This is a genomic window from Geobacillus sp. C56-T2 (genome assembly GCF_007829715.1).
GTDB classification, from domain to species: Bacteria; Bacillota; Bacilli; order Bacillales; family Anoxybacillaceae; genus Geobacillus; species Geobacillus icigianus.
In genome coordinates this window covers 3,221,342-3,449,452 of sequence record NZ_VJWB01000001.1, presented here as the reverse complement: position 1 = coordinate 3,449,452, position 228,111 = coordinate 3,221,342, and the positions used below count along the sequence as shown (strand labels likewise).

The window sequence follows — 228,111 nt, the reverse complement described above, 5'->3', positions numbered from 1 at the left end:
AATGAGGCAAATGGAGTGTTTGCGGAGAATGAAAAAAAAGCATCGAATCAAAAAAAACGATGAATTCCAAGAAGTGTTTCAGCGAGGGGTTTCGACAGCCAACCGCCAGTTTGTTGTCTACACGCTTGACCGCCCGGGGCAGCCTTATTTCCGCATTGGGCTTTCCGTAAGCAAAAAGCTGGGCAAGGCCGTCACCCGAAACCGGATCAAGCGCTACATCCGCCAATGTTTCCTCGAGTTGAAAGAGGAAATCGTCCCCGGCAAGGACTATGTCGTCATCGCTAGACAGCCCGTTTCAGAGATGAGTTACATGGAAGTGAAAAAAAGCTTCATCCATGTGCTCAGGAAAGCTGGCGCGCTGAAAAATGGGGCGAAGTCGCGGCCCTCGGTTTGAAACGATGCCCCATCTAGCCAAAAAAGATGGTAAAATACAGACGTGAACTCGTACATATGGGAGGAAAAAGAAGGTGAAAAGGCGAATTGTATGGATAGTCTTAAGTTGTGCATTGATGGCTGTCTTGGCGGGGTGCACGGAAATCAACAAACCGATCACTCCGGAGAGCAAAGGGTTTTGGAATGAGTATATCGTTTATCCGCTTTCTTGGCTGATCAAACATGTCGCCGAGTTGCTTGGCGGAAGCTTTGGGTTGTCGATCATCGTCGTCACGGTGTTGATTCGCTTGTTAATTTTGCCGCTGATGATCCAGCAGACGCGCAATGCCAAGGCCATGCAAGCGCTTCAGCCTGAGATGGAGGCGCTGCGCAAAAAATACAGCTCGAAAGACGCCCAAACCCAGCAAAAACTCCAGCAAGAGATGATGCTTTTGTTCCAAAAGCACGGCGTCAACCCGATGGCTGGCTGCCTTCCTATTTTGATTCAAATGCCGATTTTAATCGGTTTCTATCACGCCATCATGCGAACGAGAGAGATTGCGCAGCACAATTTTCTCTGGTTTGACCTTGGCGAAAAAGACCCGTACTATATTTTGCCGATCATTGCCGGGGTGACGACGTTCATTCAACAAAAAATCATGATGGCCGGCTCCGCTCAGCAAAATCCGCAAATGGCGATGTTGCTTTGGATGATGCCGATCATGATCGTCATTTTTGCCATCAATTTCCCAGCTGCTTTGTCGCTTTACTGGGTCGTCGGAAATCTTTTCTCTATTGTGCAAACGTATTTCATTAAAGGGCCGGACGTTTCTGCCCATTCAGGAGGAGCGAAAAAGTGAAAGAAGTCACCGCGACTGCGGCAACGGCCGAAGAGGCGGTGCGGTTGGCGCTTGCCCAGCTCGGTGCACCTCGGGAGCGCGTCGACATCGTCGTGCTTGATGAAGGAAAAAGAGGCTGGTTCGGCTTGTTTGGCGGCCGTCCAGCAGTGGTGAAGGCGGTGTTGAAGGTCGATCCCATCGAGGAAGCGGTGCGCTTTCTCGAACGGGTGATGGCGCAGATGGGAGTGGAAGGGGCAAGCATTGAAGTGGTGCGGCGCGGGAAACAAGCGACGCTTCACGTTCACGGGGGACCGGTCGGACTGCTGATCGGCAAACATGGACAAACGTTGAATGCGCTCCAGTTTTTGGCGCAGCTCGTCGCCAACCGCTATGCCGATGAATATGTGTCCATTGTTGTCGATGTTGAAAATTACCGAGAGCGGAGAGAAAAAGCGCTCATTGAGCTAGCGAACAAGCTGGCGGCTCAGGTGGTGAAAACGGGGAAGGAAATCCGGCTCGAACCGCTGCCGGCGCATGAGCGAAAAATTATTCACGCCGCGCTGGCCCGCCATAAGCGGGTCTCCACTTATTCGGTCGGGGTCGATCCGCATCGATCAATCGTCGTGGCCCCGGCGATGGAAACGAAAGCGCCGATGAAAGAGGCCCCTCTCTGAATAAGGAGAGGAAGGCCTTTTTTTGTTGTCGTTGTGGCGCTGGTAGCGGAAAGGATGGTTTGAAACAAAACCGCGGCCGCACATATGGTCTTTTTTCAACATGAGCATGCCATATTGTTATTCACATGTGGATAAGTTAAAATTGAACTGAGCAACGATGCACACGGAAAGCGACAGCGGAAACGGGCTGTGGATATAGAAAAGACAGCGAAAAAGCGAGGTGAACGAGCCATGACAGAATTTGATACGATTGCCGCCATTTCGACGCCGATGGGAGAAGGAGCGATCGCGATCGTCCGATTGAGCGGCGATGAGGCGGTGGAGATCGCCGACCGGCTCTTTCGCAGTCCGAGCGGGAAACGGCTCAAAGAGGTCCCGACGCATACGATCCATTATGGGCATATCGTCGATCCGAAGAGCGGCCAAATCGTTGAAGAGGTGATGGTGTCGGTGATGCGGGCCCCCAAGACGTTCACCCGTGAAGATGTCGTGGAGATTAACTGCCATGGCGGGTTTGTTTCCGTCAACCGGGTGCTGCGGTTGGCGCTGGCTAATGGGGCGCGCCTTGCTGAACCGGGGGAGTTTACGAAGCGGGCGTTTTTAAACGGGCGCATCGACTTATCCCAAGCGGAGGCAGTCATCGACTTGATCCGCGCTAAAACGGATCGCGCCATGAACATTGCTTTGCAGCAAATGGAGGGGCGGTTGTCGAAATTAATCGGCGAATTGCGGCAGACCATTTTAGAAACGTTGGCGCACGTTGAAGTCAACATCGACTATCCGGAATACGATGATGTCGAAGAGATGACGCCGCGCCTGCTCAAAGAAAAGGCGCAATATGTGCGCGGACAGATTGAAAAGCTGCTGTCGACCGCCAATCAAGGGAAAATTTTGCGCGAAGGCTTGGCAACGGTCATTATCGGGCGGCCGAACGTCGGAAAATCATCGCTGTTAAATGCGCTCGCCCATGAAAACCGGGCGATCGTCACCGACATTCCAGGGACGACGCGCGATGTGATTGAAGAATATGTCAACGTCCGCGGCGTACCGCTCCGCTTGATTGATACGGCTGGCATTCGCGAAACGGAAGATGTCGTGGAGCGAATCGGTGTAGAGCGTTCGCGGCAAATGCTGAAGCGGGCTGATTTCGTTTTGCTCGTTCTGAACAACCATGAGCCGCTGACGGAAGAGGATGAGCGGCTGTTTGCGATGATTGAAGGGATGGACGCGATCATCATCGTCAACAAAACCGATTTGCCGAGACGAATGGATATGGAACGGGTCGAGAAATTGGCGGCCGGCCGACCGATCGTGACGGCTTCATTGCTTCATGAACAGGGAATCGATGAATTGGAAAAAGCCATCGCCGATCTGTTTTTCGGCGGCGAACTTGAGGCGGGCGACTTGACCTATGTATCGAACTCCCGCCATATCGCGTTGCTTGAACAAGCGAAGCAGGCGGTCGATGATGCGCTTTCCGGCATTGACGCCGGCATGCCGGTCGATCTTGTTCAAATCGATTTGCGCCGGGCGTGGGAGCTGCTTGGCGAAATCGTTGGCGATACAGTAAACGAAAGTTTGATTGATCAGCTGTTTGCCCAATTTTGTTTAGGAAAATAAGCAAGGAGGAAACGAAATGGAGTATCACGGAGGAACGTATGACGTCATCGTCATCGGCGCCGGCCATGCCGGTTGCGAAGCGGCGCTTGCTTCGGCGCGTATCGGGGCGAAAACGCTCGTCATTACGCTCAACCTCGATATGATTGCGTTTATGCCGTGCAACCCGTCGATCGGCGGCCCGGCGAAAGGGATCGTCGTGCGCGAAATCGACGCTCTCGGCGGGGAAATGGCGAAAAACATTGACAAAACGTATATCCAGATGAGGATGTTAAACACAGGCAAAGGTCCGGCCGTCCGCGCGCTGCGGGCCCAGGCTGACAAAGTGCTGTACCAGCGGGAAATGAAGAAAACGCTCGAAAATCAGGAAAATTTGACGTTGCTGCAAGGGAAAGTCGAGCGGCTCATCGTTGAAGATGGCGTCTGCAAAGGCGTCATCACCCAAACGGGTGCTCATTATTATGCGAAGGCCGTCGTCATCACAACCGGGACGTTTTTGCGCGGAGAAATTATTATTGGTGACATTAAATACTCAAGCGGACCGAACAACCAGCAGCCGTCGATCAAGCTGTCCGAGCATTTAGAAGAGCTTGGGTTCGAGCTCGTCCGCTTCAAAACGGGCACGCCGCCGCGCGTCAACAGCCGGACGATCGACTACAGCAAAACGGAAATTCAGCCGGGAGACGAAGAGCCGCGGGCGTTTTCGTACGAGACGACAACCTACATCACCGACCAGCTGCCGTGCTGGCTGACGTATACGACAGAGGAAACGCACCGCATCATTGATGAAAATTTGCATTTGTCGCCGATGTACTCCGGCATGATTAAAGGAACCGGACCGCGCTATTGCCCGTCGATCGAAGATAAAGTCGTCCGGTTCCACGACAAGCCTCGTCACCAGATTTTCCTCGAACCGGAAGGGCGGGAAACGGAAGAAGTCTACGTGCAAGGGTTGTCGACAAGCTTGCCGGAACATATCCAACGCAAGCTGCTTGAGACGATCCCAGGGCTCGAGAAAGCGCAGCTCATGCGGGCCGGCTATGCGATCGAGTACGATGCCATCGTGCCGACACAGCTTTGGCCGACGTTGGAAACAAAGCTGGTGAAAAATTTGTACACCGCCGGGCAAATTAACGGCACATCCGGCTACGAAGAAGCGGCGGGTCAAGGCATCATGGCCGGCATTAACGCCGCCCACCGCGCGCTCGGCCGCGAGGAAATCATTTTAAGCCGTTCGGACGCTTATATTGGCGTCTTGATCGACGACTTGGTGACAAAAGGGACAAACGAGCCGTACCGCCTGCTGACATCGCGCGCCGAATATCGGCTGTTGCTCCGCCACGACAACGCCGATTTGCGCCTCACTGAGCTTGGCTATCGGATCGGTCTCATTTCCGAAGAACGGTATGAAAAATTTTTGGCGAAAAAAGAGGCGATCGAACGGGAGAAAAAACGGCTGCAAACGGTCATCATTAAACCGACGCCAGAGGTGCAGGAAGTCATCCGCCAGGCGGGCGGAAGCGAGCTGAAAGACGGGATTCGCGCCGCTGATTTGCTAAGGCGTCCGGAGATGACGTACGAGCACATCCAAAAACTGGCGCCGGCCGATGAAGAGATCGCTAAAGAAGTGGCGGAACAAGTCGAAATTCAAATCAAATATGAAGGTTACATTCAAAAATCGCTGCAAGAAGTCGAGCGGCTCAAAAAAATGGAAAACAAAAAAATCCCGGAAGATATCGACTACGACGCCATCCAAGGTCTGGCGACCGAAGCGCGGCAAAAACTGAAACAAGTGCGCCCGCTCTCAATCGCCCAAGCATCGCGCATTTCCGGCGTCAATCCGGCCGATATTTCGATCTTATTAGTGTATTTGGAACAAGGAAGAATCGCGCGCGTGTCGAATGAATAAACATGAGGGAAAGGATTGGCTTATGGAGGCGACACAATTTCAAGCCATGCTTGAAGAGAGGGGGATTTCCCTCTCTTCCCAAGCGCTTGCGCAGTTTGAGCGCTATTACGAACTGCTCGTTGAATGGAACGAGAAAATGAATTTGACCGCTATTACAGACAAGCCCGGCGTCTATGTGAAACATTTTTTTGACTCGGTTTCCCCCGCCTTTTACTACGATTTTTCCGCGCCGCTTTCGCTGTGCGATGTCGGCGCTGGAGCGGGGTTTCCAAGCATTCCGCTCAAAATTTGCTTTCCGCATCTGCGCGTTTCGATCGTCGATTCGTTGCAAAAGCGCATTCGTTTTTTGGACCATCTCGTCGCCGCGCTGCAACTCGAGGGAGTGGCGCTCTATCATGATCGGGCCGAGACGTTCGCTCGTCAAAAGGGAATGCGCGAATCGTTTGACGTTGTCACGGCTAGGGCGGTAGCGCGCATGCCGGTGCTTGCCGAACTTTGTCTTCCGCTTGTCAAAGTTGGAGGCACATTGATCGCCATGAAGGCTGCCTCGGCGCCTGAAGAATTGAAAGAGGGAAAAAAGGCGATCGCGGTGCTCGGCGGGGAAGTCGCGGCGGCGGAAACGTTCGCGTTGCCGTTTGCGGAGGGGGAGCGGACCATTATTTTCATTCATAAAACGAAAAAGACGCCGGCCCAATATCCGCGCAAGCCAGGAACGCCGAGCAAGCAGCCCATTCAGTAGCCGGCCGCGGACACGGCGAAAAGGCGGTTCCATCGTCCCGTGTCTCATGACGGGGAAACAGCTAGGGAGAAGGTCGCGCGTGCCGGGTGACAAAGAGAGCGATTTGCTAAGTACGTCCAAAGGTGGTGTAGGGGGATGAAGCATCCATTTTCGCGCTTGTTCAGTTTTGGAGAGAGAGAGCTTGAAGAAGCGGGGGAAAAACAAGAGAGAGAAGAAGTTCGCCACATTCCGGTCGAAAGCATTATCCCGAACCGCTTTCAGCCGCGCACGATGTTTGATGAAGAAAAAATCAATGAATTGGCGTTGACGATTCGCACGCACGGCATCATCCAGCCGATCATCGTCCGCGAATGCGGAAACGGACAGTTTGAAATCATCGCCGGCGAACGGAGATGGAGGGCGGTGCAAAAGCTCGGCTGGACGGAAATCCCAGCGATCATCAAAAACTTAAATGACAAAGAAACCGCCTCCGTCGCCCTCATTGAAAACTTGCAGCGTGAAGAGTTGACACCGATTGAAGAGGCGATGGCGTACGCTAGGCTCATCGAACTGCACGATTTGACGCAAGAAGCGCTCGCCCAGAGGCTTGGCAAAGGGCAGTCGACGATTGCCAACAAGCTGCGTCTGCTCAAACTTCCGCAGGAAGTCCAAGAAGCGCTGTTGCAGCGGGCGATTACGGAGCGTCATGCGCGCGCCCTGATTGCGTTGAAAGATAAAGAGAAACAGCTGAAGTTGCTGCAGGAAATCATCGACAAGCAACTGAACGTCAAGCAGACGGAAGACCGGGTCGTCAAGCTGCTTGAAGCGCGGGAACAAAAGCCGAAGCCAAAGCGCAAGGCGTTCAGCCGCGATATGCGCATCGCCATTAATACAATTCGCCAGTCGCTTTCGATGGTGGAAAATAGCGGGGTGTCCGTTCAATCGGAAGAGGAAGAATTGGACGATTACTATCAAATTACGATTCGCATCGCCAAAAAATAATCAACTGGTCATCGTTTGCCTCATCACGCGCGGCTGATGGGGTTTTTTCTTTCAGAAAACAAAGTCATTTTCCTTTTTTCATGATAAAATAAAGTTTATGAGGAAGAGATAGAGGTAGGTGGCATCGTGGGCAAAGTCATTGCTATTGCAAACCAGAAAGGTGGCGTCGGAAAAACAACGACAGCGGTCAACTTGTCAGCTTGTCTCGCCCATCTCGGAAAAAAAGTGCTGTTGGTTGACGCCGATCCGCAAGGAAATGCGACAAGCGGCATCGGCATTGAACGGGGAGATGTCGACGAATGCATTTATAACGTCATCATCGGTGACATGAAGGCGAAAGACGTCATTCGGCCGACAGACATCGAAAATTTATACGTCATTCCAGCAACGATCCAGCTGGCTGGTGCGGAAATTGAGCTCGTTTCCGTTATCTCTCGCGAAATTCGGTTGCGAAACGCGCTCGCACCGCTAAAAGACAAGTATGACTTTATCATTATTGACTGTCCTCCTTCGCTCGGGTTGCTGACGCTGAATGCGTTGACGGCGGCCGATTCTGTCCTTATCCCGGTCCAATGCGAATATTACGCGCTGGAAGGGCTCAGCCAGCTGCTCAATACGATCCGGCTTGTGCAGCGGCATTTAAACTACGATTTGCGCCTTGAAGGCGTTCTGTTGACGATGCTTGATGCAAGGACAAATCTAGGTTTGCAGGTCATTCAAGAAGTCAAAAAGTATTTCCGCGAAAAAGTGTACGAGACGATCATCCCGCGAAACGTGCGGCTGAGTGAGGCGCCAAGCCATGGCAAACCGATTATTTTGTACGATGTCAAGTCGAGGGGGGCCGAAGTGTATTTGGATTTAGCGAAGGAGGTGCTTGAACGTGGCTAGAGGGCTTGGCAAAGGCATCGGCGCGCTGTTTGACAACTTTCCGCTCAACGGAATGGACGGAAACGAAGAAACTGTGCGGGAAGTCAGCATTCACGATCTTCGGCCGAATCCGTACCAGCCGCGGAAAACGTTTCAACCCGAGGCGATCGAGGAGCTGAAGCAATCGATTTTGCAGCATGGTATTTTGCAGCCGCTCATCGTCCGCCGCGCACCGAAAGGGTTTGAAATCGTTGTCGGCGAACGGCGCTACCGGGCGGCAAAAGAGGCGAATTTGTCGTCAGTGCCAGTGGTGGTTCGCGAATTGACCGACGAGCAAATGATGGAGTTTGCGCTTCTCGAAAACTTGCAGCGTGAAGACTTGAACCCGATCGAAGAAGCGATGGCGTATAAAATGTTGATGGACAAGCTGCACTTGACCCAAGAGGAAGTCGCCAGCCGCGTCGGGAAAAGCCGCCCGCACATCGCCAATCATTTGCGTTTGTTGTCCCTCCCTTCCGATGTGCAAAAACTGCTCATCGATGGCACTCTTTCGATGGGGCATGGCCGCGCGCTTTTGGGGCTGAAGCAAAAAAGCAAAATGAAACCGATTGTGGAACGGGTGATTCGCGAAGGACTGAACGTCCGCCAGCTGGAAAAGCTGATTCAGCAGGCCAATGCCGATGTTCCACGTGAAACATTGAAGCGAAAAAAGCAAGAAAAAAGCGTGTTTCTTCGAGAAAGCGAATCATTGCTGCGCGAAAAATTCGGAACGAACGTCACCATTAAACAAACGAAAAAACGCGGAAAAATCGAAATTGAATTTTTTTCTCCGGAAGATTTAGAGAGAATATTAGAACTGCTCGATGTGCGGTTTGATGAGTAGGCCGATGATCGAGGATGTTCAATTCGTTGGAAAGAGTGGTTCATCATGGTATTGCTAGGAACGATCGTCAATGGACTGAGCATTGTAGCTGGAGCATTGATCGGCAAGGCGTTTCGCCGCATCCCCGACCGCGTCAAAGAAACGGTGATGGGAGGAATCGGACTTGCTGTGGCGCTTCTTGGCGTGCAGATGGGGATGAAAAGCGAGCAGTTTCTTGTTGTTATCATTAGCCTTGTGTTTGGCGGCATTCTCGGAGAGTGGTGGGACTGGGAGGAAAAGCTGAACCGTCTCGGCCGATGGCTCGAGAAAAAAGTGGGCGGGAACGGGGGTAGCATCGCCCAAGGATTTGTGAGCGCGACGTTATTGTTTGTCATTGGCGCGATGGCCATTGTCGGGGCGCTGGACAGCGGGCTGCGCGGCGACCATAGCGTCCTCTACACAAAATCGATTTTGGATGGGTTCGCCAGCGTCATTTTGACGACGACGCTTGGCATCGGTGTCATATTTTCCGCGCTGCCGGTGATGGTTTACGAGGGCAGCATCGCGTTATTGGCGACGCAAATCGAGCGGTTTGTGCCAAAGAGCGTGCTCGATTCCTTTATCGCCGAGTCGACAGCGACCGGAGGGATTTTGATTATGGCGATCGGTCTCAATATGCTCGGGGTAACGAACATTCGTGTGGCGAATTTGCTGCCGAGCATTCTTGTTACGGCGGGCGCTGTTTTTCTTCTTTCGTTCTGGTAGTGGGACGGTAAGCCGCGTGCAACCCCCTCTTTCAACAGCTGAGACTGAGAAAGAGGGGGATTGGCCGTCCGCCATCGCCAATCCTGAGGAGTCCGGTGATTGATTCGTGGATACGGCTTTGCCATCTCATTTCTCAACGAGAAAAACCTTGTTGTATCGGTCCTGCTTTTCACGCGCTTTCCCATTGATGAAGGGAATCAGCGTTTTTTCACCGGACTTTTAGGAGGCTGGTGATTGACTCGCGCAACCGCTTCTCCGAATCGTTTCTCAAGTGGAAACGACTTGTTGCCTCAGCCTCTATGTTCGCGCGTTCCATCATTGATCAAGGCAAACAGCGATTTTTCACCAACCTTTTAGGCGAAGCGGTGCACGGGCTCCAATAGCCGAACCGTTTTTTTACCACAACGACCGTCGATCTTTCGAAAGCGGAGGGGCACCAAGCCGCTCCTTGCGAACGACGAACCGTTCTGCTTCGTAAATGCCGTTGGCAATGGTTTTGGCCATGTTCATGACCAAGTGAAGGCGCGTATTTTGCAGGACAAAAAATTCCATAAATCCGCTGACATTGACCACCCCGGCAATATGGGCGTCCCCGACGGGAAGCAGCTGTTTATTGACTCCAGCCCCGGGGCGAACCGGCCCTTTGGCAACGGTGATGGCGCCGACGCTTTTCAACCGACCAAGGCAGGCGTCAACCGCGATCATGAACGGTTCATCGTGAGTCAGTCGAATCGCCTCCACTTTTTCCTCAAGATTGACGGCGTGAATCGGCTCCTCGAGTGTTCCGTATACATGAAAGCGGGATAACGGCTTTTCTTTCAACATCGTGCCCACTAACGGTCCGAGCGAATCGCCCGTCGATCGATCGGTGCCGATGCAAACGATGGCGACCGGCTGGACGAGCGGATCCGGAAGCAGCGTGGCGATCCGCCAAGCGATCAATGATACCGCCCCTGGCTCATCGTAAAAAATGCGGTCTCTTTCCTCCTTGGACGAGAAAAAAATCGATGGTATGCTCATTCTTTTCACTCCTACTTTCCATCCAAAAGTATTAACAGTATACGGAAAATAAAAGAATGATATACGTTTCTTCCCCTATTTTCCCGCTCTTGTTCTCGAGTGATGCGGATGGCGAAAACATCGGGCTACCAATCGATGGCCTGTCTTGTTAAAATAAAAAGCGCAGAACGAAGAAGATCGAGGTGTTGTCAACGTTGAAAGCGATCGAGAAAATGGTCGATGAACTGTTGGCGTTTTTGACCGATGAAACGCTGTGGCTGGAGATAGGAAAAGGGGCGCTGAAGATCGTTTTGATTTTCCTCGTATGCGCCGTGGCCGTAAAAGTGTTAAAAGTGGCTGTCCATAATATGTTTCGCGTGCGGGAAAAGGCGCCGATCCGCATTTCCGAACGGAGGGAGGCGACGCTTGTTCGCCTGCTCGACAATGTCATTACGTACGTACTATATTTTATTGCGCTCTTAATGATTTTAGATACATTTGGTGTTCCGGTGAAAGGATTGCTTGCCGGGGCCGGGGTCGTTGGATTAGCGGTCGGCTTCGGGGCGCAAAGCTTAGTCAAAGATGTCATTACCGGATTTTTCATTATTTTTGAGGATCAGTTTGCTGTCGGTGACTATGTGCGCATCGGCAACTTTGAAGGATACGTGGAAGAAATCGGGTTGCGGGTGACAAAAATTAAAAGCTGGACGGGAGAAGTGCACATTTTGCCCAACGGCAGCATTATCGAAGTGACGAACTTTTCGTTGCATAACAGCTTGGCTGTTGTCGACGTCAGCATTGCCTATGAAGAAGATATTGAAGAGGCGGAACAAGCGATCCGTGAGCTTCTTCCGCAGCTGCCGGCGAAGTATGAAGACATGGTTGCTCCGCCAGAATTGCTTGGCGTGCAAAATTTAGCCAGCTCGGAAGTCATATTGCGCATCACGTGCGAAACGAAACCGATGCGCCATCTGGCGGTCGCTCGGGCGATCCGCAAGGAAGTCAAAATGCTGTTGGACGAACGGGGAATCGAAATCCCATACCCGCGGCTTGTGCTGCATCGCCGCGGCGGAGAGGAACAGCTGGACGCCAAGCCGCAAAAACAACAGCTATGATCGCGAGGGGGTGGACAGATGGAAGAAAAAGAATTTGGTCTTTATGATATCGTGGAAATGAAAAAACCGCATCCGTGCGGGACGAACCGATGGAAAGTGATTCGTCTAGGCGCTGACATTCGCATTAAATGTGAGGGCTGCGCTCACAGTGTGTTGCTGCCGCGGAAGGAATTTGTCCGCAAAATGAAAAAAGTGCTTGTCAAGCATGAAGAATAACCGAACGGGACTGGGAAAATTTCCGTTCTAGCGGTGGGCGAGGGGGGAGAAAGGCGATGGGGACGACGCATGTGACTTCATGTCCGCTCAATTGTTGGGACGTATGTGGGTTGAAGGTGACGGTCGACGGGGGAAAAGTCGTCCGTGTAGACGGCGATGAACAGCATCCGATCACCAAAGGAACGATTTGCGGACGCGGGCGGATGTTGAAAGAACGGGTGAACGCCGACGGGCGCCTCCGCTATCCGCTAAAAAAAGCAAACGGCCGGTTTGTTCGCATTTCTTGGGAAGAGGCGCTCGATGACATTGCCGAAAACATGCAGCGATTAAAAGACCGGTTTGGTCCGACGGCGGTACTTCACAGCCATGATTATGCCAACAATGGACTGCTCAAACATTTGGACCAGCGCTTTTTCAACTGCTACGGCGGCGTGACCGAGCTTGTCGGCAGCCTTTGCTGGGGAGCGGGCATTGAGGCGCAAAAATGGGATTTTGGCAACGCCTACAGCCATGCGCCGGAAGATATCGACAACAGCCGTCATATCGTCATTTGGGGGCGGAATGTCGCCCGCACCAACATCCATTTGTTTGAACGGCTCTTGGCGGCAAAAAAGCGCGGCGCGACAATCGTTGTGATCGATCCGCTGTTTGGTCCGACCGCGCGCATCGCCGACCATTACATCTGCATTAAGCCGGGAACGGACGCTTTTTTGGCGATGGGGGTCATGAAAGAGCTGCTCCGTCTCGGGCTCGAAGACCGTGCCTTTATTGAGCACCATACGGTTGGGTTTGCCGACGTCGAGCAAGTATTGCAGACGATTTCGCTTGCGGAAATCGAGCAATATACCGGTGTGAGCCGCCATACTGCGACGGAATTGGCCCGGATTTACAGCGACCGTCCGACCGCCACGTACCTTGGGCTTGGCATGCAGCGTTATGCCAATGGCGGGAACACGATTCGCTGGATTGACGCCCTTGTCGCCGCCAGCGGCAATGTCGGCATTCCAGGCGGAGGGGCGAATTTTGGCAACTTACAAGTGAGCGAATGGTTTGATCGGGCTGCGCTCACCCTTCCCGAGCGGAAAACGGCATCGCGCGCATGGACGATGATGAAGCAGGCGGAGGAAATGTTGCGGGCGAACGATCCGCCGATTGGGATGGTGATCGTCACTTGTGGCAACCCGCTTGCCCAAGTGCCGAACACGAATTTGGTGAAAAAGGCGTTCGCCTCGGCGGAAACGGTGGTTGTGTTCGAGCAGTTCATGACCGATACGGCAGCTGTGGCGGATTACGTGCTTCCGGTGGCCGCTTCGTTTGAAGAGGAAGATGTCTACTGTTCATCTATGTATCACGCGTATGTCAACTATGGTCCGAAGCTTGTGGAGCCGCCCGGTGAAGCGAAGCCTGATTTGTGGATTTGGACGGAGCTCGCCAAACGTCTCGGCTTTGGCGAGGCGTTTGCCTATACGCGCGAGCAGTTTCTAAACATGGCGCTCCGTCCGCTGGAGCGGCACGGCATTACGCTGGAGCGGCTGCGCGCCGAACACCGCGTTCTTTTGCCGGTTGAGCCGGTGCCATGGCGCCATCGCCGCTTTCAAACACCGAGCGGCAAATATGAGTTTACATCCAGCATCGCCCGTCAAAAAGGAATGGACGGCCGGCTAACGATCATGCATCCAGCCGAATCAGCGGAAACGAATCCGCTGCTGGCGGCCAAGTATCCATACCGGTTGCTGACGATTCATCCGCTTCGCTCCAATCATTCGCAACATTACCCGTTGCTTCCGGCGCTCCAAACCGTGCGCATCGAAGTGTCGGCCGATATTGCGGCGGAAAAAGGGCTTGCCGATGGTGACCGCGCCCGTGTTTACAATGGTCGCGGGTCGCTTGTCGGGACGGTCCGTGTGCTCGAACGGGCCCATCCGGGAACGATCAACATTGACGAAGGGCAGTGGGGGGCATTCGGAGGGCCGGTCAACGTGCTCACCCCCGATTTGGAGTCGGACAACGGTTGCGGCAGCACGCTGTATGACTGCTTGGTCAACATTGAAAAATGGGCGCCGCGGGAAGAAGGCGGGGCCGTGGCGGATTGGCAAACAACGCTAACCTGACTGGAAGGAGGCCGCGAACGCCGCCGGCCGGGTTGCGACTGTTTTTCATACGGAACCCCCACGTTCGCCAAGGGCGAATCCGGCTCTCTACATGTCCCACGATGCTCAATGGGATGATCTGGGGGGAGTTTTCATAGAACTTTCGACGCTACCTAGCCAAGGGTTTGTTTGGATCAGTGATGGGTCTCCCGCTGCGACAAGAACTTGACCCACTTCTGACGTGTCGTTTGTTTGGATCAATGATGGGTTTCCCGGCCATCCGTTTTCCTTTTCGAGTTTCGGCCGTGACGGCCGATGAAGGCCCGTGTCGGCGGCCTTTGAAAAGCGCTTGTACGCCGGATGTCTCTTGTAGCCGCGCTTGTCATTTTTCACGCCAGCCCATATAATGAGGGAAGATGCGAACGGGAAAAGAGGAGTGGAATCCATGGGATTGACAGCAGGAATCGTCGGTTTGCCCAACGTCGGCAAATCGACGTTGTTTAACGCCATTACGAAAGCCGGAGCCGAGTCGGCGAACTATCCGTTTTGTACGATTGAGCCAAACGTTGGGGTGGTTGAAGTGCCCGATGAGCGGCTTCGAGTATTAACTGACATGTTTCAGCCGAAGCGGACGGTGCCGACCGTGTTTGAATTCACGGATATTGCGGGCATTGTCAAAGGGGCAAGCAAAGGAGAAGGGCTTGGCAATAAGTTTTTGTCCCATATCCGCCAAGTCGATGCCATTTGCCAAGTCGTGCGCTGTTTCAGCGATGAAAACATTACGCACGTGGCCGGCCAAGTCGATCCGCTCGCCGATATCGAAACGATCAATTTGGAGCTTGTGTTGGCCGATTTAGAGACGGTTGACAAACGAATCGAGCGGGTCGGCAAAATCGCCAAGCAAAAAGATAAAGAGGCGGCGTTTGAGCACGGGATTTTGCTGCGATTGAAAGAAACGCTCGAAGCCGGCAAACCGGCGCGCACACTCGAATTCTCTGAGGAAGAGATGAAAGTCGTCAAGCAGCTGCACTTGTTGACGATCAAACCGATGCTGTATGTCGCCAATGTTGGCGAGGAAGACGTCGCCGATCCTGACGGCAATCCGTTTGTCAAGGACGTGCGCGAGTTTGCGAAGCGCGACAACGCGGAAGTGATCGTCGTCTGCGCCAAAATTGAAGAGGAAATTGCCGAGTTCGGCGAGGAAGAAAAGCAGCAGTTTTTGCGGGAGCTCGGCATTGAGCAGTCCGGCCTTGACCAGCTGATTCGCGCTTCTTACAGTTTGCTTGGGCTGGCGACATTTTTCACTGCCGGTGAACAGGAAGTGCGGGCGTGGACGTTTCGAAAAGGAATGAAAGCGCCGCAATGCGCGGGTATCATCCACTCCGATTTTGAGCGCGGCTTCATCCGCGCCGAGACGGTTTCATACGATGACTTAGTCGCTGCCGGTTCCATGGCGGCGGCGCGCGAGGCGGGCAAGGTGCGGCTCGAAGGAAAAGACTATGAAGTGCAAGACGGCGACATTATTCATTTCCGATTCAACGTCTAGCGTTTCGCATTCCCCCGAAAGAAGCAAGGCCGCTATGTTCAACCGAAATAAGGATGGCAAATGTTTGTGCTGCGCAAATGCGGCAAACTGCCTTGCTTATCGTTGTCCATCATGGTATAATCAACAAATGTGAGTAATGTTCATTGCTCCTTGCCCTTCAGCGGAAGGGCCGTTCAGACCAAAAGGAGGTGACGAGCGTGAGAAAATACGAAATTATGTACATCATCCGCCCGAACATGGACGATGAGGCGAGACAAGCTCTCGTGGAACGGTTCAACAACGTGTTGAAAGAAAACGGCGCGGAGATTACAAAGGTGACGGATTGGGGTAAGCGTCGCTTAGCCTATGAAATTCAAAAATACCGCGATGGCTATTACATGATCATCAACGTCACAGCGGAGCCGAAAGCGGTGCAGGAATTTGACCGTTTAGCGCGCATCAGCGAAGACATTATCCGTCATATCGTCGTCAAGGAAGACGAATAATTTTTTCTTTATGGCAAGAGGTGGTTCTGATGATTAACCGCGTCATTTTAGTCGGCAGGTTAACGAAAGATCCGGAGTTGCGCTACACTCCAAGCGGAGTGGCTGTTGCCACGTTCACGCTTGCCGTCAACCGGCCGTTTACAAACCAGCAAGGCGAACGGGAAACGGATTTTATTCAATGCGTCGTTTGGCGCCGCCAAGCGGAAAATGTGGCGAATTTCCTCAAAAAGGGGAGTTTGGCTGGAGTCGATGGCCGGCTGCAGACCCGCAGCTATGAAAATCAAGAAGGCCGGCGCGTCTATGTCACGGAAGTGGTGGCTGACAGCGTCCAATTTTTAGAGCCCAAAGGCGCGAGCGAGCAGCGAGGGGCAGCAGCAGGCGGCTACTATGGGGATCCATTCCCATTCGGACAAGATCAGAACCACCGATATCCGAACGACAAACAGGCGGGCCGCATCGATGAAGATCCTTTCGCCGATGACGGTCAGCCGATCGATATTTCCGATGATGATTTGCCGTTTTAACGTTATTTCTGACAGAAGTCTTCCACCTCAAGGAATGTGCACAGGGCAAAGCCTAATGAGTAAGTGGAAGAGGAATGCCGGTGATCGCCGACGGATGTGGTCATCGATTGTTCGAACGGACGCCTTCGGAGCGAAGGAAGGCGTAAAGGGGACTTGTGTGTGGCTTAGTTTGGCGAACACGCCCAAGTCGCTGAAAGCCTCCACCTCTAAGCGAAGGGTAGGTGGCGGGCAGTTCATCGTCTGAAAACACTGTCCTCCGCCCGAAAAATGGGAAGAGCGCTGATCCCATGGGCGGGCGGCGGTCCGGAAAGCGAAGAAAGAAAGGAGGAAACGGAAATGGCAGGACGGAAAGGCGGACGCGGCAAACGCCGCAAAGTATGCTACTTCACGGCGAATAACATTACGCATATCGACTACAAAGATGTCGATTTGCTGAAAAAATTCATCTCTGAACGCGGGAAAATTTTACCGCGCCGCGTAACGGGAACGAGCGCAAAGTATCAACGCAAACTGACGGTAGCGATCAAGCGCGCGCGTCAAATGGCGCTCTTGCCGTACGTTGCGGATGAATGAGCCGGAAAAGGGCAGTAAGGGGGAACCTTACTGCTTTTTTTATATCTGATCAAGAAAGGGGAACATTCCTTGCGAAACACGCATGTTCTCACCGAAGCGGCGATTGAGCTTGCGCTGTTTGCCGTTTTGTTTTTGCTTGCGCTGTACGTGCCGGTCATCGGGATCGTTGCTACTCTGTTTTTGGCGCTTCCGTTTATGGTGTTCACGATGCGCCACGGATGGATTCCTGCTATGTTGCTGCTGGCGGCGGCCCTTGTCGTCTCCGGTTTGATCGGTTCGCTTTTAGCGCTGCCGATGGCGTTGATGTTCGGCACGTTTGGCATCGCGGTTGGCGCGCTGCTTTCCAAACAGAGAAACCGGTACGTTGTTCTTCTTGTCGGTACGTTTGTATTTTTGGCCAATATCGTGCTTGATTACATTATCTCGATTCAGTTTTTGCACGTCGATCTGATCCAAGATACGCTTGCGCTCGTGCGTGAATCGTTTGACACCGCGATGCGTCTCATGGAAGGGATGGGGCAAGCGCCATCTTTGGAGATGCAAAGGCAGATCGAACAAGGACTGAAGCTGATCGGCTATATGATTCCGACACTGTTTGTCATCGCGGCGTTGGCGCTTTCGTACGTGACGATCATCGTCTCGCTGCCAGTGATGAAAAGGCTAAAGCTGCCGGTCGGTTCATGGCCGCCGTTTCGTGAGTTGACGTGGCCCAAAAGCGTGCTATGGATTTATGTTGTCGTCCTCCTTCTCTCCTTGTTTCCGCTGGAAGAAGGATCGTTTGCCTATATGGCGGTGCTAAATGTATCGTATGTGTTACACCTAGCCATGATCGTGCAAGGTTTTTCATTTTTGTACGCTGTTGCCTACAAAAAAGGAATCGCCAAAGGCGTGGTGGTAGCGGGGACGGTCCTTTGCTTATTCCTGCCTTTTCTACTTTATCTTGTGGCGATATTCGGTATAATTGATTTAGGATTTGATTTGCGCCGCCGCATATGATAATTGGATAAGGTGAGTCATTTCTTCCGAAGTAGGAGCTGACTTGAATGTCCCATTTTTATGAAAGGAAAGCGTATCGCTATCCGCTTTATGCGTTGGCCGCCATGGCGGTGCTAATGGCGATTGGCCTGTTTTATTTCCAATGGCTGATCGGGCTGGTCGCCCTTCTCGGCATTGGATTCGTCCTTTACAGTGTCATCTGGTCGCAGCGCTCTTTGTATCAAGAGCTGGAACATTATATTTCCAATTTATCGCACCGCGTTAAAAAAGTCGGGGAAGAAGCGCTCATGCAAATGCCGGTCGGCATTATGCTTGTGAATGAAGACGGCGAGATCGAATGGTCCAATCGCTTTCTGGCCGCCTGCTTCAAAGAGCAGACGTTAGTGGGCCGCTCTCTCGCTGAACTGTCCGAGCCGTTGGCCGCTTTCGTCAAAAGAGGAAAAATGGACGAAGAGATCTTTGAGTTTCATGGAAAGCGGCTCAAGGTGCTCATTCGCCGCTCTGAACGGCTTCTTTACTTTTTTGATGTCACCGAGCATATGGAATTGAAGCAAAAATACGAGGCGGAACGCTTGGTGCTCGCCATTATTTTTCTCGACAATTATGATGAAATTACGCAAGGGATGGACGATCAGGCGAAAAGCCAACTGAACAGCCTCGTCACTTCTGTGCTGAATCGGTGGGCCAATGATTATGGCATCTTTTTAAAGCGGACATCGTCCGACCGGTTTATTGCGGTGTTGAATGAGCAGATCTTGAGCCGATTGGAAAAAAGCAAATTTTCCATCCTTGATGAAGTGAGAGAACAGACGGCGAAGCATCATGTTCAGCTGACGCTGAGCATCGGCATCGGCGCCGGTGTGTCTCCGCTTCCTGAACTTGGCGCGCTCGCGCAATCAAGCCTCGATTTGGCGCTTGGGCGCGGCGGCGACCAAGTGGCGATTAAGCAAGGAACCGGGAAAGTGAAATTTTACGGCGGCAAAACGAATCCGATGGAAAAACGGACGCGTGTCCGCGCTCGCGTCATCTCCCATGCGCTTCGCGAATTGATCGCCGAAAGCGACAAAGTGCTCATCATGGGCCACAAGTATCCGGATATGGACGCGCTTGGGGCGGCCATCGGCATTTTAAAAGTTGTTCAATCGAACCAAAAGGAAGGATTTATCGTCATTGACCCGGCGAAAACGGATGCCGGGGTGCAGCGGCTGCTCGAGGAAATGAAAAAGCAGGCCGATTTATGGTCAAGGTGCTTGAAGCCGGAGCAGGCGCTCGAGTTGGTGACAGAAGATACGCTGCTCATTGTCGTGGATACCCATCGGCCGTCGCTTGTCATTGAGGAGCGGTTGCTATACCGCACCGACCACATTGTCATCATTGACCACCATCGCCGCGGGGAAGAGTTTATCGAGGCGCCGCTGCTCGTCTATATGGAGCCATACGCTTCCTCAACGTCCGAGCTCGTTACCGAACTCTTGGAGTATCAACCGCGGCGCATGAAGTTGTCGATGTTGGAAGCTACCGCTTTGCTTGCCGGTATCGTTGTCGATACAAAAAGCTTTACGCTCCGCACCGGCTCGCGGACGTTTGACGCCGCCTCATACTTGCGCTCTCAGGGAGCGGACACGGTGCTCGTGCAAAAGCTGCTGCGGGAAAGCGTCGCCAATTACGTCAAACGCGCCAAACTGATTGAACGGGCCACCATCGATGAGCGCGGCATTGCCATTGCCAGAGGGGACGAACATGAGGTGCACGATCAAGTGTTGATCGCGCAAACGGCTGACACGCTCCTGACATTGAGCGGTGTCGTCGCTTCGTTCGTCATTTCTAGGCGGGCGGATGGAACGGTCGGCATCAGCGCCCGCTCGCTTGGCGATGTCAATGTGCAATTGATCATGGAGCGGCTCGGCGGAGGCGGGCATTTAACAAACGCTGCCGCCCAGCTGTCTGACGTGACGGTCGAAGAGGCGGAGCGGCAGCTGCGTGAGGCGATTCATGACTATTTTGAGGGGGGGAAGCCATCATGAAAGTCATTTTTCTAAAAGATGTGAAAGGAAAAGGGAAAAAAGGCGAAATCAAAGACGTGGCTGACGGTTATGCGAACAACTTTTTGTTCAAGCAAGGGCTCGCTATTGAAGCGACCCCGGCCAATATTAAAGCGCTCGAAGCACAAAAGCAAAAAGAGCGTCGCCAAGCTGCGGAAGAGCTGGCCAATGCCAAAAAACTGAAAGAAGCGCTCGAAAAACTGACGGTGGAAATCGCGGCGAAAGCGGGCGAGGGCGGCCGCTTGTTTGGCTCGATCACAAGCAAACAGATCGTCGAGGCGCTTTACGATCAACATGGCGTAAAGCTTGATAAGCGAAAAATGGAACTTGCTGACGCCATTCGTTCCCTCGGTTATACGAATGTGCCAGTAAGGCTTCATCCGGAAGTGACAGCCACGTTGAAAGTGCACGTCACCGAGCAAAAATAACAGCTGTTGTCGGATGCCCCCGCCCGCTGCGGCGGGGTTCCTTGCTTCTCAGCTTTGAAGGTTTGGCGTAGAATGAAAAACACGGGGGAAAAGGTGGTGAAACCGATGAGCGAACTGTTTTCCGAACGAATTCCTCCGCAAAGCATCGAAGCCGAGCAGGCTGTGCTTGGCGCCGTATTTTTGGATCCTACCGCACTGACGCTCGCCTCCGAACGACTGATTCCCGAAGATTTTTACCGTGTGGCACACCAAAAAATTTTTCATGCCATGCTCCGGGTGGCTGATAAAGGCGAGCCGGTTGATTTAGTGACGGTGACGGCGGAACTCGCCGCCTCCGAGCAGCTTGAGGAAGTGGGCGGCGTTTCGTATTTAAGCGAGCTGGCGGATTCGGTGCCGACGGCGGCCAACGTCGAATATTACGCCCGCATTGTTGAAGAGAAATCGGTGCTTCGCCGCCTCATCCGCACGGCGACATCGATCGCCCAAGACGGATACACCCGCGAAGATGAGATTGACATCCTGCTCGACGAGGCGGAACGAAAAATTATGGAAGTTTCCCAACGGAAACATTCCGGTGGTTTTAAAACGATTCGCGATATTCTCGTTCAGACCTATGACAATATTGAAATGCTCCACAATCGGAACGGGGATATCACCGGCATCCCGACGGGGTTTACCGAACTGGACCGGATGACGTCCGGTTTTCAGCGCAGCGATTTGATTATCGTCGCTGCCCGGCCGTCAGTTGGAAAAACCGCGTTTGCCTTGAATATCGCGCAAAATGTCGCAACGAAAACAAACGAAAACGTGGCGATTTTCAGCTTGGAAATGAGCGCTCAGCAGCTTGTGATGCGGATGCTTTGCGCCGAAGGCAACATCAACGCACAAAGCTTGCGCACGGGCAAGCTGACGCCGGAAGATTGGGGCAAGTTGACGATGGCGATGGGCAGCTTATCCAATGCCGGCATTTACATCGACGATACGCCGAGCATCCGCGTCAGCGACATTCGCGCCAAATGCCGTCGACTGAAACAAGAAAGCGGCCTTGGCATGATTGTCATTGACTATTTGCAGCTCATTCAAGGAAGCGGACGCAATCGGGAAAACCGCCAACAGGAAGTATCGGAAATTTCCCGTTCGTTAAAGGCGCTCGCCCGTGAACTTGAGGTGCCGATCATCGCCTTGTCGCAGCTGTCGCGGAGCGTAGAGCAGCGCCAAGATAAGCGGCCGATGATGTCCGATATTCGCGAATCGGGAAGCATTGAGCAGGATGCGGATATTGTCGCCTTTTTGTACCGCGACGACTACTATAACAAAGATTCGGAGCATAAAAACATCATTGAAATCATCATCGCCAAACAGCGGAACGGTCCAGTCGGAACGGTGCAGCTCGCCTTTATTAAAGAGTACAACAAATTTGTCAACTTAGAACGCCGCTTCGATGAGGCGCACATTCCGCCCGGAGCGTAACGGTGTGCAGCCGGCGGTTGCCTCTGATTCTGCCGTGCCTGCGCAACGTCGCCTTGTCGATGCCTCCAGTGAATCATTGACGAATAAAACAAGATAAGGATGTTTTGAATGTTCGTGTTTCATTGACTTTGCGGCTGAAAACTGATACACTGACAATGTTCAGACCGAGGAAAACTGGAGGTGCTCGCCATGTCGTCAGTCGTTGTTGTCGGCACGCAATGGGGCGATGAAGGGAAAGGAAAAATTACGGATTTTTTATCGGAAAACGCAGAGGTCATTGCCCGATATCAAGGGGGAAACAACGCCGGGCACACGATCGTGTTCAATGGAGAGAAGTATAAGCTGCATTTGATCCCATCGGGCATTTTCTATAAAGATAAAATTTGCGTCATCGGCAACGGGATGGTCGTCGACCCGAAGGCGCTCGTCGCCGAGCTTTCGTACTTGCACGAGCGCGGCGTTGCGACCGACAACTTGCGCATCAGCAACCGCGCCCACGTCATTTTGCCGTACCACTTGAAGCTGGACGAGCTGGAAGAAGAGCGGAAAGGCGCGAACAAAATCGGCACGACGAAAAAAGGAATCGGGCCGGCATACATGGACAAAGCGGCCCGGGTTGGCATCCGCATCGTTGACTTGCTTGACCGCGAGGTGTTTGCCGAAAAGTTGGCTCGCAATTTGGAAGAGAAAAACGTGCTGTTTGAAAAGGTATACGGAGTGGAAGGCTTCCGGCTGGAAGACATTTTCGAACAATACTACGAGTACGGCCAACAAATCGCTACGTACGTCTGCGACACCTCGGTCGTATTGAACAACGCCTTGGATGAAGGGCGCCGCGTCTTGTTTGAAGGGGCGCAAGGCGTCATGCTCGATATCGACCAAGGGACTTATCCGTTTGTCACATCGTCGAACCCGGTCGCGGGCGGGGTGACGATCGGCGCCGGCGTCGGCCCGACGAAGATCAAACATGTCGTCGGAGTGGCAAAAGCGTATACGACGCGCGTCGGCGACGGGCCGTTTCCGACGGAATTGCATGATGAAATCGGCGATCGCATTCGCGAAGTCGGCCGCGAGTACGGGACGACGACCGGTCGGCCGCGCCGCGTCGGCTGGTTTGACAGCGTCGTCGTCCGCCATGCCCGCCGGGTGAGCGGCATTACCGACTTGTCGCTCAACTCGATCGACGTGTTGACCGGCATCGAAACGTTGAAAATTTGCGTTGCCTATCGTTACCGCGGCCAAGTGCTTGAAGAGTTTCCTGCAAGCTTAAAAGTGTTGGCCGAATGCGAACCAATTTATGAGGAGCTGTCTGGTTGGACAGAGGATATTACCGGCGTGAAAAGTCTTGATGAACTGCCGGCGAACGCCCGCCATTACGTCGAGCGCATTTCCCAGCTCACCGGCATTCCGCTTTCGATTTTCTCCGTCGGTCCCGATCGCTCGCAAACGAATGTCGTTCGCAGCGTCTACGCGTAAACAGCGGCAGCAGACCATAGGAAAAACAGGCATAGATGCATGGCGTCTATGCCTGTTTCGTCATTGGGCGGCAAAACGAAAGCGCCAATTTCGCTCGACTCCTCAAAATGGTAGCCGGCAACGGATGATTTCGTGTTCATAACATGGTAAATTAGTAATGATAGCATTCCATCGCAAAAGGAAGGATGTGAGCGAGATGGAAAAACGCATTTTAGTCGTCGACGATGAAAAACCGATTGCCGATATTTTGCAATTTAACTTGCAAAAAGAAGGATATGAAGTCATTTGCGCCTACGACGGCGAAGAGGCGCTGCAAAAAGTCGAAGAAACGATGCCGGACTTGATTTTATTGGATATTATGCTGCCGTTAAAAGACGGCATGGAAGTTTGTCGCGAAGTGCGGAAAAAATATGACATGCCGATTATTATGCTGACGGCGAAAGATTCCGAGATTGATAAAGTGCTCGGGTTGGAGCTCGGCGCGGACGATTATGTGACCAAGCCGTTCAGCACGCGCGAGCTCCTCGCGCGGGTGAAGGCGAACTTGCGCCGCCATGCGCAAACAGCCGCGCAAGAAGGAGAGGGAAGCGAAACGAATGAAATTGCCATCGGCCCGCTCGTTATTCGTCCGGACGCCTATGTCGTACAGAAGCGGGGCGAAACGATCGAACTGACCCATCGCGAATTTGAGCTTCTCCACTATTTAGCCAGACACATTGGACAAGTCATGACGCGCGAACATCTGCTGCAAACGGTCTGGGGTTACGACTATTATGGCGATGTGCGCACGGTCGATGTGACGGTAAGGCGGTTGCGGGAAAAAATTGAAGACAATCCATCCCACCCGAATTGGATCGTCACCCGCCGCGGGGTCGGTTACTATTTGCGCAACCCGGAACAGGAGTCATGAACGAACATGAAAAAAGTAGGGCCGTTTCGTTCCATTCATTTTAAGTTTGTCATCATTTATGTGCTGTTGATTCTCGTCGCCATGCAAATTATCGGCGTCTACTTCGTCCGCAAATTGGAAACCGAACTCGTGCAAAACTTTAAAAACTCGTTGAATGAGCGGGTGACGCTGCTCGCTTATAATGTTGAACAGGCGATGAATCGAGAGCGGGATGAGAAGAGCCCGACATTAGAAGAAGACATCCGCTCGCTTCTTCATGACTTCGTTTCTCAAGACATTTCCGAAGTGCAAGTGATTGATGACAAAGGAAAAGTGCTGGCGACGTCCAACCCATATACGCAAAACATCGTCGGAAAGCGGACAACGCAAATTTACATCAAACGCTCGCTTGTCACGGGAGAAATGGTTGATCAAATGATGCTCGATCAAAAGACGGGCCATCGCATGTATATTTCCTCGACACCGATCAAAACGAGCGGGGAAATTAAGGGCGTTATTTACATCATCGCCTCGATGGAAAACGTCTTTTCGCAAATGCGGCAAATCAATATGATTTTGGCGACCGGGACGGGGATCGCTCTCGCCATTACCGCCGTGCTCGGCATTTTTTTGTCGCGCACGATCACTCGTCCGATTTCCGATATGCGCCGGCAAGCACTGGCGATGACAAGGGGAGACTTCTCCCGCAAAGTCAAAGTGTACGGCTACGATGAGATCGGCCAATTGGCGATGACATTCAACAATTTGACGAAAAAATTGCAAGAGGCGCAGGCGACCACCGAAGGGGAGCGGCGCAAGCTCGAGTCAGTGTTGACGCATATGACCGATGGCGTGATCGCGACCGACCGCCGGGGGCGCGTCATTCTCATTAACGATGCCGCGCTAAACATTTTGAATGTTTCACGTGAAACAGTGCTGTCGAGTTCGATCGTTGACGTGCTCGGCCTTGCCGACCAGTATACGTTTGAAACGCTGCTAGAGGAGCGCGATTCGCTCATTTTAGATTTCAGCACGGATGAGGAACTGTACATTTTGCGCGCGTCGTTGTCGGTGATTCAAAAAGAGGGCGGATTTGTCAACGGATTGATCGTCGTTTTGCACGACATTACCGAACAGGAAAAAATCGACCGCGAGCGGCGGCAGTTTGTCGCCAATGTGTCGCATGAATTGCGCACACCGCTCACGACGATGAAAAGCTATTTAGAAGCGCTCGCCGACGGCGCTTGGCAAGATAAAGACATCGCTCCAAGGTTCATTCAAGTCGTGCAAAATGAAACCGAGCGGATGATCCGGCTCGTCAACGATTTGCTTCATCTGTCCAAGCTCGACAGCAAAGACTATAAGCTCAAGAAAACGTGGATCAATTTTTCAGCCTATTTTCATAAAGTCATTGACCGGTTTGAGCTGACGAAAAGCGACAACATCCGGTTCGTCCGCAAAATTCCCCGTGAGGCGATTTTTATTGAAGTGGATGAGGACAAAATTACGCAAGTGTTGGACAACATCATTTCCAACGCGTTGAAATACTCTCCTCAAGGCGGGACGATTACGTTCCGCGTGCGCCAGCTAGCTGATGAAATCATCGTCAGCGTTAGCGACGAAGGGGTCGGCATTCCGAAGGCTGACTTAGGCAAAATATTTGAACGTTTTTACCGCGTTGATAAGGCGCGGTCGCGCAAACTGGGCGGGACCGGCCTTGGGCTGGCCATTGCCAAGGAAGTGGTGCTTGCCCATGGCGGGACGATTTGGGCGGAAAGCAAAGAGCATAAAGGAACGACGATTTATTTTACGCTGCCGGTAGAACGAGAACAAAAGGATGACTGGGACGATGTATGAGACGATCAAAACCATCGTGTTGACGGCGCTCGTATTCATCAGCGTGATGTTGACGTTTGCTTTATGGACATACCACCCGAAATATGACGTGTTGCAAAGCAGCGATGAATACATTCAACACGTCTCCGTAAGCAATACGCAAGTGGACACGGCAATGGTTGTGCAGCCGGAACAAGTGCTGATTCATAAAAACGGGATCCACTATGCGGTCGTGAAAGAAGAGGAAAAAAATGAGGCGCTAAAAGAGATCAAAAAATGGTCGCTTGATGACTTCGAAGATATTTCTTCTTCTGTCCCACAAGGGAAGTTTTTATCGTTTTTAAGCGGCAAGGAGCGGCTGGAAGTCATTTATCCCGACGAAGTGCCGATGGATATTTACCGCTTGATTTTTACGATTGAAGACAAAAAAACGGAAGGATTGGCGTTTGACCGTCTCGTTGTTCCGCTTGGCGGAAAGGACGAGTTTCCTGTATACTTTATCGCGACCGACAAGCGGAAAATTTACCGGGCGACCGCCACCGACGCTTCGCCATCCGTCATCAACCGGCTGGCGAGGGAGGCGAACCGTTTTCCTCGGTATTTCGCCTACCCGATCAGTGAAACGAAGCAACTTTATTTGCCGGAAAAAGAAGTGACGTTGAACAGCCTGCAATATTACACAGATGAGCTGGACGCTGATAAGTTTAAAGAGGCGCTGTTTAGCGACCCCAGCTTCGTCAAAAAAGACTTCATTCCGTTCGGTGAAGAGTATACGGACGGATCAAGGCTGATGAATGTCGATTTTCTGCAACGCATGCTTTTATACGTCAATCCAGCGGCGCGCGTCTCGAACAGCGGGCAGACGGAGCCGGAAACCCATCTCATTCAAAAAAGCATCGATTTTGTCAATGAACATGGCGGCTGGACGGATCTGTACCATTTCGCCCGCTGGAACGAAGAAGATCGGAAAGTCGTGTTCCGGCTCTTTGTGAACGGCTACCCTGTCTTTAACGAGTATGGCATGTCTGAAATTGTGGAAACGTGGGGGGCGAGCGACTTAATGAAGTATCAACGCCCGCTCTTTCGCTTAGAAATCGCCGATCGCAGCCGCACGCCGAAAACGCTGCCGTCCGGCCGCGAAGCCGTCAAACAGCTCGAACAAATGAAAGGCGTCCGCCGGTCGCTGATCAAAAATATCGTCATCGGCTATGAGCTCGTGAAAGATCCCGATCGGGAAAAAGTGATCCGCCTTGAACCAGCATGGTTTTATTTATACGGGCAAACGTGGAAAAAGGTGGAGCCGAGCGGAACGGAACGAGGAGGGGAAACGGATGGATTGGAGTAAAACGAAGACCATTTTTATCATCGTCTTCCTCGTCCTCGACTGCTTTTTAGGCTATCAATTTATGGAAAAACGAAGCAGCAGCCAGCTGGACGTCATTTTAGAAACGACGATTGAAGAGCAGCTTGAGGCCAATGGCATTACGTATGTCGAGCTGCCAAAAGAAGTGACGAAGGCGGCGTATGTCAGCGGCAAAAGTCGCCTATTTACCGAGGCCGATGTGAAAAAGTTGCCGAGCCAAAAAGTGAAAATCGAAGGAAAAACGAAAATCAAAGGAACATTTACCCGTCCGCTTGTCTTGCCGGTCGATGACCCGTATCGACTGCGCGAGTTTTTGCAGCATTACATGGTCAACGGGGGGCAGTATGCCTTTTGGTCGTTCAATGAAAATGAAGGGACAGTTATCTGTTATCAAGTGTACGACGGCAAAATGATTTATGGCAACGAAAACAGCAAGCTGGTCATCCATGTAAACAAAAAGCAGGAAGCATTGTCCTACGAACAGACGATGTTGGACGACTTGGAAAAATATGAACGAAAACAAGACATCGTCCCGGCGATCAAGGCGCTTGAAACGCTGTATCGAAAAGGGTATTTGCAGCCGGGGGACCGCGTCACTAAGGTCGAACTCGGCTATTACGGGCTTGTCCAATTCACCGCCTCTCAAGTATTGACACCGACATGGCATATTGTTGTCAATCGAAAGGAAGATTATTTCGTCAACGCCTTTGAAGGACAAGTCATCAATGACCAAGGAAATGTTTTGGAGTGAAAACGAACATGACGATGCGATTTAGCGTACTGGCAAGCGGCAGCACCGGCAACGCCTTTTATGTGGAAACGGATCGCCACCGTCTGCTTGTCGATGCCGGTTTGAGCGGCAAACAACTGGAGGCGCTGTTTGCGCAAATCGGCCGTCACCCAAGCGAACTGCATGCGCTTCTTGTCACCCATGAACATAGCGATCACATTAAGGGGCTTGGCGTCTTAGCGCGCAAATATCGCTTGCCGATCTTTGCCAATGAAAAAACATGGCGAGCGATGGAGGCGGCGGTCGGGGAAATCCCGAGTGAACAAAAGTTCGTTTTTCCCCTCGGCGCGGTAAAGACGTTCGGCGATCTTGATGTAGAATCATTCGGTGTTTCTCACGACGCTGCCGAGCCGATGTTTTACGTCTTCCATTGCGGCGGAAAAAAACTCGCCTTGCTCACCGACACCGGTTATGTGAGCGAGCGGATGAAAAAGACAGTGGAGAACGCCGACGTGTTCGTGTTTGAAAGCAACCATGACATCGGCATGTTGCGGATGGGAAGGTATCCGTGGAACGTCAAGCGCCGCATTTTAAGCGATGTTGGCCACATTTCGAACGAGGAGGCGGGCTTGGCGCTGGCCGATGTGATCGGCGACCGGACGAAGCGAATTTATTTGGCCCATCTGAGCCAAGACAACAATATGAAGGAGCTGGCGCGCATGACCGTGGCGCAAACACTGGAACAAAAAGGCCTCGCGGTCGGCGGCCGCTTTCATCTGTACGATACCGATCCGCATCAGGCGACCGCGCTCGCTTGCGTCTAATGGCGGTGCGGCTTTGGCTGCGCAACGGGCAACGATTGGATTTTTTCCTCTGTTCATGATTATAATGAGGGATGGAGAGAAATATAGAAAGGGTGGTGGGCATGGGATATTACGATGATCATTATGAATCGCACGGTCAAACGAGACGAACACGGCGCGGCGGCTCGTTTGCCTCGGCGTTCGTCGGCGCCATACTAGGAGGCGGGCTCGTGCTCCTTTCGATTCCAGCGCTTTCCCGTTGGGACATTCTCCCATACGATGTTGCCCCTTCCGAGCAAGCTGGCGGAGAAGAGCGGTCAGGGGACAATGGCACCCCTCCCATCCAGCAAAGCGTTTCTGTTGATGTGACCACAGCGGTCACGAAAGCCATCGCTCAAGTGTCGGATGCCGTTGTTGGCGTTGTCAATATTCAAGCGGCAGGCTTCTGGTCACAAGGTGAAGAAACCGGCGTTGGATCGGGTGTCATTTACAAAAAGGCGGGAGGAAGGGCGTTTATCGTCACAAACCATCATGTCGTTGAAAATGCAAGCCAGCTGGAAGTCAGCTTGAAGGACGGAACGAGGGTGCCGGCGAAGCTGCTCGGGAGCGATGTACTGATGGATTTGGCCGTGCTGGAAATTGAGGCGAAACATGTGAAAAAAGTCGCCCAGTTCGGCGACTCTGACGCCGTGAAGCCGGGAGAGCCGGTAATCGCCATTGGCAATCCGCTCGGTTTGCAGTTCGCAGGCTCAGTGACGCAAGGCATCATCTCCGGAACGAACCGGACGGTGGAAGTGGATTTGGATCAAGACGGCAATCCCGACTGGAATGCCGAAGTATTGCAGACCGATGCGGCCATCAACCCGGGCAACAGCGGCGGCGCCCTTGTGAATATTAAAGGGCAAGTCATCGGCATTAATTCCATGAAAATCGCTCAAGAGGCCGTCGAGGGCATCGGGTTTGCCATTCCGATCAATGCCGCCATCCCGATCATTTCCGATTTGGAGCGATATGGTCAAGTGCGCCGCCCATATATGGGCGTGGAACTTCGGTCGTTAAGCGACATTCCGTCATATCATTGGCAGGAGACGCTTCATTTGCCGGCAAACGTAACCGAAGGTGCCGCCGTTATTCAAGTTGTGCCGATGTCGCCAGCGGCCCAAGCCGGCTTGCAGCAATTCGACGTCATTGTGGCGCTTGACGGCGAGAAAATTCGCAACGTGCTCGATCTGCGCAAGTATTTGTACACGAAAAAGTCGATTGGAGACCGGATGGACGTAACATTTTACCGCGATGGGAAAAAACGGACAGTTACTTTAAAACTGGCGCGTGAATCGTATTAAACAAAGAAGAAGGAGCGAGACCGCTCCTTCTTTCCGTGAAAACGCCGAACTGGCACGGATTTTCATCCTTGGGTGGAGGGCGGGGCGCTGCCCCTGGAACTTTTCCATGAACGAACCGGTTGGCTGGCACGGATTCCTGCTCATAAACGGGCGATAAGGAGGGGGGAAGCGATGATATTCACATGTGAAGAACACATTGATGCCGCCATTGATGAATATGTGGATGAAACGGAACGAGCCCCTGACTTGGCCCCTGTGGATAACGATGAAAACAGGTGTTGGTTTTGTGGGAAGAAGGCCATATATGTAGTAGGAAGCTAATATTTTTACACAATATGTGGATATATATTGTGTATATGTGGATAAATGTTGTTGATAAAGTGTTTACAAGGTGGGGATGGATTGTGCATATTTGCATTGCCGCTGTGGGTAAGTTGAAAGAGACTTACCTAATTGCCGGAGTGAATGAATATAAAAAGCGGTTATCCCCGTATGCCAAAATCGAGATCATCGAGGTGGCGGACGAAAAAACTCCCGAGCGGGCGAGTCTGCTTGAAGAGGAACGAATCAAAGAGCGAGAGGGAGAGCGGCTGTTGGCTCACATCCCTGACAGCGCCTATGTGATCGCGCTGGCTATCGAAGGGAAGATGAAATCGTCCGAGCAGTTTGCTGCCCATCTCGATGAGCTGGCGACCTACGGGCAAAGCAACATCGCTTTCGTCATCGGCGGATCGCTCGGCTTGAGCAGACGAGTGATGGCGCGTGCCGATGAGGCGCTGTCGTTTTCAAAAATGACGTTCCCCCATCAGCTGATGCGGCTCATTTTGCTCGAGCAAATTTACCGCGCCTTCCGCATCAACCGGGGGGAGCCGTATCATAAGTAAGACAGGTCGTTTCGTAAACAAAGCGGGCTGGGATATCGGCGTTCGCCTCGGGTGATAGCCGGGTTTTTCGCTTGTTCCGGTTGACCGGTGCGCTGGCGAGGGGACGGAAAAGGAGCGGCCTGACTAGGCAGCTCCCCCACATTGGGCAGACACTTTGTTTTTGCCGCTTTCTTTTGAGCGAAGCAATAAATGATCGGCATAAATGTACGCCTTTTCGATTGACATCGTCCCCTCGGCTCGAAAAAAGTAAAGACCAAAGGACGATGTATACGATACGGTCTGTTTGCCCGTCCCATAATCGACAAACACCGTGCTGCGTTGCACCGCTTTTCGCATTTCTTCCACAAGTTGGATGCATTGTTCAAAGGTGCGATGGCGCAAAAACATCGTAAATTCCTCGCCGCCGCTGCGGAATAGAAAATCTTCTTCTTGCAAAAATCGTCTTAAGATTGAGGTAAAGTGGCGGATGACTTCATCGCCGACCGCGTGATTGTATGTGTCATTAATTCTCTTAAAATTGTCGATGTCGGCGACGACAACGCCGATCCATTCCCCTGTTCCGTTTAGCTTGGCAATCGTTTGGTCCATGAAGGCGCGGTTGTGGACGCCGGTCAAAAAGTCGGTATAAGCCATTTTTTCAAAATGGTCGCGCTCGAGCTTATGCTGGATGCTTTGTGACTTGGAAAAAAAGGAGCGGCTGACGAAATAGTTGAGCAGAAACAAGCTTAAAAGCATGTCCCAGCGCTGCTCTTGCAAAAAGAGAAACAGCAAGCCATTGGTCAGCGCGGTTTTAGCCATATCAGCCCAGCTTCTCGTTTTAATAAAATCGAGAGCTTCGCGCCTTGTTTGAATGTCGCCCGTTATGTAGAAAATGACGATTAAGCAACAGTCAGTCAAGAAGGAAACGGTCACAACAAGCAGGAAGATCAGCAGCCAAAATCCGATGAACGGAACGGTCTCAAACAGTGGAGCCAAGAAGCTGTATATGGCAAATGCCAGCGAATTGAATGTCACAAACGAGCCGATGTTGTACAGCGTGTGCAGCCATTCATCAGGCTCCGCGGTTTTCAAGTACTTTTTCGTCCCATGCTCTGTCAAGCGAAGCAACGCCTCGAACAGAAACAGTCCAAGCGGGCCGGCAAACAAGGCGAACGACAGGCTATAGTTGATGCCGTAGTCGACCGGAATGTTGTTTTTCGTTTTGTCGACGACGCGCAAATGCGAATATAAGCTCGAAAACAACCAGTAAAACAACAAGGCAACGGCATAAGTGCGATCAAGGACGGGCGGCTCGGACACAGCAACGATGATGATCGAAACGAAAAAAAGGATGAAAATCACTGGTCGCGCTTGAAATAACATCTCAACTCTCTCCTATGATCTGACCTCTGACAACTTTTGGGCTGGTGAAACAACGCCAAAGAAAAGGATGGCCAACCACCATGGCAGCGCGTTCCCGGTCACCGTTTGAGCGGCGGCAGGCGGCAGCGGGCGGTGAAGACGGCGCCCAAAGGCATGAATATGTTCTTATTTGGAACAAACAAACGAGCAGTTAAGTCTATTATAGTACTATATACATAATTGTGAAAATAGACAAAATGGCATTGTTTTTCGACTTTTTTCGCGAAATTTGACATGAACACCAAAGCTAGGGAGGGGAAAATGTGAAAATTGTCATTGCTCCTGATTCATTTAAGGAAAGTCTTTCGGCGCTCGAAGTCGCTGAGGCGGTGGAGCGCGGGTTTCGCGCCGTGTTTCCGGAAGCGGACTTTGTGAAAGTGCCGATGGCCGATGGCGGGGAAGGAACCGTACAATCGCTGGTTGACGCAACGAATGGCCGCTTGATAAACGTCGAAGTGACAGGACCGTTAGGCGACCCTGTGCCGGCGTTTTTCGGCTTGCTTGGCGACGGAAAGACAGCGGTGATTGAAATGGCGGCCGCCTCGGGACTCCACCTTGTTCCGCGCCATCGCCGCAATCCGCTGCTGACGACGACGCGCGGAACAGGGGAATTAATTCGTGCGGCGCTCGATGCCGGGGCGACTCGCTTGGTGATCGGCATTGGCGGCAGTGCGACGAACGACGGGGGAGCGGGCATGGTGCAAGCGCTAGGTGGACGGCTGTTGGATCGCGACGGCCGCGACATTGGTCCGGGAGGAGGCGCTTTGGCCGATCTATATGCGATTGACCTTTCTGGGCTAGATCCACGCCTTGAAGACGTTTGCATTGAGGTCGCTTGTGACGTCGAGAATCCGCTTACGGGGCCGAACGGTGCGTCCGTCATCTTTGGCCCGCAAAAAGGGGCGACGCCCGACATGGTCGCCGTTCTCGACCGGAATTTGGCGCATTATGCGGATGTCGTCGAGCGCGAACTCGGGAGGCGGGTCGGCGACATCCCAGGCGCTGGTGCGGCGGGTGGCTTAGGAGCGGGATTGCTGGCGTTTCTAAAGGCGCGGTTGAGGCGCGGCGTCGATATTGTGATCGAAGCCGTCCAACTAGCAGAACGCGTCAAAGACGCTGATTTGGTGATCACGGGCGAGGGACGGATCGATGGACAGACGGTTTTCGGCAAAACGCCGATCGGTGTCGCGAAAACAGCGAAACAGTTTGGCGTCCCGGTCATCGGCATTGCCGGGTCATTGGGCGAAGACAGTCATGTCGTGTTGGATCACGGCATTGACGCATTGTTTACGATTGTTCCTGGCGTCGTGCCGCTTGACAAGGCGCTGGAGCAGGCGGAGCAGTATGTGGTGCAGACGGCGCGACACATCGCTGCGGTGTATCGTCTCGGCCAAAGCAGAGGGTGAGGACTAGGGAAAAAAGAAAGCAGGCGCCCGTGCGAAACGACGGAGCGCCTGTTCCTTATCCAGCAGAGACATCGTGCTAGGCGCGGCGAGCACGGCCCGTTTATTTGCCTGCCCGCGGCCATGAGACGATCGCCTCGAGTGTCCCTTGGATCGTGAAGCGGCCAAATTGGTGCGGTAAAATCAAATGGTCCCCGTGGCGAAGCGGATAAGCGCGCCCATTGTGGATGAGTTCGCCTTCGCCCCGGAGGATGCTGACAATGAGAAACGGCTTTGTCTGCGCTGACGTGAACGTGTCATGGATGTTCCATTTTTGGACGCCAAAGTAATCCCCCTCCACGAAGGTCGTCACCGTTGACCCTGGAAGCTCGGCGACATAGGGGCGAACATCGGCATCACGGTGCGGAACCGTGGTGACATCCAGCGCTTTTTCCAGATGGAGTTCGCGTTTCCGTCCTTGGCTGTCGACGCGGTCGTAGTCATAGACGCGGTACGTTGTGTCGGAGCTTTGTTGCGTCTCAAGAACGAGCGTTCCTTCGCAGAGCGCATGGATCGTGCCGCTCGGGACATAGAAAAAGTCACCGGGCTGAATGGGCACTTTCCGGAGCAGGCGGTCCCACTCCCCCGCCTCCATCATGGCGCGCAGCTGTTCCTTTGTTTCCGCATAATGGCCGTAAATCAACTCGGCCCCCGGCTTGCAGTCAATGATGTACCAGCACTCCGTTTTGCCGAGTTCCCCGCCCTCATGTGTCTTCGCGTAGTCGTCATCCGGGTGAACTTGCACTGATAAATCAGCGTTCGCATCCAAAATTTTCGTCAATAATGGAAAACGGTCCGATGGAAAATGGCCGAACAAGTCGCGGCGTTCCTCCCAAAGTTGTCCCAGTGTGATTCCGGCAAACGGTCCCCGGGCGATTTTGGTCTGACCATGCGGATGAGCCGATACCGCCCAACATTCCCCCGTTTGTGCGGATGGAATCTCATATCCGAATCGTTCGGCCAACTTTGTGCCGCCCCAAATCCGTTCTTGGAATACAGGAGTGAGAAAAATCGGTTCAAAATCCATGCGTCATCCCTCCCGAAAACGTCATGCCGATGCCATCCTTTATCCATTTTTATCTTACCATGAATGGCGCCAGCAGCAAATGAAAACGGTAAGCTCGTTGGACTGCTGGGCATGCGTGAATCGGGATCGACTTTCCATTCGTCATGTCGCGTCCCATTCGATGCGGCGCAGCGGGCGCGTCGCTGGACCTTCGACGACGGCGCCATCGATCGAGAAGCGTGAACCGTGACATGGGCAGTCCCAAGTTCGATCCCCGCCGTTCCACTCCAATTCGCAGCCCATATGGGTGCATGTCGTATCGACAACGTGGAGCCTTCCTGCCTCGTCTTTGTAGGCGCCAGCTCGTTTTCCGTTGACCGCGACAACCGCCCCTTCGCCGCGCGCCAAATCTTGCGGCCGGCGGCTGACTGGCTCTATTTTCCCGGTCAACAAGTGTTTGGCGACATCTAGATTGGTGACGAAAAATTGTTTCACACTCGGGTCGGCGTAAAAACGCGATGGAGAATACAAATCGCGATACCGGTTGTCGCGGCCGAGAATGAGATCGGACAGCAGCTGTCCGGCGGCGGTGCCGTTTGTCATTCCCCATTTTCGATATCCTGTCGCGACATAAATCGTCGGTGTGTCCGCTGTCATCGGGCCGATATACGGCACTTTATCGAGCGTCGTCAAGTCTTGGGCTGACCAGCGATAACGGATGTCCTTCACCGTAAACAGCTGAGAAGCGAATGAGGACAGCGCCTCGTAATGATGCATTGTCGGTACACCTTGGCCGGTTTTATGGTTCTCGCCCCCGATCAAAATCAGCGTCTCGCCGTTGGCGGCAGCGGAACGAATGGAGCGCTTCGGATCGTCGGCGCTTAAGTACATCCCGCCCGGATACGGCTCGGCGACCGCGACTCCCAATACGTATGAACGTTCGGCGTACATGCGCGAAAAGTAAAATCCCCCATCGTAAAACGGAAAGTGGGAGCAAATAGCGACATGATCGCACGCAATCCGCCGCTTGTTTCGGGTGATGACAGCCAACCGCTTCCCTTGTTCGATGTCTGCAGCGGGCGTATGTTCATAAATGGCGCCGCCGGCGTTGACGATGACTTCAACAAGCTTGAGTAAATACTTAAGCGGATGGAACTGCGCCTGTTTTTTCATTACGACCGCCGCTGTCGCTGGCAGCGGCAGAGGAATCGAATCGACAAAAGCACCCTCAATGCCGAGCCGTTCGTACGCCTCCCACTCTTTCACAAGTTTGGGTAAAGAGGAGGAAGATGTTGTATAGACGTAGGCATCTTGTTCGCAAAAATCGCAATCGATTTCCTGGCTTTCGACGGTAAGGCGGATGAAGCGGAGCGCATCCATGCAAGCGTCGTAATAAAGGCGCGCTTTTTCCGCGCCAAAGTGACTGATCAGTTCATCGTAAATAAGATCGTGTTGAGCGGTGATTTTTGCCGTCGTATGGCCCGTTGTTCCGTTGAGCAATCGATCGGCCTCGACAAGAGCGACACGGACTCCTTGCGTGGCGAGCAAATAAGCGGTCGTAATTCCGGAAATGCCGCCGCCGATCACCGCAACATCAACGGAAATGTCTTCGTCAAGCGTTGAAAACGACGGAAGCGGAACGGAATCGCGCCAGTATGGTTCCACAGCTGAAGGAAGAGATGACATGGATGAAACCTCCTTGACTGTCCACAGTCGACTCTTCACCAAAAGTTGTACTTGATTTTTTCATCACACATCTTACTTATGCATCCACGAAAGAACAGGAAATCAATCATTTTTTGCCTACACCTGTTTAGAGAAGTTCACCGTCTGTCAAGTACACGTTTTGGTGATGAATCCCACAGTCTCGTTTTTGGTAGTTTGCTCTCGGTTATGGCGTGTTATTCCACATATCCACACCCGTTTCTTTTTTCGCAACCGTCCGCAACGGCAGGAAAAGATGATACAATAGAAAGAAAAGAGGAAAAAAGATTTTGTGAAAATAATGTTAAAGGAAGATCAGAAGTGAATAAATATACAAACCCATTTCATGATCGCGCCCATTCATGGGCCGACAGTCTGATTTTGGAACATTACAGCGTAAGCGAGCTCAACTTTGAGACCGTCAATCACTATCGGGAGCGGTTTGCGCGGGTGAAGCCCGACCATCCGTGGAACGGCCTCGAGACAAAAGAATTTTTATACAAAATTGGAGCGTGGGGCAAACTGCGCGACAGCAGCAAAGAAGGGTTGACCCTCGCCGGATTGTTGATGTTCAGTGAAGAGCGGATCATCACTGAGGTGCTCCCGCAGTACTTTTTGGAGTATCGGGAGCATGCGGAGCGGGCGGAAGCCGGTTGGACGAAGCGCTTCACCTCGCAGGACGGAACGTGGTCGGGAAACGTCTACGATTTTTATTTTCGCGTGCTCGCTGAAGCGGAGCGCCACGTTTGGTCAGAAGAAGGGCGGATGGTGCTGCGGGAGGCGTTGGTCAACGCGCTTGTCCATGCGGATTATGGGGAGGAAGGCGGCATCATCGTAGAGAAGGACGGCGCTTCGTTTCGCTTTGCCAATCCCGGGCGGTTTCGCATTCCGATTGAGGCGGCGATGGCTGGGCAAATGAGCAACTTGCGCAACCCGAATATTTTTAAAATGTTTTTGCTGATCGACGTGTGCAAACGGGCCGGCTCCGGTTTGAAACGGATGAGTGACGGCTGCGGACGGACGCTCGCCGCTCCGGTCGATATTTCGCAACAAACCGCTCCCGACCGGACGATCGTGACACTATGCTTGTTGCCGTTTCCAGAAGAAACGAGCGCCACAATTGAAACAGGGATAGACGAAGTTGTGCAACAGATCGAACAAGAATGGATGGAATCAGGCGAGTTGGATCGGGATGAAAACTTCGTAAATAACACTCCCAACTCCGTAACTAAACTGCCAAACTTCGTTAATAACGAACTAAACTACGTAAATAGCGGGTCTAACTTCGCAAGCAAGGCCGAAAACTCCGTAAATAGCGATGCCAACTCCATGAATATCTCGCCCAACTCCGTAACTAAACCGCCCAACTCCGTAAGCAGCGCGCCCAACTTCGTAAGTAACGAAATCGGCATCGGCGGTACGGATGAAGAAGAAGAGGCGGTTGATGAACGGTTGTGGAAGATGGCGGAATTGGCGCGGCGAAAAAAGCGGCTCGCCCCAGCGGTGATGGAGGAATTGATCGTTCGTTTATGCCATGAACGGCCGCTTCGTTTAAAAGAACTGGCGGCACTGTTGGAGCGAACGCCGGACGGGCTGCGCAACAACTACTTAGGGAAACTATTAGAGGAAGGAAAAATTCGTCTCCAATATCCGGATCAGCCCAATCACCCTCGTCAGGCGTACATCGGAGCGGACAAGAAGCAACTTGGTCGGCATGAGTGAGGAAATCGGACCGATGTGCCGGAAGAAGATTGAAAATCGGATCGATCAGTTCACGGCTGTGCTGACGACGATGCATGCCTTTTGCGAAATATACTGCTGTCAAGAGAAGGAGCCAGGCCGAACCAACCAATAAAGCGATGCGTGTATCCGGGAAGTATGCCATCAAGGCGACCACCGCGAGCAAAAAGGCCAACGAGACGTACGTGCTGTACGGATAAAAATGGAATTGCGCCCTTTGCGCCCTCTTTTGTACAATGGAAAACACAAAAAGAGAGGTAGCGTCAAAAGTGTTATGAAAACTCCACACAGACCATCCCATTGAGCATCGTGGGGCATGCGGAGAGCCGGATTCGCCCTTGACCAACACCCGCCAAAGGTGCGGAAGAGTCGTCAAGGGCGACGGGGACAAAAAAGAAGGCAATAGGAAAGCCGCCCTTGCTTTTACCGAATTTTACCTTTGGCGGTGTTCGGTTGGTCAAGGGTTCGCTTCGCCGAATCCGGCAGGAGTTCTGTTCAACGGGCTCTGGAGGACAAAAAAGTTAGGCTGCCTCGTTTTGAAGGAAGTCCTGAGCCATGGTGATGAGCTTCGTCCACCGGGCTGGCATATGCGGCAGCTCGGCGAGCTCCGGGATGACGACCGGTACCCGGCCTTCGAGCGCGCTATGCGGGCGCAGAAAGTTGAAATACGCCACAAACAGCGTCACAAAGGACACCGAGCCTTCCTCGGCGCCAAACCCATGGGTCGGGCGGTAGTTGCCTTTAAAGGTCCGGTTGAATCGCTCGATGATCTGCTTGAGAGGGCGAAACTCTTCCGAGACCGGATCTTCGTTGGTCAGGCCGATCACCTGGCGGACGTCAAACGAAATCCCGTGCTGGGCAAAGAAGTGTTGCGCCAACCGGTAAATCGGGTTGCCATCCACGACGAACGACAAGTCGTCTGGAAGGGACGGCAGCTTCCTGAGGACATCATTGATCGCCTTGATGGCCGAGAGCGTGTCCCGGTTGGGCGAGACGCGATAGGACAGCACGATCTTTTTCACGGCGTCGAACATAAAGAATAGGTAATGCCAACGGCCCTTCACACGAATATATGTCTCGTCCCCACAGAACGAACCGGACAGCTCATACGGGAATCGGTCGACAAAGGGCTTGATCCAAAGCGCGACGCTGTTGGCGTAGTTGAGCACCGTCTGATGAGAGATCGAGACGCCATGGATGTCCTTCAGGGCGGCGGCGGTTTCCCTCGAGGACATCCCAAAGTTGACGTAGTACGTCAACACGAGCCCCAACACGTGCGGCGACGCAGCCAGCCGGGACAAATCGACCTTCGGCTTGATGAGCGACGAGGAAGCCAACGGGAGAAAGTCAAACAAGAACTCCCGAAACAAATACCGCACCTTGAAGGCTTGAGGATCCTGTTGAAACTGTTGGCGCTCCTTCTTCGTCATCCGGCGAAGGTTGGCCTGGTAAAACGGGCAATCGTTGTTCTTGCACTTATAGACGTTGTATTCTTTGCGTTCCTTGATTTTTTCCAACGTCTTTTTGCAGTGCGGACAACGAAAGACCGCTTGCTTGGTGAATCGGTTCCGGTGGTTGAACCGGCATTGGCACACTTTGCATTGGTATTGCCCTTTTCCGCCGTTATTGGCGTACAGGTAAGAAGAGGGAGCCTGGCAGCGAGGGCAGGTCAACGAATCCGGAACACGGTGTTTCGCCTTCGCGCGGCGCTGGATGGGCCGTAAAGGACGTCTGTGCTGGGCTTCATAGTCTGCCAACAGCTTCCGGTAATCAAGGGTTTCCGGCACATCGATGATCGGAAGGTCATCGACCTGAAGTTTCCGGTACGGCTTTTGGATGGGTTCGTCCCAGTCCTCGAGATGCAAGGATTTTCCCAATATCACACCCATCAAATACACAATGATTTGATATTGGGTCTTGATGATTTCGAGCAAATAGGCTAATAATTGAGGTAACAAGCTTGTCACTCCTTTGTTTTGGCTGTTGGGTGTCGTTACCTCAATGATGGCCGAAAACAATGGGGGTGGCAAGCTTTTTTTCTTCCAACCGTTGAAACTCAAGGGAAAACCGTGAGTGTGGAGGATAAACTTTTGACAATACCAAAAGAGAAGCGGAGGTTAGGCAGATGGAAGAACGGGAGGCGAAGGCGATCGTTGAACAGCTCCAAAAAGAAGGGCTGCTCACCGAATCGACGCGCCCGGTTTGGGAAATGATTTTGCCGCGTCGGCTTCAGCGGATGCATGAGGTGCTGAACGAGCGCACCCGCTACATTACCGTGATGATGGAGGCGGTTGACGATCCGCACAATCAGGCCGCGGTGTTGCGGACGGCGGAAGCGTTTGGCGTCCAAGATGTTTACATTGTAGCCGGAAGGGCGCCGTTTGCTCCGAACCGGCTTGTGACGCGCTATGCCGATCAATGGTTGACATTGCATCAAAAGCCGGATGTGCAAACGGCGGTCGCCGACTTGAAGCAGCGCGGCTATCAAGTGTACGCCAGCTATTTGGGCGACGGAGCGGTTCCGCTCTCCGCCATCGATTTGTCGCGGCCGACGGCGCTGCTGTTTGGCAACGAGCACCGCGGCGTGTCGGAAGAGGCGCTTCGTCTAGCGGATGGAACGTTTGTCATTCCGATGCACGGGTTTGTGCAAAGCTTTAATATTTCCGTCGCCGCCGCGTTGGCGCTCTATGATGTCACGGAACGGGCGCGCCGCCAAGTCGGTGAGCGCTACTATTTGTCGTTTGAGGAGAAACGGGCGCTTTATGAACAATGGATGTGGCAGACGTTGCAGCCGCGCATCCGCAAACAGCTGGAACAACGAGGATATACGATGGGGAAAGGCGGACAGCTGGGTTCCTTTCAGTAAGGATAACCCGGCTGTTTTGCTTTGGACGGCCTCTGCATTCGCCCTGTTCGCGTTGGGAAATTGCCCATATAAGGCACGGGAGGAAAACGGCTGTTCAAGTTTGTCCGCCTTTCCCATGTTGCCTAATGGAGGAAAAGAAGTGGCGATTTCTTGAACAATGATTGAACAGTTTGTGACAAATGTTTTGCTGATTTATGAATTTTTCCTTTTGTTCATTTCAACGATTTTCAATTTTGATATGGTAGAAACAAAGAAGAAGTGACATCGAATCGCTCTGTTTGATCGGAGCGGATAAAGGGGGATTGACAGCGATGAAACGGGCAAAATGGCGGGCGTTGCTGATGTTGCCGCTTTTCCTTTTTCTTGGAGGCTGTGTGGAGCGCACAGCTGTGCTCAATCCGCAAGGGCCGGTGGCGCGCACGCAGTATGATTTGATCATGTGGTCGGTCGGTTTTATGCTGTTGATTATTGTGGTTGTTTTTACGTTGTTTGCCGTTTTTCTGATCCGTTATCGCGAAAAGCCGGAAAACGCTGATTATGAGCCGCCGGATGAGGAAGGGAATACGCTGCTTGAGATCGTCTGGACGGCCATTCCGATTTTGATTGTCGCTGCACTCGCTGTTCCGACGGTGAAAGCAACGTTTGCCTTGGAAAAGCCGCCGACGGAGAAAGTGAAGCCGATCACGATTCATGTAACGGCGGCGAACTGGAAGTGGATTTTTAGCTATCCGGAAGAAAACATCGAGACGGTCAACTACGTCCATATTCCGGCCGGTGTGCCGGTTAAGTTTAAGCTGACTTCCGTGGGACCGATGAACTCGTTTTGGGTGCCGGAATTGGGCGGCCAAAAATACGCGATGGATGGCATGGAGACCGAGCTGATTTTGCAAGCGGACCAACCCGGTTCTTACATGGGGCGGAGCGCCAACTTTTCCGGGGAAAAGTTCGCCCATATGGAGTTTGAGGTCGTCGCGCAAACGGGAGCTGACTTCCGCAAATGGGTGAAGGAAGTGAAACAAACTGCGCCGAAGCTCGATGAGAAAACATATACGCAAATTTTAAAACCGGGGCTTGTTGGGCGGATGACGTTTTCGAACACCCACTTGGAGTGGATCGACCATGCCAAGCAAAACAGCCACCATGAAAACGGTCATTCGAAGGGCCGCGAGCATCAACGGGATGACGGCATGTCTGAAGGTCACCATCACGGAGAGTAGGAAAGGAGGAGCGAACCGATGAAGTGGAGCGAGTTTTTTGTCACCGGCGAGCCGCTCATTTATGCGGCCGATGTGGCGATCGTTTTAACGATGGTCGGCATTGTGTTTGTATTGACGTACTTTAAAAAGTGGAAATGGCTGTGGGACGAATGGCTTACGACCGTTGATCATAAAAAAATCGGGGTTATGTACATTATTTGCGCCGTCCTCATGCTGTTCCGCGGGGGCGTCGATGCGCTTTTGATGCGGGCGCAGTTGACCGCTCCGAACATGAAATTTCTTGATGCCCAGCACTATAATGAAATTTTCACGACGCACGGGACGATTATGATTTTGTTTATGGCCATGCCGTTTATCATCGGTTTGATGAACATCGTCGTTCCGCTGCAAATCGGGGCGCGCGACGTCGCGTTTCCGTATTTGAACGCGTTGAGTTTTTGGCTCTTTTTCTTCGGGGCGTTGCTGTTTAACATTTCGTTCGTCATCGGCGGATCGCCGGATGCCGGATGGACGGCGTACTTCCCGTTGGCCGGAAACGAATTCAGCCATGGCGTCGGCAACAACTACTACGCCGTTGCCTTGCAAATTTCCGGGATCGGGACGCTCATGACCGGGATCAACTTCCTTGTCACGATTTTAAAAATGCGCGCGCCCGGCATGACGTTGATGCGCATGCCGATGTTTACGTGGACGATTCTCATTACGTGCGTGCTCATTATTTTCGCTTTCCCGGTTTTGACGGTCGCCTTGGCGCTAATGACGTTCGATCGTATATTTGACACGCAGTTTTTCACGATGGCCAACGGCGGTATGTCGATGCTGTGGGCGAACTTGTTCTGGATTTGGGGCCACCCGGAAGTGTATATCGTCATTTTGCCGGCGTTCGGTATTTTTTCGGAAGTCGTCAGCACGTTTGCGCAAAAACGGCTGTTCGGTTATAAGGCGATGGTCGGCTCGATCGTCGGGATCGCTTTCTTGAGCTTTATCGTTTGGGTGCACCATTTCTTTACAATGGGTGCGGGGCCTGCGGTAAATTCAGCGTTCTCGATTACCACGATGGCGATCGCCATTCCGACCGGGGTGAAAGTGTTTAACTGGCTGTTTACGCTTCGGAAAGGGAAAATCCGTTTTACGACGGCGATGCTTTGGTCGCTGGCGTTCATTCCGAATTTTGTCATCGGCGGTGTGACAGGGGTGATGCTGGCGATGGCGGCGGCCGATTACCAATATCATAACAGCTATTTTCTCATCGCCCACTTCCATTACGTGTTGATCGCGGGGACGGTGTTCGCCTGCTTTGCCGGCTTGCACTACTGGTATCCAAAAATGTTTGGCCATATATTGAACGAGCGGCTCGGCAAATGGACGTTTTGGCTGTTTATGATCGGCTTTAACGTCTGCTTCTTCCCGATGTATTTCCTCGGGCTGATGGGGATGACGCGCCGCATGTACACGTACTCGGACGGTCTCGGCTGGACGCCGCTGAACGTTGTCGCGACTGTTGGGGCGGTGCTGATGGGCATCGGGTTTATCGTGCTTTGCTATAACATTTATTACAGCGCGCGCTACGGCGAGCGCGACATGACCGGCGACCCGTGGAACGGGCGGACGCTCGAGTGGGCGACGGCATCGCCGCCAGTGCATTACAACTTCCCGGTGACACCGGTGGTGGAAGATATCGATGCATATTGGGTGATGAAGAAAAAATATGGCGGCTTCCACGTGAAAGAAGAGGACTTGAAGCCGATCCATATGCCAAGCAACTCAGGACGTCCGTTTTGGATGTCGGTGGCATTTTTCGTCGCCGGATTCGGCCTTGTGTTCAAATGGTTTGCGCTAGCGATAGCAGGTGCGCTGTTCATTGTGCTCGGATTGATTCTTCGCTCGTTTGAAGACGATGACGGCTACTATATTCCGGTTGATGAGATTAAACGGATGGAACGGGCGGCGCGAAAGGGGGCGTAACGAATGGGAGAAGCGGCACATCGTTATGATGAAACAATGCCATTGGAGTATCGGACACAAGAGAGTCGGTTGAACATATTGGGCTTTTGGATTTTTCTCGGGGCGGAAGTCGCGTTGTTTGCGACACTGTTTGCGACGTATCTCGTCTTGTTTCAACGGACCGGCTCCGGCCCGACGGCAGGCGAGCTGTTTGAGGTAAAAGACGTTTTGATTGAAACGCTGTTGCTATTAACGAGCAGTTTTACGTGCGGCCTAGCCATTTTTGAAATGCGGCGCGGCCGCATGAGCGGGCTGATCGCTTGGCTGCTGGTCACGTTGCTGCTTGGTGTAGGGTTCATCACAGTTGAAATTCGCGAGTTCATCCATTATGTCCATCAAGGAGCGACGATGCAGACAAGCGCCTTTTTGTCCAGCTTCTTTGTGCTTGTCGGCACGCACGGCGCCCACGTCAGTTTAGGGATCGCCTGGATGGTTCTCATCATCATTCAGCTCCTCCAGCGAGGGTTGACGGCGAAAACGGCTCGCAAAGTGTTTATCGTCAGCTTGTATTGGCACTTTTTGGACGTCGTTTGGATTTTCATCTTCACGCTCGTCTATTTGTTAGGGATGGTGATCTAACATGGGTGCGAACGGCCATCAAGAATCATTTCCGTGGAAACATATCATCGGGTTTTTGTTGTCGCTCGTCTTGACGTTTGCCGCGCTTTGGGTGGCGCTCTCGTCCGGGCTGCCGCTCAAGGCGGTCATTGTTATCATTGTGCTGTTTGCCGTCATTCAAGCCAGCTTGCAGTTGTTTATGTTCATGCACGTCAACGAAAGCGACAGCGGCCGCATTCAAACATTGAACATGGTGTACAGTTTTTTTATCGCGGTTGTCGTTGTCGCCGGTTCGATTTGGGTCATGCAGTTTGTGTTGTAGAACGAGGCTGGCCGAATCCACGGCCAGCTTTTTTCCTATCCTAAAAGATGAGGCGAAAGCACGGCGTTTCCGCCATAAAAAAGCGTCTTGCCTTCAATGGGGCAAGACGCGTTTACAATACTTTGGACAAAAATGCTTTCGTCCGCTCGTGCTGCGGGCGGTCAAACAACTCTTCCGGCTTTCCTTCTTCAACGATGTAGCCGCCGTCCATAAACAAGACGCGGTCGCCGACTTCGCGGGCAAAGCCCATTTCATGGGTGACAACGACCATCGTCATCCCTTCATTGGCCAGCTGCTTCATGACCGAGAGCACTTCCCCGACCATTTCCGGGTCAAGCGCTGATGTCGGCTCGTCAAACAGCATGATTTTCGGCTCCATGGCGAGCGCGCGGGCGATGGCGACACGCTGCGCCTGTCCACCAGAAAGGGAATCCGGATAGGCGTGCGCTTTATCTTGCAAGCCGACTTTGGCGAGCAGCTCCATCGCCTTCGCTTCTGCTTTTTCACGCGGCCATTGACGCACTTTCATCGGCGCCAGCGTAATGTTGTTGAGCACCGTCATATGCGGAAACAAGTTGAAGCGTTGAAACACCATACCGACTTCTTCCCGCACTTTATTTAAATTCGTGCCTTTCGCCTTCAAATTGATGCCGTCAATGATAATTTCTCCTTCATCGAAATCTTCAAGAAGGTTTAAGCAGCGCAAAAACGTCGATTTCCCTGAACCCGACGGGCCGATGACCACGACGACTTCTCCTTCGCGGATATGGACGTCGATTCCTTTCAATACTTGAAGCGAACCAAACGATTTTTTCAGCTGGCGTACGTCGATCATTGGGTCGAATACTTCCTTTCAAGATAATGTGACAGCTTGCTTAATGACAATGTCAAAACAAGATAAACGAACGCAACGGTCAAATACGGCTCCCAGACGCGATAATATTCGCCGGCGGCCGCTTTTCCCCAGTACATAATTTCCGGAGCGGCGATGACCATGCCGAGCGAGGAATCTTTAATCAAAACGATAAATTCATTCGCAAACGGCGGAATCATCCGCTTCAACGCCTGCGGCAAGATGATGTAACGCATGGCTTGCGCGTGGGTCATCCCGAGCGAGCGGGCGGCTTCCATTTGTCCTTTATCGATCGATTGGATGCCGGCGCGGAAAATTTCCGCTACATAGGCAGCCGAGTTCAGCGACAGCGAGACGGCCAATGAAACGATGGCGTTTGGTTCGGCAAGCAAGAGCGGCATGGCGCCGAAATGGACGAGCAAAATTTGCACGACGAGCGGCGTGCCGCGGAAAAAGTTGATGTACCAAGTAAAGGGAAGACGGACGAGCGGATGATTGGCCATTTTGCCAAGGCCGATGAACAGGCCGAGGATGAGGCCGAAGATGATGCCGACCAATGACACGCCGATCGTCGCCAGCAGCCCTTGGAAAAAGTAGGGCGCATACTCAACAATAATGTCAAAACGGAAATCCATTGATCTCACCTTTCTCTACGAAAAATGCGTAACTTGCTGGCAGTTACGCATGTTTCAGGTTCGTTTGTTCACGATGATTGACCTAGGCGTTGGATATTCGGTTCTTTACCAAACCATTTTTTGTAAATTTCCGCGTATTTGCCGCTGTCGATCACTTTCTTTAACGCGTCGTCCACTTTTGCTTTTAACTCGCTGTTTTTCGGGAAGATCATTCCGTAATATTCCGACGCAAAGTTGTTCGGGTCTTCGATGACTTTCAGCTTTTTCGTTGGGTTGTTTTTAACGTATTCATTAGCGACGGCGTTGTCTGTAATGACCGCTTCCACACCGCCGTTTAACATTTCCATAATCGCGACAACGGTCGTTTCAAACTTTTTGATGTGGTTGCCTTTGCCAAACAATTTTTCAGCCGCTTCTTGCCCTGTAGTTGCGTTTTGCACACCGATCGTTTTTCCTTTCAGATCAAGGGCGTTTTTCACCGGGCTGTTTTCTTTGACTAAGATGACTTGCGTCGCTTCAAAGTACGGCGCTGAGAAATCGTACGATTGTTTCCGTTCATCCGTAATCGTGATGCCGGAAATGCCCATATCGACTTCTTTGCTTTGCAGCGCGGCGAACAGCGGATCCCAGCCGATGTTTTTCAGTTCATAGTCCAACCCCGCTTCTTTCATGACTGCGTCAAGAAGATCGACGTCAAATCCGACAATCTTTCCTTTTTCCATGTACTCAAACGGTGCGAACGCCGCGTCCGTCCCGACAACGATTTTTTTCTTTGCTTCCCCTTCGCTTCCCGACGGTGAGCTTGTTTCTTTCGACTTGCTGCCGCACGCGGCGAGCGCCATCATCAGCGCAACCACGATGGCTGCGAACAAACTTTTCTTCTTCCACATCTTATAAAAATCCCCCTTTGGAATCATGGTCGATGAACGATTATCATACTATCAATATTTTTTTGATTATGCAATAGGTTTTATAAAAATAATTGTTTGAACATTTTGGCACTCCCGTATAAATGGGGAAAATCGTGCTTTTTTCAAGTGTTTTGTTTGGTTTTTTAAAAGGTAATCGCGGGAACAGGATCGAAAATGAATTTTTATAAAATAACTTTTAGTTGGACAAGACGGCAAAAGGTAAATGTCAAACTTTACTGAATATTATATCAAGAGAAATCCCAGCAAGCAATGGTTTTATTGATCGGTATTTTTACCGCTCTTCACTAAAAGTTGTGCTTGACTGGTTCAACCCATGCCATCTTTCCTTCTGCTAACGAATCAACAATTTTATGGCGACTCGAAAAGAAGTCTCACTTGCCAAGGACGCGTTGTGGTAACGAACCATTTTTGTTGCCGGATGGAAAAAAATAAATACTATTGTGTAAATACTATTAATTTCGTTATGATGAAAGTGGTGACAAGACAGCTAAGGGAAGGGGAATCAGCATGGTTTTATTTTCAGTCATTGTCTACTTAATCGGCATGCTGTGGATCGGCTATTGGGCGTATAAACGGACGTCGAATTTGTCCGATTATATGCTTGGCGGCCGCACGCTCGGGCCGGCGGTCACGGCGTTAAGCGCCGGAGCCTCTGATATGAGCGGATGGCTGTTGATGGGGCTGCCGGGAGCCATGTACATGAGCGGAGTGAGCGCTGCCTGGATCGTCATTGGCTTGACGCTTGGCGCTTATGCAAACTGGCTGTTCGTTGCGCCGCGTCTGCGCGTCTATACGGAAGTGGCGAACGATTCGATTACGATTCCGGAGTTTCTGGAAAATCGTTTCGGTGATCGAACAAAGCTGTTGCGAATGGTATCAGGAATCGTGATCATGGTCTTTTTCACCTTTTATGTCTCATCGGGTCTTGTCTCGGGCGGCGTGCTGTTTGAAAACTCGTTTGGCGTCAGCTATCATACGGGCTTGTGGATCGTCGGCGGCGTTGTGGTTGCGTATACGTTGTTTGGCGGCTTTTTGGCCGTCAGCTGGACCGATTTTGTGCAAGGAACGATTATGTTCATTGCGTTGATTTTGGTGCCGGCGGTGACGCTGTTCCATACGGGCGGGCCTGTGGACACAGTTGACACCATTCGTGACATTGACCCGAATTTATTGAACTTGTGGAAAGGAACGAGCTTCCTCGGCATCATCTCGTTATTCGCTTGGGGGCTCGGGTATTTTGGCCAGCCGCACATTATCGTCCGCTTTATGGCGATCAAGTCGGTCAAAGAAATGAAAAGCGCCCGCCGCATCGGCATGGGGTGGATGATTTTCTCGGTTGTCGGGGCGATGTTGACAGGGCTTTTTGGAATCGCTTACTTTTCGCAGCGCGGTATGAAACTTGATGACCCGGAAACGGTATTTATTCAGCTCGGTCACATTTTGTTCCATCCGATTATTACTGGGTTTTTGCTGGCGGCGATTTTGGCGGCGATCATGAGCACCATTTCATCCCAGCTGCTCGTCACCTCGAGCTCGCTGACCGAAGACTTGTATAAAGTCGTGTTCCGCCGCGCGGCTTCGGATAAGGAGCTTGTCTTCGTCGGGCGTCTGTCGGTGCTTCTTGTCGCGGTCGTGGCGACGGCGCTGGCGTACACGAAAAACGACACGATTTTAAACTTGGTCGGCTATGCGTGGGCTGGATTTGGCGCCTCGTTTGGACCGGTCATTTTACTTAGCTTGTTCTGGCGGCGGATGACGAAATGGGGGGCGCTCGCCGGCATGGTCGCCGGGGCGTTGACAGTGATTCTTTGGACGCAATCCGCCTACTTAAAAGGGCTGTTGTATGAAATGATCCCGGGGTTTGCGGCGAGTTTGCTGGCGATTGTTGTTGTGAGCTTGTTGACGAAGGAGCCAGAAGGGAAAGTAGTGGAACAATTTGATCGATTCAAGCAGCTGCTGTCTTAAAAAATAGGCAAAAAGGGTGTCCCTTCAGCGCAAGGGCACCCTTTTTGTTGTTTCGAACTATTTCACTGGATTCCAATCCGGGTACAAGTCGATGCGCCGGTCACGCCATGTCGCGACCGATCCTTTTTCCCGCACTTTGCGAAGCAGCGCCAAATCAAGGTCAGCGGTAATGACCATGTCGTCGTTGATCTCGCCGGCCGCAAGCACGCCGCCGGGTGGGAACGGGATGTCGTTGGGCGTGATGACGGCTGCTTGGCCGAAATTGGCGCGCATAAAATCGACCGTCGGAAGCGCTCCGACCGTACCGGTCGTGACGACATACACTTCGTTTTCGATGGCCCGCGCGTGGCAGCAATACCGTACGCGGTAAAACCCATGCCGGTCATCGGTGCACGACGGACAGAAGAGGACATCCGCCCCTTTGGCGCGCGCCATGCGGACGATTTCCGGAAACTCGATGTCATAGCACGTCAACATGGCGATCGTCGCCTTGTCCGTTGCAAAGACGCGAAGCCCATCGCCCGGGGCGATGTTCCATTCGTTGGCCTCGGTCGGGGTGATGTGCAGCTTTGCCTGGCGGTGGATCGTTCCGTCTGGTGTAAACAAGTGGGCGACATTGTACAGCTTGCCGTTTTGGCGGATGACATGCGTGCCGCCGATCAAGTACATGCCCGTGTCTTTGGCGAGCGACACAAACAGTTCGGTGTATTTTTCGGTATAATCCGGCAAATCATCAATCGTCGCTGGCCGTCCGCCCTCAACCGGAATGGAAAGCAATTGCGTCGTGAAAAATTCGGGAAACAACACAAACTCAGCGTCAAACTCTTGCGCCGTTTTGACGTAATGCGTCACTTGCTCGGCAAACTCGTCAAACGAGCGGATGGTGTGAAGATGATATTGGACAGCGGATACGCGCATAACCGCCTCCTCCTTTCTATCGCATATGGCATTGCTTTTCCGGCGAGTCCCTTCATTGCTTCATTCCGCGGTGGGGAAGACAAGGCCGAAGAAGCCTTGCCTATTGTTCCCCATAGCGGCGGTAAGCGCCGTGATGCGTCGGCCCGACGTATTCGTTTAACGGGAACGCATGGCGAATGGCGGCGGTGATGAACGCTTTGGCCGTGGCAATGGCGTCTTTCACCGGACGGCCTTTGGCCAGTTCGGCGGCGATGGCGGCCGAGAACGTGCAGCCGGCCCCGTGCGTATACGTCGTGTCAATCCGTTCCGATTCGAGGAGTTCAAACGTTTTGCCGTCATAAAGGACGTCCACGGCATAGTCATGCGGAATTTTCCGCCCGCCTTTGACAATGACGTATCGGGCGCCGAGTTCATGAATGCGCCCAGCTGCTTCCTTCATGTCCTCGATCGTTTCAATGCGCGGCAGGCCGGACAGTTGCGCGGCTTCAAACAAGTTCGGCGTCACGACGGCGGCTTTTGGCACGAGCGTTTCCCGGTAGCACACCGTATTTTCCGGGTGGAGCGGCTCATCCGCCCCTTTGCATACCATCACCGGGTCGACGACCGCGTTTTTCAATCCATGTTTTTCAATAGTGCGCGCCGCCAATTCAATGATATCGGTTGTCGGAAGCATGCCTGTTTTTAAGGCATCAATCCCGACGCCAACGATGATCGTCTCCAGCTGGGCTTCGATCGTCGCCAAGTCCACGGGGAACACTTGATGCGCCCAACGGTTGTGCGGATCCATGGCGACGATGGTCGTGATCGCCGTCATGCCGTACACACCAAGCTCTTGGAATGTTTTCAAGTCCGCCTGCAGCCCGGCGCCGCCGCTGCTGTCCGAACCGGCGATGGTTAATGCTTTTGGCATGGTCATCGTCATCACTCCTTTGTTTCATTCAAAAGATGATATCATGAAGCCGACTTCAAGGACGAAATCGTTGCTCTCCATCGAAAGAAGAACCGCCAAACTTGAGCGAACGTGCGACGCGGTTTCTTTCCTGTTTGCGAAATCACTAGAAGGCTGGTGAAAAACGGCTGAGTCCCTTCATCAATGGGAGAACACGTGAAAAGCAGAGTCGATGCACCAAGGTTTTTCTCGTTGAGAAGTGACATTGCCAAGCCGTATCTAGGATTAAATCACCAGCCTCCCAAGGTTCGTAGTAGGAAAACCAACGCCGTTTGGCAAGATTTCGCCACTGGCAAAGAGGCGATTTTGTGCTCTCGTTTTCCCATTCCATCAAAGGGGCGTTTGGCTTCCGTTGTCCCATTCCATCAAAGGGCGATTTGGCTTCCGTTTTCCCGTCCCCATCACAGGATTCGTCAAACGCGATCGGTTGTTTCTCGGATGCGGTAACATTCTTCAAGCGACACCGCCTTGTTTTTCCGGAAAGTTCATGGCTTGCTATTTTCATTATACACGGTCCGCTTTGCCGAACGAAAACGATTTGGCATGACAAATGGATATAAAAAAGGAGGGTGTCCTAAAAGGATCGGGACACCCTCTTTCGTTGCTCTATATACGTGCTGACTGCTTCGGCCGCACGATCGGTTGTGCCGATCTGGAAGGCAGACAACCTTTTCGGTCAGCCCCGTCGGTGATGGCGATGAGCAGGCGGCCGACCGAGGGCGCTACTGGCTGCGTCCATTCGCGATTAGTTGGCGGCTAATGTTTTCCCGAGCGCTTCGCGAGCCGGGACGTAGCGGTAGCCGAGGTCACGGGCGACCGCTTCATACGTGATTTCGCCGTTGGCGACGTTGACGCCAAGCTCAAGCGCCGGGTTGTCTGCAATGGCTTGGGCAACGCCTTTATTGGCGATTTGCAAGGCGTACGGCATCGTAACGTTCGTCAAGGCGATCGTCGAGGTGCGCGGGACAGCGCCGGGCATGTTGGCAACGGCGTAATGTACGACGCCGTGCTTGACGTAGGTCGGGTTGTCATGGGTCGTGACGTGGTCGCTCGTCTCGACGATGCCGCCTTGGTCGATGGCGACATCAACGATGACCGAACCCGGCTTCATCGCTTTCACCATGTCCTCGGTGACGAGCTTCGGCGCCCGTGCACCCGGGATGAGAACCGCGCCGATGACAAGGTCAGCCTCGGCGACCGCTTCAGCGATGTTCATCGGGTTGGACATGAGCGTCGTAATTTGGTTGCCAAAAATGTCGTCAAGCTCACGGAGACGATCAGCGTTCAAGTCGATGATCGTCACGTCCGCGCCAAGACCGACGGCGACTTTTGCCGCGTTCGTGCCGACAACCCCGCCGCCGATGATCGTCACTTTGCCGCGGGCGACGCCAGGGACGCCGCCAAGCAAAATGCCTTTGCCGCCGTACGGTTTTTCCAAAAATTGCGCCCCGATTTGCGCGGCCATCCGCCCGGCGACTTCGCTCATCGGCGTGAGCAGCGGCAGCGTGCGGCCGACTTGCACCGTCTCATAGGCAATGGCAATGACGCCGCTTTCTTTTAAGGCGCGCGTCAATTCCGGGTCAGCGGCCAAATGCAAATAGGTGAACAAAATGAGACCTGGGCGGAAATAGCCGTATTCGCTTGGCAGCGGCTCTTTCACTTTCATCACCATATCGGCTTGCGCCCAAACATCTTCCGCCCGCTCGATGATTTGTGCCCCGGCCCGGGCGTAATCGCTGTCGCTGAAACCGCTTCCAACCCCTGCCTCTTTCTCGATCAGCACCGTATGTCCTGCCTGAACGAACGACAACACGCCAGCCGGCGTAATGGCAACGCGGTTTTCGTTATTTTTAATTTCTTTTGGCACTCCAATAATCATCAGTACCGTTCCTCCTCGTCAAAAGTAGCCTTACTTATAGTATAAAAGAGGAGAAAGAGCCCGGCATTGTTCAAAAAAGAGAAAGAAGCGCCCGGTTTTTGTGGATTTCCACAAATTCAACCGCGCGCTTCATACTTGGCCAATTTAATATCGATGTATAATTTGATTTTTTGGTTCATGTCATGGAGATCCAGTTCCGCGATGTCAGCGATCCGCTTTAGTCGATACGTGAGCGTGTTTGGATGAACATTGAGAACGTCGGCGGTTTCTTGTACGTTTTCATTATGGTCAAAAAACGTTTCGAACGTTTTCACCAAGTCGCTCTGGTGTTTCTGGTCGTACGATTGCAGCTTTGTTAACGCCGGGTTGGTCCATTCCCCTTGCCGCTTTTGTTCAAGCAAAAAATCGAAAAATTGGTAAATGCCAAGCTGGGCATAGCCGTAAACGGACTTCATTTCATCGCCGAGTTTTTCTTTCAGCGCCAGCACGGCGAGCGCTTCGCGGTAGCTTTTTTCAATGAGGCGGTAGCTGCCATATACGCCGCCAAACCCGCATTGCACCTCATGGATGTGAAACCGTTCTTTCATTTTGGCGGCGAATGACTCGATGAATCGTTGAAGCTCTTTCAACGGCTGTTCGGTTTTCGGCGCCGCCAGCAAAATGACGTCGCGGCCGTCGGTCGTGTAAAGAGGGAGTGGAAGCTGCTGGGTCGTTTGCAGCAGGTAGGAGATTTGCCGCTCCATTTCATTCGTCAAATCAGCCGCAAAGCGGAAGACGACAACGGCAAACGGCGGCGCTGCCGTCATTTGCATCGCGGCAAGGTGGGCGCGGATCTCGTCTTCGGTCGCGATATGGCCGGTGAGCAACTTCCAAAACAGCTCTTGCACCCGCTCTTCTTTTTTGTTTTTGCGCATATACAGCTGCAACACTTTGTTTTTCGCCGCTTTGGCCGCCAGCTTCAGCCATTCCATTTCCTCAGGTGTGAGCGTCCGGTTCGTTTCGAGCACCCAAATGAAGCCGATCACCTCATCGTTTTTCCAAATCGAGACGGCGACGCGGCTGCCGAGGCCGACATCTTCAATGGGCGGCACGCGCACCGGCTCGCGGCTTTTGAGCAACGCCGGGATGGCGCCCTGTTTCCATAAGCTGTTGATCACTTTTTCCGGCACGCGCCGGCTGATGATCGTCGCCGTCCGCGCCGGATCGGTGTAGTCATCATGGGCGCTGTAGGCGATGAGGCGATGGTTGGCGTCTTCAATCGTCACCGGGCAGCGCAGCACATCGCTGACGCGGTCGGCAAACTCCTCAAGGCTGTCAAACTCGCCGCGGAATGGGTCAGCATATGAGGGCATCTTAATTTCTCTCCTAACCTAAATGTTAAGCTTTGTATACGTTCAAGTGATGTAACGCTTTCATCATAACCTATGTCACAGCGGCTGTAAATCAACATGTACAAGTGTATCTTAAGCGAAATTATACTGTATTTGGAAGGTTGATAAAAACGACAATATCTCATTCTTTTACGCTCGTTTTCATGAGAAATAGAAATTAAGATTTAGAAGGCTGGTGAAAACCGCTGATTCCCTTCAACAATTGACTATATATTTTACCAATTATTAATATACAAAATATTCATTGACAAAAGGAGATATATCACATTAAAATAAATCTAGCTTAAATCTGTCGACAGTCGACAAAGTGAGGGGAGTCAGATGAATCAAACTCAGCCAGACCGATCCGCTCCCTTTTATGAGCAGATTTATCATTTGCTGCGCCAGAAAATTCTCCACGGTGAATTCAAAGCAGGAGAGCGTATTTATGAGGCGAGGCTGGCTAGAGAATTAAATGTAAGTAGAAGTCCGGTGCGTGAGGCGGTAAGAGCGCTTGAAAAAGAAGGATTGCTTCGAATCGATCAGAAATCTCGGATCATGGTATACAAGCCAACGATACGGGATATGGAGGAAATCTATCATTGTCGTATGTCCCTTGAGTCATTGGCTGCTAAGTTGGCCTGTGAACGAGCTTCTGATCATCAATTGAATGAGATTGAAGAGGTGCTTAGGAAAACTGAACAAAGCATTATAAGTGGAGATCTCGAATCTGTGATCAAATTTAACGCTCAATTTCACGATCTCATAGTTTTGTTCAGTGGGAACAGCGTACTGAACAAGATGCTAGAAGGGCTTAGATCACTGGCTTACTATTATCGAAAGTTAAATGTTTATGGGCCAACAAGAGCGAAACAAATTTTAGAGGAACACAGGGAGATTTTATTTAGAATGAAAGAACGAAAAGTAGAGGAAGCAGCAGAGACAATGAGGATACATATTCAACACGATTTATTTCACCTAAACAAAATATTAACACAAAATGAGCAAGGGGGTGAAAAATTTGACTAAATGGGAAATTGCCGTAATCCCCGGTGACGGCATCGGCAAGGAAGTGGTGCCAGCAGCGCTTGACGTGCTGCAGGCGGTCGCCGATGTCCATGGGGGAATAGCGTTTTCGTTCACCGAATTTCCGTGGAGCTGCGACTACTATGTTGAACACGGTCAAATGATGCCGGATGACGGGTTGTCAACTTTGCGAAATTTTGCTGCGATTTTTCTCGGAGCGGTTGGCAATCCAAAGCTTGTGCCGGATCATATTTCGCTTTGGGGGTTGCTTCTCAAAATTCGCCGCGAGTTTGAACAAGTGATCAACATTCGCCCGGCAAAATATTTCCGCGGCTTATCCTCGCCGCTAGCTGAGCCGCGCGACTTTGATTTCGTCGTCGTCCGTGAAAACAGCGAAGGGGAATATAGCGAAGTCGGCGGGCGTATCCATCGTGGGGAAGATGAAATCGCCATCCAAAATGCCGTGTTTACCCGTAAAGGAACGGAGCGGGCGATGCGTTACGCGTTTGAACTGGCCCGAAAGCGGAAAGGGCATGTGACGAGCGCAACGAAATCGAACGGCATTTTCCATACGATGCCGTTTTGGGACGAAGTGTTCGCCGATGTCAAGCGCGACTACCCGGATGTCGCGACCGCGTCGTACCATATTGACGCGTTAGCCGCCTTTTTCGTGACAAGGCCACATACGTTTGACGTCGTTGTCGCGAGCAACTTGTTCGGCGACATTTTGACCGATCTTGGCGGCGCCATTATGGGCAGCATCGGCATCGCCCCGGCAGCGAACATTAACGTCAACGGCAACTATCCGTCGATGTTTGAGCCGGTACACGGCTCGGCGCCGGACATTTACGGCAAAGGCATCGCCAACCCGATCGGGCAAATTTGGACGGCGAAACTCATGCTTGACCATTTCGGTGAAGAAGAGCTCGGTGCTCTGTTGTTAAGAGTAGTGGAGGACGTCACCGCTGATGGTGTCAAAACGCCGGATCTCGGTGGCACGGCGACGACGAAGGAAGTGGCTGCGGAAATTTGCCGGCGCCTGAGGGCGTACGCGTAATGGATGGGAATGATGACTATACGTCTCAATAAGGAGGTGCAAACCTAGTTGCTGCATTCCGCTAGAAGGCCGGTGACTTAAGGGGGGAATACTGCTCTCCAACAGTGTTTCTCAAACGGAAAAACCTTGCAATGTCATCATTTCATTCCTTGTGATTTCTCACCAATCGAGCGAATCGGTTGTTTTTCACCAGCCTTCTAGGAGTATAAGGGGAGAAATTAGATGTGACGGCTGAATGATTTCGACGCCGTGTTCTTCCCCTTTACCCTATGCAAAGGATGCAGCTGGGCAACTAGGGAAAGGATGAAGTATATATCCGCAGATCGCATTGGCGGCGTTGTAACCATCTTAGCAGGCGGAATCGCGCTAACTGAGGCTATACGTTTATACCCGACGAGGGTCAGTTTAATGATTGGTGATCATACAATGCCTGCCGTTGTTGGTTTCCTTATGATTATTCTAGGAATCTTGCTTCTTTTTGCGAAAAGTGAAATCTTCCATGTAGAATTTCCTGAGAAAAAAACTTTGTTGAGCATTATTGGTACACTTGGTCTTTTGTTTGCTTATTGGGTTTTGTTCCAATTCATCGGTTATGTTGTTAGTACGTTTGTTATCTCGGTTTTGTTGTTTAGAATGATTGGTTCTTATAAGCTTTTTCCCCAAGCGCTATTCTTCGGGGCTGCACTGACAGCGTTTTTGTACGTTGCATTCGTATATTTGTTATCCATTCCATTCCCAAAAGGGCTGATGGGCATATAAGAAAGGAGGGAACATGGTATGGAAGCGTTGAGCATGCTTCTATCGGGATTTTCGGAAGCGTTTACACCAATGAATTTGTTAGCTGCTTTAGTCGGGGCGTTTGTTGGTACTCTTGTCGGCATGTTGCCAGGGCTAGGACCGACATCAGCCATTGCCATTTTGCTTCCCCTAACAACGGTGCTTGGGCCGACCCAAGGGATCATTATGCTCGCCGGAATTTATTATGGGGCGATGTATGGAGGATCCACAACCGCCATCTTGCTTAACATTCCTGGGGAAGTATCATCTGTTCCGACTTGTCTTGACGGCTATCCGATGGCTAAACAGGGGAGAGCAGGGGCAGCGCTCGGCATTGCAGCGATCGCTTCCTTCATTGCGGGAATCATCGGGGTTATCGGTCTAGTGTTTTTCGCCCCGTTGCTTGCCGATCAGGCACTAAAGTTCGGTCCACCTGAATATTTTTCTTTAATGTTGTTAGCGCTTACGGTCATTGTAAGTTTGGCGGGCAACTCTTTGCTTAAAGGGTTGATTATGGGGCTGTTTGGCTATTTGTTAGCCATGGTAGGAATGGGACCTTCTGGGCAAGTCCGTTTTCATTTTGGCATTGATGCATTAAGTGCTGGGTTTGATATGATTAGTATCATTATCGGACTGTTTGCCGTAACGGAAGTGTTAAAGGGAATGGAAGAAAAACATGCCGCTATTTCAGCAAGCAACATCGGCAGCGTGTACCCAAAGTGGCCTGATTTCAAACAAAGTTTCCCGTCCATTATGCGAGGAAGTTTCATTGGCTTTTTGTTAGGCCTTTTGCCAGGCTGTTCAACGGCTGTATCCACGTTTTTAGCCTACGATGTCGAAAAGAAAGTATCAAAAAATAAAGCGAATTTTGGAAAAGGCGCGATCCAAGGCGTGGCAGCGCCGGAATCAGCGAACAATGCAACGAGTTCGGCTGGGTTTATCCCTTTGTTTGCATTAGGAATACCAAGTTCTGCTCCGCTCGCTATTTTATTAGCCGGATTAATGATTTACGGATTGGCGCCAGGTCCGGTATTGTTTGAACAAAACGGGAGTTTCGTTTGGACTGTAATCGCTAGCATGTTTATCGGGAACATCATGTTGCTGATCCTAAACCTCCCGCTCGTTGGTTTTTGGGCAAAGCTGACGCAAATTCCATTTGGCATCATTAGCCCTATTATTCTCGTTCTTTGTTTCGTCGGTTCTTACACGGTTAGAAATAACGTATTGGATGTGCTTGTAACTATTGTATTTGGCATACTCGGTTACATTTTCTATAAATATCGGTGGCCTGTTGTCCCGCTTATTTTATGTTATATTCTTGGGCCGATGCTCGAACAATCTTTTGTTCAGTCGTTATCTATGTCAGGAGGCCGTTTTTCCATTTTTGTTGAGCGCCCGATTTCCTTGGCGATTTTAATTGGCGCAGCTATTCTTCTCTTTGTTTCTATTGTTTTGATTAGACGTACGAAATCGAGCGTCAAGCAAGCAGTTGGTTCGGAAGTAGACATCGCCGGCTAATAGATCGGTGATGAAATAAATGAATAATATCAGGGGGGAAATGTCGAAAATGAAGAGAATGAAAAAAGTCGCAAGTTTGCTGGCGAGTGTGGCACTGCTGGGAGTGCTGGCGGCTGGCTGCTCGCAGGAAACTGCAAAGAACAGCCCAGCTGGGTCAAGCGAAAAAGAGGTAAAATATCCGACAAAGCCAATCGAAATTACCGTTCCGTTTGCTGCTGGGGGAGGAACGGATTTAAATGCAAGAGCCATGAGCGAATACTTAAGTGAAAAGTGGGGACAACCGATCAACGTAGTGAACAAACCAGGAGCAGGCGGAGCTACTGGTACGTTGGAAGTGCTGAAGAAAGGATCGAAAGATGGCTACTCGATCTTGACACAAAGCGCTTCTGCTGGATCAGCGCTCTTTGCAGGAAATCCGAACTTGCCGTTTAAATTGGAAGACTTGCGCTTTATCGCCAGATTGGCTGTTGACCCGCTCGCTTATGTCGTTAAAGCGGATGCCCCTTGGAACAATTTAAAAGAGTTTAACGAGTGGGTGAAACAAAACCCAGACAAACTGACCTTTGCGAGCAACGGCACTACCGCGATTGCGACGTTTGGCGTTATCCAATGGATGGATAGCATCGGCGCGGACTTTTCTAAAGCAAAGCTCGTCATGACGAACGGTTCAGGGGATGCGCTTCCAAAGGTGGCTGGTGGCCATATTGTGCTCGGCGTGCAAGGGGTCAGCGAAGTCGCCAACTTAGTCAAAGCAGGGAAGCTAAAAATATTAGGCATTGCTTCATCGGAGCGAAGCCCTTATTTCCCGGACGTTCCAACGCTTGAAGAGCAAGGCGTCAAAGGTGTCACTGTCACTCAATGGTATGGAGTTTCGGCACCGAAAGAAGTTCCGGACGAAATCGTGAAAAAGTGGGAGAAATCGATTGAAGAAATGTTGAACGATCCTGTCTACCAAGAGAAGTTGAAATCGATTGTCGTTCAGCCTTCGTACTTAAATTCTGATGAATTTACAAAGTATGTGCAAGATGAAGTGGAAAGATTCAAACAAATAGCGAATGAAAAAGGATTAGTCAAGTAAGGAAAGAATAGCATATTTGACAAACGCGGCGTCCTTCTCTACCTTAAAGAGGTAGAGACATACATGTCTACAGGATGCCGCCGCTGGACCTGAAGTGTCCCCTTTTCTTGGTGGCGCTTTAGGTCTTTTTATATTTTAGAGACAGAAAGGATGACACACCTTGTTCAAAAAATGGTTTGGCAAACAACCACCGAAGGAAGAAACGATCGTTGCGCCGCTGAGTGGAACAATCGTGCCGCTGGAGGACGTGCCTGATCCGGTGTTTGCACAAAAAATGATGGGCGACGGCATCGCCATTGACCCGACGGACGGGGACGTCGTCGCTCCGGTGGACGGCGAAATCATTCAGCTCTTTCCGACGAAGCATGCCATCGGCTTGCGTTCGGAAGCGGGGGTTGAGCTGCTGATTCACGTTGGCATCGACACCGTATCGATGAACGGGGAAGGATTTACCGCCTATGTGAAGGCCGGCGACCGGGTGAAGCGGGGCGAGCGGCTCCTTTCTGTCGATTTGTCTCTCGTCCACGACAAGGCCAAAAGCACGATTACCCCGATCATTATCACGAACGGCGATGCGCTCGAAAGCCTTGAGAAAAAAGCGGAAGCCTCAGCGGCAAAAGGCGAGACCGTCTTATTTCATGTGAAAATGAAATAAGAGCGGCAGGGGGAGCATATGGCGTTTCGGAGCCATCGCTTCACCTTTTCCTTGATACGTCATCGCTCGAACTGTTCGTCAATGACGGCGAAGAAACGTTCACCGCCCGGTTTTTCCCGCATCCGGATGACCGAACGATCCTGTTCGGAACCCATGGACATCTTCATATGGATATCGAGAAATGGGACTTGTTAAGATGAACTTGCACTGAAAAGGCTGCCAAACAAGCGCTAGTCGTTTGGCGGCTTTTTTATCGTTCCGGGTCAAGAAGCTCCATTCCCAAGCGAGGGTGTAGGGGAGAGATCGTTTCCGTGTGGCGGTTCGTTTTGTGAGAGAATGAGCAATAAATGATTGAATTTGCCCCTTTCCCCTTCTATAATGAATATAGATCGTGTCTTGACACTAATAATGACAGGGGGATACACATGAATCAACCGACGATTTCCCAGCGCAAGCTGTTAGGCATTGCTGGTCTCGGCTGGCTGTTTGACGCGATGGATGTCGGCATGTTGTCGTTTTTGATGGCCGCCTTACAAAAAGACTGGAATTTGACGGCCAGCCAAGTCGGCTGGATCGGCAGCGTCAACTCGATCGGCATGGCCGTTGGGGCGCTCGTGTTTGGGTTGCTTGCCGACCGAATCGGCCGGAAAAACGTTTTTATTTTCACATTGTTGCTGTTTTCCCTTGGCAGCGGGCTGTCGGCGCTGACGACGACGTTGGCGGCATTTTTGGCACTTCGCTTTTTAATCGGCATGGGGCTTGGCGGCGAGCTGCCGGTCGCGTCAACGCTCGTCTCGGAAGCGGTGCCAGCTAAGGATCGCGGCCGGGCTGTCGTGCTGCTTGAAAGCTTTTGGGCCGGCGGCTGGCTGCTGGCGGCGCTCATTTCCTATTTTGTCATTCCGGCTTACGGCTGGCGGACGGCGTTGTGGCTATCGGCTTTGCCGGCGCTGTACGCCATTTACTTACGCCTCCGGTTGCCCGACTCGCCACGGTTTATGGCAACGAAAAAAGAGGGAACGGTATGGGACAATATCGCCAACGTATGGTCGGCACCGTACCGGAAGGAAACGATGATGCTTTGGATTCTTTGGTTTTGTGTCGTCTTTTCGTATTACGGCATGTTTTTATGGCTGCCAAGCGTCATGGTCATGAAAGGGTTCAGCTTAATTAAAAGCTTTGAATACGTGCTTGTGATGACGCTCGCCCAGTTGCCCGGCTATTTCAGCGCCGCATGGCTGATCGAGCGGGCCGGGCGGAAGTTCGTCTTGATCACATATCTGCTTGGCACAGCGGCAAGCGCCTACTTTTTCGGCACGGCCGAGTCGCTTGCGGGGTTGATGACAGCGGGCATTTTCTTGTCATTTTTCAACCTCGGTGCTTGGGGAGCGCTGTATGCGTACACGCCGGAGCAATACCCGACGTCGATTCGTGCGACCGGCGCCGGCATGGCGGCGGCGTTTGGCCGCATTGGCGGCATCTTCGGCCCACTGTTCGTTGGCTCGCTTGTCGCCAAAGGGGTGTCCGTGACAGCGATTTTCACCTTGTTCTGCCTGTCTGTCCTTGTCGCCGTCCTCTCGGTCACTGTTCTTGGTAAAGAGACGAAGCAACAGGAACTCGCCTAAGTTGACAAACGGAAACAGGGGCTATACCTTAAGGGTAAGCCCCTTTTGGTTTGGGAAAAATGAGAGAGGCGGTGGATTGTCCGTTGTGTCCGTCTGTATCCGTTGTCATCCCGACGTACAATCGTCCATATCCGCTTGCCGAGCTGCTTGAAGCGTTAAGCCGGCAGACGTACAAGCCGTTTGAGGTCATCGTTGTGAACGACGGCGGCGAGCCGATCGATGATGTCGTCACCTTGTACCCAGAGCTGGACATCCGCGTCATTGACCGCCGCGACAACGAAGGACATGTCGCGGCCCGCAACGCAGGCGTCCAAGCGGCGCGCGGCGAGCTCATCATGCTTTGCGACGACGATGATCTAGTGTTGCCGTGTCATCTCGAGCGGATGGTCGCGGCGCTCGAGCATGCGGACTTCGCCTATGCCGATGCGGAAATTGTCCAGTATCGGGTCGAAAACGATCAGCGCGTCCCGTTCGCTCGCTTCTTATTTGCCTATGAGTACGATTTGGAAGCGATGCGGACGTTTTCAACGTACGTCCCGTCCGGGAGCGTGTATCGCAAGTCGCTCCATGACGAAATCGGCAGCTTTGACCCGTCTATCCACAACTATTGGGATTGGGACTTCTTTTTGCGTGCCGCCTCTGTATGTCGCGTCGCCCGTGTCGCGGCGGCGACCGTGTTGTATGCGTTCAGCACGGATGGCGATAACATGTCGCGACAGCTCGACGACAGGCGGCGCCAATATTTGCGGCGGCTTTGCGAGAAGCATGGGCTCGGCGATTTGCCGGTGAAAAATTTCTGGCTTTTGCTTGACGAGCCGGAAGTCGCGCGCCGCCGCGCCGAAAGTGAAGTCATCTGGGACGGAAAGCCGATCGTGTCGCGATTTTGGGCGCAAAAAAAGAGAGGCAACTATTGACAGAGGTTTTGCGGGTTTGTTATTATAATGAGCAAAATCGCATAACGAATCGCGATGACGGATCAATAGTAGTTAACCCTCTCTTCCAAAGCGAGCCGGGGGCGGTGGAAGCCCGGTGAAGACGGTTAATGAAACGGCAGTCCGGAGCGGAAATGGAAAAAGGGGATGCGCTGTTTGCGCATCAACTAGGGTGGAACCGCGGGAGCTACGCTCTCGTCCCTAGGCGTCATGCCTAGGGGCGAGGGCGTTTTTGATTTGTTGGCACCATACACATGTGAAGGAGGATGATAACATGGCTGCAACCATGGAAGAAATCGTAGCCCACGCGAAACATCGCGGCTTCGTGTTTCCGGGGTCGGAAATTTACGGCGGGCTGGCGAATACGTGGGATTACGGCCCGCTCGGCGTCGAGCTGAAAAACAACATCAAACGGGCGTGGTGGAAAAAATTCGTCCAAGAGTCGCCGTACAACGTCGGTTTGGACGCCGCCATTTTAATGAACCCGAGAACGTGGGAAGCGTCCGGCCACTTAGGCAACTTCAACGATCCGATGGTCGACTGCAAACAGTGCAAAGCGCGTCATCGCGCCGACAAATTGATTGAGCAGGCGCTTGAGGAAAAAGGGATCGAGATGATCGTTGACGGCTTGCCGCTAGCGAAAATGGATGAGCTGATCCGCGAGCATGGCATCGCCTGCCCCGAATGCGGCAGCCGCGACTTTACGAACGTGCGCCAGTTCAACTTAATGTTCAAAACGTACCAAGGCGTCACCGAGTCGAGCGCCAACGAAATTTATTTGCGCCCGGAGACGGCGCAAGGCATTTTTGTCAACTTTAAAAACGTCCAGCGCACGATGCGCAAAAAATTGCCGTTTGGCATCGCGCAAATCGGCAAAAGCTTCCGCAACGAGATCACGCCAGGGAATTTTACGTTCCGCACGCGCGAATTTGAGCAAATGGAGCTCGAGTTTTTCTGCAAACCGGGCGAAGAGCTGAAATGGTTCGACTACTGGAAGCAATTTTGCAAGGAGTGGCTGTTGTCGCTCGGCATGAACGAAGACCATATCCGTCTGCGCGATCACGCGAAAGAAGAACTGTCCCACTACAGCAACGCCACCACTGACATCGAGTACCGCTTCCCGTTCGGTTGGGGCGAGCTGTGGGGCATCGCGTCGCGCACTGACTACGACTTAAAGCGGCATATGGAATACTCGGGCGAGGACTTCCATTATCTCGACCAAGAAACGAACGAACGCTACATCCCGTACTGCATTGAACCGTCGCTTGGTGCCGATCGTGTGACGCTCGCATTTATGATTGACGCGTATGACGAAGAGGAGCTCGAAGACGGCACGACCCGGACGGTCATGCATTTGCATCCCGCGCTCGCGCCGTACAAAGCGGCTGTCTTGCCGCTGTCGAAAAAGCTTGGTGACGGGGCGCGCCGCATTTACGAAGAGCTCGCGAAACATTTCATGGTTGACTACGACGAAACCGGCTCGATCGGCAAGCGGTACCGCCGCCAAGACGAAATCGGCACGCCGTTTTGCATTACGTACGATTTCGACTCTGAACAAGACGGCCAAGTCACCGTCCGCGACCGCGACACGATGGAACAAGTGCGGCTGCCGATCGGCGAGCTCAAAGCCTTTTTGGAGGAAAAGATCGCTTTTTGATGACAAGAACGGAGGCTGTCTCAAAAGATCGTGAAACCGAGCTTTCGCAGACAGCCTCTTTTTTTGATCCTTCCCCCCTTCTAAGAGACTGGTGATTTACTCGTGGATACGGCTTTGCCATCCCATTTCTTAACTCACATTTCGCACCCTCTTGACAAAAATCGGAGGATTTTTTTCATGTCGAATAAAACCTTGAAACACAAGAAAAGCAAAGGAGCTTTCCCATCTTACTTTTTCAATGTTTTCGCTTAGATTTGGAAGGAGGATTGGGGGAGTAAATATATTTTCGGATGGTTTTCCGATCGATCCCCAATTCCCTCGCAATATCGGAAATATCATTCCCCTTTCATACATCTCTTTGACCATAAAAAATTCCCCTCTCGTAATCATGAACCATAGCTCCTCTCATTGACAATATGGTTCTATTGTAAGTGGGTAATTTTATTCCGGCTATATTGGGGATTTTATCATCGGCTTTAACACCGATAGAGTTTCTGAATGACAAGAAGCTAATGACTAGTTGAATTTAACATGTTATAATATTTTTGGAAATATTTAATTAAAGGCTCTTCACCAAAAGTTGTACTTGATTTTTTCATCACACATCTTACTTATGCATCCACGAAAGAACAGGAAATCAATCATTTTTTGCCTACACCTGTTTAGAGAAGTTCACCGTCTGTCAAGTACATGTTTTGGTGATGAATCTTAATTACTTTGTAGCAAGAGCGATTACTTCTATCAAGATTTAGCAGGTGAGCCCAAATGTTATTTCTCATTTCGTCATTAGTTTTTCTTACGATCTGCATCGCTTTCTTGCCCTTTAACATGTTGCGGATGTATAAGCTGCAATAACTTCCAGTCAGCCGGCGAAAAAGTCCCTATCAGCAAATACGGAATCGTTAAAAAGATCAGCCGAAGCGTTGGAAATTTGTTGGCGTTTCTTAATATACAAATGAATGCTAAAAGGAGAAAGGTTTTAACGGAAAAGATTATGGGAGCCGGTTTGGCAGGCAAGTGGACCCCGTTAGATGTTTACAGCCTTCAGCTTATACTGCCTGTGGCAGTCTGTTTATTTTATTTGATGCTGGCTCTTGCAAGCGGCGAAAGCAGTTTTTATATATTTGCGCTTGCGCTTTCTCCTCTTTCATATGCTTTGCCTGTTGTTTGGTTAAATGGTGAGATACGGAAACGAAAGGAAACGATCAGCCGCGAGCTGCCGCATTATGTGAATTCTATCGCGATCATGTGCGAGGCAGGGTTGAACCTATTTCCTGCCATCAAGGAAGTGGCGACGCGTAAAAAAGGCGTGTTATCTGAGGAGTTAAAACAAGTGATATACGAGGTATCCTTAGGAATTCCGCAAACCGAAGCGCTTGAGAGGATGGCGGAACGTTGCCAAATTGATGAGGTCAGCCGGTTCGTTTCAGCCGTTAATCAAACGCTTGAAAGAGGATCATCCGGCATTACCGCCATTTTACGGCAACAGGCCACATAAGTGTGGGAAAATCGAAAAAAAAGGGCTCAAGAAATGGGCGCGAAGGCATCAGTCAAACTATTCTTTCCGCTTATGCTGCTTGCTTTTCCTTCCACCATCATTTTTATCTTAGGCCCGGTGTTAATGGAATTGGCAAAATTTATTTTCAGCTAACAATAGGAGATGAGAAGCATGAAAATTCCAATTATGGAACCAGCGACAGGTGTGTATTTGGATGCGATTCGAAAGTACATCAAGTTTCGGCAAGTGCCGCTTATGAGTGCGGATTATATTATCGGGGGAAAGAAGTATAGGTTAGTTGGTTTGTACAAAAAAGGGTGGTTTAGCAGGTTAGCGAATGGGGTTCTCAATAAATTTGTCGTTGTCGATCAATCTGGAGCCATTGTAAGGGATTTAGCTCTTTCAAAAAAAGCATTGAATTTCTATTATACCCTTGAAACTCTTTGTTCCGCCGAAAGACGCATATATGCTGCTTTAAAACATGATCCGTCTTTTTACGAACAGATATTAGAAAAAGCAGAGGACATTGTCGAGTTTTTAATGCCCGTTATGCAAAAAATGAGGTTAGGAGAAGAAAAATATAGAAGGGGATTCCAGCATTTTTTCGATTTTCTAAAGTTATGGAATGAGAAAAGCATTCTTTTAGAATCGTTAGCTAGAGAACTGTCGGAGCTTTTACCGCTCGTTTTAAAGAGGCAGCCCATTAATCAAGAAACATATGAGAGAATTAAAAAATTAGTTATTCAATTTATCTATTATTCAGACATAAGATCATTTGCCCTTATCGATCTTGAGTTAGAAGGACACTTATTCGCTGTAAAATTGATTTTATTAGAAGCAAAGTGTGATAAAACAAAATACAGGAAAATTATCGAGAACATGAAGACGATTGTTCGAGAAAGTTATGATGCTATACAAGTAACAAGAATGGAAGGCCTCAAATATGACAATACAATGGATCTTAATAAGATCAAGAAGATTGTTCAAAAGCAACGAGGCTCAAAAGAAGACATGATTGACGACCATGTTCATAAAGTGATTGATGAAAAATGGCTTTTAAGGGGGTGAGTGGAATGTAAGGAGAGGCTGTATACAATAAGAAATTTTGTATAAAAACAGGAGGTGTGGGACGTTTGCTGCGAAAGCAAAATGCGAAGCGTGCTATTAGTTCGCTCACATCTGCCCTAATGGTAATGTGGGGAATTCTTTTTGCATTCGGAGCAGCTAATGTTGCCGCGACGGAGAAACCAAAGCCGGATGTAAAAGAAAGCGACGAGTTAGATAATGTACTTACCGGAGTAAAAGTGGTTAACGGTATGGCTACTAATCTATATAAGCTGTAATAAAGAATTTCCACGGTTTTGTATTAACGTTCAAGCCAGTATATAATGCGAGTATGCCGAGAGTCTGGTGGATAAACACTTTTTTGAATTAAGTGTTTTAAGACACAGAAGGAATATTAAAATATAGGTATAGAAAGGGTTGAGGAATTTGAAGATTAAAGATGTATTTGGGGATTTGCCTACACTTACTACTGAACGTTTAATATTAAGAAAATTAACGTTAGATGATGCATATGATTTATTTGATTATGCGTCAAATCCGGAAAACTGCAAATATTTACCTTGGAGACCTCATCATACCATTGAAGATTCAATTCAATTTTTAGAATTTGTAATTAAGTCTTATAAAGAAGGTAGTTTAGCTCCGTGGGGAATCGTTTCAAAAGCAGACAATAAAATGATCGGGACAATTGATATAGTTAAATGGTTACCCAATCATCATAAAGCTGAGATAGGTTTTGTTTTATCGTATAAGTATTGGGGGAAGGGATTAGCAGTTGAAGCGGCTAATAAAATCATTGAATTTGGTTTTGACAAGATGGAATTAAACAGAATTGAGGCATTTGCTATGATTGAAAATGTTCAATCTTTAAGAGTTTTACAAAAGTTAGGGATGCAATTTGAAGGGGTTATGAGAGAACATTGGTATATTAAAGGTAAATTTAGGGATATGGCTATATACTCTATTCTAAAACGAGATTATTTTAAATCAAGGAACGGGTTGCAAAACGCATAACGGATGAATAAAGGGACACAAAAAATCCACTCTTATTGGGAATCATATACAGTTACTAAAAAACTTCAAAGGGGTGACACTATCAAGAGTTCCAATTCTTTGATCGAATACACCGATGAAATCGATCCTCTTTTAGAGGCTTTATTTCGATGCATCGATCAACTTTTTTCTGGAAATACCTTATGTGGCGGGAAGACCACAGGTGTCTAAAAAGGCAATTGATTAAATGTTTATTTTGGAAAACGTGCTTTACGATCGATTCTTTGTAGCAGTTGATGAACATCTTCCGCTGTTTTTGCTATTTTTGATGTATTTATGAGTCTCTCATCTGTCCACCTTTTCAAGGACCAGCCGATGCTTTCAAAAGCAAGAATTTTCTGACGTTCATCATCATCTCTTAAACGATGTATGTGTTTAATCTCTGAAAGTGATCATGGTGGATGGTACGGCCCTTTGAAACATTCTTGTAGTATGATCCCCAAACAAAATGGGTCATTTCAACTCGGTATTACTAGTTTAAAGGTATAAAGAACGGTTGAACAAGTGAGAATTCTTTTTGTTTTCTCGATTAACCGCTGGAATAGTGGAGAAACAAAAGGTGCCTATGGTTATGTGATTGCTGTCTTCTTGAAAACTGGATTTGAAAAGTGTCTGTTTGATCTCCATAATGCGTTGAATGGGTATTTGATCAATTAAAGATTAACGGGGTAGAGCAGCCGCGTTGGTATAGATTTCATTGCTATCTGTTACATGTACAATTATAAATCATTATTGGAAATTTTTAATTTACACCTCACATTTCGCACCCTCTCGACGAAAATCGGGAGGATTTTTTCGTTCCGATGTCGAATGAATCCTTGACACACAAGGAAAGTGAAGGAGTTTTTCTCTCATGAACGTTCAAGTCAAAAAGGTCTATCGTAATGATTATTTGAATATAATAAGTGCCCTATTCAAGAAACTGGGCCTGCCCCAATTGATTGACCATCTCGTTCCCGTTGATCCACAGTGCCAGACTCGAGTCAGCGATGCCGTTCAGGCCATCATCTACAATATGTTTGACGGCCGGCAAGCCCTCGTTCACGTGGAACGATGGGCTCAGGAGATCGATCTAGAGAAACTCATCCGTCCCGGTCTCCATCCTTCCTGGTTGAACGACGATGCCTTGGCTCGTCATCTCGACCGCTTGTATGAGGCCGATATTCACAAGGTGATCAGCACTTGCTTGATTCACATTTATCGCAAAGAAGGCCTTTCCCTCCGAGCCTTTCACGCCGATACGACGGACAAGACCGTTTACGGCGCGTATGAATCGGCCTCGTTAGAGGCCTTACAAATCACACATGGCTATAACCGCCATCATCGTTGGCAAAAACAGATCGGTTTCGGACTGGTCGGCAACGAGGACGGCATCCCGTTTTACGGCGATGTGCACGACGGCAACCTGCCTGACAAAACGTGGAATCCGGAGGTGCTGTCCCGTGTCCACGAACAGCTCAAACAAGCCAAGATGGAAGACGAATGGATTTACGTGGCCGATTCCGCCGCGATGACAAAAGACACTCTGGCGCAAACCAAAGCGGCCAACGCCTTTTTGATCACCCGAGGCCCTTCGTCGCTTCGGATCGTGAAACGGGCATTAGCGGAGGCCGATTCGCCTCACATCCCGTGGAGCGAACCCTTTACGCTGGCGGAGAGAAACGGCGCCACGTACCGGGTATGGGAAACATCCTCCACCTATGAAGGCCACCCCGTTCGGCTGATCGTCGTCGAATCGAGTGCGCTCGACCAGCGAAAAGGAAAGACGCTCGAAAAAGAACGAACCAAAGAAGCGGAGCTTCTTCGCGAGGAACAAGCCCATTGGGAGCGCCACCCTTTCTCGTGCCGGGAAGACGCTGAACAAGCCTTGGCGTCCCTCAAGATGTCCCTTCGCCCACGGTTTCATCAGGTCAAGGCCGCGGTCGAAGAGATCGTACGCCCGAAAAAACGGCGCGGACGGCCGAAAAAAGGGGTGGAACCCGAGATGGAGACGCGGTATCTCTTGCGCCTTGACGTCGAATTCGACCAAAACGCGTGGGAACAGGCAAGACGGAAAGCGTCCCGGTTTGTCCTCGTCACGACCGTTCCGGAGGAATGGAAGGGCCAACAAATGGATGCCCAAGAGATCTTGAAGCTATATAAAGGGCAGATCTCGGTGGAAATGAACTTCGCTTTTTTGAAAGATCCGTTTTTCACGGATGAGATTTACGTCAAAAAACCAGAACGGGTCGCAGTATTAGGCTATTTGTTTCTGTTGGCCTTGGCGATTTACCGCGTTTTTCAGCGCCGAGTGCGTCAGTTTATTACTCCAGAACACCCGTTGAAGGGTCCTGGAGGCCGCAAGCTGACCCGGCCGACGGGACAGGCGATTTTTCAGCTGTTTCAATATGTGAACGTCGTCCTCCTGGAGCTGCCGGATGGGCGCATCCAACGCTCACTGGATCGCTCCCTCACCCCTGAACAACGAAGGATTCTGCAGGGGTTGGGGCTGGATGAGAGCATTTACGTGTAACGTCATACGGAACGACCAGCGATGGTAAAAAAAGGATAGCCATCGCTCGTTGTGTTGGTCAAAAAGTTATTCTGAAAAACTAAATAAAAAATCCTTTGTTTTGACCTTGTTAGGGTGCGAAATGTGAGTTACACTCTATTTTTACCGCGTTATCAATTATAAGAAGAAGTTAAATTCTGAATATATAGCTGGTTTTAGTCAGTTTTTGATGGATATTGAAGCAAGCAACTCAGGTATTGGTCCAAGCGTGACTACTGGCTCAAAGGTGTTGCAAAGTACTTTACTGACAGCTGGGCTGTCAAAGGTAGTCGGTGATGGTGCTGGTGATAAATCGGCTGTTGGACAAGTAGCTGGTATCATTGGAGATGCAGGGGATGCTACAGGAAAAATATTTGATACAACCCGTGGTGCTAGATAAAATCAAGTAAGCATAAAAATAGCCCTTGCCTGCGGATCTCCTGTAGAATGAAAGTGCGACCCAACATTCGAAAGGAGAATCCCCATACAAGAGCACTTTCATTTTATTACAGATCAAGCCAAGATTCAAAAACAATATGCCGCCATTTTCTTTTTTGTTTCTGCCCAGCTGTCACAAATTCAATTCTATCTTCAACGCCGCAATCGTCATTTGGCGAAACAAGAAGACGCGGTGGTTATTGCCATTCATCTTTTAAGAAAGTTGCTTGGCTTCTCTTCTGAACGTGCATGGCATCGCTTTGTGACTGGGAACTTGTTCACGGATGGACAGTTTCTCGAACGTTCTCGATACCATCGCCGTTGCCGATCGCTGCGCTTTGCGATCAAATGGATTCGTCATCAACTAGCGAAACGTGGTCAACACCATGCCTATGCGGTCGTAGATAGCATGCCAATCGAGTGGTGCCATGCCGCAAGAATGGACCGTGTCAAACGATTTCGAGGCATCGTTGACATCGGGTTTTGTGCATCGAAAAAGCAGTGGTACGATGGGTTTACGTTTCATCTTCAAGTGACAGACCAAGGGCTACCTATGGGATACGTAGTAACCGAGGTGTCCTGTCACGATCGAACCGCAGCTGAAACCGTCATGACTCAAATTCCTCATCCCTATAACTTGGGTACAAGGGATTCATCAGTAGCGAATGGCAAAAAAAAGTTGTATGAAGCGTACCACATCGCTTTTTGGACTCCATCTCGCAAAAATCAGAAACACCGCCCATCGGAATCATGGGAGACATGGCTCAAACAAAAACGGAAAGTGATCGAAACGGTGTTCTCCGTCCTTATCGACTAGTATCGTATGGCAGACATTCGTGCGAATTCGATTTTAGGGTTTGAAGTGGCACTCGATGGCATCTTGTTGGTGTATTCACTTGTAACACTTGGGCTAGTTGAGCGCTAGCGCTCAACTAGCACCACGGGTTTTATTAATACCATCTAGTTTAATGACTTCCAAGTCGAAATCCTCCCTGTTCTTTAATAGGCACTTAAACCTTTTTTGCGTTTCGCTAATGCAAAAAGCCAATTAAAAATTAACAGACCGATTACGATATAGAAAAGGCATTTACAAAGTCTATCAGACAGAGGAAAGTTAATAATATTCAGAAATACCGACCAAAAATTCAAACGATACAAAGTCATACAAATCCAATTCTGTTTTATTTATTTTTAAATTTACCAAAATATATCCTTTTTTCATAATAATACTACAATCCGCTGTCGATTGCAAAAAACTAGACCCATGACAACCCATTAAGATACTAATGCCAAGTTCTATGCCGCGAAGCAAGAGATTCCCATTGATGTGATCAAAAAACAGCTCCATGTTGCCTAGGAGGCACCCTGTTTGTCTCTTTGTTTATGGAAAATGTTGTAATGAAAAAATGATCATCTACAGTATTAAATTGAGGAGTGCTCTTCCTACCGCAAAGCCGCCAATACGTTGGAGTCGATCGTGAGAGATGCGGTCCTCAGCCATGAGGCGATTCGTCAGCTGGTGTTGGCGGTCCCTGTTTCGCTCCTCCCTCTGTTTGATGAGGGATGAGAGATGAGAGTACAAAAGCGCTTACGGATATAAACTTGTGAAAATGGCCCAATCACCCGTGATTTCAAAATTCCATAAGGAGCCAAAAAACGTTCTCCACCAAGTCTTGGCCGACTCGAATTTCAAAAAACCGATCGAATTCCCGCTGCATAAATGGTAAAATGGGAGTATAGACTAGTTCCTGTATCCTACGTGAATCAAGGGGGCCAACCATGATGGAAGAAAAACCGATCTACTACGATGGGAGCGGCCATCGGCCTAGCGAAAATGAAAGCGGTGTCAAAGGCGAGCCGTTTACGCTCACGGATGAGATCCGAAAACAAATCAGCGGCAATCCGTTTGTTGTTGAGCAAAGCGAATAACCGATCCGCACGTCAATTGCCTCTAGGGCAATTTTTTTTTGGGCAAATGATTTGCGAAATTCGTCTCCTCCTTCTATAATTATCTCTCGTTCGAGATATTTGGGACAAAGATAAATGCATGCCGTTGTGGCAAGCAGCAAACACTAACATGCTGAGATCATCAAGAAAGGGAGTATGCATCATGACGAAAGTACTGTATATCACCGCCCATCCCCACGACGATACACAATCGTACAGCATGGCGGTCGGGAAGGCGTTTATCGACACGTACAAGCAAGTGCATCCGGATCATGAAGTGATTCATCTCGACTTGTATAAAGAATACATTCCGGAAATTGATGTTGATGTGTTCAACGGTTGGGGCAAGCTTCGCTCCGGAAAATCGTTTGAAGAGCTGTCTGACGAAGAAAAAGCGAAAGTCGGGCGGATGAACGAGCTGTGCGATCAGTTCATCTCTGCGGACAAATACGTGTTCGTTACGCCGATGTGGAACTTTTCTTTCCCGCCGGTATTGAAAGCGTACATTGACGCGGTGGCGGTGGCCGGAAAAACGTTCAAGTATACCGAACAAGGACCGGTCGGGCTGCTCACCGATAAAAAAGCACTCCACATTCAGGCGCGCGGCGGTTTTTATTCGGAAGGCCCAGCGGCAGCGATGGAAATGGGACACCGCTATTTAAGCGTCATTATGCAATTTTTCGGCGTGCCGTCGTTTGAAGGCTTATTCATTGAGGGGCATGCGGCTGTGCCGGAAAAAGCGGAAGAAATTAAGGCGAACGCCATTGCCCGGGCGAAAGACTTGGCTCATACGTTTTAATTAAAGTTTTCCGCCTCACTCCATGAGCGATCGTCCACTGATCGAACGTAACATCTTTTTTGGATCCGTCTAAGGTGCGAAATGGAGGTGTGAAATGTGAGTATGGTATAATAACCGTATCAACGAGGGAGTGGAGGTTTCTCTTTTGTGAACGAACAGAAGCCAAATGAGCGGGTGCGTCTGCACGCGGCAACTGCTGTATTGGCCGCTGTCTGGTTCGGTTGGTTGTTGCTTTCGGGCGGTTGGAATCCGCTTCCGCCCCGCCTTGACCATTCGCTTGACCTTGTTTTGGGGCTTGCCGCTGTTGTTGCTTGTTGGCTCGTCGCTGTGCAAGGGTGGGCGGTGTTCCCGCATACATTGTCAATGGAACGGTTGATTATGGGGGCGTTATTTTTTTCAGCGGGAGCGCTTTTTTCATGGTCAACGGTGTGGTCGTTTACAGCGACTGGCGTGTCGGCGGCGCTGTTTGCGCTTGCTGCCCGCTTGACGCTCGCCGCGGGTTTTCTTTTTCTGTTTTCGCGCCCAGATGAAGTGATGGAGCGGCATAGCGGACAGCGGTGGCAAGCGTTTTTGGCCGCTTTTGCTTACACAGCTGTCATCGGGCTGTTCATTCATATGGTGGCGACGGTGGGAGCGGAGGACGGGACAAGCCGCTGGCGACTTTGGTGGCAGGTCGGAACTGGTGTGACTGGCTTGCTTGACGTGGCGGCGGGGGTGCTCGTGTGGCGCCGCTGGCGACAAGGCGGCTCTTCTTCGCTTTTATACTGGCCGCCGGCTTGTTTGTTGTTTGCCCTTGGACAGGCGTTGCTGCTGGTTGGCGACGGGTCACGGCTTTGGGGGCCTTTGTATGAGATGGCCGGCTTCTTGTATGTGGTGCGCGCGATGTACGCGGAAACGGTGGAAAAGCCGTACACCGAGCTGAAGCAGCGCGAACAGCAGCTTGAGATGATGGCCAATGCGCTCGGTGAAGGGTTGCTGATGGTCAATCGGGACGGGCGCATCGTTTGGATGAATCCGGCGGCGGGCCGCTTGATCGGCGCCGCTCCGAGTGAGGCAAAAGGAAAGCCATTGTTTTCATTTGTCTCACTGGCGCGTCCGGATGGGGCTGCCTGGGATTGGAAGCAGCTGCGTCGCGTTGTGAAACGTTTGAAAAGCGGCGAAGTGATTCGCGTCGAGGAAGAGCCGTTTCGGCGGCGAGACGGCGTTTGCTTGCCGGTCGGTTATACGCTCGCGCCGGTGATGGAAAACGGAACGTTGACCGGGCTCGTCGCCGTCTTGCGCGACATGACCGAGAAAAAAGAAAAAGAGCGGCTTGAGCGCGAACGCGAGCAGCTTGATTTTGAAATGTCGTTGGCCGCCAATATGCAACGGTCGCTCTTGCAAGCGTCGGCTGCAGCCGATCTGCCTTCCTATGTGGACATTGGGGTTCTCAGCGTGCCTGCTCGCGTGCTTAGCGGGGATTTTTATCATTTCGCGGTCCACCAGAGGTCGGTGTCCGTTGGGATTGCCGATGTGTCGGGAAAGGGCATTCCGGCGGCGATGATCATGACGTTAATGAAGTTTATTCTAGACCGGACCGTTCATTACGGGACGCAGCCGCATGTGTATCTCGACTTGTTGAATCGGTTTGCCTACGATTACACGGAACCGTCCATGTTTGTGACGATGGTAGTCGGCAACTACAATGAGAAAACGCACGCTTTTTCCTACGCGTGCGCGGGGCATGAGCCGGCGCTTCTCTATAAGGCGAAAACAAAACAGTGCGTACCGCTCCGCGCCAAAGGATGCGCGCTCGGTTTATTTCCGCAATTTTCCTTTGAAACTCAGTCGGTCGTGCTAGAGCCGGGGGATTTTGTGTTGCTGTACACGGACGGAGTGACCGAAAAACGCAACGCCGAAATCGATGACGGGTTTTCCGTTCTTGCTTCGATGCTCGCCCGCGTCAATCTTGATCAGCCCGCTGCGCAAATCGTTCACGAGCTATATGAGCAAATTCGGGCATATCACCGATACGAACAAAAGGATGATCAGACATTGCTGCTGCTGCGCCGCCGTTAGTGCCTGTCCGCACTCGGCGGCGCCGTTTTTGGTTCGGCGAGCGATGGTTCGAATGCGGAGCAACGCGCAGCCGCCGTCTTTTCTTCGCCAAACAGCATGATCCCTCTTTCTTCCTTCGTTTGGCTTGACGGTGTGAAGATCAGGACGGATGGGCGGCAAGCTGCCGTTTCAGTTTGTCGATCGCTCGCTTTTGGATGCGGCTGATCGTCATTTGTGAGACGCCGAGCCGTTCGGCGAGCGAGCGCTGCGTTTCTCCGCGGCGGAAAACGGCGTCAATGACGAGCCGTTCCTGCTCGCTCAGCTTGTCGATCGCCTGCTGCAAATCCAAACGTTCGATCAGCGCTTCAACCTCATTTGTCTGATCAGCGATAAATTCTCCGATGGTCGTTCCGTCCTTTTCGCTGTCTTGCACGGGGGCGTCGATCGAAACAGGCTGGTAATGGTCGCGGCCGGCCAAAATTTCAATCGTCTCCTCCGCTGATAAGCCTAGATGGTCGGCGATTTCATCGATGGTCGGCGAACGTTCCAGCTTGATGGTCAACTCGTCGATGGCTTGCTGCACTTTGCTTCCTTTTTCTTTCACCTTGCGCGGCACTTGAATGTACCACGCTTTGTCGCGCAAATAGTTTTTCATATAGCCAATTAAGCTTTTCATCGCGTACGATTCGAAGCTCGTCCCTTGGTTTGGGTCGTAATGCTCAAGGAGACGCAAAAACGACAACCGTCCGACTTGAAACAAATCTTCGTAAAAGTCGGGGCGGCTGCGCGCCATTTTTCTCGCCGCCGCCACAATCAGCGGTTCAAAGCGGACGAGCAACGCCGTCGCCGCTTCTTCCGCCTTCGTTTGTTGGTAAGCGGCAATCAAGGCGTCAAGCTTGCTCTTGGACAGAGGAGGGGGATATAGAGTCATGGGCATGCTCTCCTTCTCCGCGAGGGCGGAATTTCGTCAGGCGGACTTCCGTGCCGCCTTTTGTGCTGACAGTGACGTCGTCCATGAGCGCTTCCATTAAAAAGAGGCCGAGACCGCCGACTTTGACGTCTTCAAGCGGTTTCGTGGACAGGGGTGCCGCCTGCTTGGCCACCCGTTTGTAATCGAACCCTTTGCCTTGATCTTTGATGATGATCGACAGCGCGTCGGTGCTTATCTCAAAGCGAAGATGAATGACGCCGCCCGCCCCGTTGTAGGCATGCAGCACCGCATTGTTACATGCTTCGGAGACGGCGACTTTCATATCCTCTATTTCCTCATACGAAAATCCCATTTTGGCGGCCAGCCCGTACAAAGTCAGACGCGCGATATCGATGAATTGCGCATCGGCTGGAATCGACAGCTGTACGATCGTTTCGTGCTCTTTCATGATTGGCTCTCGATCCTTTCTGTCGTGTCATTTGTTTCGGAAAAAAAGTGAGAGACGCCGGTTAAATCAAACAGACGCTGTACTTTGGGCGGCACGTTTTCAATCAGAAAGGGAGCTCCTTGCTTTTTGCGGGTTTTCAGCAGCGCCACAAACATGCCGATGCCGGTGCTGTCAATGTACGTCAACCCGTCTAAGCGGATGACAAGCGTTTTGGCCGCGTCATGGGCGAGCGGTTCAATGGCACGCCGAAACTGCTCGGCCGCCGCTAAATCAAGCTCTCCTTTTATGTATACCACGTGTCGGTCTGACCGTTCGTCATGAACGAGATGAAATTGTTTCTTTTCCATTTCCATTCACCTCAAATGATCGCTCGTTTGTTTTTACGGTCGCATGCTCTTGTCCACCAATCAGGCGTTTACAATGACTATACCCCTATTTTATACTATTTGAAACAGAAAAGGGGGATGATCCGTGTTCGAAAAATGGAAGTCACGGGCGAAGAGGCTGAAACGGGAAATTTTCGTCTTGTATTCGGCCAGCCGCGACCGCCGCGTCTCGGTCTGGTTGCGTCTCTTTATGCTGACTGTCGCGGCGTACGCGTTCAGCCCGATCGATTTGATCCCCGATTTCGTTCCGGTTCTCGGGTACGTGGATGATTTGCTGCTTGTGCCGCTTGGCATTTACTTGGCGCTCAAGTGGCTGCCGAAAGACATCGTCGCCGAACACCGGGCGCGGGCGGAAGAGCTCGCTAGGCGCGGCAAACCGACGAATTGGACCGCCGGGGCGCTGATCCTGTTTTTCTACGTGCTCCTTGCTGTTGGCCTGCTCCGGTGGCTGGTTTCAGGGCGCCTTTGATGGCTGGGGCAAAGGATTGGTGCTTTTGGTTGGAAAGCGAGCTTCCCCGATGGCTGCCGTTCACTTCGCTTTGCCGTTGGTGTGTTTTTGGTTACAATGATAAAGGAAAAAGCCGATGGCAAAGGAGTGGCTTAAAATGCCGATTCTGAAAAACGACTGGGCTCCGCTGCTTGAAGAGGAGTTTCAAAAGCCGTATTATTTAAAGCTGCGCGAGTTTTTAAAAGAGGAGTACCGGACGCGGACGATTTATCCGGATATGCACGATATTTTTAACGCCCTTCATTATACGCCGTACGCGAACGTCAAAGTTGTGCTGCTTGGCCAAGACCCGTACCACGGCCCGGGGCAAGCGCACGGGTTGAGTTTTTCCGTCAAGCCGGGCGTGCCGGTGCCGCCGTCATTAGTCAACATCTTCAAAGAGCTGCATGACGATCTTGGCTGCTACATCCCGGATAACGGCTACCTTGTGAAATGGGCAAAGCAAGGGGTGCTGTTGTTAAACACGGTGTTGACCGTCCGCCGCGGCCAGGCGAATTCCCACCGCGGCAAAGGGTGGGAATATTTCACCGACCGCGTCATTGAACTCGTCAATGAAAAAGACGATCCGGTCGTCTTTTTGCTTTGGGGCCGGAATGCGCAAGAGAAAAAAGAACGGATTACGAATCCGCGCCATCATATCATCGAGGCGCCGCACCCGAGCCCGTTTTCCGCCGCACGCGGCTTTTTCGGCCACCGCCCATTTTCGCGGACGAACGCGTTTTTAACCAAGCACGGACGCGAACCGATCGACTGGCAAATCGAAAACATCGGCGCCCGCGCCGAGTGAGCGAGGAGGAAGAAGCATGTCCATTTCCTTTGCCGCCATTGTTGGAAAAATGGAAGATGAGCTCCGCAAAGCAAAAGCGACGAACGACCCGCAGCGGATGCGCGAACATATCGCCGCTGTTCGTGCCTTATGCGATTTAATGTTAGAAACAACGGCTCAACCGCAGCCGGCCGTTCCCTCTCTCTCAACAGGGCCGCTTGTTGTCGGCGGGCCGATGTCGGTTGCTGGTGGGCTGTCGTTAGGATCCGTTTCCGGCCGGGGGCGCTCCCCTGACATTGATGACGAGGCGAACGGGGAGTCGTTGTTAGATTTTTGAGGGAAAGACAAGGAAAACCCGTGAAGCGGCTCTTTCCTTTTAACACATTCACCGAGAAGTCTCCCACCTCGAAATGGAATGTAGGTGGGAGAGGTTCATATAGCTTGTTCTGTTTGGCGCCGGAGGGCAAGAAGCGGTTCTCCGGTCTGAATGCAGGTCTGGCCAGTGGCGCTCCCGATCGGCCGGTTCCATCGATGGGTTCCGATCGATTAGTCATTGGTTGTCATGGAACATTCCCATTGAATTGAGAGAAAACAATCTTCCATTTAGAAAGGCGGGACAGCTATGAAAACATTTGTCCTTCTCGGCGCGCTCAATGCGTTTTTAGCCGTGGCGTTAGGAGCGTTTGGCGCTCACGGGTTGGAAGGGAAAATTCCGGATCGGTATTTGGAGATTTGGAAAACGGCGGTGCAATACCAAATGTTTCATGCGGCAGGCTTGTTGGTCGTCGGCCTGTTGCTTGGCAAGGCGCCAAATGTCGGGTTGATCGGTGCCGCGGGCTGGGTGATGCTGGCGGGGATTGTTCTGTTTTCTGGCAGCTTGTACGTATTAAGCGTTACGCAACTCAAGCCGCTCGGCGCCATCACCCCATTGGGCGGTATTGCTTTTTTAATCGCTTGGATGATGATCGGATATGCGGCGTTGAAGTGGCTGTAACGCGGAGCCGAACGAAAAGGCCGGTTGCGGGCCATATCGTGTGGCAGGGAAGCGGCAGGCGCTTATATAGCGATAAGAGAGGGTGTCCCGAGTTTTTGGGACACCCTCTGGCATAAAGCGACGGCTTGGGACGCCGCTCAGCGCGGAGAATAGGAGGAAAGCGGCGCCGCTGCCGCACCGGCAAACGGATATTCGTAGGCGATTTCCCCTTCAAAGGTGACGTAATCGAGGTAAATCATCGGGATCAAATAGCGCGTTCCCGTTTGCGGATCGCTCAAAATGACATGGTCGCGCCCCGCTGCCTCAATCACGCCGCGGAATACTTTCGCGTTCCACTCACGGTTGTTTTCGAATGTCGCATAAACCGTAGCGACTTTCCCTTTGTTTAACCGCAAAATGTTTTCAATATACGACTCTTCAAGCGGCAACATCCCCGGGATCGCCGCTCCTGCCGCCGCAGGCGCAGCGGCGGTGGTCGGTGTCGGTGCGGTGAAGGTCGGCTGCGGCCCGAATGTCGGCGGCGTCATCGCCGGAGCGGAGACCGCTTGCGGATAGTACGAATATGGGTACCAAGCTGGATAGTACGGTTGCGGATACGCATAGCCGTATGGATACGGCGTGGATGGCTGTTGCCGCTGCTCTTCCTCCTCCGAATAAAAGTGATAGTCTGTATAGTTGGACATAGAAACCCCTCCCTCATATGAAAAAATGTCAATAAACGCGCGGGCAGTCCGATTGGGTCGGCGCAAAAAAGCAGTGTGATTTATACCGGCCGACGTTCCATTGGTTGAACCATTGCGGCGGGCAAGGCTCGCCTTCAGGCGGCTTAAAAAACCAAAGCGCATTGGTGGCGGGATGGTAGCGCCAGCCGCGGATCACTTGGCGTGCCAACCCAATATCAATATCGCGCGCCCGTTGGTAAAAGTACCCTTTTTGCACCGCTTCAAAGCCGCCAGGGCTCTGGAACACCATTTGTCGGATGGAGCGAATGCCGCGGAAATCAAGGCAGTCGGCGATGACGCGGTTGATGCCGACGTTGCCGACCATGAGCATCCCAAGCCGCCCGTCTCCTTCCGCTTCCGCCCGCATGAGCCGAGCCAGCAGCTTCACGTCTTCCTCGGTGTGGGCTACAACGGCCATATCGTCACCTCAGTCGTTGTGAATTTCGACAGTAATAGGCTATTGGCGGAACGAGAAAATGGTGACAGGCGGACAAACGGTTAAAACGGAATTTCTGATTTTATATGTATGGGGTAGTTTGCCTGTATATGACCGAAACGAGCACTGTTGGCTAAAACCAACAACGGTTTTTCGAATGGAGAAATGACATGGTAAAGCTGTATACACGATGAAATCACCATTCCCCTAGGAGGCCGGTGATTTCGTGCAAAACACCGTTACGTTCAACCTGTTTCTCAATTAGAGAAACCTTGCAGAATCAACTTTCTTTTTTGAATGAAAATGTCGCCGATTGGTGTGTGACAGCGTTTTTTCACCAGCCTTCTAGAAAGGAGACCGCGAGTGCTTGCCGGTCGGCGTTCGCGCGGCTTGAAGCCGGGGGAAATAAGCAAAGGGGCCTGCAGGTAAGGCCCCTTTCTCGTTATACATGGAAGAACGAAGAAACTTGTTCCGCAGGCAAGCGAGTGCCGACAAAGAAAGAGCCGAACTCGCCAAAACGGGCGCTTACTTCGTCAAAGCGCATCTCATAAACGAGCTTTTTGAACTGGAGCGCATCATCGGAAAACAAGGTGACGCCCCACTCAAAATCATCCAAACCGACGGAGCCGGTGATGATTTGCGTTACTTTGCCGGCGTACTTTCGCCCTGTCATGCCGTGGGCGCGCATCAGTTCGCGCCGCTGTTCCATGGACAACATATACCAGTTGTCCTCGCCTTGGCGCCGCTTGTCCATCGGGTAGAAACAAATGTAGTTCGTTTTCGGCAATATCGGGTACAGGCGACGGCGCACTTCCGGAATTTGATACGGATCTTCGCTGCCGGATGCCAAATAATTGCTCAGTTCCACAACCGAGACGTAGGAATACGCCGGCAGCCAATATTCGGCCAGTTTCGTCTTGTTGAGCGCCGTTTCCACCTCATGAAGCTCATCAAGCGTCGGGCGCAAAATCATGAACAGAATGTCCGCTTTTTGCCCGACGATCGTGTAGATAGCATGGCTTCCTTGCTTCTCGTTTTCGGTCGTCTCCCATTGGGCGACGAGCGCCAAAAACTCAGCGATCGCCGCTTCGCGCTCCTCGCTCGGCAGCGTTTTCCACGCGCTCCAGTCGATTGTGCGGAAATCATGCAAACAATACCAGCCGTCCAACGTTTGGGCCGCTTCGCTCATCATCGGTCACTCCTTATCATCGAGTATGTCCATCACTACTATACCATAGTCTGGCCAAAAACGCGGCGCATGGCGCATGAAAGCAAATGTACGGAATTGTTCCAAAAGATGAATTATTGGTTGGAAGGGCTTTCCTTCGTTGCGTTTCCGCTGAAAAGAGGTATGCTTATATAGTAGAAAGACGGGATGGCGTGATGACCGTCGCTCTAGGAGGCCGGAGGAAGGGAGCGGTCGGGCGGCCGCACGCCAACCACGAAAATGAAGGAGGCGTAACTGGTGGCGAATGATTTGTTTGCGGCGTTACAAGCAAAGGTGGCTGGAACGGGACGGAAAATCGTGTTTCCAGAGGGCGTGGATGACCGCATCTTGGCGGCGGCCAGCCGTTTGGCGACAGAGCAAGTGTTGCAGCCGATCGTTCTTGGCGACGAACAAGCGGTGCGGGTGAAGGCAGCGGCGCTTGGCTTGTCACTGGAAGGTCTACAGATTGTCAATCCGCGCCGTTATGCTAGGTTTGATGAGCTGGTTGCGGCCTTTGTCGAACGGCGTCAAGGAAAAGTGACCGAGGAAGCGGCGCGCGAACTGCTGCTTGATGAAAACTATTTCGGTACGATGCTCGTTTACACGGGAGCCGCTGACGGTTTGGTGAGCGGGGCGGCCCACTCAACGGCCGACACCGTCCGACCGGCGTTGCAAATCATTAAGACGAAACCGGGCATCCGCAAAACATCGGGCGTGTTCATCATGGTGCGCGGGGAGGAGAAGTATGTGTTCGCCGATTGCGCCATCAACATTGCCCCCGACAGCCGGGATTTGGCGGAAATCGCGGTCGAGAGCGCTCAGACGGCGAAAATGTTCGGCCTTGAGCCGCGGGTGGCGATGCTCAGCTTTTCCACGAAAGGATCGGCTTCCTCGCCAGAGACGGAAAAAGTCGCGGAGGCGGTGCGGCTGGCGCGTGAGATGGCGCCGGGGCTCGTCATTGACGGCGAGTTCCAGTTTGACGCCGCTTTTGTCCCGGAAGTGGCGAAAAAGAAAGCCCCCGATTCCCCGATTCAAGGCGATGCGAATGTGTTCATCTTCCCGAGCCTTGAGGCGGGCAACATCGGCTACAAGATCGCCCAGCGCCTTGGCGGCTTTGAAGCGGTCGGACCGATTTTGCAAGGGTTGAACAAACCGGTTAACGACCTTTCACGCGGCTGCAGCACGGAAGATGCGTATAAGCTTGCCCTCATTACCGCCGCTCAGTCGCTTGGAGAGTGAGGGGAAAAAGAAAAGGCCGTCGTGCGGCTCGCGTGCGCCAGTGAAGGGAAAAACGGATTCGCTCAAAAGGTCACCGAGACCGACCGAATGACGGCAGGAAAGGGTTGAAAAGCTCGCCCTTTCTTGATGCGAATAGAAGATATTTTTGGATATAGTGACAGAAGAGGGTGCCCTGCGTGTTCGGGACACCCTCTTTCATGCTGATCGGGATGAACGCTTTTCTCAGCGCGGCCGCAGGTGGGGGAAACTTCCATTGCTGATGCATTAGTAACGATTGGGCGAAGCGCACTCGTGTAAAGGCCGGCTGTTGTTCGGCGATCCGGTTGCGCAACATCTCCATCGATTGTGCTATAATGGGGGCGGAATGATCAACGTAAGGAGCTAACCGTGATGAGCCATGAATTGTTGCGGCAGCCGAAGTGGCGAGTGATCGACCAGTCTCATTTCGGCCCGCTGTTTGATGCGAAACAGTCGTTTGCGACGGACGACGCGCTATGCACCGCGGTCGGGTCCGGGCGGTCGGATCCGGTCGTGCGCACTTGGGTGCACGAGCATACCGTCGTTTTAGGGGCGGCGGATACGAAGCTTCCCCACATCGCCGAGGCGGTGTCGTTTTTGCGCCGACAAGGTTACCGCGTCGTCGTCCGCAACTCCGGCGGCCTCGCTGTCGTGTTGGATAGCGGGGTGCTGAACATTTCTCTTGTTTTCCCGGAAACAGGCCGTTCCATTGCCGTTGAGCAAGGGTATGAAGCCATGTGTGCGCTCATGGCTGCCATGCTTGCCCCATACGGCGTCACCATCGAAGCAGGGGAGGTCGTCGGTTCGTATTGCCCGGGCCGCTATGACTTGAGCATCGGCGGCCAAAAGTTCGCTGGCATTTCCCAACGGCGCGTGCGCGGCGGTGTTGCTGTGCAGATCTATCTTTGCGTTACGGGAAGCGGCTCGGCGCGCGCGGAGCTGATTCGCCGCTTTTATGAGCTCGGGCGGCAAGGAAAACAAACGACTTTCGCCTATCCCCTTGTCGACCCGGCAGTCATGGCCTCGCTGTCCGAACTTACCGGCCGCCCGTTGTCCGTCGCTGAGCTGTTGGTTGCCCTCTGGCGCACGCTGCAATCGTTTGGCGGTCAGCTGTATTCCTCTGCTCTCGAGGGGGAAGAATGGGAGTGGTACGAATATTATTGGGCCCGCATGGTGGAACGGAATGCCGTTGTGTCTTTCGAAAAACCGAGCGGAACGGGGAACGTGACCGCCGACGTTTAGAAGGCTGGTGAAAAACCGCTGATTCCCTTCATCAACGGGAGAATGATTGAAAAGCAGGTCCGATACAACAACAAGGGTTTTTCTAATGGAGAAATGACATGGTAAAGCCGTATACGCCATTAAATCACCAGCCTCTTAGGGGCGGCAGGAGAAGAGTGGGACTGGCCGACAAACATAGGATGCCGCAAACAGTGCGGCATCCTGTTTCATTACTCGGCGATTTTTTCTAAGTTTCCGTTCGGGTCCATGCGGAACGTCAGTCCCCGCTCTTCTTCCTCTTTTAACACCATTTTGCGCGCCCGATTGATAATGTTGACCAACGTCTCGAAATCTTCCTGAACGGTGGACGAGTTTGCTTGCAACTGTGCCACTTTTTCTTCCAGTTCTTGATTCGTTTTCTTCAATTCTTCGATTTCGCGGCGCAGCCGCTCATTTTCTTTAACGAGCGCCTCCCGCTTCCGCTCATGGGACTGAAACGTTTTTAGGAAGGCGATCACTTGGTCGAGCGTCACTTGCTGCGAAGCGGCAGGCGGGATGACGGCCGGCAGCTGCATCACCTCGCCGAGCTCCTCAAGCGATGGCATTGGTGGTTCATAGAGGCGCCGTTTTTTTGCGCCCCCTTGTTTGGCGAGCAGCCGCATAAGTTCTTTGCGCTGCTGTTTTGCCAGCTGCAGCGCTTCCTCATAGCGATGGCGGACGACCGCATTCCAGCGGAAGCCGCACGCCGCCGCTGTCCGATTTAGTTTGTCGCCGACTTCTTCAAACGCGTTGAGCTGGGTGCTCCCCTCGCGCACATGGCGAAGCACCGTTTCAGCCAACAATAAATCGTCTTCCTCTGTCCAAGCATCTTGCCGTTGTTTCATTGTTCCCCACTCCTTTTTCGATACTAGTAAAAAGGATAGGCAACAGCGTCACTATTTATACATTTCCAGTTTACAGGATTGACAAGTTATGAGAATAAAAGCGGTAAACTTGCAATTTTCCTGCAAAAGGGGTAGAATACACAAGGCAAACGCCACAGAAAGGAATGACGAATAATGGCGAATGAGTTTCGCGTTTGCGACGACTGCAAGGCGCCGAATTTGAAGACGCTGCTGCCGCGCTTGAAAAAGCTGGACCCGGACGCGGTCATTAAAATCGGTTGCCAGTCGTATTGCGGTCCAGGGCGAAAAAAAACGTTCGCCTTCGTCAACAACCGCCCGGTGGCGGCGCTGACCGAGGACGAATTGATCGATAAAATTGCCGAACGGCTGAAAAACCGTTGACTGCATCACCTTCTTTGCCGAAAGAAGGTGATTTTTATGTTTTTCGGCTCTTCACCAAAAGTTGTACTTGATTTTTTCACCACACATCTTACTTATGCATCCACAAAAGAACAGGAAACCAATCAGCCTATACTTGTTCAGAGAAGTGCACCGTCTGTCAAGTACACGTTGTGGTGATGAACGTGTTTTTCGTCAATACTGGAGAAAGACGGAGAAAAAAGTCAACTATTTCTTTACGGCTCGAAACGGCGTATAATAAGTGTATGTTCGAGACGGAAGAGGAGGATGCGATGTATTCCGGCGGGCAGCTTGACGAAGAAAAAGTGTTTAAAGATCCGGTGCACCGATACATACATGTTCGCGACAAAGTGATTTGGGATTTGATCGGCACAAAGGAATTTCAGCGCCTCCGCCGCATCAAGCAGCTCGGCACCACGTATTTGACGTTTCACGGCGCCGAGCACAGCCGATTCAACCATTCACTCGGCGTGTACGAAATCATTCGCCGCATCATTGACGATGTGTTCGTCGGCCGCGACCATTGGGACCATAGCGAGCGACTTCTTTGCCTATGTGCGGCGCTTTTGCACGATTTGGGGCACGGTCCGTTTTCCCATTCGTTTGAGAAGGTGTTTCGCCTTGATCACGAAGATTTTACACGGGCTATCATTTTAGGCGATACGGAAGTGAACGCCGCACTTCGCCAAGTGGATGACGATTTTCCGCGAAGGGTCGCTGAAGTGATTGCCAAAACGTATCCGAACAAGCTTGTCGTCAGCCTCATTTCGAGCCAAATTGATGCTGACCGGATGGATTACTTGTTGCGCGATGCTTACTACACCGGCGTCAGCTACGGCTATTTTGACATGGAGCGCATTTTGCGCGTCATGCGCCCGCGCGAAGACCAAGTCGTCATTAAGCGGAGCGGCATGCATGCGGTTGAAGATTACATCATGAGCCGCTACCAAATGTACTGGCAAGTGTATTTCCACCCGGTCACACGCAGCGCGGAAGTCATTTTGACGAAAATTTTGCATCGGGCGAAAAAACTGTACGAAGACGGCTACTCGTTTCAAACGAAGCCGGTTCACTTTTTGTCGTTTTTCGCCGGGAACGTAGCGCTTGACGATTACTTGGCGCTCGATGAGTCGATCATTTTGTTTTATTTTCAACAATGGCAAGAAGAACAAGATCCGATTTTGCGCGATTTATGCCATCGCTTTGTGCGCCGTCGCCTGTTCAAATATACCGAATTCCATCCGACCAACGATCAAATGGCGAAGTTGATCGAACTGACCGGTTTGTTTCGCAAAGCGGGGATTGACCCGGACTATTATTTGGTTGTCGATTCCTCGTCTGATTTGCCGTACGACTTCTATCGACCGGGAGAAGAAGGCGAACGCCTGCCGATTTATTTGCTGATGCCGAACGGGGAACTGCGCGAGCTGTCGCGCGAATCGGTGCTCGTTGACGCCATTTCCGGCAAGCGGCGCACCGACCATAAGCTGTATTTCCCGGCCGACTTCCTAGAAGACTTGTCGGCGAAGCGAACGGTGAAGAAAGCGATTCTCGAAATTTTAAAGGGTTAGGAGATGACGGAGGGTGCTTACGGAGCATGCGAAAGTGATGAAGGCGTTGGCGGCCGCCGGGGAAATTGTCGGCCGCAAAAAGCTGCAAAAAATGATTTACATCGCGAAAAAGCTCGACTTTCCGTTTTACGAGAAGTTCGACTTCCATTTTTACGGCCCGTATTCCGAAGAGCTCACATGCCGCATTGAAGAGCTGTGCGCGCTCGGCTTTTTGCAGGAGGAGAAAGAGAAAAAGAGCGGCTATGTGCAATATCGCTATACGCTGACCGAGGCGGGCGAACAGTTTTTGCGCCATTACGACTGGGACATGCCGGGTCTTGACGAATGCATGCAGACGATGAACGGACAAAACGCGCGTTTCTTGGAACTGGTTTCCACAGTGCTCTATTTTGAACATTTGTCGAAAGAGGAAGTAAAAGAGAAAATCGCCGTCGTCAAAAGCAAGCAGCGCTATACGGCGGAAGAAATCGAAGAGGCGTATGCGTATATTGAAGCGCTGCGCAGCCGATGCAATACAAAAGCCCGCGTATAAGCGGGCTTTTTAGTCATTGAAAACCGGTGCTGCCGACGATCGTCGGGTTGATTCCATCAGTGCGGCAAAAACGCCAGCTGCAAAAAGAACAGCACCGCCAGCACGTACAGGAGCGGATGCACATCGCGCCAGCGGCCGCGGGCGATTTTTAAGAGCGGGTACGAGACGAAGCCGAGCGCGATGCCGGTCGCGATGCTCGAGGTGAGCGGCATGCTTAGGATAATGAGAAAGGCCGGAAACGCCTCGTCGAGCTGATGCCACGAAATATGGGCGATATGGCTGATCATCAAGCTGCCGACGATGATGAGCGCCGGGGCGGTGATGGCCGATAACCCGGCGACCGCGCCGACCAGCGGGCTGAAAAAGGCGGCGATGACAAATAGGACAGCGACGGTGAGCGCCGTCCATCCGGTCCGTCCGCCGGCAGCGACCCCCGTGGACGACTCGATGTACGCTGACGTTGGGCTTGTGCCAAGCATGGCCCCGACCGTAGTCGCGACCGAGTCAGCCAAGAGCGCTTCACGGGCGCGCGGCAGCGTGTTCCCTTTCATCAATCCCGCTTGCTGGGCGACGCCGATCATCGTGCCGGTCGTGTCAAACAGCGTGACAAGCAAAAACGAGAAGACGACGGCGTACAAATGATGGCTGATCACATCCCCAATGGCCGCAAACGGATTGGCAACGATCAACCCGTCCGGCAGCGCCGGCAGCGACACGATGCCTTTGTCAAAGTGCAGTTGCCCGGTCGCATAGGCGATGATCCCGGTGATGATCATGCCGTAAAAGAGCGCTCCTTTGACGCCGCGCATCATAAGAACAAGCGTGACGGCGAGGCCGACAAGCGTCAACACGGCCGATGGGGCATGCAAGTCGCCAAGCGCCACCAAATTTTGCGGGTGAGCTTTGATGATCCCGGTCAGCCGCAGGCCGATGAAGGCGATAAACAGCCCGATGCCGGCGGTGATGCCGTGTTTTAAGCTGTCGGGAATCACTTCAATCAGTTTGCTGCGGAGCGGGGTGAGCGACAGCAACAAAAACAGCACCCCGGCGACAAACACGGCGGAAAACGCCGTTCCGTACGAAATGTTGTCGTGCGAGCCAACCACCGAATAGGCGAAATAGGCGTTCAGTCCCATGCCAGGGGCGATGGCGATCGGATAGTTGGCGAAAACCGCCATCCACAACGTCCCGATGATCGTGGCGATGACGGTGGCTGTAAACGCCTGCTCAAACGGGACACCGGCATCTGACAAGATGACCGGGTTGACAACGACGATGTACACCATCGTGAGAAACGTGGTCAACCCGGCGAGCATTTCCGTCTTGCGGTCAGTCTGTTTTTCAGCGAAACGAATCATGGGCGACCTCCTAAAAACGAACAATGTTAGAAACCATTATAATAATATTCGTTTTTTATAAAAAATGCAACGGGGGCGTTTCAGGCGCCCCCATCGCTTCTTCACTCCGCGTCGCTCAGCCGTTTTCCGGCGACGGCGTAATGATCTTTCGTCATTTCTTCAATGAAAACGACAACGCTCTCTTTTTTCGCTCCCGTTGTTTCCACAACGGCGTCCGTCACTTTTTCAACAAGCGCTTTCTTTTGCTCGTCCGTGCGGCCGGCGAGCATTTTGATCGTGACATACGGCATCGTGATTCCCCCATTTCCTTGTCGAGTGCTGTCGCGCTTATTATACCATGGAATGATGAAGTTCAGTCCACTTTTCGCGGCAAATCATGTATACTTAAGAATAAGGGAAAACAAGGGAAAAGGAGTTTATGAAGTGGAACACATGTTGCCGTATTCATTCAGCGAAATTCCGTACGTGTTGTTAACGTTGGCACTGGCGTTTTCCGTGCACGAGTTTGCCCATGCGTACGTCGCCTACAAGTTCGGCGATCCGACGGCGAAAAACCAAGGGCGGCTGACGTTATCACCGTTGGCCCATTTGGATTTGCTTGGCACGCTGCTCATTTTCTTGGCCGGGTTCGGCTGGGCGCGGCCGGTGCCGGTCAACCGCTTCCATTTTAAAAACCCGCGCCTAGCCGGCATTCTCGTTTCGGTTGCCGGGCCGCTCAGCAATCTTGTGCTCGCCGGGCTTGGGTTTGTCATTTGGTATGCGATGGTCGATTTCGGCATCATGCGGGCGCTGCCGGATTGGTTTGCTGCGGGGTTTGACCAGTTTTTTCAAATTTTTATCGGCCTGAATGCGGTGTTGTTTTTGTTTAATTTGTTGCCGTTTCCGCCGCTCGACGGGTATCGGATCATCGAAGATTTGGCTCCCGACGGTTTGCGGGCGAAGATGACGCAATGGGAGAGCTACGGGGCGTTGATTTTTCTAGTCCTTGTGCTGACGCCGCTTGACCGCTATACGATTGAGCCGGTGTTTCAGCTGGCGCTGCCGTTTGTGCTTGAGAGTCTGCAATCGGTTGTTGCTCGTTTGTTTATGTAAGGAAGGAGGAAACCGCGCATGGAGCAAAAAAAGAAAAAAACGATCGGCTTTAACATCATCAAAGACGATCCGACCGACGGGCACCGCGGTTTTGGCGCCGGGGCGTTGAGCTTAGAAAACGTCTCGCCGGTCATCATTGACGTCGAGGCGGGCGAAGCGTTCGTCGATATGGGGGCGATGCATGCGCGCAGCGCCGTCGAGCGCGGCATTAAGTTTTTGCCCGACCGTGCGGCCGTGCCGAACGGCAAGCCGTATTGGATCGTTTGGGTGACGATTGAACGCCGTGAGGACGGCCCGTATTACGCCGGGGTGACGGCGTGTGAAATGACCGTTGACCGCGAGGCGCGCCGCGGCTATAAGCTATTGCCGGAACATGTGAACCGTCTCGATAAATCGCTGAAGCGGCACATCATTGTCGATCATATGGATGCGAAATCCAAACGGGTGCTCGCCGACTTTTTGAAAGGCCACGACATCGACATGTGGAACCGTTCGAGCGATGAGCTGAAAAAAGGGCTTGAAGGCGAATTGTGACGGTTTTGTGAACATATTTGGGCAAGGGCTTGTTCTTGTCTGGAAAAAAGGATAAACTAAATCTACATGTATGACACAGGAAAACTAGGACAAGAAAATCCCCTGCGCATGCGCAGGGGATTTTCTTGAAAACTGTACATGAGCATTTTTTCATTTCTTGAAACTAGAACTCGGGTAAATGGCACGGATTTGAATGCTCGTGATGTAGAAACTCCTTTGCTTTCCTTGGGTGTCAACGATTCATTCGACAATGGACAAAAAAAATCCTCCCGATTTTTGCCGGAAGGGTGCGAAATGTGAGTAAAGCCCCAGCATCGAAGTACTGGGGCCAAAACACATGGATCCCCCGTTGCCGGGGTGAAATGGCCTGCGACGCGGCAGGCAACTTATCATTAGGTTTATGATGATCTTACTGATAATATGCAAAGAGAGGAACCATTTAGGCTCCTCTCTTTGCAAAAACAAACGAATCCACGTTTTTTACGTGTGAAATGGTCTGTGACGAGACAGACAACTTATTTTGTATTCTAAGTATAGAAAAAACTTAGGTAAATGTCAATACTGCGTTTGTTCATTCTCAATCCATTCGTTTGCTAAAGCAATCTTCTTTGGATGCCATTCATCTAGTTTTGCCTTTTTATCCACTTTTTTTTAAGCGTAATCGCTCGCGTTGAATTGTATCCGATTCCATTTTCCCCCACCTCTCCCTCGTTTTATCCATCACGATCATGATTGTATCACATCATGTCTTAAAAGTTCAGCAACGGAGAATGGTCTTTAAGATCCGAGATGAGGGAAGTCTATGCCCCATTTAAATGAAACTGCCCCCAAAGGTCGGTTTAACCACCTTTTGGGGACAGCCTCTTCTGATTTAAAACCACGGGAACCATTTCTCAAACCAGCTTTTCCCGTCTTCTTTTTTCTTCTTTTTCTTTTCCAGATGGTCGGTGCAATAGTCAGTCGGTTCGGTGCCGATGAGATAGTACGTTTTTCGTTTTACCGGACAAGCGTCGGTGGCCAGCTTGCCGTTTTGCGGATCGATGTCGACGCCGATGACTCCTTTCGTAGGTTTGAATGACCGTTTTGGTTCATCGGCGAGCCCTTCTTCCATAAAGTGAACCCAGATTTGTTTGGCGTATTGTTTTTCGTCAAAGCGATCTAGTGGCTCGCCGCGGTCGTAGCCGGTCCAGACGCCGGCGACCAGTTGTGGGGCGAACCCGATCATCCAACTGTCTGTTTTTGTCGTTCCCGATTTGCCGGCGTAGGGTCGTGTAATGTCATCGGCGATCGACTGTCCAGTGACGGTGGTGTAGCCGTTTAACTTTGGATCGAACATCCCGGTCATTAAATGGGCCGTCACAAACGCCGCATCGCGGTCGAGCACTTGCCGGCTTGCCGGCTGGTGCTCGTAGATCACGTTGCCGGCGCTGTCGACTACTTTTTTAATGAACACCGGGTCGTTTCGTTTGCCGTAGTTGGCGATGGTGCTGTAGGCGGCGACCATGTCGATCACCCTCACTGGCGAAGTGCCGAGCGCCAATGACGGCACGGCTTTTAGCTTGCTCGTGATGCCGAGCGTCTTCGCTGTGTCAACGAGTTTGTCGGCTCCGATAAATTGCAGCGTCTTGACCGCAAAGACGTTGTCGGATACAGCGAGCGCTTGGGCGAGGGTAATTGGGCCGTTCGCATAATAGTCATTGTAGTTATGAGGCGTGTACCTCGCCCGGCCGTCATCAAACGTAAACGTCGTCAGTTCGCTGCGCAGCTGGGTCGATGGCGTAAATCCTTGCTCGATCGCCGCGTAATACAAAAATGGTTTGAACGTCGACCCCGGCTGGCGTTCCGCCTGCACCGCCCGGTTGAACGGGCTCTCTTGATAGTTTCGCCCGCCGATGAGCGCTTTTACTTCTCCGGTTCGCGGATCCATGGCGACCAGCGCCGCCTGAATGGCCGAGTTTGGGTTAATGATGCGCGCGATTTGCTCCTCGGCAATTCGTTGCAGACGCGGATCGAGCGTCGTATAGACGCGCAGCCCCCCAAGCTCGATCGTCCGCTCGTCAAGGCCAAGCTTCGTGCGCAGCTGCTGCTTGACGACATCTTGAAAATACGGGGCGATCGGCTGCTCGCGTTCATGATGCCGAACGTAGACGAGTTTGGCACGGTAGGCTTGCTCCGCTTCTTGGCGGCTGATGTAGCCGGCTTCCGCCATGGAGAGAAGGACGATTTTTTGCCGCGCTTTCGCTCGCTGTTCATTGACGAACGGGGAGTAGTAATACGGCCCTTTCGGAATGCCGGCTAGCATGGCCGCTTCGCTGAGCGTCAGCTCGCTCGCGTGCTTGCCGAAATAGTAGCGGGCTGCTGCTTCGATGCCGTAAGCTCCGTGTCCATAATAAATCGTATTTAAGTAGCCTTCCAAGATTTTGTCTTTGCTGTAGTTGGTTTCAAGGCGGATCGTATAAAGCGCCTCTTGAATTTTCCGCGACCACGTTTTCTCATGCGTCAAAAACAAGTTGCGCGCATACTGCTGTGTGATCGTGCTCGCGCCCTCGACTTTCGCCATCGCCCGCACGTTGGCGATGACAGCGGCGGCGATCCGTTTAAAGTCAAAGCCGTGGTGACTGTAAAACTTTCGGTCTTCTACCGCGATCGTTGCTTCAATGGCGTGCGGCGAGATGTCATCGAGACGAATCCAGTAACGCTTCTGCCCGTGGTCGCTTTCCCCGATTTTGCTGCCGTCATCGGCATAAAACAATGTCGTCTGCGGCACAGCGACCGGCGGTGCTCCTGCCATTTTGGCAAACAAAATAAAGCCCCCGAGAGCAGCGAAAGCAAAAACGGCGAGGAACACGGTGATAAAGACGGCGGCGCGCACATATTTCCACGTGCCGCGAAAACGGCTGCTCGGGATCGGTTCCATTGCCCATCCCTCCAACGGTTTCAGCGGTGCTTGACGCAGGCGCCTGCTTGATAGGGAGGCGCTTTCCGCTTTTCTTACTAGTATGAAAAAAATTTTGTTATTTTAAACTCGTTCCCCTTGCATTTTTGCTAGATTGCTCTATACTTTTTCATGTTTAGTTTTTTGTTGGCAAGGGAAACTTGATAGTAAGCAAACGCTCGGAGAAAGGATGTTACCGAATGGAACTATGGTTTACGGAAAAGCAGACGGAACATTTCGGCATCACGGCACGCATCATCCGCACTTTACATACAGAGCAAACGCCGTTTCAAAAGCTCGATATGGTCGAAACGGCGGAGTTTGGCAACATGCTCATTCTAGACGGCATGGTGATGACGACGCAAAAAGATGAATTTGTCTACCATGAGATGGTCGCCCATGTGCCGCTGTTTACCCACCCGCATCCGGAAAACGTGCTGGTCGTCGGCGGCGGCGACGGCGGCGTCATCCGTGAAGTGTTGAAGCACCCAAGCGTCAAAAAGGCGACGCTGGTTGAAATCGACGGCAAGGTGATCGAATGCTCGAAAAAATATTTGCCGGAAATCGCTGGTCAACTTGACGATCCGCGCGTCGAAGTGAAAGTCGATGACGGGTTTATGCATATCGCGAAAAGCGAAAATGAGTATGACGTCATTATGGTTGACTCGACAGAACCGGTCGGTCCGGCGGTCAACTTGTTCACAAAAGGGTTTTACGCCGGCATTGCCAAAGCATTGAAAGAGGACGGCATTTTCGTTGCCCAAACGGACAACCCGTGGTTTAAGGCGGATTTGATTCGCACCGTTTACCGTGATGTAAAGGAGATTTTCCCGGTTACGCGTCTATATACGGCGAACATTCCGACCTATCCAAGCGGGCTCTGGACGTTTACGCTCGGCTCGAAAAAATACGACCCGCTTGCGGTGAGCGATGACCGTTTCCATGACATTGAGACGAACTATTACACGAAAGAGCTGCACAAAGCGTGTTTTGTCTTGCCGAAATTTGTCGCCGATTTAACGAAGTAAGGGGGCGCAGGCGATGCGATTTGATGAAGCCTATTCGGGCAACGTGTTTATCGGCAGCTATCCGAATTTCGAAGAAAGCGAAGCCGTCATTTACGGGATGCCGATGGACTGGACGGTCAGCTACCGGCCCGGCTCGCGGTTCGGCCCGGCTCGCATCCGCGAAGTGTCGATCGGGCTTGAGGAATACAGCCCGTATTTGGACCGTGAACTCAAGGACGTTCGCTACTTTGACGCCGGTGATATCCCGCTGCCGTTTGGCAATGCGGCGCGCAGTTTGGAGCTGATTGAACAGTTTGTCAGAAGAGTGCTCGATGCTGGAAAATTTCCGCTCGGCCTTGGCGGTGAACACCTTGTCTCTTGGCCGGTGATCAAAGCGGTGTACGACTATTATCCGGATGTCGCCGTCATTCATATGGACGCGCATACCGACTTGCGCGAACATTACGAAGGCGAGCCGCTGTCGCACGCGACGCCGATCCGCAAGGTCGCTGACTTGATCGGACCGACGAATGTCTTTTCGTTCGGCATCCGTTCCGGCATGAAAGAAGAGTTTGAATGGGCGAAAGAAAACGGCATGTACATCGCCAAGTTTGAGGTGCTTGAACCGCTCCGTTCCGTGCTGCCGAAGCTCGCCGGCCGCCCGGTGTATGTGACGATCGACATCGATGTGCTTGATCCCGCTCATGCCCCAGGCACGGGAACGGTCGATGCCGGTGGCATTACGTCAAAAGAGCTGTTGGCGGCCATTCACGAGATCGCCCGCTCCGACGTCCGCGTCGTCGGCGCTGATTTGGTGGAAGTCGCACCCATTTACGACCATTCGGAACAAACCGCCAATACAGCGAGCAAGCTTGTGCGGGAAATGCTGCTGGGTTGGGTGGCCAAGTGAATAGAGAAAAAAGCGCCTAAATCGCCAGCGGGCGAGGGCGCTTTTTTTGTGTGCAGGAGAAAGGTTGCTGGAATATGAGCGTTCCATATTGAATCAGGCGGGACAGTTCTTTATACTTATTGTTATGACTGTGTTCGCAAAGGTGTGTTCAGCAAATATGAACGAAACAAACGGGATTCCGGTGCGGCTTCGTCAAGTGGCCGTCATCCGCGACGGTGCGCACCAAGAGACGATCGCGCTTGAAGTGGACGGCATGTATTACATAAAGGGGACAACCGTGTATTTGCAGTTTGCCGAGGAAAACGAACTCGGACGGGTGAACAACATTGTGAAAATCGCGCCTGACGAGGTGACCGTTCTCCGTTCTGGGGCGGTTGAGATGCGGCAAACGTTCCGCTGCCAGCAGGAAATGCCGGGCCATTACAAAACGGTGTTCGGGCGGTGGGCGCTGGCGACAAAAACGGAGGCGATCGAGTTCCGATATGACGAAAGACGGAAACAAGGGCAGCTCTTTCTCTCGTATGAGCTGATGCTAGAGCACGAGCGGAGCGGGCGCCATACGTTGACGCTAACATTTAAGGGGGTATAGGCCAATGAACATTGTCGGACAGATGAAAGAACAGTTGAAAGAGGAAATTCGCGAGGCGGCGGTCAAAGCCGGTCTGGCAGCTGCCGAAGAGCTGCCGGACGTGCTCTTGGAGGTGCCGCGCGACAAGGCGCATGGCGACTACTCAACGAACATCGCCATGCAGCTTGCGCGCATCGCGAAAAAGCCGCCGCGGGCGATCGCCGAAGCCATCGTCGGGCAGCTTGACCGCGAGCGGGTGTCGGTTGAGCGCATCGAGGTAGCAGGGCCGGGATTTATCAACTTTTATATGGACAACCGCTATTTGACGGCGGTCGTGCCGGCGATTTTGCAGGCGGGGCAAGCGTATGGCGAGTCGAACGTCGGCAACGGGGAAAAAGTGCAAGTCGAGTTCGTCTCCGCCAATCCGACCGGCGATTTGCATTTAGGCCATGCCCGCGGCGCGGCGGTCGGCGATTCGCTTTGCAACATTTTAGCGAAAGCCGGGTTCGATGTGACGCGCGAATATTACATCAATGATGCCGGCAAGCAAATTTACAACTTGGCGAAATCGGTCGAAGCCCGTTATTTTCAGGCGCTCGGTGTCGATATGCCGCTGCCGGAGGACGGCTATTACGGCGACGATATCGTCGAAATCGGCAAACAGCTTGCGGCTGAATACGGCGACCGGTTTGTCGAAGTGGGGGAAGACGAGCGGCTTTCCTTTTTCCGCGACTACGGGCTCCGTTATGAGCTTGAGAAAATCAAGAAAGACTTGGCCGACTTCCGCGTGCCGTTTGACGTCTGGTATTCGGAAACATCGCTTTATGAAAGCGGCAAAATCGATGAGGCGCTCGCTACGCTGCGTGAGCGCGGCTACATTTACGAGCAGGACGGGGCGACATGGTTCCGTTCGACGGCGTTTGGGGACGACAAAGACCGCGTGTTGATTAAACAGGACGGTACGTATACGTACTTGCTCCCGGACATCGCCTACCATCAAGACAAGCTGCGGCGCGGGTTCCAAAAGCTCATCAACATTTGGGGAGCGGACCATCATGGCTACATTCCGCGCATGAAAGCGGCGATCGCCGCGCTCGGCTATGACCCGGAGGCGCTCGAAGTCGAAGTCATTCAAATGGTGAATCTATATCAAAACGGCGAGCGCGTCAAAATGAGCAAGCGCACCGGCAAGGCGGTGACGATGCGCGAGCTAATGGAAGAGGTCGGTGTCGATGCCGTTCGCTATTTCTTTGCCATGCGCTCGGGCGATACGCATTTGGATTTTGACATGGACTTGGCCGTGTCGCAGTCGAATGAAAACCCGGTTTACTACGTCCAATACGCGCACGCCCGCGTTTCCAGCATTCTTCGCCAAGCGGAGGAACAACACCTTTCCTACGATGGCGATGTAGCTCTTCATCATCTTGTCGGGACGGAAAAAGAGGTCGAGCTGCTCAAAGTGCTCGGAGATTTCCCCGATGTCGTCGCCGAGGCGGCGCTCAAGCGGATGCCGCACCGCGTCACCGCCTATGCGTTTGAGTTGGCATCGGCGCTTCACAGCTTTTACAATGCGGAGAAAGTGCTTGACCTAGACCATATCGAAAAAACGAAAGCCCGCCTCGCGCTTGTCAAGGCGGTGCAAATCACGCTGCAAAACGCGTTGACGCTGATCGGCGTTTCAGCGCCTGAGCAGATGTAATCATCGAGGGGGAGCGGCTACCCCCTCTTTCGTTTGGGCATTCTAAGGAAAAATGACAGCGGAGGATGCAACCAATGAAAGAAATCGTATTATCGCTTGTCACCGGCATGGTGGTCGGGTTTTTGTTTACGCTGTTCCGTCTGCCGATTCCGGCACCCCCAGCGTTGGCCGGCATCGCTGGCATCGTCGGGGTGTATCTCGGCATGCGGCTGTTTCAATGGCTGGCGATATTTTGGCGATCCTAACCGGACCATCGCCCCGTTCGGCGTGACATCAACGGCGTTATACGCCGGGCCGGATGGGGCGCATTCGTTTTGATCCGATTACAGCCAAGCGGAGATCAGCTGGGAAATCGATTGTTTGCCGCGGTCAAGGAGCGAACGCCTTTCCAAAAAGGCGAGCGTCAGCGGTTCGGAGCGCGTCAAGTCGCGTTTGAACGCCTGTTTGACGAGATGAGTGAACGCCCGATCAAACACGTAGCAGTTAATTTCGCTGTTGAAAAACAAGCTGCGGCGGTCAAAATTGGCGGTGCCGATGTCGCACCATTCATCGTCAATGATAAGCGTTTTGGCGTGGTAAAATCCTTGGTAAAAACGGTAGACGTGCGCACCGGCCTCAAGCAGCTGAGCAAAGTACGGATAGGCGGCCTCCCTGACAAACAAATGATCGGCTTTCAGCGGTACGAGCACGGTGACGCGCACCCCGCGCTCGAGCGCCTTCATCAGCTCGTGAAACAGCGGCCGGCTTGGAATGAAGTACGGGCTGCCGATCATAATTTCCTTTTTAGCGCGGCGGATGACCTCGATGTATTGTTCTTCGAGCGCTGAGCCATCGGTGGCGATCAATTGGTGGCGAACGGCGCCGGCAGGAAGCGCCGGGAAATAGCGGCTGTTGTCAGGGACCGTTTGACCCGTCGCTTCTTCCCAGTCGTGCAAAAACTGCTTTTGCAAGTCGTGGACCCCTTCGCCGCTCATTTTGATGTGATAGTCGCGCCATTCACCGAAGTTGGCGTCTTTCCCGCTATATTCGCGCCCGATGTTAAAGCCGCCGATATAGCCGACCCGTCCGTCGATGACGGTGATTTTGCGGTGGTTGCGGCGGTTGAGGCGATAAATGAGAAACGGAAAGCACGGCGGGCGCGCGTAGGCAAACTCCACTCCGCTTTTGGCAAGCGAACGAACGAGCGCCCTTGGAAGCCCAAGGCCACCGACCCAGTCGACTAGCACCCGCACTTTCACCCCTTCAGCCGCTTTTTTCTTCAAAAGTTGGAAAAACGGTGCAGTCATTTCGTCGTTTTTGATGATGTAAAACAAGATGTGAATATGGTCGCGGGCGCGGCCCAGCTCGGCAAAATAATCGGAAAATAAATGGTTCCCGTTGACAAACAGCGAAAGATCGCTTCGCCGCTGCGGATAGACGACGCTTTTACGTCCGTTCCGAAAGACGAGTTGTCCGAGCTTGTCATCGAGGTAGATGAGAGCGAATAAAATAACGATGAAACTAGCGATGACGGCAATGACGGCCATGTTGTCTCCTCCTGTGTCACTTCAGTATTTATTAATGTGCCCGGGAAAACGTCAAAATAGCAAAGGGGAACGATGGAATGGCGCGAGCGCCCGTCCAGGCGGCTTCGGCTCCCGCCGCCCGGTAATCATCGAGGGAAGTCGGCTTTGAAAAACGCGAAAAAATCTATTGACTGAATGCTCATTCATTATGTACAATAGACGTAAAGCAAATTCTGAAAATTTCCTTTGTTATGGCAAAGACAATGGAAGCGGGGGGAAGGGGAGAAAAGATGAACGCTTTATTGTTGGTGAACTGGCTCGCCTTTTTGTTTGTAACCGCTTACGCCGTCTATTTGTTCGCCTATGTCGTCAAAACGCGGGCGATGTACATTCAGCTTGGCAAAAAAGTCGAGTTTGACCAAAAGGTGAACGAGCGGCTGCGCAACATTTGGATCAACGTGTTCGGTCAGAAAAAGCTGCTCAAGGACAAGAAAAGCGGGCTCATTCACGTCGTCTTTTTCTACGGCTTTATTCTCGTTCAGTTTGGCGCGATCGATTTCATCATCAAAGGGCTCGCGCCCGGAGCGCATTTGCCGCTCGGGCCGCTGTATCCGGGGTTTACGTTTTTCCAAGAAATCGTCACGTTGCTCATTTTAATCGCCGTGCTCGCTGCCTTTTACCGCCGCTACATTGAAAAGCTCGTCCGCTTAAAGCGCGATTTTAAAGCCGGACTTGTGCTTCTTTTTATCGGCGGACTCATGTTGTCCGTTTTGTTCGGCAACGGGATGAGCAGAATTTGGCACGGCGAGGAAGCGACATGGAGCGAGCCGGTTGCCTCGCTCATTGCCGGCGCGTTTTCCTGGGTCGGCGAAACCGGGGCCGCGGTGCTGTTCTTTGTTGCTTGGTGGGTGCATTTGTTGATTTTGCTGACGTTCCTCGTGTACGTCCCGCAATCAAAGCACGCCCATTTGATCGCGGCGCCTATCAACGTCTTTTTCAGCCGGCTGACGCGGCCGAAGCTTTCGCCGATCAACTTTGAAGACGAAAGCCAGGAATCGTTTGGCGTCGGCAAAATTGAAGATTTTACGCAAAAGCAATTGATCGACTTGTATGCCTGTGTCGAGTGCGGCCGCTGTACGAGCATGTGCCCGGCGACTGGCACGGGGAAAATGTTGTCGCCGATGGACTTGATTTTGAAGCTGCGCGACCATTTGACGGAAAAAGGAGCGGTCGTCACGTCGCGGGCGCCGTGGGTGCCGGCGTTTGCTTTCAAAAACACAAGGGGCAACCAGCTCGCGTTCGCCACCGCGTCGGAGCAGGCCGCCACGATCGAAATGCCGAGCTTGATCGGCGATGTCATCACCGAGGAAGAAATTTGGGCCTGTACGACGTGCCGCAACTGTGAAGACCAATGCCCGGTCATGAACGAACACGTCGACAAAATCATTGATTTGCGCCGCTACCTTGTCTTGACGGAAGGGCGGATGAATCCGGATGCGCAACGGGCGATGACGAACATCGAGCGCCAAGGCAATCCGTGGGGCTTGAACCGAAAAGAGCGGGAAAACTGGCGCGAGCTGCGCGATGATGTGCATGTGCCGACCGTCAAAGAAGCGGCGAAAGCGGGAGAGGAAATCGAGTACTTGTTCTGGGTCGGCTCGATGGGCTCATACGACAGCCGCAGCCAAAAAATCGCCCTCGCTTTTGCCAAACTGCTGAACGAAGCGGGCGTCAAGTTTGCGATTTTAGGCAACAAGGAGAAAAACTCGGGCGATACGCCGCGCCGGTTAGGGAATGAATTTTTATTCCAAGAGCTGGCGACGAACAACATCGCCGAGTTTGAAAAAGCGGGCGTCAAGAAAATCGTGACGATCGACCCGCACGCCTACAATACGTTCAAAAACGAGTACCCGGATTTCGGGCTTGAGGCGGAAGTGTATCACCATACCGAGCTGCTCGCCAAGCTCATCGAAGAAGGCCGCCTTGTGCCAAAATATCCGGTGAATGAACGCATTACGTTCCATGACTCGTGCTACTTAGGGCGCTACAATGACGTCTATGACGCACCGCGGAAAATTTTGCGCGCCATCCCGGGCGTCGAGCTTGTTGAGATGGAGCGCAACCGCGAGCGCGGCATGTGTTGCGGCGCCGGCGGCGGCCTCATGTGGATGGAGGAGACGACCGGCAACCGGATCAACGTCGCCCGCACCGAGCAGGCGCTCGCTGTCAATCCGACGGTCATCAGCTCCGGCTGCCCGTACTGCTTGACGATGCTGTCGGACGGCACGAAGGCGAAAGAAGTCGAAGACCGCGTCTTTACGTACGATGTCGCGGAACTGTTGGCGAAATCGGTGTTCGGCGAGGAAAAAGAAGAAGTCGCGTCATAAAAATAGTTGCCAAGACAATTTCTATTTTTTAAAATAGTAAGTATAATGGAAGAGGAGGTGTCGGTGGCGCACCTTCTCTTTTGTACCGCTATCGAGCGAGCGTTCAGTCTGCATTTTTGTAATCGCTTTCTTACTTGATCAAAGGGGGAGAGGAACGATGGGAAGAACCGTGATTGTTAGCGGGGTGCGCACCCCGTTTGGAAAGTTGGGCGGCGCGCTTCAGGCGCTGTCAGCCCCGGAGCTTGGCGGCATTGCTGTGAAAGAAGCGCTGGCTCGCGCCAACGTGAGCGCGGAACAAGTGGATCACGTCATTTTAGGCACGGTCTTGCAAGGGGGGCAAGGCCAGCTCCCGTCGCGTCAAGCGATGCGCCATGCCGGCATCCCGTGGCACGTGCGCACCGAGACGGTGAACAAAGTGTGCGCGTCCGGCATGCGCGCTGTGACGCTTGCCGATCAGCTCATCCGCTTAGGCGATGCCGATGTTGTCGTCGCCGGTGGGATGGAGTCGATGAGCAACGCGCCGTACGTGTTGCCGAAAGCGCGCTGGGGGCTACGGATGGGCGACAGCACGGTCAAAGATTTGATGGTATATGATGGCCTCACATGCAGCTTCACCGGCGTCCATATGGGCGTCTACGGTGGCAACACAGCGCGTGAGCTCGGCATCACCAGAGAGGCGCAAGACGAGTGGGCGTACCGCAGCCATAGGCGCGCCATCGCTGCCATCGAAGCCGGTCGGCTTGGGGAAGAAATCGTTCCGGTGACGATTCCGCAGCGCAAAGGGGAGCCGCTTGTCGTCGAACGCGACGAGGCGCCGCGCAAGGATACATCGATAGAAGCATTGGCGAAACTGCCGCCGGTGTTTGACCCACAAGGAACTATCACCGCCGGCAACGCCCCGGGTGTCAACGACGGCGCCGCCGCGCTCGTGTTGATGAGCGAAGAGCGCGCCGCCCGCGAGGGGCTCAAGCCGCTCGCGACGGTCGTTGCCCACACCGCCATCGCCGTTGAAGCGAAAGATTTCCCGAAGACGCCGGGGCTTGTGATCAACGAGCTGCTCCGCAAAACAGGAAAAACGGTCGATGACATCGCCTTGTTTGAAGTGAACGAAGCGTTTGCCGCTGTCGCATTGGCGGCCATTCAAATCGCCGGTCTTGATCCGGAAAAGGTGAACGTCAACGGTGGCGCGGTTGCCCTTGGTCATCCGATCGGCGCCAGCGGTGCACGCATCATCTTGACGCTCATTCATGAGCTGAAACGCCGCGGCGGCGGCCAAGGCATCGCGGCGATCTGCAGCGGCGGCGGCCAAGGCGATGCCATCTTGGTTGAGGTATAAGAGGAGTCAAGGGCGCGTCTTGCCTGTAGCCTTGCGGGGACATGGCTGTCGCTGCCTGTCCTCGCACGACAGCCCGCCGCCAAGACGCGTGTCGCCGGCTGTCGCCAAGATGCAGGAAGCGGCTTGTTGCGATCCTGTCCCTTGGTGACGCGGCGCGAAACGGAACGTGTCGCCGCCCCGCCCTTCGGCGATGGCGACAAAACGGAGGAGAACGCGGCATGGTGCCGGCCGCGCGTCCATGAACCGGAGCCGTCTCCAGAACAACGTCAAGGCGCAAGATGGGGCCGTGCACCCCGTCGAGCCGCTGTGGCAAGGAATCGGTGTGCCGGCGCGATGCTTCTCGCTGCCGGCCCCGCCTCATTGGCGACGCGAAGCTGGTGGATGTGATGCACGTTCATTTTTCGGAAATGTTCCGTCGACAGCACATCATCTTCCCTCCACCCGGGGATGAAAATGACTGCTTGGTGACGGGGTTTTCAAAGAAACGTTCCATGGGCAACGTTTTCTCCTCCACCCGGGGATGAAAGTCTCGCGTCAGTTCGGCATTTTCACGAAATACACATAGACAGGGGGATAGGAACATGGACGTCAAAACGATCATGGTCGTCGGCGCCGGACAGATGGGCTCGGGCATCGCCCAAGTGTGCGCCGTCGCCGGTTATGAGGTGCTGCTCTATGATATTAGCAGCGCTCAATTGGATAAAGGAACGGCCAATATTCAAAAACTCCTTGCCCGTCAAGTGGAAAAAGGGAAAATGGCCGCCGCGGACAAAGACGCAGCGCTTTCCCGGCTTGTCCGCTCGACGGATCTGCATGACGCTGAGAAGGCGGATCTCGTCATTGAAGCAGTCGTTGAAAACATGGACGTGAAAACGAAGCTGTTTGCCGAACTCGATGAAATCGCCCGCCCGGAGACGATTTTGGCGTCGAACACATCGTCGCTGCCGATTACGGAAATCGCCGCCGCGACGAAGCGGCCGGAGAAAGTGATCGGCATGCACTTTATGAACCCGGTGCCGGTGATGAAGCTCGTCGAAATTATCCGCGGCTTGGCGACGGCCGATGACGTGTATGAGACGATTGAAGCGGTTACCCGGACGCTTGGCAAAGTGCCGGTCGAAGTGAACGACTTCCCCGGCTTTATTTCCAACCGCGTCCTCATGCCGATGATCAACGAAGCGATTTACGCCTTGTACGAAGGGGTGGCGACCAAAGAGGCGATCGACGAAGTGATGAAACTGGGCATGAACCATCCGATGGGGCCGCTGACGCTCGCTGATTTTATCGGGCTCGATACATGCTTATACATTATGGAAACGCTTCATGAAGGGTTCGGCGATGACAAGTACCGCCCGTGCCCGCTGCTGCGCAAATACGTCAAGGCGGGTTGGCTGGGCCGCAAAACGGGCCGCGGATTTTACACGTACGAGTAAGCAGCTCGGGGCAACGGTGACGAGCAACATGACAAAGGGGGATGTCCCGTGCAATTTCGGTTGACGGAAGAACAAGAAATGATGCGGCAAATGGTGCGCGAGTTCGCCGCGGCGGAGATCGCCCCGTTTGTCGAGCGCATGGAACAAGGGGAGTTTCCGCGCCCGATTTTAACGAAAATGGCCGAGCTTGGCCTGATGGGCATCACTGTTCCGGAGCAGTATGGCGGCGCGGGCATGGATTTTATTTCGTACATCATCGCCATTCATGAAATTTCTAAAGTGAGCCCGACGGTCGGTGTCATTTTATCGGTGCACACGTCAGTCGGCACAAACCCGATTTTGTATTTCGGCACGGAAGACCAGAAACAAAAATACGTGACGAAACTGGCCCGCGGCGACTATTTAGGGGCGTTTTGTCTCACCGAACCGAGCGCCGGCTCGGATGCGAAAAGCTTAAAAACGAGAGCGGTGCGCCGCGGCGATCATTATATCCTGAACGGTTCAAAAATATTTATCACCAATGGGGGAGAGGCGGACACATACATCGTGTTCGCCCGCACGAATCCGGAGGAAAGTGGCAGCCGCGGCATTTCCGCGTTTATCGTTGAAAAAGGAACGCCGGGGATGGCGATCGGCAAAGATGAAAAGAAAATGGGGCTGCACGGCTCGCGGACGGTAACCATCACGTTTGAAGACGCCGAAGTGCCGGCGGAAAACTTGCTCGGCCAAGAAGGGGAAGGATTTAAAATCGCGATGGCCAACCTTGATGCCGGCCGGATCGGCATCGCCGCCCAAGCGCTCGGCATCGCAGAAGCCGCGGTCGAACACGCTGTGGCCTATGCGAACGAGCGGGTGCAATTCGGCAAACCGATTGCCGAGCAGCAAGGCATTGCCTTTAAGCTTGCCGATATGGCGACGGCGGCGGAAGCGGCGAAATGGCTCGTCTACCGCGCCGCCTGGCTGCGCGCCCAAGGCTTGCCGTGCGGAAAAGAGGCGGCGATGGCGAAGCTTTTCGCTTCACAAACGGCGATGGACAACGCCATTGAAGCGGTGCAAATTTTCGGCGGCAACGGCTACACGAAAGACTACCCAGTCGAGCGACTGTTCCGCGATGCGAAAATTACACAAATTTACGAAGGAACGAGCGAGATCCAGCGCATCGTCATCAGCAAACAGCTCACCAAGCCATAACGACCGCCGGGGGACGAGGATTTGGCATAGATTCAGAAACGGGGGAATGAAACGATGAACTTTCAATTGAGCGAAGAACATGAAATGCTGCGAAAAATGGTGCGCGAATTTGCCGAAAACGAAGTAGCGCCAACCGCCGCTGAGCGTGACGAAGAGGAGCGGTTTGACCGCGGCATTTTCAACAAAATGGCTGAACTCGGTTTAACAGGCATTCCGTGGCCGGAAGAATACGGCGGCATCGGCAGCGATTATTTGGCCTATGTCATTGCGGTTGAGGAGCTGTCGCGCGTCTGCGCCTCGACGGGGGTGACGCTTTCCGCGCATATTTCGCTCGCGAGCTGGCCGATTTACAAGTTCGGCAACGAAGAACAAAAGCAGAAGTATTTGCGCGCTTTGGCGACCGGAGAAAAACTTGGGGCATACGCCCTGTCCGAGCCGGGGGCGGGGTCGGATGTCGCCTCGATGAAAACGCGCGCCATCAAAGACGGCGACCATTACGTGTTAAACGGGTCGAAAGTGTGGATCACGAACGGCGGTGAGGCGGAAATTTACGTCGTTTTTGCCGTCACCGATCCGGAAAAGCGGCATAAAGGGATCAGCGCCTTTATTGTCGAAAAGGGGACGCCAGGTTTTTCCTTTGGCAAAAAAGAAAAGAAACTCGGCATCCGTTCATCGCCGACGACGGAGCTCATTTTTGAAGACTGCCGCATTCCGAAAGAAAACTTGCTTGGCCAAGAGGGGGAAGGGTTTAAAATCGCGATGATGACGTTAGACGGCGGCCGCAACGGCATCGCCGCCCAAGCGGTCGGCATCGCTCAAGGCGCATTGGATGCGGCGATTGATTACGCGAAACAGCGCGTTCAGTTCGGCAAGCCGATCGCCGAGCAGCAAGGTGTCGCCTTTAAGCTCGCCGACATGGCCACCGCCATTGAAGCGGCGCGGCTTTTGACATACCAAGCGGCATGGCTCGAGTCAAACGGTTTGCCGTACGGCAAAGCATCGGCGATGGCGAAACTGTTTGCCGGCGACACGGCGATGAAAGTGACGGTCGAAGCAGTGCAAATTTTCGGCGGCAACGGCTATACGAAAGACTATCCGGTTGAGCGGTTTATGCGCGACGCGAAAATTACGCAAATTTACGAAGGAACGCAAGAAATCCAGCGCCTTGTCATTTCGCGCATGTTGACGCGCGGTTAAACGCCGCGCGGCGGCCGACTTTAGGCGGGGCGCCGCCCCGCCGTCAACAAGAACGGGGCAAGAGGAGTCGCGCAGGTAACCGAACCAAGACGATCTGAGTAGGTAGGTCGACAGAGAACGGGGGGAGAGGAGTCGCGAATGAAAAAACGGGAAGTGATCGCATCGGTCAAAGATGAAAAGCTTGTCAAAAAGCGGCGCAACGAAATGATCAAGGGCGCCATTTCCTTGATTAAACAAAAAGGGTTTCACCAAACGACAACGAGAGAGATTGCCAAGGCATCGGGGTTCAGCATCGGTACGCTCTATGAGTACATCCGCAAAAAAGAAGACGTCCTCTACTTGGTGTGCGACCGCATTTACGATGAGGTGCGGGAGCGGACGGAGCAAGATATCGGCGCCCATCATGGCACGATTGAAGGGCTCCGGCGGGCCATCGCTCATTATTTTCGGGTTGTCGATGAGCTTGACGATGAAGTGTTGGTCATGTATCAAGAAGTGAAAGCGCTAAGCAAAGAGTCGCTCCCGTATGTGCTTAATAAAGAGCTGGAGATGACGGCCATTTTCGAGCGGATTTTGCGCACATGTGTGGAAAGCGGGGCGTTGGCGCTTTCCGAAAGCGAGGTTCGCCTTTTTGCCCACAATATCATCGTGCTTGGGCAAATGTGGGCGTTCCGTCGCTGGGCGCTGCGAAAAATGTATACGCTCGATGAATATATTGAATGGCAGACGGAGTTTTTGCTGAAGGGGATTATGGAGAAACAGCGGGTATAACAAAGGGGGAGAGACGATGGCGCACATTTACCGTCCGAAACATCACGTCCGTTTTGTGACGGCCTCGAGCTTGTTCGATGGCCATGATGCTGCGATCAACATTATGCGCCGCATTTTGCAGGCGAGCGGCGCCGAGGTCATTCATTTGGGCCATAACCGCTCGGTGGAGGAAATCGTCAATGCCGCCATTCAGGAAGATGTCCAAGGGATTGCCGTCTCCTCGTATCAAGGCGGACATATGGAATTTTTTAAATACATGTACGACCTGCTCCAAGAGCGGGGGGCGTCTCACATCCGCATTTACGGAGGCGGGGGCGGTGTCATCATCCCGCGCGAAATCAAAGAGCTGCACGAATATGGCATCGCCCGCATTTTTTCGCCGGAAGACGGCCGGCGCCTCGGCTTGCAAGGGATGATCAACGTCATGCTTGAGGAGTGCGATTTTCCGACTGTGACGACGGTGACCGATGAACTCGAGCGGCTCCCGTCCGGCGATGTGCAGGCGGTCGCCCGGCTCATCACGCTGTGTGAATATCGCGCTGAGGCGGATCACAGCGAAGCGGCTGCGGCGGCGGAAGTGGCCTTAGCGCAAGTCAAAGCCATGGAAAAGCGCGTCCCCGTGCTCGGCATCACCGGCACGGGCGGGGCGGGGAAAAGCTCGCTCACCGATGAGCTCGTCCGCCGCTTTTTAAACGAAATTCCCGCTATCAAAATCGCGATCTTATCCGTCGACCCGACGAAGCAAAAAACGGGCGGGGCGCTGTTGGGCGACCGCATCCGGATGAATGCGATCAACTCGCCGCGCGTGTACATGAGAAGCTTGGCGACACGCCGTTCCCGCACGGAACTGTCGCCGGCGATTCGCGATGCGATTTCCGTCGTCAAAGCGGCCGGATTTGATCTTGTTATCATTGAAACGAGCGGGATCGGCCAAGGCGATGCCGCCATTACCGACGTGTGCGACGTCTCGATGTACGTCATGACGAGCGAGTTCGGCGCCCCGACGCAGCTGGAAAAAATCGATATGATCGACTACGCGGACTTGATCGCCATTAACAAGTTTGAGCGCAAAGGGTCGGAAGATGCAAAGCGGCAAGTGCAAAAGCAATATCAGCGCAGCCATCAGCTGTTTGACCGCGACGTTTCGGAAATGCCGGTGTACGGCACGATCGCCAGCCAGTTTAACGATCCGGGCACGAATACGCTCTTTGTCGCGCTCGTTGACACGATCAACCGGAAAACAGGGATGAACTGGAAGACCAGCTTGAAAACGGTCGCCAACGTCGAAAAGCATAATGTCATCATTCCGAACGAACGCCGCTACTATTTGCGTGAAATCGCGGAGACGGTTCGCTCGTACCACCGCCGCGCCGAACAGCAAGTCGAAGTGGCAAGACGCCTGTTCCAAGTGGAAGGGGCCATCGAAGCGGCGAAGGAACGGGGCGAAGCGGAAGACGTCATCCGCGCGCTTGAGACGCTGAAAGCCGATTATGAGGTCAAGTTGACGCCGGAATCGAAGCGCATTTTGGCGACATGGGAAGAAACGAAAGCGAAATATGCGGCCAAACAATTTGTCACGAAAGTGCGCGACAAAGAAATTATCACCGAACTGACGACGAAAACGTTGTCCGGCTTGGACATTCCGAAAGTCGTCTTGCCGAAGTTCAAAGACTACGGGGAAATTTTGCGCTGGGTGTATAAAGAAAACGTCCCGGGTTCGTTTCCGTACACGGCCGGCGTCTTCCCGTTCAAGCGCCAGGGCGAAGATCCGAAACGGCAATTTGCCGGCGAAGGGACGCCGGAGCGCACGAACCGCCGCTTCCATTACTTGTGCAAAGAAGACAAGGCGAAGCGGCTCAGCACGGCGTTTGACTCGGTGACGCTCTACGGCGAAGACCCCGACTACCGGCCGGACATTTTTGGCAAAATCGGAGAAAGCGGTGTCAGCGTCTGTACGCTTGATGATATGAAAAAGCTGTACAAAGGGTTTGATTTGTGCGACCCGCTTACCTCGGTGTCGATGACGATCAACGGCCCGGCTCCAATTTTGCTGGCGATGTTTATGAATACGGCGATCGACCAGCAAGTCGAGAAAAAAGAAGCCGAGCTCGGCCGCCCGCTTACGCCGGAGGAGTACGAACAAGTGAAGGAATGGACGCTGCAAACGGTGCGCGGCACGGTGCAAGCCGATATTTTGAAGGAAGACCAAGGGCAAAACACGTGCATTTTTTCCACCGACTTTGCCTTGAAGATGATGGGCGACATTCAAGAATATTTCATTCAGCACCGCGTCCGCAACTATTACTCGGTGTCGATTTCCGGCTACCATATCGCCGAGGCGGGGGCGAACCCGATCACACAGCTGGCGTTTACGCTTGCCAACGGCTTTACGTACGTCGAGTATTACTTGAGCCGCGGCATGCACATTGACGATTTCGCGCCGAACTTGTCATTTTTCTTCAGCAACGGCCTTGATCCGGAATACTCGGTCATCGGCCGCGTGGCGCGCCGCATTTGGGCGGTTGTGATGCGTGACAAATACGGGGCGAATGAACGGAGCCAAAAATTGAAATACCATATCCAAACGTCCGGCCGTTCGCTGCACGCGCAGGAGATTGACTTCAACGACATTCGCACGACTTTGCAGGCGCTGTTGGCGATTTATGACAACTGCAACTCGCTGCATACGAACGCCTATGACGAAGCGATCACCACACCGACCGAAGAGTCGGTCCGTCGGGCGATGGCGATCCAACTCATTATCACGAAAGAGTTCGGCTTGGCGAAAAACGAAAACCCGCTGCAAGGCTCGTTCATTATTGAGGAGCTTACCGACTTGGTCGAAGAGGCGGTGTTGCAAGAGTTTGAACGGCTCAACGACCGCGGCGGCGTGCTCGGAGCGATGGAAATGCAGTATCAGCGCGGCAAAATCCAAGACGAATCTCTTTACTATGAAACGAAGAAACATAGCGGCGAACTGCCGATCATCGGCGTTAACACGTTCTTGAACCCGAACCCGCCGTCAGAAGAGGAGCTGAACAACATCCAGCTCGCCCGGGCGACGTATGAAGAAAAAGAGACGCAAATCCGCAACTTGCGCGAATTCCAAGAGCGGAACAAAGACAAAGCCGGCCCGGCGCTCGAGCGCTTAAAACAAGTGGCCGTGAGCGGCGGCAACATTTTCGAGGAATTGATGGAAACGGTGAAAGTCGCCAGCCTTGGACAAATCACCCGCGCCTTGTACGAAGTCGGCGGACAATATCGACGGAATATGTAATTCCAGCGCGTTTCACCATGTTCGGCTTTCGCCGGACGGCCTCGATCACAATCGATCACGACCCGTTGCACTTTAGGTCTTGGCAGCAGCTGTTGGCGTACCGCCCGGGAGCGAAACGGGCAGAACGCGGATGGGGCCAAGACGAATGAGATTTGTAAGGAAAAAGCGAAGCGGTGTGACCAAACAGACGCGGACGCAACGAATATGTCGGAAGGAGGGCCGCCCTCGCCGCACGGTGGCCCTCTTTCGCTTTTTTCGGCAAATGGGTAGCATAAACCCCGACAATTTGTTTATAATGAATGGTATGTATTCCACACTTGCATTCATTGGTTTTATTATATAGAAGGGGAGTGCTGAATTTGAGCCTGCAGCAGCAATACTCGCCAGAGGAATTGCAGGAAATGTCGTTCGTCGAATTGGCGAACCTCATTTTGCTTGACAAGCGGGAGGCGCTGCCATTCGATCAGCTCGTCCGCGAGGTGGCGGCGTTGGCCGGCCGGTCAGAGGAAGAAATGGCGGAGCGGCTTGCCCAATATTATACGGATTTAAATATCGACGGACGGTTTATTTGCGTCGGGGAGAACGCTTGGGGACTGCGCGCATGGTATCCGTTCGATCAGACGGAAGACGAGACAGTGACGATCGTCAAGCCGAAGAAGAAGAAAAAAGCGCTTGATGATGAATACGATGACTACGATGGGTTGCTTGACGAAGAAGTTCTCGATTACGATGATTTGGATGAATACGAGGACGAAGAGCTGGAGCTCGATGAGGATGAGCTGCTCGAGGATGAAGAGTTTGACCTCGATGAAGATGTCGGGTTTGACGATGACATTCTCGGCGATGAAGAGTTTGAGCTCGACGATGAGCCGCTCGATGAAGAGCTCGATCTCGAAGAGACAGAAGAAGACGAATAACCGCTTGACTTTGCCGGACGAAGCCGGTACAATGTGTGTTGGGCTCTTGAAAACGCACGGATGGATCGCTCCCTTACGGATGTAAGCGGAGCGTTTTTTATTTGCAGCTTTCGCAAACACTGAAACTGTCATGGTAATTTCGGCAAGGGGGAAGACAAAATGACGAAGTACATTTTTGTGACCGGCGGCGTCGTTTCTTCGCTCGGAAAAGGGATCACGGCGGCATCGCTCGGGCGGCTGTTGAAAAACCGCGGCCTGAACGTGACGATCCAAAAGTTTGACCCGTACATCAACGTCGACCCAGGGACGATGAGCCCGTACCAGCACGGTGAGGTGTTCGTCACCGACGACGGTGCGGAGACAGACTTGGATTTAGGGCATTATGAACGGTTTATCGATATTAATTTGAACAAATATAGCAACGTCACGACCGGGAAAATTTATTCCGCCGTCATCCGCAAAGAGCGGCGCGGCGACTACTTGGGCGGTACGGTGCAAGTCATTCCACACATTACCAATGAGATCAAAGAACGCGTTTTCCGTGCCGGGCGAGAAACGAACGCGGATGTCGTCATTACGGAAATCGGCGGCACGGTCGGCGACATCGAATCGCTCCCGTTTTTAGAGGCGATTCGCCAGATCAAAAGCGACGTCGGCCGCGAAAACGTCATGTACATCCACTGCACGCTCGTGCCGTACATCAAGGCGGCTGGGGAAATGAAAACGAAGCCGACGCAGCATAGCGTCAAAGAATTGCGCAGCCTCGGCATCCAGCCGAACGTCATCGTCGTGCGCACGGAAATGCCGATGCCGCAAGAAATGAAAGACAAAATCGCCCTCTTTTGCGACATCGATCCAAAAGCGGTCATTGAAGCGCGCGACGCCGACACGCTGTATGCCGTGCCGCTCATGCTGCAGGAGCAAAAGCTCGACCAAATCGTGTGCGAACATTTGCGCCTCAACTGCCGTGAAGCGGACATGACCGAATGGAAAGCGCTCGTGGAAAGAGTGCGCAACCTGTCAAAAACGACGAAAATCGCTCTCGTCGGCAAATACGTCGAGCTTCCGGACGCCTATATTTCGGTTGTTGAGGCGCTCCGTCATGCGGGGTATGCGTTTGACACCGACATCGATATTCAGTGGATCAATGCCGAGCATGTGACGCGGGACAATGTGGCCGATCTGTTGAAAGAAGCGGACGGCATTTTAGTTCCGGGCGGGTTTGGCGATCGCGGGGTTGAAGGGAAAATTGAGGCGATTCGCTACGCCCGCGAGCAGCGCGTGCCGTTTTTCGGCATTTGCTTAGGAATGCAGCTCGCGTCGATCGAATTTGCCCGGAATGTCGTCGGCCTCTCTGGCGCTCATTCCTCCGAATTTGATGCCAACACGCCGCATCCGATCATCGACTTGCTTCCGGAACAAAAAGATGTCGAGGACATGGGCGGCACGCTCCGGCTCGGCTTGTACCCGTGCAAGCTGCAGGAAGGTACGCTTGCTTATGCGGCTTACGGTGACGAAGTCATTTACGAGCGCCATCGCCATCGGTATGAGTTCAATAATCAATACCGTTCGATCATGGAAGAGCACGGGTTTGTTTTCTCCGGCACGAGCCCGGACGGCCGGTTGGTCGAGGTGATCGAGCTGAAAGACCATCCTTGGTTCGTCGCTGCGCAGTTTCACCCGGAGTTCACCTCGCGCCCGACGCGGCCGCAGCCGCTGTTTCGCGAGTTTGTCAGAGCGTCGCTGAAACAATGACGAAAACGGAGCTGTCCCAAAAAGCCACCGAACGGCCTTTTGGGTTCAGCTCCCTTTCTTTTTTTAGCACGATGCTCGTTGACTTAGGTGCGGCTTCTCTTCCTTTTTCCTTCAGCCGACAGGAGAGCGCTCATTTTGGATGGCGGGCGTTATTCATATTCCGATAAAATTTCATCGAGCAACACGCGCAGCCCGTAGTAGACGAAGGAAGCGGTGATGATCGTCGGCATGCCGATGCGGCGGCCGTCTTCGGTCGGCACGAACGGACGGGAAAGTTTGCTGTCGATAAAGACGGTAGCTATATCGGCCAGTCCGGGTTCATCCTTGACGAGCGCCGCAACGGCCACTGCATCGACGCCGTGTGCCTGCAGCTGTTCGACGAGGCGAATGGCCTCACAATCATTGGAAAAGCGGGCGAAGAGAAGCGCGCGATCCGTTTCCCGCCAATCACTGGTTGCCGTCGGTTCCAGCCGTTTGGCTTTCGGCAACGGATCAGGGCCAAGAAGCGCGGCGGCGGCGACCGCATCGAGTTCACCGCTGCCATACAGCCAAATGCGTCCATCGCCGATAGCGGCCTGGGCGAGCAGACGCGCCCCGTCTTCGATGGCCGGTTCCTCGTCAGCCGCGATTTTTTGCAGCAGCCCGATCGTTTGGGTCGTCAAAATTTTCATTGTTCGGCCTCCTTTCGCCGTTATTATACAAAACATGCAAATGTCAAGAAAAGCAGGCAGGAAATACGTTCGGGAAATGCGAAAGATTAATAGAAAGAACAAAAGAATAGAGGTGCATAGCGGTGGAAAGCAAAATCTTAATTGTTGATGACCAATACGGCATCCGCATTTTGTTAAACGAAGTGTTTCAGCGGGAAGGATATGCGACCTATCAGGCCGCCAACGGCATGCAGGCGCTCGAAATCGCCCGCAAGCACCGCCCTGATTTAGTGCTTTTGGACATGAAAATTCCCGGCATGGATGGCATTGAGATTTTAAAGCGGCTCAAAGACATCGACCCTGATATGAAAGTGATCATCATGACCGCCTATGGGGAGCTGGATATGATTCAAGAAACGAAAGAGCTCGGAGCGCTGATGCATTTTGCCAAGCCGTTTGACATCGATGATTTGCGCGCGGCGGTCAAAAAATGCTTGGCGCTGTAAAGAGAGGCTTCGCGGGCTGCCAGCTGTCGGGCTCCGAATGGAAATGTTGCTGTTTTGCCGGCAAGTTGGTATGCTTATAACGTAGATGCCCTTTGCGCCTGCCGGTTCACGTTCCGCCTTGGTGGCAAGGGCGATGATCAGCGAAGGAGGATAGAACCATGCCGTTAGTGTCAATGAAGGAGATGCTCAACGACGCGCTGCGCGGCAAATACGCGGTCGGTCAGTTCAACATTAACAACTTGGAATGGACGCAAGCCATTCTAGCGGCGGCCGAAGAAGAAAAATCGCCGGTCATTCTCGGCGTTTCCGAAGGAGCGGCCCGCTACATGAGCGGGTTTAAAACGGTCGTCAACATGGTGAAAGGCTTGATGGAAGACATGAACATCACGGTTCCGGTCGCCATTCACCTAGACCATGGCTCGAGTTTTGAAAAATGCAAAGCAGCCATCGACGCTGGGTTCACCTCGGTCATGATTGACGCCTCTCATCATCCGTTTGAGGAAAACGTCCGCATCACCTCGCAAGTCGTCGAATATGCCCATGCGCGCGGTGTGTCGGTTGAAGCCGAGCTCGGCATCGTCGGCGGGCAGGAAGATGATGTCGTCGGCGAAGGGATTATTTACGCCGACCCGAAAGAATGTGAAGAGCTTGTCAAACGGACGGGCATCGACTGTCTCGCTCCGGCTCTCGGCTCGGTGCATGGACCGTATAAAGGGGAACCGAAGCTCGGATTTGCCGAAATGGAACAAATCCGCGACCTGACCGGCGTCCCGCTCGTGCTTCACGGCGGCACCGGCATTCCGACCGAACAAATTCAGCGCGCCATTTCCCTTGGCACATCGAAAATCAACGTCAATACCGAAAACCAAATGGCGTTCACGAAAGTCGTCCGCGAGCTGCTCGCTAGCGACCCGAACGTTTACGACCCGCGCAAAATCATCGGTCCGGGTCGCGATGCCATCAAAGCGACGGTCATTGGCAAAATGCGCGAGTTCGGTTCGTCTGGCAAAGCGGCGCAATAACCTTGTCCGACCGGCGGGTTCGCCCGCCGCTTGGACTGGCCTGCTTGTTTCCGTCTCATCATGAACGAAGGAGGGTCCGCCATGAAATTTTTCATTGATACGGCCAATTTGGAAGAAATTAAACATGCTCATGAACTCGGGATTTTGGCTGGGGTGACGACCAATCCGAGCCTTGTGGCGAAGGAAAACGTGTCATTCCACGAGCGGCTCCGCGAAATTACATCGATCGTTTCCGGTTCGGTCAGCGCCGAAGTCATCTCGACCGATGCGGCCGGCATGATCGAAGAGGGCGAGGAGTTGGCCAAAATCGCCCCGAACATCACGATTAAAGTGCCGATGACGCCGGAAGGGCTAAAGGCGGTGAAAACATTCAGCGAAAAAGGCATCAAAACGAACGTTACGCTCGTGTTTACCGCCAACCAAGCGCTGCTGGCTGCGCGCGCTGGCGCCACCTACGTCTCGCCGTTTCTCGGTCGCCTCGACGACATCGGCCACAACGGCTTGGAGCTCATTTCCACCATCGCTGACATTTTCAACATTCACGGCATTGAGACGGAGATCATCGCCGCTTCGATTCGCCATCCGCACCATGTGACAGAAGCCGCGCTGCGCGGAGCGCATATCGCCACCGTGCCGTACAAAGTGCTGATGCAGCTGTTCCACCATCCGCTGACCGATCAAGGGATCGAGAAGTTTCTTGCCGACTGGAATCGGAAACAATAACAGGAAAGCCATTCGTTTTCTCGGTGAAGCGGGCCCGCCTTTTTGCCTTGCGCTGGGCGTTCGGCCCGCCGCGCCGCATTCTCGGCCTGCAAGGGAAGCTAACTTCGGTGCAAAGAAGGGAGACGACGATGGATAAAATCAAAATCATCGGCGGGGAGCGGCTGCGCGGGACGATCAAAGTGAGCGGCGCGAAAAACAGCGCCGTCGCCTTGATTCCTGCCGCGATTTTGGCCGAGTCGCCGGTGACGATCGAGGGATTGCCGGATATTTCCGATGTGCGCATTTTAGGAAGCTTAATCGAAGAAATCGGCGGGGCGTTTTCATTTGACGGCAAAGAGGCGGTCATCGACCCGACGGATATGGTGTCCATGCCGCTCCCCAACGGGAAAGTAAAAAAACTGCGCGCCTCGTACTATTTGATGGGAGCGATGCTCGGCCGCTTCAAAAAAGCGGTTGTCGGCTTGCCGGGCGGCTGCCACCTTGGACCGCGCCCGATCGATCAACATATTAAAGGGTTTGAGGCGCTCGGCGCCACGGTGACGAACGAGCAGGGCGCGATTTATTTGCGCGCCGAGGAGCTGCGCGGGGCCCGCATTTTTTTGGACGTCGTCAGCGTCGGGGCAACGATCAACATCATGCTGGCGGCGGTGCGCGCCAAAGGGCGGACGATCATTGAAAATGCGGCGAAAGAGCCGGAAATCATCGATGTGGCGACATTGCTGTCGAACATGGGCGCGAAAATCAAAGGAGCCGGCACCGATGTCATTCGCATTGACGGCGTCGAAAAATTATCGGGCTGCCGACACGCCATCATTCCGGACCGGATCGAAGCCGGAACGTATATGATTGCCGCTGCGGCCACCGGCGGCGAGGTCATCGTTGATAACGTCATCCCTCAGCACGTTGAGTCGCTGACGGCGAAATTGCGCGAAATGGGCGTGCGCGTCGAGACGGGCGAAGATCAGATTTTGGTCGCCGGCACCGAGGTTTTGAAAGCGGTTGACGTCAAGACGCTCGTCTATCCAGGGTTTCCGACCGATTTGCAGCAGCCGTTTACCGCATTGCTGACAAAGGCGAACGGGACAAGCGTCGTCACCGATACGATTTACAGCGCCCGCTTCAAGCATATCGACGAGTTGCGGCGCATGAACGCCAACGTCAAAGTCGAAGGCCGCTCGGCCATTGTCACCGGCCCGGTCAAGCTGCAAGGGGCAAAGGTGAAAGCGAGCGATTTGCGCGCCGGGGCAGCGCTTGTCATCGCCGGGATGATGGCGGAGGGGATGACGGAAATCACCGGCGTTGAGCATATCGACCGCGGCTACAGCGGCTTGGTGGAAAAACTGTCCGACATCGGCGCTGTCATTTGGCGTGAAAAAATGACCGATGAAGAAGTGGAACAAGTGAAAAACGCGTAACACCAAGGGCAAAGGGGAAGGGGAGAACAACGATGGAGCGAAGCTTGTCAATGGAACTCGTGCGCGTCACCGAGGCGGCGGCGCTGGCCGCCGCTCGCTGGATGGGGCGCGGGAAAAAAAATGAAGCCGACGAGGCGGCGACATCGGCCATGCGCGACGTATTTGACACCGTGCCGATGAAAGGGACGGTCGTCATCGGGGAAGGAGAAATGGACGAGGCGCCGATGTTGTACATCGGGGAAAAACTTGGCAACGGCTACGGTCCGCGTGTTGATGTCGCGGTTGACCCATTGGAAGGGACAAACATCGTCGCCTCAGGAGGATGGAACGCCTTGGCGGTCGTCGCCGTCGCTGATCATGGTCATCTGCTTCATGCCCCGGACATGTACATGGAAAAAATTGCGGTCGGCCCGGAAGCGGTCGGGATGATCGACATCGAAGCGCCGATCATTGACAATTTAAAAGCGGTAGCGAAAGCGAAAAATAAAGACATTGAAGACGTCGTTGCTGTTGTTCTCAATCGCCCGCGCCACGAGCGTCTCATCCACGAGCTGCGCGAGGCCGGCGCCCGCATCAAGCTCATCAATGACGGTGATGTCGCTGCTGCCATCAATACGGCGTTTGACCATACCGGCGTCGATATTTTGTTCGGCTCCGGCGGCGCGCCGGAAGGGGTGCTTGCGGCCGTCGCGCTGAAATGCCTTGGCGGCGAGCTGCAAGGGAAACTGCTGCCGCAAAATGACGCCGAACTTGAGCGGTGCAAACAAATGGGGATCGACGTCAACAAAGTGCTGCGCATGGACGACCTCGTGAAAGGGGACGACGCGATTTTTGCCGCCACCGGTGTCACCGACGGGGAACTGCTGCGCGGCGTGCAGCTGAAGGGAGCATACGGCCTCACCCACTCGGTCGTCATGCGCGCCAAGTCGGGCACCGTTCGCTTCATCGAAGGGCGGCATAGCTTGAAGAAAAAGCCGAATTTGGTCATTAAGTGACCTGCCTTCCATCCCTGCTTGACGGCGGCGCCGGCCCCGCGCGCCGCGCCCCGCCGAAAAAAACAAAAAAAGATTGATTAAAAGGGAGAAAAAGGGGTAAAATAGTCGTGTTGCCTGTGCAAAAATAAGCTCTGCCATTCTACTTTCCTTTTATTCAGCCTTCATTATCTTCGAAACGAATGATCCCTTCGCCTGTGGAAATTGATGATCGATATATCCGAATGCGCACGATGGGAGAATAGGAAACTTTGCAAAGCGTGGTGTCGAGATGGAACTAACGTTAGCGGCCTTAGAAAACATGAAATTAAAAGAGCTGTATGAGCTCGCCAAACAGTACAAAATATCATACTATAGCAAGTTGACGAAAAAAGAGCTTATTTTTGCCATTTTGAAAGCGCGTGCCGAACAAGACGGCCTCTCTTTCATGGAAGGCGTTCTCGAAATCATACCGTCCGAAGGGTTTGGCTTTTTGCGGCCTGTCGGTTATTCCCCGAGCTCGGAAGACATTTACATTTCCGCTTCCCAGATTCGCCGTTTTGATTTGCGCAACGGGGATAAAGTGTCTGGAAAAGTGCGACCACCAAAGGAAAATGAGCGCTACTTCGGCTTGCTTCACGTCGAGGCGGTCAACGGCGAGGATCCAGAGATCGCCAAGGAACGCGTTCACTTTCCGGCGCTGACCCCGTTATATCCAAACCGGCAAATGAAATTGGAGACGACCCCGGACAAGCTGTCGACCCGCATCATTGATTTGATCGCCCCGGTCGGTTTTGGCCAGCGCGGATTGATCGTCGCGCCGCCCAAAGCTGGGAAAACGATGCTGCTAAAGGAAATTGCCAACAGCATCACGACCAATCATCCGGATGTCGAACTCATCGTTCTCCTCATTGATGAACGGCCGGAAGAGGTGACCGACATTGAGCGGTCGGTGCAAGGCGAAGTGGTCAGCTCGACGTTTGACGAAGTGCCGGAAAACCATATCCGCGTGGCGGAGCTCGTTTTGGAGCGGGCGATGCGGCTAGTCGAACATAAGCGCGATGTCGTGATTTTGATGGACAGCATCACGCGCCTCGCCCGGGCGTACAACCTCGTCATTCCGCCGAGCGGCCGTACGCTGTCGGGCGGGATTGATCCGGCGGCGTTTCACCGGCCGAAGCGGTTTTTCGGCGCGGCGCGCAACATTGAGGAAGGCGGCAGCCTCACGATTTTGGCAACGGCTCTCATCGACACCGGATCGCGCATGGACGATGTCATTTACGAAGAGTTTAAAGGCACCGGCAACATGGAGCTGCACCTCGATCGGTCGCTCGCCGAGCGCCGCATTTTCCCGGCGATCGACATTCGCCGCTCGGGAACGCGCAAAGAGGAGCTGCTCATTCCGAAAGAGCATTTGGACAAATTGTGGGCGATCCGCAAAACGATGGCTGATTCGCCGGACTTTATTGAGCGGTTTTTGAACAAGCTGCGCCGCACAAAGTCCAACGAAGAGTTTTTCGCCTTGCTCGATCAAGAGTGGAAAAATGGAGGTCCACTCCGCATTTAAGGAGGCCCAACACAAGCGGGCGGCGCGGTCAGGACGAGGTCTGGCTCTTGGTTGGCGTCGGCGCGTTTCGCCTCGCTCCGTTGCCGCCGCGGTTCAGCGGGGTTTCCTGTATTTGTCGGGATTTGCCCGTTGCAAAACCTCAGAAAAGCTGTTATAATCTTGTCATGTGTGTTTCGACTGGGCCATCACAAGGTTGTACGTAAAACGGTCTTTGTCGGCCGCGGGCGTCTATGGATGCGCTCCGGCCGTTCTGAACGCAGCGCTTCCCCGGCTAGGCGGAAGCGCCCCACGAATGAGTCACTCTGTTTCGACGAGATCCAGGGCGGAAGGAGATGAAAACGATGAAACAAGGGATCCATCCAGCGTACAAAAAAGTCATCGTCCGCTGCGCATGCGGCAACGAATTCGAAAGCGGTTCGGTCAAAGACGAACTGCGCGTGGAGATTTGCTCGGAGTGCCATCCGTTCTTCACGGGCAAACAAAAATTCGTCACCGCCGCGGGCCGCGTGGACAAATTCAATAAAAAATACGGCCTTCAATAACAAGGACGAGCGAAAGCAGGCAAGCGGACACTTGCCTGCTTTTTCGTGAGAACGGATGCCGGCGCTTGTTGCTCGCGTTTGCTTCGGCGCCCGTCTAGATGATAGTGTGGTGTGAAAGGAGAGGCCTCCATGTATGTGATGACACAGTCCGGCTGGCTGGAAGTCATTTGCGGCAGCATGTTCTCCGGCAAGTCGGAAGAATTGATTCGCCGCGTTCGCCGCGCCCAGTTCGCCAGGCAGGAAGTGAAAGTATTCAAGCCAACGATGGACAACCGTTACAGCGATGATGCGGTCGTTTCGCACAACGGCAATTCGGTGATCGCCATTCCGGTCGCGACGCCGGAGGAGATGTTCCGCTACATTACCGCCGCGACCGATGTGGTTGCCATTGACGAAGTGCAATTTTTTTCCGATGACATCATCGATGTCGTGCAAACGCTCGCTGACCGCGGGTATCGCGTCATCGCCGCTGGGCTCGACCAAGATTTCCGCGGCGAGCCGTTCGGGCCGGTGCCGACGCTGATGGCGATCGCGGAATCGGTGACGAAATTGCAGGCAGTATGCACCGTCTGCGGCTCCCCGGCCAGCCGGACGCAGCGGTTGATTAACGGTGTCCCGGCCTCTTATGATGATCCCGTCATTCTTGTCGGCGCCAGCGAAGCGTATGAGCCGCGCTGTCGCCATCACCATGAAGTGCCGGGCAAACCGCCCAAACGCCCTCACTCCTTGGCTGAGCATGCCGGTGAGTGAGACGGAAAAGTTTCATGGGCAGCGCGGTCTGCCCTCCACTCGAGGATGAAAATCGGCTTCAGTTCAGCATTTTCGTGGAAAAGTTTCATGGGCAGTGTGATCTGCCCTCCACCAGGGGATGAAAATCCGCGTCAGTTCGGCATTTTCACGGGAAACGAAGCGGTGCTGTCAAGCCGGCGCATGCCGGGACCATAGCGGGCGCAGATCGCGGCAAGAGCGGCCGGCGCGCCTTTGCTGTCTGCCGGTGAACAAGCAGGCGAATGATGGAAGAAATATTGCCGTCGGTCATGGACATCCTAACAGCAAGGAGGCGAAATCAATGAAACGCATTGGGCTGTTAGGATGTGCTTTGCTTCTTTCCGCTTGTTCGCTGCGTCCGGATCATCCGTCGTATCGCCAGCAAAGCGAGGACAAAAACGGCGCGCGCCTCATGACGGAGGAGCAGTCGAACATCGACGCGGATCGCGACCTGTACAACCGTTTTGACGACCCGGAGAAAACGCGGCAAAACCCGAATTTCATCAGTTTAACGGAAGGAAGCGAAAACCAGCGCGCCGATCTGCGTAAGGCGGTGCAACTGATTGAACGTCATACCGACGACCGCGTCGATTCTATTTGGTTTCATGGCAGCAATCTGTATGTAACGGTCGATGCGCCGGATACGCTGTCCGCTAAAGAGCGACAGCACGAAGCGCGCCGCATCGACCAGCTGTTGACCAAAGCGATTCCAACATACGAAATCATCGTCCGCGTCAACTGACAGCTCCCGCTTGCCGAAGGCGGGGGTTTTTGTTTGGCCGCGTTTCATGGTATAATCTAAAATTAGACTGTGTGCAAAAACAGAGGTGAATCATGTGTTTGACCGGTTGGAAGCTGTCGAACAACGGTACGAAAAATTGAATGAGCTGCTGATGGACCCCGACGTCATCAACGATCCGAAAAAGTTGCGCGATTATTCGAAAGAACAAGCCGATTTGGAGGAAACGGTGCAAACATACCGGGAATACAAGTCGGTTCGCGAGCAGCTCTTGGAAGCGAAAGCGATGCTCGAAGAAAAGCTGGAACCCGAGCTGCGCGAGATGGTGAAAGAGGAGATCAGCGAGCTCGAAGAACGGGAAGAGGCGCTCGTTGACAAGCTGAAAGTGCTGCTTTTGCCGAAAGACCCGAACGATGAGAAAAACGTCATCATGGAAATTCGCGCCGCCGCCGGTGGCGAAGAGGCGGCGCTGTTTGCCGGTGACTTGTACCGGATGTATACGCGCTATGCGGAATCGCAAGGGTGGAAGACGGAAGTGATCGAAGCGAGCCCGACCGGCCTCGGCGGCTATAAAGAAATCATTTTTATGATCAACGGCAAAGGGGCGTATTCCAAGCTGAAGTTTGAAAACGGCGCCCATCGTGTCCAGCGCGTCCCGGAAACGGAATCAGGCGGGCGCATCCATACGTCAACGGCGACGGTCGCCTGCCTGCCGGAAATGGAAGACATCGAAGTCGAAATCAACGAAAAAGACATTCGCGTCGACACGTTTGCCTCCAGCGGACCCGGCGGGCAAAGCGTCAACACGACGATGTCGGCCGTGCGTCTTACCCATATTCCGACCGGCATTGTCGTCACGTGCCAAGACGAAAAATCGCAAATCAAAAACAAAGAAAAAGCGATGAAAGTGTTGCGCGCCCGCATTTATGACAAATACCAGCAGGAAGCGCGCGCTGAATACGACCAAACGCGCAAGCAAGCGGTCGGCACCGGCGACCGTTCCGAGCGCATCCGCACGTACAACTTTCCGCAAAACCGCGTCACCGACCATCGCATCGGGCTGACGATCCAAAAGCTCGACCAAGTGCTCGATGGGCATTTGGATGAAATCATTGAGGCTCTTATTTTGGATGACCAGGCGAAAAAATTGGAGCAAGCGAACGATGCGTCGTAACGTGCATGAAGTCCTCGCTTGGGCTTCTTCTTTTTTGCGCGCCCACGGAAAAGAGGAGCGGGCGGCGGAGTGGCTATTGTGCCACCATTTGCGCACCGATCGGGTCGGACTGTTCGCCCGTTGGCGCGAGCCGGTCGCGGAAGCGGTGTACGAGCGGTTCGCGGCCGATGTGCGCCGCCATGCCGTAGACCATGTACCGGTTCAATATTTGATCGGCCACGAATGGTTTTACGGACGTCCGTTCCTTGTGAACCGCCATGTGCTCATCCCGCGCCCGGAAACGGAAGAGTTGGTGCTTGGCGTCCTTGAGCGCGTGCCGCGCCTATTTGCCGGCCGCGAGCGGATCGATGTCGTCGATGTTGGCACCGGCAGCGGGGCGATCGCGGTGACGCTGGCGCTTGAGAACAAGGCGTTATCGGTGACCGCCACCGATATTTCCGAAGCGGCGCTCGCCATTGCCCGGGAAAACGCCCGGCGGCTCGGGGCGAACGTTTCATTTTTGCGCGGCGACTTGTTGCAACCGCTCATCGAACAAGGGCGAACCGTCGATGTGGTCGTTTCGAATCCGCCGTACATTGCCGAGACGGACGCCGCTATGCTTTCCCCGGTGGTGAGAGACTACGAACCGCACACGGCCCTTTTCGGCGGCCGCGATGGTTTGGATTTTTACCGCCGCTTTGCCCGCGAGCTGCCATTGGTGTTGAAAGAAACGGCGCTTGCGGCTTTTGAAATTGGCGCCGGGCAAGGGGAGGCGGTGGCCGCCCTGTTGGCGACGGCGTTTCCGGGGGCGCGGGTCGAAGTGGCCTTTGATTTGAACGGCAAGGATCGAATGGTTTATATGACAAGAAAAAATTAGATTCATAGGTTTAAAACGAAGCGGCACCGTCCACAATGAATGATGAAAGGACGGTGCCAATCATGCGGATAAAAGGAAATGCGATAGCCGTATGTTTATATATCATTCTATTAGCGACAGGTGTGCTCGTTCATCTGTATGGCCAGCAGACGAACGCCGGGGCGAACGCGGCGGTCGTCATTCCCAATGACGCGATCCGCCTGCGCATTTTGGCGAACAGCGATGCCGCGCAAGACCAGGAGCTGAAACGGAAAGTGCGCGATGCGGTCAACGCGCAAATCAACGGGTGGGTGGCCGAATTGACATCGCTGGCCGAAGCGAAGCGCGTCATTCGCTCCCATTTGCCGGACATTGAACAAACCGTCGCTCGCGTCCTTCGTGATGAGCGAAGCCACCAGCTGTACAAAGTGGAGTTTCGGCCGGTTCGTTTTCCGACGAAAGTGTATGGCGATTACGTATACCCAGCCGGCACGTACGAGGCGGTCTTGATTACCCTTGGGGAGGGAAAAGGGGCGAACTGGTGGTGCGTCCTGTTTCCGCCGCTTTGCTTCCTTGATTTTTCCAACGGTGATGCCGTTATGATGATGGCGAGCCAGACGCCGAATCACGGGCCAGGCCAGCCGAACGGCGAGGATGGGACGGTTCGGGGGGAAAAGGTGGAGCCGCGCGGACGGGAAACGGTTAGTTCAACCAAGGAGGCGGCCGGGGGAGCGAGTCAAGCCGGGTTAAACGGCGACGCGGGTTCCGTTCAAACCGATGATGGCAAGGAGCGAAAGTCTTCCTTGGCTGTAACCGAGGCGGAGCAACCGGTCGAAGTGAGATTTTTCTTCAAAGAATGGTTCGACCGCCTCGTTCCGTAAAAGCGATCACGGCCGGCGAACGAAGAGGGGAAGAGCGTTTGAAAAACGTTGCGGCGGCCGTGGGCTCCACCCTAGCCGGCGTTAGGTTGGCCGCGCTGACGGCAGTTGTCCACATAGTTATCCACAAAAACAGCAGACTTATTCACATTTTGTGTATAACTTTTAAGAAAAGTCGGGAAGGGGATCCGGCAAGGAACGAAAATCGGCTTGATTTCAAAGCGAACGACGGCGATGGAGAAGGTGAAAACGATTGAAAACGCGTGTTTGGGTTGTGGATAATATTGTTGATAAACAACGGTCTTATCCACAAATACGGGAAGCGGCCGAGTGGCTGCGAGCAGGAGAGGTTGTCGCGTTTCCGACCGAAACGGTGTACGGACTAGGGGCCGATGCAGCGAATACGGAGGCGGTGGAAAAAATTTTTGCCGCCAAAGGCCGGCCGAGTGACAATCCGCTCATTGTTCACGTCGCGACGATGGCGCAGGCGGAGTCCGTTGTGGCGGCGATTCCGCCGCTGGCTAGGACATTGATGGAGCGGTTTTGGCCGGGTCCGCTCACGCTCGTGTTGCCGAAACGGAAAGGAGCCGTGTCCGAGCGGGTGACTGCCGGGCTTCCGACCGTGGCGGTGCGCATGCCCGCTCATCCGTTGGCGCTCGCCTTGATCGAGGAAAGCGGGTTGGCGCTCGCCGCTCCGAGCGCTAACCGTTCCGGTCGGCCGAGCCCGACGACGGCGGCCCATGTGCTCGCCGATTTAAACGGGCGCATTGCCGGGGTGATGGACGGCGGACCTACCGGTATCGGCGTCGAATCGACGGTGCTTGACTGCAGCCAGACAGTGCCGACGATTTTGCGCCCCGGTGGAGTGACGAAAGAAGCGCTCATGAAGGTGATCGGCCATGTGGCTGAAGCGGCTGGTCAAGAACATGAACCGGGGGCACCGAAAGCGCCGGGGATGAAATATACGCACTATGCACCGAAAGCGCCGCTTTGGATCGTTGCCGGTTCGCCAGCGTTTTTGCAGCGGCTCGTTGAGGAAAGCCGGGCGGAAGGAAAAGCGGTCGGGGTGTTGACGACCGAAGAACACCGCGGACAGTATGCGGCCGATATCGTCATTTCGTGCGGAACGCGCCGGGCGCTTGAGACGGTCGCCCGTCAATTATATGATGCGCTGCGTCGGTTTGATGACGCGAATGTGGACCTGATTTACAGCGAGGCTTTTCCAGAAGAAGGAATCGGCGTCGCTTTGATGAACCGATTGCGCAAAGCTGCCGGGGGGCGTGTCATCCATGAACAACAGGAGTGAAGTTCAACGGGTGCATGCGAACATCGACCGTTTGAACAGGGGGCATCCATGAGCAACCGGAGTGAAGCGGAAGCCGGTTCGTCTTGGCGCTCCGCCTCTCCAACCAGCCGAGTTTGGGGGTTGAAAACGAGCGAGGCGCGGCTTTTGACGAAATCAAGGCAAAACCCGAACGACTAAAACGGTTTTTTTAATCATGAGGCGTGGGGTTCCCGTTTCGCGTTCCGCCTCGGCGACAACGACGTCCGGCAGCAACGCAGTCGGAATGAGAAACAGGCTACTTGTGGGAGGCGCTATATGGGAAAACGGTCGTGGGGGCTTCATCGCATTGGTGAGGCGCCCTTGTTTTTTTAGTGTTAGTGCGATTGCTGCACCGGAATGACGCCCGCATGAAAGCTTCCCGGCATTGGGGGAGGTCCCTTTTAGCTCCCGCCCTATGTCTAAACCGTTTTGTGCGCGCATATGCTAGCAGTAAGGCCAGTCCGGGAGGGGAGAAACATGGGCGCGCTAGTCGGAGAAATGATGGCGCTGTCGATGATGGCGTTCGCACTGGGAATGGACGCATTTTCGGTCGCCTTGGGGATGGGGATGCTGCGTCTTCGGCTTCGGCAAATCTTTTACATCGGCCTGACGGTCGGCTTGTTTCACATTGTCATGCCGCTTGTCGGCATGGCCGTCGGCCGCCTGTTGTCGCGCGAATTAGGAAGCTTCGCAACGTATACGGGAGGCGCGCTGCTGTTATGGCTCGGCGGACAAATGATTGTCACCTCGTTTCGGCACGAGGGCGGCTCACCGCTGTTTCCGCGCGGGGCAGGGCTGCTTTTTTTTGCCTTTACCGTCAGTTTGGACAGTTTTTCGGTCGGGTTGAGCCTCGGCATTTTCGGGGCGCAGACGATGGCAACGATTTTCCTGTTTGGCTTGTTTAGCATGGGATTAACGTGGATGGGCCTGATCGTCGGTCGCCGCGTTCAGCAATGGCTTGGCGCATACAGCGAGGCGCTCGGCGGCAGCATTCTGCTGGCGTTTGGGTTCAAGCTGTTGTTCTGGTGACCAGCCTAGGAGGCTGGTGAAAAACGGTTGTTTCTCTTGAGCAGTGGGGGAATGTTTGAGAGGCGCTCCTGATGCGACAAGGCTTATCCATTTGAGAAACGGGTTTGATCAGCGGCTTGCCCCCTTAAATCACCGGCCTTCTAGGAGGGACGCTTGTCAACCGCGATTTTGCCGTCCCGACGGAACGTTGCCCACCGGTTTTCGGGCGGGCGTTTTTCACCTCAGGCGGGGAAAAAACGGACTGCCTGCTTTTTTTTGCCCTTTTGCCTATGATATATTGATGATAAGTGATGGAAGGGGAAGAGGTGATGGCATGTCGTATCGCATTTTATTTGTCTGTACAGGGAACACGTGCCGGAGCCCGATGGCCGCGGCGCTTTTGGCCAACAAGCGGCTGCCCGGCGTCGAGGTCAAGTCAGCCGGTGTATTTGCCGCCGAAGGGAGCGAAGCGTCCGATCAGGCGAAGATGGCGTTGAGGGAAAAAGGCATTGAAGCGGAGCACCGCTCTTCGTTGCTGAAAAAAGAGCACATTGATTGGGCGACCCATGTGTTGACAATGACATCCGGCCATAAGGAGATGATCATTCAACGTTTTCCGGAGGCGAAAGACAAAACGTTTACATTGAAGCAATTCGCGGCGGGAACGGACGGAGACATCGCCGATCCGTTCGGCGGGCCGCTCGAAGCGTATCGGGCAGCGCGCGATGAGCTGGAGGCGCTCATTGACCGCTTGGCGGAAAAATTGCGGACAGAGCTGTGAAAGGACGACGGATAAGGGGGAGAACGATGGGGAAGACGCAGCGCCGGTTTAGTTTGCGCTTGAAGCTCGTCATATTTGTGACGCTGTTGGCGCTTATCACTTATTCGACAAGTGCTCTGTATTTGTATGTGTTGTATGACTGGTGGTTTTCCGCCTTCAACAAAGGGGCGTTCACCATCATCATTTTAGCGCTCGGCATTGCTTGGTCCGGAGCGCTCGCCTATTTTGCCGCCGGCTGGATCACCAAACCGCTGCAGCAGCTTGAGGAAGCCGCAGTGAAAGCGGCCAGCGGGCGTATCGAAGAAGACGTGCCACTGCCTTCGGCCAACGATGAAATCCGCTCGCTCGCTGTCGCCTTCAACCGCATGCTTGATCACTTGCGCGCCGTCATCGTCAACATTGAAACCCATGCGGCGCGGACGAATGAAAAGACGGCGGAAATGAAGCAGGCGTCTGAAGCGGCGGCCGGCCGCGCCCGGGAGATTGCGGCGACGATTGATGAGATTGCCAAAGGGGCTTCCGCATCGGCCGAGGCGGTTCAAGAAGCGGCGGGGGCGGCTGAAGACGTGCTTGCCATTGCCTTGAAAGTGAAAGACACCGCTGAACGGGCGGAACGATCCGTGCAAGGGATGGCGGAGACGCTCAAGGCGAGCCGTGAGCTGACCCATTCCCTCATCAGCGGCATCGAGCAGCTGGCCAACGATCAAGAGCTGTCGCGGGCAGCGGTCAAGCAGCTTGAAAAACACGCGAAACAAATCAGCCACATTACGTTGCTTGTCGCCGATATGGCCGAACAGACGAACTTGCTGGCGCTCAACGCGTCCATCGAGGCGGCCCGCGCCGGCGAACACGGGCGGGGATTCGCCGTTGTCGCCGAGGAAGTGCGCAAGTTGGCTGATGAAAGCGCGGCGGCGGTGAAACAAATTGCCGAATTGGTGAATACGATCCAAACCGAGGTTGCCCGGGTCGTCGTGCAAATGGACGAGCAAGCCGCCGCAGCGTCGGCCGAAGCGGCGAAAGGGAAACAGACGAATGAGGCGATCGCCGCTATGGCATCATCAGCTGGCGAAGTGATTCGCGCCGTTCATGACATCGCCGAGCTGGCGAAAAACCAAATGAGCCACATGGAGCGAGTGGCGGCGCAGACGCAAGAGGTGGCGGCGATCGCCGAGGAGACGTCCGCCGGAGCGCTTGAAGTGACGGCGGCCACTGAGGCGCAGACCGCGGCGGTCAGCGATGTGCATCAACTGGCAGGCGAGCTCGTGGAACAGGCGCAACAGCTGCACGAAGCGATCACCCGGTTCCGTGCCCGTTAGGCATGCTTGGCAGCAACGTGCGTGAACGAAAACAACCGATGTCTTTGGCCGCCTCATCGCCGGCAATGGAGGGTTTCGCCAAAAGCCTGTCCGGGAAACGGCGGCCCTTTCCATTCCCGCGGCGAGATCCCATGAACAGAAAGGAGAACGACGATGAAAGTTGCCATTGCTTCCGATCACGGCGGAATCCGCATCCGTGAGGAAATTAAAACGCTGTTGGATGAAATGGGAATTGAGTATACAGATTTTGGCTGCGACTGTGAGACGTCTGTCGACTACCCAGATTACGCGCTTCCGGTCGCTGAAAAGGTAGCGCGCGGCGAGTTTGACCGCGGCATTTTAATTTGTGGCACAGGTATCGGCATGACGATCGCCGCGAACAAAGTGAAAGGAGTGCGCTGCGCCCTTTGTCATGATGTATATAGCGCCAAATTGACGCGCATGCATAACGACAGCAACATCCTCGCGATGGGTGAGCGCGTCATCGGCCCCGGCTTGGCGCGCGAAATCGCCAAGGCGTGGCTGGAGACTGAATTTGAAGGTGGGCGCCATGCGCGGCGGATCGGTAAAATCGCTGAGTATGAAGACCGTCAAGGAGGGAAATAGCGTGGAGGCAGAGCTTGCCAAATGGCAGCGGCAATGGCAAGCGGTTTTGCGGGCGTTTCGCGAGCAGGTGCCGCTTGGGCGCGGCGATCTCGTAGTCATTGGCTGCAGCACAAGCGAGGTGTTGGGGGAACGAATCGGAACGGCAGGATCGATGGACGTCGCCGCTATGCTGTTTGCCGAACTGGAGGCATGGCGGCGCGACACCGGCATTGCCCTCGCTTTCCAATGTTGTGAACATTTAAACCGCGCCCTTGTCGTCGAGCGCGAAACGGCCAAAACGCACGGTTTGGAGATCGTCTCGGTCGTTCCGGTCCCTAAGGCGGGCGGCGCGATGGCGGCTTACGCTTATCGGCAGTTCGCCGATCCCGTTGTCGTTGAGACCATTCGCGCCGATGCCGGCATCGACATCGGCCATACGCTGATTGGCATGCATTTGAAGCCGGTAGCGGTCCCAGTTCGGGTGCCAATCAAGCATGTCGGTTCGGCGTGCGTGACGTTGGCGAAAACGCGGCCGAAGCTGATCGGCGGCGCGCGGGCTGTCTACTCGTTGGAAAATCCGAACGATTCATGTTCTTTTTAGACCTTTTATTCACTTTTCCTTTGGATTTGCCGAGCGAAAGCTGATAAAATAAAAACGAATATTCATTGTGCATAAGGGGGAGCTAGTGATGAATCACTTGCCACAGCAAGATCCGCAAGTATTCGCCGCCATCGAACAGGAGCGGAAGCGGCAGCACGCCAAAATCGAATTGATCGCGTCCGAAAATTTCGTCAGCCGCGCGGTGATGGAAGCGCAAGGGTCGGTGCTGACGAACAAATACGCCGAAGGCTATCCGGGCCGCCGTTATTATGGCGGTTGTGAATACGTGGACATCGTCGAAGAATTAGCGCGCGAGCGGGCGAAGCAGCTGTTCGGGGCGGAGCACGCGAACGTTCAGCCGCACTCCGGAGCGCAGGCGAACATGGCCGTCTATTTCACCGTCCTCGAGCCCGGCGACACCGTGCTTGGCATGAACTTGTCGCACGGCGGCCATCTGACCCACGGCAGCCCGGTCAATTTCAGCGGCATCCAGTACAACTTTGTCGAATACGGTGTCGATCCGGAAACGCATGTCATTGACTATGACGATGTGCGCGAGAAAGCGCGCCTTCATCGGCCGAAGTTGATTGTCGCCGGCGCCAGCGCTTACCCGCGCGTCATCGACTTCGCCAAGTTCCGCGAGATTGCCGATGAAGTCGGTGCGTATTTAATGGTGGATATGGCTCATATTGCCGGTCTTGTTGCGGCAGGTGTTCACCCGAATCCGGTGCCGTACGCCCATTTTGTGACGACGACGACGCACAAAACGCTGCGCGGCCCGCGCGGAGGAATGATTTTATGCCAAGAGCAGTTCGCCAAACAGATCGACAAAGCGATTTTCCCCGGCATCCAAGGCGGCCCGCTCATGCATGTGATTGCCGCCAAAGCCGTCGCGCTTGGTGAAGCGCTGCAAGATGACTTTAAGGTGTATGCGAAACGCGTGGTAGAAAACGCCAAGCGGCTCGCTTCCGCTTTGCAGAAGGAAGGGTTTACTCTCATTTCCGGAGGCACGGACAACCATTTGCTGCTTGTTGACTTGCGCCCGCAGCAGTTGACCGGGAAAACGGCGGAAAAAGTGCTCGATGAAGTCGGGATTACCGTCAACAAAAACACGATTCCGTACGATCCGGAAAGCCCGTTTGTCACGAGCGGCATCCGCATCGGCACGGCCGCCGTCACCACACGCGGCTTCGGCTTGGAAGAGATGGATGAAATCGCCGCCATTATCGGGCTCGCCCTGAAAAACAGCGACAGCGAACAGGCGCTTGAGGAAGCGCGCCAACGCGTGGCGGCGCTGACGGAAAAATTCCCACTTTACCAAGACTAGCAGCGAAGGCCGCGGACGGGTCCTTCGGTTTCCGAAGACCGGCCGCGGGCACGACGGTGCACAACCCGCGCCCATCTGTTGGGACGCGGGCGTTTTCTTGTGCGGGCAGCGGTGAACGACCGGAGCAATCCGGCGCTCCGCGACCGTTGCCGCGCCGCGGATGGCGAACGCTTTCGCCAGTTGAACAGGCGCCGATTTTTCAGTAGAATGTATAGAAGTGTACCGCATACATACGGAAGAGGAGATGACCCATGGGAAAAGTGTACGTATTTGACCATCCGCTCATTCAGCACAAGCTCACGTACATTCGCGACAAACATACAGGAACGAAAGAGTTTCGCGAATTGGTGGATGAAGTGGCGACGTTGATGGCGTTTGAAATTACACGCGACCTTCCGCTTGAGGAAGTGGAGATTGAAACTCCCGTCAGCAAGGCGAAAGCGAAGGTGATCGCTGGCAAAAAACTCGGTGTCATCCCGATTTTGCGCGCCGGCATCGGCATGGTGGACGGCATCTTGAAGCTCATCCCCGCAGCGAAGGTCGGCCATATCGGTCTGTACCGCGATCCGGAAACGCTCAAGCCGGTGGAATATTACGTCAAGCTGCCAAGCGACGTGGAAGAACGCGATTTTATCATCGTCGATCCAATGCTCGCAACCGGCGGTTCGGCAGTGGCGGCGATCGACGCGCTCAAGAAGCGGGGGGCGAAAAGTATTAAATTCATGTGCCTAATCGCGGCGCCGGAAGGAGTGAACGCGGTGGAAACGGCGCATCCGGACGTCGACATTTACATCGCTGCCCTCGATGAGCGGCTGAACGACCACGGTTATATCGTTCCCGGCCTCGGCGACGCCGGCGACCGGCTGTTCGGGACGAAATGATAGCTAGTTGAACGAGACGGCGTGCATACGACGAACAATAGGGTGCCCTTCTTTTGGACGGGTCACCCTTTTTTTCGTATGAATATGGGAACGTTCTTAATCATGACTACGTGCGGCGCCGCCTGTCGTGCAGGAAGTTGACTGGCCAAGTTAGGCAGAAAGAGCAACTAAAAATAAAATATATCATTATACATGATATTTGTGAAAAGAAAATGAGAAATTGTCACAAATTATTAATATTTGTCTTGGGTTAATGATGTTTTCTGTGGAAATACATTGACATGACCCTATTGGTATTGTATGCTTTACAGGGGATATGTTGAGAGGGTTTTCACTGTCTGAAACTACTCTTGTTATCGATTAGTGGGGCATATGGTCTATGAAAAAAAATAACCGCCACCCGTTTCGAGCGATCGGGTTGATGTCGGCAATTACATCACAACTTGTCGGCTGCACGTTAGTCGGTTTGTTCGGTGGAAGATGGGCCGACCGGCAATTAGACAGTGAGCCGATTTTTCTAATTATTGGCCTGTTGCTCGGTTTAGCGGCAGGAGTTTTTGCCATGCTAAAAACAGTCCGACGCTTTTTTGAGGAATAAGGAGCCATGCTCGATACGATCATTAAACGAATCCAAAACCAACTGTTCATCTTGATCGTTTGTTATGCATTAGGGGCGATATGGACAAAGTATGAAGGGTGGTTTTTTAGTCTGCTCGTCGGTACAACGGCAGGATGGTATAGCATACGGCTGTTGGCTCGGCGTGTAAGAAAGGTCGGAGAAGCGGTCGCTGAAGGCCGTCGCCCTCCGTCGCTTGGGACAATGCTCCGTTTTGCGTTGGCGATGGCGGTTGCCCTTCTCGTGTCCCGCTATCCCCAACATTTTTCGATGGTGCCGGTGGTGATCGGCCTATCCACTCCCTATATTTTGCTGGTAGTAAATCATTTTTTACATAATGACCAATCAGCTGCATAGAAAGTGAGGTGAGCGATAATGGATCATAAGGCGCCACTTTATGAATTGTTTGGTCTCACGTTTAATCTAGCCAACGTATTAATGGTGACTATCACTTGTGTCATTGTATTGGCTATTGCCATTGCGGCAACGCGTAATCTTTCAATGAGGCCGACAGGATTGCAAAACCTTATCGAGTGGGTTGTCGATTTTGTGAAAGGAATCATTAAAAGCAACATGGACTGGGAAACAGGGGGACGTTTTCATTTACTCGGTTTAACGTTAATTATGTATGTTTTTGTCGCCAACATGTTAGGTCTTCCGTTCTCCGTTGTCGTCCATGATGAATTATGGTGGAAATCACCGACAGCCGATCCGGCTATTACGTTGACGTTGGCTGTAATGGTTGTAGCTCTTTCCCACTACTACGGCATTAAACTGCGCGGCGCTTCCGAATACTTAAAAGGGTTTACAAGCCCAATGTGGTTTATGTTTCCCCTCAAGATCATTGAAGAATTCGCCAATACATTGACGCTTGGTCTCCGTCTTTACGGAAACATTTTTGCCGGCGAAATTTTGCTTGCATTGCTTGTCGGGGGGCTGGCCACCGGTGTCGGAGGAACGATTGCCGCGATCATTCCGACGATGGTATGGCAAGCGTTTAGTATTTTCGTCGGGGCCATTCAAGCATTCATATTCACCATGTTAACAATGGTATATATGGCGCATAAAGTTAGCCATGATCATTAATCTTTATCTTGATCCATGTTCTGTTTACTATTTTTAATATTTTTAAAAAATAAATCAACTTTATTAGTGAATAAGGAGGATTTCTCAGATGGGTGCATTAGCTGCAGCAATTGCTATTGGTCTTGCCGCACTTGGTGCGGGTATCGGTAACGGTTTAATCGTTTCTCGTACAGTAGAAGGAATTGCACGCCAGCCGGAAGCGCGCGGCATGCTGCAAACGACAATGTTTATCGGGGTTGCGTTGGTTGAGGCGATTCCGATCATCGCGGTCGTTATCGCGTTTATGGTACAAGGAAGATAACAAATGGGGAGCGCTTGTTAACGGAATGTTAACAAGCGCCTTCAGCAAAAAGAAAGGTCAAAGTGATGATGGCGAAGATCATTCGATAAGAACCTTCGCCATCGCTTTATGTATGCCTTGATATAGAGGAACGACCGATCAGCAATGTTCGGTCAAGACGCAACGGCGGAAAGGAGTGAACGAAAATTATGTTGGCAACATTACAAACAGCAGCGCTTGGCGCAGCAACTGGGCATGGACCGGTCAACACCGGGGACATGATTTTTCAGCTTGTCGCGTTTATTTTGTTGATGCTTTTGCTTCGGAAATTTGCTTGGGGACCGCTTATGAGCGTCATGAAACAGCGCGAAGAGCATATTGCCAATGAAATCGATCAAGCGGAAAAACGTCGCCAAGAGGCGGAAAAACTGCTTGAAGAACAGCGTGAACTGATGAAGCAATCGCGTCAAGAGGCGCAAGCGCTCATTGAAAACGCACGCAAGCTTGCTGAAGAGCAGAAGGAACAAATCGTCGCCTCGGCTCGCGCCGAAGCGGAACGGGTAAAAGAAGCGGCGAAGCGAGAAATCGAGCGCGAAAAAGAACAGGCGATGGCTGCGCTTCGCGAACAAGTGGCTTCCTTGTCTGTCTTCATCGCCTCGAAAGTGATTGAAAAAGAGCTGACGGAGCAAGATCAACGCAAGCTGATCGAAGCGTATCTCAAAGACGTTCAAGAGGCAGGAGGAGCGCGATGAACAACGAAACGATCGCCAAACGGTACGCATCCGCCCTGTTTCAAATCGCGCTCGAACGAGGACAGCTTGATCGGATGGAAGAAGATATTCGCGCTGTGCGCCAAGCGCTGGCGGAAAACGGCGAGTTTTTATCGCTCCTTTCGCATCCGAAACTTTCGCTAGAGAAGAAAAAAGCGTTCATCCGCGAAGTGTTCGCCGGCGTGTCTACTCCGGTGCAAAACACGCTTCTCCTTCTTCTGGAGCGCCATCGCTTCGGCCTTGTGCCTGAGCTGGCGAAACAGTTTCTCGCCCTCGTTGACGATGCGCGCGGCATCGCCAAGGCGGTCGCCTATTCGGCACGGCCATTGACGGATGAAGAACTGAGGGCCCTCTCTGACGTCTTTGCCCAAAAAGTTGGCAAACAGACGCTTGAGATTGAAAATATCATCGATCCGGAACTCATCGGCGGCGTGAAGCTGCGCATCGGCAACCGCATTTACGATGGCAGCGTCAGCGGACAGCTTGAACGGATCCGGCGGCAGTTGATCGGCTAACATTTGGAGATAGGGGTGAAAGGCATGAGCATTCGAGCGGAGGAAATCAGCGCGCTCATTAAGCAGCAGATTGAAAACTACGAATCGCAAATTCAGGTGAGCGACGTCGGCACCGTCATCCAAATCGGTGACGGGATCGCCCGCGCTCATGGGCTCGATAACGTCATGTCCGGCGAGCTCGTCGAGTTTGCCAACGGCGTCATGGGCATGGCGCTCAACTTGGAAGAAAACAACGTCGGTATCGTTATTTTAGGACCGTACACGGGCATTAAAGAAGGGGACGAAGTGCGCCGTACCGGACGGATCATGGAAGTGCCGGTCGGAGAGGCGCTCATCGGCCGCGTGGTCAACCCGCTCGGCCAGCCGGTTGACGGTTTGGGTCCGGTGGAAACGACCGAAACGCGCCCGATCGAAAGCCCGGCGCCGGGCGTTATGGACCGGAGATCGGTGCATGAGCCGCTGCAAACCGGGATCAAAGCGATTGACGCGCTCGTGCCGATCGGCCGCGGTCAGCGCGAGCTCATCATCGGCGACCGACAAACGGGGAAAACGTCTGTCGCGATTGATACGATCATCAACCAAAAAGATCAAAACATGATTTGTATTTATGTCGCCATCGGGCAAAAGGAATCGACGGTCCGGACGGTTGTCGAAACGCTCCGCAAACACGGCGCGCTCGACTATACGATCGTCGTCACCGCTTCGGCGTCGCAGCCGGCTCCGCTTTTGTTCTTGGCGCCGTATGCGGGCGTATCGATGGGCGAGTATTTCATGTACAAAGGCCAACACGTGCTCGTGGTCTATGACGATTTGTCGAAACAAGCGGCGGCGTACCGCGAATTGTCGCTCCTGCTTCGCCGTCCGCCGGGCCGTGAAGCGTATCCGGGGGATATTTTCTACTTGCACTCCCGTCTGCTTGAGCGCGCAGCGAAATTGAGCGATGCGAAAGGCGGCGGTTCGTTGACCGCGCTTCCGTTCGTTGAAACACAAGCGGGCGACATTTCGGCGTACATTCCGACGAACGTTATCTCGATTACGGACGGGCAAATTTTCTTGCAATCGGATTTGTTCTTCTCCGGTGTCCGCCCGGCGATTAACGCAGGGCTGTCCGTCTCGCGCGTCGGTGGGGCCGCGCAAATCAAAGCGATGAAAAAAGTATCGGGGACGCTCCGTCTCGACTTGGCGGCGTACCGCGAATTAGAGGCGTTCGCCCAATTCGGCTCCGACCTCGATAAAGCGACGCAGGCGAAACTTGCCCGCGGGGCGCGCACGGTGGAAGTGCTGAAACAAGACTTGCACCAACCGATTCCAGTCGAAAAGCAAGTCGCGATCATTTATGCGTTGACGCGCGGCTTCTTGGATGATATTCCGGTTGAAGATGTGCGCCGTTTTGAAAAAGAGTTTTACTTGTGGCTCGATCAAAACGGTCAGCACTTGCTTGAACACATCCGCACGACAAAAGACCTTCCGAGCGAGGAAGATTTCAATCAAGCGATCGAAGCGTTCAAGAAAACGTTTGTCGTTTCCCAATAAGGCGATGGGGGCTGCTTTGCCCCCTTGCGCCTGTAGATCCCGTGCAGCAAAAAGGTGGTGAAACCTTTGGCGTCGTTACGCGATATTAAAACGCGCATCAATGCGACGAGAAAAACGAGCCAAATTACGAAAGCGATGGAAATGGTCTCGACGTCGAAATTGAACCGCGCGGAGCAAAATGCGAAATCGTTCGTTCCTTATATGGAGAAAATGCAAGAGGTCGTAGCCAATGTGGCGCTCGGGGCCGGCGGCGCTTCGCACCCGATGCTCGTTTCGCGCCCGGTGAAAAAAACGGGCTATCTCGTCATTACATCCGATCGCGGTCTCGCGGGGGCGTACAACAGCAACGTGTTGCGTCTCGTCTATCAAACGATTCAACAGCGCCACGCTTCTCCCGATGAATATGCGATCATTGTCATCGGCCGCGTCGGGTTGAGCTTTTTCCGCAAACGGAATATGCCGGTCATTCTCGATATCACCCGCCTGCCGGATCAACCTTCGTTTGCCGACATCAAAGAAATTGCCAGCAAAACGGTCGGCTTGTTCGCCGATGGCACCTTTGACGAACTGTATATGTACTACAACCATTACGTCAGTGCGATCCAGCAAGAGGTGACGGAACGAAAGCTGCTCCCGCTCACCGATTTGGCGGAAAACAAACAGCGCACGGTGTACGAATTCGAGCCGTCGCAAGAGGAAATTTTGGACGTGTTGCTGCCGCAGTATGCGGAGAGCTTGATTTACGGCGCGTTGCTTGATGCGAAAGCGAGCGAGCATGCCGCCCGGATGACGGCGATGAAGAACGCGACTGACAACGCGAACGAGCTCATTCGCACGCTGACGCTTTCCTACAACCGTGCTCGCCAAGCAGCGATCACGCAAGAAATTACGGAAATTGTCGCCGGAGCAAACGCCTTGCAATAGCGGACTAGCAAGTTAGGAGGGAAAACGATGACAAGAGGACGCGTTATCCAAGTCATGGGTCCGGTTGTAGACGTCAAGTTCGAAAACGGCCACTTGCCGGCCATCTACAACGCCCTGAAAATTCAACATCAAGCGCGCAATGAAAACGAAGTCGACATCGACTTGACATTGGAAGTCGCCTTGCACCTTGGCGATGATACCGTACGGACGATCGCGATGGCGTCCACAGACGGCCTCATCCGCGGCATGGAAGTCATCGACACCGGCGCGCCGATTTCGGTGCCGGTCGGCGAAGTGACGCTTGGCCGCGTGTTCAACGTGTTAGGTGAACCGATTGATTTGGAAGGCGACATTCCGGCTGACGCCCGCCGCGACCCGATTCACCGTCCGGCGCCCAAATTCGAAGAGCTGGCGACCGAAGTCGAAATTTTGGAAACGGGCATTAAAGTCGTTGACTTGTTGGCCCCGTATATTAAAGGTGGAAAAATCGGTTTGTTCGGCGGCGCTGGCGTCGGAAAAACGGTCTTGATCCAAGAGCTGATCCACAACATCGCCCAAGAGCACGGCGGGATTTCCGTCTTCGCTGGCGTCGGCGAACGGACGCGCGAAGGAAACGACTTGTACCATGAAATGAAAGATTCCGGCGTCATCAGCAAAACGGCCATGGTGTTCGGGCAGATGAACGAGCCGCCGGGCGCGCGGATGCGCGTGGCGTTGACTGGCTTGACGATGGCCGAATACTTCCGCGATGAGCAAGGCCAAGACGTACTGCTCTTTATCGACAACATCTTCCGTTTCACGCAGGCCGGTTCGGAAGTGTCGGCGCTGTTGGGCCGCATGCCGTCAGCCGTTGGTTACCAACCGACATTGGCGACGGAGATGGGCCAATTGCAGGAGCGGATCACCTCGACGGCGAAAGGCTCGATCACCTCGATTCAGGCGATTTACGTCCCGGCCGACGACTATACGGACCCAGCTCCGGCGACGACGTTCTCGCACTTGGATGCGACGACGAACCTTGAGCGGAAGCTCGCCGAGATGGGGATTTATCCGGCCGTTGACCCGCTTGCGTCGACCTCGCGGGCATTGGCGCCGGAAATCGTCGGTGAAGAGCATTATCAAGTCGCTCGCAAAGTGCAGCAAACGCTGCAGCGGTATAAAGAGCTGCAAGACATCATTGCCATCTTAGGGATGGATGAGCTGTCCGATGAAGACAAACTTGTCGTCCATCGCGCCCGCCGCATTCAGTTTTTCTTGTCGCAAAACTTCCACGTGGCGGAACAATTCACGGGCCAACCGGGTTCGTACGTGCCGGTGAAGGAAACCGTACGCGGCTTCAAAGAAATTTTAGAAGGCAAATATGACCACCTTCCGGAAGATGCGTTCCGCTTAGTCGGCCGCATTGAAGAAGTGGTGGAAAAAGCGAAAGCGATGGGTGTCGAAGTGTGACCCGGGATAGGGGGGTTGGACAATGAAAACGATCCACGTGAGCGTCGTCACTCCTGATGGCCCGGTATACGAGGACGATGTCGAGATGGTCAGCGTCAAGGCGAAAAGCGGCGAGCTCGGCATTCTGCCCGGCCACATTCCGCTTGTCGCCCCGCTGGAGATCAGCGCGGCGCGGCTGAAAAAAGGCGGCAAAACGCAATATATCGCCGTGAGCGGCGGCTTTTTGGAAGTTCGGCCGGACAAAGTGACGATTTTGGCCCAAGCGGCTGAACGGGCCGAAGACATTGACGTTCTGCGCGCCAAAGCAGCGAAAGAGCGGGCGGAGCGCCGCCTGCAAAGCCAGCAGGATGACATCGACTTCAGGCGGGCTGAACTGGCGTTAAAACGCGCCTTGAACCGTTTGAATGTCGCTGAAATGAAGTAAGAGCAGGGGAATGAGGATTCCCCTGCTTTTTTTGCTTTTCTTCGCCACCAGCGGCGGAAATTGGCTAGCGGCAGCGCATCCCGCGGCTTGTAATGTTGTTGCGGCGATCCTCTGAAGTTTTGCTGACACGTCTGGATATAAATGTTATAATGGAATCGAGGGAATTATTGAAAAATTTCATCATTATTATCATACGTATGTAGTAAACCAGGAAGGGGGCGAGCTCGTTGAGCAACATCTATGCCAATAGTTATGCCATCGTTTTCGTCTTCCTTTGTCTTGGGGTGTTGCTTCCGGTTGGAGCGCTTACGCTTGGACGCTGGCTGCGGCCGCACGTGCCGAGTGAGGCAAAGGAGACCACTTATGAAAGCGGTAACAATCCGTTCCACGATTCCCGCATCCAATTTCAAGTCCGCTATTACTTGTTTGCCTTGTTGTTTGTCATTTTCGATGTTGAGACGGTGTTTTTCTATCCATGGGCGGTCGTCTACGATCAACTCGGCTTATTTGCTTTGGTGGAAATGGTTCTGTTCATCACGTTGCTTGCCCTTGGCCTTATTTATGCTTGGAAAAAGAAGGTGTTACGATGGATGTGAAATGGGATGGCTTTTCGTTGGCGGAGATGGAGGAGGTCAAGCGGAGCGTGTTTTTGACGACGCTCGAGCAGCTAAAAGGATGGGCGCGGAGCAGCTCGCTTTGGCCTCTCACGTTCGGACTGGCCTGTTGTGCCATTGAGATGATGGCGGTGGGTGGAGCTCACTACGATCTTGATCGGTTCGGCTCGTTTTTTCGGGCCTCTCCCCGACAGTCGGACGTCATGATCGTCTCGGGCACGGTGACGAAAAAAATGGCCCCCCTTTTGCGGCGGCTGTATGATCAAATGCCCGAGCCGAAATGGGTGATCGCCATGGGGTCATGCGCGACAGCCGGCGGACCGTATGTCAAGTCGTACAGCGTTGTCAAAGGGGTTGACCAGATCGTTCCCGTCGACGTGTACATACCAGGCTGTCCACCCAACCCCGCGGCGCTCATTTACGGCATTCATAAATTGAAAGAAAAAATTCGCTTGGAAGCCAAAACAGGGAAGAAGGTGCTGTAACCAATGGACGAGGAAAAAGATTTGGCCCAGCGAAAAAAGGAAGCGGCCGAGCGGGCGAAACAATTGGCGCGTGAACGGCTCGCCGCCAAGCGGGCCGCCGAACAGGCCCAGCCAGCCGCTGAACAAGGCCGGCGGCCAACGGATGAGACGAATGCGGACGCCGCTCCGCCCGCCGGCCCCATAAAAGAAGCGCAGGAACCGGAACCACCGGCTTCTGCAGAAGATCTCGCTTCCGCAAAAAAACGAGCCGCCGAGGAAGCGCGGGCGAGGGCGGCGGAACTGCGGCGACAGCGTGAGGCGGCAGCGACTGGTGCGGGGACCGGTGACGACCTTGAGGCGGCGAAACGGAAGGCGGCCGAAGAAGCGCGGGCGAGGGCGGCCGAGCTGCGAAGGCAGCGTGAGGCAGCGACTGGTGCGGGGGCCAGGGACGACCTTGAGGCGGCGAAACGGAAGGCGGCCGAAGAAGCGCGGGCGAGGGCGGCGGAACTGCGGGGGCAGCGTGAGGCAGCGACTGGTGCGGGGACCGGTGACGACCTTGAGGCGGCGAAACGGAAGGCGGCGGAAGAGGAGCGGGCGAGGGCGGCCGAGCTGCGAAGGCAGCGTGAGGCGGCAAACGATGGGGCGGCGGACGAGGACCTGGAACTCGCGAAGAAAAAGGCAGCAGCGGCGGCGAAAGCGCGGGCGGCCGCCATGGCGAAGCAACAAGGTGACGTCGCCGATGACGCAGCGAAACAAAAGGCGGCGGCCGCCGCGAGGGCGAAGGCGAAAGCCACTGGCGCTGACGGCGGGATGGAACAGCCACCCGCCTCGTCGCCGAACGATCCGCTGCTTGACCACTACGTTCGTCTCATTCGTGAGCATCTCGGTCCGGATGTGCTCGAAGACGCGTATATCAACCGGCTGGCGAAAGATGTGCCGACGCTTGTCGTAAAAAAGGAGGCGTACTACAAAGTCGCTGAGTTGTTGAAAAGTCATGAACAGCTCCGCTTTGACTATTTATCCGAGCTGCACGGCACCGATTACAAGACGCATATGGAAGTGTACGTCCACTTGTACTCGTACTCAAATCGGCAGCCGGTGGCGCTGAAAGTGAAAATCGAGCGCGACAACCCGGAAATTGATTCGCTCGTCCCGCTTTGGCCGGGGGCGAACTGGCCGGAGTGCGAGGCGTATGATTTGCTTGGCATCCGATTCCGCGGCCACCCGAACTTGATCCGCATCTTCCTAGGCGAGCAATGGGTCGGTCATCCGCTGCGCAAAGATTACGAGCCGTACGATGCGGAGGTGTGAGCGATGCTGCGCACAGAAGAAATGATTTTAAACGTCGGCCCCCAACATCCCAGCACCCATGGCGTGTTCCGCCTCATTTTAAAAATTGACGGCGAGATCATTCAAGAGGCGACGCCGGTCATCGGCTACTTGCACCGCGGGACGGAGAAGATCGCCGAAGGGCTGCAATACACGCAAATCATCCCGTATACCGACCGGATGGACTATTTGTCGGCGATGACGAACAACTATGTGCTTTGCCATGCGGTCGAAACGATGATGGGGATTGAAGTGCCGGAACGGGCCGAGTATTTGCGCGTTCTTGCGATGGAGCTCGGTCGGGTTGCCAGCCACCTCGTCTGGTGGGGGACGTATTTGCTTGACCTCGGCGCGACAAGCCCGTTTTTGTACGCATTCCGCGAGCGCGAAATGATTATTAATCTATTAAATGAGCTGTCCGGGGCGCGGCTGACGTTCAACTATATGCGCATTGGCGGCGTCAAGTGGGACGCGCCGGACGGCTGGATCGACAAGGTGAAACAGTTCGTTCCGTACATGCGCGAGAAACTCGCCGGCTACCATGAGCTTGTCACCGGCAACGAGATTTTCCGTGAACGCGTCACCGGTGTCGGGCGGTATACGAAAGAAGAAGCGATCAGCTATTCGTTAAGCGGCGTCAACTTGCGGTCGACCGGCGTGAAATGGGATTTGCGCAAAGATGAGCCGTATTCTGTGTATGACCGGTTTGACTTCGATGTTCCGGTGCGCGAAGGCGGCGACTGTCTAGCCCGCTATGAATGCCGAATGGCGGAAATCGAACAGTCGCTTCGCATCATCGAGCAGGCGTGCGAGCAATTTCCACCTGAGGGGCCGATCATGGGAAAAGTGCCCCGCATCATTAAGGCGCCGCCCGGCGAGACGTTCGTCCGCATCGAAGCGCCGCGCGGTGAAATCGGCTGCTATATTGCGAGCGACGGCAAAAAAGAGCCGTACCGCCTGAAATTTCGGCGCCCATCGTTTTATAACTTGCAAATACTCCCGAAGCTGCTCAAAGGGGAAAACTTGGCCAATGTCATCGCCATTCTCGGTTCGATTGACATTGTGCTCGGGGAGGTCGATGGATGATGGAGCAATGGCTTGAATCCGCCCCAAGCTGGTCGAACATCGCCCTCTTTTTCGGGCTTGGAGCGCTGCTGTTGGCGGTCGTGCTCGCCTTTGTCACCTACAGCATTTTGGCGGAGCGGAAAGTGATGGGGTTTATGCAAGGGCGTATCGGCCCGAACCAAGTCGGCGGCCGTTTCGGGCTTTTACAAACTGTCGCCGATGTGTTGAAGCTGCTTTTGAAAGAGGATACGATCCCGAAAGCGGCCGACCGCCCGCTGTATGTGCTGGCCCCGGTGATTGCGTTTGCGCCGTCGTTTATGGTGTTGGCGGTCGTGCCGTTTACCGATGCGTTCCGGTTCGCCGATCTCGGCGTTGGCCTTTTGTATTACATTGCCGTTTCCGGATTAACGATCGTCGGCGTCATCACCGGGGGCTGGGCATCCAACAACAAATATGCGCTGCTTGGTGGTATGCGGGCAGCGGCGCAAATGATTTCCTATGAAATTCCGCTCGTCATGTCGGCGCTTGGCGTCGTGCTTTTGGCCGGAAGCATGAATTTGGTCGACATCGTCAACGCGCAACAAGACGTCTGGTTCCTTTTCGCCCAGCCGTTGGCGTTTTTGATTTTCCTCATCGCCGCGGTGGCTGAGTTGAACCGGACGCCGTTTGACTTGCCGGAGGCGGAGTCCGAGCTGGTCGCCGGCTTTCATGTGGAATATTCCGGATTTCGCTGGGCGTTTTTTATGCTTGCTGAATATGTGTACATGTTTGCGATGGCCGCCTTGATTACAGTTTTGTTCCTCGGCGGCTGGCATCCGGTCGCCTTTCTCGGCTGGATTCCCGGAGCGGTTTGGTTTGCTTTGAAGTTTTGTGCGGTCGTGTTCGTCTTCATTTGGTTTCGCGCCACGTTCCCTCGTGTGCGCGCCGACCAGCTGATGGAGTTCGCCTGGAAAGTGTTGCTTCCGCTTTCGCTCGCCAACATTGTGCTGACGGCGGTGGTGAAGGCATGGTTTTTCTAGAGGGCTGGTGAAAAACGGTTGTTTCTTTTGAGCAATGGGGGAGCGTTTGAAAGACGATCCCGATGCGACAAGGCTTTTCTATTTGAGAAACAGGCTTGATAAGCGACTTGCTCCCTTAAATCACCGGCCTCCTAGAAGGTTGGTGAAAAACATTGGTTTCCTCTGAGCGATCGGGAGACGTGTGAAAAGCGGCACCGATGCCAAAGAGTTTTTATTGGAGAGGGGGTAGACTGATGATCGGCTTGATGAAAGGATTGGCGTATACATTAAAAGAACTGACGCGCGAAAAAGTGACGTACGGTTACCCGCACGAGCCGCTCCCGCTTCCTGACCGGTTCCGCGGCATTCAAAAGTTTTATCCGGAAAAATGCATCGTGTGCAACCAGTGTGTGAACATCTGTCCGACCGAATGTATCCAGCTGACCGGGAAAAAGCATCCGGACCCGACGAAAAAAGGGAAAGTGATCGAAACATACAACATCAACTTTGAAATTTGCATTTTATGCGATTTGTGCACCGAAGTCTGTCCGACGGAAGCGATCGTTATGACGAACAATTTTGAGCTCGCCGAGTATAGCCGCGATGCCTTGTATAAGGACTTGGCCTGGCTCGATGAAAATGACACGAACATAAGAAGGGAGAATAAACCGTGAGCGGAACGGACATCGCCTTTTTCTTGCTTGCCCTCGCGGCGATCGCCGGTGCGGTGATGATGCTCCAGTTGACGAACGTCGTCCATATGGTCCTTTCCCTCGTCATGACGTTTTTGGGCATCGCTGGGCTGTACGTTTTGCTTTCCGCTGAATTTGTCGCTGTCGTGCAAGTGCTCATTTATTCCGGGGCCATTACGATCATCATGCTGTTTGCCATCATGTTGACGCGCCATCACGACGATGACAAGGAGCGGCAGACGACTGGCGGCGTTGGGCATAAAGCGGCCGCCGCCTTCGCGGTTCTCGCTTTTGGCCTTGCTGTGTACGTCGGCATCCGTACGCTTGATTTCGGCGCTGACGGCAGCGCGCTTCCAGCCGATAACGCCAAGGCGATCGGCCAATGGCTGTACTCGTATTATACGATTCCGTTTGAAATTGTGTCTGTCCTTTTGCTCGTCGCCTTGATTGGGGCGATCGTGCTGGCGAAAAAAGACGGCAAGGGGGCGGAAGACGAATGACATTATCGGTGTATTTAACGCTTTCGCTCATCTTGTTTTGCATCGGGCTATACGGGGCGCTCACGAAACGGAATACGGTCATTGTTCTCATCTGTATTGAACTGATGTTGAACGCGGTGAACATCAACTTCGTTGCCTTTGCCAAATACGGCCCCCATCCTAGCGTTCACGGACACGTGTTTGCGCTGTTTGCGATCGCTGTGGCGGCGGCGGAGGCGGCGGTCGGTTTGGCAGCGCTCATCGCCTTTTATCGGAATCGGAAAACGGTTCGGGTCGATGAAGCCAATTCGCTGAAACATTAGAAAAGGGGATGGGGGAAAGATGATGAACCTAGCTTGGGTCGTGCCGCTGTTCCCGCTTTGTTCGTTTGTTTTGCTGCTGTGGTTCGGGCGGAAATGGAAACAAGCGAGCGCCTATGTCGGCATCGCTGCCACGCTTCTGTCGCTGCTCGCGGCGCTCGGCGTGCTGGTTAGCCGGCTCGGCGGAGCGACGTATGAAGCGAATTGGACGTGGATGAAAATCGGTGACGCCACGTTGACGGTCGGGGTTTCCGTTACGGCGTTAAACGCTTGGATGCTCGTTGTCGTCGCCTTGGTCAGCTGGCTTGTCCATATTTATTCGCAAGGCTATATGGCTGGGGATGAGCGGTTTTCGACGTTTTATGCGTATTTAGGGTTATTTACGTTTGCGATGCTTGGGCTTGTGCTGTCGCCGAATTTGCTGCAGGCGTACATGTTTTGGGAGCTCGTCGGGCTTGGGTCGTTTTTGCTGATCGGGTTTTATTTCTACAAAGAAGAAGCGAAAGCGGCGGCGAAAAAGGCGTTTATCATGACTCGCATCGGCGATGTCGGCTTTTTGATCGGCATGCTGCTCTTGTTTTGGCAGACGAAAAGCTTTGATTACGACGACATTTTCCGCGCTGTTGGCAACGGCACGCTGTCGCCCGGCATGACGACACTGACGGCCATCCTCATTTTCATCGGCGCGATCGGCAAGTCCGGGCAGTTCCCGCTCCATACGTGGCTTCCGGATGCGATGGAAGGCCCAACGCCGGTGTCGGCGCTCATCCACGCCGCGACGATGGTAGCGGCTGGGGTGTACCTTGTGGCGGCTTTGTTTCCGCTCTACGAGGCAAGCGCGGCCGCTATGACGACCGTGGCGGTGATCGGCGGGGTGACGGCCATTTTTGCCGCGACGATTGGCCTCGTGCAGACGGACATCAAGCGCGTCCTCGCGTATTCGACGATCAGCCAACTCGGCTATATGATGTTGGCGCTTGGCTCGGGGAGTTATGTCGCCGCCATTTTCCATTTAACGACGCACGCCTTTTTTAAAGCGTTGCTCTTTTTGGCCGCCGGCAGCGTCATTCATGCCGTCCATACCCAAAGCATCGAGGAAATGGGCGGACTTTGGCGGCGGTTGCCGTGGACCGCGCCGCTCTTTCTTGTCGGGGCGCTGTCGATCAGCGGGGTTCCGCTGTTTGCCGGCTTTTTCAGCAAGGATGAAATTTTAGCCGCCGCTTGGACGAACGGGTCGGTTGGGCTCTTTTGGCTGGCGGTCGCCGCAGCGCTGTTGACGTCGTTTTACATGTTCCGGCTCTTTTTCCTCGTCTTTGCCGGCGAGGCGCGACATCGCCATGACGGCGACGTCCATGAAGCGCCGATGTCAATGACGGCGCCGATGGTCGTGCTCGGCGTTTTATCGGTCGCTGCTGGGTACATTCAAACCCCTTGGTTCGGCTCGTTTCTCGGTGAGTGGTTGACCGATGGGGCGTACCACCATGAAGCGGCGCCAGGATGGATCGCGGTTGTGGCGGCGAGCGTGTCGCTGGCCGGGATTCTCCTCGCTTGGCTCATGTACGGAAAGCGGACCGTGCCGCGCGACTGGTTGTCCGCGCGCGCGCCGTACGGGTACGAATTGTTGCGCCGCCACTATTACATGGACGATCTTTACCGGTCGACCGTTGTGGCGCTTGTGTCATCCATTAGCCGCCTGTTGGGGTATGTCGATCGTTATCTTGTCGAAGGGTTCGTTCAGTTTGTCACCGGCACGGTGAACGCGATCGCTTCCGCCGGATCGCGCGGGCAAAACGGGCAAGCCCAGACGTATGGGTTGGTGGCGGCGGCCGGCTTAGCGATGTTGGTCGTCATCTTCGCCTTGACAGGAGGGGACTGGTTATGACCTTTTTGTCGCTGCTCGTCTTTTCGCCGTTGTTAGGCATCGGGCTGCTGGCATGGGTTCGCAAAACGGAGACGAACATGATCCAATGGATCGGAACGGCCGCCACCGTGCCGCCGCTGCTGCTCTCGCTGTTTGCGTTCATCCAGTCGGTGCGCGGATTTCCTCTTGAGCGGTTGGATGAAGCGCATCATTGGGTTCGTCTTGCCGATTTCCCATTTTTGACCGATGCGGCGTATGTCATCCGCTATGAACTTGGCATCGACGGGCTGTCGCTTCTCTTTATCGTCTTGACCGCCGTGCTCGGGACGCTGGCAGCGGTGGCCTCCTTGCTTGTCAACGAGGAGAAAAAAGGGTATTTTATGTGGTTGCTCGCGCTAGAGGTCGGCATGTTGGGCGTGTTTGCTGCGGCGAACTTCATTTGGTTTTTCTTCTTCTTAGAGGTGACGCTTGTCGCTATGTTCTTGCTTGTCGGCAAATGGGGAGGCTTTGAGCGCGAACGGGCGGCATACAGTTATTTGCTGTACAACGGGCTCGGGTCGGCGCTGCTGCTGGTCGTGATCGCCGTGCTTGTCGCCCGCACCGGAACGGCGAATTTCGCTTTGCTTGGCGACATGTTGCATCACCCGGTCGCCGAAGGACAGCTGATCGCCCCGTTGACGTCAGAGGCGCGGCACTGGCTGCTTGGCGGGTTGCTGCTGGCGTTTGCCTTCAAGCTGCCAGCCGTTCCGCTTCATCGCTGGCTCATCCGCGTCCATGTCGAAGCGCCGCCGCCGGTCGTCATGCTTCACGCCGGCGTATTGTTGAAAATCGCGGCGTATGGGATGATCCGCTTTGGGATCGGCTTGTTTCCCGATGAGTTTCACGCGTTTGCCGGGGTCATCGCCGCGCTTGGGGTCGTCAACATCCTGTACGGCGCGCTGTTGGCGCTTCGACAGCACGAGGTGAAACATGTGCTCGCCTATTCGAGCGTGTCGCACATGGGAGTTGTGCTCGTCGGCCTTGGCGCGCTCAATGAGGCCGGCATTCAAGGGGCGATTTTCCAATCCATCGCCCACGGGCTCATCGCCGCCTTGTCATTTTTGCTCGTCGGTGTGCTTGCCGACCGATGGGGAACGACCGACATTCGCCGCCTAGGCGGACTCACGGCGTCCATGCCCGTCTTTTCCGGATATTTGCTCACCGCTGCCCTCGCTTTGCTCGGCTTGCCGGGCTTGGCGGGATTTGTCGGCGAATTCACTGCGTTTCTCGGCTTGTTTGCAAAGAAGCCGATCTTGGCAGCGGTAGGGGCGCTCGGTTTGATTTTCGCCGCCGCCTACTCGCTGAAGGCGGTGTTGAACGTGACGTTCGGCCGCGCCCCTGGGTCGCAGCCTCCGGCGGGGCAAAGTGAACCGCGGGAGGCGGTCGCCGATTTGCGGATGAACGAAGCCGTTCCGGCGTTCATTCTCGTCGCGTTGATTGTGGCGGTTGGCGTGTATCCGCAGCTGTTGGCGGGGCAGCTTGCCGCCGCGCTCGAGACGATGATGAACGGGTTAGGAGGGTGATCATATGAATGACGTATGGCAATCTGATTGGAGTCTCATGACGCCCGAATGGATTGTGCTCGCCGTTGCTGTGGTTTTGTTGCTCATCGATGTGGCCATGCCAGACGAGCGAAGCCGCCGTCCGCTTGCTTGGGGGGCGGCGCTCGGGGCGGTGCTTGCACTCGGGGCGACGGCGGCGCTCATTCCGGCTGAACCGGCTTCGATTTTGCATGGGACGTTTCGGCTCGATAGCTTTGCGAAAGCGTTCAAGCTTTTGCTGCTTGCCGGCGGGGCGCTGGCCTTGCTGATCGTGGCGGGATGGAATCCAAAAGAGGGTAGCCGTTATGGCGGCGAGTTTGCCTATCTGTTGCTGTTTGCGTTGCTTGGCGCGATGATGACGGCATCGAGCGGCGATTTGCTTACCTTGTTTGTCAGCGTGGAACTGCTGACAGTGTCGTCCTACATTTTGGCCGGCTTGCGCAAAACCGTTGCGGCATCCAATGAAGCGGCGCTGAAATATGTGATCAACGGCGGCATCGCCACCGCCGTCATGCTGTTTGGCATGAGCTACGTGTTCGGTTTGACCGGGACAACGAACCTCGACGAAATCGCCCGCCGGCTGCAAGAGACGAATGAGCCGTACATGCTGGCCTTGGCCTTTCTTCTTTTGCTGATTGGCGTTTCGTTTAAGCTGGCGGCCGTTCCGTTTCATATGTGGGCCCCGGACGTATACGAAGGGGCGCCCGTCCCGGCGACGGCGTTTTTTGCCGTTGTCTCGAAAACAGCCGGATTTGTTCTTCTCCTCCGCCTGCTGGTGACGATGTTTGCTGCGGCGCCGGCGGAAGGGCGGGATCCGTCATCACTGCTGTTGTCGATGCAGCCGGCGATCGCTGTGCTCGCTGGGCTGACGATGATCATCGGAAGCGTTGTGGCGCTCCGGCAGCGGAGCTTGAAGCGGCTGCTTGCTTACTCCAGCATCGCCCACGCTGGCTATTTGCTCGCTGGGTTTGCCGCGATGTCGTGGGCGATGATCGACTCGCTTTGGATTTACTTGCTTGCGTATCTGTTGATGAACATGGGGGCATTCGCCATCGTGTCGCATATCGTCGATGAAACGGGTTCGGACGACTGGGACGGGCTCACGGGGCTGTACCGCCATCGCCCGCTGTTGGCTGCGGCGCTCGGCCTGTTTTTGCTATCGCTCGCTGGCATTCCGGGCACGGCAGGATTTATCGCCAAGCTCCATTTGTTCATCGGCCTTGTCGTCACCGAGCCGGGCCATTACGTGCTCGCTGCGGTGATGGCCATTACGACCGTCATCTCTTATGTGTATTATTTCAACTTGATCGTCCAGCTTTTTTTCCGTCCGCTGTTCTCTTCGGCACCGCTTGGCCGCATGTCGGCCGGGTTGTCGGCGGCCGTCGTTCTTTGCGCGCTCGGGACGCTGGCGCTCGGCTGGGCACCGGGGCTTGCATACAATGTGCTCGCTCAGTTTGACCACTTTGGCGATTTTTTGCCGTAGCGTTACAATAAGGGGAGAGGAACGCCTCTCCTCTTTTTTGTTGGACGGCGGGTGAAAGGGGACCGAATTCGACAGCAAAGCGGAAGAGGTTTGGCGTGGTTCCGCCTGTTCTCGCTGTTCCTTGCCGCCAGTATGACCACTAGACGGCCGGTGAAAGAGGATGTTGTTGGAGGCCCCCAAGTAATAAACGTAGTTCCACTGACGCCAAGTTGAAAAGAATGAGGGCTGTGCCGGCCTACAGACGAAACGAACGATGTGTGCAGGAAAGAGGTGAATGAGATGATGCCGATCATGGGCCAACAAGCGCTCATTTCCATTATCGTCCATTTGGCGTTGATCGCCGTGACATGGTGGACGCTGCAGGCGGTGCGCATCGAGGTGTTGCTGAAGCCGAACCGCGTCGTCCAAGGACGGCTGCTGTACATTTTGTTGACGATCGCCATCGGCTCGACCGTTGCGAACTTTTTCCTTGATTATTGGACATGGTCAACGGATTTGCCGTATTTGTTCCGCGATTAAAGGAGGGAGGCGACCTCCGTCCGCCCGGCGCCGATCCGCCGTTTCGAACGCGGCCGCTGCCATTGACGCCCGTACCGTGTTGGTTCAGCTTTCCGCCCGTGTCTCGCCGTGCGTTCGACCGCGGGTGTGTTTCCACTTCAGCGAGCAGCTCGTCCTGCTCGTTGGTTTGTTTTTTGAAAACGATTTCAAAAACTGCTTTTGTCGATTTTTTTGACGTATGTTCCCTTGTCTGGTGGCAACAATAACAACTAAGGAGAGGAAGGGAACGGAGATGAGAAAGATGGGAAAAAGCTGGACGGCATGGCTGGCCGCGCTTGTGCTGACGGGCTTGGTTTGGGCCGGATGGCAAAATCGGACAGAAGGCGCACGAGGGGACGAGTGGTCGAAGCCGCTCGAAACGATTGCTCAGACGCTGAAGCGGCATGGCGCTTCGCTTGATCGCTGGGTCGTGTACACAAGAGAGTATGCCCACGATATTGAAAATGATGCGGACTTTTTCAAAAAAATGGCGGAGCTGAAACGGCAAAACCGTTCGTTTCGCTGGTCATTGGTGAGGACAAGCCATGGACCAAAAGCGATCGGCATCAATGAACGTCCTTTCTTTCGCGAACAAATTCAGCTCGTGATGACCGTCACAAACGGAGGACCGCAAACGTATCTCCTCTATGAAGCGGCCGGCTCCGCGTGGAGCGAAGCTAGGTGGAAAGAAGCAGTGCAGCGCATTCAAACAAAGACGAGTGAACTATTTGTGAACAATCCTACATTTTTTGCTTGTATGGAAGGCGAGTTCAGTGGTAATATGAAAGGTGGTTTGTTTGATCAAGCCTCTCAACTGCTTCATGATTTGCAAGCGACGCCGGTCGAGTGGCTGAAGGAAGAGTCACTCGTTTCCCTGTCTGCATATACTGGGCAGTGGAAGAACGTTCTCCCGGCCGCCAATCATCAAAGCATCAACCTGCAACTCGCCATGAGAGAAAGATTGGGTGGCAAGACGCGCGTCGTTGTTGGAACCCCAATCATTACCATTGAATACTAATATAGAGAAATTGGACGCGGAGGGGAATACCTTGGAAAAGATCATCGTCCGTGGCGGAAACCGGTTGAGCGGCACCGTCAAAGTCGAAGGCGCAAAAAATGCCGTTTTGCCCGTCATCGCTGCCACCTTATTGGCCACGAAAGGAACAAGTACGATCCATGATGTGCCTGCTCTTTCCGATGTATATACAATCAGTGAAGTGCTTCGCTATTTAGGAGCCGACGTTCACATCGCCGGCGATGTCGTCACGGTGGATGCCACCGGCCCATTGACGGTGGAAGCGCCGTTTGAATATGTCCGAAAAATGCGGGCTTCGGTGCTGGTGATGGGGCCGCTGCTGGCGCGCAACGGCCGCGCCCGCGTCGCGCTGCCGGGCGGCTGCGCCATCGGTTCGCGCCCGATCGACCAGCATTTGAAAGGGTTTGAAGCGATGGGCGCCTCGGTGAAAGTCGGCAACGGCTTTATCGATGCCGAAGTGAACGGCCGTCTTCGCGGCGCCAAAATTTATTTGGACTTCCCAAGCGTCGGGGCCACGGAAAATATTATGATGGCCGCCGTGCTGGCGGAAGGGACAACGGTGATCGAAAACTGCGCCAAAGAGCCGGAAATCGTCGATTTGGCCAACTTTTTGAACGCCATGGGCGCCAAAGTTCGCGGCGCCGGCACCGGCACGATCCGCATCGAAGGGGTCGATGAGCTTGTCGGCACGACGCATACCGTGATTCCGGATCGCATCGAAGCGGGCACCTTCATGGTGGCGGCAGCGATCACCGGCGGCAACGTTCTCGTGCAAGGGGCGGTTCCGGAACATTTAGGTTCGCTGATCGCCAAGCTGGAAGAGATGGGTGTGACGGTCATCGAAGAGGGAAACGGTGTGCGCGTCATCGGCCCGGAAAAGTTGAAAGCCGTCGATATTAAAACGATGCCGTATCCTGGATTTCCGACTGACATGCAGTCGCAAATGATGGCTCTCTTGTTGAAAGCGGAAGGCACAAGCATGATCACCGAGACGGTGTTTGAAAATCGCTTTATGCATGTCGAAGAATTCCGCCGCATGAACGCCGATATTAAAATCGAAGGGCGTTCCGTCATTATTAATGGCCCGTGTCAGCTCCAAGGCGCCGAGGTGGCGGCGACCGATTTGCGCGCGGCTGCCGCGCTGATTTTGGCAGGTCTGGCGGCGGACGGCTATACGCGCGTGACGGAGCTTCGTCATCTTGACCGCGGCTATGTTCGTTTTCATGAAAAGTTGGCCGCGCTCGGGGCTGACATTGAACGCGTCCATGAAGAAACCGAATTGCCTAGTGAAATCCAAGCGGTGGAATGGAACGGATAAAGAGCGAAAAACGGCGGTGAACTGCCTCAAGGCAGGGAGCGGCCGTTTTTTGTGACCGAGGGGGAAAAACGGCGATTTTCACGAAACGGTGGGTGAGCGTGTCAAAGGAACCATCGGTGTGGCAAGATTTCTTTATTTGGGAAATGACGCCGGGGAGCGGAACGATCGGCGAAATCACCGGCCTTTATAAATAAAGAAAACAGTCATATATACTTGTCCGAGCCCATAACTATAGTAACGAACTGAAGCCAAAGCAGGCATTGATGGAAGATGTCCGCTGGTGCTTGAAAAATGCATATTGGGGGCTCGGCTATGGTCAAACGATTAAAACCAGTATTCGCACTCGCACTATGCCTGTTTGTCGCCATCCTTGTTATTCCAGCGGCGCTCGTTTTGCCATTTTACGATGGGAAGGTGGCAAAGTTGGCCGAACAACTGCACAAGCAAAATCAAACGCAGCGATCACAGGCAGCCGAAGGGCCGTCCGTCGAAGTGGCGGTCTACCGAAGCAAGGAACAGCGCGTCGAAAAAATTCCTCTTGAACAATATGTCATCGGCGTCGTTGCGGCAGAAATGCCGGCGGAATTTGAATTGGAAGCGTTAAAAGCGCAAGCGTTGACGGCAAGAACATACATCGTCAAGCAATTGCTTGCCAACCAACCGTTTCGCCTGCCGGAAGGGGCGAACGTGACCGATACGGTGGCGCACCAAGTGTATTACAGCGATGACGAGCTGCGCAAGTTATGGGGAAGCGATTATGACTGGAAAATCAAAAAAGTGACGAAAGCGGTGTTGGAAACGCGCGGACAAATTATAACGTACAACAATGAGCCGATTGAAGCGCTTTTCTTTTCGACAAGCAACGGCTATACTGAAAACTCCGAAGCCTACTGGAAAAATGAGTTTCCGTATTTAAAAAGCGTGGCCAGCCCATGGGATCGGCAATCCCCAAAGTTTTACCAGCGCAAATGGATGTCGGTGGCCGAATTTGAACGCCGGCTTGGCGTCACGCTTTCCGAGAACGGATCGGTCGGCGTCATCCTCTCCCGCACCCCTGGCCGCCGCGTTGGTGAGGTGAACATCGACGGCAAAACGTTCACCGGCCGTGAAGTGCGGGAACGGCTCGGCTTAGCGTCAGCCGATTTTACTTGGGTGCGCCAAGGCGATGACATTGTCATTACGACCAAAGGCTATGGCCATGGCGTCGGCATGAGCCAATACGGGGCCAATTTTATGGCGAAAGAAGGGAAAACGTACGCCGACATCGTCAAACATTATTACCGCGGCGTTCATATTTCATCAGCCACGGCGTTTTTGAACAAACTGACTGCGAAAAAATGAAAACGGGGCGAACGCCCTGTTTTTTTTTTGCATAAAACCAGCAGGAATGTCAAAAAATAAGCAAAAAATTGCTTTCGGCGTGTATATCTTTTCCTCTTTCTGTTCAAAATGGTTGCTGAGGTGATGAACATGAGAGAGGAACAAAAACAATCGTCGCTGAAGCGTCTGTTCCGCAAACGTTGGGTATTTCCGGCGATTTATTTATCATCGGCCGCATTGATTGTCGCTGGCGCGCTTTGGTTCCAACTGGGCAAAGATGAGAATACAGGCAAAGACAACGTCGCCGAAAACGGCGCCGCTCAGCAAGAAAACCCGGCGGTCCCGGTCAATGAGACGGTAGAGAACATCGCCATGCCTGTGCTCGATCCGAACGCGGTGCAAGTAAAAACGCCGTTCTATGATGACGACGCATCGGAACAAGAACAGGAAGCAGCCCTTGTCTTTTATGATCATACGTACCACCCGAACCAAGGCATCGACTTGGCGCGCCAAGACGGCAAAACGTTTGACGTGACCGCTGCGCTGAGCGGCACGGTGACGAAAGCGGAAAAAGACCCGATTTTAGGCTATGTTGTCGAAATCAATCATGAACAAGGGGTCACGACCGTCTATCAATCGCTTGCTGATGTGAAAGTGGAAGCCGGCGATACGGTAAAACAAGGCGAAGTGATCGGCAAGGCAGGGCAAAGCGAGTTCAACAAGGAAGCCGGCATTCACGTTCATTTTGAAATCCGCAAAGACGGCAAACCGGTCAATCCGATCGATTACATTGACAAACCGTTGACCGCTTTGACTGATCAAGCGGAAGATCGCGCCGGCGATGACCGCGCCGCCACCAACAAAGAAAAGCAGTTGATGCCAAGCGATGAAACAGCGCCGACTGAAACCGAACAAACGCCGGCTGATGACAACACCACGGCGCCAAGCGACGATCATTCCCAACAAAATGAGGACGCTTCCTCTTACAAAACGCCAGACGCCTCGATCGGCATGGCCAGAGCGTAACCGGCCACGGCGTCTGACAGCGAAAGCGAAAAGGCCTGTCCGTTTGCCCAGCAAGCGGACAGGTCTTTTTCGTGAACATGCCGAGCTGGCGCGGATTTTCATCCCCAAGTGGAGGGCAAAACGTTGCCCATGAATCTTTTGCGTGAAAAGGCAGGACCATCCTCGGGTGGAGGGCAGGACGCATTGTCCATGGAACTTTTTCCTAAAAATGCGCGCTTGAAGCGGCCGTTTTCATGCCCGGGTGGACGGCAAAAATTGCCCATGGATCTTTTTCGTGAAAATGCGGGACCATCCCCGGGTGGACGGCAGGCCGCATTGTCCATGGAACTTTTCCGTCTCGAGCCGTGCATCGCTTTCTGGGATGGTGGGGTTGAAGCTGCAAGAATTATTTTTTTCAATATTCCTTTGTTTTACATAATATGACTAGAAATCATCACCCTCTTTCTTTTAAAATAAAGCAAAAGGAAAATTCATACTATTAACTCTATTTCCTGAACAAAAGAAAGGGGAGCGCGGCCATGGACTACTTATACCACCCCCACCCATCGCAGCGGATGACGGTGTTTGCCAAAAACGGCGTTGTGGCGACATCGCAGCCGCTCGCAGCGCAAGCGGGGCTTGAGGTGCTGAAAAAAGGCGGCAACGCCATCGATGCGGCGGTCGCCGCCGCGGCCTGCCTGACGGTCGTCGAGCCGACATCGAACGGCATCGGCGGCGATGCGTTCGCCCTCGTCTGGACGAACGGGAGGTTGTACGGCTTAAACGCGAGCGGCTATGCGCCGGCTGCCATTTCGCTTGACGCGCTAAAAGAGCGCGGCTATACGGAGATGCCGAAATACGGCTTCGCCCCGGTGACGGTCCCGGGGGCGCCGGCGGCATGGGCGGCGCTGTCAAAGCGTTTCGGCCGCCTGCCGCTTGTGGAGACGCTTGCGCCGGCGATCGCCTATGCGGAAAACGGCTACCCGGTATCACCTGTGCTCGGAAAGTACTGGGCCGCGGCGTTTCGTACATACAAAGAGGCGCTTCGCGGGCCGGAGTTCGCTTCGTGGTTTGCGACGTTTGCGCCGGGCGGCCGCGCGCCGAAGATCGGGGAAGTGTGGGCGTCGCCTGATCATGCGGCGACGCTTCGCTCGATCGCGGAAACGGAAGCGGAAAGTTTTTACCGCGGCGAGCTGGCGGAAAAAATCGCCGCCTTTTCGAAGCAATACGATGGCTTTTTGACGCTCGAGGATCTCGCCGAGTATGAACCGGAATGGGTTGAGCCGATTTCCGTTTCCTACCGCGGCTATGACGTATGGGAAATCCCGCCGAACGGCCAAGGGCTTGTCGCGTTGATGGCGCTCAACATCATGAACGGGTTTGACGTGCCAAACGTTCCGGACGTTGAGACATGCCACCGGCAAATCGAGGCGATGAAGCTGGCCTTTGCCGACGGGAAGGCGTACATCGCCGATCGCCGCTATATGGACTACAGTCCAGACGAGCTGTTATCGGAATCGTTTGCGGCCATGCGCCGGGCGCAAATCGGTGAGGAGGCGCTCACGCCGGAGCCGGGAACGCCGCCAAAAGGCGGAACGGTCTATTTGGCTGCCGCTGACGGTGAAGGCAATATGGTGTCGTTCATCCAAAGCAACTATATGGGCTTCGGGTCCGGCCTCGTCGTCCCGGGCACGGGCATCGCCTTGCACAACCGCGGCCATAACTTCGCCTTTGATGACGGCCATCCGAACGGGCTCGCGCCAAGGAAAAAGCCGTACCATACGATCATCCCCGGCTTTTTGACGAAAGGCGGCACACCGATCGGCCCGTTTGGCGTCATGGGCGGATTCATGCAGCCGCAAGGGCATATGCAAGTGATCATGAACACGGTCGATTTCGCGCTGAATCCGCAAGCGGCGCTCGATGCGCCGCGTTGGCAGTGGATGGAAGGGAAAACCGTGCTCGTCGAGCCGCACTTCCCGCGTCATATCGCCGAAGCGCTCGCTCGCAAAGGGCATGACATCCGCATGGCGCTTGACGGCGGCCCGTTCGGGCGCGGGCAAATCATTTGGCGCGATCCTGACACCGGCGTGCTCGCCGCCGGGACGGAGCCGCGCACGGATGGAGCGGTCGCCGCTTGGTGAAACTAGCCGCCGCGAGCGCTTTTTTGCTGTTTGGCCAATGGCGCTTGCACCCGGCGTACGTTATCGCCTTGGCGCTCGTCTATGGGGCGGTGTTTTTGTCATAGAGCGTGAAGCCGGACGCGCCACACGGAGGGGCTGACCTAAAAGGCCGTCTGACTCGAAGATCGGCGCAACGTATCAGAAATCACGCATGTGTAGCGGCGAAAGAAGGGATTCTGCTCCTTGGCCCCCTCTTTCGCTCGCTTTTTATTCGACCGTAAACGTCACCTTCGCCCGGGCGTTCGGCCAGTTTTTGTCGGCGAGCCACCACTCAAGCGTGTACGTTCCGGGCGCTAAGTCGCGGAACGTCTCCTGAAAGGACAGCTCTTCGCCTTGTTTTAACGTCCGTTCTTCGTAAATTTGCGCAAACATTTTTCCCTCGCTGAACTGCTTCACCTTTTTGCCATCGCGGTACAAAATGTAGTCATACTTTTGTGAGCTGGTGAACGTCACCGTCTGCACACGCTCGGTTTGGTTTTTGACGGTAAACGTAAATACGTAGGCCCCGTTCTCTTTTTCGTACGTCAACGATGGCTCGAGCGTACCGGCGATGATTCCCTTCCTGCCGGCCTGTTCCGCTTTACCGGCTGGGGCGGGGCCAAGCAAGTCATCTTTTGCCTGCGAGCGCTCACCGCCGTTTGTATACATAAACAGCGCGCTGGCCGCCGCCGCCCCGACCAATGCCGCCGCAATGCCGAACGCTTTTCCTTTGCCCATCTTCGATTCCTCCTTCTGCCTCTTTCTATTATAGTCGTTTCCCATTTTCCGTTCGTTACAAACCGTAAAAAATTGTGAAAAAACCGTTGTCCGCCTTGATGTTTCTGGTATATATGCCCGATTTGTCTAATAAAATGTTACAAATTGAACAGCAATGAGAGTGGTTGAGGTGGGGATCGTTCACAACCGGCAAGCGACGCGGCGAAGACGCTTCCGAGACATCCAACGAAAGCGGCGCTCATCATAGGCAAGACGAGTCTCATTTCACACTTCTCACTTCTCACATCCAACTTAGGGAGGGCGAGTGGTGTGCACGATTACATCAAAGAGCGTACGATCAAGATTGGCAAGTATATCGTGGAGACGAGGAAAACCGTTCGCGTCATCGCGAAGGAATTTGGCGTGTCCAAAAGCACCGTTCATAAAGACTTGACCGAGCGGCTGCCGGAAATCAACCCGGAGCTGGCCCAAGAAGTCAAACAAATTCTCGATTACCATAAATCGATCCGCCATTTGCGCGGCGGCGAAGCGACAAAGAAAAAGTATAAAAAACAGGCGGTAAAAAATAACTGACTTTTTTCCTTGCCATCTGCCGTTTGCGGTCACCATATGGTAAAATAACCTATTAGGAATGATTTTTTAGGGCAGAGGCAAGGAGGACAAGGTATGTTTTCACGAGATATCGGTATTGACCTAGGCACGGCGAACGTCCTCATTTTCGTCAAAGGCAAAGGCATCGTGCTCAATGAGCCGTCCGTCGTGGCGATCGACAAAAATACAAACAAGGTGCTGGCAGTCGGCGAAGAAGCACGACGAATGGTCGGACGTACTCCTGGGAATATTGTTGCCATTCGGCCGCTGAAAGACGGCGTCATTGCCGATTTTGACATTACGGAAGCGATGCTTAGGCACTTTTTAAGCAAGCTCGACCTCAAAGGCTTTTTCGCCAAACCGCGCATTTTGATTTGTTGCCCGACGAACACGACATCCGTCGAGCGGAAAGCGATCAAAGAAGCGGCGGAAAAAAGCGGCGGCAAAAAAGTGTACTTGGAGGAAGAGCCGAAAGTCGCTGCCATTGGCGCCGGAATGGACATTTTTCAGCCGTGCGGAAACATGGTCGTTGATATTGGCGGTGGCACGACCGATGTCGCAGTTCTCTCGATGGGAGACATTGTCACCGCCTCTTCCATTAAGATGGCTGGGGACAAGTTTGATATGGAAATTTTAAACTATATCAAGCGTGAATATAAACTGCTCATTGGGGAGCGAACGGCCGAAGAAATTAAAATCAAAGTGGCAACGGTATTCCCAGGCGCACGGACCGAGGAAATCGACGTCCGCGGCCGCGATCTCGTCACCGGGCTGCCGCGCACGATTACGATCCGTTCCGATGAAATCGAACGCGCGCTCCGCGAACCGGTGTCATTGATTGTCCAAGCGGCCAAAAGCGTGCTTGAGCGCACGCCGCCAGAGCTGTCGGCGGACATTATTGACCGCGGCGTCATCTTGACGGGGGGCGGCGCCTTGCTTCATGGCATTGATTTGTTGCTGGCGGAAGAACTGAAGCTCCCGGTGTTTGTCGCTGAGAATCCGATGGACTGCGTCGCTCTTGGCACCGGATTGATGCTCGAGAACATCGACCGCGCGCCGAAAACGCAGCTTCTTTAACGGCTGATTCATCGCCAGCGCCCCACGGGCGGACAGAAGATGCGCGAAAAAAGGAAAGGCGGGGGATGCGGCGGCCGCTTTTGCCCATCTATAATAAAGAAAAAGGGCCGTTGGCTGTGCCGCCAAGACCGTTCAGCTTCTTTTGCCTTACGGAAGGCTGTCGGCCTTTTCGGTTGAGGATGCGAACCGAGATGGCTTAGAAAACCGGTGAAAAACGCTGATTCTCTTCATCAACGGGAGAACGCGTGAGGCCGATGCAACAAGGTTTTTCTAATTGAGAAATGATATGGAAAACCCGTATCTAGGATGAAATCACCAACCTTTTAGAAGGCTGGTGAAAAACATTGGTTTCCTTTGGGCGATGAATAAAAGTGTGCAGTGCTGCAAAGCTTTTCTATTTGAGAAACGATGACAGGAAGCGGTGTGCACGATTGCATCGCCGGTCTCTTAGGTCGCCCAACGAGCGCGAAGGGCCAGCGAATGATGAAAAGCGACAAAATAAGGCTACGGCGTCCGAACGTTGCGACGAACGAAGGCCAAAAATGAGGACAAGCGAGGTGATGGCCATGTTGAGAGGACTGTATACAGCCGCGAGCGGCATGCTCGCGCAACAGCGCCGCGTCGATTGGCTGACGAACAATTTGGCGAACGCCGAAACGCCGGGGTATAAAGCGGACGTTGGAGCGATGAGAGCGTTTCCGGAGCTATTGATGAGCCGGCTTGCCGATCGTTCCGTTCCAGCCAACCCTCCGCGCGCCATTCCGACCCAAACCGTGATCGGCCCGCTCAATACCGGCGTTTATATGCAAGAACTGATTCCGAACTTTCGCCAAGGGGATATCAAAGAAACCGGGCTTTCGACCGATGTCGCCTTAATAGATGGACAAGTTCCGGTCGATCCAACGAGCGGGGAGCGCGGCGCGCTGTTTTTTGCCGTTGAAAACGGTCAAGGCGAGATCCGTTACACAAGAAACGGGCATTTCACGTTGAGCCCGGACGGCTATTTGACGACTCAAAACGGCTGGTATGTGCTTGATGCGAGCGGTGAGCGCATCCCGCTGTCAAGCGAACAGTTTTCCGTCCGTGACGATGGAACGATCATCGACGAAACAGGGGCAACCGCTCGTCTTGGTGTCGCGTTTGCCGCCAATCCGAACACCTTAGTGAAGGAAGGAAACGGGTTCTTCCGCAGCACCGGAGGTCCGCTGCCGCCGGCGCCGGGCAATGTGACGTATACCGTAAAGCAGCGCTTCATTGAGCGGTCGAATGTCGACGTCGAGCGGACGATGACCGACTTGCTCGCCGCCTACCGCGCCTTTGAAGCGAACCAAAAAATCGTGCAAGCGTACGACCGCAGTTTGGACAAGGCCGTCAACGAAGTCGGCCGCCTAAAATGATGAAAGGGGGACAAGCCTGTGCTCCGCTCGATGTTCACCGCTGCCAATACGATGAACGCGTTGCAGCAGCGGCTTGATACGATCAGCCATAACATCGCCAACAGCAACACCATCGGCTTTCAACGGCGCGAAGCGAGCTTCGCTGAGCTGCTGGCCCAGCAAGTCGACCGCCTGCCGAACGACGAAGCGCCCCGGCAAACGCCGGCGGGGGTGCGCTACGGAAACGGGGCCGGACTCGCTTCGACGATGCTCGTCACTGCGCAAGGGCCGCTTGTCGAGACGGGCCGCGCCCTCGATTTCGCTTTCACCGCGACTAACCAATGGTTTCGCGTCCGCACCGTCGATGGCAGCGGCGCCGCTGCGATCGGCTACACGCGCGCCGGCAACTTTTCGCTGACGCCGATGAACGGCCAGCTCGCGTTGACGACAAGCGACGGCCTGTTCGTGCTTGATGAAACGAACGCACCGATCGTGCTGCCAGCGAATACGCATGACGTGCAGCTGTCACCGACGGGAACGTTGACCGCCATCGACGCCAATGGAGCGGCCGTCGCCCGCGTCAACTTGGGTGTCACGGCGATTCGCCGCCCGCAGCTCCTTGAGGCCCAAGGCGACAACGTCTTCACTCTGCCCGCCGTCCCAGGCGCCAGTGAAGAGTTGAACGGCGGTTTGCGCAACCAAATCCGCATCAAGCAAGGCGCGCTCGAACAAGCGAACGTCGATCTTGGCGAGGAACTCGTCGGCCTGATGACAACGAGCCGTGCCTATCAGCTTAACGCCCGCGCCATTTCCATTTCCGAACAAATGCTCGGGCTCATTAACAACGTGCGCTCCTCTTAAGGAGAGATGAACATGGGCAACGAAACGAAAAACGAGCCGCTTTCTCGCAGCGAGCGGCGAAAACAGCGAAGGAAAGCGCGCTTGGCCGCGTTTTCGACCGACGGGAGCGCCGCGGCCTTGCAAGAACGGCCGCCGGTGACGAAAACCCCCCCGCCGTCTGAGGCGGAAACAACGCCGGAAACGCGCCATTTTGCGCGCGCCCGGTTCGTTTCAGTGCTGCTGCGGCTGATCATGGTCATCGCACTGATGGTCATCTGCCTAGCGGTGGGAGTGGCTGTCGGCTACAGCGTCATCGGCGACGGGCACTGGCTTGACGTGTTTCGTCCGTCGACATGGCAGCACATTTTTGACTTTGTCCAAAAAGGGGCGTAGAGACAAGTCCCCCTCCTTGAAGGCTGGTAAACGGTGAGCGATGAGTGAACGGTGCAAAGCAGGAACGGTGCTACATGTTCAATTGGAGAAATGATGCTAGGAAGCGGACGGCTCCCTTCCATCACCAGCCTTCTTGATTCCAGCAGAAAGGAGCGTTTCCGATGCTTGATGTCCAACAAATTCAAGCCATCATCCCACACCGTTACCCGTTTTTGCTTGTGGACCGCATTGTTGAAATGGAAGAAGGCAAACGCGCCGTCGGCCTCAAAAACGTCAGCGCCAACGAAGCGTTTTTCGCCGGTCATTTTCCCGAATACCCGGTTATGCCTGGCGTGTTGATCGTCGAAGCGCTCGCTCAAGTCGGCGCTGTCGTCCTCTTGCAAAGCGAGGAAAACCGCGGCCGCCTCGCCTTTTTCGCCGGTATCGACAACTGCCGGTTTAAAAAGCAAGTGAAACCAGGCGACCAGCTCCGCCTCGAAGTGGAAATTCTCCGCGCCCGCGGCGCCATCGGCAAAGGCAAAGGCGTCGCCACTGTCGACGGCGAGCTCGTTTGCGAAACAGAGCTCATGTTCGCTTTGGGGGACAAACCGTCTCGTTAAATGGAACCCGCGCGGACCGAAAAGGTGGCCCGTCTTCAAGATAGGCAAAATACGAAGAACATGTTACGTATATAGTGGGAAAAGAGGATGCCCCGTTCCGTTCGGGACATCCTCTTCGTTTTTGGCCGAGAAGGCTGTGGTGAAAAACCATTGACTCCCTTCATCAATGGGAGAACGCGCGGGCCGATGCAACGAGGTTTTTCCAATTGAGAAATGACATGGCAAACCCGTATCTAGGATGAAATCACCAGCCTCCGAGAGATCATCGAAAAGCAACGCAGAAACGAGTCCCTCCGCATTTCATGCATGAAATCATCCGTTCGGGGAAAGATAAGCAAGGACCGGTCTTACATAAGGTCACCATAACACATGGAAAGGAGAAGAAGCATATGAAGAAAAAACTGCTGCTGTTCAAACTGCTCAGCGCCGTCCTCGCCCTCATGTTAGCGGCCGGATGCAACGGCGACAACGACAATGACAGCCCGCCGCCGCCGAACAACCAACAAAATGATGTCAACGACCAAGACATGAACCCGGCCGATGACATCAACCAAAACGACGATGTGGATAACGACAAAGATAACGACGGCATCCCGGACAACCGCGATACCGATTTGAACGACAATCAAAACAATCAACTCTCACCAGGAGACGACACGAACAACGGCCCGGGCGATGACGAACACGATACCGTGCCGGACCGCGAAGACCCGATTGAAGATCCGCGGGATGCGAATGACAAGGACAATAAAGACGAGTAAGGAAAATAAGGATGCCCAAAGAGGATGGTCTCTTTTTGGGCATCCCTGTTTTGTGTATTTATTTTACTGCTGTGGTCTTCAATTCAAGATGTTCTTTTAACTCATTGGAAACGGCCAACCGCTCGCTTTCCGGCACGATTAAATAATAGATTCCGTTAATTTTCGTCCCTTGACCGGTGATGTGCAGCTGCTTGATCTGTTTACGGGCATCTTTGTAGTTCGCCTGAATTTCTTTCATTTCCTCAAACGTTAAGTTCGTTTTGATGTTCTTCCCGATTGCCGTGAGTACATCGCTATAGTTTGTGAGTGACGAGAAGCTTGCCCCTTTCTCAATAATGGCTTGAATGATTTGTTTCTGGCGGTCTTGGCGCCCGAAATCGCCGCGCGGGTCGTCATACCGCATGCGCGAATATTTCAGCGCTTCTTCCCCGTTTAGCTTAATTTGCCCTTTTGGAAAGTGCGTGCCTTCATACGTGAAAGCAAACGGGTTGTTCACCGTCACTCCCCCGACCGCATTGACGATATCGCGGAAGCTTTCCATATTGACTTTAATGTAATAGTCGATCGGAATATCTAAGAAATGCTCGACCGTCGCCATCGTCATCTCCACTCCGCCAAAGGCGTACGAGTGGTTGATTTTATCTTTCGTCCCTTTTCCGATAATATTTGTTCTCGTATCGCGCGGAACACTGACCATCTCAATCGACTGTTTGTTAGGGTTAATAGTCATCACAATGAGAGAATCTGCACGCCCGCGATCTCCCTTGCGCTCGTCAACGCCAATTAACAAAATCGAAATCGGCGTCTTCCGCTCAAACGATACCTCTTCTTGACGTTTTTCCGATTTCCAGTTGACTTCTTCATGCATCTTGTTCGCTGTCTGCTTGACATGATGGTAAACGGAATAGGCGAACACTCCCGCACCGATGACAAGCAATGCGACGATCGTCCCAACCCAGCGTAGCCATTTTCGCTTTTTACGTCGTTCTGCTCTCATGTTCAACCTTCCTTTAGCTGTAAAATTCATCATTATGATTATAGTTTGTTTTTCTGAGCGAAACAACTACAAAGAAGGTAGGGGTCTATCAACTTTTAGCAAACAATGTCCATTACAACTGTCAAACGGAAACAAATACCGCCAATAAAAAGGTTATTTCGACAAAGTCCGACAAAAAACGCGATTGATATGACAAATCTACTATGTTATGATTAATGATGTTCAAAGAGGTGGGAAATCAAAGGAAAGAGGGAGGACGATGATTGGATATCCATCGGTACTCCCGTTAATATATAAGATTATTCAAATGATCCGTCGACATGTTCACCTACCGATTCAACAATTAAATCAAACGAGTCATATTTTCTAATCTGACCTTTGGGGGCAAAAAGTTTGTATCTACAACCAAGTTGAGGCCACAGCTGAAAGAGATCAAATCTAGTCATTGCTCGTTCTGAATCGAAATGCTAGTCTGATTGAAAAACTAGAAGGCCGGTGAAAAACCGCTGTCACACACCAATTGGAGGCATTTTCATTCAGAAAAGTTCCATGGGCAGTGATCTGCCCTCCACCCGGGGGATGAAAATCCCGCGCCCGTGCGGCATTTTCACGGAAAAGCTGATTCTTTGAAGTTTCTCTAATTGAGAAATAGGTGGAACTCAGCAGCATTTTGCACTAAATCAACGGCCTTCTAGATCGAATATACGATTTGGTCGAAAAAGATCCTGTCAGTCAAGTGAACGTTGTGGGTGTTGTAGGGCTCCTCGGAAAAACATTTATACGTTCTAGGTGCAAATGACCGCAATGAACTGGATGCGTTTGATTGCCCCCACTGCTCAAATCTCACAAGCCGCTCATTTCAAATACGAGCGGCCTTATAGTGTTGGCGAGTAGAAATTGGACCAAGATGCCATCGGTTTTTTCAAGGAGATGCTGAAGCTGTTCGCCCGATCGTGACGAGCTGCGCGGATTAAAAGCTTTTTAGGTGGGTGTGCCTAAGCCGAAAAGCTAGGCCAATATGTTGTTTCTTTACCTTAAACCCGTGTTCCATTTTGGGGTGATAAAATGGAAACGGCCTTCTTTTGCTTTTCGGTGATGTCTCCTTACCGTTATCAACGGAGGCACTCGGCCATGCCGTGGGTGGGGACGATGACGGTCCTGGCACCTTAGACGCCCGTCGTCGAGGGTGTGGCGTGAGGGCGGGTTAGATGCCCGGTCTAACCTTGTTTTCTACACTCATCGATCAAAAAGAAATGCTGCTCAATGAAGTCCCAAGAAGGGACCGTTTTTTGCCCATGTGCGTTGGCGCATCGGTATCGCCTCTGCTGTACCGATGCGCGGGGGCATATGGGCCAGCGAATCGATTAGGGGGTTACATACGTGAAAAAAGTACGCAAAGCCATCATCCCAGCGGCGGGCTTAGGGACGCGCTTCCTTCCGGCGACCAAGGCGATGCCGAAGGAGATGCTGCCGATTGTCGATAAGCCGACGATCCAATACATCGTCGAAGAAGCGATCGCCTCAGGAATCGAAGACATCATCATCGTCACCGGAAAAGGAAAACGCGCCATCGAAGACCATTTTGACATCGCCTTTGAACTCGAACAACACTTAATGGAAAAAGGCAAATACGACTTGTTGGAAAAAGTGAAAGAACCGTCGAAAGTTGACATTCACTACATCCGCCAAAAAGAGCCGAAAGGGTTGGGACACGCCGTCTGGTGTGCAAGAAACTTTATCGGCGACGAACCGTTTGCTGTCTTGCTTGGCGACGACATCGTCCAAGCCGACCCGCCGTGTTTGAAGCAGCTCATCGACCAATACGAACAAACGTTGAGCTCCGTCATCGGCGTCAAACAAGTGCCCGATCACGAAACACACCGCTACGGCATCATCGACCCGATCGAACAACACGGCCGCCGCTACCAAGTGCGCCAATTCGTCGAAAAACCAGCACCCGGCACCGCACCGTCCAACTTAGCGATCATGGGAAGATACATCCTCACACCGGAAATCTTCCTCTTCCTTGACAAACAAGAAACCGGCGCGGGCGGCGAAATCCAACTCACCGACGCCATCCAAAAGCTGAACGAAATCCAACGCGTCTTCGCCTACGAATTCGAAGGCAAACGCTACGACGTCGGCGAGAAGCTCGGATTCATCAAAACGACGATCGAGTTTGCGGTGCAAAACGAGGAACTGCGGAAAGACCTCATTCCATTTATGGAGCAAATGCTAGAAAGTGTAAAAGAGAAAGCATAGGAGAAAGAAACAAAAGAAACAGGGGGATGGAAGTTGGCGAAGCCAGGAGGGACAGCAACAATCGAAGCTACCCACCGCCATCGGGTAACCGTCAATGATAAAAAAGGATACTTACTGGCCAAGCGAATCATGGACATCTGTGGGGCGCTCATCGGACTGATTTGTTTATCGTGGCTGTTTCTCATCGTCGCGATTCTCATTAAACTCGAAGATCCGAAAGGCCCCGTCTTTTTTAAACAAGTCCGTGTCGGTAAGGATGGAAGGGAATTCTATATGTACAAATTTCGCTCGATGGTGGCGGATGCGGAGGAACAACTGAGGGAACTGTTAAAGTATAACGAAGTATCAGGCGCCATGTTTAAAATGAAAAACGATCCACGCGTCACAAAAGTCGGCAAAATAATCCGCAAAACAAGCATTGACGAACTGCCGCAATTATGGAATGTATTAAAAGGGGAAATGAGCCTAGTCGGACCACGACCGCCGTTGCCAAGGGAAGTGGCGCAATATACGGAATATGATAAGCAAAGACTGCTTGTCACCCCAGGGTGTACGGGGTTGTTGTTTTTTGCAAGCAAAAAGTGCAGAGAATTGCAAGAAAAAATACATAGGCTTGCCGGCTCAATGAATTTACCTTTCAACCGAGTGAGAAGGGAGCGACTGAACGGCAGAAAGCGCATGCCGCAAGCGGTAGCTCTCACCCGTAAACGCGAGAATGTGGGCGTGATGGACCAAACGATCCACCAGCGCTGCCGTCAGGCGGTTGTCCCCAAACACTCGATTCCACTGTCCAAACTCTAAATTCGATGTCACGATGACACTTTTTCGTTCATAACAATCGGCAATGATGTGAAACAGCAGTTCCGATCCCTGCTTTTGGAAAGGTACATAGCCGAGTTCGTCCAAAATCAACAGCTCGCATGTGTCGATTTGCCGTTTGAGCCGTCCGAGGGTGCCGTCTTTTAACGCCTCTTCGAGCTGGGCGACAAGATCGGCGACACGGAAAAACCGAACTTCATGGCCCCGTTCACACGCTTTTAATCCTAATGCGGTGGCGAGATGGGTTTTTCCTGTTCCCGGCGAACCTAAAAGCAGGACGTTCTGTTTTTGCTCCAAAAAGCGAAGGTCGCAAAGTTCTTCCTTCGAGGTCGTGGTCGGCCAATGAATCTGATCCGACCATTCGTAATCTTTGAGCCATTTCAACTCCCGGAACTTCGCCTTCTTGATCAATCGAGCCTGTTTTGCTTTCTGACGGAACGACAGCTCCAACGCCAACACATCACGCAAAAACTGTTCCTTGGTCTCGTAGGCCACCTCCTCGAATCGATCCGCGATGTACGCCAAATGCAGGGCTTTACAAATCTCTTTTAAATCCATCTTCATGCCCGGCTTCCCCCTTCCCTTGACGGACAAAGACGTTGATCATACACATGTAAATCGGTTTCATAGTCGACGAAAACGGAAGGGGTATAGGCTTCTTCCCATTTCGCGGGATACTCCGAACGCTTCGCCTCCATCAACACCCCGATCTCATGGGGCGCCAAATCCCACCGTTGATACTTGTCAAGCCACTGAGCGATCTCATAGACGGTGTACCGGTCCAGCAGCTTCTGCACCCCTCGAATGCGTGATGCCGTCTGTTTCGGTTGTTCCATGAAGTATTTCCTAATGGCCTCCGGTAAGTAAACTCGAAACCGCGAATACTCCACCACCCGGGGCTTTTGCGCCCATTCCGCCAAAATGTCCTTCCAAGGGAGCTCCCGTTGCTTTTTCGTGTACGGCCTTGGCGCTTCCAGGTACACCTCCCCTTCTTGGGACAAAACCATGAAACGATCCCATTCCTTTTTGACAAGGACACGGTTGGGGACCGGGATCCCATGAACCACAAACGCCTCCCCATCCACCGTTACTTCCCCGTATTTATTGACATTGGCGTGGTGGAAGGAGAAGATCGGGAGATCTCTCTCCGGCAGGACAAGCAACTCCTTTTGTTCTTCCTGCCATAATTCCTCAATGGTTCTCCCTTTTTCATAGTGGGGGCGGGCTCGATCTTCGATCATCTTGCGATGCAGCCACTCCGCCAGTTCTTCATCCCCCTTGATCAACGGAGCAGGGACAAAGCAGTGTTGACGAGTATAGTAAACTTTCCGTTCGACATTCCCTTTTTCGTGTCCGCTATACGGATTGCACGCCTGTACGTCAAACCCATAATGAAGCCGGAATCGCTCAAATGCTTCAGTATATTGACGTTCGCCTCCTTTTCGGATCGAAACCACCGCCGCCGCCAAATTGTCGATGCGCAGTTTTCTCGGGACGCCTCCAGCTTGGCGAAACAGCTGAGTGAGCCCGTAAAGAAAACATTCGCTGTTTTCCGCCGGCAATGGATACGCATACGCGGCGTTGCTGTACGGAAAGCTCAAAATCAGAATTGATCGGTCTTCCTCTTTTCCCTCCTTCGTCACAACGGACATGGTGCCGAAATCCACCTGCGCTTCCCCCGGAGGGTGTTCCAGCCTCTCGTAACGCTGTTCCTTCTCCAGCTTAAGCTGAGGTCTTCGTTTTTGAACGTAGGCGCAAACCGTTCGATAAGACCCTTTAAAGCCATGTTCCTGCTTTAATTGTTCGTACATCTTCTTGCTTGTCCGCCGTTGTTTTCTTGGCAGTTTGGCGTCCTCCTCCAGCCAGTCATCAATGATTTGACCGTATCCTTCTTCCTCCATCATTCCCCGTTTTCTCTTTATTTTTTGTCTGACCGAAATGTCTCCATCCGCATATTTCTTGACTGTTCTCCAGTTAAATCCCGTCCTGCGGACAATTTCGGAAAGCGATAACCCTTTCTTTTCACGCAAATGTTTGATATGATGAATTTCAGGCATTGCTAGCATCCTTTCTTTACCTCCACTGTTTTGTTCTTCACAACCTTAACAGTAGAGGGAATTTTAGGAGCTGGCAAGCCTTTTTTTATGCCATGAAGCTCTGCACTTTTTTGTTGCAGAACTCTGTACTTTCATTTTGCACTAAACAGGGTTGTGGCAGGTAAGCGGGAGAAATGATTTAGGATTTGATGAGATGGTGGAGTTGGATTTGAAATATATTCGAGAAAGATCGCTGTTGTATGACATAAAGATTATATTTAAAACAGTTAAAATAATGATTAGGCCGAATAGCGCCTATTAACGAGTTGCATTAGTTTTTACAATAAAACATTTAAAAAATCTTCTACTTGATTAGGGCATCTAAAGTGGGTTTGATTGAATCGGAACCAGTGATTGAGGAGGACCTAAAAAGTTATGAAAGTAGGAGTTTAAAAATTCTTATCGGTCAAACCAGGAATCACAGGGTATTGGCAAGTGAGCGGGAGAAGTGAGTTGGGGTATCCCGAAAGAGTTGATGTAGAGTTGTTTTATGTATATAATCAGTCATTGATTTTAGATATGATCATTCTTGTAAAAACGGTATTTATGGTTCTTTTAAGAAAGGGAGCCTATTGAATTAAATTAGGAGAAAGAGTATATGTCCGATAAAAAAAGATTGCTCGAAAACTTTCTCTCTTTAGCAACTTTACAGGGGCTCAACTATATACTTCCTTTACTTACACTGCCTTATTTAGTAAGGGTCTTAGGGCCAGCCAACTATGGGTTAATTGCATTTGCCCAATCATTTATTCAGTTTTTCGTCATTTTCGTTGACTATGGATTTAATCTGTCTGCTACAAATCAAATCGCTGTTTATAGAGAGGATAGGGAAAAGGTTCAAAGAATTTTCAGTACAGTGATAGCGATCAAAACTCTTTTTGCGGTAATCGGTTTTGCGGTACTGTGCTTATTAGTCTTCTTAGTGCCAAAATTTCAAGAACATAAATTAGTATATATCTTTACATTCGGAATGGTTATTGGTAATGTTCTCTTTCCTGTATGGTTTTTCCAAGGAATGGAGAGAATGAGGTACATAACCGTTCTAAATATTATTGCAAAAACACTGTTTACGTCAGGTGTTTTTTTATTGGTAAAACAACAGGATCATATACTATTGGTTCCTTTGCTCAACTCTCTTGGAACGATGTTAGTCGGACTTCTATCTCTAGCAATGGTCAAAGGAACGTTTGGTATACATGTCATCCTCCCTACTTGGAGTGATGTGAAGCATCAGTTAAAAGAAGGATGGCATTTATTCATTTCGACAGTGGCTATTAGTCTATATACTATCAGTAATACGTTCATCCTTGGTCTATTTACCAATAATACGATCGTTGGATATTATGCTAGTGCCGAGAAAATCATCAATGCTGCAAATGGGATGATCAATCCCGTCTCACAGGCGATTTATCCATATATTAGCCGATTAATATTAGGAAACTATGAAAAAGGACTAATATTTATAGGAAAGATTCTACTTATAATCAGCAGTTGTACACTTATAATATCTTTCGGGATTTTTATGCTTGCGGACGGCATTGTGGACATCGCATTAGGAGGTCATTATAAGCCATCCGTCATAGTTTTGGAAATTCTGTCCTTTTTGCCTTTTGTGATAGGACTGAGCAATATTTTAGGGATTCAGACAATGCTGACGTTAGGGTATAAGAAAGCTTTCTCCAACATTTTAATGTTAGCGAGTGCTCTAAATATTTCCTTAGCCTTTTTTTTGGTTCCTATTTGGCAGCATGTAGGAACAGCTATTGGAGTTGTTATTTCGGAACTTTTTGTGACTTCGGCCATGTTCGTTTATTTGTATTCGAAAGGGATTAAACTTCTGGAGGGTAAACATGTTTGATTATGTGATCATTGGAACAGGATTTGCCGGGAGTGTGCTGGCGGAACGGATTGCAACGCAGTTAAACAAGAAAGTATTAATGATTGAAAAACGCAATCATATTGGCGGAAACGCATATGACTCCTATGACAGCCAGGGCATTTTAATTCATAACTACGGCCCACATATTTTTCATACAAAGGTAAAAAAGGTATGGGATTATTTATCAAACTTTACGGAGTGGCATTTATATCATCATAAAGTGCTAGGGGTCATTGATGGAAAAAAAGTGCCTATTCCATTTAACTTGAATTCAATTCATCAAGTTTTCCCTAAAAGTTTAGCAGAACGTTTAGAGAAAAAGCTGATTGAAAACTTTGGCTATAATAAAAAAGTGCCTATCTTAAAATTGCGAGAAGTAGAAGACCCAGATCTGAAATTTTTAGCTGATTATATATATGAAAAGGTGTTCCTGGGCTATACAACAAAGCAATGGGGAGTGACACCGGAAGAATTGGATCCCTCTGTTACAGGGCGAGTGCCTGTGTATATTAGCCGGGATGATCGCTACTTTCAAGATCCTTATCAAGGGATGCCGAAAGAAGGGTATACAAAACTGTTTGAAAGAATGCTAGATCACGAAAATATTAAGATTTTATTGAACACTGATTATAAAGAAGTTTTACAATTTAATTTTGAAACAGGTGAAGCAAGTTTATTCGGGCAAAAATTTAATGGAAAAATTATTTATACGGGTCCGATTGATTACTTCTTTGATTATAAATTTGGACAGTTACCTTATCGTTCGTTAAATTTTGTATTTGAACAGTTCAATCAAGAAAAAGTACAAGAAGTAGGGACTGTCAATTACCCAAATGATTATAATTTTACAAGAATAACTGAATTTAAACATTTAACAAATCAATCTTCTGACAAAACAACAACTGTAAAAGAGTTTTCCCAAGAGTATATTCCTGGGGAAAATATTCCTTATTATCCGATTAAGAATGAAAATAACTTGGAACTATACAGACTGTATAAAGAAGAAGCAAGAAAATATGATAATTTAATTTTCATCGGTCGTTTAGCAGAGTACCAATATTATGATATGGATATGGTGGTTGCTAAGGCTTTAAGAGTATTTGAGGAAAAGATAAAAATATGATCTAAAAGGTGAGGAAATAAAGTGGGAAAAGTATGTGCAGTAATTGTGACTTACAATCGATTAGAAATGCTGAAAGAATGCATTGATGCTTTACTAAACCAAACATACAGCTTAGATCGTATATTAATTATAAATAATAATAGTACAGATGGGACTAAAGAATATTTAGATGGTCTTGTGAAGGAAAATAAAAAAGTTCAAGCGTTACATTTAAATGAAAACATCGGTGGGGCTGGAGGATTTCATAGAGGCGTAAAAGAAGCTTATGAACAAGGATATGATTGGATTTGGATAATGGATGATGATGCTGAACCGGATATTAACTGTCTTCATAGGTTAATGGATTTTGTTGTTTCAACTGGGAATGTAGGTTTTGTTGCTCCTGTGATTATTAATAAATATTCCAGAAATATCCAAAATTATCATCATAAAAAACTTAATAAGACACTTACTAAGGATATACCTATATCTGTGGAAGAGATAAATAATCAAAAAGTAATACAAATAGATGCGAACGCGTTTGTAGGACCATTAATTTCTGCAAAAGCAATAAAAGCAGTAGGGTTTCCTAGAAACGACTTCTTTATTCGGCTAGATGATACAGAATACACATATAGAATAACACAGAAAATGAGCGCATACTTGATTACTGATGCATTCATCTATCATAAGGATGGTACAAATACAAATGACTTGGTAAAAGACTTTTGGAAGACTTGTTATGAGCTAAGAAACAGAAGCCTGTGGATCAATTCGGAATTAAAGAAGGGGCTTCTGATTGCTGGGAATTTAAGATTAATGATGCGATTTATTAAATGTTTGATCAAGATTATGTTAAAAAATGAATGGAAATATAATCGACTTTTAGGACTTAAATATTTAATGCGTACATTGTATTATTCTTATAGAGCGATACCTGGAATCTTTATTATTCCCAATGAATACTTAAGTAATCTTAAGGTTCATCACCAAATTTTGTGATTTAGTGACAAAAAAGGTTCATCACCGAAAGATGTACTTGACTTTTAGGAACAAACATGATATTATCCCTCCCGGTTGAACAAAAATAACAAAAAATGGTAATCAATCTTTTTGACGTTCTTATCATGAAAAACGTTTTTTGTCAAGTACATTTTGTGGTGAAGAGCCACAAAAAAGAGAAAGCACTGACGAGATCCTGGCAATAATGTTAGCGGTGAAATCAACATTAAGGAGGTCTCGTAAGTGCTTTCTATACCACTAGGATTGCCAGAATGTAAAGTGATTAAACAAGAACTTCATTCCTATGGTTATGCGATTCATGTAGAGAAAACAGAGACACAGGAACGTTGCCCTCATTGTGGGTTTGCCACTTCCTCTGTCCACGACAGACGGACAAGAAAAGTACGGGATTTGGCGATTTTCCATCAACCGGTGTACTTGTTCGTAAAAATAAAGCGCTATCGGTGCTGGAATTGCTCTCAAGTGTTTTCCGCCTCTTTGGAATCGGTTCCACCCAATCAGCACTACACCAACCGATTTTGTGAGTACTTGTATGAACTTTGTGAAGGTTCCACCATTCAAGAGGTGAGCCGAAAGCACCGTATCCCATATACGACATTGGAACGCATCTATTACTCCATCGCATCGAAAAAAGCAAAAGAGCGTCAGACAGCGATAGAAACATCTTCTCAAGAAGAGATGGTGCTTAGCTTAGATGAAATCGCTGTAAAAAAGGGACATCAGTATGAAACCATATTGATGGATGCCAAAGCTGGATCCGTCATGGGAATGCATGCCGATCGCCAATGTGACTCCGCTATCCACTTGTTGAGCCAAAAGGTCCTGTCGAAAGAAAGGGTTCAAACGGTGATTCTTGACATGTGGGAACCTTATCATAAGGCGGTTCGCGCCCTGTTTCCATCTGCTTCGATTGTCATCGATAAGTACCATGTGGTTCAAAAAGTGACACAAGCCTTGGATCAAGCAAGAAAGGAATGTTCTCCATTGAAAAAGGCTCGATCTCTTCTCTTAAAAGGCTGTGAAAAGCTTCGTCAGGACCAACGGCTTCGATTAGACGATATCTTGGAGGAGTATCCGGCACTTTCCATTGCCTATGATCTGAAAGAGTTGTTTCGGGATTTTTACCGAACCGATGGATATAATGAAGCAAAGGAACGCTTGGAAGAATGGATTCAGTTAGCCAAACAGAGCCCTTTTGCTTCTTTTCAGGAAGCAGCCAACACGCTTGAGAGGTGGAGAGAGCCTATTCTTTCCTACTTTTTGTACCCCTATACCAATGCCCGAATCGAGGGAACGAATCACAAGATCAAAAACATCAAACGCCTGGCATATGGCTATCGAAATCGAGAACGGTTTCGTTTACGTGTATTTCTGGAGTGTACAGGGAACACTACTACAGGTAGTCAGGCTGCCTAAGCACTCCCTTCTTCCGCTCTCCGTATGATCGTTGGTAGAATGGAACCCCCGTCAAGGAAAGCACTTGACTGTTTCCATTCTACCAACTTCGTGGTCTGTATGCGGAAGAAGGATCCTGACTGATGAACCTATTTCATCTAGCTAACATGTTTCTAGGATTGAGTGGAAATCACAGAAAATGGTGAAGACCCCTAAATTTAAAGATAACGTTGATTGGGAGTCTCTTTTTTGAGAGACTTCGTAAAATAATTGAAAATTAACTTCTCGATTACGCTGTATACTCTAATTACCGCAACGCTTCTTCCAGACGTTCATGAATGAATTGGCCAATTGTTGAATGTCTTGAAGAATATCACTGTTCCCACAAACTTTACTTGTTGGGTACAGTAGCAAATAAGAGCGGAGCTCAATTTTTTTACTGGTTTCGTTAACTCTGCTCTGAACGGGAAGGGGGAGAATGCTTGGCGAATGTTGATGTTTAAAGGCTAAACATCACGCAAAGAAGCCCCGCATCCTTGACCTGTGGTGACCGGATGAATAATGTGATGATGAGGCTCCTTTACCGCACGTAGGGAGTGCTTGGACGATTTTTTGATTTATTCGGGGTTCAATCAGAAGTTGATGCAAGGAGCGTGGTCTCTAAAAATGGTCAGAGGAAGGGTGTTGTTATGTTTTATACTAAATATTCTATTTCATTGGCTATTACTATATTAAATATTTTTTTATTCAGAAAGGATTCGATATTTTCCCCTTTTAAATTTATGATCATAATTAATACTTTATATATATTGTTTCCGCTTACATTGTTTGGTATATTTGATTACAACATTGAAGTGTTTGGAAATATCTTCCCCTCCCTTTTTAGTGACTCTACGAATAGTTACATGCTAAACATGTATATTTGCTTTAATATTATTATTTTGTTAGTACGTTTCCTTTTTCAAAAGAACAAGGTCAACTTTTACTTTATACTGTAGATGAGCAAATTCGCTAACATAAATTGACAACTAAACAAAAAAGGAGACATGAACCCAGCCCCTTGAGTAAAATAGATGTGCTCAAACCCATTCACACAAGGAGGTTCATGTCTCATGAATAGATTAGCAAACCATCAAGGAATCCACAAGTTTTTCATGACGCTGGGATTGGCGCTTTATTTCTCGAAGCCGGTCATCAAGCATCTCGTTCATCTTGTCGACGCCTTGACGACCAAGGGATTTTCGGGGACATTGACGGATGTCCGGTACTGGAGTTTTCACCCGAATCATCGAACCACGCTCAGCCATTTTTTCACGAAAAGCCCTTGGAACGAGGAAAACCTGCTTGAGAAGCTTCAAGAATGGATCCTTCGCCAGATCGAACGCCTGGCCAAACGGACGAATCAACCCCTGTTCCTTTCGATTGATGATACCATTTGCCAAAAAACAAAGCCTTCGTCACGGGCCGCCCACGCCATTCAAGGGTGTGACTGGCATTTCTCTCACAGCGATCATCAATGGGTCTGGGGGCATTCGCTTGTTTGGCTGATGGTGCACACCTTCACGCAAGCGTTTCTGTGAAAATGCCGAACTGGCGCGGGATTTTCATCCCCGGGTGGAGGGCAGATCGCGCTGCCCATGGAACTTTTCCGTTCGCCTTTCGTCTGTATGACAAGACATCGGGAAGAAGCAAAATCGACCTAGCGATCGAGATGCTTTCCTCGCTCAAGGGGAAGCGGGCTCAGCCGGTGTATGTGCTTATGGATTCGTGGTATCCGTCCCAACCGCTCATCGAAACCTGCCTGAAACAAGGATTCCATGTCATCGCCATGCTCAAGACGAACCGGATTCTTTACCCGAAAGGCATCGCCATTCAAGCGAAGGAGTTTGCCCGCTATATCGAGCCCAACGACACCCGCCTCGTCACGGTGGGGAGCGAGCGCTATCGTGTCTACCGCTACGAAGGCGCGCTCAACGGTCTTGATGACGCGGTGGTGCTGCTGGCTTGGAAGGCGGATCAACCGATGACGCCGGATCATCTCCATGTCGTCTTGAGCACCGACCGGGAGCTGAGTGACGAAGACATCTTGCGTTACGATGCCCAGCGCTGGACGATCGAATGCGTTTTCCGGCAGGCAAAAGACCAGCTGAAGCTCGATGGGTACCGTGTTCGCCACGTTCGGGCGGTGAAACGGTATTGGGTCGTGGTGCTGTTCGCCTGTGTATACAGCATCGCGGAATCTCAACAAGACCTCTCTTCCGGCCTGGAGCTTCTTCGGTCTCGGAAAGGGCACAGCGTCGTCGAGTTCATCTATGACGCCGCAAAGCAAGATATTCCCATTGATGTGATCAAAAAACAGCTCCATGTCGCCTAAGGGGTCCCCTGTTTGTCTCTTAGGGAATGGAAATTACTGTAATGAAAAATGCTCATCTACAGTTTATAAATAATACGGATCATCAAAGGAAGGATGCGAATCTGGCGTTTACTTCAATACTTTTTTTGATAATCGGCCTTTTCTTTATTATAATATCGATATTATTAGTTGGCGGTTTAGATGTGTATAGGTCTTACTCAATTGGGGCTACTGTAGGAGGGGATGTTGTTGCTCAATCGTTCAAATCTCAAGGAGAGCTAATGTTAGGTATATTTTCTTTACCTTTGATAAAGTATTTTTATAAGGAACGAAAGATAGCCTTGCTCAGTTTTTTGTTAATTTTTCTAGTGAGTCTCTCTTTACTAGGTGGAGCAAGAAAATTCCTCGTTTTTCCTTTTGGCTTTTTATTATTATTGTATTTAATTGATAATAAAGTCTCTTTAGAGCGTCTATTTAAATTTGATGATAAATCCTTTTTAAAGCGAATGTTAAAAATTTGTTCATTGATTGTATTTTTCTTAGTAGCTCTAGCTTTAATACAAAATGTTAGAGATGGATTAGGGTTTGTTATTGATCTAAAGTCTATTGAAAAAACTATCGTTCATCAGTTTGGCTTTGCCTATTTGGTTCCAAATGCCTTTATTTACCACAATTATGAGGTTTTAACTCAGCTAAACTTTTCTATCATAGACTTTTTTAGGCTTTTGTTTAATGCTGTTGTTTTTTGTATTCCAAGATTTATGTATCCAAATAAAGAAAATTTATTGTTCTCTAATACTCAGTCATTTAAAACTGATTTTCATACGGTGGGCGGTTCTTCTTTTATAGAATACTTTCTGACTAATTCTATATATTCAGTTATCTTGTTCTACTTTCTTTTGTGTCTGTTAATAGGATATGTTTTTAATTTGAACCAGAAAAAAGAGAATCCAGTATATTTATATTTATATTTCAGTTCACTAATAATTTTAATCTGGTTTAACTATAATTGGGGATATGTGTTTGTTACTAAAACTTTTATCATCCAAATAGTCTTAACCATATGGTTTTATTATTATGTTTCTATATTGTTAGAAAAGATTTTTAGTAGGAATGAGGTTTCCATATTGTTAGAAAAGGTTTTTAGTAGAAATAAGCTAGACAGCTGATGAGGGTAAACGTTATGAAAAAAGTTTTTATTAACGGTCGATTTCTTACACAAAGAATTACCGGTGTTCAAAGATTTGCATTGGAGTTTGTAAAAGCATTAGATAAATTAATTGAGGTAGATGATACTGGTTTAAAGTTTGAGTTTGTTGTTATCGCACCAAGGAATATAATAAACGACATAACATTGGATAATATCAAGGTAATTACTGTTGGTAAGTTGAAAGGGCATTTATGGGAGCAACTTGAGCTCCCTTTTTATTCTAGAGGAGGATTATTAGTTAATCTGTGCAACACAGGCCCTCTGTTAAAAGGTAAGCAAATCGTCACAATTCACGATGCAGCTGTTTATTCAAAACCTGAAGGATTCACTAAAATGTTTGTTTATTGGTATAAATTTCTTTTTCGGGTTTTATCCATTGTTGCCCGTAGGATTATAACTGTTTCGGAATTCTCGAAAAGGGAGCTGGCTCACTATTGTCGTATAAAGCAAAATAAGATTAGTGTTGTTTCTGAAGGATGGCAACATATTCAACAAATAGATGCAGATGTAGATGTTTTTCGAAAGCACGATATAAGTCCTAAACAGTACATTTTGGCAGTGAGTAGTTTGAATCCAAACAAAAACTTTCAAGGCATAGTGAAGGCGATTGAGTGCTTAGGTGATGTTGGGACAAATATTATTATTGCAGGGGGAACAAATCCTAAAGTCTTTAGTTCTTCTAACAGTTCATTACCAAATAACGTGAAATACATTGGCTATGTGACTGATGAGGAGTTAAAAGCTCTTTACGAAGGAGCCATGGGGTTTATCTATCCTTCATTTTATGAAGGTTTCGGCCTCCCCCCTTTAGAAGCCATGGCTTGCGGCTGTCCAGTTATTGTTTCAAACGCAGCTTCTTTGCCTGAAGTTTGTGGGGATGCTGCATTGTATGTTGATCCTTATAGCCCAGAGGATATTGCTGAAAAAATCAAGCTACTATTGTTTGATGATCAATTAAGAGAGGAATTACGTAGAAAAGGATTAGAAAGAGCCAAGATGTTCTCGTGGGAGAAATGTGCGCAGGAAACGCTCAAAGTAATTGAGGAGGTGCTAGCAAATTGAAAGTCGCCATTATCCACGACTGGCTAGTCACCTATGCAGGCGCTGAGAAAGTATTGGAGCAATTGTTGAAGATTTACCCGGATGCCGATTTGTTTAGTCTCGTAGACTTTATAGATGAAGGGCAGAGAGGGTTTATTTTAAATAAACAGGTGACGACCTCTTTTATCCAAAAGTTTCCATTTGCCCGGAAAAAGTATCGGAGCTATCTTCCTTTTATGCCGCTGGCTATTGAGCAACTGGATGTATCCAAGTACGATGTCGTCATCTCAAGTTCCCATGCAGTTGCGAAGGGCATTATTACAGGTCCTGACCAGCTGCATATTTCTTATGTCCATTCGCCCATTCGTTATGCTTGGGATTTGCAACATCAGTATTTGAGAGAAGCCGGGCTGGAACGGGGAATAAAAGGTTGGATGGCGAAGGCCATCCTTCATTACATAAGAAATTGGGATTACCGCACGGCAAACGGTGTGGATTATTTTGTTGCGAACTCAAAGTTTATCGCTCGGAGAATTTGGAAAGTGTATCGAAGGGAAGCGGATGTCATCTATCCGCCAGTAGATGTGTCTGCTTTTTCTTTTCATGATCGAAAAGAAGAGTTTTACCTTACAGCGTCCCGGATGGTGCCGTATAAGAAGATCGATTTAATTGTCGAAGCCTTCTCACAAATGCCGGATAAAAAGCTTGTTGTCATCGGTGATGGTCCTGATTTTCAAAAAGTTAAGGCAAAAGCTGGTCCTAATGTTGAGTTGCTTGGATACCAACCTTTTGAGGTGTTACGGGACTATATGCAACGGGCCAAAGCGTTTGTTTTTGCCGCAGAGGAGGATTTCGGGATTACGCCTGTTGAGGCGCAGGCTTGCGGAACCCCGGTAATCGCTTATGGCAAAGGCGGGGCGTTAGAAACGGTTCGGGGATACGGACAAGTTGAGAAGCCGACGGGTTTATTTTTTGAGGAACAGAATGTGTCATCGTTAGTACATTCGATTGAGTTGTTCGAGAAGATTTCAGGGGACATTCAGTATCAAGATTGTCGTGAAAACGCATTGCGTTTTTCACCAGAAAGATTTAGAAAAGAGTTTGAAGACTATGTAAATAGCAAACTTGAAAATATGCAGATAAAAAATTAGGAGGTTCCCGATGAAGCTTGTATTACTCTCCGGAGGCTCCGGCAAACGCCTTTGGCCGTTATCGAACGATGCGCGCTCTAAGCAATTTTTGAAAGTGTTGGAAAATCAAAATAGTCAGTTGCAATCCATGGTCCAACGTGTATGGAGTCAGTTAGGAAATGTCGGCTTGGCGGATTCTGCCGTCATTGCGACAAGCAAATCCCAAGTCGATATGATCCAAAGCCAATTGGGACAAAGTGTTCCAATCATCATTGAACCGATGCGGCGTGATACGTTTCCGGCGATTGCGCTTGCATCGGCTTATTTATATAGCGTAGAAGGAATTGATTTAAACGAAGTCGTTGCCGTTTTGCCTGTTGATCCTTATGTCGAGGATCGCTTTTTTGATCGAGTGAAGGATTTAGAGGAAACGGTGTTGGTCAGCGGTGCCGATTTGGCGTTAATCGGCGTGGAGCCAACGTATCCGTCGTCGAAGTACGGTTACATTGTTCCAACTTCTCAATCGAGCGATGGCGATTATTTACGAGTCAGCCATTTTACGGAGAAACCAACTGAAGACAAAGCAGCAGCACTCATAAAACAAGGGGCACTTTGGAACTGCGGTGTGTTTGCGTTTAAACTTGATTATCTTATTTCCTTGCTGCAGGAAAAGGGATTTCCGGTTCAGTATGATGAGTTAGTCAAGCAGTATGATCGGTTGCCGAAAATTAGCTTTGACTATGAGGTCGTGGAAAAGACAGAACATATTGTCGTGTTGCCGTATGACGGGTATTGGAAAGACCTTGGCACATGGAATACGTTAACAGAGGAAATGGCAACAAACCAAATCGGCAAGGGTGTTATTAGCGCTGATTGTGAGAATACCCACCTCATTAACGAGCTAGATATTCCTGTGACAGTATTAGGAATATCCAACGCGGTTGTTGCGGTGAGCCCAGATGGGATTTTAGTTGCCGACAAAGCGAAGAGCCCAAAAATCAAAGAGTTAGTAAATGGTTTTGACCAGCGCCCAATGTACGAAGAACGCCGCTGGGGTTGGTATCGGGTATTAGATTATACAAAGTTTGAAGATGGGCGAGAAGTATTAACAAAACGAATCGGCGTTACCACAGGGAAAAACTTAAGCTATCAAATGCATTATCATCGCAGCGAAGTGTGGACCATCATTAAAGGTGAAGGGGAATTTGCCTTTAATGGTGAAATTCGCCGCGTAAAGCCAGGCGATGTGCTTGAAATTCCTGTTGGTGCGAAACATGGAATTAAAGCGATTACGGATTTAGAATTTATCGAAGTACAAACAGGAACCCAATTAATTGAGGAAGATATTGTTCGTATTTATATGACGTGGGAAGAGGTAGAAGAGAATTGTTTATCTACCAATTGTTTATCTACCAGTAAATAATTTCTTTAGCTACTAGAAGATTTTCCTTCTAACAGTTCTTTTCTTTTATTACTGTCGCTAGGAGAAAAAAGTGTTTTTATTGATTTATGCCCCGTTTTTCAGAAGTGTATCGGGGGTGGGACGAAGTTATGTGGTTTGTATAGGTATAACGTTATAAAGTTAAAACTAAATTTTTTAAGAAAGGGAAATACATTGGAACAAAGAAGAATTCCAAGTAAACAAGGTAATATGTTCATAGGAGCCGGATTGTCATTTGTAGGCCGTGTTTTAAGTAGTCTTCTTGGTTATTTTAGTTTAATTATTACTGTGAAAATTGTTGGTTCGTTTGATTTTGGGCTTTATAATATAGCCCTCTCTATCATCGCATTTGTAAATATTCTTTCTGTGTTTGGATTTGAAAATTCTTTGCTAAGGTACATTCCGCTATGGAAGCAGAAAGGCAAGCAGTATTTAGAGCAGAAGTTAAATTTAAGCATTGCGTTTGTAACTTTGTTATCTTTTGTTTTTACATTATTGCTTATTTTTGCTTCCTTTCCTATAGGTGATCTCTATAATAGTTTTAAGTTAAAATACGCCTTAATAATAATGGGGCTAAGTATCACTTTTAATACATTTATTGTTGTAAGTCGAGCTATAAACCAGGCTTTTTTTAAATATAGAAGAGCTATAGTACCTGAGGATTTTGTTAGACCGATCAGTACGTTTATTTTGTTAGTAATTCTCTGGACATATAGTTATTTTACTAAGGAGCAATTAAATTTTTTGTTAATACCTGTATTATATTTCTTTAGTACTATATTAAGTTCTATATACGCAATTAAGACGTTAAGGTTAACTCTTAAGGAAGAAGAGCTTAAATTTTCTATTAAACTGCATAATTTTAAACTCGAAAGAGAGTTAATTCAATATACCTTTTACACTTTTTCAATAACACTTATATTACAGTTTTCTTACACTTTTACCATCTTCACTCTAGGAATGATTTTATCACCTACAGAAGTTGGCTACCTTAGTTTATCGCTAAAAACGGTTTCTTTTGTTAGTTTTATATTAATAGCTGTCAATAAAGTTTTTGGACCTCGAATTGCAGATTTATATGCCAAAAATCAAATAAATGAACTGCATAGACTATATAAAGAAACTGTTAGATGGATACTAACTTTCGGAACCCCAATATGTTTATGTTTAGTACTTGAAAGTAAAAATATATTGCATTTTTTCGGTACAGATTTTGTTAAAGCTAGTGTTAGTCTTATTATTTTGTCAGTGGGTGAATTTGTTAATATTGCAGTAGGGTCTGTCGGCTACATTTTAATGATGTCAGGAAATGCCGCGTTAAATTTGAAAGTGAATATTTTTTCATTAATAGTCACAATAATATTAACTATTGTGTTGACTCCGATTCTAGGTGTAAACGGTAGTGCGATCGCAATTTCCCTAGGAGTCATATTAACAAATTTATTAAATTTGATTTTTGTGAAGAAAATGATCGGTATTTTCCCCTACTCTAAAAATCAATATATTATAGTTGCATCAATTGTCTTAAACGTTTTTTTTCATTGGTTTATTTCCAACATCTTTATTTATAATATAATTGTTTCGCTGATTAGTATTTTTATTATACATTTAGTTATTGTTGTAGTTTTTGGATTAAACAAAATAGAAAAAAGAATGATTTTGAACTTCTTAATAAAAAAATTCAAAGTAGCGAGGTTAAATAAGTATGACAATGCCTAATTTTTTAATTATAGGAGCTGCCAAATCTGGGACAACTTCACTGTATCATTATCTAAAGCAGCATCCTCAAATTTATTTAAGCCCTATTAAAGAGACAAATTTTTTTGCGTTAGAAGGTTCAAATGTAGATTTCAAAGGACCTGGAGATGAAGTTCTTAAAGAATTTTCCATCACTAATATTGACGATTATCGTTCTCTATTTAAAAACGTGACAGATGAAAAGGCAATTGGTGAAGTTTCGCCTTTGTATTTATATAGCGAAAAAGCACCTTTGAATATAAAGAAATACATTCCCAACGTTAAAATTATTGCTATATTGAGAAATCCTGTAGATAGAGCTTATTCGAGTTTTTTACATTGTGTACGCGATAATAGGGAGACAGTAAATAATTTTGAGGACGCATTAAGATTGGAAGAGGAAAGAATTAAAAATAATTGGGAACATTTGTGGCATTATAAAAATCTTGGATTTTATTATAAACAGCTAAAAAGATATTACGATGTATTTAGCCCTAATCAAATAAAGGTTTACCTATATGAGGATTTAAAGAATCCTGAAAACTTATTAAGAAACATATTTGAATTTTTAGATGTGGATACTAACTTCAAACCAAAAATTGAAGAGAAATACAATGTTTCCGGTATTCCAAAAAACAAGTTAATTCATAATCTGATTCATAAAGAAAATATAATAAAAGACTTGTTTAAGAAGATAGTGGTTAATCAAGAAATACGAAGAAAATTAAAGAATCAAATTATGAACCGAAATTTAACTAAACCTGAACTGGATTATTCAATAAGACAAAAATTAATTGAAGAATTTAGAGAAGATATTTTGCAGTTACAAGATTTAATTAATCGCGATTTGTCTGCTTGGTTAAAGTAGTTTTTGAAGTTACTGTAGATGAGCATTTTTCATTACAGTAATTTCCATTCACTAAGAGACAAACAGGGTACCCCTTAGGCGACATGGAGCTGTTTTTTGATCACATCAATGGGAATCTCTTGCTTCGCGGCATCGTAGATGAACTCAACGACGCTGTGTCCTTTCCGAGAACGAAGAAGCTCCAGGCCGGAAGAGAGGTCTTGTTGAGATTCCGCGATGCTGTATACGCAGGCGAACAGCACCACGGCCCAATACCGTTTCACCGCCCGAATGTGACGAACACGGTATCCATCGAGCTTCAGCTGGTCTTTGGCCTGCCGGAAAAAGCATTCGATCGTCCAGCGCTGGGCATAGTAACGCAAGATCTCTTCATCGCCTAGCTCCCGGTCGGTGCTCAAGACAACATGGAGATGATCTGGCGTCATCGGTTCATCCGCCTTCCAAGCCAGCAGCACCACCGCGTCATCGAGGCCATGGATCGCTCCCTCGTAGCGATACACGCGGTAACGCTCCTTCCCCACCGTGACGAGGCGGGTGTCGTTGGGCTCGATATAGCGGGCGAACTTCTTCGCTTGGATGGCGATGCCTTTCGGATAGAGAATCCGGTTCGTCTTGAGCATGGCGATGACATGGAATCCTTGTTTCAGGCAGGCTTCGATGAGCGCTTGGGACGGATACCACGAATCCATGAGCACATACACCGGCTGAGCCCGTTTCCCCTTGAGCGAGGAAAGCATCTCGATCGCTAGGTCGATCTTGCTTCTTCCCGCCGTCTTGTCATACAGACGAAAGGCGAACGGAAACGCTTGCGAGAAAGTATGCACCATCAGCCAAACGAGCGAATGCCCCCAAACGGATTGATGATCTTTGTGCGAGTAGTGCCAATCACACCCTTGAATGGCGCGGGCAGCCCGTGACGAAGGCTTCGTTTTTTGACAAATCGTATCATCGATCGAAACAAAAAGGGGTTGATTCTCCCGTTTGGCTAGGCGTTCGATCTGGCGAAGGATCCATTCTTGCAGCTTCTCAAGCAGTTTTTCCTCGTTCCAAGGGCTTTTCGTGAAAAAGTGGCTCAGTGTTGTTCGATGATTCGGATGAAAACTCCAGTACCGGACATCCGTCAATGTCCCCGAAAATCCCTTGGTAGTCAAGGCGTCGACAAGGTAAACGAGATGCTTGATGACCGGCTTCGAGAAATCAAGCGCCAATCCCAGCGTCATGAAAAACTTGTGGATTCCTTGATGATGTGCTAATCTATTCATGAGACATGAACCTCCTTGTGGGTAGTTGGTGGTACATCTATTCTAACCAAGGAATCGGGTTCATGTCTCCTTTTTTATTTGGTTGTAAATTTATGTTAGCGAATTTGCTCATCTACAGGAAGTTAATATGTTTTAAGGGGGAAACGGTATTGACTACAGTAGCTTTCGAGAAAACACAATCTATTGCCCCACACGGTGGAGTATTAATTAATCGTGAAGTAAAAGGCAAGGAACGGGAAGAACTTCTAGCAAAAGCAGAAAAAATGCCATCTCTCACCATTTCTGCATGGAGCATTTCCGACCTCGAATTAATCGGTATCGGCGGCTTCAGCCCACTTATTGGATTCATGGGCCAAGAGGATTATCTTCGCGTTGTCAATGAAATGCGTCTTGCGAATGGGTTAGTTTGGAGTATTCCTATTACGTTGCCAGTAACAAAAGAAGAAGCAGACCTATTCGAAATTGGAGAAGAAATTGCTCTTAAAGGTGAAGATGGTATTATTTACGGAACACTTAAGTTAGAAGAAAAGTACACATACGATAAAGAGCTAGAAGCAAAAATGGTATACGGAGCAACGGATGAAGCGCATCCTGGCGTCAAGAAAGTATATGAAAAAGGAGAAGTGTATTTAGCGGGTCCAATCACTTTATTAAACCGTCCGAATCATGCACCATTTGAAGAGTTTTATAAAGATCCTAGTGAAACTCGTGCGATGTTTGCGGAGCTTGGCTGGAAGAGGGTTGTCGGCTTCCAGACGCGCAATCCGGTTCACCGGGCCCATGAATATATTCAAAAATGTGCGTTAGAAATTGTGGATGGTTTGTTGCTAAATCCGCTTGTAGGGGAAACAAAATCGGATGATATTCCAGCGCACATTCGTATGGAAAGCTATCAGGTGCTAATTGACAATTATTATCCGAAAGATCGGGTGCGCTTGGTGATTTATCCGGCTGCGATGCGTTATGCTGGTCCGCGTGAGGCGATTTTCCATGCGTTGGTACGCAAAAACTATGGCTGCACGCACTTTATTGTTGGCCGTGACCATGCGGGAGTAGGCAATTATTATGGAACGTATGATGCACAAAAAATCTTTGACAACTTTACGAAAGAAGAAATAGGTATCGAAATTCTTAAGTTTGAACACAGCTTCTATTGCACAAAATGCGGCAATATGGGAACAACAAAAACATGTCCGCATGATAAAAAATATCATGTACATTTAAGCGGCACGAAAGTGCGTGAAATGTTGCGTAACGGCATTAAGCCACCAGCAGAGTTCTCTCGTTCTGAAGTAGCGGAAGTGTTGATTCGTGGAATGAGAGAAACTAATTAAAGGAACGGATATATATGACATTTAAAATCGGCTTTGTCTTATTCATGATTGCTTTAATGATGGGCGGGCTTATGTTAGAGGTTGCCCGCCCTGATATGATTGTATTTGCGGTGTTAACCGTTTTTTTGCTTACTGGTATTATAACTGAGGAAGAAGCCCTAGAGGGTTTTTCAAATGAGGGAACATTAACGGTTGCTTTGTTATTCATTGTTGCTGGGGCGATTCAGAAGAGTGGTATTATTGAACGTTCTTTAATTAAGCGATTAAAAAAGGGAAAAACAATTGCTGGAACGATGGCAAAAATATTTCTGCCCGTGTCGGGTTTTTCTGCTTTTTTAAATAATACACCAATTGTGGCGGCTTTAACGCCAATTCTAAGAAAATGGTGTGAAGAAAATAAAATACCGCCTTCCAAATTTTTGATCCCTCTATCCTATATGACTGTTTTAGGTGGCACGATTACTTTAATGGGCACATCTACGAACCTGGTTGTACAAGGTTTAATGTTAAAGCAGGGGATGGAGGGATTTTCTTTATTTGAATTGGGAATTGTCGGTGTGCCGATTACAATTGCTGGATTAGTTTATCTTATCACGATTGGTTATCGCTTGTTGCCGAACAACAAAAGCATAAAAGAAACGGTTCAGGAACACTCTCGTGAGTATTTGGCAGAAATGGTGGTTGGTTCAGATTTTCCATATCTTAATCAAACCGTTCAGGATGCTGGATTGCGTCAATTAAAAGGGTTATATCTGATCGAAATTATCCGGGGAGATGAAAAGATTTCTCCTGTAAAAGCAACGACAAAGATTCAAGAGGGAGACCGATTAATTTTTACTGGTTTAGTTTCTACGATTGCCGAGCTTCAACAAATAGAAGGACTTACATTAGAGACGGGTACAGATCTTAGCTTAGATACTTTAAAAAATGGAAATACGCAGTTGGTTGAAGCTGTCGTATCTCATCATTCCTCGCTTTTGGATAAGACGATTAAGCAAGCTCAGTTTAGAAGTAAATATGATGCGGCGGTGATTGCCGTTCATCGCAACCAGGAAAGAATTCAAAGTAAAATTGGAGATATTGTTTTAAAACCTGGTGACACGTTACTTCTTTTATGCGGATCGGATTTTATTAATAAATTTAAACAATCGAATGATTTTTACGTAGTTACGCCACTTAATACACCAGTTGCATTGCAAGAAGACAAGAAAAAAGGCTGGATTGCAATTGGTATTCTTCTTGCGATGATTCTTTTGGTTACAGTTGGCGTTTTATCGATGCTTACAGCCATGAGCTTAGCGGTTGTCCTATTATTACTTATGAAAGTGATTACCCCAGCAGATGCGAAACAATCGATACAGTTTGATGTACTTTTGCTTATTGCCAGCTCTTTTGGAATCGGAACAGCGATATTAAAAACAGGTGCAGCTGAATGGATTGCAGACGGATTGCTTAAAATCGCTCAACCTTTAGGAATTATTGCTGTGTTATTTTTTGTTTACCTATTAACCAATATATTTACGGAGTTGCTTTCTAATAGTGCTGCAGCGGTTTTGATGTTTCCAATCGCTATGGAAATTGCCGAAAAAATGAGTATCAATCCAACAGGACTTGCAGTGTTAATTGCTATTGCAGCATCAGCGGGCTTTATAACGCCTATTGGTTATCAAACACATTTAATTGTATACGGTCCTGGCGGTTATCGGTTTATGGACTATGTAAAAGTGGGAACACCTCTCAATATCATTGTGATGATCATAACGGTATGGATTGTTTATTTAGTATGGATTTCATAAAAAAGGAGTTTAAGAGCAATGAAAGCAACAAATATTGTATGGCATGATTCAAAAGTTACAAAAGAAGACAGGCAAAAATTAAACGGACATAAAAGTGTGGTATTATGGTTTACCGGTCTTTCTGGTGCCGGTAAATCTACGTTATCGGTGGAGGTAGAAAAGGAGCTTCACCAAAGAGGCATTCGTACGTATATTCTGGATGGAGATAATATTCGCCATGGTTTAAATAAAGATCTTGTTTTTAGCGCAGAGGATCGAAAAGAAAATATTCGCCGTATCGGAGAAGTGGCAAAATTAATGGTTGATGCTGGCATAGTCACATTAACCGCTTTTATTTCTCCGTACCGCGAAGACCGTGAAATGGTTCGTCAACTTCTTGGGGAAAAAGAGTTTATTGAAATCTACGTGAAATGTAGTTTAGAAGAGTGTGAAAGACGCGATCCAAAAGGCTTATACAAGAAAGCAAGAGCTGGTGAAATTAAAGGATTTACAGGCATCGATGATCCGTATGAAGAACCGGAAAATCCAGAGTTGGTAGTGGAAACGGATAAACAAACATTAGAAGAGTCTGTGAAACAAGTCATCACTTATCTAGAGGAAAATGGATATTTAAAATGATATTAGATGGAGGTCACTTACTAATATGTGAGTGACCTTTACATTTTAGCGAAAGAGGTCTTATACATGATGGACAGTATTCAATTGGTCGATTTATTAAAAATTTCATTAGATGCTGGTAAGGAAATATTACAAGTATATGAAAATGGCTTTGATGTAGAAAGTAAGGAAGACCACTCTCCCCTTACATTAGCGGATAAAAAGTCGCATGAAGCGATTGTTAAGGGATTAAGTTCATTATATCCAAATATCCCTGTATTAAGTGAGGAAGGAAAGTCTATTTCATACGAAACTCGTAAAGAGTGGAACTATTTGTGGCTTGTTGATCCGTTAGATGGAACAAAGGAATTTATTAAGAAAAACGGGGAATTTACGGTTAATATCGCATTAATAGAAGCTGGAAAGCCAGTTGTTGGCATCATTTATGCACCTGTACTAGATACGGCATATTTTGCGAAAAAAGGCATGGGTTCTTTTAAACTCAAAAACGCGAGTACAGTAGAAGTACAAGACGATTTAGAGCTAGTGAATGCTTCAGTAAGACTTCCGATTGAAATAAAGAAAGAAAAAATATCTGTCGTAGCAAGTCGCTCACATTTATCACCAGAAACAGAGGAATACATCCACAAAATTAAAGAAAAATATGGAGAAGTTGATATTACTTCAGCAGGCAGCTCGTTAAAGTTATGTTTAGTCGCAGAAGGAAAAGCGGATGTATATCCGCGATTTGCGCCGACAATGGAGTGGGATACGGCTGCTGGACAGGCGATTGTGGAGCAGGCTGGTGGATTAGTTTTAAATACTAAAACAAATGACAACTTAACTTATAATAAAGAAAGCTTATTAAATCCTTGGTTTATCGTAAGAAATACTGAGTTTAATATTTGATCAAAGTATCTCTATTTTTACATGGGAGGGGGAATTGACTCATATGAAATTAGTATTGTTATCCGGCGGCTCGGGCAAACGTCTTTGGCCTTTATCTAACGATGCACGCTCCAAGCAATTTTTAAAAGTGCTAGAAAATCAAAACGGCGAGCTACAGTCAATGGTGCAGCGCGTATGGGAACAGTTAGGAAATGTTGGTCTAGCTGATTCCGCTGTGATTGCTACAAGCAAATCCCAAGTGGATATGATTCAAAGCCAATTAGGACAAGAAGTACCGATTATCATTGAACCGATGCGGCGCGATACGTTTCCAGCGATCGCTCTAGCATCGGTTTACTTGTATAGTGTGGAAGGAATTCGTTTAGATGAAGTTGTTGCAGTGTTGCCTGTTGATCCGTATGTAGAGGACCGTTTTTTTGATAGAGTGAAAGATTTAGAGAAAACCGTACTCGCAAGTGGGGCTGATTTGGCGTTAATCGGTGTGGAGCCAACATATCCATCTGCGAAGTACGGTTATATTGTTCCTGCTTCTAAATCTAGTGATAGTGATTATTTAAGAGTAAGTCATTTTACAGAGAAGCCAACGGAAGAAAAAGCAGCAGAATTAATTAAACAAGGCGCGCTTTGGAACTGCGGCGTGTTTGCTTTTAAACTTGATTATCAGGCGTGTTGATTATCCAATAAAATCCAAAGGGTATAGAAAAAAGAGCACCTTTCCTGTAGAATGTGAGTAGCGACACAAACAAACCCAGGAGGTGCTCTCTATGAACAAGCATACCACACTCCCGAATTTGATGCAAAAACTTGTTTCGGATGAAGAGATTCAACTGATTGCCGAAGCGGTTGGGTATCGTGATTCGTCTCGAACCTTTACGTTGCGCGAGTTGATTCACTTCTTCCTGCTGGCCGCCATGCATCAATGGAAAAGCTTTCGCCACGGAGCCGATGTGGGGCCTCTGTATGGATTGCCGCGATTCCATTATTCAACTGTATCCAAGAAAGCGAAAGAAGTTCCCTATGACATCATGAAACGCTTGTTGGCGTTGATCATTTCCAAGTGCAACCGCCAAACCCGCCGTTCGCTTCGGTTTCCCAAACCGCTTCGGGTGGTGGATTCGACGACCGTCACGGTCGGGAAAAACCGCCTGCCATGGGCGCCGTATCACGGCGAACGCGCCGGAGTGAAGCTGCACGTCGCGTATTCGCCGGAATCCTCGTTGCCGGCAGACGTGGTGGAAACCATCGGACTGCGTCATGATGGCCCGGTGGGAGAACAGTTGACGAACGCTCAACAAGTGCTGGTGGAAGACCGGGCGTATTTCAAAATCGAACGCCTCGATCGATTTGTGGAGCAGCATCAGCTCTTTGTCATTCGGATGAAGGACAACATCGAACTTCATCAGAAAAAAAGCTTGAAACGCCTTTCCAGCACATCCTCATCGGTTCAAGCCGACTTCACGTGCCAGTTGGGGACGAAACAATGCCGCTCCACCAAGCGTCACCGGGTGGTGATCTTTCGAGATGCGAATGGCCGCGACATTCGGGTCGTGACGAACCTCTTCCATGCGTCTGCGGAAACCATTGCCGACATGTACCAACAACGTTGGACTGTTGAGGTCTTTTTCCGTTGGGTGAAGCAATATCTGAATGTCCCGACCTTGTTTGGCACGACGGAAAATGCGGTATACAACCAACTGTTTGCGGCGTTCATCGCGTATGTGTTGCTGCGATGGCTGTATGATCAAACCAAAAAACAGACGAACGTCTCTCTTTCCTTCATTTCGTTCGTTCGCCGTTTTTTCTCTGGGCAGCTTCCTCTCGATTGGAAATCCGGGATGGCCGCTGCTTTGTTTGAGTATGCCCAAATTTATGGAAGGCGTATGTATAATTTTGGATAATCAACACTCGTGGATTTCCGTATATTCAATATGTTGCAGGGGTACATCATGGAAAAGTCGTTTGTGTCTTTCAGCCTGAAGAGTGGGAGATTATCGAAGAAGGACCTGATAAGGGGAGAAAACGTTTTACGGGTACCAAAGCTTCTAGTGAAGTATTGAAAAAGCTGCAAATGGTAGAGGACAAAGTTATGAGGAAATTCGGAAACGGGAATGCTATTGCTTATCTTTCATTGGATGAATTGGATCAGTTAGTGAGCAACTACCAAACTATAAAATATGCAAAGCATCATACGGCTAAATCAAATGATGTGGGGGAAAACGTGCTTGACCGAATCAAAGGAGGGCTGTCCGGCCTTGCGATTGGCGATGCGCTGGGGGCGACGACGGAGTTTATGAGTGCCGAGGAAATTCGCGGCACGCACGGAAAAGTGATGGACATCATCGGCGGCGGTTGGCTTGATTTACCACCTGGGGAAGTGACGGACGATACGGCAATGACGATTGCGGTGGCGAAAGGGATTATTCGGAATAAGGAAAATCCGATTGCTGAAATCGGAGAGGAGTTTTTGGAGTGGTATAAGACCAATCCTCCGGACGTCGGCAATATCATCCGCACCGTGTTTTCATTGTATGCTGGCGATTGGTTTGAGGCTGCGTCCCGGGCCTGTCGGGAGCTTGGTGGCCTTTGCGCAGGGAACGGGTCGTTAATGCGCTGTTTGCCGATTGCGCTGGCGTATGCGGATGAGGAAAAGATGGAGGAAGTCACGGTCCTTCATTCGAATATGACACATCATGATAGTCAAGCGGCGGAAGCGTGCCTTATTTATAACCGCATTGCTTCTCGGTTGTTGCATGGAGAAAAGCTGTCAGCAGCGATTAGGCAAGAAGTTGTTCATACGCGATACGAACCGCTTTTAACGGTTGAACCGGCCTGCCCGCCTGACGGCTATGTCGTGCATACGATGAGCTGGGTTCTTCATTGGCTGTTGCGCTGCGAGTCGTTTGAAGACGTCGTCATTTCAGCGGTGAATATGGGCGGCGATAGCGATACGATTGCGGCGATTGCCGGGGGATTGAAAGGATTAGAAGTCGGATATCACCAACTGCCAAGCCGTTTTACTGAAAAGATCGTCTGTGCCGATGAGTTGGAAGAGCTGGCGGTGCAATTGGTAAATATTCGGGGTTAGTCGGGTGGAGTTTGCCGCGGCCTTCCTATTTGGCTGATCGGTTTGAGATAGGATTTATAGGTTTCCGATAATTTCCATCGGTGTTTCTTTGTTCGAATTTTTTGTGAATGATGGGGGGATGTATGATGCTAGCTCATCGATTGGCTGAAATACATTCGAACTTTGGCATTTATAGTGAGTCACAAATCAATGGGAACGTTGACTTTCATATCGTATCGGATTTGGAACAAGTTCCGGAGTTGAATTATTTAGTGGATTTTTATGAAGCGTATTTCCAGCATTATAAAAAAGCAATGGATCCATCTCGGAATTATTGGTCTTTTAAGAGGGACAATATTGCCCGAAGTGTGGATTTGCCGTTTATTGGGCGTAAGGTTGTTGAGCAAGGCAAGGCAGAGTATATCTTTGTGTTTAAGGGTTCCTTGCAGAAGGAAGAGAAGCTGAGTATGACCGTCCTTTCTTGTTTTTGGATTTTTGAAGACGTACAGGTTCATCACCAAAAGATGTACTTGATTTTTACGTTAAAATGTGATAGAGGTCTCTAGACGGACACGCAAAGTAAAACGCTGGATATTTCGATACCCATATCCTCGCCTTTTGATCAATTTTATTTTGTTGTTGATTCCTTCCATTGGACCATTGGAGTAAGAAAAAACGATGCAAGAAAGCACGGCGTCTCTTCGGGTGATAAGTGCCTTGGCAATACTGCGTACGGCGGCACAGTCGCTAAAAAGGTACCGGTCAAACCATTGGGTCAAACGAGTTTCGGCTTGCTTTCTTGTTTGGCTTTTGGATACGTAACGGAAATGTTGAAGGGCTTGATCAACATCACGTAAATAAGCACTTTCTTGGCACCATTGTCGAACTTCCTGTCTCTCTTCTTCTGTTCATTTTTCTGGACGTTGGCTTAACAATCGACACACGCGGCGAACGCTTCCATGTTTGGTTCCGCCTTTGGCAAGGTATTTGCGACAACGTTCCCGTGCATCGGTGAATAACTGAATCACATGGAAGTGGTCAAGAACATGGATGGCTTTTGGACATACCTTTTCAATGGCTTTTCTCATGGCAGGAGCCAAGTCGCTGACAACATACTTCACTTTGGAGGCGACGGGTTGAAGCGCCTCCACAATGGCTTCTTCATTTTTTCCAGAAGCAATGGAAAGGACATTCCGAGTCTGTGTGTCCATCACCGCTACTCCGTAATCATGTCCCTTTCGGAAAGCGAATTCATCCACACATACTACTGTAGGATTCGATGTTGGTAAAAGAGCCGGGGCATATTGATAAAACCAGCGTTCTACTGTCGTATAGGCGAGTTGTAACAAGCGAGCGACTTCTTGAATCGTTTTTCCGATGCATAACTGGGCGACCCATTGTTGAAACGATTCCGTCGCGATACTGTGAGACGGAAGTCCCGGATAAGAAACGGTGAACGTCAGAGAACAGGCTTGGCAACGCCGTCTTTCTATGGGAAGTTCAATCCAAAATAAACCGACCGTATTGGTATAGCCATGAATCCATTGTTTTCGTTTCGATGACATTTTGGTTGTCCGTCCGAAGCAAGTCGGGCAGATCGGACAATGAGGAGGGAGGGAAAGTTCAAAAATCCATCGTTCTCCCTCTTTTCGTTCTCCATGAATAAGAAAGCCTGGTAAAGTGATCAAATCTTTGATAAACTGAGATTGCATGCGAAATTTCCTCCATGGTTGATGGTTTGGTCACCTTTACCATACAGGAAATTTCGCATTTTTTGTACCCTTGATCAGAAAATAACCTGATTGTCAAGTACATTTTGTGGTGAAGAGCCGACGTACAACCTTATCAGTCATTTTTTGATCGCTATTGGCCCAATACCAAAAATTATGATCCGCTTGTTCGAAATTTAGGGATCACCAGGGATATTGCAGAGAGATCATATGTGACGGATTTTGCTAGGGTAGCTAATCATAGAGGGATCCGAGATATGAAAAAGTGCAAGGAACTGTTAATGGACGAAATACATTTATTAAATCCTCAACTGGTCATATTGGTCGGTTCAGAGCCAAGAGATGCATTTAGACGCGAGCTTAGCTTGTATCCAGAAAAGTATATGAGTGTTCCGTTTTCGTTAAAAGGGGTTCCGAAAAAGACACAAATAGAGGGTCCGCTTCTCTATAAGCAACTGCGTGAACGTCTTTATCATTTGTTAGACAAGGAAAAGGGTCAGGTTCTGTGAAGCGCCGAGAATGGTCGATTGGGTTTGGTGCCTGTCACCACCCGATGACAGCGGAATGTTGGAAGTGAGTCGATATATTCATCTCAATCCTGTAGAAGCTCATATGGTGCATGCGCCGGAACTTTACCGATGGAGAGTTTATTTGTATATGCATCCCAAATCGCTGCCTCCGAAATTTATGAATATGGATGCATGATTAGATTACTTTTCAGGCACAAAAACAGAGCGGAAGAAAAAATATGCTGAATTTGTGAGGGGGTGAGGGTGCCTGTCACTTGTCAGCCATCGAAAGCGCGTGGAAGTGGCATCAGCGGAAAGGACGATGATTAGGCACCCCTTGGTGGGGCGGTTTATTTATAGGCATTTTCTATATACAGCGGTTTCCCTAATGAAATGAGTGCAAGAAAATTCTTTAAGGTGTAAAATATAATTACAATACCGTTTTAAAAGGGAGAGGAAAGGTATATAGAAGGGAATATGGAAAAGAGGCCCTTCAATGTTTATTGTAATTCCATTAGTTTAAGTATGAGCCTTCATGATATTATCCTTAATCTTCAACAGCAATCGCCCGATGAGAATATATACCTCGGAAAGGTTACTATGAGCCCACAACACGCCAAACAATTTGCCTATTTGTTATTGAATTACATTAAGCAGTATGAAGAGATATTCGGCGAAATCCCTTCCCCGCCAAGCGAGGAAAAGATTCAGGAACTTTCGCAATTAGGTATTATTGGTGTAAAGAGTGAGCAATAATGGAAGGTAACAAGATCAATACAGACTACATATTTGTAACTGAGGACCCTCTAGGCAGAGAGGTGCGGCTTAAAAGCACAACATGGAATTATCATATTGTTGGTGGGGATCATACAAGGGAAGAGTTTATAGGCCAAGAAGATATGGTCAAGAGCGTCATTCAAGATCCTTGTTTTATATTGCCAAATAATCCGGACGATCAGCATGATACAAGACAAAAATATATAGATCTTGTGCAATTGCCTAAGTTTAAGTCGCTAAAGGCGTTGGTCGTTATTGTCGACCATGAAGATGAAGCGTATGGTGACGTTGTTACCGTCATCGCCAAAAGCAGGTTAAACCAAGAGACAGGAGGTGCGATTTATGTTCGTCCAAAATTTACAGGAAAACGTTAAATACTCCTATGACTATGATCACGATGTTCTTTATATTTATGTGGGCGAACCAAAAGTGTCGTACGATGACGAAGCAGCTCCTGGTGTGTTTATCCGGTTTTCTGAAGAGGATGAGGTCATTACTGGCATTGTGATTATGGACTACAAGAAGCGGGATATTGAGAGTATAAAGAAGTTTATACCGGTGAATATTAATTTTCATATGATTAACGAACAAATCCATTAGTTTTGGCCGATTTTGCCTCTGGCATGGACTCAACTATATCATCCTTCGCTACTTTAATGCGGATGGGGCGCACGAGCCGGGGGCAAAGCGGTTTTATTTTCTAGAGGGCTGGTGAAAAACGACCGATTTCGCCGAACCCGTTGCTTTCGGCTGAAAGAGAAGCGTTGATTTTACAGGACTTCTCAATTTGAGAAGAGATTCCGTTTTCCGCGATTTTTCACGAAATCACCAGCCTTCCAGTTTCGAACATACTCGTTTTTAGTTAAGGGTATAGAGAGCGAAACAGCGGAGGAAAAAAGGTTTTTCCAAGGGCTCTCCCTCCTTTCCCGCCATGCGGGTGGGAGGAGGGTCAAATGTATTTGATCATGGCTGTTTCATCGCAACAGTCGAGTTTCGGGCAATTGACACAGTCAATCCACACTTTTTCCGGCAGTGTTGATTTATCTACGATCTCAAACCCGCATTTTCGAAAAAACTCCACTTGGTACGTGAAGGAGATTAACCGCTTCACCCCGAGTCTGGCCGCTTCGTTCGCAATATGTTCAACGAGCAGGCGGCCGATTCCTTTCCCCATATGCTCAGGAGATACGACGAGCGAACGCACTTCCCCGAGATCGTGCCCTAGGATATGCAGCCCAGCGGTGCCGACGATTTGACCGTTTTCCCTGGCGACATACATGCATTGCAAGTGCTGGTAGATGGACAGCAGCGAGCGGGGCAACACCAATCCTTTTTCCGCATAGTGTTGGATGAGCGCGTGCATGTCTTTGACATCGCTCGTGACGGCATGGTCGATTTGCATTTGGATCCCTCGCGATCAATCGTCATTGTGTATTTATAAATATACAATATTTTGTTTTTATATTCAACCACAGATTTTCGTTGGCTGGGGGATGTTTCTGCCAAACGCTGCGCGGCAGGAGGAACAAGAATGCCATTGTCGAAAGAATAAAGTGTTTTTTGGAAAGCAACAGGAATATGCATTGGATGATGGCATATTGGTCGATTGAATCGTATGGAAGTGTAGGGTTTTTCATGAAACGAGGGGGAAGGATATGAGCACGATTACCACGTTTGACAGTACGGTCGAAAGTTTGCTTGATTTGCTTGAAAGCATTCAGGAATGTCGAACACAGCTTCCTGATTTTCAGAGAGGCTGGGTTTGGGATGACGAGCGGATTCGGAATTTGTTGATCAGTGTTTCTCTCTCTTATCCGATCGGTGCAGTGATGATGCTGCAGACGGGAAATCCGAATGTCCGTTTTGCCTCAAGACCGGTTGAAGGGGTGGATGAAAGTCAACGGGTGGAACCAGAACGACTTATTCTTGACGGTCAACAACGGCTGACGGCACTGTTCCAGTCATTGAAATTAAAGGCACCTGTGGTGACAAGAGACAAGAGGGGGAAGGAAATCAAAAGGTTCTACTACATTGACATTGATAAAATTTTGGACCCTGACGTAGACCGGGAAGAAACGATTGTCAGTGTTCCCGAAGATCGAATCATTCGAGGGCCAGGGGGGAAAATCGTCCTTGACTGTTCTGATTTGGAGAAAGAATGTGAGGCGGGAATGCTTCCAGTTAACTTGCTTCTTGACCCTGCGGGATTGTTAGCATGGCAGACACGCTATTTTTCTGATCCGACGAAAATTGCGGAACGGTCATTGAAATGGCAAAGGTTGATGACTGACGTATTTCCCCGTTTTCAGCAATACCAAGTGCCCGTCATTATGCTTAGAAAACCGACTCCGAAGGAAGCGGTTTGCCAAGTTTTTGAGAATGTAAACACTGGAGGAGTATCTCTAACCGTATTCGAACTTCTTACGGCCACATTTGCGGCGGAGGATTTCAAGTTGCGGAATGACTGGGCGGAACGGGAAGCGAAATTAAAGAAATCCGGAGAAATTTACAACAAAGTGTTATCTGATATGAGCAGCACTGATTTCTTGCAGGCAGTCACATTGTTGGCAACGTATAACCGAAGAAGAATGAGGGACGGTGCGGCGGTCAGCTGCAAACGGCGGGACATTTTGCAGTTGACGCTGGCAGATTATCGGGATTGGGCTGACCGTGTTACCGAAGGTTTTATCCAGGCGGCCAAGTTTCTGCACGAGCAGCACGTGTTCTCAGCACGAGACTTGCCGTATGGAACACAGTTGATTCCGTTGGCAGCCATTTTTGTCGAGTTGGGGGCAGTGGCGCACAATGTTCGTGTCCGTGATCAAATTGCCCGCTGGTATTGGTGCGGCGTATTGGGCGAACTATACGGAGGAGCGACTGAGACAAGGATTGCTCGTGACTTGGTCGAGGTCATCGAATGGATTCACGGCGGTGCGGAACCTACGACGGTACGGGATGCCAATTTCGCCGCTGACCGTCTCTTGACGTTGCGTACTCGAAATAGTGCGGCTTACAAAGGCTTGCATGCGTTGTTAATGAGGGAAGGGGCGCGGGATTTCTTATCAGGGGTGCCGATCGATATTCAGACGTATTACGGCGAATCGATTGATATTCACCATATTTTCCCTCGTGACTATTGTGAAAAACGGGGGATTGAGAAAGCGAAGTACGATTGCATTATGAATAAAACCCCATTGTCCTATAAAACGAATCGGATGATTGGCCGTGATGCTCCAAGTGTATATTTGAAGAAACTAGAGGAGAGGAAAGGCGTTTCGGCAGCGGTGTTGGATGACATCCTGCAAACGCATGTCATTGATGTGGCATCGATAAGAGCGGATGATTTTGACCAGTTTTTTGAAAAAAGAAGGCTGGCTCTGCTTGCGATGATCGAGCGGGTGATGGGTAAGAAAGTGGAGTGAGCGGGACGGGAGGATGTTGTAGGGGAGAGGTTTTGGTTTATATTTCAAGTTTCAAGGAAAAGGAACAAATGCCTTGGAACGACGTATTCGCAGGGAGATCAAAGGGGGAAAACTTGGTGGAAAAACAGGAACAGATACATTGGCTGCTGGACAGCAGACAAATGGAAATAGAATATTTATGAATTGGAAAAACTGGCGGTGCAACTGGCCGATATGCGAAGTTCGTTTGGATCGGAAGCTGTGCAGGGGTAGGGGAACGGAAAAAGGCACTTGTTATCGTTGGGGAGAGGGCATGAACCAACGGCTGTTTGCGGAGGAAATGTGGAAGTCGTTGCTGGATAAGCTGTACGAAGGAAAAATGGTATCGACGTTCAAAGGGAAGGAAGCGTTTCGCGTTGTTTCGTTTTCCGATGAGGGGGTTATTGTGCGATTGAGTTCGAAGGAGAAGGATGTGTTTCTAAGCAAGAAGGCGATGGTCAATGTGATTGAGAAGCTCATCGCCCATGAAGATGGCGTGCGGAAAAAAATGGTGGACCCGGAATTCCGTCTAAAGTTAGGGCTGTTTTTGCTTCACCCGTGGACGGAGAAAGTGGTGCGCCAGGAGGAGGGGAAACGCCGTCCGTATTTGTTGTTAACGGATGAAGCCCGTCAGCGATTGGCAAGCGGCGAGTAGAGGGATTGACACACTGGGAAGTGCGCTCGCTTTGGCGGCCAAAGGCCAAGGGAAAAGTCCGACTGTTGCTTGTTCCACACGCCAAGAGCCATAGGGAAAAGACCAGTGATAAGAGCCGCGCGGTTGCGGCTCTTTTGTGCTGCCTATTTGTCCATTTCCTTTGCAAGGTCGGCGACTTCGGCGACGGTCAGGCCGGTCCGTTTCGCCACTTCGTGGATGGGCAAGACATCAAGGAAGTTTTTGGCGATTTCAATGGCTTTCTGTTTTTCGGCTTGCTTAACCGCTTGCTCTTTTTCCTGCATCACTTTCTTCAACATTTCTTCTCTTTCTTGTTCAAGTTCTTCGACTAACAGGCGAAACACTTTGTTCATTTTGATCCACTCCTTTACTTTTTCGGCGTATGACCGGTCGATGAATTTATCTGTGGCGGTCAGGACGCCGGCGATGATGTGCAGCTGTTTCGGTTCGTCGTCGATCGTTTTCGCCAGTTCGATCGTTTTTTCGATCATCGTTTGCCGGTCGAAGCGGGTGTGCATGAGCGGAACGAGGATGAGTTTCATCGTTTCTTCCGGAGTGAGCGGTTCGCCGTTGTGGACTTTTTCTTCAATGGCATGGAAAATGGCATCGCCGTTGAATTCGCCAAGCAGCACCGCTTTGGATGAAAGAAGCACGTCGCCGGCGTCAAGCTGTTCGCGGGCGCTCGTGACATCGCTTGTGTAGATCACAACGATGCGAATCGGGCGGATTCGTTTGTCCTGTTGATAGTATGTGTGAAGGAGCCGACAGGCATAATCGAGATACTTCAAATGGTTGTCGAGAAATCGTTCGTTGCTTTCGTATTCCAGAAGCAAAATGGAATCGTCTTCGAGAAGAAACACGGTGTCGGCGCGCCGTTCGTCCGCCCGAACAGACGGAAATTCGGTTGGCAGCACTGCTTTGATCCGCGGGAGTCCGTGAAGTCCGTATACATCGAGGGCTTGGTTTTGGTACAATGCGCTGAGTGATTTGAACAAAATGTCTTTGGCGTGATGCGAGATCCCGCCCGGCATCCTCTCCACTCCATTCGCTTTTTACCTAAATTATACTACTTGCCCGACCGATTGTCAGCTGCCATCGTGAGCGGGAACACGGTGTTCGTTCGGTGGGAGCGCATGGCATCTCCTTGAAACAGAAAACAGGTTGCGACCCGGAACAGATGGATGAATGGTGCTGTTTTGCCCTCACGGCCGAATGAACACTTCCGTTCCGTTCGGGACGATCGAGGCGAGTTCGAGCACGTCTTTGTTGTGCATGCGGATGCAGCCTTTGGATACGTATTTGCCGATTGAGGACGGGTCATTCGTGCCGTGGATGCCGTAATGGATTTTCGATAAGCTGAGCCACATCGCACCGAACGGTCCGCCTGGGTTGGGCTGGCGGTTGACGATGACAAAGTCGCCGACGGGGGTGGCGGTCACCATTTTGCCGACGCCGACGGGATAGGTGCGGATCGTTCGTCCTCGATACTTTAAGGTGAGTTGCCGGCGGCTGATCGATACATGGATCGTATACGGAATCGAGCCTTTGGCCGGAAGGTGGGGGATGAGGATCGCTTGGCCGGGAACGATGACGGACGAGGCGGTAAGGCCGTTGGCGCGAAGCAGCGCCGCGACGGACGTGCGGTAGTCTCTGGCGATGGATGCGATCGTTTCCCCGCGTTTGACGATATGTTGATACATTTCTATTTCACTCCTTTCTCGCTCGCTGGAGAAGTGCCATGATAGCAGTTAATGAAGAACTACGATGGTTTATGAATTATAAGAAAATACGATGCCCCATTTCCCATTCTTCTTCGCGACAAACACGTCTTGATGGAGTTCAAACACGCCAAAAACGCTATGAAACGTCTGGATGACGCGGATGCGGTAGACGTCTTGGAACGGTTTTTGTTTGTCTGACATCGACCAAGAAGACAAGTGCTCCACTTCGTCAAGGCGGTATTCGAACGTCTCGGCGCCGAAGTTTTGCATAAAGACGTGGGCGCGGCGCTGGATGTAGACGTCTTTTGGGAATTTCGTTTTCATGAGCGGGTGAAACAGCTCCCAAGAGCTGCCGAAGTCTCCTGCTTGTTCGTAGCGGTAAAACGTGTCAACGATTTCTTTTGCCTCGTTCCGTTCGCTCAAAAGAAACAGAGACAAGATCGCCACCAACACGGCGACGGGAGCGAGAACCGCCACCCCCGTCTTGGCTCGGATCATTTTTTGACGGTAGCGTGGGAACATCGAGTCTTCTCTCCTCTCTGTTATACGATATGCGCGATGGGCGGTGGATATGGCAGGAAAGGGGGCGGGATTGACATACGGCCGTATGTTTTCGTCAAAACATTCATCAGATTGTAGTACAATGGATGGTAGGAGCCGTAATGATGTACGGGCGTGAGAAACGGCGGTTGGTCTGATTGGAAAGCAGGCGGAAAGGCGGAGCGCATAGAGCTCCGTTTTTCCTTTGACGTTCCGCGGAATATCGAACAGGCAGGAGAGGTAGAGAGTGATGAGGAAATCATTCATTTATGCGCTGCTGGTTGGGATCATGGTCGCTTGGGGATTGAACGTGACGGCGCTGAAGATCCTCGTCGAGCACTTTTCGCCGGTGACCTTGACGGCGCTTAGGATTTTCACGGCTGGTGCTGTTGTGCTTTTGTTTTTATGGGGGACCGGGCGGCTCGGCAAAGTTGGCTGGAAAGAGGCAAAACAGATCGGTTTGGCCGCCATGTTTAGTGTCGTCGCTCACCACTTTTTCCTCGCGGTGGGGCTGACGAACACGACGGCGGTGAATGTGGGGCTTGTTTTAGGGCTCGTGCCGCTGGTGACGGCGCTGTTGGCGATCGTGTTTTTAGGCCAGCGTCCGACGCCGTTTCGGTTGCTCGGCATCGCGCTTGGGTTTTTTGGGGTCGTGTTTGTCGTCGCGAACGGCAACGGCGGCCTCGGCCATTTGTCAATCGGGGATGTGTACGTCTTTTTGGCTGTCTTGGCGCAAGGAATCAGCTTCATTCTGATCAAAAAGGCGACGGTTGAGGCGCGGGTGATGACAGGGTGGATGCTTGTCTTTGGGTCGCTTTGGCTGTTTGTCCTAAGTTTCGCGCTTGAACCGCATGGCTTGTCGAGTTTGAAAACAGGCACGCTGTCGCTTTGGCTCATTTTCCTCGCTTCAGCGGTCGTGGCGACGGCGCTCGGCCATATGTTTTACAATCAGGCTGTGCAGCACCTCGGCCCGGCCGAGTCGGCGGTGTTTATCAACTTGAATCCGCTCTTTTCGCTGCTTGGGGCGCATTGGCTGCTTGGCGAGCCGATTTCATGGATGCAGCTGGCCGGTTTTCTCTTCATCGTTGCGGGCGTGATGCTCGGTAGTGGGGGGATGGATGACGTCATCGCCCGTTTCCGCCGAGCGAAAGTTGCGGCTGGGGGAAGGAAGGCGGGGCTGGGGTAGCGCGCTCCCCGCGTTGACGCCATGCGCGCAAGGAGGAAACGTTCGTGCTGCCAGAAGCAGATAGGGGCTTGGTGTTTGGCTGTCTCTTCTCGAAAAAAGACAGCCATTTTTTACCATGGGCAGGATTTTGCCGGATGATGCCGAAAAGGAGAATACGAAACGTATTCTTGTGAGGTGAATGTATGGCGATCGATCACGACCGGCTGTTCAAAGAGCTGTTGCAGACGTTTTTTGAGGAATTTGTGCTTCTCTTCTTCCCGGATATGCACGAGCATATTGATTTCAACCATTTGTCGTTTTTGTCCGAAGAGCTGTTTACGGATGTAACGGCTGGGGAGAAGTATCGGGTAGACTTGCTGGCGAAAACGAAGTTCAAAGGGGAAGACGGATGGATCATTGTTCATGTGGAAAACCAAGCGTACATCCAATCGTCGTTTCCTGAGCGAATGTTTCTTTATTTCAGCCGCTTGTTTGAAAAATACCGCGCTCCGATCATTCCGATTGCCGTCTTCAGCTATGATGCCATCCGAGACGAACCCTCCTCGTTCACGCTCTCCTTTCCGTTTGGCCATGTGCTTGACTTTCGCTTTTTCCATGTGGAGTTGCCTAAGCAAAACTGGCGCCAATTCATCCGCACCGACAACCCGGTGGCGGCTGCGCTGCTTAGCAAAATGGGGTATACTGAAAGTGAACGAGTGGAACTGAAAAAGCAATTTTTGCGCATGCTGGTGCGTCTCGAGCTAGACGAGGCCAAACAGCGTCTGTTGATGGGCTTTTTCGAAACGTATGTGAAGCTGTCCAATGAAGAAGAACAACAGCTCCGAAGCGAGGTGGAACAAATGGAGACGAAAGAAAAAGAACGCGTGCTGGAATTGATCATCTCATATGAGCAAAGGGGAAAAATTCAAGGACGGGAGGAAGGACGCAAAGAGGGAGCAGAACAAGAAAAACGGCACATCGCGCGACGAATGTTGCGGAAAGGGTTTGATGCGCAAACGATTCACGAACTGACCGGATTGTCTGTGGCGGAGATTGAGGAAATGAAACAAGGCGGCTCCAAGTGAATGGAAAGGAATCGCCGCACGCTGCTTGGCAAACAGGCGGGGCGAAAGACCAGCCCCGCCCTAGTGCTTCTGTTTCGCTGCCGTTGATTCCCGTTTGATCAGTTTTGTAGACAATAGCACTTACCCCAAAACATGTTTCATGTCGTAGGCAAGTCAGAGAGTCATTGTCTCTTTCCGAACGCCGATTCCGCTGTGATTGCGGTTTTGAGGCTGATCGAGATGTCAACTCTGCCATCAATCTAAAAAAAAGAAAGGTCTGAAACAGTTAGGTAGGGTCTAACTGGATGTCGAACCGTGGGGCACACGGGGATCACTCGATCCACTTCCTGTTGTTAGACGGGATGACCCGAGAAGCCCCCACCTCTAAGCGTCAGCGTAGGTGGTGGGAGTATGTCACAGAGGGCATGCAGTTCATAATAAATAGAACGATCATGATGGAAGAGGGAGCAGGGAGAGACGTGATGCAGACAAGGACGCCGACAAGGAAAACATGCAAGACATTGCTTGAGGAATTCCAGCGCGCACCGCAGCCGCTTCGGGTGGAGAAACTCGTGTTTGCCGGCGTTGGAGGGCGGGATGTGTACAACATTTCCGCGCCGTTTGAAGACGGTGGCGAATGGGTCATTGCTGGACGGGTGGAAGCAAGAGACAGTGAGCAATCCGAAGTATACTTTTTCGTCGAGCGTGAAGGGACATGGGTGCCGCGGGAAGGGGCGCCGGTGTTTGCGCTGCAGGATCCGTTTGTTTCGCGGGTGCACGGGCATTTGGTGTTTGGCGGTGTGGAGACGTTTCCTCATCCTGTGCTGCGCGGGATGCTGTATTGGCGGACGGTGTTTTACCGAGGAACGACGCTCCATGATTTGACGCCGTTCTTTACGGGGCCTGATGGGATGAAAGATATCCGCCTTGTCGAGCTGCAGGATGGATCGGTCGGGGTTTTCACCCGTCCGCAAGGGAAAAAAGGCGGACGCGGAAAAATCGGATTCACCCGTGTCGGCTCGCTTGAGGAACTGACGGTCGAAGCGATTCAAGACGCCCCGTTGATTGATGGCCAGTTTGCGGACGGAGAATGGGGAGGCGCCAATGAAGTTCATTTGCTTGCCAATGGGTTGGTCGGCGTTCTCGGGCATATTGCCTGCTTTGATGAGGAGAGGAACCGTCATTATTATCCAATGGTGTTTGCGTTCAATCCGGATACCGGGGAAGCGTCGGACATGGAGTTGATTGCCACCAGAGCCCATTTCCTCGACGGCCCGGCGAAGCGGTCGGATTTGGCGGATGTGGTGTTTAGCGGTGGACTGATTCGCAAAGAGGATGGCACGGCCGATTTTTATGCTGGAACAAGTGACGCAGAAGCGCAAAAACTAACGATTGTTGATCCATTTACGAAATACGAAAGGCAGGGGTGACGATGCACCTTTACCGCTACGAAGAAAACCCACTGATTACACCGAACGATGTGCCGCCGTACCATGACGGATTTGAAGTGATCGGGGCGTTTAACGCTGGGGTGGCGAAATTTCAAGGGGAAGTATTGCTGCTGCTGCGCGTGGCCGAGCGGCCGGTTTCGGATGACCCGAACGTGGTGAAGGCGCCGGTGTGGAATCCACGGACGGGGAAGGTCGATGTGTACGAGTTCCGCAAGGATGACCCGCGCTATGATTTTTCCGACCCGAGGGTCATTAAAGAGGCAGGGTCGGAGCGGTTTTTGTATTTGACGTCGCTTTCCTATTTGCGCCTCGCCCGCAGTCAAGATGGGCGGCGGTTTGCGATTGAGGATCGGCCGTTCGTCTATCCGTCCAATGAGCTGGAGACGTTTGGCATTGAGGATCCACGCATCACATGTATTGATGGAACGTATTACATTTATTTCAGTGCCGTCTCACCCAAAGGAGTCGGCGAAGCGATGGTGTCAACGACGGATTTCCGGACGGTTGTGCATCACGGCATGATCTTCGCGCCGGAAAACAAAGATGTGCTCATTTTCCCGGAGAAGATCAACGGCAAGTATTACGCCCTTCATCGGCCGGTGCCAAGAAGCAACGGCCGCCCTGAGGTGTGGATCGCGGAGTCGGACAATTTGCGCTACTGGGGGAACCACCGCTTTTTGTTCGGTTTGCGGGAAGGAAAATGGGACAGCGCCCGCATCGGCGGCGGGGCGGTGCCGATCAAGACGGAGCACGGCTGGCTTGAGCTGTACCACGGGGCGTCGGAAGACCACCGCTACTGCATGGGGGCGGTGCTCCTCGATTTGAACGATCCATCGAAAGTTCTCGCCCGCTCGGAGCGGCCGCTCGTCGAGCCGGAGGCCGATTACGAAGTGAACGGCTTTTTCGGGCGTGTCGTGTTCTCGTGCGGAGCGCTCGTTGAGGGCGATGTCGTGAAAATGTATTACGGCGCCGCCGATACGTCGATGGCGTGCGTCGAGCTGAAGCTCGGCGAGATTTTGGATTCGCTTGTGAAAGTATAATCGTAAAGTTGCCCGCCGGTGGCGATGCCAGAACGGAAACGCCCGAACGGCCGGGCGTTTCTTTTTGGGTTGGCGCAACAGTTTCGTTTCTTTTCCATTCCACAGGATTTGGTATAATAAAAACAACGCAACTGTTCACCATACAATGGTACATCGATGTGAACATCAAAGGATATAGTTCTAGAAGGTCGGTGAAAAGGCGCTGATTCCCTTCATCAAGGCGAGAATGAGTGAAAAACAGGATTGATGCAACAAAGTTTTTCTCATAGAGAAATGATATTGTACAGCCGTATACACGATGAAATCATCAGCCTCTTAGAGAGGTGGTGAAAAACGGCTGTTTCCCCTGATCGATGGGGAAGGTGTGAAAAGGAGTATCGATGCTACAGGGTTTTTCTATTTGAGAAACGGGGCTGGTAAGCTGCACTCTCTTACCATCACCGCGCTTCTAGATGGCTGGTGAAAAACGGTTGTTTCTTTTGAGCAATGGGGGAGCGTTTGAAAGACGATCCTGATGCGACAAGTCTTTTCTATATTTGAGAAACGGGTTTGATCAGCGGCTTGCTCCCTTCAATCACCGGCCGCCTAGATAGGGTGCCAATGATTGATCATCGTGGAATAGAGGAGGAACAGCAGAAATGAAAAAGGTGCGCAAAGCCATCATTCCGGCAGCAGGACTTGGAACGCGGTTTTTGCCGGCGACAAAGGCGATGCCAAAGGAGATGCTTCCGATTGTCGATAAGCCGACGATTCAATATATTGTGGAAGAGGCGATGGCATCCGGCATTGAGGACATTATCATCGTCACCGGGAAAGGGAAGCGGGCGATTGAAGACCATTTTGATTATGCGTTTGAGCTCGAGCAGCTGCTCAAGCAAAAAGGAAAATTGGACTTGCTTGAGAAAGTAAAAGAGCCATCCAAAGTGGACATCCACTACATTCGCCAAAAAGAGCCGAAAGGGTTAGGGCATGCGGTCTGGTGCGCGCGCAATTTCATCGGGGACGAGCCGTTTGCGGTGCTGTTGGGTGACGATATCGTCCAAGCGGAAACGCCTTGTTTAAAACAGCTTATTGAGCAGTATGAACAGACGTTCAGTTCGGTGATCGGCGTCAAGCGCGTGCCGGAGGAAGAGACGCACCGCTACGGGATCATCGACCCGCTCGAGCAGCAAGGACGCCGCTACCAAGTTCGTCGCTTCGTGGAAAAACCAGCGCCGGGCACGGCGCCGTCGAATTTGGCGATCGTCGGACGATACGTGTTGACACCGGAAATTTTCTTGTTTTTAGAGAAACAGGAAGTTGGCGCAGGTGGGGAGATTCAGCTCACGGATGCGATCGGGCAGCTCAACGAAATTCAACGTGTCTTTGCCTACGAGTTTGAAGGAAAACGGTACGATGTCGGAGAGAAGCTCGGCTTTATTGAAACGACGATCGAGTTTGCCTTGCAAAATGAAGAGTTGCGCGCCGATTTGCTTGCGTTTTTGGAGCAGATTGTGGCGAAGGAGAAGCGGTGAGGACGAGCGGCGAACTGGGGGTGCATGCCAAACGCGGCTCGCCAAAAATAGGCGCGTGATCTGCATGAATGGCGAACCGTTTGATGGCGGGATGTTGGTGATCATCTAGGCTGGATTGCAACATCCGCTTGTACGGTGAACCGTGTGCTCTGACGCATGGCGGCCTTACAAGTCGGAGCAGCACGGAAAAACCGATTGCCCGGCGTGTGTTCGCTTCGTGAAATTTTTGTCGAAATGTTCGTGTTGTTCCTTGAGAATGGGACGGTTACAATGAAATTAGAACAAATGTTCTTTGTTGAATTTGTTGCCCTATAAAAGGAAGAGGGCAGGTGGACTCGGTATGATTGAAGCGTTTGAGGTGAACATTGCAAAACCATTTGGCGCATTCAATTGGACGAGCTAAAGAGCATCAATTTGTTTAGTGGAAAAACAATGTTCGGAAAACGACGATTTCAAGTTCCGGGTGTATTTTTTCTCAAGATCATTAACACGCGGGGCGATCATATAGACCGAAAATGGCCGCAAGAGGAGGGTAGGTATGGCTCGCATTCGCATTGAGCATTTTGGGCCAGTGGGGCTGTTTGATGAGGAGATTACCGATGTAACGATTTTGATTGGTCCTCAAGCGAGCGGAAAAAGTACGATTAGCAAACTGATTTTTTTCTTCCGCTCTATTCCGGATGAATGGGTAAATTATTTGCTTTCGTCCCGACAAACGGATGAGCACAGCCCGTTTTTTGAGTTCAATAAATATCTTAGGAGAAAATTTGTCGGTTACTTTGGAACGACAAAACATATGAAACCGTTTCACATTCGTTATGAATATAGTGACGGAAAATTTGTGCGTCTTGACTTGAAAGATGGTTATGTGCAAATCCACTTTAGCGATTCCTTGAAAAAGGGGATTTTAGAGACGTTCAAGCACGTTATTCAGCTAAAAAAAGAGACGCAATATCAAGAGCGGCTGTTGACTGATTTTTGGAATGTCTCATCTTGGAAAGCGCGGCAACAAAGTGTTGTGGAAACAATTAAAACGTCTATTGATGAAGTATTTGGCGATTCGAAAACATCGATCTTCATTCCGGCAGGTAGAAGTTTAGTCGCGACGTTGTCCGATCAGCTGCAAGATATTAACCCACGGCAACTCGATGTCTTGACAGAACAGTTTATCGAACGAATTAACTTGCTGAAGAAGATGTTTTCGCAATCGTTTGAGGAAATTGTCGAGGATCGGAAAAAATTTTCGACAGAGAAAATTGACTTTGAGGCGATTCGGTTTGCCATTGATATTATTGAGCGGGTGATGAAAGGAAAGTACATGTTCTCTGACCATGGAGAAAAAATCTTTTTTAATGAAAGAGAGTATACAAAGCTAAAATTTTCATCCTCAGGGCAACAAGAAGTAGTGTGGATTTTGTTGCTTATATTCACGGTTATTTTGGAACGGCGACGAGTGTTTATGGTTATTGAGGAGCCTGAGGCTCACTTGTACCCGAGCGCGCAAAAAGAAATGGTCGCCTTGTTTGCATTATTGCTAAATGCGACGGATAATACGCTAGTGATTACGACTCATAGCCCATATATTTTATCCGCTTTCAATATTTATTTGTACGCGGCCAAGATTGGAGAAAAGCTGGATCGACGCGCCGATCCGATTGTGGACCGAAAGCTGCGCCTTTCTCCGGAGCGGTTAAAGGCCTACATGTTGGAGAGCGAGGGAGGGAGATTCCGCTACCGAAGCATTATCGATGATGAATTACGGTTGATTCAGGCCGAAGCGATCGATGAAGCATCATCTGCGATCAACTGTGTACTTGATGAGCTCATGGAGGCGGAGGAAGCGGGGGAGTAAACATGTCGGTTGTAGAATGGGAAAGTTGTTTGCAATATTGCGACCATCGAAAATTAGCTGTTGTTGAGGAAAACGGAAGAGGGGTTCGTTTCGTCAATAAGAAGGAAAAGAGGGTGGCCCTGTACCGTGTAGACGGTTGTCTGCTTAAAGAGGGGGTAAAATGCGATTTTTTATTTTTAGTGATAGAAGGAGATCGGGCATTTTTCATCGAACTAAAAGGGTCTGACCTTGAGAAAGCCGTACACCAGATCACCCGAACAATTGAACAGTTAGGGAAATGGTTGCCTGGATATATATTCGAAGGGAGAATCGTGACTACCCGTGTGAGGACGCCCGCTTTGAAATCGACTTATTTGATTAAGCTGGAAAAAATGTTGAGGAGAACGGGCGGGACATTAGTGGTAAAGGCCAAGTGGGACGAGGTAAACGTATAGGGCAGGAAAGAGGCAAACGATATGGATGATTACCGGCTAAAACGGATTTATACCCCGGCCGAACGGGATGATGGCATCCGCATTCTCGTTGATCGCCTTTGGCCGCGGGGCGTGGCGAAAAGCGAGGCGCACCTTGACCGATGGATGAAGGAGATCGCCCCAAGCTCGGAATTGCGGCAATGGTTCGGCCATCGGCCCGAGCGGTTTGCCGAGTTTGCCAGGCGGTACGAGTGGGAGCTTACGACAGACGGGACGAAGCAGGCGTTGGTGAAGGAGCTGCTTTCGCTTTCGGGAACGGTGACGCTGCTTTATGCGGCGAAAGATGAGCGATATAACCATGCTGTTGTCCTGCGGGAATTTTTGCGTCGGTACGGCCATAACGGAGCATATGGGAAGCGGTGCGAACAGATGGAATAACGATAACGATCAACCTTGGCGGGAGGGATGAACGGTGATACGCGCCATGGTCGGCGATTTGACGAAGGTGGAAGGGGTCGAGTACATTTGCAATGCCGCCAACGGCATCGGGCCGATGGGCGGCGGGGTGGCGGCGGCGATTCGCCGGGCGGGCGGACGCGTGATTGAGGAAGAGGCGATCCGCATCTGCCAAGCGCAAAATCCGCAGCCGGGCGATCTGTATGTGACCGGAGCGGGAACGTTGCCGTTTCGCGGCGTGATTCATCTTGTGACGATGAAGCAGCCGGCAGGAGAGACATCGTATGCGATCGTTCGCCAATGCCTCGAGCGGCTGGTCGCGCACTGCCGGAAGCACGGGATCAAGAAGGTGGCGCTTCCGGCGCTCGGGACAGGTGTTGGGGGGCTTGACAAAGAAAAAGTGGCGCGGTTGTTTGCCGAGGTGCTCGCGCCGGTAACGGATGTGGAGTTTGTGGTCGTGGACATCGATGAGTCGTTTATCCATCATGTTCAACTAAATAAATGAGGAAGAAAAAGGGCCTTGACAACGCTTGGCTCTTCTTTTTTGGCAAACAATAACGGGTTTCACAATTCTCCATATCATATTATAATATAACACACAAACGAGTTTCATGGACTTCCTTGTCTAGCCTAGGAGGTGGCGCTGCCATTCCTGTCCGATGAATGGGACTTGGGGAAAAGGAAGTCAACGAGCGTTTCCTGTGCAAGCCTGTTCAGGGACAACAGCCAAAAACAAGGCGCACGGCGTTTTTGGCAACGCCTGGAGGGATGATGATGCTGTTCCAATCACCGACATTGAAGACATGTCAAGTGTTAGTCGATGAATTCCGCTTGGCCCCACAGCCGTTTGAGCCGCAAAAATTGCGCTTTGCGGGTGTTGGGGATCGAGACGTTTATAATATTTCCGCGCCGTTTGCAGATGACGGCGAGTTGGTCATCGCTGGCCGCGTCGAATCGCGGGATAGCGAACAGTCGGAAGTGTACTTTTTCGTGGAGCGCGATGGGGTTTGGATTCCGCGCGAAGGAGCGCCGGTGTTTGCCTTGCAAGATCCGTTTGTGGCGCGCATTCACGGCCAGCTTGTGTTTGGTGGGGTGGAAACGTTTCCGCATCCGGTGTTTCGCGGCGAGTATTGTTGGCGGACAGTCTTTTATCGCGGCTCGAACATCCGGGGGCTGAAACCGTTCGCGCAGGGGCCGGACGGGATGAAAGATATTCGGCTTGTCGAGCTGAAAGACGGCTCGATCGGCGTTTTCACCCGGCCGCAAGGGGAAAAGGGCGGACGCGGAAAGATCGGCTTTACCCGCATTTTTTCGCTCGATGACTTGACGCCGGACGTCATTGAAGCCGCTCCGCTGCTTGACGCCCAATTCACCGATGAGGAATGGGGCGGTGTGAATGAAGCGCATTTGTTGGCCAACGGGCTTGTTGGGGCGCTCGGCCATATCGCCTGCTTTGACGAGCACGGCAACCGCCATTACTATCCGATGGTGTTCGTATTGAATCCAGAGACGATGGAGCGCTCTGAGCTGGAATTGTTGGCGCTTCGCTCTCACTTTTTGGATGGGCCGGCGAAGCGGCCGGATTTGACGAACGTCGTCTTCAGCGGCGGCTTGATCCGCAAAGGCGACGGGACCGCCGAGCTGTACGCCGGCGTCGGCGATGCCGAGGCGCAAAAAATTTCCTTGATCGACCCGTTTGTCAAGTACGAGGCGCAAGAACTTGATCGGATGTATGCTTCCGTTTAGCGAAAAGGATCGGCACGACAGACCTTCTCTTGATGAGGAAGGCTGGCGGCCGATCCTTTTTCCGTTTGGTCGCGATGTTTCTTGCTTGGTAGGAAGGAGCTCGGTTTGACATGAACATGACCGGTTCACACGATAGGTCAACAATGATTGGTTTCTCCATGTTTGACATGAATGTGGCTTGTTTGGAGGATAGACAACAATGGCTGGCGGTAATTAGGGGGCAAACGGCTCTCCCGGAAGGCTGGTGAAAAACGACTGTTTCTCTTGATCGATGGGGGAACGTGTGAAAAGCAGGACTGATGCCGCGGGGTTTTTTGTATTTGCGAAACGAGGCGGGGAAGCGCCCCACTCCCTTCAATCACCGCCTTCCTAGGAAAGGCCATTTTCCTCCCGTTGCCCCGTCTGAAGCCATCCGGTATACTGAGAAAAAAGGGGAATGGGGAGGGGCCTTTGTTGTCTTTGCCGCTTGCTTCTGGTGTGTCGTATGAGCGCTATTGGGTCCTGCGTGAACAAAGCGATGATCGTTTAGAGTATATTGATGGGGCCGTGTATATGACCCCGTCGCCAAGCGTTCGGCATCAGCTCATCTCGAGCCGCCTTCATTTTCAGTTCAGTTTGTTTTTTCGAGGAAAGCCGTGCGATGTGTTGGCAGCGCCGCTTGATGTGGAACTGGTCGATGAGCAAACAGGGGAACGACATGTGGTGGTTCCGGACTTGACGGTCATTTGCGGCGAAAAAGGGCTGGATGGAGCGAAGTATATCGGGGTTCCGCCGTTGATCGTCGAGATTCTCAGTCCATCGAACCAGGCGCATGATCTTGTCACAAAGTTCAATTTGTACATGGCGTGCGGTGTCCATGAATATTGGATAGTCAATCCGATGAAACAGGCTGTGACGGTGTATGTGCTCAATGAAGAACGGCTCTATGAGCAGGAGGATGTTCAAGTGAGAACAGGAACGGTTCGCTCTATGTATTTCCCCGGGCTCGCAATCGATATGGCCGAGTTGTTTCATTGATAGGATGCCGAGAGGATGGGCTTGAAAGCGAACAGCGTGGGAACAATCCCACGCTGTTTCTATGAAAATTCCACACCGACGAGCCGTGGTTTTCATGCTTGGGTGAAGGACAAACCATTGCCTATGGAATGGATCGAGGCGGCGCTCATCGCCCGCGTGATGTCCCTTTACGGCTGCTTTTGCCGCTTTTCCCGCTCTTTCACTTTTTCTTCCATCCGCTTCAGCAATTTCTCCCACGGGTTTTCCACTGTTTTTTTCTTGCGCTTTGGCTTTTCTTCCGTCATGATCAGGCGCCTCCTTTCGCTGCGGCGGATAAGGCGAGCAAGTCGCGCAGTTCATCGTCGGACAGCTCGGTGATCCACGCTTCGCCTTCGGTGATCACATCAGCGAGCGCTTGTTTTTGTTCGAGCATCTCGTCAATTTTTTCTTCAATCGTCCCGGTCGTGATCAGCTTATGAACGTGGACGAATTTCGTCTGCCCGATGCGGTAGGCGCGGTCGGTCGCTTGGTTTTCGACGGCCGGGTTCCACCAGCGGTCGAAATGGATGACGTGGTTGGCGGCGGTCAAGTTGAGCCCGGTGCCGCCCGCCTTGAGCGACAGCAGGAAAATCGACGCGTGTTGAGCTTGAAACTCCTCCACCATTCGGTCGCGCGTTGGTTTCGGGACGCCGCCGTGCAAAAACAGCACCCGCTCATCCAACAGATCGGACAGCAGCTCTTGAATCATTTCCCCCATCCGGACATATTGGGTGAAAATCAGGCAAGACTCGTTGTTCGCCCGAATTTGCTCGACGAGTTCAACGAGTTTTTCCAGCTTGTGCGACCGTTCGACCAGTTGGCGCGGTTGGCGTTCTTTTAAATAGAGCGCTGGGTGGTCGCAAATTTGCTTGACGCCGTTTACCATCTGCAAAATCAACCCGCGCCGCGCAAACGGGCTCGCCGCTTTCGCCCGTTCGAGCGTGTCGTTGACGAGCTGCTCGTACAAAGCCGCCTGCTCCGCGGTGAGCGGACAGTATTCTTTTTGCTCGATTTTATCCGGCAAATTGAGGGCGACCGCTTCATCGGTTTTCGTCCGCCGCAACAGAAACGGACGGATGAGCGCTTGGAGCGCCGCTTTTTTCCGGGCATCGCCGTCTTTTTCAATCGGACCGGCAAACCGGCGTTCGAATTCGGCGGCGCTGCCGAGGTAGCCCGGATTTAAGAAGTGGAAAATGCTCCAAAGCTCGCTCAAACGGTTTTCCACCGGCGTGCCGGATAGGGCGATTTTATGGTTGCCGTTCAAGCGGCGGATGGCGCGCGCCTGCTTCGTCTGAGCGTTTTTGATGTTTTGCGCTTCATCGAGGCAAATGGCATGCCAATGGATCTGTTTTATATCGTCATGATCCAAATGGGCAAGGGGATAGGACGTAATGACGAGATCAGCCTCCCTTGCCGCCTGCAAAAAGGCATCGTTTCTCGCCCGGTTCGGTCCATGATGCACGTACACGCGCAAAGTGGGGACGAAGCGGGCGCATTCCTTCTGCCAGTTGCCGATGACACTTGTCGGGCAAATGAGAAGCGCTGGCGCGTTCGGGCGCTCGGTGTCGTTGACGTAAGCCAAGTAGGCGAGCAGCTGCACCGTTTTGCCGAGCCCCATGTCATCGGCCAAGCAGGCGCCGAAGCCAAATCGCCGCAAAAAGACGAGCCAGTCGACGCCGCGCTGCTGGTATGGACGGAGCACGCCTTGAAACGATGGTGGCACGTTCGCGCGAGGGAGCTCATCGATCGTTTGCAGCTGGCGGATCAGCGCCCGGAATTGGTCATGAACGTCGATCTCGATGGGGATCTCTTCATCTATTGCCTCTTCGCGTTCGTTGGCTTCCGCCAATAACGTTTGCGCGACGACTTCATGAATCGGCACCCCTTCTTTTTTCGCCTTCTCCATGAGCGCTTGGGCGCGACGGACTAAGGCGGGATCGAGAATGAGCCATTGGCCGCGCAGACGGATGAGGCGCCGTTGTTGTTCGGCCAGCGCGGCAAACTCTTCTTCCGTCCATTCGATGCCGTTGGTGGCCACCCGCCAGTCAAACTCCGAGAGCCGTTCGAGCCCAAAGAGCGATTCAGTGCGGACGGAAGGGGACAGCTTCGCTTTAATCGACAGCTGCGCCTGGCGGATGTCATGCCACCAGTCAGGGAGCAGCAGCCTCACGCCCGCTTCCGTCAGCTTTACGCTTTCTTCCGATAAAAAGCGCCACGCTTGGTCATCGGACAATTCACGAAGCAAAGATTCGTTTTCATCGCCAAGCCACGGCACGATCCCCTGAATGCGGTGAATGGCCCGGGCGACCGATGATTCATATGGACGCCAAGCGCGCGGCAGACGATCAAGGGGCGCGATGACGCTGTCATCGAGGGCGAGGGCTACCGGCTCGAGCGTCCATAATTCCCCGTCCTTCTCAGGTTCGGTAAGGCGCAGGCCGACGGTAAACGGCGGTCGGTCGCCGAGCCAGCCGATTTGTTCGAGCCAGTCCTCCTCTGTTCCGGTCCATTGGTCGCTCTGAGCGGCGATCAATGGATACGCCCGGACGATTTCGCCCCAGAGGCGGCGGAGTTCCGGGTCGCGGGAGAGCCAGTCGGCGATCGCCAGCGACCGCCATGTGGCGACGAACGGATCGGGGTCATCGTCCGCGCCGCGCCAACGGGTGCGTCCCGCCTCGTTCCATGCGCCGCCTGTGTTTTTCCATAAGGAAGCATCAGGAAGGAAGCGGCGCTCGCGCACATCGTTCCAAATGTGCTTCGCCCACGCTTCCAGGCGGGCGGTGAATTCATCCGCCCATTCAACGGCTGAAAAGCGCGAATGCGGATGCAATGCGAACCAAGTGAGCGCTTGCCAAGGCGATAACCGCACGATGTCGTTTTCGATTTCGATCATGGTGCCGTAAAACGTTTCTTCATGCCAGGCCAATAACGGTGAAACCCATGAAAAGGGATGGGTGGAACCGGAGAGCTCGAAGCATCGAAGCTCTTCATTCCACCGGCAGGAAATTTGAATCGTCTCCAATGCTTTCATGGAAGCAATTTTCCTTTCTTCAATTCTTCATGAAACGCGCGCAGGCGCGCCGTCTGGGCGAGCAGTTGTTCGAGATAGGCTTCCCATTGATCGAGCCGCTTGGTGGAGCGGTACTGAGCCCGCAACGTTTTCAAATAACGGACAGCCTTTTGGTAGCTCGAGCGGTTTTTCTCGTTGAGCAGCTTCACCACTGTGCGATGATATAACGGCATGACGAGCTCTGTCCCGCGCGCTTGCAATGTTTTGAGCATCGGCGGAGGCAGCTCATCGGCGGTGATGTTCGCCCATAAGAATAGATCCACCAGTTCCTGATCGCGTCTTTGTTTATACAAAAAATGAGTGTACTCGTTGACGCTGTATGGGAGGCTGCGCTGCAAAAACTCTTCCCATGCGCCCGGGCGGTTTCGGTGGCGGGCGTACATTTCGAACCAGTGCGCGGTTTCCTCTAAAAAACTGCTTCGGACGAAAGCCGGGATATGCGAAAGGTAAAGCGGCCAGTCGTGCTTTATTTTTTCCCAGACGGCTTCAAACCGCTTTAGGAGGCCGTTTTGGATGAATCGTCCGAACCATTCCGCCAAAAACACGCCTGCCTGATCGGGGAACGCGCGGTAAAGCGCGATCGCTTCGTCGTCTTCGCCAAGCAGGAAGGAAAGATGAGCAGCCGCCATGGCGGCGCGGATGTTGTCTTGGCTTTTGGCGAGCTGAAGGAGTTCGGCCCGTTCTTCTTGGCGCCAGGCCGGCTTGGTAAACAGCGTTTCCCAGGCGGTGGTGTAAAGGTCATAACCGAACGACGCCAGCTCCCCTTCCCAAAACAGCCCATCGCGAACGTATAAAATCGTCTGTTCAACCAAGGCGTTGAGCGATCGCGGCGGCGACTGGGTGGAGAATGCTTCCAAGGCGGCCAAGGCGCGGCCAGCGACATAGTTGACGTCCTGATGCCACGAAAATTGCCGGTAAGAACCGAATCCGCCGTCGCTCCACCCTTGCGCCTCTCCGTACTCGCGAAGTTTTTCCAGCAAAAACAGAGCGGCGTGCAGCTCCCGCAACGGACGGGCGCCGGCTTGCCTTCCGTTGTTTTTGCCTAGCTTCGGGAGGAGCTGGAAAGCCAAGCGATACGGCCAGTTGGCTCCACTTTGCTGACGCGCGAAAAAGTCTTCGTACTGTCGCTCAAATTGGTCCCACCAGTCTTCAACGGTTTCATGGGCTACGACCGGAAGGCTTGCCGTTTTCCCTGTCCGTTTCGCCGCCAGCGTGTTTGATTCATGGGCGACCGGTTCTTTCGGCGCGGCGCTGATTTGCCCTTTTTTCCAAAGGCGAAACAGTTCTCCGTTGTCAAAGACATTGCCGTAGACATAGAAAAATAGAGCTAAAATATGCGGACATAACCCTTCCGTCGGACAAGGACAGCGATGGCGGCGGGGGGCCTTGGTCAAATCAAGCATAACTTCGTGAGGGGTGATGTCGGAAACGACCCCTTCCACTTCATGGCTGTTGACGACCATGACATTATAGACCAGGCCGCTTCTGGCTAGGTCGCGCCCTTTTTGAATCAGATGGTGGAAGATGGAAAATGGGAATTCCTTGATCAATTCGCTCGCCGCCTGTTGCAAGAGCGGTTTGGAAACGGTAGTTTGCAGCATGTCGGTTCGTCCTTTCCGTTCATTTCCCTATCACTCAATTATAGCATGTCGAGATGAAGAGTGCTATGCGATTCGCGGTGGGAGTCAGTCAAGACTTTGTGGAGAACATTTTTTCGGTCTACTACGGGCGTTGTCAATCACCGGTTGGTAGACCATTTTTAGGAATTGATATCGTAAGCGCTTTCGGACTCTCATCCCTCTTCTTGAGCTGATTTTTGCTCGATCCATTTTTTTACATCCATCCGCCATCGCGAAGCGCCGACAATGCTTGGTAGATCGGCGTCCCCGATGACTGTTGAAGATACGGGATGTTCTGGCGCATCACCTCCGCCAACAACCGTCCTGCCTTCCGTTTGGCCTGTTTGATCCGCTCCAGCTTCGTCGGGGCCGAGGCTACCCTCTGGGGCTCTTCCTCCTCCAACTGCCCCGTTCTCCACCCTATTCCGTCGATTTGGGCCACCATCGCCTTCAGAAACGCCCAAAGTCCTTGGTCCTTCCAGCTGCGGCGGGATTTCACCCGGTACGCGAACCGGCTCATCACGCTCTCGGCGTGGCCCATCGGACGCATGCCGGCCGTCTCCACCCCTTGCGCCGACAGCCACTCCCGGTAGTCCCGGATGCATCCCGGCATCGACTCGATCCGGCGGATCATTTCGGCCAACTGCTCTTCTTTGGCTTCGTCCCCCAACGTACCGACGGCGCTGTTCAGTTCCACCAAAAGTCCTTCCTCGTCTTGCTTCGCCAGCTTCTTCCGCACCTCCCGCCAACGCGGGTGGCCGGACAGACACTGACGAAGCTCCCGCGCCACATGGAACCGATCCAACTGAAAGCACGCCCGCTTTCCGAAATACTCCCGGCAGGCGGTAATCCAAGATGCCGCGTCGCCGTTGATGACCAACAAGTCCCGGCACGGGTCATAGGCATATTCCTTCATCAGCCACGCTTCGAACCCTTCCCACACGTCCCCCGCCCCTTCATGGAGGTAGTGGCGCCGGTTCACGAGCTCCAGTTGCGAGCCGTTCCGTCTCCATCCCTCGTGAACCGCCAAGATTTTCTGCTCTTTCGCCCGTTTCCCTTTCCCTTGGCGGGAGATGAACAGTCCATCCGCTTCCACCAACAGCACCCGGCCATGCCGTTGGGAAACAGGGTGGTGCAGCGAGACAGGGGCCGCCAACACCAGCTGACGAATCGCCTCATGGCTGAGGACCGCATACCCCACGATCGCCTCCAACGTACGGGCTGCTTTGCGGTAGGAAGAGCACTCTATGGCCAACTCGACCGCCGTTTCCTCGAGGCAAGGACTGATCGATTGGGCTCCATCAAAGCCCAGTTCGGCATCCAACAAGAAGGTATACGCCCCTGCCTGCCGATCATAGTAGTAGTTCCGTCGGAACGTCACTTCTCCAAACAGCGTTTGGAGGGTGGTCGGCCGTTTGTCTTTCAGCTGATAGCGGCGCTTGTCCCTGGCTTCCGCCAGTTGTTGATCGATTTCCTCCAAAAGGGCCGCCAACACGGTGGCAAACACGTTTTGAAGGGTTCTCAACAATTGTTCCTCCAGCTCTTTTAATACAGGCCATTGTGTGGTAAGATGTTTCATGGACTCTCTCCCTCCTGTTTTCGGTTGGTGTCAACAATCACTATCATAGCAGGGAGAGAGTCCTTTTTGCATGAAATTCGCTTTTTTCCTACCGCGCTTCGCTTGGTGGCCCCGACGAGCGTCGCGAACAAAAGTTCGCAACCCTCGTCGGGGATCCTTCCTGAACGTCACCCACAAATATTTTACTCACACCGCGGTGGAAGCAACTGGCGTTTTGATGGGTGGCTACGAGGGTTGGTGATTGAATCCTAGAAGGCTGGTGAAAAACATTGGTTTCCTTTGGTCGATGAATAAAAGTGTACAGTGTTGCAAGGCTTTTCTATTTGAGAAACGATGCTAGGAAGCGGTGTGCACGATTTAATCACCATCCTCCTAGATACGACTTTGCCATCTCATTTCCCAACTATATACATGCAACATGAAGAGTTAACCTCTCCGTTATCCTGCACACCCTAAGCGCTGCATCATTTCCTCTAAAAATCTTGTAGGCTCAACCCGCAGGCTGCGCCATGGGGGAGGAAGCTCGTTGCAGGAGAAGTCAAATGTTAAGTTTTCAATGAGCATGTATATAGAGAAACCTTGTTGCATCGGTCCTGCTTTTCGCGCGTTCTCCCATTGATGAAGGGCAACAGTGGTTTTTCACCGGCCTTTAAGGAGGCAGAGAAGATAGAGAAAAACGATGGGCGACAAAATCGACAAAGCTCAGTGGAAAAGCGCCACTCATTTTCCAACAGAGAGTTGTGAAAGCAGCGTGTTCCGTTCATGATTCCTCCTCGGGAAAGAAGAGTTGGCGATGATTGCTTTTCTCACAAGTGGTATAATGGAAATAGGCAAAGCCTTAAAGGCTGGTGATTTAAAGGAGACGGGCGGCTTACCGGCCTCGTTTCTCAAATCGAAAAGATCTATCGCATGGGGATCGCCTTTCACACGTTCCCCCATTGCGAAGCCGGCGTGCCGGACGGCGTCGTCAACGTCCTGCGATTGCCTTTCACACGTTCCCCCATTGCTCAAGCGAAACAACCGTTTTTTTACCATCCTTCTTCGTTTTGTGGAAACAAAGAGGCAACCATATAGATACGCGGCGTTGACTGACGTTTTCAAAAAGAATGAAAAAGGGGTGTATGAGACATGGCGATTGGTCGGAATGACCCATGCCCGTGTGGAAGCGGAAAAAAGTATAAGAAATGTTGCATGAACCAACAGCAGCAGCATGAAATTCGACGGGTGCGGCAGCGCCGCTTTTTTGAGCAAAAATATGAGTTGTCGCAAATGGTGCAGCGATTTCTCGAGGAATCGCTGTCTGATGATGAACGGAAAGCGGTAACCCGCATGTTTCATCAAATCATCGAACAAAAGCACCATCGTGAAGAGTTGAAGATGTTTGAGACGCTCTGGCGTTTGTTCCTTCATCGTTATCCAAATGGATTGCGCGGCATTGAGTGGTTTCAACAGGAAAAAGGTCGTCGCCTTTCCCAAGAACTTAAGGAAATGGTGGATCGCTGGGTTCGGCTTGTGCCGCGCCTTGTGCAATGGGTCGATTTGCATGATGAAGGAGGGATAGCGGTTGATCGGCTGACCGGTGAGAGACTTCTGATGCCGTATTGCGAGACATTGGAGGTTGTGCGTCCATGGGGCGGCATGCTTGCTTTTTTGGAGCCGTTTGACGGCGGGTATTACGTCTGTGGTGTGTCATCGATTATGAACCCGAATGGCGTGAAACGGGCGGAAGAGAACATTCGCTCTTTGTTGACGCAAACGGGCTGGTCATATGACAAGGTAGTCGTTGAGCATTTTCTCGATATCATCGATGGAAGTTATCTTTCGATGTCGGACGGCAGACAAGAGGAGCGAACGAAGTGGACGTATGAATATGAATGTAAGGACGCCGCCGGGGCGGTGAGGAAGCTCGCGTCGATCGGACGGGCTCACATTGACAGCGACGATGGGAAAACGGTGGAAGGTTCATGGTGCACCGATGTGTACCATTATATCGCGTTGTTTTCCCCTGAGCCGGTTCGTGTGCTTGAACTGGGCGGGTCATTATCGGCTCACCGGTCGCGCTTAGTGTTGTCTACCGAAGACGAACGAACGGCTGCACAACTGGTATCGCTGCTGCGGGCGTTCGGGTATTCCCCGACAGAGCGCAACCGGCAGACGGAAGTCGTTTTGCGCCGCAAAGGGGTAGAAAACGTTTCGTTTCACATTGATTCTACACCTAGTTCTCCTCTTTGGGTTGGAACGCTAGCCGTGTTTGCTGTTCAATTGGAAAAAGCCCTTCATGTCCCGCATGAGCAATGGAATGGGAAAACTCCTCATGAAATGGCGCGTCAAGGGCATGTTCAAGAAGTCGAGGAGTGGCTGAAAGGGTATGAATTCCATTTGTTTAACATACAAGAACGAGTGAATCTGCCGTTGTCCATAGGGGTGAATCATATTCGCTCCCGCTATGGCTTGCCGCCATCTCCGTTTAAGGAGCCGTATTATTTTGCGGATTTATGGAAAACGGTATGGCTTGGTCCTAGAGAAACCGACACGCTATTGATTCGCACGGAATGGGAAGGGATGTTTTTCACAGAGGATTTGTTGGCGTTTTATAACGAAATCGCCATGGAAAAGACGGAAGAACAGAAGGAAGCCGGTTCGCGCGTGGTTTTGCTGCTGTGTGAACATCTAGCGAGCCGGTCGATTTCATCGTGGGAAGACGTAGGAGAAGAGGATTGGAAACAATTCCTCGTTGAGCAAATTCCAACAAGATGGAGTTCGCTTCCGAAGCAAACTGTGAGTCAAGCGCTTGATATGCTTCCTGAGTTGGCCGGCTGGCTGGACAGCCGTTATGGAACGAAACACCAAAAGGCTGTTTGTGCCATTTTGGAAGAGGTTAGAAGCGAATTAGAGCATTGCTTCGCGTTGTTGGATGAATGGGGAACGGAGAGAAAGGAAGAGAGGGAAAAACTGTTGGTTTGGCAACTCGTCGGGTTGTTTGGTTTCCCTACTCCTTCTTCCGCTCATTTTTCTATGTACTATGTTAAGGGGATAGAACAAGGGAAAGCGGTGGTTGATTGGATCGGCCATAATCGTACGGTGACATGGGATGTTCCGGAACGGGCGCAGCCGCATCTCTTGCCCGGGATGTATATCATAGCCACGGCAGGTTGCCATGATGAGATGGGCGATCCAGTTCTCGTTTACCCGCCGGCTTTCTCTCCGTACTTGGAATCGTGGCTTCAAAAGTTGAAAGAGTGGTTGGACAGGGTGAAAAAAGAAGTGCCCGCGTCTCAAGAGCGTGTGCGCGCATCGGTGGATCGTTTAAGCCGCCGGCCGTAGACATTCCCGGTGAATGCGAAAGCGACCCCTGTCTCGTAAGCGGTCAAGGGTCGCTTTCGAGTGTTGCCGTCGTCTCTCATTCTACGGTTTCAGCCGTGTGGAGAATCAAAATTGGATGTAGGCGAGCCGTTTATTAGCCTCCGCGACGTCAAAGGCGTCCGGGTCAAAATCGTCGCCTTTCATATCAGACAG

215 protein-coding genes and 9 pseudogenes (1 of these 224 running past the window's edge) are annotated in these 228,111 nt (G+C 51.5%); 183 read left to right on the top strand and 41 right to left on the bottom strand.

Annotated features, from left to right (window positions below; translation table 11 throughout):
• Positions 1–28: 28 nt before the first annotated feature.
• From rnpA to GC56T2_RS18255, 11 genes are all read left to right on the top strand, one after another.
• A complete protein-coding gene (gene rnpA, locus GC56T2_RS17135) occupies positions 29–394 on the top strand; it encodes a ribonuclease P protein component (protein ID WP_144976936.1) in 366 nt (121 codons plus the stop codon).
• 73 nt (positions 395–467) lie between these two features.
• Positions 468–1,232, top strand: a complete 765-nt coding sequence (spoIIIJ, locus tag GC56T2_RS17130; protein WP_144976931.1) for a YidC family membrane integrase SpoIIIJ — start codon at positions 468–470, stop codon at positions 1,230–1,232.
• Positions 1,229–1,885 (top strand): RNA-binding cell elongation regulator Jag/EloR, encoded by a 657-nt coding sequence (jag, locus tag GC56T2_RS17125; protein WP_144976928.1) that lies wholly within the window; start codon positions 1,229–1,231, stop codon positions 1,883–1,885. The genes spoIIIJ and jag overlap by 4 nt, the downstream gene beginning before the upstream one ends.
• 231 nt (positions 1,886–2,116) lie before the next feature.
• Positions 2,117–3,505, top strand: a complete 1,389-nt coding sequence (mnmE, locus tag GC56T2_RS17120; protein WP_144976925.1) for a tRNA uridine-5-carboxymethylaminomethyl(34) synthesis GTPase MnmE — start codon at positions 2,117–2,119, stop codon at positions 3,503–3,505.
• 16 nt (positions 3,506–3,521) lie between these two features.
• Positions 3,522–5,411: a tRNA uridine-5-carboxymethylaminomethyl(34) synthesis enzyme MnmG gene (gene mnmG / locus GC56T2_RS17115; RefSeq protein WP_144976922.1), complete on the top strand. Its 1,890-nt coding sequence runs from the start codon at positions 3,522–3,524 to the stop codon at positions 5,409–5,411.
• A 22-nt stretch (positions 5,412–5,433) separates the two neighbouring features.
• Positions 5,434–6,150: a 16S rRNA (guanine(527)-N(7))-methyltransferase RsmG gene (rsmG, locus tag GC56T2_RS17110; RefSeq protein ID WP_033017899.1), complete on the top strand. Its 717-nt coding sequence runs from the start codon at positions 5,434–5,436 to the stop codon at positions 6,148–6,150.
• 135 nt (positions 6,151–6,285) lie between these two features.
• Entirely contained in the window at positions 6,286–7,131 is an 846-nt protein-coding gene (gene noc / locus GC56T2_RS17105) for a nucleoid occlusion protein (RefSeq protein ID WP_144976919.1), read from the top strand.
• A gap of 126 nt (positions 7,132–7,257) precedes the next feature.
• A complete protein-coding gene (locus tag GC56T2_RS17100; RefSeq protein ID WP_033017866.1) occupies positions 7,258–8,019 on the top strand; it encodes a ParA family protein in 762 nt (253 codons plus the stop codon).
• Positions 8,012–8,881, top strand: coding sequence for a ParB/RepB/Spo0J family partition protein (locus GC56T2_RS17095; protein ID WP_144976916.1), 870 nt, complete (start codon positions 8,012–8,014; stop codon positions 8,879–8,881). Before GC56T2_RS17100 ends, GC56T2_RS17095 begins: the two co-directional genes overlap by 8 nt.
• Before the next feature lie 45 nt (positions 8,882–8,926).
• A complete protein-coding gene (locus GC56T2_RS17090; RefSeq protein ID WP_144976913.1) occupies positions 8,927–9,625 on the top strand; it encodes a DUF554 domain-containing protein in 699 nt (232 codons plus the stop codon).
• A gap of 99 nt (positions 9,626–9,724) precedes the next feature.
• On the top strand, positions 9,725–9,859 hold the full coding sequence (locus GC56T2_RS18255) for a hypothetical protein (protein WP_255516121.1): 135 nt from the start codon (positions 9,725–9,727) through the stop codon (positions 9,857–9,859).
• Positions 9,860–10,021: 162 nt separating this feature from the next.
• Here the strand turns inward: GC56T2_RS18255 and yyaC are convergent, their stop codons facing one another.
• A complete protein-coding gene (yyaC, locus tag GC56T2_RS17085; protein ID WP_144976910.1) occupies positions 10,022–10,645 on the bottom strand; it encodes a spore protease YyaC in 624 nt (207 codons plus the stop codon).
• A gap of 212 nt (positions 10,646–10,857) precedes the next feature.
• Here yyaC and GC56T2_RS17080 point away from each other — a divergent pair, with 212 nt between their 5' ends.
• The 20 genes from GC56T2_RS17080 (at position 10,858) to rlmH (ending at position 31,433) form a co-directional block, all read left to right on the top strand.
• The gene (locus GC56T2_RS17080) at positions 10,858–11,739 is read left to right on the top strand and encodes a mechanosensitive ion channel family protein (protein WP_370454574.1); all 882 of its coding nucleotides are present in this window, start codon (positions 10,858–10,860) and stop codon (positions 11,737–11,739) included.
• Positions 11,740–11,757: 18 nt separating this feature from the next.
• Entirely contained in the window at positions 11,758–11,955 is a 198-nt protein-coding gene (locus GC56T2_RS17075; protein ID WP_033017872.1) for a DUF951 domain-containing protein, read from the top strand.
• Between the two features lie 56 nt (positions 11,956–12,011).
• Positions 12,012–14,066, top strand: coding sequence for a molybdopterin-dependent oxidoreductase (locus tag GC56T2_RS17070; protein WP_144976902.1), 2,055 nt, complete (start codon positions 12,012–12,014; stop codon positions 14,064–14,066).
• A gap of 424 nt (positions 14,067–14,490) precedes the next feature.
• Positions 14,491–15,591, top strand: a complete 1,101-nt coding sequence (ychF, locus tag GC56T2_RS17065; protein WP_144976899.1) for a redox-regulated ATPase YchF — start codon at positions 14,491–14,493, stop codon at positions 15,589–15,591.
• Positions 15,592–15,788: 197 nt separating this feature from the next.
• Entirely contained in the window at positions 15,789–16,076 is a 288-nt protein-coding gene (gene rpsF, locus GC56T2_RS17060) for a 30S ribosomal protein S6 (RefSeq protein ID WP_033017874.1), read from the top strand.
• Between the two features lie 29 nt (positions 16,077–16,105).
• Positions 16,106–16,600, top strand: a complete 495-nt coding sequence (gene ssb, locus GC56T2_RS17055) for a single-stranded DNA-binding protein (RefSeq protein ID WP_144976894.1) — start codon at positions 16,106–16,108, stop codon at positions 16,598–16,600.
• Between the two features lie 336 nt (positions 16,601–16,936).
• A complete protein-coding gene (gene rpsR, locus GC56T2_RS17050) occupies positions 16,937–17,173 on the top strand; it encodes a 30S ribosomal protein S18 (protein ID WP_008880812.1) in 237 nt (78 codons plus the stop codon).
• 69 nt (positions 17,174–17,242) lie between these two features.
• On the top strand, positions 17,243–18,169 hold the full coding sequence (locus tag GC56T2_RS17045; protein WP_144976892.1) for a YybS family protein: 927 nt from the start codon (positions 17,243–17,245) through the stop codon (positions 18,167–18,169).
• A 47-nt stretch (positions 18,170–18,216) separates the two neighbouring features.
• The gene (locus GC56T2_RS17040) at positions 18,217–20,193 is read left to right on the top strand and encodes a DHH family phosphoesterase (RefSeq protein WP_144976888.1); all 1,977 of its coding nucleotides are present in this window, start codon (positions 18,217–18,219) and stop codon (positions 20,191–20,193) included.
• Positions 20,190–20,639 (top strand): 50S ribosomal protein L9, encoded by a 450-nt coding sequence (rplI, locus tag GC56T2_RS17035; RefSeq protein ID WP_033017878.1) that lies wholly within the window; start codon positions 20,190–20,192, stop codon positions 20,637–20,639. The genes GC56T2_RS17040 and rplI overlap by 4 nt, the downstream gene beginning before the upstream one ends.
• A gap of 105 nt (positions 20,640–20,744) precedes the next feature.
• Positions 20,745–22,109: a replicative DNA helicase gene (gene dnaB / locus GC56T2_RS17030; protein ID WP_033017901.1), complete on the top strand. Its 1,365-nt coding sequence runs from the start codon at positions 20,745–20,747 to the stop codon at positions 22,107–22,109.
• A gap of 189 nt (positions 22,110–22,298) precedes the next feature.
• Positions 22,299–23,585 (top strand): adenylosuccinate synthase, encoded by a 1,287-nt coding sequence (locus GC56T2_RS17025; RefSeq protein WP_144976885.1) that lies wholly within the window; start codon positions 22,299–22,301, stop codon positions 23,583–23,585.
• 196 nt (positions 23,586–23,781) lie between these two features.
• Positions 23,782–24,495: a response regulator YycF gene (gene yycF, locus GC56T2_RS17020; protein ID WP_033017880.1), complete on the top strand. Its 714-nt coding sequence runs from the start codon at positions 23,782–23,784 to the stop codon at positions 24,493–24,495.
• 6 nt (positions 24,496–24,501) lie between these two features.
• Positions 24,502–26,331 (top strand): cell wall metabolism sensor histidine kinase WalK, encoded by a 1,830-nt coding sequence (walK, locus tag GC56T2_RS17015; protein WP_144976881.1) that lies wholly within the window; start codon positions 24,502–24,504, stop codon positions 26,329–26,331.
• Positions 26,324–27,655, top strand: a complete 1,332-nt coding sequence (locus tag GC56T2_RS17010) for a YycH family regulatory protein (protein ID WP_144977442.1) — start codon at positions 26,324–26,326, stop codon at positions 27,653–27,655. The genes walK and GC56T2_RS17010 overlap by 8 nt, the downstream gene beginning before the upstream one ends.
• Positions 27,642–28,424 (top strand): two-component system regulatory protein YycI, encoded by a 783-nt coding sequence (locus tag GC56T2_RS17005; RefSeq protein WP_144976879.1) that lies wholly within the window; start codon positions 27,642–27,644, stop codon positions 28,422–28,424. Before GC56T2_RS17010 ends, GC56T2_RS17005 begins: the two co-directional genes overlap by 14 nt.
• An 8-nt stretch (positions 28,425–28,432) precedes the next feature.
• Positions 28,433–29,227: an MBL fold metallo-hydrolase gene (locus GC56T2_RS17000; protein ID WP_144976877.1), complete on the top strand. Its 795-nt coding sequence runs from the start codon at positions 28,433–28,435 to the stop codon at positions 29,225–29,227.
• Positions 29,228–29,328: 101 nt separating this feature from the next.
• Entirely contained in the window at positions 29,329–30,549 is a 1,221-nt protein-coding gene (locus GC56T2_RS16995; RefSeq protein ID WP_144976875.1) for a S1C family serine protease, read from the top strand.
• A gap of 171 nt (positions 30,550–30,720) precedes the next feature.
• The gene (locus GC56T2_RS16990; RefSeq protein WP_081897153.1) at positions 30,721–30,870 is read left to right on the top strand and encodes a CxxH/CxxC protein; all 150 of its coding nucleotides are present in this window, start codon (positions 30,721–30,723) and stop codon (positions 30,868–30,870) included.
• A gap of 83 nt (positions 30,871–30,953) precedes the next feature.
• Complete coding sequence (rlmH, locus tag GC56T2_RS16985; RefSeq protein WP_144976873.1) at positions 30,954–31,433, top strand: 23S rRNA (pseudouridine(1915)-N(3))-methyltransferase RlmH; 480 nt, start codon at positions 30,954–30,956, stop codon at positions 31,431–31,433.
• A 123-nt stretch (positions 31,434–31,556) separates the two neighbouring features.
• On the opposite strand, the gene GC56T2_RS16980 is transcribed toward rlmH, so the two are convergent.
• Positions 31,557–32,795, bottom strand: a complete 1,239-nt coding sequence (locus GC56T2_RS16980) for a GGDEF domain-containing protein (protein ID WP_144976871.1) — start codon at positions 32,793–32,795, stop codon at positions 31,557–31,559.
• Between the two features lie 302 nt (positions 32,796–33,097).
• Here GC56T2_RS16980 and GC56T2_RS16975 point away from each other — a divergent pair, with 302 nt between their 5' ends.
• On the top strand, positions 33,098–34,240 hold the full coding sequence (locus GC56T2_RS16975) for a glycerate kinase (RefSeq protein WP_144976869.1): 1,143 nt from the start codon (positions 33,098–33,100) through the stop codon (positions 34,238–34,240).
• Positions 34,241–34,340: 100 nt separating this feature from the next.
• On the opposite strand, the gene manA is transcribed toward GC56T2_RS16975, so the two are convergent.
• Positions 34,341–35,303, bottom strand: coding sequence for a mannose-6-phosphate isomerase, class I (manA, locus tag GC56T2_RS16970; protein WP_144976867.1), 963 nt, complete (start codon positions 35,301–35,303; stop codon positions 34,341–34,343).
• A gap of 141 nt (positions 35,304–35,444) precedes the next feature.
• Positions 35,445–36,968 (bottom strand): FAD-dependent oxidoreductase, encoded by a 1,524-nt coding sequence (locus GC56T2_RS16965; protein ID WP_144976865.1) that lies wholly within the window; start codon positions 36,966–36,968, stop codon positions 35,445–35,447.
• Positions 36,969–37,307: 339 nt separating this feature from the next.
• Between GC56T2_RS16965 and GC56T2_RS16960 the strand changes: the two genes are divergently transcribed.
• Positions 37,308–38,708 carry a putative DNA binding domain-containing protein gene (locus tag GC56T2_RS16960; protein WP_144976863.1) on the top strand — a complete coding sequence of 467 codons (1,401 nt, stop codon included), beginning with the start codon at positions 37,308–37,310 and terminating at the stop codon, positions 38,706–38,708.
• A 52-nt stretch (positions 38,709–38,760) separates the two neighbouring features.
• On the opposite strand, the pseudogene GC56T2_RS18250 reads toward GC56T2_RS16960, so the two are convergent.
• Both GC56T2_RS18250 and GC56T2_RS16950 read right to left on the bottom strand, forming a co-directional pair.
• Positions 38,761–38,928: pseudogene (locus GC56T2_RS18250) on the bottom strand (amino acid permease); the annotation flags it as partial.
• A 319-nt stretch (positions 38,929–39,247) separates the two neighbouring features.
• Positions 39,248–40,684, bottom strand: coding sequence for a DDE-type integrase/transposase/recombinase (locus tag GC56T2_RS16950; RefSeq protein ID WP_144976861.1), 1,437 nt, complete (start codon positions 40,682–40,684; stop codon positions 39,248–39,250).
• A gap of 167 nt (positions 40,685–40,851) precedes the next feature.
• Between GC56T2_RS16950 and GC56T2_RS16945 the strand changes: the two genes are divergently transcribed.
• From GC56T2_RS16945 to qoxD, 5 genes are all read left to right on the top strand, one after another.
• Positions 40,852–41,592, top strand: a complete 741-nt coding sequence (locus GC56T2_RS16945; protein ID WP_144976859.1) for a TrmH family RNA methyltransferase — start codon at positions 40,852–40,854, stop codon at positions 41,590–41,592.
• Between the two features lie 311 nt (positions 41,593–41,903).
• On the top strand, positions 41,904–42,809 hold the full coding sequence (gene qoxA, locus GC56T2_RS16940) for a cytochrome aa3 quinol oxidase subunit II (protein WP_144976857.1): 906 nt from the start codon (positions 41,904–41,906) through the stop codon (positions 42,807–42,809).
• Positions 42,810–42,827: 18 nt separating this feature from the next.
• Positions 42,828–44,774 (top strand): cytochrome aa3 quinol oxidase subunit I, encoded by a 1,947-nt coding sequence (gene qoxB / locus GC56T2_RS16935; protein WP_144976854.1) that lies wholly within the window; start codon positions 42,828–42,830, stop codon positions 44,772–44,774.
• Positions 44,775–44,777: 3 nt separating this feature from the next.
• Entirely contained in the window at positions 44,778–45,392 is a 615-nt protein-coding gene (gene qoxC, locus GC56T2_RS16930) for a cytochrome aa3 quinol oxidase subunit III (RefSeq protein ID WP_144976852.1), read from the top strand.
• A gap of 1 nt (position 45,393) precedes the next feature.
• The gene (qoxD, locus tag GC56T2_RS16925) at positions 45,394–45,693 is read left to right on the top strand and encodes a cytochrome aa3 quinol oxidase subunit IV (protein ID WP_144976850.1); all 300 of its coding nucleotides are present in this window, start codon (positions 45,394–45,396) and stop codon (positions 45,691–45,693) included.
• A 112-nt stretch (positions 45,694–45,805) separates the two neighbouring features.
• Here qoxD and GC56T2_RS16920 read toward each other — a convergent pair whose 3' ends face one another.
• The 3 genes from GC56T2_RS16920 to GC56T2_RS16910 form a co-directional block, all read right to left on the bottom strand.
• Positions 45,806–46,528, bottom strand: coding sequence for an amino acid ABC transporter ATP-binding protein (locus tag GC56T2_RS16920; RefSeq protein ID WP_144976848.1), 723 nt, complete (start codon positions 46,526–46,528; stop codon positions 45,806–45,808).
• Positions 46,525–47,181, bottom strand: a complete 657-nt coding sequence (locus tag GC56T2_RS16915) for an amino acid ABC transporter permease (protein ID WP_144976846.1) — start codon at positions 47,179–47,181, stop codon at positions 46,525–46,527. Before GC56T2_RS16915 ends, GC56T2_RS16920 begins: the two co-directional genes overlap by 4 nt.
• A gap of 68 nt (positions 47,182–47,249) precedes the next feature.
• Positions 47,250–48,071, bottom strand: coding sequence for a basic amino acid ABC transporter substrate-binding protein (locus GC56T2_RS16910; protein WP_144976843.1), 822 nt, complete (start codon positions 48,069–48,071; stop codon positions 47,250–47,252).
• 549 nt (positions 48,072–48,620) lie between these two features.
• Here GC56T2_RS16910 and putP point away from each other — a divergent pair.
• Positions 48,621–50,078 (top strand): sodium/proline symporter PutP, encoded by a 1,458-nt coding sequence (putP, locus tag GC56T2_RS16905; protein WP_144976840.1) that lies wholly within the window; start codon positions 48,621–48,623, stop codon positions 50,076–50,078.
• A gap of 57 nt (positions 50,079–50,135) precedes the next feature.
• Here the strand turns inward: putP and GC56T2_RS16900 are convergent, their stop codons facing one another.
• The 5 genes from GC56T2_RS16900 to GC56T2_RS16880 form a co-directional block, all read right to left on the bottom strand.
• Positions 50,136–50,996: a carbon-nitrogen hydrolase family protein gene (locus GC56T2_RS16900; RefSeq protein WP_144976838.1), complete on the bottom strand. Its 861-nt coding sequence runs from the start codon at positions 50,994–50,996 to the stop codon at positions 50,136–50,138.
• Positions 50,997–51,096: 100 nt separating this feature from the next.
• Positions 51,097–51,912 carry a pyridoxine/pyridoxal/pyridoxamine kinase gene (gene pdxK, locus GC56T2_RS16895; protein WP_144976836.1) on the bottom strand — a complete coding sequence of 272 codons (816 nt, stop codon included), beginning with the start codon at positions 51,910–51,912 and terminating at the stop codon, positions 51,097–51,099.
• 139 nt (positions 51,913–52,051) lie between these two features.
• Positions 52,052–52,402: a hypothetical protein gene (locus tag GC56T2_RS16890; RefSeq protein ID WP_144976834.1), complete on the bottom strand. Its 351-nt coding sequence runs from the start codon at positions 52,400–52,402 to the stop codon at positions 52,052–52,054.
• Positions 52,403–52,690: 288 nt separating this feature from the next.
• Complete coding sequence (gene ald, locus GC56T2_RS16885; protein WP_144976832.1) at positions 52,691–53,824, bottom strand: alanine dehydrogenase; 1,134 nt, start codon at positions 53,822–53,824, stop codon at positions 52,691–52,693.
• 116 nt (positions 53,825–53,940) lie between these two features.
• Positions 53,941–55,176, bottom strand: coding sequence for a PucR family transcriptional regulator (locus GC56T2_RS16880; protein ID WP_144976830.1), 1,236 nt, complete (start codon positions 55,174–55,176; stop codon positions 53,941–53,943).
• Positions 55,177–55,536: 360 nt separating this feature from the next.
• On the opposite strand from GC56T2_RS16880, the gene GC56T2_RS16875 reads away from it, so the two are divergent.
• The 10 genes from GC56T2_RS16875 (at position 55,537) to GC56T2_RS16830 (ending at position 65,516) form a co-directional block, all read left to right on the top strand.
• The gene (locus GC56T2_RS16875; protein WP_144976828.1) at positions 55,537–56,223 is read left to right on the top strand and encodes a GntR family transcriptional regulator; all 687 of its coding nucleotides are present in this window, start codon (positions 55,537–55,539) and stop codon (positions 56,221–56,223) included.
• The gene (locus GC56T2_RS16870; RefSeq protein ID WP_144976826.1) at positions 56,195–57,277 is read left to right on the top strand and encodes a tartrate dehydrogenase; all 1,083 of its coding nucleotides are present in this window, start codon (positions 56,195–56,197) and stop codon (positions 57,275–57,277) included. The genes GC56T2_RS16875 and GC56T2_RS16870 overlap by 29 nt, the downstream gene beginning before the upstream one ends.
• A 303-nt stretch (positions 57,278–57,580) precedes the next feature.
• Positions 57,581–58,036, top strand: coding sequence for a tripartite tricarboxylate transporter TctB family protein (locus tag GC56T2_RS16865; RefSeq protein ID WP_144976824.1), 456 nt, complete (start codon positions 57,581–57,583; stop codon positions 58,034–58,036).
• A gap of 18 nt (positions 58,037–58,054) precedes the next feature.
• Entirely contained in the window at positions 58,055–59,572 is a 1,518-nt protein-coding gene (locus GC56T2_RS16860) for a tripartite tricarboxylate transporter permease (protein ID WP_144976822.1), read from the top strand.
• Between the two features lie 49 nt (positions 59,573–59,621).
• A complete protein-coding gene (locus tag GC56T2_RS16855; RefSeq protein WP_186440032.1) occupies positions 59,622–60,650 on the top strand; it encodes a Bug family tripartite tricarboxylate transporter substrate binding protein in 1,029 nt (342 codons plus the stop codon).
• Positions 60,651–60,810: 160 nt separating this feature from the next.
• Positions 60,811–61,305: a PTS sugar transporter subunit IIA gene (locus GC56T2_RS16850; protein ID WP_144976817.1), complete on the top strand. Its 495-nt coding sequence runs from the start codon at positions 60,811–60,813 to the stop codon at positions 61,303–61,305.
• Entirely contained in the window at positions 61,284–61,505 is a 222-nt protein-coding gene (locus GC56T2_RS16845; RefSeq protein ID WP_370454573.1) for a GH32 C-terminal domain-containing protein, read from the top strand. The genes GC56T2_RS16850 and GC56T2_RS16845 overlap by 22 nt, the downstream gene beginning before the upstream one ends.
• Before the next feature lie 225 nt (positions 61,506–61,730).
• Positions 61,731–62,927, top strand: a complete 1,197-nt coding sequence (locus GC56T2_RS16840) for an MFS transporter (protein ID WP_144976815.1) — start codon at positions 61,731–61,733, stop codon at positions 62,925–62,927.
• Positions 62,928–63,010: 83 nt separating this feature from the next.
• Positions 63,011–63,841, top strand: coding sequence for a glycosyltransferase family 2 protein (locus GC56T2_RS16835; RefSeq protein WP_144977439.1), 831 nt, complete (start codon positions 63,011–63,013; stop codon positions 63,839–63,841).
• 292 nt (positions 63,842–64,133) lie between these two features.
• Entirely contained in the window at positions 64,134–65,516 is a 1,383-nt protein-coding gene (locus GC56T2_RS16830) for a glycine--tRNA ligase (RefSeq protein WP_144976804.1), read from the top strand.
• 241 nt (positions 65,517–65,757) lie between these two features.
• Here GC56T2_RS16830 and GC56T2_RS16825 read toward each other — a convergent pair.
• Positions 65,758–65,906, bottom strand: a pseudogene (locus GC56T2_RS16825) (helix-turn-helix domain-containing protein); the annotation flags it as partial.
• Between the two features lie 544 nt (positions 65,907–66,450).
• On the opposite strand from GC56T2_RS16825, the gene GC56T2_RS16820 reads away from it, so the two are divergent.
• From GC56T2_RS16820 to GC56T2_RS16770, 11 genes and pseudogenes are all read left to right on the top strand, one after another.
• A complete protein-coding gene (locus tag GC56T2_RS16820) occupies positions 66,451–67,014 on the top strand; it encodes a type II secretion system F family protein (protein WP_144976802.1) in 564 nt (187 codons plus the stop codon).
• A 171-nt stretch (positions 67,015–67,185) separates the two neighbouring features.
• A complete protein-coding gene (locus tag GC56T2_RS16815; protein ID WP_144976800.1) occupies positions 67,186–68,082 on the top strand; it encodes a hypothetical protein in 897 nt (298 codons plus the stop codon).
• 65 nt (positions 68,083–68,147) lie between these two features.
• Positions 68,148–68,357 carry a hypothetical protein gene (locus tag GC56T2_RS16810; protein WP_144976798.1) on the top strand — a complete coding sequence of 70 codons (210 nt, stop codon included), beginning with the start codon at positions 68,148–68,150 and terminating at the stop codon, positions 68,355–68,357.
• A 148-nt stretch (positions 68,358–68,505) separates the two neighbouring features.
• Entirely contained in the window at positions 68,506–69,093 is a 588-nt protein-coding gene (locus GC56T2_RS16805) for a GNAT family N-acetyltransferase (protein ID WP_015375298.1), read from the top strand.
• Positions 69,094–69,985: 892 nt separating this feature from the next.
• Entirely contained in the window at positions 69,986–71,644 is a 1,659-nt protein-coding gene (locus GC56T2_RS16795; RefSeq protein ID WP_144972777.1) for an IS1634 family transposase, read from the top strand.
• Positions 71,645–71,852: 208 nt separating this feature from the next.
• A complete protein-coding gene (locus GC56T2_RS16790; RefSeq protein WP_144976796.1) occupies positions 71,853–72,062 on the top strand; it encodes a hypothetical protein in 210 nt (69 codons plus the stop codon).
• Positions 72,063–72,146: 84 nt separating this feature from the next.
• Positions 72,147–73,025: pseudogene (locus tag GC56T2_RS16785) on the top strand (IS982 family transposase).
• A 507-nt stretch (positions 73,026–73,532) separates the two neighbouring features.
• A pseudogene (locus GC56T2_RS16780) lies at positions 73,533–73,643 on the top strand (UPF0236 family transposase-like protein); the annotation flags it as partial.
• A 239-nt stretch (positions 73,644–73,882) separates the two neighbouring features.
• On the top strand, positions 73,883–74,029 hold the full coding sequence (locus GC56T2_RS17905) for a hypothetical protein (protein ID WP_186440035.1): 147 nt from the start codon (positions 73,883–73,885) through the stop codon (positions 74,027–74,029).
• A gap of 181 nt (positions 74,030–74,210) precedes the next feature.
• Complete coding sequence (locus tag GC56T2_RS16775; protein WP_144976792.1) at positions 74,211–74,846, top strand: FMN-dependent NADH-azoreductase; 636 nt, start codon at positions 74,211–74,213, stop codon at positions 74,844–74,846.
• 147 nt (positions 74,847–74,993) lie between these two features.
• Positions 74,994–76,904 carry a SpoIIE family protein phosphatase gene (locus GC56T2_RS16770; protein WP_144976790.1) on the top strand — a complete coding sequence of 637 codons (1,911 nt, stop codon included), beginning with the start codon at positions 74,994–74,996 and terminating at the stop codon, positions 76,902–76,904.
• Between the two features lie 139 nt (positions 76,905–77,043).
• On the opposite strand, the gene GC56T2_RS16765 is transcribed toward GC56T2_RS16770, so the two are convergent.
• The 3 genes from GC56T2_RS16765 to GC56T2_RS16755 are packed head-to-tail and all read right to left on the bottom strand — an operon-like array spanning position 77,044 to position 78,609.
• The gene (locus GC56T2_RS16765; RefSeq protein ID WP_033021603.1) at positions 77,044–77,814 is read right to left on the bottom strand and encodes a sigma-70 family RNA polymerase sigma factor; all 771 of its coding nucleotides are present in this window, start codon (positions 77,812–77,814) and stop codon (positions 77,044–77,046) included.
• A complete protein-coding gene (gene rsbW / locus GC56T2_RS16760; protein WP_144976788.1) occupies positions 77,774–78,262 on the bottom strand; it encodes an anti-sigma B factor RsbW in 489 nt (162 codons plus the stop codon). The genes GC56T2_RS16765 and rsbW overlap by 41 nt, the downstream gene beginning before the upstream one ends.
• Entirely contained in the window at positions 78,259–78,609 is a 351-nt protein-coding gene (locus tag GC56T2_RS16755) for an STAS domain-containing protein (protein ID WP_144976786.1), read from the bottom strand. The genes rsbW and GC56T2_RS16755 overlap by 4 nt, the downstream gene beginning before the upstream one ends.
• Before the next feature lie 124 nt (positions 78,610–78,733).
• Here GC56T2_RS16755 and GC56T2_RS16750 point away from each other — a divergent pair, with 124 nt between their 5' ends.
• The 4 genes from GC56T2_RS16750 (at position 78,734) to GC56T2_RS16735 (ending at position 80,916) form a co-directional block, all read left to right on the top strand.
• Positions 78,734–79,117, top strand: a complete 384-nt coding sequence (locus GC56T2_RS16750) for a YkvA family protein (protein WP_144976784.1) — start codon at positions 78,734–78,736, stop codon at positions 79,115–79,117.
• A 136-nt stretch (positions 79,118–79,253) separates the two neighbouring features.
• On the top strand, positions 79,254–79,943 hold the full coding sequence (locus tag GC56T2_RS16745; protein WP_033842828.1) for a uracil-DNA glycosylase: 690 nt from the start codon (positions 79,254–79,256) through the stop codon (positions 79,941–79,943).
• A 16-nt stretch (positions 79,944–79,959) separates the two neighbouring features.
• Positions 79,960–80,259, top strand: a complete 300-nt coding sequence (locus GC56T2_RS16740; protein ID WP_144976782.1) for a YwdI family protein — start codon at positions 79,960–79,962, stop codon at positions 80,257–80,259.
• 285 nt (positions 80,260–80,544) lie between these two features.
• Positions 80,545–80,916 (top strand): DUF423 domain-containing protein, encoded by a 372-nt coding sequence (locus GC56T2_RS16735; RefSeq protein ID WP_144976780.1) that lies wholly within the window; start codon positions 80,545–80,547, stop codon positions 80,914–80,916.
• Between the two features lie 137 nt (positions 80,917–81,053).
• On the opposite strand, the gene gerQ is transcribed toward GC56T2_RS16735, so the two are convergent.
• The 3 genes from gerQ to hemQ form a co-directional block, all read right to left on the bottom strand.
• Positions 81,054–81,599 (bottom strand): spore coat protein GerQ, encoded by a 546-nt coding sequence (gene gerQ, locus GC56T2_RS16730; protein ID WP_144976778.1) that lies wholly within the window; start codon positions 81,597–81,599, stop codon positions 81,054–81,056.
• 28 nt (positions 81,600–81,627) lie between these two features.
• Positions 81,628–82,056, bottom strand: coding sequence for a cell wall hydrolase (locus GC56T2_RS16725; protein WP_033842830.1), 429 nt, complete (start codon positions 82,054–82,056; stop codon positions 81,628–81,630).
• A gap of 460 nt (positions 82,057–82,516) precedes the next feature.
• Positions 82,517–83,263 (bottom strand): hydrogen peroxide-dependent heme synthase, encoded by a 747-nt coding sequence (gene hemQ, locus GC56T2_RS16720; RefSeq protein ID WP_144976776.1) that lies wholly within the window; start codon positions 83,261–83,263, stop codon positions 82,517–82,519.
• A gap of 276 nt (positions 83,264–83,539) precedes the next feature.
• Here hemQ and pta point away from each other — a divergent pair, with 276 nt between their 5' ends.
• Together pta and lipL are read left to right on the top strand one after the other, a co-directional pair.
• A complete protein-coding gene (gene pta, locus GC56T2_RS16715; protein ID WP_144976774.1) occupies positions 83,540–84,520 on the top strand; it encodes a phosphate acetyltransferase in 981 nt (326 codons plus the stop codon).
• 390 nt (positions 84,521–84,910) lie between these two features.
• Entirely contained in the window at positions 84,911–85,780 is an 870-nt protein-coding gene (gene lipL, locus GC56T2_RS16710; protein ID WP_144976772.1) for an octanoyl-[GcvH]:protein N-octanoyltransferase, read from the top strand.
• A gap of 209 nt (positions 85,781–85,989) precedes the next feature.
• Here the strand turns inward: lipL and GC56T2_RS16705 are convergent, their stop codons facing one another.
• On the bottom strand, positions 85,990–86,643 hold the full coding sequence (locus GC56T2_RS16705; RefSeq protein ID WP_144976770.1) for an RsfA family transcriptional regulator: 654 nt from the start codon (positions 86,641–86,643) through the stop codon (positions 85,990–85,992).
• Positions 86,644–86,817: 174 nt separating this feature from the next.
• On the opposite strand from GC56T2_RS16705, the gene GC56T2_RS16700 reads away from it, so the two are divergent.
• The 3 genes from GC56T2_RS16700 (at position 86,818) to GC56T2_RS16690 (ending at position 89,166) form a co-directional block, all read left to right on the top strand.
• Positions 86,818–87,045: a YuzB family protein gene (locus GC56T2_RS16700; RefSeq protein WP_033021653.1), complete on the top strand. Its 228-nt coding sequence runs from the start codon at positions 86,818–86,820 to the stop codon at positions 87,043–87,045.
• A gap of 290 nt (positions 87,046–87,335) precedes the next feature.
• The gene (locus tag GC56T2_RS16695) at positions 87,336–88,634 is read left to right on the top strand and encodes an HD domain-containing protein (RefSeq protein ID WP_144976767.1); all 1,299 of its coding nucleotides are present in this window, start codon (positions 87,336–87,338) and stop codon (positions 88,632–88,634) included.
• A 13-nt stretch (positions 88,635–88,647) separates the two neighbouring features.
• Positions 88,648–89,166 (top strand): YwgA family protein, encoded by a 519-nt coding sequence (locus GC56T2_RS16690; RefSeq protein WP_144976765.1) that lies wholly within the window; start codon positions 88,648–88,650, stop codon positions 89,164–89,166.
• Between the two features lie 56 nt (positions 89,167–89,222).
• On the opposite strand, the gene GC56T2_RS16685 is transcribed toward GC56T2_RS16690, so the two are convergent.
• The gene (locus GC56T2_RS16685) at positions 89,223–90,524 is read right to left on the bottom strand and encodes an NCS2 family permease (RefSeq protein WP_144976763.1); all 1,302 of its coding nucleotides are present in this window, start codon (positions 90,522–90,524) and stop codon (positions 89,223–89,225) included.
• A gap of 101 nt (positions 90,525–90,625) precedes the next feature.
• Positions 90,626–90,814 (bottom strand): 2-hydroxymuconate tautomerase, encoded by a 189-nt coding sequence (locus GC56T2_RS16680; RefSeq protein WP_020961553.1) that lies wholly within the window; start codon positions 90,812–90,814, stop codon positions 90,626–90,628.
• Between the two features lie 133 nt (positions 90,815–90,947).
• On the opposite strand from GC56T2_RS16680, the gene GC56T2_RS16675 reads away from it, so the two are divergent.
• Positions 90,948–91,616: a site-2 protease family protein gene (locus tag GC56T2_RS16675; RefSeq protein WP_144976761.1), complete on the top strand. Its 669-nt coding sequence runs from the start codon at positions 90,948–90,950 to the stop codon at positions 91,614–91,616.
• A gap of 18 nt (positions 91,617–91,634) precedes the next feature.
• Positions 91,635–92,150 (top strand): YwhD family protein, encoded by a 516-nt coding sequence (locus GC56T2_RS16670; protein WP_033023326.1) that lies wholly within the window; start codon positions 91,635–91,637, stop codon positions 92,148–92,150.
• A gap of 871 nt (positions 92,151–93,021) precedes the next feature.
• Here the strand turns inward: GC56T2_RS16670 and GC56T2_RS16660 are convergent.
• On the bottom strand, positions 93,022–95,067 hold the full coding sequence (locus GC56T2_RS16660; RefSeq protein ID WP_144976759.1) for a transglycosylase domain-containing protein: 2,046 nt from the start codon (positions 95,065–95,067) through the stop codon (positions 93,022–93,024).
• A gap of 218 nt (positions 95,068–95,285) precedes the next feature.
• Here GC56T2_RS16660 and speE point away from each other — a divergent pair, with 218 nt between their 5' ends.
• The 5 genes from speE to GC56T2_RS16635 all read left to right on the top strand — a co-directional run bounded on the left by speE (position 95,286) and on the right by GC56T2_RS16635 (position 99,514).
• Complete coding sequence (gene speE, locus GC56T2_RS16655) at positions 95,286–96,113, top strand: polyamine aminopropyltransferase (protein ID WP_033021876.1); 828 nt, start codon at positions 95,286–95,288, stop codon at positions 96,111–96,113.
• A gap of 13 nt (positions 96,114–96,126) precedes the next feature.
• On the top strand, positions 96,127–97,002 hold the full coding sequence (gene speB / locus GC56T2_RS16650) for an agmatinase (protein WP_144976757.1): 876 nt from the start codon (positions 96,127–96,129) through the stop codon (positions 97,000–97,002).
• Between the two features lie 157 nt (positions 97,003–97,159).
• On the top strand, positions 97,160–97,591 hold the full coding sequence (locus tag GC56T2_RS16645) for a YwiB family protein (RefSeq protein ID WP_144976755.1): 432 nt from the start codon (positions 97,160–97,162) through the stop codon (positions 97,589–97,591).
• 4 nt (positions 97,592–97,595) lie between these two features.
• A complete protein-coding gene (gene argS, locus GC56T2_RS16640) occupies positions 97,596–99,269 on the top strand; it encodes an arginine--tRNA ligase (protein WP_144976752.1) in 1,674 nt (557 codons plus the stop codon).
• A gap of 74 nt (positions 99,270–99,343) precedes the next feature.
• A complete protein-coding gene (locus GC56T2_RS16635; protein WP_033021884.1) occupies positions 99,344–99,514 on the top strand; it encodes a XapX domain-containing protein in 171 nt (56 codons plus the stop codon).
• Positions 99,515–99,592: 78 nt separating this feature from the next.
• Here GC56T2_RS16635 and cls read toward each other — a convergent pair whose 3' ends face one another.
• A complete protein-coding gene (cls, locus tag GC56T2_RS16630) occupies positions 99,593–100,795 on the bottom strand; it encodes a cardiolipin synthase (RefSeq protein WP_144976750.1) in 1,203 nt (400 codons plus the stop codon).
• A 269-nt stretch (positions 100,796–101,064) separates the two neighbouring features.
• Here cls and GC56T2_RS16625 point away from each other — a divergent pair, with 269 nt between their 5' ends.
• From GC56T2_RS16625 to GC56T2_RS16585, 9 genes are all read left to right on the top strand, one after another.
• Complete coding sequence (locus tag GC56T2_RS16625) at positions 101,065–103,161, top strand: (Fe-S)-binding protein (protein WP_144976748.1); 2,097 nt, start codon at positions 101,065–101,067, stop codon at positions 103,159–103,161.
• Between the two features lie 157 nt (positions 103,162–103,318).
• Positions 103,319–104,497, top strand: a complete 1,179-nt coding sequence (locus GC56T2_RS16620; protein ID WP_144976746.1) for an acetyl-CoA C-acetyltransferase — start codon at positions 103,319–103,321, stop codon at positions 104,495–104,497.
• 581 nt (positions 104,498–105,078) lie between these two features.
• Positions 105,079–105,930 (top strand): 3-hydroxybutyryl-CoA dehydrogenase, encoded by an 852-nt coding sequence (locus GC56T2_RS16615; RefSeq protein ID WP_144976744.1) that lies wholly within the window; start codon positions 105,079–105,081, stop codon positions 105,928–105,930.
• Between the two features lie 48 nt (positions 105,931–105,978).
• Positions 105,979–107,121 carry an acyl-CoA dehydrogenase gene (locus GC56T2_RS16610; RefSeq protein WP_144976742.1) on the top strand — a complete coding sequence of 381 codons (1,143 nt, stop codon included), beginning with the start codon at positions 105,979–105,981 and terminating at the stop codon, positions 107,119–107,121.
• Between the two features lie 54 nt (positions 107,122–107,175).
• Positions 107,176–108,318: an acyl-CoA dehydrogenase gene (locus tag GC56T2_RS16605; RefSeq protein ID WP_144976740.1), complete on the top strand. Its 1,143-nt coding sequence runs from the start codon at positions 107,176–107,178 to the stop codon at positions 108,316–108,318.
• A gap of 138 nt (positions 108,319–108,456) precedes the next feature.
• Positions 108,457–109,089 carry a TetR/AcrR family transcriptional regulator gene (locus GC56T2_RS16600; RefSeq protein ID WP_144976738.1) on the top strand — a complete coding sequence of 211 codons (633 nt, stop codon included), beginning with the start codon at positions 108,457–108,459 and terminating at the stop codon, positions 109,087–109,089.
• 16 nt (positions 109,090–109,105) lie between these two features.
• Positions 109,106–112,366, top strand: a complete 3,261-nt coding sequence (gene icmF, locus GC56T2_RS16595) for a fused isobutyryl-CoA mutase/GTPase IcmF (RefSeq protein WP_144976736.1) — start codon at positions 109,106–109,108, stop codon at positions 112,364–112,366.
• 359 nt (positions 112,367–112,725) lie between these two features.
• Positions 112,726–113,283 carry a DNA-directed RNA polymerase subunit delta gene (gene rpoE / locus GC56T2_RS16590; protein ID WP_144976734.1) on the top strand — a complete coding sequence of 186 codons (558 nt, stop codon included), beginning with the start codon at positions 112,726–112,728 and terminating at the stop codon, positions 113,281–113,283.
• Positions 113,284–113,442: 159 nt separating this feature from the next.
• A complete protein-coding gene (locus GC56T2_RS16585; RefSeq protein ID WP_144976732.1) occupies positions 113,443–115,038 on the top strand; it encodes a CTP synthase in 1,596 nt (531 codons plus the stop codon).
• A 149-nt stretch (positions 115,039–115,187) separates the two neighbouring features.
• On the opposite strand, the gene GC56T2_RS16580 is transcribed toward GC56T2_RS16585, so the two are convergent.
• The gene (locus tag GC56T2_RS16580) at positions 115,188–115,709 is read right to left on the bottom strand and encodes a DUF2529 family protein (protein WP_144976730.1); all 522 of its coding nucleotides are present in this window, start codon (positions 115,707–115,709) and stop codon (positions 115,188–115,190) included.
• Positions 115,710–115,831: 122 nt separating this feature from the next.
• On the opposite strand from GC56T2_RS16580, the gene GC56T2_RS16575 reads away from it, so the two are divergent.
• The 49 genes from GC56T2_RS16575 to GC56T2_RS16340 all read left to right on the top strand — a co-directional run bounded on the left by GC56T2_RS16575 (position 115,832) and on the right by GC56T2_RS16340 (position 160,493).
• Positions 115,832–116,194 (top strand): response regulator, encoded by a 363-nt coding sequence (locus GC56T2_RS16575; RefSeq protein ID WP_033021918.1) that lies wholly within the window; start codon positions 115,832–115,834, stop codon positions 116,192–116,194.
• 158 nt (positions 116,195–116,352) lie between these two features.
• Entirely contained in the window at positions 116,353–117,216 is an 864-nt protein-coding gene (locus GC56T2_RS16570) for a class II fructose-bisphosphate aldolase (RefSeq protein WP_033021920.1), read from the top strand.
• Between the two features lie 81 nt (positions 117,217–117,297).
• A complete protein-coding gene (gene fsa, locus GC56T2_RS16565; protein ID WP_033020535.1) occupies positions 117,298–117,939 on the top strand; it encodes a fructose-6-phosphate aldolase in 642 nt (213 codons plus the stop codon).
• A 128-nt stretch (positions 117,940–118,067) separates the two neighbouring features.
• Entirely contained in the window at positions 118,068–119,354 is a 1,287-nt protein-coding gene (locus GC56T2_RS16560) for a UDP-N-acetylglucosamine 1-carboxyvinyltransferase (RefSeq protein ID WP_033020533.1), read from the top strand.
• A 32-nt stretch (positions 119,355–119,386) separates the two neighbouring features.
• Entirely contained in the window at positions 119,387–120,349 is a 963-nt protein-coding gene (gene glpX / locus GC56T2_RS16555) for a class II fructose-bisphosphatase (protein WP_033020531.1), read from the top strand.
• Between the two features lie 268 nt (positions 120,350–120,617).
• Positions 120,618–121,892 carry a transcription termination factor Rho gene (gene rho, locus GC56T2_RS16550; protein WP_033020530.1) on the top strand — a complete coding sequence of 425 codons (1,275 nt, stop codon included), beginning with the start codon at positions 120,618–120,620 and terminating at the stop codon, positions 121,890–121,892.
• Between the two features lie 341 nt (positions 121,893–122,233).
• Entirely contained in the window at positions 122,234–122,434 is a 201-nt protein-coding gene (rpmE, locus tag GC56T2_RS16545; RefSeq protein WP_033020529.1) for a 50S ribosomal protein L31, read from the top strand.
• A 129-nt stretch (positions 122,435–122,563) separates the two neighbouring features.
• Complete coding sequence (locus tag GC56T2_RS16540) at positions 122,564–123,184, top strand: thymidine kinase (RefSeq protein ID WP_033020528.1); 621 nt, start codon at positions 122,564–122,566, stop codon at positions 123,182–123,184.
• A gap of 319 nt (positions 123,185–123,503) precedes the next feature.
• Positions 123,504–123,944 (top strand): hypothetical protein, encoded by a 441-nt coding sequence (locus GC56T2_RS16535; RefSeq protein WP_144976728.1) that lies wholly within the window; start codon positions 123,504–123,506, stop codon positions 123,942–123,944.
• A 94-nt stretch (positions 123,945–124,038) separates the two neighbouring features.
• Entirely contained in the window at positions 124,039–125,115 is a 1,077-nt protein-coding gene (gene prfA, locus GC56T2_RS16530) for a peptide chain release factor 1 (protein WP_033842862.1), read from the top strand.
• Entirely contained in the window at positions 125,105–125,971 is an 867-nt protein-coding gene (gene prmC / locus GC56T2_RS16525) for a peptide chain release factor N(5)-glutamine methyltransferase (protein ID WP_144976726.1), read from the top strand. Before prfA ends, prmC begins: the two co-directional genes overlap by 11 nt.
• A gap of 35 nt (positions 125,972–126,006) precedes the next feature.
• The gene (spoIIR, locus tag GC56T2_RS16520; RefSeq protein ID WP_144976724.1) at positions 126,007–126,831 is read left to right on the top strand and encodes a stage II sporulation protein R; all 825 of its coding nucleotides are present in this window, start codon (positions 126,007–126,009) and stop codon (positions 126,829–126,831) included.
• Positions 126,832–127,081: 250 nt separating this feature from the next.
• Positions 127,082–128,134, top strand: a complete 1,053-nt coding sequence (locus GC56T2_RS16515; protein ID WP_144976722.1) for an L-threonylcarbamoyladenylate synthase — start codon at positions 127,082–127,084, stop codon at positions 128,132–128,134.
• 48 nt (positions 128,135–128,182) lie between these two features.
• The gene (locus GC56T2_RS18245; RefSeq protein ID WP_255516116.1) at positions 128,183–128,311 is read left to right on the top strand and encodes a hypothetical protein; all 129 of its coding nucleotides are present in this window, start codon (positions 128,183–128,185) and stop codon (positions 128,309–128,311) included.
• Between the two features lie 318 nt (positions 128,312–128,629).
• Positions 128,630–129,181 carry a manganese efflux pump MntP gene (locus GC56T2_RS16510; protein ID WP_144976720.1) on the top strand — a complete coding sequence of 184 codons (552 nt, stop codon included), beginning with the start codon at positions 128,630–128,632 and terminating at the stop codon, positions 129,179–129,181.
• A gap of 313 nt (positions 129,182–129,494) precedes the next feature.
• The gene (locus tag GC56T2_RS16505) at positions 129,495–129,941 is read left to right on the top strand and encodes a low molecular weight protein arginine phosphatase (protein ID WP_061912531.1); all 447 of its coding nucleotides are present in this window, start codon (positions 129,495–129,497) and stop codon (positions 129,939–129,941) included.
• A gap of 26 nt (positions 129,942–129,967) precedes the next feature.
• Positions 129,968–131,257: a methyl-accepting chemotaxis protein gene (locus GC56T2_RS16500; RefSeq protein ID WP_144976718.1), complete on the top strand. Its 1,290-nt coding sequence runs from the start codon at positions 129,968–129,970 to the stop codon at positions 131,255–131,257.
• A 153-nt stretch (positions 131,258–131,410) separates the two neighbouring features.
• On the top strand, positions 131,411–131,863 hold the full coding sequence (gene rpiB / locus GC56T2_RS16495; RefSeq protein WP_033842868.1) for a ribose 5-phosphate isomerase B: 453 nt from the start codon (positions 131,411–131,413) through the stop codon (positions 131,861–131,863).
• Positions 131,838–132,443: a TIGR01440 family protein gene (locus tag GC56T2_RS16490; protein WP_370454572.1), complete on the top strand. Its 606-nt coding sequence runs from the start codon at positions 131,838–131,840 to the stop codon at positions 132,441–132,443. The genes rpiB and GC56T2_RS16490 overlap by 26 nt, the downstream gene beginning before the upstream one ends.
• A gap of 88 nt (positions 132,444–132,531) precedes the next feature.
• Entirely contained in the window at positions 132,532–133,770 is a 1,239-nt protein-coding gene (gene glyA, locus GC56T2_RS16485; protein ID WP_144976714.1) for a serine hydroxymethyltransferase, read from the top strand.
• 251 nt (positions 133,771–134,021) lie between these two features.
• Positions 134,022–134,651 (top strand): uracil phosphoribosyltransferase, encoded by a 630-nt coding sequence (gene upp / locus GC56T2_RS16480; protein WP_033020503.1) that lies wholly within the window; start codon positions 134,022–134,024, stop codon positions 134,649–134,651.
• Between the two features lie 379 nt (positions 134,652–135,030).
• Positions 135,031–135,249 carry an AtpZ/AtpI family protein gene (locus tag GC56T2_RS16475; RefSeq protein WP_144976712.1) on the top strand — a complete coding sequence of 73 codons (219 nt, stop codon included), beginning with the start codon at positions 135,031–135,033 and terminating at the stop codon, positions 135,247–135,249.
• A 6-nt stretch (positions 135,250–135,255) separates the two neighbouring features.
• Positions 135,256–135,624, top strand: a complete 369-nt coding sequence (locus GC56T2_RS16470; protein WP_144976710.1) for an ATP synthase subunit I — start codon at positions 135,256–135,258, stop codon at positions 135,622–135,624.
• A gap of 18 nt (positions 135,625–135,642) precedes the next feature.
• Positions 135,643–136,353 carry a F0F1 ATP synthase subunit A gene (gene atpB, locus GC56T2_RS16465; RefSeq protein ID WP_144976708.1) on the top strand — a complete coding sequence of 237 codons (711 nt, stop codon included), beginning with the start codon at positions 135,643–135,645 and terminating at the stop codon, positions 136,351–136,353.
• A gap of 88 nt (positions 136,354–136,441) precedes the next feature.
• Positions 136,442–136,654 (top strand): F0F1 ATP synthase subunit C, encoded by a 213-nt coding sequence (atpE, locus tag GC56T2_RS16460; RefSeq protein WP_144976706.1) that lies wholly within the window; start codon positions 136,442–136,444, stop codon positions 136,652–136,654.
• 188 nt (positions 136,655–136,842) lie between these two features.
• Positions 136,843–137,385 carry a F0F1 ATP synthase subunit B gene (atpF, locus tag GC56T2_RS16455; protein ID WP_144976704.1) on the top strand — a complete coding sequence of 181 codons (543 nt, stop codon included), beginning with the start codon at positions 136,843–136,845 and terminating at the stop codon, positions 137,383–137,385.
• Entirely contained in the window at positions 137,382–137,918 is a 537-nt protein-coding gene (locus GC56T2_RS16450; RefSeq protein WP_144976702.1) for a F0F1 ATP synthase subunit delta, read from the top strand. The genes atpF and GC56T2_RS16450 overlap by 4 nt, the downstream gene beginning before the upstream one ends.
• Positions 137,919–137,942: 24 nt before the next feature.
• The gene (atpA, locus tag GC56T2_RS16445) at positions 137,943–139,451 is read left to right on the top strand and encodes a F0F1 ATP synthase subunit alpha (RefSeq protein ID WP_144976700.1); all 1,509 of its coding nucleotides are present in this window, start codon (positions 137,943–137,945) and stop codon (positions 139,449–139,451) included.
• Positions 139,452–139,517: 66 nt separating this feature from the next.
• Positions 139,518–140,375: an ATP synthase F1 subunit gamma gene (gene atpG, locus GC56T2_RS16440; RefSeq protein ID WP_033020489.1), complete on the top strand. Its 858-nt coding sequence runs from the start codon at positions 139,518–139,520 to the stop codon at positions 140,373–140,375.
• Positions 140,376–140,402: 27 nt separating this feature from the next.
• Complete coding sequence (atpD, locus tag GC56T2_RS16435; protein ID WP_025039365.1) at positions 140,403–141,824, top strand: F0F1 ATP synthase subunit beta; 1,422 nt, start codon at positions 140,403–140,405, stop codon at positions 141,822–141,824.
• A 22-nt stretch (positions 141,825–141,846) separates the two neighbouring features.
• The gene (locus tag GC56T2_RS16430; RefSeq protein ID WP_144976697.1) at positions 141,847–142,248 is read left to right on the top strand and encodes a F0F1 ATP synthase subunit epsilon; all 402 of its coding nucleotides are present in this window, start codon (positions 141,847–141,849) and stop codon (positions 142,246–142,248) included.
• A 227-nt stretch (positions 142,249–142,475) separates the two neighbouring features.
• Positions 142,476–142,844 carry an NADH-quinone oxidoreductase subunit A gene (locus GC56T2_RS16425; RefSeq protein WP_033842876.1) on the top strand — a complete coding sequence of 123 codons (369 nt, stop codon included), beginning with the start codon at positions 142,476–142,478 and terminating at the stop codon, positions 142,842–142,844.
• Positions 142,835–143,347 carry a NuoB/complex I 20 kDa subunit family protein gene (locus GC56T2_RS16420; protein WP_144976695.1) on the top strand — a complete coding sequence of 171 codons (513 nt, stop codon included), beginning with the start codon at positions 142,835–142,837 and terminating at the stop codon, positions 143,345–143,347. The genes GC56T2_RS16425 and GC56T2_RS16420 overlap by 10 nt, the downstream gene beginning before the upstream one ends.
• Positions 143,348–143,350: 3 nt before the next feature.
• Entirely contained in the window at positions 143,351–144,637 is a 1,287-nt protein-coding gene (locus GC56T2_RS16415) for an NADH-quinone oxidoreductase subunit C (protein WP_144976693.1), read from the top strand.
• Positions 144,638–144,640: 3 nt separating this feature from the next.
• Complete coding sequence (locus GC56T2_RS16410; RefSeq protein WP_033842879.1) at positions 144,641–145,741, top strand: NADH-quinone oxidoreductase subunit D; 1,101 nt, start codon at positions 144,641–144,643, stop codon at positions 145,739–145,741.
• A complete protein-coding gene (nuoH, locus tag GC56T2_RS16405; protein ID WP_033020478.1) occupies positions 145,738–146,739 on the top strand; it encodes an NADH-quinone oxidoreductase subunit NuoH in 1,002 nt (333 codons plus the stop codon). The genes GC56T2_RS16410 and nuoH overlap by 4 nt, the downstream gene beginning before the upstream one ends.
• A gap of 233 nt (positions 146,740–146,972) precedes the next feature.
• A complete protein-coding gene (gene nuoI, locus GC56T2_RS16400; RefSeq protein WP_033020477.1) occupies positions 146,973–147,392 on the top strand; it encodes an NADH-quinone oxidoreductase subunit NuoI in 420 nt (139 codons plus the stop codon).
• Positions 147,389–147,910: an NADH-quinone oxidoreductase subunit J gene (locus GC56T2_RS16395; RefSeq protein ID WP_144976691.1), complete on the top strand. Its 522-nt coding sequence runs from the start codon at positions 147,389–147,391 to the stop codon at positions 147,908–147,910. The genes nuoI and GC56T2_RS16395 overlap by 4 nt, the downstream gene beginning before the upstream one ends.
• Entirely contained in the window at positions 147,907–148,212 is a 306-nt protein-coding gene (gene nuoK, locus GC56T2_RS16390; protein ID WP_144976689.1) for an NADH-quinone oxidoreductase subunit NuoK, read from the top strand. Before GC56T2_RS16395 ends, nuoK begins: the two co-directional genes overlap by 4 nt.
• Positions 148,213–148,231: 19 nt before the next feature.
• Entirely contained in the window at positions 148,232–150,091 is a 1,860-nt protein-coding gene (gene nuoL, locus GC56T2_RS16385) for an NADH-quinone oxidoreductase subunit L (RefSeq protein WP_144976687.1), read from the top strand.
• Positions 150,088–151,632 (top strand): NADH-quinone oxidoreductase subunit M, encoded by a 1,545-nt coding sequence (locus GC56T2_RS16380; protein ID WP_144976685.1) that lies wholly within the window; start codon positions 150,088–150,090, stop codon positions 151,630–151,632. Before nuoL ends, GC56T2_RS16380 begins: the two co-directional genes overlap by 4 nt.
• A gap of 4 nt (positions 151,633–151,636) precedes the next feature.
• The gene (gene nuoN / locus GC56T2_RS16375) at positions 151,637–153,133 is read left to right on the top strand and encodes an NADH-quinone oxidoreductase subunit NuoN (protein WP_144976683.1); all 1,497 of its coding nucleotides are present in this window, start codon (positions 151,637–151,639) and stop codon (positions 153,131–153,133) included.
• A gap of 279 nt (positions 153,134–153,412) precedes the next feature.
• Positions 153,413–153,652, top strand: coding sequence for a DUF1146 family protein (locus tag GC56T2_RS16370; protein WP_033020467.1), 240 nt, complete (start codon positions 153,413–153,415; stop codon positions 153,650–153,652).
• Between the two features lie 271 nt (positions 153,653–153,923).
• Positions 153,924–154,688 carry a YwmB family TATA-box binding protein gene (locus GC56T2_RS16365; protein ID WP_255516115.1) on the top strand — a complete coding sequence of 255 codons (765 nt, stop codon included), beginning with the start codon at positions 153,924–153,926 and terminating at the stop codon, positions 154,686–154,688.
• A gap of 31 nt (positions 154,689–154,719) precedes the next feature.
• Positions 154,720–156,024: a UDP-N-acetylglucosamine 1-carboxyvinyltransferase gene (gene murA, locus GC56T2_RS16360; protein WP_144976678.1), complete on the top strand. Its 1,305-nt coding sequence runs from the start codon at positions 154,720–154,722 to the stop codon at positions 156,022–156,024.
• Between the two features lie 312 nt (positions 156,025–156,336).
• Positions 156,337–157,365: a stage II sporulation protein D gene (gene spoIID, locus GC56T2_RS16355; protein WP_144976676.1), complete on the top strand. Its 1,029-nt coding sequence runs from the start codon at positions 156,337–156,339 to the stop codon at positions 157,363–157,365.
• A 129-nt stretch (positions 157,366–157,494) separates the two neighbouring features.
• Positions 157,495–158,370, top strand: a complete 876-nt coding sequence (spoIIQ, locus tag GC56T2_RS16350; RefSeq protein ID WP_144976674.1) for a stage II sporulation protein SpoIIQ — start codon at positions 157,495–157,497, stop codon at positions 158,368–158,370.
• Between the two features lie 123 nt (positions 158,371–158,493).
• Positions 158,494–158,793, top strand: a complete 300-nt coding sequence (locus GC56T2_RS16345) for a hypothetical protein (RefSeq protein ID WP_144976671.1) — start codon at positions 158,494–158,496, stop codon at positions 158,791–158,793.
• 95 nt (positions 158,794–158,888) lie between these two features.
• Positions 158,889–160,493: a gamma-glutamyltransferase family protein gene (locus GC56T2_RS16340; RefSeq protein ID WP_144976669.1), complete on the top strand. Its 1,605-nt coding sequence runs from the start codon at positions 158,889–158,891 to the stop codon at positions 160,491–160,493.
• 246 nt (positions 160,494–160,739) lie between these two features.
• Here the strand turns inward: GC56T2_RS16340 and GC56T2_RS16330 are convergent, their stop codons facing one another.
• Positions 160,740–161,249, bottom strand: coding sequence for a BsuPI-related putative proteinase inhibitor (locus tag GC56T2_RS16330; protein ID WP_144976667.1), 510 nt, complete (start codon positions 161,247–161,249; stop codon positions 160,740–160,742).
• A 309-nt stretch (positions 161,250–161,558) separates the two neighbouring features.
• On the opposite strand from GC56T2_RS16330, the gene spoIIID reads away from it, so the two are divergent.
• The 7 genes from spoIIID to GC56T2_RS16295 all read left to right on the top strand — a co-directional run bounded on the left by spoIIID (position 161,559) and on the right by GC56T2_RS16295 (position 166,886).
• Complete coding sequence (gene spoIIID, locus GC56T2_RS16325) at positions 161,559–161,822, top strand: sporulation transcriptional regulator SpoIIID (RefSeq protein WP_008880665.1); 264 nt, start codon at positions 161,559–161,561, stop codon at positions 161,820–161,822.
• 93 nt (positions 161,823–161,915) lie between these two features.
• Positions 161,916–162,917, top strand: a complete 1,002-nt coding sequence (mreB, locus tag GC56T2_RS16320) for a rod shape-determining protein (RefSeq protein WP_144976664.1) — start codon at positions 161,916–161,918, stop codon at positions 162,915–162,917.
• Between the two features lie 566 nt (positions 162,918–163,483).
• Complete coding sequence (locus tag GC56T2_RS16315) at positions 163,484–164,314, top strand: flagellar hook-basal body protein (protein WP_144977436.1); 831 nt, start codon at positions 163,484–163,486, stop codon at positions 164,312–164,314.
• Positions 164,315–164,332: 18 nt separating this feature from the next.
• Entirely contained in the window at positions 164,333–165,154 is an 822-nt protein-coding gene (locus GC56T2_RS16310) for a flagellar hook-basal body protein (RefSeq protein ID WP_144976662.1), read from the top strand.
• 12 nt (positions 165,155–165,166) lie between these two features.
• Positions 165,167–165,526 carry a DNA-directed RNA polymerase subunit beta gene (locus tag GC56T2_RS16305; RefSeq protein ID WP_144976660.1) on the top strand — a complete coding sequence of 120 codons (360 nt, stop codon included), beginning with the start codon at positions 165,167–165,169 and terminating at the stop codon, positions 165,524–165,526.
• A gap of 161 nt (positions 165,527–165,687) precedes the next feature.
• Positions 165,688–166,125, top strand: a complete 438-nt coding sequence (gene fabZ / locus GC56T2_RS16300) for a 3-hydroxyacyl-ACP dehydratase FabZ (RefSeq protein WP_033842894.1) — start codon at positions 165,688–165,690, stop codon at positions 166,123–166,125.
• Between the two features lie 389 nt (positions 166,126–166,514).
• Positions 166,515–166,886, top strand: a complete 372-nt coding sequence (locus tag GC56T2_RS16295) for a hypothetical protein (protein WP_144976657.1) — start codon at positions 166,515–166,517, stop codon at positions 166,884–166,886.
• 58 nt (positions 166,887–166,944) lie between these two features.
• Here GC56T2_RS16295 and tagU read toward each other — a convergent pair whose 3' ends face one another.
• A complete protein-coding gene (gene tagU / locus GC56T2_RS16290; protein ID WP_144976655.1) occupies positions 166,945–167,883 on the bottom strand; it encodes a polyisoprenyl-teichoic acid--peptidoglycan teichoic acid transferase TagU in 939 nt (312 codons plus the stop codon).
• A 1,380-nt stretch (positions 167,884–169,263) separates the two neighbouring features.
• Here tagU and galU (GC56T2_RS16285) point away from each other — a divergent pair.
• Positions 169,264–170,145: a UTP--glucose-1-phosphate uridylyltransferase GalU gene (gene galU, locus GC56T2_RS16285; protein ID WP_144976652.1), complete on the top strand. Its 882-nt coding sequence runs from the start codon at positions 169,264–169,266 to the stop codon at positions 170,143–170,145.
• 60 nt (positions 170,146–170,205) lie between these two features.
• Positions 170,206–170,751: pseudogene (locus GC56T2_RS18240) on the top strand (sugar transferase); the annotation flags it as partial.
• A 24-nt stretch (positions 170,752–170,775) separates the two neighbouring features.
• On the opposite strand, the gene istB reads toward GC56T2_RS18240, so the two are convergent.
• Positions 170,776–171,528: an IS21-like element helper ATPase IstB gene (istB, locus tag GC56T2_RS16275; protein WP_033019214.1), complete on the bottom strand. Its 753-nt coding sequence runs from the start codon at positions 171,526–171,528 to the stop codon at positions 170,776–170,778.
• Entirely contained in the window at positions 171,525–173,030 is a 1,506-nt protein-coding gene (gene istA / locus GC56T2_RS16270) for an IS21 family transposase (protein WP_144976650.1), read from the bottom strand. Before istA ends, istB begins: the two co-directional genes overlap by 4 nt.
• Positions 173,031–173,166: 136 nt before the next feature.
• On the opposite strand from istA, the pseudogene GC56T2_RS16265 reads away from it, so the two are divergent.
• From GC56T2_RS16265 to GC56T2_RS16205, 13 genes and pseudogenes are all read left to right on the top strand, one after another.
• Positions 173,167–173,322: pseudogene (locus GC56T2_RS16265) on the top strand (sugar transferase); the annotation flags it as partial.
• A 173-nt stretch (positions 173,323–173,495) separates the two neighbouring features.
• A complete protein-coding gene (locus GC56T2_RS18405) occupies positions 173,496–173,636 on the top strand; it encodes a hypothetical protein (protein WP_370454553.1) in 141 nt (46 codons plus the stop codon).
• Positions 173,637–173,658: 22 nt separating this feature from the next.
• Positions 173,659–174,918 (top strand): flippase, encoded by a 1,260-nt coding sequence (locus GC56T2_RS16255; protein WP_144976648.1) that lies wholly within the window; start codon positions 173,659–173,661, stop codon positions 174,916–174,918.
• Positions 174,911–176,062, top strand: a complete 1,152-nt coding sequence (glf, locus tag GC56T2_RS16250; RefSeq protein ID WP_144976646.1) for a UDP-galactopyranose mutase — start codon at positions 174,911–174,913, stop codon at positions 176,060–176,062. Before GC56T2_RS16255 ends, glf begins: the two co-directional genes overlap by 8 nt.
• 21 nt (positions 176,063–176,083) lie before the next feature.
• Complete coding sequence (locus GC56T2_RS16245) at positions 176,084–177,043, top strand: glycosyltransferase family 2 protein (protein WP_144976643.1); 960 nt, start codon at positions 176,084–176,086, stop codon at positions 177,041–177,043.
• Positions 177,044–177,286: 243 nt separating this feature from the next.
• Positions 177,287–178,480, top strand: a complete 1,194-nt coding sequence (locus tag GC56T2_RS16240) for an ISL3 family transposase (RefSeq protein ID WP_144976641.1) — start codon at positions 177,287–177,289, stop codon at positions 178,478–178,480.
• Between the two features lie 1,091 nt (positions 178,481–179,571).
• Positions 179,572–180,833 (top strand): annotated as a pseudogene (locus tag GC56T2_RS16235) (transposase).
• Between the two features lie 41 nt (positions 180,834–180,874).
• Complete coding sequence (locus GC56T2_RS16230) at positions 180,875–181,981, top strand: hypothetical protein (RefSeq protein ID WP_144976639.1); 1,107 nt, start codon at positions 180,875–180,877, stop codon at positions 181,979–181,981.
• Between the two features lie 14 nt (positions 181,982–181,995).
• Positions 181,996–183,084, top strand: a complete 1,089-nt coding sequence (locus tag GC56T2_RS16225) for a glycosyltransferase family 4 protein (protein ID WP_144976633.1) — start codon at positions 181,996–181,998, stop codon at positions 183,082–183,084.
• Positions 183,081–184,214: a glycosyltransferase family 4 protein gene (locus GC56T2_RS16220; RefSeq protein WP_144976631.1), complete on the top strand. Its 1,134-nt coding sequence runs from the start codon at positions 183,081–183,083 to the stop codon at positions 184,212–184,214. Before GC56T2_RS16225 ends, GC56T2_RS16220 begins: the two co-directional genes overlap by 4 nt.
• 10 nt (positions 184,215–184,224) lie before the next feature.
• Positions 184,225–185,616: a sugar phosphate nucleotidyltransferase gene (locus GC56T2_RS16215; RefSeq protein WP_144976630.1), complete on the top strand. Its 1,392-nt coding sequence runs from the start codon at positions 184,225–184,227 to the stop codon at positions 185,614–185,616.
• A 192-nt stretch (positions 185,617–185,808) separates the two neighbouring features.
• Positions 185,809–187,353, top strand: a complete 1,545-nt coding sequence (locus GC56T2_RS16210; protein ID WP_144976627.1) for an oligosaccharide flippase family protein — start codon at positions 185,809–185,811, stop codon at positions 187,351–187,353.
• Entirely contained in the window at positions 187,340–188,239 is a 900-nt protein-coding gene (locus GC56T2_RS16205) for a sulfotransferase family protein (RefSeq protein WP_144976625.1), read from the top strand. Before GC56T2_RS16210 ends, GC56T2_RS16205 begins: the two co-directional genes overlap by 14 nt.
• A gap of 74 nt (positions 188,240–188,313) precedes the next feature.
• On the opposite strand, the gene GC56T2_RS16200 is transcribed toward GC56T2_RS16205, so the two are convergent.
• Positions 188,314–189,501 carry an IS701 family transposase gene (locus GC56T2_RS16200; RefSeq protein WP_144973644.1) on the bottom strand — a complete coding sequence of 396 codons (1,188 nt, stop codon included), beginning with the start codon at positions 189,499–189,501 and terminating at the stop codon, positions 188,314–188,316.
• Positions 189,502–189,650: 149 nt separating this feature from the next.
• On the opposite strand from GC56T2_RS16200, the gene sat reads away from it, so the two are divergent.
• The 8 genes and pseudogenes from sat to GC56T2_RS16160 all read left to right on the top strand — a co-directional run bounded on the left by sat (position 189,651) and on the right by GC56T2_RS16160 (position 197,767).
• The gene (gene sat / locus GC56T2_RS16195) at positions 189,651–190,835 is read left to right on the top strand and encodes a sulfate adenylyltransferase (RefSeq protein WP_255516113.1); all 1,185 of its coding nucleotides are present in this window, start codon (positions 189,651–189,653) and stop codon (positions 190,833–190,835) included.
• Between the two features lie 14 nt (positions 190,836–190,849).
• Positions 190,850–192,631, top strand: a complete 1,782-nt coding sequence (locus tag GC56T2_RS16190) for an SLC13 family permease (RefSeq protein ID WP_144976623.1) — start codon at positions 190,850–190,852, stop codon at positions 192,629–192,631.
• Positions 192,632–192,649: 18 nt separating this feature from the next.
• Positions 192,650–193,249 carry an adenylyl-sulfate kinase gene (cysC, locus tag GC56T2_RS16185; protein WP_144976621.1) on the top strand — a complete coding sequence of 200 codons (600 nt, stop codon included), beginning with the start codon at positions 192,650–192,652 and terminating at the stop codon, positions 193,247–193,249.
• Positions 193,250–193,315: 66 nt separating this feature from the next.
• Positions 193,316–194,137: a 3'(2'),5'-bisphosphate nucleotidase CysQ gene (gene cysQ / locus GC56T2_RS16180; protein ID WP_144976619.1), complete on the top strand. Its 822-nt coding sequence runs from the start codon at positions 193,316–193,318 to the stop codon at positions 194,135–194,137.
• A gap of 43 nt (positions 194,138–194,180) precedes the next feature.
• Positions 194,181–194,798: pseudogene (locus GC56T2_RS16175) on the top strand (sugar phosphate nucleotidyltransferase); the annotation flags it as partial.
• Between the two features lie 103 nt (positions 194,799–194,901).
• Positions 194,902–196,035 (top strand): IS4-like element IS5377 family transposase, encoded by a 1,134-nt coding sequence (locus tag GC56T2_RS16170; protein WP_015375695.1) that lies wholly within the window; start codon positions 194,902–194,904, stop codon positions 196,033–196,035.
• A 188-nt stretch (positions 196,036–196,223) separates the two neighbouring features.
• Positions 196,224–197,222 carry an ADP-ribosylglycohydrolase family protein gene (locus GC56T2_RS16165; RefSeq protein WP_144976617.1) on the top strand — a complete coding sequence of 333 codons (999 nt, stop codon included), beginning with the start codon at positions 196,224–196,226 and terminating at the stop codon, positions 197,220–197,222.
• A 125-nt stretch (positions 197,223–197,347) separates the two neighbouring features.
• Positions 197,348–197,767, top strand: coding sequence for a hypothetical protein (locus tag GC56T2_RS16160; protein ID WP_144976614.1), 420 nt, complete (start codon positions 197,348–197,350; stop codon positions 197,765–197,767).
• On the opposite strand, the pseudogene GC56T2_RS16155 reads toward GC56T2_RS16160, so the two are convergent.
• Positions 197,744–198,913, bottom strand: a pseudogene (locus GC56T2_RS16155) (ISL3 family transposase). The gene GC56T2_RS16160 and the pseudogene GC56T2_RS16155 overlap by 24 nt on opposite strands.
• 275 nt (positions 198,914–199,188) lie before the next feature.
• Here GC56T2_RS16155 and GC56T2_RS16150 point away from each other — a divergent pair.
• From GC56T2_RS16150 to GC56T2_RS16130, 4 genes are all read left to right on the top strand, one after another.
• Complete coding sequence (locus tag GC56T2_RS16150; protein ID WP_172706487.1) at positions 199,189–199,440, top strand: hypothetical protein; 252 nt, start codon at positions 199,189–199,191, stop codon at positions 199,438–199,440.
• 477 nt (positions 199,441–199,917) lie between these two features.
• Positions 199,918–200,196, top strand: a complete 279-nt coding sequence (locus GC56T2_RS16140) for a DUF3467 domain-containing protein (protein WP_025039361.1) — start codon at positions 199,918–199,920, stop codon at positions 200,194–200,196.
• A complete protein-coding gene (locus tag GC56T2_RS16135; protein WP_144976609.1) occupies positions 200,196–200,591 on the top strand; it encodes a hypothetical protein in 396 nt (131 codons plus the stop codon). Before GC56T2_RS16140 ends, GC56T2_RS16135 begins: the two co-directional genes overlap by 1 nt.
• Positions 200,560–200,817, top strand: a complete 258-nt coding sequence (locus GC56T2_RS16130; protein ID WP_144976607.1) for a DUF2283 domain-containing protein — start codon at positions 200,560–200,562, stop codon at positions 200,815–200,817. Before GC56T2_RS16135 ends, GC56T2_RS16130 begins: the two co-directional genes overlap by 32 nt.
• A gap of 349 nt (positions 200,818–201,166) precedes the next feature.
• Here GC56T2_RS16130 and GC56T2_RS16125 read toward each other — a convergent pair whose 3' ends face one another.
• Positions 201,167–201,619 carry an N-acetyltransferase gene (locus GC56T2_RS16125; RefSeq protein ID WP_023634264.1) on the bottom strand — a complete coding sequence of 151 codons (453 nt, stop codon included), beginning with the start codon at positions 201,617–201,619 and terminating at the stop codon, positions 201,167–201,169.
• A 253-nt stretch (positions 201,620–201,872) separates the two neighbouring features.
• On the opposite strand from GC56T2_RS16125, the gene GC56T2_RS16120 reads away from it, so the two are divergent.
• Positions 201,873–203,639: a GmrSD restriction endonuclease domain-containing protein gene (locus GC56T2_RS16120; RefSeq protein ID WP_144976605.1), complete on the top strand. Its 1,767-nt coding sequence runs from the start codon at positions 201,873–201,875 to the stop codon at positions 203,637–203,639.
• Between the two features lie 292 nt (positions 203,640–203,931).
• Complete coding sequence (locus GC56T2_RS18235; protein WP_225995682.1) at positions 203,932–204,312, top strand: hypothetical protein; 381 nt, start codon at positions 203,932–203,934, stop codon at positions 204,310–204,312.
• A 143-nt stretch (positions 204,313–204,455) separates the two neighbouring features.
• Here GC56T2_RS18235 and GC56T2_RS16110 read toward each other — a convergent pair whose 3' ends face one another.
• The 3 genes from GC56T2_RS16110 to GC56T2_RS16100 all read right to left on the bottom strand — a co-directional run bounded on the left by GC56T2_RS16110 (position 204,456) and on the right by GC56T2_RS16100 (position 206,573).
• Entirely contained in the window at positions 204,456–205,361 is a 906-nt protein-coding gene (locus GC56T2_RS16110) for an RpnC/YadD family protein (protein WP_144976603.1), read from the bottom strand.
• Between the two features lie 171 nt (positions 205,362–205,532).
• Positions 205,533–206,030 (bottom strand): L,D-transpeptidase family protein, encoded by a 498-nt coding sequence (locus tag GC56T2_RS16105; RefSeq protein ID WP_144976601.1) that lies wholly within the window; start codon positions 206,028–206,030, stop codon positions 205,533–205,535.
• A 69-nt stretch (positions 206,031–206,099) separates the two neighbouring features.
• Positions 206,100–206,573, bottom strand: a complete 474-nt coding sequence (locus GC56T2_RS16100) for a hypothetical protein (RefSeq protein WP_144976599.1) — start codon at positions 206,571–206,573, stop codon at positions 206,100–206,102.
• A 268-nt stretch (positions 206,574–206,841) separates the two neighbouring features.
• Here GC56T2_RS16100 and GC56T2_RS16095 point away from each other — a divergent pair, with 268 nt between their 5' ends.
• The 12 genes from GC56T2_RS16095 (at position 206,842) to GC56T2_RS16040 (ending at position 218,309) form a co-directional block, all read left to right on the top strand.
• Positions 206,842–207,777: a DMT family transporter gene (locus GC56T2_RS16095; protein WP_144977429.1), complete on the top strand. Its 936-nt coding sequence runs from the start codon at positions 206,842–206,844 to the stop codon at positions 207,775–207,777.
• Positions 207,778–207,959: 182 nt separating this feature from the next.
• The gene (locus tag GC56T2_RS16090) at positions 207,960–208,841 is read left to right on the top strand and encodes an Rpn family recombination-promoting nuclease/putative transposase (protein ID WP_144976597.1); all 882 of its coding nucleotides are present in this window, start codon (positions 207,960–207,962) and stop codon (positions 208,839–208,841) included.
• A gap of 113 nt (positions 208,842–208,954) precedes the next feature.
• Positions 208,955–209,101, top strand: a complete 147-nt coding sequence (locus GC56T2_RS16085; protein WP_370454571.1) for a zinc ribbon domain-containing protein — start codon at positions 208,955–208,957, stop codon at positions 209,099–209,101.
• Positions 209,102–209,302: 201 nt separating this feature from the next.
• Complete coding sequence (locus GC56T2_RS16080; RefSeq protein WP_144976594.1) at positions 209,303–210,250, top strand: MTP-1 family protein; 948 nt, start codon at positions 209,303–209,305, stop codon at positions 210,248–210,250.
• Positions 210,251–210,252: 2 nt separating this feature from the next.
• Positions 210,253–211,311, top strand: a complete 1,059-nt coding sequence (locus GC56T2_RS16075; RefSeq protein WP_144976592.1) for a BtaManbiosPhlase — start codon at positions 210,253–210,255, stop codon at positions 211,309–211,311.
• A gap of 638 nt (positions 211,312–211,949) precedes the next feature.
• The gene (gene galU, locus GC56T2_RS16070; protein WP_144976590.1) at positions 211,950–212,825 is read left to right on the top strand and encodes a UTP--glucose-1-phosphate uridylyltransferase GalU; all 876 of its coding nucleotides are present in this window, start codon (positions 211,950–211,952) and stop codon (positions 212,823–212,825) included.
• 538 nt (positions 212,826–213,363) lie between these two features.
• The gene (locus GC56T2_RS16065) at positions 213,364–214,677 is read left to right on the top strand and encodes an AAA family ATPase (protein ID WP_144976587.1); all 1,314 of its coding nucleotides are present in this window, start codon (positions 213,364–213,366) and stop codon (positions 214,675–214,677) included.
• A gap of 2 nt (positions 214,678–214,679) precedes the next feature.
• Positions 214,680–215,111 carry a hypothetical protein gene (locus GC56T2_RS16060; RefSeq protein ID WP_144976585.1) on the top strand — a complete coding sequence of 144 codons (432 nt, stop codon included), beginning with the start codon at positions 214,680–214,682 and terminating at the stop codon, positions 215,109–215,111.
• A 21-nt stretch (positions 215,112–215,132) separates the two neighbouring features.
• Positions 215,133–215,528 (top strand): DUF488 domain-containing protein, encoded by a 396-nt coding sequence (locus GC56T2_RS16055; RefSeq protein WP_144976583.1) that lies wholly within the window; start codon positions 215,133–215,135, stop codon positions 215,526–215,528.
• Positions 215,529–215,562: 34 nt separating this feature from the next.
• Positions 215,563–216,051: a macro domain-containing protein gene (locus GC56T2_RS16050; protein ID WP_144976581.1), complete on the top strand. Its 489-nt coding sequence runs from the start codon at positions 215,563–215,565 to the stop codon at positions 216,049–216,051.
• 269 nt (positions 216,052–216,320) lie between these two features.
• Positions 216,321–217,292, top strand: a complete 972-nt coding sequence (locus GC56T2_RS16045; RefSeq protein ID WP_144976579.1) for an MTP-1 family protein — start codon at positions 216,321–216,323, stop codon at positions 217,290–217,292.
• Between the two features lie 453 nt (positions 217,293–217,745).
• Positions 217,746–218,309, top strand: coding sequence for a Uma2 family endonuclease (locus GC56T2_RS16040; RefSeq protein WP_144976577.1), 564 nt, complete (start codon positions 217,746–217,748; stop codon positions 218,307–218,309).
• Positions 218,310–218,595: 286 nt separating this feature from the next.
• Here the strand turns inward: GC56T2_RS16040 and GC56T2_RS16035 are convergent, their stop codons facing one another.
• From GC56T2_RS16035 to GC56T2_RS16025, 3 genes are all read right to left on the bottom strand, one after another.
• The gene (locus GC56T2_RS16035; protein WP_144976575.1) at positions 218,596–221,358 is read right to left on the bottom strand and encodes a DEAD/DEAH box helicase; all 2,763 of its coding nucleotides are present in this window, start codon (positions 221,356–221,358) and stop codon (positions 218,596–218,598) included.
• Positions 221,355–222,998 (bottom strand): SWIM zinc finger family protein, encoded by a 1,644-nt coding sequence (locus GC56T2_RS16030; protein WP_144976572.1) that lies wholly within the window; start codon positions 222,996–222,998, stop codon positions 221,355–221,357. Before GC56T2_RS16030 ends, GC56T2_RS16035 begins: the two co-directional genes overlap by 4 nt.
• A 232-nt stretch (positions 222,999–223,230) precedes the next feature.
• Positions 223,231–224,595, bottom strand: a complete 1,365-nt coding sequence (locus GC56T2_RS16025) for an ISLre2 family transposase (protein WP_144976569.1) — start codon at positions 224,593–224,595, stop codon at positions 223,231–223,233.
• A gap of 1,128 nt (positions 224,596–225,723) precedes the next feature.
• Between GC56T2_RS16025 and GC56T2_RS16020 the strand changes: the two genes are divergently transcribed.
• On the top strand, positions 225,724–227,919 hold the full coding sequence (locus GC56T2_RS16020) for a YecA family protein (protein ID WP_144976567.1): 2,196 nt from the start codon (positions 225,724–225,726) through the stop codon (positions 227,917–227,919).
• Between the two features lie 105 nt (positions 227,920–228,024).
• On the opposite strand, the gene GC56T2_RS16015 is transcribed toward GC56T2_RS16020, so the two are convergent.
• Positions 228,025–228,111, bottom strand: the final stretch of a protein-coding gene (locus GC56T2_RS16015; protein ID WP_144976565.1) for a plasmid pRiA4b ORF-3 family protein. Its footprint extends 630 nt past the window's final position; the window shows 87 of its 717 coding nt (coding positions 631–717); the start codon falls outside the window, past its right edge; its stop codon occupies positions 228,025–228,027.

Bases quoted from the DNA above. Each gene is read 5' to 3' on its own strand.
- rnpA (WP_144976936.1), top strand. From the start codon at position 29: ATGAAAAAAAAGCATCGAATCAAAAAAAACGATGAATTCCAAGAAGTG.
- mnmE (WP_144976925.1), top strand. From the start codon at position 2,117: ATGACAGAATTTGATACGATTGCCGCCATTTCGACGCCGATGGGAGAA.
- mnmG (WP_144976922.1), top strand. From the start codon at position 3,522: ATGGAGTATCACGGAGGAACGTATGACGTCATCGTCATCGGCGCCGGC.
- rsmG (WP_033017899.1), top strand. From the start codon at position 5,434: ATGGAGGCGACACAATTTCAAGCCATGCTTGAAGAGAGGGGGATTTCC.
- noc (WP_144976919.1), top strand. From the start codon at position 6,286: ATGAAGCATCCATTTTCGCGCTTGTTCAGTTTTGGAGAGAGAGAGCTT.
- GC56T2_RS17090 (WP_144976913.1), top strand. From the start codon at position 8,927: ATGGTATTGCTAGGAACGATCGTCAATGGACTGAGCATTGTAGCTGGA.
- yyaC (WP_144976910.1), bottom strand. From the start codon at position 10,645: ATGAGCATACCATCGATTTTTTTCTCGTCCAAGGAGGAAAGAGACCGC.
- GC56T2_RS17080 (WP_370454574.1), top strand. From the start codon at position 10,858: ATGGTCGATGAACTGTTGGCGTTTTTGACCGATGAAACGCTGTGGCTG.
- GC56T2_RS17075 (WP_033017872.1), top strand. From the start codon at position 11,758: ATGGAAGAAAAAGAATTTGGTCTTTATGATATCGTGGAAATGAAAAAA.
- GC56T2_RS17070 (WP_144976902.1), top strand. From the start codon at position 12,012: ATGGGGACGACGCATGTGACTTCATGTCCGCTCAATTGTTGGGACGTA.
- ychF (WP_144976899.1), top strand. From the start codon at position 14,491: ATGGGATTGACAGCAGGAATCGTCGGTTTGCCCAACGTCGGCAAATCG.
- ssb (WP_144976894.1), top strand. From the start codon at position 16,106: ATGATTAACCGCGTCATTTTAGTCGGCAGGTTAACGAAAGATCCGGAG.
- rpsR (WP_008880812.1), top strand. From the start codon at position 16,937: ATGGCAGGACGGAAAGGCGGACGCGGCAAACGCCGCAAAGTATGCTAC.
- GC56T2_RS17040 (WP_144976888.1), top strand. From the start codon at position 18,217: ATGTCCCATTTTTATGAAAGGAAAGCGTATCGCTATCCGCTTTATGCG.
- rplI (WP_033017878.1), top strand. From the start codon at position 20,190: ATGAAAGTCATTTTTCTAAAAGATGTGAAAGGAAAAGGGAAAAAAGGC.
- dnaB (WP_033017901.1), top strand. From the start codon at position 20,745: ATGAGCGAACTGTTTTCCGAACGAATTCCTCCGCAAAGCATCGAAGCC.
- GC56T2_RS17025 (WP_144976885.1), top strand. From the start codon at position 22,299: ATGTCGTCAGTCGTTGTTGTCGGCACGCAATGGGGCGATGAAGGGAAA.
- yycF (WP_033017880.1), top strand. From the start codon at position 23,782: ATGGAAAAACGCATTTTAGTCGTCGACGATGAAAAACCGATTGCCGAT.
- walK (WP_144976881.1), top strand. From the start codon at position 24,502: ATGAAAAAAGTAGGGCCGTTTCGTTCCATTCATTTTAAGTTTGTCATC.
- GC56T2_RS17010 (WP_144977442.1), top strand. From the start codon at position 26,324: ATGTATGAGACGATCAAAACCATCGTGTTGACGGCGCTCGTATTCATC.
- GC56T2_RS17005 (WP_144976879.1), top strand. From the start codon at position 27,642: ATGGATTGGAGTAAAACGAAGACCATTTTTATCATCGTCTTCCTCGTC.
- GC56T2_RS17000 (WP_144976877.1), top strand. From the start codon at position 28,433: ATGACGATGCGATTTAGCGTACTGGCAAGCGGCAGCACCGGCAACGCC.
- GC56T2_RS16995 (WP_144976875.1), top strand. From the start codon at position 29,329: ATGGGATATTACGATGATCATTATGAATCGCACGGTCAAACGAGACGA.
- GC56T2_RS16990 (WP_081897153.1), top strand. From the start codon at position 30,721: ATGATATTCACATGTGAAGAACACATTGATGCCGCCATTGATGAATAT.
- GC56T2_RS16980 (WP_144976871.1), bottom strand. From the start codon at position 32,795: ATGTTATTTCAAGCGCGACCAGTGATTTTCATCCTTTTTTTCGTTTCG.
- manA (WP_144976867.1), bottom strand. From the start codon at position 35,303: ATGGATTTTGAACCGATTTTTCTCACTCCTGTATTCCAAGAACGGATT.
- GC56T2_RS16965 (WP_144976865.1), bottom strand. From the start codon at position 36,968: ATGTCATCTCTTCCTTCAGCTGTGGAACCATACTGGCGCGATTCCGTT.
- GC56T2_RS16945 (WP_144976859.1), top strand. From the start codon at position 40,852: ATGGAAGAACGGGAGGCGAAGGCGATCGTTGAACAGCTCCAAAAAGAA.
- qoxA (WP_144976857.1), top strand. From the start codon at position 41,904: ATGAAACGGGCAAAATGGCGGGCGTTGCTGATGTTGCCGCTTTTCCTT.
- qoxB (WP_144976854.1), top strand. From the start codon at position 42,828: ATGAAGTGGAGCGAGTTTTTTGTCACCGGCGAGCCGCTCATTTATGCG.
- qoxC (WP_144976852.1), top strand. From the start codon at position 44,778: ATGGGAGAAGCGGCACATCGTTATGATGAAACAATGCCATTGGAGTAT.
- qoxD (WP_144976850.1), top strand. From the start codon at position 45,394: ATGGGTGCGAACGGCCATCAAGAATCATTTCCGTGGAAACATATCATC.
- GC56T2_RS16920 (WP_144976848.1), bottom strand. From the start codon at position 46,528: ATGATCGACGTACGCCAGCTGAAAAAATCGTTTGGTTCGCTTCAAGTA.
- GC56T2_RS16915 (WP_144976846.1), bottom strand. From the start codon at position 47,181: ATGGATTTCCGTTTTGACATTATTGTTGAGTATGCGCCCTACTTTTTC.
- GC56T2_RS16910 (WP_144976843.1), bottom strand. From the start codon at position 48,071: ATGTGGAAGAAGAAAAGTTTGTTCGCAGCCATCGTGGTTGCGCTGATG.
- putP (WP_144976840.1), top strand. From the start codon at position 48,621: ATGGTTTTATTTTCAGTCATTGTCTACTTAATCGGCATGCTGTGGATC.
- GC56T2_RS16900 (WP_144976838.1), bottom strand. From the start codon at position 50,996: ATGCGCGTATCCGCTGTCCAATATCATCTTCACACCATCCGCTCGTTT.
- pdxK (WP_144976836.1), bottom strand. From the start codon at position 51,912: ATGACCATGCCAAAAGCATTAACCATCGCCGGTTCGGACAGCAGCGGC.
- ald (WP_144976832.1), bottom strand. From the start codon at position 53,824: ATGATTATTGGAGTGCCAAAAGAAATTAAAAATAACGAAAACCGCGTT.
- GC56T2_RS16880 (WP_144976830.1), bottom strand. From the start codon at position 55,176: ATGCCCTCATATGCTGACCCATTCCGCGGCGAGTTTGACAGCCTTGAG.
- GC56T2_RS16875 (WP_144976828.1), top strand. From the start codon at position 55,537: ATGAATCAAACTCAGCCAGACCGATCCGCTCCCTTTTATGAGCAGATT.
- GC56T2_RS16870 (WP_144976826.1), top strand. From the start codon at position 56,195: ATGAGCAAGGGGGTGAAAAATTTGACTAAATGGGAAATTGCCGTAATC.
- GC56T2_RS16865 (WP_144976824.1), top strand. From the start codon at position 57,581: ATGAAGTATATATCCGCAGATCGCATTGGCGGCGTTGTAACCATCTTA.
- GC56T2_RS16860 (WP_144976822.1), top strand. From the start codon at position 58,055: ATGGAAGCGTTGAGCATGCTTCTATCGGGATTTTCGGAAGCGTTTACA.
- GC56T2_RS16855 (WP_186440032.1), top strand. From the start codon at position 59,622: ATGAAGAGAATGAAAAAAGTCGCAAGTTTGCTGGCGAGTGTGGCACTG.
- GC56T2_RS16840 (WP_144976815.1), top strand. From the start codon at position 61,731: ATGAATCAACCGACGATTTCCCAGCGCAAGCTGTTAGGCATTGCTGGT.
- GC56T2_RS16830 (WP_144976804.1), top strand. From the start codon at position 64,134: ATGGCTGCAACCATGGAAGAAATCGTAGCCCACGCGAAACATCGCGGC.
- GC56T2_RS16815 (WP_144976800.1), top strand. From the start codon at position 67,186: ATGAAAATTCCAATTATGGAACCAGCGACAGGTGTGTATTTGGATGCG.
- GC56T2_RS16795 (WP_144972777.1), top strand. From the start codon at position 69,986: ATGAACGTTCAAGTCAAAAAGGTCTATCGTAATGATTATTTGAATATA.
- GC56T2_RS16790 (WP_144976796.1), top strand. From the start codon at position 71,853: ATGGATATTGAAGCAAGCAACTCAGGTATTGGTCCAAGCGTGACTACT.
- GC56T2_RS17905 (WP_186440035.1), top strand. From the start codon at position 73,883: ATGGAAGAAAAACCGATCTACTACGATGGGAGCGGCCATCGGCCTAGC.
- GC56T2_RS16775 (WP_144976792.1), top strand. From the start codon at position 74,211: ATGACGAAAGTACTGTATATCACCGCCCATCCCCACGACGATACACAA.
- GC56T2_RS16765 (WP_033021603.1), bottom strand. From the start codon at position 77,814: ATGACTCTATATCCCCCTCCTCTGTCCAAGAGCAAGCTTGACGCCTTG.
- rsbW (WP_144976788.1), bottom strand. From the start codon at position 78,262: ATGAAAGAGCACGAAACGATCGTACAGCTGTCGATTCCAGCCGATGCG.
- GC56T2_RS16755 (WP_144976786.1), bottom strand. From the start codon at position 78,609: ATGGAAAAGAAACAATTTCATCTCGTTCATGACGAACGGTCAGACCGA.
- GC56T2_RS16745 (WP_033842828.1), top strand. From the start codon at position 79,254: ATGCCGATTCTGAAAAACGACTGGGCTCCGCTGCTTGAAGAGGAGTTT.
- GC56T2_RS16740 (WP_144976782.1), top strand. From the start codon at position 79,960: ATGTCCATTTCCTTTGCCGCCATTGTTGGAAAAATGGAAGATGAGCTC.
- GC56T2_RS16735 (WP_144976780.1), top strand. From the start codon at position 80,545: ATGAAAACATTTGTCCTTCTCGGCGCGCTCAATGCGTTTTTAGCCGTG.
- gerQ (WP_144976778.1), bottom strand. From the start codon at position 81,599: ATGTCCAACTATACAGACTATCACTTTTATTCGGAGGAGGAAGAGCAG.
- GC56T2_RS16725 (WP_033842830.1), bottom strand. From the start codon at position 82,056: ATGGCCGTTGTAGCCCACACCGAGGAAGACGTGAAGCTGCTGGCTCGG.
- hemQ (WP_144976776.1), bottom strand. From the start codon at position 83,263: ATGAGCGAAGCGGCCCAAACGTTGGACGGCTGGTATTGTTTGCATGAT.
- lipL (WP_144976772.1), top strand. From the start codon at position 84,911: ATGAGCCATGAATTGTTGCGGCAGCCGAAGTGGCGAGTGATCGACCAG.
- GC56T2_RS16705 (WP_144976770.1), bottom strand. From the start codon at position 86,643: ATGAAACAACGGCAAGATGCTTGGACAGAGGAAGACGATTTATTGTTG.
- GC56T2_RS16700 (WP_033021653.1), top strand. From the start codon at position 86,818: ATGGCGAATGAGTTTCGCGTTTGCGACGACTGCAAGGCGCCGAATTTG.
- GC56T2_RS16695 (WP_144976767.1), top strand. From the start codon at position 87,336: ATGTATTCCGGCGGGCAGCTTGACGAAGAAAAAGTGTTTAAAGATCCG.
- GC56T2_RS16685 (WP_144976763.1), bottom strand. From the start codon at position 90,524: ATGATTCGTTTCGCTGAAAAACAGACTGACCGCAAGACGGAAATGCTC.
- GC56T2_RS16680 (WP_020961553.1), bottom strand. From the start codon at position 90,814: ATGCCGTATGTCACGATCAAAATGCTCGCCGGCCGCACGGACGAGCAA.
- GC56T2_RS16670 (WP_033023326.1), top strand. From the start codon at position 91,635: ATGGAGCAAAAAAAGAAAAAAACGATCGGCTTTAACATCATCAAAGAC.
- GC56T2_RS16660 (WP_144976759.1), bottom strand. From the start codon at position 95,067: ATGGAACCGATCCCGAGCAGCCGTTTTCGCGGCACGTGGAAATATGTG.
- speE (WP_033021876.1), top strand. From the start codon at position 95,286: ATGGAACTATGGTTTACGGAAAAGCAGACGGAACATTTCGGCATCACG.
- speB (WP_144976757.1), top strand. From the start codon at position 96,127: ATGCGATTTGATGAAGCCTATTCGGGCAACGTGTTTATCGGCAGCTAT.
- GC56T2_RS16645 (WP_144976755.1), top strand. From the start codon at position 97,160: ATGAACGAAACAAACGGGATTCCGGTGCGGCTTCGTCAAGTGGCCGTC.
- argS (WP_144976752.1), top strand. From the start codon at position 97,596: ATGAACATTGTCGGACAGATGAAAGAACAGTTGAAAGAGGAAATTCGC.
- GC56T2_RS16635 (WP_033021884.1), top strand. From the start codon at position 99,344: ATGAAAGAAATCGTATTATCGCTTGTCACCGGCATGGTGGTCGGGTTT.
- cls (WP_144976750.1), bottom strand. From the start codon at position 100,795: ATGGCCGTCATTGCCGTCATCGCTAGTTTCATCGTTATTTTATTCGCT.
- GC56T2_RS16625 (WP_144976748.1), top strand. From the start codon at position 101,065: ATGAACGCTTTATTGTTGGTGAACTGGCTCGCCTTTTTGTTTGTAACC.
- GC56T2_RS16620 (WP_144976746.1), top strand. From the start codon at position 103,319: ATGGGAAGAACCGTGATTGTTAGCGGGGTGCGCACCCCGTTTGGAAAG.
- GC56T2_RS16615 (WP_144976744.1), top strand. From the start codon at position 105,079: ATGGACGTCAAAACGATCATGGTCGTCGGCGCCGGACAGATGGGCTCG.
- GC56T2_RS16605 (WP_144976740.1), top strand. From the start codon at position 107,176: ATGAACTTTCAATTGAGCGAAGAACATGAAATGCTGCGAAAAATGGTG.
- GC56T2_RS16600 (WP_144976738.1), top strand. From the start codon at position 108,457: ATGAAAAAACGGGAAGTGATCGCATCGGTCAAAGATGAAAAGCTTGTC.
- icmF (WP_144976736.1), top strand. From the start codon at position 109,106: ATGGCGCACATTTACCGTCCGAAACATCACGTCCGTTTTGTGACGGCC.
- GC56T2_RS16585 (WP_144976732.1), top strand. From the start codon at position 113,443: ATGACGAAGTACATTTTTGTGACCGGCGGCGTCGTTTCTTCGCTCGGA.
- GC56T2_RS16580 (WP_144976730.1), bottom strand. From the start codon at position 115,709: ATGAAAATTTTGACGACCCAAACGATCGGGCTGCTGCAAAAAATCGCG.
- GC56T2_RS16570 (WP_033021920.1), top strand. From the start codon at position 116,353: ATGCCGTTAGTGTCAATGAAGGAGATGCTCAACGACGCGCTGCGCGGC.
- fsa (WP_033020535.1), top strand. From the start codon at position 117,298: ATGAAATTTTTCATTGATACGGCCAATTTGGAAGAAATTAAACATGCT.
- GC56T2_RS16560 (WP_033020533.1), top strand. From the start codon at position 118,068: ATGGATAAAATCAAAATCATCGGCGGGGAGCGGCTGCGCGGGACGATC.
- glpX (WP_033020531.1), top strand. From the start codon at position 119,387: ATGGAGCGAAGCTTGTCAATGGAACTCGTGCGCGTCACCGAGGCGGCG.
- rho (WP_033020530.1), top strand. From the start codon at position 120,618: ATGGAACTAACGTTAGCGGCCTTAGAAAACATGAAATTAAAAGAGCTG.
- rpmE (WP_033020529.1), top strand. From the start codon at position 122,234: ATGAAACAAGGGATCCATCCAGCGTACAAAAAAGTCATCGTCCGCTGC.
- GC56T2_RS16540 (WP_033020528.1), top strand. From the start codon at position 122,564: ATGTATGTGATGACACAGTCCGGCTGGCTGGAAGTCATTTGCGGCAGC.
- GC56T2_RS16535 (WP_144976728.1), top strand. From the start codon at position 123,504: ATGAAACGCATTGGGCTGTTAGGATGTGCTTTGCTTCTTTCCGCTTGT.
- prmC (WP_144976726.1), top strand. From the start codon at position 125,105: ATGCGTCGTAACGTGCATGAAGTCCTCGCTTGGGCTTCTTCTTTTTTG.
- spoIIR (WP_144976724.1), top strand. From the start codon at position 126,007: ATGAATGATGAAAGGACGGTGCCAATCATGCGGATAAAAGGAAATGCG.
- GC56T2_RS18245 (WP_255516116.1), top strand. From the start codon at position 128,183: ATGAGCAACCGGAGTGAAGCGGAAGCCGGTTCGTCTTGGCGCTCCGCC.
- GC56T2_RS16510 (WP_144976720.1), top strand. From the start codon at position 128,630: ATGGGCGCGCTAGTCGGAGAAATGATGGCGCTGTCGATGATGGCGTTC.
- GC56T2_RS16505 (WP_061912531.1), top strand. From the start codon at position 129,495: ATGTCGTATCGCATTTTATTTGTCTGTACAGGGAACACGTGCCGGAGC.
- GC56T2_RS16500 (WP_144976718.1), top strand. From the start codon at position 129,968: ATGGGGAAGACGCAGCGCCGGTTTAGTTTGCGCTTGAAGCTCGTCATA.
- rpiB (WP_033842868.1), top strand. From the start codon at position 131,411: ATGAAAGTTGCCATTGCTTCCGATCACGGCGGAATCCGCATCCGTGAG.
- GC56T2_RS16490 (WP_370454572.1), top strand. From the start codon at position 131,838: ATGAAGACCGTCAAGGAGGGAAATAGCGTGGAGGCAGAGCTTGCCAAA.
- glyA (WP_144976714.1), top strand. From the start codon at position 132,532: ATGAATCACTTGCCACAGCAAGATCCGCAAGTATTCGCCGCCATCGAA.
- upp (WP_033020503.1), top strand. From the start codon at position 134,022: ATGGGAAAAGTGTACGTATTTGACCATCCGCTCATTCAGCACAAGCTC.
- GC56T2_RS16475 (WP_144976712.1), top strand. From the start codon at position 135,031: ATGAAAAAAAATAACCGCCACCCGTTTCGAGCGATCGGGTTGATGTCG.
- GC56T2_RS16470 (WP_144976710.1), top strand. From the start codon at position 135,256: ATGCTCGATACGATCATTAAACGAATCCAAAACCAACTGTTCATCTTG.
- atpB (WP_144976708.1), top strand. From the start codon at position 135,643: ATGGATCATAAGGCGCCACTTTATGAATTGTTTGGTCTCACGTTTAAT.
- atpE (WP_144976706.1), top strand. From the start codon at position 136,442: ATGGGTGCATTAGCTGCAGCAATTGCTATTGGTCTTGCCGCACTTGGT.
- atpF (WP_144976704.1), top strand. From the start codon at position 136,843: ATGTTGGCAACATTACAAACAGCAGCGCTTGGCGCAGCAACTGGGCAT.
- GC56T2_RS16450 (WP_144976702.1), top strand. From the start codon at position 137,382: ATGAACAACGAAACGATCGCCAAACGGTACGCATCCGCCCTGTTTCAA.
- atpA (WP_144976700.1), top strand. From the start codon at position 137,943: ATGAGCATTCGAGCGGAGGAAATCAGCGCGCTCATTAAGCAGCAGATT.
- atpD (WP_025039365.1), top strand. From the start codon at position 140,403: ATGACAAGAGGACGCGTTATCCAAGTCATGGGTCCGGTTGTAGACGTC.
- GC56T2_RS16430 (WP_144976697.1), top strand. From the start codon at position 141,847: ATGAAAACGATCCACGTGAGCGTCGTCACTCCTGATGGCCCGGTATAC.
- GC56T2_RS16420 (WP_144976695.1), top strand. From the start codon at position 142,835: ATGGATGTGAAATGGGATGGCTTTTCGTTGGCGGAGATGGAGGAGGTC.
- GC56T2_RS16415 (WP_144976693.1), top strand. From the start codon at position 143,351: ATGGACGAGGAAAAAGATTTGGCCCAGCGAAAAAAGGAAGCGGCCGAG.
- GC56T2_RS16410 (WP_033842879.1), top strand. From the start codon at position 144,641: ATGCTGCGCACAGAAGAAATGATTTTAAACGTCGGCCCCCAACATCCC.
- nuoH (WP_033020478.1), top strand. From the start codon at position 145,738: ATGATGGAGCAATGGCTTGAATCCGCCCCAAGCTGGTCGAACATCGCC.
- nuoI (WP_033020477.1), top strand. From the start codon at position 146,973: ATGATCGGCTTGATGAAAGGATTGGCGTATACATTAAAAGAACTGACG.
- nuoK (WP_144976689.1), top strand. From the start codon at position 147,907: ATGACATTATCGGTGTATTTAACGCTTTCGCTCATCTTGTTTTGCATC.
- nuoL (WP_144976687.1), top strand. From the start codon at position 148,232: ATGATGAACCTAGCTTGGGTCGTGCCGCTGTTCCCGCTTTGTTCGTTT.
- GC56T2_RS16380 (WP_144976685.1), top strand. From the start codon at position 150,088: ATGACCTTTTTGTCGCTGCTCGTCTTTTCGCCGTTGTTAGGCATCGGG.
- nuoN (WP_144976683.1), top strand. From the start codon at position 151,637: ATGAATGACGTATGGCAATCTGATTGGAGTCTCATGACGCCCGAATGG.
- GC56T2_RS16370 (WP_033020467.1), top strand. From the start codon at position 153,413: ATGATGCCGATCATGGGCCAACAAGCGCTCATTTCCATTATCGTCCAT.
- GC56T2_RS16365 (WP_255516115.1), top strand. From the start codon at position 153,924: ATGAGAAAGATGGGAAAAAGCTGGACGGCATGGCTGGCCGCGCTTGTG.
- spoIID (WP_144976676.1), top strand. From the start codon at position 156,337: ATGGTCAAACGATTAAAACCAGTATTCGCACTCGCACTATGCCTGTTT.
- spoIIQ (WP_144976674.1), top strand. From the start codon at position 157,495: ATGAGAGAGGAACAAAAACAATCGTCGCTGAAGCGTCTGTTCCGCAAA.
- GC56T2_RS16340 (WP_144976669.1), top strand. From the start codon at position 158,889: ATGGACTACTTATACCACCCCCACCCATCGCAGCGGATGACGGTGTTT.
- GC56T2_RS16330 (WP_144976667.1), bottom strand. From the start codon at position 161,249: ATGGGCAAAGGAAAAGCGTTCGGCATTGCGGCGGCATTGGTCGGGGCG.
- mreB (WP_144976664.1), top strand. From the start codon at position 161,916: ATGTTTTCACGAGATATCGGTATTGACCTAGGCACGGCGAACGTCCTC.
- GC56T2_RS16315 (WP_144977436.1), top strand. From the start codon at position 163,484: ATGTTGAGAGGACTGTATACAGCCGCGAGCGGCATGCTCGCGCAACAG.
- GC56T2_RS16305 (WP_144976660.1), top strand. From the start codon at position 165,167: ATGGGCAACGAAACGAAAAACGAGCCGCTTTCTCGCAGCGAGCGGCGA.
- fabZ (WP_033842894.1), top strand. From the start codon at position 165,688: ATGCTTGATGTCCAACAAATTCAAGCCATCATCCCACACCGTTACCCG.
- GC56T2_RS16295 (WP_144976657.1), top strand. From the start codon at position 166,515: ATGAAGAAAAAACTGCTGCTGTTCAAACTGCTCAGCGCCGTCCTCGCC.
- tagU (WP_144976655.1), bottom strand. From the start codon at position 167,883: ATGAGAGCAGAACGACGTAAAAAGCGAAAATGGCTACGCTGGGTTGGG.
- istB (WP_033019214.1), bottom strand. From the start codon at position 171,528: ATGAAGATGGATTTAAAAGAGATTTGTAAAGCCCTGCATTTGGCGTAC.
- istA (WP_144976650.1), bottom strand. From the start codon at position 173,030: ATGCTAGCAATGCCTGAAATTCATCATATCAAACATTTGCGTGAAAAG.
- GC56T2_RS16255 (WP_144976648.1), top strand. From the start codon at position 173,659: ATGTCCGATAAAAAAAGATTGCTCGAAAACTTTCTCTCTTTAGCAACT.
- glf (WP_144976646.1), top strand. From the start codon at position 174,911: ATGTTTGATTATGTGATCATTGGAACAGGATTTGCCGGGAGTGTGCTG.
- GC56T2_RS16230 (WP_144976639.1), top strand. From the start codon at position 180,875: ATGAAAAATGCTCATCTACAGTTTATAAATAATACGGATCATCAAAGG.
- GC56T2_RS16225 (WP_144976633.1), top strand. From the start codon at position 181,996: ATGAAAAAAGTTTTTATTAACGGTCGATTTCTTACACAAAGAATTACC.
- GC56T2_RS16215 (WP_144976630.1), top strand. From the start codon at position 184,225: ATGAAGCTTGTATTACTCTCCGGAGGCTCCGGCAAACGCCTTTGGCCG.
- GC56T2_RS16205 (WP_144976625.1), top strand. From the start codon at position 187,340: ATGACAATGCCTAATTTTTTAATTATAGGAGCTGCCAAATCTGGGACA.
- GC56T2_RS16200 (WP_144973644.1), bottom strand. From the start codon at position 189,501: ATGAATAGATTAGCACATCATCAAGGAATCCACAAGTTTTTCATGACG.
- GC56T2_RS16190 (WP_144976623.1), top strand. From the start codon at position 190,850: ATGACATTTAAAATCGGCTTTGTCTTATTCATGATTGCTTTAATGATG.
- cysC (WP_144976621.1), top strand. From the start codon at position 192,650: ATGAAAGCAACAAATATTGTATGGCATGATTCAAAAGTTACAAAAGAA.
- cysQ (WP_144976619.1), top strand. From the start codon at position 193,316: ATGATGGACAGTATTCAATTGGTCGATTTATTAAAAATTTCATTAGAT.
- GC56T2_RS16170 (WP_015375695.1), top strand. From the start codon at position 194,902: ATGAACAAGCATACCACACTCCCGAATTTGATGCAAAAACTTGTTTCG.
- GC56T2_RS16165 (WP_144976617.1), top strand. From the start codon at position 196,224: ATGAGGAAATTCGGAAACGGGAATGCTATTGCTTATCTTTCATTGGAT.
- GC56T2_RS16160 (WP_144976614.1), top strand. From the start codon at position 197,348: ATGCTAGCTCATCGATTGGCTGAAATACATTCGAACTTTGGCATTTAT.
- GC56T2_RS16150 (WP_172706487.1), top strand. From the start codon at position 199,189: ATGAAAAAGTGCAAGGAACTGTTAATGGACGAAATACATTTATTAAAT.
- GC56T2_RS16140 (WP_025039361.1), top strand. From the start codon at position 199,918: ATGGAAAAGAGGCCCTTCAATGTTTATTGTAATTCCATTAGTTTAAGT.
- GC56T2_RS16135 (WP_144976609.1), top strand. From the start codon at position 200,196: ATGGAAGGTAACAAGATCAATACAGACTACATATTTGTAACTGAGGAC.
- GC56T2_RS16130 (WP_144976607.1), top strand. From the start codon at position 200,560: ATGTTCGTCCAAAATTTACAGGAAAACGTTAAATACTCCTATGACTAT.
- GC56T2_RS16125 (WP_023634264.1), bottom strand. From the start codon at position 201,619: ATGCAAATCGACCATGCCGTCACGAGCGATGTCAAAGACATGCACGCG.
- GC56T2_RS16120 (WP_144976605.1), top strand. From the start codon at position 201,873: ATGAGCACGATTACCACGTTTGACAGTACGGTCGAAAGTTTGCTTGAT.
- GC56T2_RS18235 (WP_225995682.1), top strand. From the start codon at position 203,932: ATGAACCAACGGCTGTTTGCGGAGGAAATGTGGAAGTCGTTGCTGGAT.
- GC56T2_RS16110 (WP_144976603.1), bottom strand. From the start codon at position 205,361: ATGCCGGGCGGGATCTCGCATCACGCCAAAGACATTTTGTTCAAATCA.
- GC56T2_RS16105 (WP_144976601.1), bottom strand. From the start codon at position 206,030: ATGTATCAACATATCGTCAAACGCGGGGAAACGATCGCATCCATCGCC.
- GC56T2_RS16100 (WP_144976599.1), bottom strand. From the start codon at position 206,573: ATGTTCCCACGCTACCGTCAAAAAATGATCCGAGCCAAGACGGGGGTG.
- GC56T2_RS16095 (WP_144977429.1), top strand. From the start codon at position 206,842: ATGAGGAAATCATTCATTTATGCGCTGCTGGTTGGGATCATGGTCGCT.
- GC56T2_RS16090 (WP_144976597.1), top strand. From the start codon at position 207,960: ATGGCGATCGATCACGACCGGCTGTTCAAAGAGCTGTTGCAGACGTTT.
- GC56T2_RS16080 (WP_144976594.1), top strand. From the start codon at position 209,303: ATGCAGACAAGGACGCCGACAAGGAAAACATGCAAGACATTGCTTGAG.
- GC56T2_RS16075 (WP_144976592.1), top strand. From the start codon at position 210,253: ATGCACCTTTACCGCTACGAAGAAAACCCACTGATTACACCGAACGAT.
- galU (WP_144976590.1), top strand. From the start codon at position 211,950: ATGAAAAAGGTGCGCAAAGCCATCATTCCGGCAGCAGGACTTGGAACG.
- GC56T2_RS16065 (WP_144976587.1), top strand. From the start codon at position 213,364: ATGGCTCGCATTCGCATTGAGCATTTTGGGCCAGTGGGGCTGTTTGAT.
- GC56T2_RS16060 (WP_144976585.1), top strand. From the start codon at position 214,680: ATGTCGGTTGTAGAATGGGAAAGTTGTTTGCAATATTGCGACCATCGA.
- GC56T2_RS16055 (WP_144976583.1), top strand. From the start codon at position 215,133: ATGGATGATTACCGGCTAAAACGGATTTATACCCCGGCCGAACGGGAT.
- GC56T2_RS16045 (WP_144976579.1), top strand. From the start codon at position 216,321: ATGCTGTTCCAATCACCGACATTGAAGACATGTCAAGTGTTAGTCGAT.
- GC56T2_RS16035 (WP_144976575.1), bottom strand. From the start codon at position 221,358: ATGAAAGCATTGGAGACGATTCAAATTTCCTGCCGGTGGAATGAAGAG.
- GC56T2_RS16030 (WP_144976572.1), bottom strand. From the start codon at position 222,998: ATGCTGCAAACTACCGTTTCCAAACCGCTCTTGCAACAGGCGGCGAGC.
- GC56T2_RS16025 (WP_144976569.1), bottom strand. From the start codon at position 224,595: ATGAAACATCTTACCACACAATGGCCTGTATTAAAAGAGCTGGAGGAA.
- GC56T2_RS16020 (WP_144976567.1), top strand. From the start codon at position 225,724: ATGGCGATTGGTCGGAATGACCCATGCCCGTGTGGAAGCGGAAAAAAG.